General features: G+C 40.2%; 152 protein-coding genes, 3 pseudogenes and 1 other annotated feature. Of the genes and pseudogenes, 66 read left to right on the top strand and 89 right to left on the bottom strand.

Going from position 1 to position 174,106, the window contains the following annotated elements; all coding sequences use genetic code 11:
* Positions 1 to 309 precede the first annotated feature (309 nt).
* The 7 genes from FTU29_RS10130 (at position 310) to FTU29_RS10100 (ending at position 5,457) form a co-directional block, all read left to right on the top strand.
* Complete coding sequence (locus FTU29_RS10130) at positions 310 to 1,266, top strand: VacJ family lipoprotein (RefSeq protein WP_180121660.1); 957 nt, start codon at positions 310 to 312, stop codon at positions 1,264 to 1,266.
* Between the two features lie 98 nt (positions 1,267 to 1,364).
* A complete protein-coding gene (gigA, locus tag FTU29_RS10125; protein ID WP_078189557.1) occupies positions 1,365 to 2,333 on the top strand; it encodes an RsbU family protein phosphatase GigA in 969 nt (322 codons plus the stop codon).
* A 112-nt stretch (positions 2,334 to 2,445) separates the two neighbouring features.
* Positions 2,446 to 2,964, top strand: a complete 519-nt coding sequence (gigB, locus tag FTU29_RS10120; protein WP_078189558.1) for an anti-anti-sigma factor GigB — start codon at positions 2,446 to 2,448, stop codon at positions 2,962 to 2,964.
* 30 nt (positions 2,965 to 2,994) lie between these two features.
* Positions 2,995 to 3,819 (top strand): carbon-nitrogen hydrolase family protein, encoded by an 825-nt coding sequence (locus tag FTU29_RS10115; protein WP_180121658.1) that lies wholly within the window; start codon positions 2,995 to 2,997, stop codon positions 3,817 to 3,819.
* 95 nt (positions 3,820 to 3,914) lie between these two features.
* Positions 3,915 to 4,340, top strand: a complete 426-nt coding sequence (locus FTU29_RS10110) for an organic hydroperoxide resistance protein (RefSeq protein ID WP_111884709.1) — start codon at positions 3,915 to 3,917, stop codon at positions 4,338 to 4,340.
* Between the two features lie 201 nt (positions 4,341 to 4,541).
* Positions 4,542 to 4,934 (top strand): DUF4951 domain-containing protein, encoded by a 393-nt coding sequence (locus tag FTU29_RS10105; RefSeq protein ID WP_180034859.1) that lies wholly within the window; start codon positions 4,542 to 4,544, stop codon positions 4,932 to 4,934.
* 172 nt (positions 4,935 to 5,106) lie between these two features.
* On the top strand, positions 5,107 to 5,457 hold the full coding sequence (locus FTU29_RS10100) for a hypothetical protein (protein WP_180121656.1): 351 nt from the start codon (positions 5,107 to 5,109) through the stop codon (positions 5,455 to 5,457).
* 56 nt (positions 5,458 to 5,513) lie between these two features.
* Here FTU29_RS10100 and gspE read toward each other — a convergent pair whose 3' ends face one another.
* On the bottom strand, positions 5,514 to 7,001 hold the full coding sequence (gene gspE, locus FTU29_RS10095; RefSeq protein ID WP_180121654.1) for a type II secretion system ATPase GspE: 1,488 nt from the start codon (positions 6,999 to 7,001) through the stop codon (positions 5,514 to 5,516).
* Positions 7,002 to 7,101: 100 nt separating this feature from the next.
* On the opposite strand from gspE, the gene FTU29_RS10090 reads away from it, so the two are divergent.
* On the top strand, positions 7,102 to 7,923 hold the full coding sequence (locus FTU29_RS10090; RefSeq protein WP_111884712.1) for a hypothetical protein: 822 nt from the start codon (positions 7,102 to 7,104) through the stop codon (positions 7,921 to 7,923).
* A gap of 9 nt (positions 7,924 to 7,932) precedes the next feature.
* The gene (locus FTU29_RS10085) at positions 7,933 to 8,856 is read left to right on the top strand and encodes a mechanosensitive ion channel family protein (RefSeq protein WP_180050202.1); all 924 of its coding nucleotides are present in this window, start codon (positions 7,933 to 7,935) and stop codon (positions 8,854 to 8,856) included.
* A gap of 121 nt (positions 8,857 to 8,977) precedes the next feature.
* Here the strand turns inward: FTU29_RS10085 and FTU29_RS10080 are convergent, their stop codons facing one another.
* On the bottom strand, positions 8,978 to 11,764 hold the full coding sequence (locus FTU29_RS10080; protein WP_180121673.1) for a DUF2339 domain-containing protein: 2,787 nt from the start codon (positions 11,762 to 11,764) through the stop codon (positions 8,978 to 8,980).
* A 163-nt stretch (positions 11,765 to 11,927) separates the two neighbouring features.
* Here FTU29_RS10080 and polA point away from each other — a divergent pair, with 163 nt between their 5' ends.
* Positions 11,928 to 14,693, top strand: a complete 2,766-nt coding sequence (gene polA / locus FTU29_RS10075; protein WP_180121652.1) for a DNA polymerase I — start codon at positions 11,928 to 11,930, stop codon at positions 14,691 to 14,693.
* 160 nt (positions 14,694 to 14,853) lie between these two features.
* Here polA and FTU29_RS10070 read toward each other — a convergent pair whose 3' ends face one another.
* Genes FTU29_RS10070 through ppx form a run of 5 tightly spaced genes read right to left on the bottom strand, consistent with a single transcriptional unit; the run spans position 14,854 to position 19,963 of the window.
* The gene (locus tag FTU29_RS10070; protein ID WP_078189567.1) at positions 14,854 to 15,417 is read right to left on the bottom strand and encodes a YggT family protein; all 564 of its coding nucleotides are present in this window, start codon (positions 15,415 to 15,417) and stop codon (positions 14,854 to 14,856) included.
* Positions 15,418 to 15,444: 27 nt separating this feature from the next.
* On the bottom strand, positions 15,445 to 16,275 hold the full coding sequence (proC, locus tag FTU29_RS10065; RefSeq protein WP_180121650.1) for a pyrroline-5-carboxylate reductase: 831 nt from the start codon (positions 16,273 to 16,275) through the stop codon (positions 15,445 to 15,447).
* Positions 16,272 to 17,648: a tRNA lysidine(34) synthetase TilS gene (gene tilS / locus FTU29_RS10060; RefSeq protein WP_180121648.1), complete on the bottom strand. Its 1,377-nt coding sequence runs from the start codon at positions 17,646 to 17,648 to the stop codon at positions 16,272 to 16,274. The genes proC and tilS overlap by 4 nt, the downstream gene beginning before the upstream one ends.
* Positions 17,585 to 18,409 (bottom strand): acetyl-CoA carboxylase carboxyltransferase subunit alpha, encoded by an 825-nt coding sequence (locus FTU29_RS10055; protein ID WP_180121642.1) that lies wholly within the window; start codon positions 18,407 to 18,409, stop codon positions 17,585 to 17,587. The genes tilS and FTU29_RS10055 overlap by 64 nt, the downstream gene beginning before the upstream one ends.
* A 33-nt stretch (positions 18,410 to 18,442) precedes the next feature.
* A complete protein-coding gene (gene ppx, locus FTU29_RS10050) occupies positions 18,443 to 19,963 on the bottom strand; it encodes an exopolyphosphatase (RefSeq protein ID WP_180121640.1) in 1,521 nt (506 codons plus the stop codon).
* 266 nt (positions 19,964 to 20,229) lie between these two features.
* On the opposite strand from ppx, the gene trxA reads away from it, so the two are divergent.
* The 3 genes from trxA (at position 20,230) to FTU29_RS10035 (ending at position 22,815) form a co-directional block, all read left to right on the top strand.
* A complete protein-coding gene (gene trxA / locus FTU29_RS10045) occupies positions 20,230 to 20,556 on the top strand; it encodes a thioredoxin (RefSeq protein WP_078192629.1) in 327 nt (108 codons plus the stop codon).
* 323 nt (positions 20,557 to 20,879) lie between these two features.
* Complete coding sequence (gene rho, locus FTU29_RS10040) at positions 20,880 to 22,148, top strand: transcription termination factor Rho (protein WP_067731074.1); 1,269 nt, start codon at positions 20,880 to 20,882, stop codon at positions 22,146 to 22,148.
* A gap of 412 nt (positions 22,149 to 22,560) precedes the next feature.
* Positions 22,561 to 22,815, top strand: coding sequence for a hypothetical protein (locus FTU29_RS10035; protein WP_180121638.1), 255 nt, complete (start codon positions 22,561 to 22,563; stop codon positions 22,813 to 22,815).
* Between the two features lie 301 nt (positions 22,816 to 23,116).
* On the opposite strand, the gene FTU29_RS10030 is transcribed toward FTU29_RS10035, so the two are convergent.
* From FTU29_RS10030 to pheS, 3 genes are all read right to left on the bottom strand, one after another.
* Positions 23,117 to 23,413: an integration host factor subunit alpha gene (locus FTU29_RS10030; RefSeq protein WP_004783565.1), complete on the bottom strand. Its 297-nt coding sequence runs from the start codon at positions 23,411 to 23,413 to the stop codon at positions 23,117 to 23,119.
* Positions 23,410 to 25,791 (bottom strand): phenylalanine--tRNA ligase subunit beta, encoded by a 2,382-nt coding sequence (gene pheT / locus FTU29_RS10025; protein ID WP_180121636.1) that lies wholly within the window; start codon positions 25,789 to 25,791, stop codon positions 23,410 to 23,412. Before pheT ends, FTU29_RS10030 begins: the two co-directional genes overlap by 4 nt.
* 130 nt (positions 25,792 to 25,921) lie before the next feature.
* Positions 25,922 to 26,902, bottom strand: coding sequence for a phenylalanine--tRNA ligase subunit alpha (pheS, locus tag FTU29_RS10020; RefSeq protein ID WP_180024390.1), 981 nt, complete (start codon positions 26,900 to 26,902; stop codon positions 25,922 to 25,924).
* Between the two features lie 159 nt (positions 26,903 to 27,061).
* On the opposite strand from pheS, the gene FTU29_RS10015 reads away from it, so the two are divergent.
* Entirely contained in the window at positions 27,062 to 28,090 is a 1,029-nt protein-coding gene (locus FTU29_RS10015) for a hypothetical protein (RefSeq protein ID WP_180121634.1), read from the top strand.
* Positions 28,091 to 28,174: 84 nt separating this feature from the next.
* On the opposite strand, the gene FTU29_RS10010 is transcribed toward FTU29_RS10015, so the two are convergent.
* Together FTU29_RS10010 and FTU29_RS10005 are read right to left on the bottom strand one after the other, a co-directional pair.
* Entirely contained in the window at positions 28,175 to 28,387 is a 213-nt protein-coding gene (locus FTU29_RS10010) for a hypothetical protein (RefSeq protein ID WP_180121632.1), read from the bottom strand.
* A gap of 110 nt (positions 28,388 to 28,497) precedes the next feature.
* Positions 28,498 to 29,049 carry an adenylate kinase gene (locus FTU29_RS10005; protein ID WP_180121671.1) on the bottom strand — a complete coding sequence of 184 codons (552 nt, stop codon included), beginning with the start codon at positions 29,047 to 29,049 and terminating at the stop codon, positions 28,498 to 28,500.
* 573 nt (positions 29,050 to 29,622) lie between these two features.
* Here FTU29_RS10005 and FTU29_RS10000 point away from each other — a divergent pair.
* Complete coding sequence (locus tag FTU29_RS10000) at positions 29,623 to 30,765, top strand: hypothetical protein (protein ID WP_180089849.1); 1,143 nt, start codon at positions 29,623 to 29,625, stop codon at positions 30,763 to 30,765.
* Positions 30,766 to 30,842: 77 nt separating this feature from the next.
* Here the strand turns inward: FTU29_RS10000 and rplT are convergent, their stop codons facing one another.
* Together rplT and rpmI are read right to left on the bottom strand one after the other, a co-directional pair.
* Complete coding sequence (gene rplT, locus FTU29_RS09995; protein ID WP_004647525.1) at positions 30,843 to 31,202, bottom strand: 50S ribosomal protein L20; 360 nt, start codon at positions 31,200 to 31,202, stop codon at positions 30,843 to 30,845.
* 11 nt (positions 31,203 to 31,213) lie between these two features.
* Positions 31,214 to 31,408: a 50S ribosomal protein L35 gene (gene rpmI / locus FTU29_RS09990; protein ID WP_065994397.1), complete on the bottom strand. Its 195-nt coding sequence runs from the start codon at positions 31,406 to 31,408 to the stop codon at positions 31,214 to 31,216.
* Positions 31,409 to 31,631: 223 nt separating this feature from the next.
* Here rpmI and FTU29_RS09985 point away from each other — a divergent pair, with 223 nt between their 5' ends.
* Positions 31,632 to 32,885, top strand: coding sequence for an MFS transporter (locus FTU29_RS09985; protein ID WP_180121670.1), 1,254 nt, complete (start codon positions 31,632 to 31,634; stop codon positions 32,883 to 32,885).
* Between the two features lie 104 nt (positions 32,886 to 32,989).
* On the top strand, positions 32,990 to 33,724 hold the full coding sequence (locus FTU29_RS09980; protein ID WP_180121630.1) for an energy transducer TonB: 735 nt from the start codon (positions 32,990 to 32,992) through the stop codon (positions 33,722 to 33,724).
* A gap of 56 nt (positions 33,725 to 33,780) precedes the next feature.
* Here FTU29_RS09980 and FTU29_RS09975 read toward each other — a convergent pair whose 3' ends face one another.
* Together FTU29_RS09975 and FTU29_RS09970 are read right to left on the bottom strand one after the other, a co-directional pair.
* Positions 33,781 to 34,209, bottom strand: coding sequence for a YqaA family protein (locus FTU29_RS09975; RefSeq protein WP_168378474.1), 429 nt, complete (start codon positions 34,207 to 34,209; stop codon positions 33,781 to 33,783).
* A 12-nt stretch (positions 34,210 to 34,221) separates the two neighbouring features.
* Positions 34,222 to 34,506 (bottom strand): hypothetical protein, encoded by a 285-nt coding sequence (locus FTU29_RS09970; RefSeq protein WP_078192639.1) that lies wholly within the window; start codon positions 34,504 to 34,506, stop codon positions 34,222 to 34,224.
* A 179-nt stretch (positions 34,507 to 34,685) separates the two neighbouring features.
* On the opposite strand from FTU29_RS09970, the gene FTU29_RS09965 reads away from it, so the two are divergent.
* Complete coding sequence (locus tag FTU29_RS09965; protein WP_180121628.1) at positions 34,686 to 35,099, top strand: energy transducer TonB; 414 nt, start codon at positions 34,686 to 34,688, stop codon at positions 35,097 to 35,099.
* A gap of 28 nt (positions 35,100 to 35,127) precedes the next feature.
* Here the strand turns inward: FTU29_RS09965 and FTU29_RS09960 are convergent, their stop codons facing one another.
* Positions 35,128 to 35,745: a glutathione S-transferase N-terminal domain-containing protein gene (locus FTU29_RS09960; protein WP_168378472.1), complete on the bottom strand. Its 618-nt coding sequence runs from the start codon at positions 35,743 to 35,745 to the stop codon at positions 35,128 to 35,130.
* A 315-nt stretch (positions 35,746 to 36,060) separates the two neighbouring features.
* On the opposite strand from FTU29_RS09960, the gene FTU29_RS09955 reads away from it, so the two are divergent.
* Complete coding sequence (locus tag FTU29_RS09955; protein WP_180121626.1) at positions 36,061 to 36,522, top strand: Hsp20 family protein; 462 nt, start codon at positions 36,061 to 36,063, stop codon at positions 36,520 to 36,522.
* Between the two features lie 700 nt (positions 36,523 to 37,222).
* Here FTU29_RS09955 and infC read toward each other — a convergent pair.
* Both infC and thrS read right to left on the bottom strand, forming a co-directional pair.
* Complete coding sequence (infC, locus tag FTU29_RS09950) at positions 37,223 to 37,771, bottom strand: translation initiation factor IF-3 (protein ID WP_078192643.1); 549 nt, start codon at positions 37,769 to 37,771, stop codon at positions 37,223 to 37,225.
* A gap of 5 nt (positions 37,772 to 37,776) precedes the next feature.
* Positions 37,777 to 39,699: a threonine--tRNA ligase gene (gene thrS, locus FTU29_RS09945; RefSeq protein WP_078189589.1), complete on the bottom strand. Its 1,923-nt coding sequence runs from the start codon at positions 39,697 to 39,699 to the stop codon at positions 37,777 to 37,779.
* A gap of 319 nt (positions 39,700 to 40,018) precedes the next feature.
* On the opposite strand from thrS, the gene FTU29_RS09940 reads away from it, so the two are divergent.
* On the top strand, positions 40,019 to 41,638 hold the full coding sequence (locus FTU29_RS09940; protein ID WP_180121624.1) for a glutamate synthase-related protein: 1,620 nt from the start codon (positions 40,019 to 40,021) through the stop codon (positions 41,636 to 41,638).
* Positions 41,639 to 41,701: 63 nt separating this feature from the next.
* Here the strand turns inward: FTU29_RS09940 and FTU29_RS09935 are convergent, their stop codons facing one another.
* The gene (locus FTU29_RS09935) at positions 41,702 to 42,853 is read right to left on the bottom strand and encodes an alanine racemase (protein WP_180121622.1); all 1,152 of its coding nucleotides are present in this window, start codon (positions 42,851 to 42,853) and stop codon (positions 41,702 to 41,704) included.
* Positions 42,854 to 42,910: 57 nt separating this feature from the next.
* A complete protein-coding gene (locus FTU29_RS09930) occupies positions 42,911 to 44,191 on the bottom strand; it encodes a D-arabinono-1,4-lactone oxidase (protein ID WP_180121668.1) in 1,281 nt (426 codons plus the stop codon).
* 535 nt (positions 44,192 to 44,726) lie between these two features.
* Here FTU29_RS09930 and FTU29_RS09925 point away from each other — a divergent pair.
* Positions 44,727 to 46,367, top strand: a complete 1,641-nt coding sequence (locus FTU29_RS09925; protein WP_111884733.1) for an acyl-CoA synthetase — start codon at positions 44,727 to 44,729, stop codon at positions 46,365 to 46,367.
* A 175-nt stretch (positions 46,368 to 46,542) separates the two neighbouring features.
* On the opposite strand, the gene yjgA is transcribed toward FTU29_RS09925, so the two are convergent.
* The 9 genes from yjgA to mazG all read right to left on the bottom strand — a co-directional run bounded on the left by yjgA (position 46,543) and on the right by mazG (position 53,216).
* Positions 46,543 to 47,076, bottom strand: a complete 534-nt coding sequence (gene yjgA / locus FTU29_RS09920; protein WP_078189593.1) for a ribosome biogenesis factor YjgA — start codon at positions 47,074 to 47,076, stop codon at positions 46,543 to 46,545.
* A gap of 2 nt (positions 47,077 to 47,078) precedes the next feature.
* On the bottom strand, positions 47,079 to 47,348 hold the full coding sequence (locus tag FTU29_RS09915; RefSeq protein ID WP_067763492.1) for an HPr family phosphocarrier protein: 270 nt from the start codon (positions 47,346 to 47,348) through the stop codon (positions 47,079 to 47,081).
* Positions 47,345 to 48,196, bottom strand: coding sequence for an RNase adapter RapZ (gene rapZ / locus FTU29_RS09910; protein ID WP_180121619.1), 852 nt, complete (start codon positions 48,194 to 48,196; stop codon positions 47,345 to 47,347). Before rapZ ends, FTU29_RS09915 begins: the two co-directional genes overlap by 4 nt.
* Before the next feature lie 22 nt (positions 48,197 to 48,218).
* Positions 48,219 to 49,067, bottom strand: a complete 849-nt coding sequence (panC, locus tag FTU29_RS09905; protein WP_180121618.1) for a pantoate--beta-alanine ligase — start codon at positions 49,065 to 49,067, stop codon at positions 48,219 to 48,221.
* Between the two features lie 3 nt (positions 49,068 to 49,070).
* Entirely contained in the window at positions 49,071 to 49,880 is an 810-nt protein-coding gene (gene panB, locus FTU29_RS09900) for a 3-methyl-2-oxobutanoate hydroxymethyltransferase (protein WP_111884734.1), read from the bottom strand.
* A 46-nt stretch (positions 49,881 to 49,926) separates the two neighbouring features.
* The gene (folK, locus tag FTU29_RS09895; protein WP_180050157.1) at positions 49,927 to 50,412 is read right to left on the bottom strand and encodes a 2-amino-4-hydroxy-6-hydroxymethyldihydropteridine diphosphokinase; all 486 of its coding nucleotides are present in this window, start codon (positions 50,410 to 50,412) and stop codon (positions 49,927 to 49,929) included.
* Positions 50,409 to 51,878, bottom strand: coding sequence for a polynucleotide adenylyltransferase PcnB (gene pcnB / locus FTU29_RS09890; protein WP_180121616.1), 1,470 nt, complete (start codon positions 51,876 to 51,878; stop codon positions 50,409 to 50,411). The genes folK and pcnB overlap by 4 nt, the downstream gene beginning before the upstream one ends.
* 134 nt (positions 51,879 to 52,012) lie before the next feature.
* On the bottom strand, positions 52,013 to 52,384 hold the full coding sequence (locus FTU29_RS09885) for a ComEA family DNA-binding protein (protein ID WP_257226917.1): 372 nt from the start codon (positions 52,382 to 52,384) through the stop codon (positions 52,013 to 52,015).
* A gap of 37 nt (positions 52,385 to 52,421) precedes the next feature.
* A complete protein-coding gene (gene mazG / locus FTU29_RS09880) occupies positions 52,422 to 53,216 on the bottom strand; it encodes a nucleoside triphosphate pyrophosphohydrolase (protein WP_180121612.1) in 795 nt (264 codons plus the stop codon).
* 104 nt (positions 53,217 to 53,320) lie between these two features.
* Here mazG and FTU29_RS09875 point away from each other — a divergent pair, with 104 nt between their 5' ends.
* Positions 53,321 to 54,097 (top strand): SDR family oxidoreductase, encoded by a 777-nt coding sequence (locus FTU29_RS09875; protein ID WP_180121610.1) that lies wholly within the window; start codon positions 53,321 to 53,323, stop codon positions 54,095 to 54,097.
* Between the two features lie 164 nt (positions 54,098 to 54,261).
* Positions 54,262 to 54,681 (top strand): hypothetical protein, encoded by a 420-nt coding sequence (locus FTU29_RS09870; protein ID WP_078192655.1) that lies wholly within the window; start codon positions 54,262 to 54,264, stop codon positions 54,679 to 54,681.
* 86 nt (positions 54,682 to 54,767) lie between these two features.
* Here FTU29_RS09870 and FTU29_RS09865 read toward each other — a convergent pair whose 3' ends face one another.
* Positions 54,768 to 55,409, bottom strand: coding sequence for a 4'-phosphopantetheinyl transferase superfamily protein (locus FTU29_RS09865; RefSeq protein WP_180121608.1), 642 nt, complete (start codon positions 55,407 to 55,409; stop codon positions 54,768 to 54,770).
* A 277-nt stretch (positions 55,410 to 55,686) separates the two neighbouring features.
* Between FTU29_RS09865 and FTU29_RS09860 the strand changes: the two genes are divergently transcribed.
* Positions 55,687 to 56,256, top strand: a complete 570-nt coding sequence (locus FTU29_RS09860) for a hypothetical protein (protein ID WP_111884741.1) — start codon at positions 55,687 to 55,689, stop codon at positions 56,254 to 56,256.
* A 76-nt stretch (positions 56,257 to 56,332) separates the two neighbouring features.
* On the opposite strand, the gene der is transcribed toward FTU29_RS09860, so the two are convergent.
* The 23 genes from der to FTU29_RS09745 form a co-directional block, all read right to left on the bottom strand.
* Positions 56,333 to 57,742 (bottom strand): ribosome biogenesis GTPase Der, encoded by a 1,410-nt coding sequence (der, locus tag FTU29_RS09855; protein WP_078189606.1) that lies wholly within the window; start codon positions 57,740 to 57,742, stop codon positions 56,333 to 56,335.
* 173 nt (positions 57,743 to 57,915) lie between these two features.
* Entirely contained in the window at positions 57,916 to 59,061 is a 1,146-nt protein-coding gene (bamB, locus tag FTU29_RS09850; protein ID WP_180121606.1) for an outer membrane protein assembly factor BamB, read from the bottom strand.
* Entirely contained in the window at positions 59,058 to 59,756 is a 699-nt protein-coding gene (locus tag FTU29_RS09845) for a tetratricopeptide repeat protein (protein WP_180121604.1), read from the bottom strand. Before FTU29_RS09845 ends, bamB begins: the two co-directional genes overlap by 4 nt.
* A gap of 30 nt (positions 59,757 to 59,786) precedes the next feature.
* Positions 59,787 to 61,082: a histidine--tRNA ligase gene (gene hisS, locus FTU29_RS09840; RefSeq protein ID WP_078189609.1), complete on the bottom strand. Its 1,296-nt coding sequence runs from the start codon at positions 61,080 to 61,082 to the stop codon at positions 59,787 to 59,789.
* Positions 61,083 to 61,085: 3 nt separating this feature from the next.
* Positions 61,086 to 62,207 (bottom strand): flavodoxin-dependent (E)-4-hydroxy-3-methylbut-2-enyl-diphosphate synthase, encoded by a 1,122-nt coding sequence (gene ispG, locus FTU29_RS09835; RefSeq protein ID WP_180007218.1) that lies wholly within the window; start codon positions 62,205 to 62,207, stop codon positions 61,086 to 61,088.
* Between the two features lie 23 nt (positions 62,208 to 62,230).
* Positions 62,231 to 63,025: a RodZ domain-containing protein gene (locus FTU29_RS09830; protein WP_078192662.1), complete on the bottom strand. Its 795-nt coding sequence runs from the start codon at positions 63,023 to 63,025 to the stop codon at positions 62,231 to 62,233.
* Positions 63,016 to 63,819 carry a type IV pilus biogenesis/stability protein PilW gene (pilW, locus tag FTU29_RS09825; protein ID WP_078189612.1) on the bottom strand — a complete coding sequence of 268 codons (804 nt, stop codon included), beginning with the start codon at positions 63,817 to 63,819 and terminating at the stop codon, positions 63,016 to 63,018. The genes FTU29_RS09830 and pilW overlap by 10 nt, the downstream gene beginning before the upstream one ends.
* 15 nt (positions 63,820 to 63,834) lie before the next feature.
* Positions 63,835 to 65,070, bottom strand: a complete 1,236-nt coding sequence (gene rlmN, locus FTU29_RS09820; protein WP_180121602.1) for a 23S rRNA (adenine(2503)-C(2))-methyltransferase RlmN — start codon at positions 65,068 to 65,070, stop codon at positions 63,835 to 63,837.
* A gap of 123 nt (positions 65,071 to 65,193) precedes the next feature.
* On the bottom strand, positions 65,194 to 65,625 hold the full coding sequence (gene ndk / locus FTU29_RS09815) for a nucleoside-diphosphate kinase (RefSeq protein ID WP_078189614.1): 432 nt from the start codon (positions 65,623 to 65,625) through the stop codon (positions 65,194 to 65,196).
* 109 nt (positions 65,626 to 65,734) lie between these two features.
* Complete coding sequence (gene iscX / locus FTU29_RS09810; RefSeq protein ID WP_078189615.1) at positions 65,735 to 65,935, bottom strand: Fe-S cluster assembly protein IscX; 201 nt, start codon at positions 65,933 to 65,935, stop codon at positions 65,735 to 65,737.
* Between the two features lie 121 nt (positions 65,936 to 66,056).
* Positions 66,057 to 66,608, bottom strand: coding sequence for a phosphatase PAP2 family protein (locus FTU29_RS09805; RefSeq protein ID WP_180121600.1), 552 nt, complete (start codon positions 66,606 to 66,608; stop codon positions 66,057 to 66,059).
* Between the two features lie 192 nt (positions 66,609 to 66,800).
* Positions 66,801 to 68,078, bottom strand: a complete 1,278-nt coding sequence (locus FTU29_RS09800; protein WP_373423607.1) for a glycosyltransferase family 4 protein — start codon at positions 68,076 to 68,078, stop codon at positions 66,801 to 66,803.
* Between the two features lie 119 nt (positions 68,079 to 68,197).
* A complete protein-coding gene (locus FTU29_RS09795; RefSeq protein ID WP_180121592.1) occupies positions 68,198 to 68,671 on the bottom strand; it encodes a sensor histidine kinase in 474 nt (157 codons plus the stop codon).
* A gap of 474 nt (positions 68,672 to 69,145) precedes the next feature.
* On the bottom strand, positions 69,146 to 69,556 hold the full coding sequence (locus tag FTU29_RS09790) for a hypothetical protein (RefSeq protein WP_180121590.1): 411 nt from the start codon (positions 69,554 to 69,556) through the stop codon (positions 69,146 to 69,148).
* Between the two features lie 13 nt (positions 69,557 to 69,569).
* Positions 69,570 to 71,879, bottom strand: coding sequence for a fimbria/pilus outer membrane usher protein (locus tag FTU29_RS09785; protein WP_180121588.1), 2,310 nt, complete (start codon positions 71,877 to 71,879; stop codon positions 69,570 to 69,572).
* A gap of 5 nt (positions 71,880 to 71,884) precedes the next feature.
* Entirely contained in the window at positions 71,885 to 72,613 is a 729-nt protein-coding gene (locus FTU29_RS09780; protein WP_180121586.1) for a molecular chaperone, read from the bottom strand.
* Positions 72,614 to 72,704: 91 nt separating this feature from the next.
* Entirely contained in the window at positions 72,705 to 73,205 is a 501-nt protein-coding gene (locus FTU29_RS09775) for a hypothetical protein (protein WP_180121584.1), read from the bottom strand.
* Between the two features lie 835 nt (positions 73,206 to 74,040).
* Positions 74,041 to 74,865: a hypothetical protein gene (locus tag FTU29_RS09770; RefSeq protein ID WP_257226916.1), complete on the bottom strand. Its 825-nt coding sequence runs from the start codon at positions 74,863 to 74,865 to the stop codon at positions 74,041 to 74,043.
* Positions 74,866 to 74,979: 114 nt separating this feature from the next.
* Complete coding sequence (locus tag FTU29_RS09765; RefSeq protein ID WP_180121580.1) at positions 74,980 to 75,573, bottom strand: hypothetical protein; 594 nt, start codon at positions 75,571 to 75,573, stop codon at positions 74,980 to 74,982.
* Positions 75,560 to 75,811, bottom strand: coding sequence for a hypothetical protein (locus FTU29_RS09760; RefSeq protein ID WP_180121578.1), 252 nt, complete (start codon positions 75,809 to 75,811; stop codon positions 75,560 to 75,562). The genes FTU29_RS09765 and FTU29_RS09760 overlap by 14 nt, the downstream gene beginning before the upstream one ends.
* A gap of 257 nt (positions 75,812 to 76,068) precedes the next feature.
* Positions 76,069 to 77,085, bottom strand: a complete 1,017-nt coding sequence (gene ilvC, locus FTU29_RS09755) for a ketol-acid reductoisomerase (RefSeq protein ID WP_078192867.1) — start codon at positions 77,083 to 77,085, stop codon at positions 76,069 to 76,071.
* 109 nt (positions 77,086 to 77,194) lie between these two features.
* Positions 77,195 to 77,686 carry an acetolactate synthase small subunit gene (gene ilvN / locus FTU29_RS09750; protein WP_078189625.1) on the bottom strand — a complete coding sequence of 164 codons (492 nt, stop codon included), beginning with the start codon at positions 77,684 to 77,686 and terminating at the stop codon, positions 77,195 to 77,197.
* Positions 77,683 to 79,410 (bottom strand): acetolactate synthase 3 large subunit, encoded by a 1,728-nt coding sequence (locus FTU29_RS09745; RefSeq protein WP_180121576.1) that lies wholly within the window; start codon positions 79,408 to 79,410, stop codon positions 77,683 to 77,685. The genes ilvN and FTU29_RS09745 overlap by 4 nt, the downstream gene beginning before the upstream one ends.
* 699 nt (positions 79,411 to 80,109) lie before the next feature.
* Here FTU29_RS09745 and FTU29_RS09740 point away from each other — a divergent pair.
* The 7 genes from FTU29_RS09740 to FTU29_RS09710 all read left to right on the top strand — a co-directional run bounded on the left by FTU29_RS09740 (position 80,110) and on the right by FTU29_RS09710 (position 89,809).
* Positions 80,110 to 80,451 (top strand): DUF4124 domain-containing protein, encoded by a 342-nt coding sequence (locus FTU29_RS09740; protein WP_249708160.1) that lies wholly within the window; start codon positions 80,110 to 80,112, stop codon positions 80,449 to 80,451.
* Between the two features lie 127 nt (positions 80,452 to 80,578).
* Complete coding sequence (gene leuS, locus FTU29_RS09735) at positions 80,579 to 83,200, top strand: leucine--tRNA ligase (RefSeq protein ID WP_180121574.1); 2,622 nt, start codon at positions 80,579 to 80,581, stop codon at positions 83,198 to 83,200.
* 197 nt (positions 83,201 to 83,397) lie between these two features.
* Entirely contained in the window at positions 83,398 to 83,931 is a 534-nt protein-coding gene (gene lptE / locus FTU29_RS09730) for an LPS assembly lipoprotein LptE (protein ID WP_078192675.1), read from the top strand.
* Positions 83,932 to 83,940: 9 nt separating this feature from the next.
* Positions 83,941 to 84,924 carry a DNA polymerase III subunit delta gene (holA, locus tag FTU29_RS09725; protein WP_180109003.1) on the top strand — a complete coding sequence of 328 codons (984 nt, stop codon included), beginning with the start codon at positions 83,941 to 83,943 and terminating at the stop codon, positions 84,922 to 84,924.
* Positions 84,925 to 85,060: 136 nt separating this feature from the next.
* Entirely contained in the window at positions 85,061 to 86,413 is a 1,353-nt protein-coding gene (locus FTU29_RS09720) for a MacA family efflux pump subunit (protein WP_180021027.1), read from the top strand.
* A 2-nt stretch (positions 86,414 to 86,415) separates the two neighbouring features.
* Complete coding sequence (locus FTU29_RS09715; protein ID WP_180121666.1) at positions 86,416 to 88,395, top strand: MacB family efflux pump subunit; 1,980 nt, start codon at positions 86,416 to 86,418, stop codon at positions 88,393 to 88,395.
* Between the two features lie 10 nt (positions 88,396 to 88,405).
* Positions 88,406 to 89,809 carry an efflux transporter outer membrane subunit gene (locus FTU29_RS09710; protein WP_180121571.1) on the top strand — a complete coding sequence of 468 codons (1,404 nt, stop codon included), beginning with the start codon at positions 88,406 to 88,408 and terminating at the stop codon, positions 89,807 to 89,809.
* Between the two features lie 29 nt (positions 89,810 to 89,838).
* Here FTU29_RS09710 and FTU29_RS09705 read toward each other — a convergent pair whose 3' ends face one another.
* The 7 genes from FTU29_RS09705 to FTU29_RS09675 all read right to left on the bottom strand — a co-directional run bounded on the left by FTU29_RS09705 (position 89,839) and on the right by FTU29_RS09675 (position 101,163).
* Positions 89,839 to 90,846, bottom strand: a complete 1,008-nt coding sequence (locus tag FTU29_RS09705; protein WP_180121664.1) for a hypothetical protein — start codon at positions 90,844 to 90,846, stop codon at positions 89,839 to 89,841.
* Positions 90,827 to 91,852, bottom strand: coding sequence for a DUF6708 domain-containing protein (locus tag FTU29_RS09700; protein WP_180121569.1), 1,026 nt, complete (start codon positions 91,850 to 91,852; stop codon positions 90,827 to 90,829). The genes FTU29_RS09705 and FTU29_RS09700 overlap by 20 nt, the downstream gene beginning before the upstream one ends.
* Before the next feature lie 13 nt (positions 91,853 to 91,865).
* Positions 91,866 to 94,754: a toxin VasX gene (locus FTU29_RS09695; protein WP_180121568.1), complete on the bottom strand. Its 2,889-nt coding sequence runs from the start codon at positions 94,752 to 94,754 to the stop codon at positions 91,866 to 91,868.
* A complete protein-coding gene (locus FTU29_RS09690; RefSeq protein WP_180121566.1) occupies positions 94,744 to 95,607 on the bottom strand; it encodes a hypothetical protein in 864 nt (287 codons plus the stop codon). Before FTU29_RS09690 ends, FTU29_RS09695 begins: the two co-directional genes overlap by 11 nt.
* Positions 95,607 to 98,225 carry a type VI secretion system Vgr family protein gene (locus tag FTU29_RS09685; protein ID WP_180121564.1) on the bottom strand — a complete coding sequence of 873 codons (2,619 nt, stop codon included), beginning with the start codon at positions 98,223 to 98,225 and terminating at the stop codon, positions 95,607 to 95,609. Before FTU29_RS09685 ends, FTU29_RS09690 begins: the two co-directional genes overlap by 1 nt.
* A 236-nt stretch (positions 98,226 to 98,461) precedes the next feature.
* Positions 98,462 to 100,276 (bottom strand): tetratricopeptide repeat protein, encoded by a 1,815-nt coding sequence (locus FTU29_RS09680; RefSeq protein ID WP_180121562.1) that lies wholly within the window; start codon positions 100,274 to 100,276, stop codon positions 98,462 to 98,464.
* A 116-nt stretch (positions 100,277 to 100,392) separates the two neighbouring features.
* Positions 100,393 to 101,163, bottom strand: coding sequence for a ThiF family adenylyltransferase (locus FTU29_RS09675; protein WP_180004537.1), 771 nt, complete (start codon positions 101,161 to 101,163; stop codon positions 100,393 to 100,395).
* Between the two features lie 198 nt (positions 101,164 to 101,361).
* Here FTU29_RS09675 and FTU29_RS09670 point away from each other — a divergent pair, with 198 nt between their 5' ends.
* Complete coding sequence (locus tag FTU29_RS09670) at positions 101,362 to 101,802, top strand: GNAT family N-acetyltransferase (protein WP_180121560.1); 441 nt, start codon at positions 101,362 to 101,364, stop codon at positions 101,800 to 101,802.
* 56 nt (positions 101,803 to 101,858) lie between these two features.
* Here the strand turns inward: FTU29_RS09670 and orn are convergent, their stop codons facing one another.
* A complete protein-coding gene (orn, locus tag FTU29_RS09665) occupies positions 101,859 to 102,416 on the bottom strand; it encodes an oligoribonuclease (RefSeq protein WP_067763591.1) in 558 nt (185 codons plus the stop codon).
* A 125-nt stretch (positions 102,417 to 102,541) separates the two neighbouring features.
* Between orn and rsgA the strand changes: the two genes are divergently transcribed.
* From rsgA to secB, 4 genes are all read left to right on the top strand, one after another.
* Entirely contained in the window at positions 102,542 to 103,600 is a 1,059-nt protein-coding gene (gene rsgA / locus FTU29_RS09660) for a ribosome small subunit-dependent GTPase A (RefSeq protein WP_078192688.1), read from the top strand.
* Positions 103,601 to 103,693: 93 nt separating this feature from the next.
* Complete coding sequence (locus FTU29_RS09655) at positions 103,694 to 104,101, top strand: rhodanese-like domain-containing protein (protein ID WP_078189639.1); 408 nt, start codon at positions 103,694 to 103,696, stop codon at positions 104,099 to 104,101.
* 20 nt (positions 104,102 to 104,121) lie between these two features.
* Positions 104,122 to 104,376 carry a glutaredoxin 3 gene (grxC, locus tag FTU29_RS09650; protein WP_078189640.1) on the top strand — a complete coding sequence of 85 codons (255 nt, stop codon included), beginning with the start codon at positions 104,122 to 104,124 and terminating at the stop codon, positions 104,374 to 104,376.
* Positions 104,377 to 104,416: 40 nt separating this feature from the next.
* A complete protein-coding gene (gene secB, locus FTU29_RS09645; RefSeq protein ID WP_078189641.1) occupies positions 104,417 to 104,872 on the top strand; it encodes a protein-export chaperone SecB in 456 nt (151 codons plus the stop codon).
* Between the two features lie 149 nt (positions 104,873 to 105,021).
* Here the strand turns inward: secB and FTU29_RS09640 are convergent, their stop codons facing one another.
* The 7 genes from FTU29_RS09640 to FTU29_RS09610 all read right to left on the bottom strand — a co-directional run bounded on the left by FTU29_RS09640 (position 105,022) and on the right by FTU29_RS09610 (position 115,322).
* Positions 105,022 to 105,828 (bottom strand): enoyl-ACP reductase, encoded by an 807-nt coding sequence (locus tag FTU29_RS09640; protein ID WP_078189642.1) that lies wholly within the window; start codon positions 105,826 to 105,828, stop codon positions 105,022 to 105,024.
* Positions 105,829 to 105,979: 151 nt separating this feature from the next.
* Positions 105,980 to 106,801 carry a TatD family hydrolase gene (locus FTU29_RS09635; RefSeq protein ID WP_180121558.1) on the bottom strand — a complete coding sequence of 274 codons (822 nt, stop codon included), beginning with the start codon at positions 106,799 to 106,801 and terminating at the stop codon, positions 105,980 to 105,982.
* Positions 106,802 to 106,809: 8 nt separating this feature from the next.
* Positions 106,810 to 107,766, bottom strand: coding sequence for an RsiV family protein (locus FTU29_RS09630; protein WP_180121556.1), 957 nt, complete (start codon positions 107,764 to 107,766; stop codon positions 106,810 to 106,812).
* Positions 107,767 to 107,840: 74 nt separating this feature from the next.
* Positions 107,841 to 108,668: a hypothetical protein gene (locus FTU29_RS09625; RefSeq protein ID WP_180121554.1), complete on the bottom strand. Its 828-nt coding sequence runs from the start codon at positions 108,666 to 108,668 to the stop codon at positions 107,841 to 107,843.
* A 106-nt stretch (positions 108,669 to 108,774) separates the two neighbouring features.
* Positions 108,775 to 110,367 (bottom strand): peptide chain release factor 3, encoded by a 1,593-nt coding sequence (locus tag FTU29_RS09620; protein ID WP_078192693.1) that lies wholly within the window; start codon positions 110,365 to 110,367, stop codon positions 108,775 to 108,777.
* A gap of 240 nt (positions 110,368 to 110,607) precedes the next feature.
* Complete coding sequence (locus tag FTU29_RS09615; protein ID WP_180121552.1) at positions 110,608 to 112,674, bottom strand: EAL domain-containing protein; 2,067 nt, start codon at positions 112,672 to 112,674, stop codon at positions 110,608 to 110,610.
* A gap of 437 nt (positions 112,675 to 113,111) precedes the next feature.
* Positions 113,112 to 115,322 (bottom strand): carboxy terminal-processing peptidase, encoded by a 2,211-nt coding sequence (locus FTU29_RS09610; protein WP_180093328.1) that lies wholly within the window; start codon positions 115,320 to 115,322, stop codon positions 113,112 to 113,114.
* A 200-nt stretch (positions 115,323 to 115,522) separates the two neighbouring features.
* Here FTU29_RS09610 and nagZ point away from each other — a divergent pair, with 200 nt between their 5' ends.
* Positions 115,523 to 116,545: a beta-N-acetylhexosaminidase gene (gene nagZ, locus FTU29_RS09605; RefSeq protein WP_180121550.1), complete on the top strand. Its 1,023-nt coding sequence runs from the start codon at positions 115,523 to 115,525 to the stop codon at positions 116,543 to 116,545.
* 130 nt (positions 116,546 to 116,675) lie between these two features.
* A complete protein-coding gene (locus FTU29_RS09600; RefSeq protein WP_180084690.1) occupies positions 116,676 to 117,545 on the top strand; it encodes a class I SAM-dependent methyltransferase in 870 nt (289 codons plus the stop codon).
* Positions 117,546 to 117,574: 29 nt separating this feature from the next.
* Here the strand turns inward: FTU29_RS09600 and FTU29_RS09595 are convergent, their stop codons facing one another.
* On the bottom strand, positions 117,575 to 118,903 hold the full coding sequence (locus FTU29_RS09595; protein ID WP_180121548.1) for an alpha/beta fold hydrolase: 1,329 nt from the start codon (positions 118,901 to 118,903) through the stop codon (positions 117,575 to 117,577).
* A gap of 303 nt (positions 118,904 to 119,206) precedes the next feature.
* On the opposite strand from FTU29_RS09595, the gene FTU29_RS09590 reads away from it, so the two are divergent.
* From FTU29_RS09590 to FTU29_RS09575, 4 genes are all read left to right on the top strand, one after another.
* A complete protein-coding gene (locus FTU29_RS09590; protein WP_111884042.1) occupies positions 119,207 to 120,472 on the top strand; it encodes a glutamate-5-semialdehyde dehydrogenase in 1,266 nt (421 codons plus the stop codon).
* 491 nt (positions 120,473 to 120,963) lie between these two features.
* Complete coding sequence (locus FTU29_RS09585) at positions 120,964 to 122,181, top strand: acetate/propionate family kinase (protein ID WP_078192700.1); 1,218 nt, start codon at positions 120,964 to 120,966, stop codon at positions 122,179 to 122,181.
* Between the two features lie 59 nt (positions 122,182 to 122,240).
* Positions 122,241 to 124,382: a phosphate acetyltransferase gene (gene pta, locus FTU29_RS09580; protein WP_180121546.1), complete on the top strand. Its 2,142-nt coding sequence runs from the start codon at positions 122,241 to 122,243 to the stop codon at positions 124,380 to 124,382.
* 260 nt (positions 124,383 to 124,642) lie between these two features.
* The gene (locus tag FTU29_RS09575) at positions 124,643 to 125,317 is read left to right on the top strand and encodes a phosphatase PAP2 family protein (RefSeq protein WP_180121544.1); all 675 of its coding nucleotides are present in this window, start codon (positions 124,643 to 124,645) and stop codon (positions 125,315 to 125,317) included.
* A gap of 151 nt (positions 125,318 to 125,468) precedes the next feature.
* Here FTU29_RS09575 and FTU29_RS09570 read toward each other — a convergent pair whose 3' ends face one another.
* The 4 genes from FTU29_RS09570 to FTU29_RS09560 form a co-directional block, all read right to left on the bottom strand.
* Positions 125,469 to 127,091: an alkaline phosphatase gene (locus tag FTU29_RS09570; RefSeq protein WP_180121542.1), complete on the bottom strand. Its 1,623-nt coding sequence runs from the start codon at positions 127,089 to 127,091 to the stop codon at positions 125,469 to 125,471.
* A gap of 49 nt (positions 127,092 to 127,140) precedes the next feature.
* On the bottom strand, positions 127,141 to 128,361 hold the full coding sequence (locus tag FTU29_RS09565) for an OprD family outer membrane porin (RefSeq protein ID WP_180106301.1): 1,221 nt from the start codon (positions 128,359 to 128,361) through the stop codon (positions 127,141 to 127,143).
* A 231-nt stretch (positions 128,362 to 128,592) separates the two neighbouring features.
* On the bottom strand, positions 128,593 to 128,727 hold the full coding sequence (locus tag FTU29_RS17665) for a hypothetical protein (RefSeq protein ID WP_373423606.1): 135 nt from the start codon (positions 128,725 to 128,727) through the stop codon (positions 128,593 to 128,595).
* Positions 128,706 to 129,077 carry a GNAT family N-acetyltransferase gene (locus FTU29_RS09560; protein WP_180121540.1) on the bottom strand — a complete coding sequence of 124 codons (372 nt, stop codon included), beginning with the start codon at positions 129,075 to 129,077 and terminating at the stop codon, positions 128,706 to 128,708. The genes FTU29_RS17665 and FTU29_RS09560 overlap by 22 nt, the downstream gene beginning before the upstream one ends.
* A 682-nt stretch (positions 129,078 to 129,759) precedes the next feature.
* On the opposite strand from FTU29_RS09560, the gene FTU29_RS09555 reads away from it, so the two are divergent.
* Positions 129,760 to 131,286, top strand: coding sequence for a fumarate hydratase (locus FTU29_RS09555; RefSeq protein WP_180121538.1), 1,527 nt, complete (start codon positions 129,760 to 129,762; stop codon positions 131,284 to 131,286).
* Between the two features lie 128 nt (positions 131,287 to 131,414).
* Here FTU29_RS09555 and FTU29_RS09550 read toward each other — a convergent pair whose 3' ends face one another.
* From FTU29_RS09550 to tig, 4 genes are all read right to left on the bottom strand, one after another.
* Positions 131,415 to 132,128, bottom strand: coding sequence for a DUF2846 domain-containing protein (locus FTU29_RS09550; RefSeq protein ID WP_180121536.1), 714 nt, complete (start codon positions 132,126 to 132,128; stop codon positions 131,415 to 131,417).
* A gap of 163 nt (positions 132,129 to 132,291) precedes the next feature.
* The gene (clpX, locus tag FTU29_RS09545; protein ID WP_078189661.1) at positions 132,292 to 133,602 is read right to left on the bottom strand and encodes an ATP-dependent protease ATP-binding subunit ClpX; all 1,311 of its coding nucleotides are present in this window, start codon (positions 133,600 to 133,602) and stop codon (positions 132,292 to 132,294) included.
* A gap of 29 nt (positions 133,603 to 133,631) precedes the next feature.
* A complete protein-coding gene (gene clpP / locus FTU29_RS09540) occupies positions 133,632 to 134,237 on the bottom strand; it encodes an ATP-dependent Clp endopeptidase proteolytic subunit ClpP (protein ID WP_078192707.1) in 606 nt (201 codons plus the stop codon).
* 194 nt (positions 134,238 to 134,431) lie between these two features.
* Entirely contained in the window at positions 134,432 to 135,763 is a 1,332-nt protein-coding gene (tig, locus tag FTU29_RS09535) for a trigger factor (protein WP_078192708.1), read from the bottom strand.
* A 272-nt stretch (positions 135,764 to 136,035) separates the two neighbouring features.
* Here tig and FTU29_RS09530 point away from each other — a divergent pair, with 272 nt between their 5' ends.
* The 9 genes from FTU29_RS09530 (at position 136,036) to rdgB (ending at position 147,940) form a co-directional block, all read left to right on the top strand.
* A complete protein-coding gene (locus FTU29_RS09530) occupies positions 136,036 to 138,246 on the top strand; it encodes a TonB-dependent receptor domain-containing protein (RefSeq protein WP_180121533.1) in 2,211 nt (736 codons plus the stop codon).
* A gap of 301 nt (positions 138,247 to 138,547) precedes the next feature.
* Positions 138,548 to 140,872 carry a TonB-dependent siderophore receptor gene (locus tag FTU29_RS09525; protein ID WP_180021073.1) on the top strand — a complete coding sequence of 775 codons (2,325 nt, stop codon included), beginning with the start codon at positions 138,548 to 138,550 and terminating at the stop codon, positions 140,870 to 140,872.
* A gap of 111 nt (positions 140,873 to 140,983) precedes the next feature.
* A complete protein-coding gene (locus FTU29_RS09520) occupies positions 140,984 to 141,667 on the top strand; it encodes a Fe2+-dependent dioxygenase (protein ID WP_078192711.1) in 684 nt (227 codons plus the stop codon).
* Positions 141,668 to 141,685: 18 nt separating this feature from the next.
* Positions 141,686 to 142,807, top strand: coding sequence for an alpha-hydroxy acid oxidase (locus FTU29_RS09515; protein ID WP_180121531.1), 1,122 nt, complete (start codon positions 141,686 to 141,688; stop codon positions 142,805 to 142,807).
* Positions 142,808 to 143,070: 263 nt separating this feature from the next.
* Entirely contained in the window at positions 143,071 to 144,768 is a 1,698-nt protein-coding gene (gene leuA / locus FTU29_RS09510) for a 2-isopropylmalate synthase (RefSeq protein WP_111884051.1), read from the top strand.
* Between the two features lie 104 nt (positions 144,769 to 144,872).
* The gene (locus FTU29_RS09505) at positions 144,873 to 146,033 is read left to right on the top strand and encodes a homoserine O-acetyltransferase (RefSeq protein ID WP_078192713.1); all 1,161 of its coding nucleotides are present in this window, start codon (positions 144,873 to 144,875) and stop codon (positions 146,031 to 146,033) included.
* Positions 146,033 to 146,626 carry a methionine biosynthesis protein MetW gene (metW, locus tag FTU29_RS09500; RefSeq protein ID WP_067763682.1) on the top strand — a complete coding sequence of 198 codons (594 nt, stop codon included), beginning with the start codon at positions 146,033 to 146,035 and terminating at the stop codon, positions 146,624 to 146,626. The genes FTU29_RS09505 and metW overlap by 1 nt, the downstream gene beginning before the upstream one ends.
* Positions 146,623 to 147,213, top strand: coding sequence for a tetratricopeptide repeat protein (locus tag FTU29_RS09495; RefSeq protein ID WP_078189669.1), 591 nt, complete (start codon positions 146,623 to 146,625; stop codon positions 147,211 to 147,213). The genes metW and FTU29_RS09495 overlap by 4 nt, the downstream gene beginning before the upstream one ends.
* Positions 147,214 to 147,316: 103 nt before the next feature.
* Positions 147,317 to 147,940, top strand: coding sequence for an RdgB/HAM1 family non-canonical purine NTP pyrophosphatase (gene rdgB / locus FTU29_RS09490; RefSeq protein ID WP_078192870.1), 624 nt, complete (start codon positions 147,317 to 147,319; stop codon positions 147,938 to 147,940).
* A gap of 395 nt (positions 147,941 to 148,335) precedes the next feature.
* Here rdgB and FTU29_RS09485 read toward each other — a convergent pair whose 3' ends face one another.
* Positions 148,336 to 149,217, bottom strand: coding sequence for a permease (locus FTU29_RS09485; RefSeq protein WP_180121662.1), 882 nt, complete (start codon positions 149,215 to 149,217; stop codon positions 148,336 to 148,338).
* A 141-nt stretch (positions 149,218 to 149,358) separates the two neighbouring features.
* Here FTU29_RS09485 and tatA point away from each other — a divergent pair, with 141 nt between their 5' ends.
* The 4 genes from tatA to FTU29_RS09465 all read left to right on the top strand — a co-directional run bounded on the left by tatA (position 149,359) and on the right by FTU29_RS09465 (position 153,274).
* The gene (tatA, locus tag FTU29_RS09480) at positions 149,359 to 149,580 is read left to right on the top strand and encodes a Sec-independent protein translocase subunit TatA (protein ID WP_180010203.1); all 222 of its coding nucleotides are present in this window, start codon (positions 149,359 to 149,361) and stop codon (positions 149,578 to 149,580) included.
* A gap of 12 nt (positions 149,581 to 149,592) precedes the next feature.
* On the top strand, positions 149,593 to 150,069 hold the full coding sequence (tatB, locus tag FTU29_RS09475; protein WP_180121530.1) for a Sec-independent protein translocase protein TatB: 477 nt from the start codon (positions 149,593 to 149,595) through the stop codon (positions 150,067 to 150,069).
* The gene (gene tatC, locus FTU29_RS09470) at positions 150,066 to 150,836 is read left to right on the top strand and encodes a twin-arginine translocase subunit TatC (protein WP_180113544.1); all 771 of its coding nucleotides are present in this window, start codon (positions 150,066 to 150,068) and stop codon (positions 150,834 to 150,836) included. The genes tatB and tatC overlap by 4 nt, the downstream gene beginning before the upstream one ends.
* A 221-nt stretch (positions 150,837 to 151,057) precedes the next feature.
* Positions 151,058 to 153,274, top strand: coding sequence for a PhoX family phosphatase (locus FTU29_RS09465; protein WP_180121528.1), 2,217 nt, complete (start codon positions 151,058 to 151,060; stop codon positions 153,272 to 153,274).
* A 41-nt stretch (positions 153,275 to 153,315) separates the two neighbouring features.
* Here the strand turns inward: FTU29_RS09465 and FTU29_RS09460 are convergent, their stop codons facing one another.
* Positions 153,316 to 154,095, bottom strand: a complete 780-nt coding sequence (locus tag FTU29_RS09460; protein WP_168377878.1) for an NRDE family protein — start codon at positions 154,093 to 154,095, stop codon at positions 153,316 to 153,318.
* A 93-nt stretch (positions 154,096 to 154,188) separates the two neighbouring features.
* On the opposite strand from FTU29_RS09460, the gene lgt reads away from it, so the two are divergent.
* From lgt to FTU29_RS09445, 3 genes are all read left to right on the top strand, one after another.
* Positions 154,189 to 155,001: a prolipoprotein diacylglyceryl transferase gene (lgt, locus tag FTU29_RS09455; protein WP_180007176.1), complete on the top strand. Its 813-nt coding sequence runs from the start codon at positions 154,189 to 154,191 to the stop codon at positions 154,999 to 155,001.
* A gap of 156 nt (positions 155,002 to 155,157) precedes the next feature.
* Complete coding sequence (locus tag FTU29_RS09450; protein WP_180121526.1) at positions 155,158 to 155,550, top strand: hypothetical protein; 393 nt, start codon at positions 155,158 to 155,160, stop codon at positions 155,548 to 155,550.
* Positions 155,551 to 155,919 carry a hypothetical protein gene (locus FTU29_RS09445; protein WP_180121524.1) on the top strand — a complete coding sequence of 123 codons (369 nt, stop codon included), beginning with the start codon at positions 155,551 to 155,553 and terminating at the stop codon, positions 155,917 to 155,919. It abuts the gene before it with no gap.
* 21 nt (positions 155,920 to 155,940) lie between these two features.
* On the opposite strand, the gene FTU29_RS09440 is transcribed toward FTU29_RS09445, so the two are convergent.
* Positions 155,941 to 156,453 (bottom strand): peptidoglycan amidohydrolase family protein, encoded by a 513-nt coding sequence (locus tag FTU29_RS09440; RefSeq protein ID WP_168377881.1) that lies wholly within the window; start codon positions 156,451 to 156,453, stop codon positions 155,941 to 155,943.
* Positions 156,454 to 157,012: 559 nt separating this feature from the next.
* On the opposite strand from FTU29_RS09440, the gene thyA reads away from it, so the two are divergent.
* The 5 genes from thyA (at position 157,013) to FTU29_RS09415 (ending at position 163,913) form a co-directional block, all read left to right on the top strand.
* Positions 157,013 to 157,624: a thymidylate synthase gene (thyA, locus tag FTU29_RS09435; RefSeq protein WP_257226914.1), complete on the top strand. Its 612-nt coding sequence runs from the start codon at positions 157,013 to 157,015 to the stop codon at positions 157,622 to 157,624.
* 88 nt (positions 157,625 to 157,712) lie between these two features.
* On the top strand, positions 157,713 to 158,948 hold the full coding sequence (locus FTU29_RS09430) for a tyrosine-type recombinase/integrase (RefSeq protein ID WP_180121522.1): 1,236 nt from the start codon (positions 157,713 to 157,715) through the stop codon (positions 158,946 to 158,948).
* A complete protein-coding gene (locus tag FTU29_RS09425) occupies positions 158,945 to 161,308 on the top strand; it encodes a tyrosine-type recombinase/integrase (protein WP_180121520.1) in 2,364 nt (787 codons plus the stop codon). Before FTU29_RS09430 ends, FTU29_RS09425 begins: the two co-directional genes overlap by 4 nt.
* Positions 161,308 to 163,419 carry a site-specific integrase gene (locus FTU29_RS09420; protein ID WP_180121518.1) on the top strand — a complete coding sequence of 704 codons (2,112 nt, stop codon included), beginning with the start codon at positions 161,308 to 161,310 and terminating at the stop codon, positions 163,417 to 163,419. Before FTU29_RS09425 ends, FTU29_RS09420 begins: the two co-directional genes overlap by 1 nt.
* Positions 163,416 to 163,913: a hypothetical protein gene (locus FTU29_RS09415; RefSeq protein ID WP_180121516.1), complete on the top strand. Its 498-nt coding sequence runs from the start codon at positions 163,416 to 163,418 to the stop codon at positions 163,911 to 163,913. The genes FTU29_RS09420 and FTU29_RS09415 overlap by 4 nt, the downstream gene beginning before the upstream one ends.
* A 124-nt stretch (positions 163,914 to 164,037) precedes the next feature.
* Here the strand turns inward: FTU29_RS09415 and FTU29_RS09410 are convergent, their stop codons facing one another.
* The 4 genes from FTU29_RS09410 to FTU29_RS09395 all read right to left on the bottom strand — a co-directional run bounded on the left by FTU29_RS09410 (position 164,038) and on the right by FTU29_RS09395 (position 170,222).
* On the bottom strand, positions 164,038 to 164,889 hold the full coding sequence (locus tag FTU29_RS09410; protein WP_180121514.1) for a thymidylate synthase: 852 nt from the start codon (positions 164,887 to 164,889) through the stop codon (positions 164,038 to 164,040).
* 275 nt (positions 164,890 to 165,164) lie between these two features.
* Entirely contained in the window at positions 165,165 to 166,361 is a 1,197-nt protein-coding gene (locus tag FTU29_RS09405) for a hypothetical protein (protein ID WP_005232277.1), read from the bottom strand.
* Positions 166,361 to 166,849, bottom strand: a complete 489-nt coding sequence (locus FTU29_RS09400) for a hypothetical protein (RefSeq protein ID WP_005232280.1) — start codon at positions 166,847 to 166,849, stop codon at positions 166,361 to 166,363. The genes FTU29_RS09405 and FTU29_RS09400 overlap by 1 nt, the downstream gene beginning before the upstream one ends.
* Complete coding sequence (locus tag FTU29_RS09395) at positions 166,842 to 170,222, bottom strand: hypothetical protein (protein ID WP_180121512.1); 3,381 nt, start codon at positions 170,220 to 170,222, stop codon at positions 166,842 to 166,844. Before FTU29_RS09395 ends, FTU29_RS09400 begins: the two co-directional genes overlap by 8 nt.
* Positions 170,223 to 170,287: 65 nt before the next feature.
* Between FTU29_RS09395 and FTU29_RS09390 the strand changes: the two are divergent.
* A pseudogene (locus tag FTU29_RS09390) lies at positions 170,288 to 170,719 on the top strand (transposase); the annotation flags it as partial.
* Positions 170,720 to 170,780: 61 nt separating this feature from the next.
* On the opposite strand, the gene FTU29_RS09385 reads toward FTU29_RS09390, so the two are convergent.
* Both FTU29_RS09385 and FTU29_RS17445 read right to left on the bottom strand, forming a co-directional pair.
* Positions 170,781 to 171,212, bottom strand: a complete 432-nt coding sequence (locus FTU29_RS09385; protein ID WP_180121510.1) for a hypothetical protein — start codon at positions 171,210 to 171,212, stop codon at positions 170,781 to 170,783.
* On the bottom strand, positions 171,209 to 171,430 hold the full coding sequence (locus FTU29_RS17445; RefSeq protein ID WP_257226913.1) for a hypothetical protein: 222 nt from the start codon (positions 171,428 to 171,430) through the stop codon (positions 171,209 to 171,211). The genes FTU29_RS09385 and FTU29_RS17445 overlap by 4 nt, the downstream gene beginning before the upstream one ends.
* Before the next feature lie 199 nt (positions 171,431 to 171,629).
* Here FTU29_RS17445 and FTU29_RS09375 point away from each other — a divergent pair.
* Positions 171,630 to 172,863 (top strand): annotated as a pseudogene (locus FTU29_RS09375) (IS3 family transposase).
* Positions 171,905 to 172,021 (top strand) — a sequence feature (AL1L pseudoknot). Its footprint overlaps the pseudogene before it by 117 nt.
* A 222-nt stretch (positions 172,864 to 173,085) precedes the next feature.
* Here the strand turns inward: FTU29_RS09375 and FTU29_RS09370 are convergent.
* Entirely contained in the window at positions 173,086 to 173,586 is a 501-nt protein-coding gene (locus tag FTU29_RS09370; protein WP_019838469.1) for a YqhA family protein, read from the bottom strand.
* Between the two features lie 306 nt (positions 173,587 to 173,892).
* A pseudogene (locus tag FTU29_RS09365) lies at positions 173,893 to 174,003 on the bottom strand (IS3 family transposase); the annotation flags it as partial.
* Between the last annotated feature and the right edge of the window lie 103 nt (positions 174,004 to 174,106).

Below are 174,106 nucleotides of genomic sequence, written 5' to 3'. Positions count from 1 at the left end.
AACCAGTAATTCAAATTATTTTTAAACTTATCAAATAAAACCCAACTCAATCAATTCAACCAAGTCATTGTTTTATCAGAAGTTTTAATCTTCATCACCGCCGATGGATGTGCATTCTACAGCATTTTAGGACCGTTGCAACACCTTTTTTTAAATAATTATTTTGAGCGCACATTTTTCGCTCAAATTACATTTTTTCATTCATATTTTGATCAAATTTGGTTTAATAGTAATAAATCAGGATTATTTGAACGTTTTTACTTATTATACGGCAAACATTTTGCCGCGCTAAAAGCGTCAGGACTATATATGCGCCAAACTTCTTTTTTATATGCAGGATTATTGTCACTTGTCGTAACAACACCTGTATTTGCAAATGACGAGTCTTCAGCACCTGTTGCTCAAGACTCTGAAGCTGCCAATAAATCAAAAACACAACAACTTGCGCATGCTGCGATGGTTAAGTCATCTGAGGTTGCAAAAAAATTATCTGTAAATGCCAATGCAGCACAATCAGAAGAAGATAAAGACCCTTTCCAACCGATCAACCGGAAAGTTTACGCATTTAATGATTATTTAGATGTCCATATTGCCCGCCCTGCTGCTGTGCAATATGTAGCAAAAACCCCTAAGGATATTCGTGAATCTTATCGTTTATTCCGTAAAAATTTGGGCGAACCTTGGAATGCATTTAACCAACTCATTCAAGGACGACCGACACGTGCCGCAAAAAGTCTGGGGCGCTTTACTGTTAATACACTGACAACTTTAGGCTTTGCTGACCCTGCAAGCCGTCTAGGTCTAGAAACAGAAGATGAAAACTTTGGCGCGACTTTAGGTTATTACGGTATTCCTTCTGGTCCTTATATTGTTTTACCAGTGCTTGGTCCAAGCACATTGCGCCAAACCGTCGGTCTAGCTGTAGATAGTCAAGGACGTCCACAGAAATATATGCTTGATGGTCATGATGTGGCGTATTGGTCTGAGCAAACTTTACGTGGAATTGATACTCGCGCTCAATTACTGGATATTGAAGGTGTATTGCAAGGCGATAAATATGCTCAAATTCGCGACATCTATTTACAACGCCTGAATTATTCAATTTCTGAGAAAAAAGGTATCGCTGAAGAAAACCTATTTATTGATGAAGAAGATGACGATATTGATGAATCTGAAGATAATTCAGTAGACGTTTCATCTGATGATTCTACCGATTTCATTGATGATAGCAGTTCAGATGATACCGACACGGTAACAACTGAATAAATAAAATTTTTCAATTGGCTGGTGTGGTTTTTCCCTCCAGCCATCATTAGCTTGCTATAGTACACTTATTGTCTATCGAAGGATTCATCTAATTCTTTATGTATTTCATTCAACCTACTCGTGATATTCCATATTTAGATCAGGTACTTGATGCGCTTCCTAGCGTACAAATGATTAACATTGAAGATCTAGACTTGTATGATCCAACGATCATTGCAATTGCTGATGTTGCCGACTTTTTAAATCACCAATGGACACTTCCTACTATTGTGCTCGCTTTTGAGCATGAAGGTGCTGCATTGGCTCAAGCGTGGCAACAAGGCGCTTTAGCAGGATGGGTTTGGGATCATATCCCAACCAACCTTCAAGTGGCACTCACTAAAATTGACGCACAATACAAACGTAATCAAGATAGTCGTGACCTGCCTTCTGCTGCAGATTTGCAAAAACGTTTACTGCCCAATCCGATTGAACTCCACAACTATAAAGTTGAAACATTCTTTCAGCCATCTGCTTATTTATCGGGTGATTGGTACGATTACTGGAAAATCAGTGATAAAGAAATCATGTTTTATCTCGCAGATGTGTCTGGTCATGGTGTGACGAGTAGTTTACTAACCTCATGGATGGCTGCTTTCCACGGTCGTTCAAAAACCCCAAGAGAGTTGATCAAAAAACTCAATGGCATGTTGGTTCAAGAAAATATTGAAAAGCACATTACCATGATTGCGGGGATACTCAATCTCGATACGCATGTCTTGAAATGGTCTAGTGCAGGCCATTATCCGCCGGCCATTTTATTTGAACCTGGTCTTCCCGCACGAATTTTAAATACCAGTAGCTTTCCACTTGGCTTAACTGAAGATTTAGAAGTTGAAGAGTTTGAATTTACCTTAAATCGTTATTCACGCTTTGTAATTTGCTCGGATGGCGCACTTGAACCTTTTGATGGTGGATTGAATGAACAGCTAGGTCAATTGGTTTATCACTTGCAAAATCAATCATTTCAAGCACCAGACCATGTTGCCGACGATATTGCCATCCTAAGTTTACGTCGAATCAATTAGTCACGAAATCAACCACTTAAACTGAATACGACTTTCTGATCATGCTCGGCTACTTGAGTAAGCTGTGCCCCTATGGGATAATTTACTATCCTTCTCTGCAAATGGCATTTATATGTCAACAGGTCATGTTGAATATGCAAGCTTGAACGGAACGCATATTTTTAAGCTTATTGGCGAAGTGCGTGCCCAATCTTGTATTAGTCTAGACAAGTTATTAAACAAAATTGAACAGCAACAAAATGTCGTCGGTGCAATCGTTGATTTAACCCAAACGACATTTATCGATAGTACTGTCCTTGGCATTTTGGCGAAACTGGGTTTGAAGCTCAAACAAGTTCACCATATTCAAGCGGTAATGTTGTCTACAAACTCTGATATCACAACGCTTGCCAATAGCATGGGTTTAGGTCAGGTGTTTGTTATTTTGAATTATTGTGGTGATCCAAGTGTATGCACTCGCGCACTTATGGAAGAACACATTACCCATAGCAATATGCTGAATACGGTTTTAGATGCACACAAAACGCTGATGAAACTAAATGATAGCAACCAAAATATGTTTGAGCCTTTGGTCAAACAACTGCAAAAAGAGCAGGACAATCTAGAGCAACCCAAGCAGCAAAATGTCTAATTTAGGTTAATCACAGCAGAGCCTCTTCGCATGACTTTACTTTCCGTTGCACAAATGAATTCTCAAAATGACATTGAAGATAACTTCAAAGTGATCGAATCATTAATGCAACAAAGTCAGGCTCAAGGTGCGAGTCTCATTGTATTTCCTGAAAATTTTGTCTGCTTTGCCGCAGGTAAACAGCGCGAAACCGCGGCGCAATTTGAAAATATTCAGCAGCGACTAGAACAACTCGCACATCGTTATCAACTTTGGATTGTTGCGGGCACACTCCCATGCCCTTATCGTCCAGATGGTTCAATCATTCAAGATGGCCGTGTCCGTACTGTCAGCCTGTGTATCAGCCCTGAACGTACCGAAGCACGTTATGACAAAATTCATTTATTTGATGTGCAAGTTGGTGACGCTGTCGGTGGCTATCAAGAATCAAAATTCTTTGAACCTGGTACTGAAACCGTAGTTGCAACAACACCTTTTGGCAATATTGGCCTGATGGTGTGCTACGACTTACGCTTTCCTGAACTGGCTTTGAAACTTCGTACCCAAGGCGCAAACATTTTAACGGCGCCTGCAGCTTTTACTTATACCACGGGTGAAATGCACTGGCAGTTGTTACTGCAAGCTCGTGCCATGGATAGCCAATGTGCTGTACTGGGTGCCGCACAACAAGGTTGGCATGGTGAAAAGCGTCAAACTTGGGGGCATGCTGGAGCAAGCAACAGCCGCGGTCAAATTTTAGCAATCACCGCAGAAGAAGGCGCTCAACTACTCACAGTTCCTTTCGACTTAGACGAGCAGCAACAGATTCGCGCATCAATGCCACTGATGCAGCACCGTGTTTTGGTTCAATATTGATTTTCACTCTGTATAAAATTACAAAAAAACTGAATATTATTTAAACAAAATCCCCCACGATATAATTTTGAACCATCATCTGAGGGATTAGAAAAATGACTTTAGAAAAAGCAGTTTATACAGCCCATGCAAAAGCCACTGGTGGTCGTGATGGTCGTGCAACGACGTCCGATGGTCATTTAGATGTTCAATTGGCTGTACCGAAAATTATGGGGGGTACAGGTAATGGTACAAATCCCGAACAACTCTTCGCCGCTGGTTATTCAGCCTGTTTTTTAGGTGCAATGAAATTTGTGTCTAACCGAGATAAAATTTCGATTACCCCTGCTGCCTATGTTGAAGGTGATGTTGGTATCGGCCCTATTCCAACAGGATTTGGTATTGAAGTGACGCTTAATATTCATCTTGAGGGTATGGATGCAAGCGAGGCACAGAAATTGGTCGATGCTGCACATATTGTGTGCCCCTATTCAAATGCGACCCGAAACAATATTAATGTTACTTTAAATGTTTTGACTTAAATCCATTTGTACCTATCTATACAAAGCACTGTTTTAATTCTTATAAAATAGTGCTTTGAGCTTTTTTACTTCTACACATCTACAGCTGAGCTCAAAATAAAATCTTATCCATTTCCAATACATTTAAATATTCATATTCAGCTGCCAAAACCTTGCTAAAAATATATAACGATTCTTATTTACATTATTTGTTGATCTATGATGCTTAAACCTCTCCTTATCAGTACATTGCTAATCAGCGCATCCACACTGAGTTTTGCCGAATTAACCCTGTCTGAAAAAGTCCGTCCTCAGATTAAATCCTTGGTCAATCCAGATATTCAACGTCTTGCGCTACCACCAACACCAAACAACATGTCTTTACCTGCCTATGGTCAAGGCATCATTGGTTGGGGTACAGGCCCAGAAGGTGCTGCAGCACGCTTAGCCAATATCAGTAAAGCCGACGTTGAAAAGCTTAAAACTCAAGATGTCACTTTAGAGATGGTTCAAACTTGGCAAAAGTTTTATGAAAATGAAACGCAGCGCAATGCAGGTAACCCAACCGCGCCCATTCGTGCTGAATTGATGAAGAAAGTTGTCAGTTTGTGGTAAGTGAAAGACCGTACAGCCCATATTTTTTGGGCTGTTTTTGTTCAAATTAAAATAAAAAATTATGAGACATTCGATAGAAAGAATAATGAATAAAATTTAAAAAATGTTTAATATTCAAACTATAATTAACTATACATCCATAAAAAATTAAAATCATTTTCAGGACTTTACAATGAAAACATACTTTTCGCTGCTTTTTCTAAGCTTGGCCTTAGCAGCATGTAGCCAAACACCTGCGCCTGATTTTTCAGGGGAATGGAAACAAACACCTGACACGGAGAGCCTACGCAAACTTTCCATTAGCAAACAAGGCGATGACTACCAAATTAAAGACGAATTTTGGCTCGATAAAAATAATACTGAGCGCACTTCTAGTGCTTCATCCGGTATGGCCGAAGTGAATAATGATGTTTTGAAATATAAAGAGAGCAATAGCATTGAAATGAAACTCAGTGATGCAACTCACCTCACTCTGACAGATAAAGCATACGATGCTGTTATTCATTTTGAAAAGATTAACTAAAGCAAAGCCCCGAGTCCTTGCACAGGCTTCGGGGCTTTTTTTATAATTCACACCGACTATTCAGCCGCTTCATTGGTTACACGTAAAACCTCTTCTATCGTGGTTTTACCTGCCAAAACTTTACGCAATCCATCATCACGAATTGAACCCGCATTTGCACGTACATGATTTTCTAACTCAAACTCAGCAGCATTACCATGGATGAGACGACGTGTTTGCTCATCAATCGGAACGATTTCATAAATTGCGGTACGCCCTGTAAATCCAGTATGCGAGCATTGTTCACAGCCTTTCGGTTGTGGCAATTTTAATTCGGTCGAGGCATCGAGATGCTTAAATAAGTCTTTTTCAAAATCATCGGCATCATGCCAAGTCGCACAGTGACGGCACAAGGTTCGAACCAAACGCTGTGCCACCACACCGATCAATGAGCTTGAAAGTAGAAAGGGTTCAATCCCCATGTCTTTAAGACGGGTCACTGCACCGATTGCTGTATTGGTATGCAGCGTTGAAAGTACTAAATGGCCTGTTAATGATGCCTGTACTGCAATTTCAGCAGTTTCTAAATCACGAATCTCACCGACCATCACCACATCTGGGTCTTGGCGAAGCATGGCTTTTAATGCACGAGCAAAGGTCATATCCACTTTGGTATTGACCTGCGTCTGCCCGATCCCTTCAAGTTGATACTCAATTGGATCTTCCGCAGTCAAAATATTTTTTGAACCATCATTTAGATCAGACAATGCCGCATATAAGGTGGTGGTTTTACCCGAACCCGTTGGTCCCGTAACCAAAATAATGCCATGCGGACGATGTACCAGTTGTTTCAATCGATCATAGTCATGCTGCATCAAGCCCAAATGGGTCATGTTTAAACGCCCAGCTTGTTTATCGAGTAAACGCATCACTACACGCTCACCATACGAAGAAGGTAAGGTTGATACACGAACATCGACTTCACGGCCCGCCAAACGCAGTGAAATACGACCATCTTGTGGAATTCGCTTTTCTGCAATATCGAGTTTGGCCATGACTTTGATCCGTGACACCAACAATGGCGCAAGTTCACGACGTGGCTGGACAATTTCACGTAACTGACCATCGACACGTAAGCGGACAGACAGCTTTTTTTCAAAAGATTCGATATGAATATCTGAAGCACCGACACGGATCGCTTCAGACAATAAGGCATTGATTAACCGTACAATCGGTGCATCGTCTTCCTGATCCATCAGATCTTCAGCTTCTGGCACAGAGTCTGCAAGGCTGAGTAAATCAGGATGATCTTCCAGACCCGCTGCAACTTGTTGAGACTCACCGGTGTCTCCGGCAAAACTTGCACTGAGTAATTGATTAAACTCTTGCTCACTACATAATTGATATTGTGCAGGATACCCTAAAAAGCGACGTGCTTCTTGTAAAGCCAACAGTGGCGTGCTGTCACGACGTACAATAAAAGCTTGATCACCCTCATATCGAAGCAATACGCCATGACGTTTGGCAAAACTATATGGTATTTGTAATTGTTTAAGTACTTGCATCACGCATTATAATGATGAAAAAAGTTGTTTTGAGTGTACTCTAAGCATCTGACAGCGTGAAGTCTGTTTTTAGGATTTATCAGGACAAGGGATATACGCATTGCCATTAGAAAATGATTTGACTGAAAAGGAATCCCCAAAACGTAAATGGTGGGGGGAATATCAATTTGAACTGAATCACCCTCGCAGTTGGCAGTTTGGGTCTTTATTGTTCCGTGTGACGCGCGGCATGCAAGAGTGGCGTATGGAATACCATCGCCCAACCTTTCAGTTTGACTATGAGCAACAATGGCATCCGATACAAGACCCTGAATTTGGTTTTCCACAGCCCATTAAAATGGAACGCTATATGTTCCGCCAAACACATGACAAAATTCAAATCATGCCACGTTTGGCAGATCGGTCTGTGGTGATTAAACCGGTCGATCCGATTTATATTCCAGCTGGACAGCGCGGAACGCTATATATCAGCACACCGCTTTGGATTGCTGGTTTTGTCGAAGGTCTTAGAGAACCTTTGTTTGATATACCTGTGATTCTACCAAAAGATACCTGGTTTGGTCCGAACCATCGAATGGGTGAAATTTGCTATGCCACAGCAGTTGATGGTCGTACAGAACTTAAACAACTCAAACCTCGTGCTTTTCGTGCTGTAACCCCTATTGAGTTTCATAACGTGAGTAATCAACAGATTCGTTTTGACCGTATGAATGTCCCTGTACCGGCTTTGCCATTATTTTATAGTGAAAGTACGGGACGTTTATGGACTTCACAAATTCGGGTCGTGCATGAAGGTCATGACAAACCGCCGCGGGTCAAAATTGAAAACCGTACACCGCCACAAGCAGGTGACGTGGTTTATCTACATCCGCCACGCGAGTCAGCCAATGTGCTGTTCAATATGTTTGATTCATTTTTCTAAGGGCGAGCCATGGCAGATTTAAATATTTCGACAGAAATCACCAGCAGCCTAAAAGGAATGGTCGCCAATCTCAATACTGATCGGCTGACAGAATTATTGGTGGCTGTTTTACTAGCAGTCATCGGCTTTCTGATTGCACGTTTTATCTCGAATACCTTTATTCGTACTGTAGGTATGCGTTTCAATGCCCATCAGCAGTTGGTTTGGCGTCGCGGGATTTTCTATTTCATCTTTTTAATCTTTGTGATGGCAAGTTTAAAAGAAGCCGGCTTTAAACTCAGCGTGTTCTTGGGTGCAGCGGGTATTTTAACGGTCGCACTGGGTTTTGCCTCGCAAACGTCCGCATCCAACCTGATCAGCGGGATGTTCTTGATCGGTGAAGGGTCTTTTGAGGTTGGTGATACCATTCAATTGACACTGATTCGCGGGCATACCATTGAAGGTGAAGTAATCTCGATTGATTTACTGTCGGTCAAATTACTCACGCAGGACAATGTCTATGTCCGTTTACCGAATGAACAACTGATTCGGGCACCTGTACATAACCTGTCTAAGTTTCCAATACGGCGAATTCCAATTACCCTTGCAATTAACTTTCATGAAGACATCATCAAAGTCCGTGAAGTTTTATTAGATGCCGTTAGTAAATATCCATTGGTCTTGGCCGATCCTAAACCTGCCGTGACCGTCACTGCCTTTCGTGAATCTTCCATTGAGCTGCTTTTTGCTATTTGGTGTCAAAGAGAGAATTTCCTGAAAGTCCGTGATGAAATGCAGGAACGGATTCGTAATGCTTTTGTCGAAAATAAAATTGAAATTCCTGTACCGAAAATGGGTTTTGTTGACCACCCGCTTTCTACGCAAGCAAGCAATGCCGACGTCGATCAATATGCCAATGCACAAGAGATCCAACGAGAACCTCAACTCAAATAATGGTCTATCGACTTGATATGAAAAGCCCTGCATATCTTCAAATGTGCAGGTTTTTTTTATCATGTACTTTTATAGCCATCGACCTGTACAGCTTAGTGATCTCGTACCTTTAAGAATTTCATCATGGTTCAACCTTGTCATTCGGCATGGGTGCAATATAGGCAATCAAAAGCATGGCAAAACCTGCCGCCATAAATGAAATCACTCGCATGAGTGTGCCGACATGAGATAAATCCAGCAAGACCAATTTCAAAGTGACCAAGACCAAAATACTGCCGCCGAGCAGCCAAACTGAACGTAATTGACGCTGAGCGGCAAAGCGCATACTCACCAAAGCCAATAACACCCACAGCACGGTAAAACTCAGCTGAATGGTCGCATCGCTCCAAATGTCTAAACTGTTATAAGGTGTATCCAGATACATATGTAAGGCACGAAGCACAACATAACTACTTAACCAAAGTAGCCCTAGAACACTCAACACGGCAGCCAAGCTACGATCTAAACCGGCTTTTAACTGTTGATTCAACATCCATAAAAAAGCCGCTAACAACAGCAAACTCACTGCATCAAAAGGATTCAGTATCGGCAAGACATATCCCACAAAGGCCTGCTGACTAAATAATTGCGAACTAATGATCCAACTCAAAGCCAAAAACAAACTGCTACGCGCTTGCCAAAACATTTTCCAGACCGGTTGCTGCGCTTGCCAATAACACCATGCACAAAATATCAGCGGCAAAATTACCACACTGATATACGGCATACTGGGTATCAGCGTCAGACTGGTCCACGCCAAGCTACTCAAAATTCCGAGACTGACCCATTCTTTTTCTTCACGCACACCGAGTAATGGTCGTAGCCAAAGCAGCGTCAAGCTCAGCCCAGCGAATGCAAAATAAATCTGCTCCATCGCTGAATGCCAAAGTAACTGACCGTTCTCACTCACTGAAATAACTTGGTACAGCCCCATCACATAAACAGGCACTAGACCCGTCCATTTAATGATGGACCAACTCCACGAAGCTTTTCGTTTTAACAAGCCTTCATTCACCAACAGATAGGCCACACTGACAATCAATAAACTCAAGGCCAATTGATGACTACTCTGCAGCCAATCTAAGAGCAACATGATGAACATAGTAGTTGCTGAGAGCATTTGCACACATTGAAAGGCAATACTCGAACTTGAAAGCTGTTTATGAAATGCAGGAACAGCGTGCGTCACGATAATGGCCGCCAAATAGCTCAAACACACGCCCCAATACATCTGTGCAGGGAAATGTGGCAGTTGAACCAAATAGTACAGACTTGAACAACCCGCCATTACCAAGAGCGCCATGCCTAAATAACGGCTGATATTGGACTGCTTGTATAGGGCATATATAAATATCAACGCACCTTCAACTGCCCAACCAACCACACTCCACTGCTCTTTCAATACTATCGGTGGAATCAATGCCAAGAATATTAAGGTCAAACTCAAATAACTTTGTGCAATCAGTGGGATCACAGCACTACGTTTACTGATGCTATACAGCGCGGCAAAAAGCGCCGCGAATAGCAAGCTATACCCCGCCTGCCATACCGTTTCCTCAAAATACATCAAATACAATGCCAGATAAGCAAGCACTGGTGCAGCAAAAATCAGTGCAATATCCAAGGCAGGTTTAAGCTGAAAATGCGCAAGATCCTGTTTCGCCAATAACTGGCTAAAACGAAAACCGAGCCAGATAAAAATCGCAGCGTGGACTAAAACCAGCACGCTCATCATCTGACGTTCGGTGGTGTATCCGTGGTAAAAAGCATATCCACCACCCATAATCACCGTCATCAAAAAAGCGATTTGATTTAGATATTTCCACGGTCTTAATGTACTCATGACCGCAACAGCAATATTAATCACAAGATAATAGGCAATAAATTCCGTTGCAGTTGCATCACGAACAGGCAAGGTAAATGGAGCAAGATAGGCGATCAGCATTGCCATGATTGCCAGTTCTACCGACTGCTGTTTCAGACTGAGCCAAATCGTCAATGCCATAAGTGCAGCATATAATAGACAAGCTATGCCAAAGCCCGGAATGACGGCATTGTAATAGGCAAAAAATAAAGTCAAAAACAGCGCTGCAAGACCTAGACCTTCTAGCGCTAAGGCAAAACTGCGGTTTTTGGTTTGCAGCCAAAAACCCAGTCCGACAACACCTGCACTGCTCAAACTCACAATTAGCAGTTTCATGGCTAAGCTCAGTTGCCAATGCTCTGTGGCAAATCTAAGTAAGAGCACCACGCCAATCACCAAGACCAACACCGCCACTTTTAACACAGGATTGCCTTGAAAAAGCCATTGCTGAATCTGACTAGATAGATTTGGCGCAGACTTGGATGGTGTATTAGAAGGCGTTGAATTGAATGTTGCCTGATGTCCAACTGTACCAATTGCCGTCTCGGGATGTACAGATGGTGTATCGTTAGAATCAAAATTTTCAGGACGGTCTATTGTCGACGCTGATATTGAAGTAGCTGCATGTATCGATTGCGACTGAAGCGCACATCCTTGCAATAGATGCAGTTGACGTTCTAATCGTTTCAGCCAACGCAGAAAAAAATAGACCCACAGGCCAATCCCGATCGCAACCAAGTATCCCAATTCTGTTAACAGTCCAACGACCGTTAATAACGATGCAATATATAACGGAACCTTTGATGTCACTTGAAATGGTTGTTTTGATGAACTCAGTGCATCAGCGCCGTGCTGTAAATCATCGACATAATTCATCACACTGAGCATAAAACCGATGCCACTGATATAACTCAGGATTCGGACATCTAAATACCATGCCCCGATCCCTACCAAGATCAGCGTCATCAACCAAATCATCTTGAGTTCATTATTCTGTTTCAGCATACCTGCTTCGTCATTTTCCTGAATGTTTTGATGATACATGAGCCTGACCGATGGATTAAAACTATTCATCAGTGATTCGGTAAGTTACATATACAATCTAGACTCTGCGTGCGGGCAAAAAATCACGTACAATAAAACCGTTTTTAGGATTAGGAAATTATCAATGCCACCATTTGTCTTGGTCGATGGCTCATACTTTTTATTTCGTGCCTACCATGCACTGCCACCATTAACCACTTCAACCGGTTTGCATACCAATGCAATCCGAGGTGCCATTTCTGCCATCCAAAAATTAATGCGTCGTATCCAACCGACGCATATGGCCGTTATTTTCGATACACCTGAACCAACCTTCCGTCATGAATTGTCCCCGATTTATAAAGGTGACCGTCCAAGCATGCCTGAAGAATTATCACAACAAATTCCATATCTTCATGCATTAATTCGTGCTCTAGGGATTCCGCTGCATATGTTGCCGGGTGCTGAAGCCGATGACATTATCGGAACTTTAGCCAAACGCGCTGAAGCAGCCGGTCATCAAGTTTTGATCTCCACTGGTGACAAAGACATGGCGCAGCTCGTTACTGAGCGTGTCACTTTAGAAGACAGCTTCAAAGACAAACCTATGGACGTTCAAGGCGTTTTTGAAAAATTTGGGGTGTGGCCGAATCAAATCATTGACTACCTAACATTGATGGGCGATGCCTCTGACGGCATCCGTGGTGTACCTGGTGTTGGCGCAAAAACGGCAGCGAAACTTTTAACCGAGTACGGCTCGATTGGCGGCATTTTAGAAAATGTTGACAGTATTAAAGGTAAAGTCGGTCAAAACATTAAAGACAATATCGAAGGGATTGCTCTTGACCACCAACTGGCGAGTATTGTTTGTGACCTCGACATGGGCCTTAAATACGAAGATCTGAAACTTGCCGATCCAAATATTCCAGCACTGCGTGATTTATATACTGAACTAGAATTCCGCAACCAACTGCAGTCATTAGATCATCCGAACAACCCCAATGGCGCAACCTACAAACAAGCAGCCAAAGCCATTAACACCACGGCGACTGTAGCCAATGCACCTGAAGTGGAAGATCAAGCGGACAAAACCAGTGTTGATGACTTACTTGGTGAAGCACGTTATCACACGGTATTGACTCAAGAAGATTGGGATGTGTTATTTAAACGTCTAAGCACTGAAAAGCGTTTTGCCTTTGATACCGAAACCACTAGCCTCGACTACCGCGTGGCACAGATTGTGGGTTTCTCGGTGGCTTTAGATGCACATGATGCCTATTACGTGCCGCTTGCGCATGATTATGAAGGTGCGCCGCAACAACTTGATCGCGATACAATTCTGAATCAACTCAAACCTTTACTTGAAAATAATGACGTACAAAAAATTGGTCATCATCTCAAGTATGATGCACATGTCTTAGAAAATCATGGCATTCATTTGGCAGGTTGGTATTTCGATACCATGTTGGCCTCTTATGTCCTCAACTCTGTGGCAACTCGTCATGGAATGGATGACGTCGCACGTTTGTATTTAAGTCATCTCACAACGACGTTCGAACAAGTGGCGGGCAAAGGTGCAAAACAAAAAACCTTTAACCAAATTGAGCTTGAAACGGCAGCCCATTATGCCGCAGAAGATGCCCATGTGACCTATCGTCTATATGAAGTACTCGATAAGAAGTTACAAGCTCACCCGGAGCTGATCAATATTTTGCACAATATTGAAATGCCTGTTGCCCGTGTTCTAACCTCTATGGAAGAAAACGGCATTGAGCTAGATATGAACTTCCTCGACCAACTTGGTGTTGAATTTGCCAATACCATTCAAAATTTAGAAACCGAAATTACCGATCTTGCGGGTCAAAGCTTCAATGTCAGCTCGCCAAAACAAGTGGGTGAAATTCTGTTTGATAAATTAGGTTTAAAAGGTGGCAAAAAGACCTCTACTGGTCAGTACAGCACCAGTGAAAGTGTGTTAGAAAAAATCGATCATCCGATTACTGATTTAATTTTGGAATATCGTGGTCTCTCTAAACTGAAAAGCACCTATACCGACGGTCTATTAAAGCAAGTGAATGATGACACACATCGTGTGCATACCAGTTACCACCAAGCGTTAACGGCTACAGGTCGTTTGTCATCTACCGATCCAAACTTGCAAAACATTCCTGTCCGTGAAGATATTGGACGTCAAATCCGTAAAGCCTTTATTGCACCTGAAGGTCGCATTTTATTGGCAGCCGATTATTCGCAAATAGAATTACGTTTAATGGCGCATTTCTCGCAAGATCATGCCTTGGTCGATGCCTTCAATCATGGGCAAGATGTACATAAACGTACTGCGGCAGAAGTTTTGGGCATTCCACTCGACGAAGTGACTAGCAACCAACGTCGTCAAGCCAAAGCGGTGAACTTCGGTCTGCTCTATGGTATGTCTGAATTTGGTTTGACTCGTCAGCTAGGTTTCACTCGTGAAGAGTCACGTAACTATATTGGTAAATACTTCCAACGCTACCCTGGTGTTTTGGAATATATGGAACGTACTCGCCAAGTCGCACGTGAACAAGGTTTTGTGGAAACTATTTTAGGTCGTCGTCTGTATACACCAGACATTATGGCGAGCAACAAAATGGTGAAACAAGGCGCTGAACGTGCAGCGATCAATGCACCACTACAAGGTTCTGCGGCAGATATTATTAAATTGGCTATGATTGCAGTCGATAAAATCTTACCAAAAGATCAAGCCAAAATGTTACTGCAAGTACACGATGAATTGGTATTTGAAGTTGATGCTGCAATTGCCGATGAACTCTCTGCCCAACTGGCTGAAGTCATGCAGTCTGTGTTGAAAATTTCCGTTCCACTGATTGTGGAAGTCGGTCAAGGTAATAACTGGGATGAAGCACACTAATTCATTCACGTTCATTCACGCCTTTCTCCCTCTAGGAGGAAGGTTGGATGGAGGTGAGATATTGCTACTAAATAAGAAATTTCTTGTTTTAGACCTCAATTTAAATCCACAAAAAAGGACGCCTCGGCGTCCTTTTTTATTCAACTCGTCTTAGCTCAGATTAAAGACCAGTCAATAATGCAATTGCGACTTGCTTCATAATGGTTTCCGCAACCAACAATGCCAAAATCGCAAAAATTGGCGACAAGTCAATCATCCCCATATTTGGAAGAATACGACGGAATGGTGCAAGTAGCGGTTCTGCCAATTCTTGAACCACTTCAATATAAGGCGAACGTGACTGACTAAACATCACGACCCAACTCAAAATAATCGATGCAAAAATTAAGTAACGACAGAAACGGATTAAATCCTGAATCATGGTCACAAAGGTCATAATGATCAGATGGAATGGACTATTCACTGCCACGCCAGACAAATACATCAAACCAAACATTTTTAACAAATACAGAATCACCACCAACACCAATGCTGCGGTATTCACTCGACCTTTGGCCAAAGTTGGGAAAATTCGGCTAAAGATATCGACAATTTTTGTTGCTTTTGCTGTTGCCAAAACCACAGGGTTATATGGACTCACGGCAGCAAGCTGCATTAAAAAACGGAAAAATACGAGCAAAATTGCAACGTTAATAATGATTCCAAAAATTTGAGCAGAGCCCATACTTGAACTTTCCTAAATCAAATCGAATTATTTGGTGCTTTCGCTTAACTCTTGTGCCAACTCGTGGCTACGCTTTTGCGCTGCGGCTAAAGCGGCCTGAATATTTTGTGAAATTTGAGCATGATCAAATACTTCAATCGCAGCTTGTGTTGTACCGTTTGGAGAGGTTACATTTTTACGCAACTCCGCAGGACTGTTGGCACTGGTAATCGCCATTTGTGCAGCGCCCAATGCAGTTTGCAAGGTTAGCGCTGTAGCTACTTTTTCATCCAAGCCCATGTTTTTACCTGCACGGATCATACTTTCCATCATATAGAAAAAGTATGCAGGACCTGAACCAGAAACTGCTGTTACCGCATCAATTTGCGCTTCTGAGTTTACCCAAAGTGTTAAACCCGTTGAAGCCAAAACTTGACTTGCAAGATCACGATCTTCAGCTGAAACCGCTTCACCTGCATATAAGCCATGCGCACCGGTTTGAACTAAAGCCGGTGTATTTGGCATGACACGAACAATACGTTCTGTGCCTAATAATTTTGAAATCGTTGCAATTTCTGCACCTGCAACAATTGAAATCACCAACTTCCCTTCTAGCAACCCTTGTAATGGTGCCAAAACTTTTGCCAACACCTGAGGTTTAACGGCAAAAAGAACAATGTCAGCTTCTCGAATTGCTGCAACATTATCATCGGTCACATGCAAATCTTTTTCAGCCAAAAGCTCACGTACTTTTTCTACGGGATCTGAAACTGTAATACGTGTAGTCGGGACACCACGTGCAATCAGGCCACCAATTAAAGCTTGTGCCATGTTGCCGCCACCAATGAAACTGATATTACAATTTAGAATTGCGCTCATGATTGAAGATCCGATATTGCAGATTTAGCGTTAAGAGATAATGTTGGTTGCCAGCCAGCTTGAGTACAAAATTCAGACTGCGCCAACCAAAAGCCCTGAGGCGTAAAGACGCCTAGCATAACATTATCTCGGCTTAATATTTGAATAGTATGACGCTGCCACGGAAAAATTTGCGCCTGTTGAATGGCTTTTTTCAACGGCCAACTTCCGACACGACCATATAAATGAATTTTTTCGCCGCCAAGGCGTGGGCGTATCTGCAGTTGCTGCCCCAATAATTCAGGTGATAAACCAACCTTTGAGGGTTGAATCACAAAATGGCCGGCAGGCAACTTGAGGCACTGACCTGCAACACAAGTTACAACCTCAACCTCTTGAATGGGTTCAGTTTGAAGATAATCCGCTTTGGCAATCCGATGAAGTTGCTGTTGAAACCGCAGATAATAAAATCCATTCCAGTGCAATGCCGCTTGCGAGTCTTCGCGTGAGCCAATCACTTCTGAAAATAATCGCTGTACCATTTCAAAACTAGGACGATATTGCCCCTCACCTTTCATCCAGTGCGATAACAACTGACGCTGACGTGCCAGACTGAGCTGTTGTAGAGCCACCAAAGATAACGCTTGCGATGAGCCGCAGACTGCTAAATCTTGTTGTAATACCTCGTTTAAAATTTCATCGGCATCTTGCATCAAGTAACTGGTTCGACTCAGAGCTTGCTGCATTTTAGGAAATCGCTCACTGAGTAGCGGCCACAAAATTTCACGACTCCACGCACGGTCATAGTCGGTATCAAAATTGGTGAGGTCTTGAATATTTTGCACATGCAGCTGTGCTGCCCATTGGCAAATTTGCTCACGTGAAAGATCTAATAGCGGACGCCATAATGTAAAATCTTCACGTACATCGAATTTTTTCATCGCAGCAAGGCCATGGACACCAGCACCTGAAAGTAGCCGCAACATCAATGTCTCGGCTTGATCTTGCTGATGATGCGCAAGTAGCAATATTTCATCTGCTTGTAAATGTTGGGCAAAGGCTTGATAGCGGGCTGAGCGGGCTTGGTTTTCAAGGTTACCTTGCGCAACCTGAACTTTTTGTATGATGAATGGCAAATTCAGCGCTTTACATTGAGCACGTACAAATTCGCCCCAAGCGTGACTACACGCTTGTAGTTGGTGATCAATATAAATCACCCGTATTTTTTCAGGGCACAAAAACGACATAAGATGCAGCAGCAACATGGAATCCATGCCACCACTACATCCTATTAAAAATCGGCTTTGTTCAGGCAGCGCCTGAATTTGACTTAAGCAGTCAGCCCTAAATTGTCGCTGCCAAACTTCATTAAACGCTGGTAACGCGCTTCGCATCGTTCGTTTGCATCCATTGGTTGCAGTTCTTCTAGAGCTTGCTTCAAGACCACTTTCAAATCCTGCATGACTTTTTCAGGGTTTAAATGTGCACCTTCCGCTTCGTCCACCACGTATTCTACAATGCCCATCTTCTGCAATTTATCTGCCGTCAATGCCAATGCTTCACTTGCTTGTTCTGCTTTTTCTGCAGTTTTCCACAAAATAGATGCACAGCCTTCAGGTGAAATTACTGAATAAATACTGTGAGATAGCATAATCACACTGTCAGCTACGCCGATACCGAGCGCACCACCCGAACCACCTTCACCCAATACCGTTGCCACTACAGGCACTTTAAGTGAAGAAAGCTGAGCCAAACTAGTTGCAATTGCTTCGGCCTGACCACGCTCTTCTGCACCCACACCTGGGTACGCACCCATGGTATCAATAAAGGTAAAGACTGGCAGATTAAAACGCTCGGCCATATCCAATAAACGCTGTGCTTTACGGTAACCTTCGGGGTTACTCATACCAAAATTATGTTGTAATTTTTCACGTGTACTACGACCACGGTGCTGACCTACAATCATCACAGGCTGACCATCTAAACGAGCCAAACCACCAATCATCGCGCCGTCATCACCAAATAGGCGGTCACCATGCAAAGCATCGAACTCTGTAAAAATTTCGCCAACATAATCCAAAAACTGCGGACGTTCAGGATGACGTGCGATCTGAACCGTAGTCCAGGCTTTAGATTGAGCTGCTTTATTTTTCATAGGTCGATCATTATCCCTAACTTAACTGGTCTGTTAATTGATAAATTGTTCCGACTGGATATTCAGTTCAATATCCCAATGCTTAAATTGCACTTGCTCATCATGCAAGTCTGCAACCAACAAAGGCCACTGTTTGGCATCACCAGAAACATTAAGTTGCCATTGTTGCGCATTGTCCACGCTTAATTCAATGGCAGGAAGCATCTCATCGCTGCGACTATGATTTAATAAAACTGCTAAACGAAGCAATAGACATAAGTAAACAAGTTTGTTACCACCGACTTTCATCACATCAATGCGCGCGTCACTACGTAACTTACGACGATGATGCGCCACTAAATGCGACAAATGATTTTGATCAATTTGTGAGAAACCCGGAATATCCGAATGTTGCAGTAAATAAGCACCATGACGATGGTATCCACTATGACTGATCGCTAAGCCAATTTCATGCAAATACGCTGCACGACGCAGTAAATCACTGTCATCACTGGTCAAATTCAGTGCGGTCGCCACACCATTAAACAGTTGTTGAGCGGTATTTACCACACGTTCAGCTTGTTTCATATCTGCGTTGTAGCGACCCATCAACGCATGTACAGAACGGTCACGAACATCTTCATGTTGGAAACGTCCCAATAGGTCGTACATCACGCCTTCACGTAACGCGCCATCAGAATAAACCAATTTATCGATATTCAGCACATCAAAGACGGCATATAAAATGGCAATGCCTGCTGGCAAAACTGCTCGACGGTCTTCTTTTAGACCATCAAATTCCATTTCATTGACATGCTTATATTTAAGCAATTTATCTTTGAGTTTAAATAAACCGTCACGTGTCAGTTCTTCCTGATCGTTGCTCCAGCCCATATTGACACAAATCTGACGACATGCTTTGATCGTGCCACTTGAACCGACAACAGTATCCCAGCCCGCAGCTTTATAAGTGTTGGCAATGCCTGCGATTTCCTTGCGAGCAGCATTTACCGCTTTATCAAAACTTTTCAGGTTAATTTCACCATCAGCAAAAAACGCTTTGGTAAAAGCGACACAGCCCATTTGCACAGATTCTGTATGAATCGGTTCAAACTCTTCACCAATAATCAACTCTGTTGACCCCCCACCGATATCAATCACAAGGCGGCGACCACTATTTGCCATAGTATGTGAAACCCCTAAATAAATGAGACGGGCTTCTTCACGACCAGCAATGATTTCAATTGGTTTTGGTAAAATTTCAGCGGCTTTTTGAATAAATTCATGACCATTTTTTGCTTGACGCAAGGCATTAGTCGCCACAATACGTAAACGGTTAGCTTGTACAGGGTTTAAACGCCCCACAAAACGTGCTAGGCAGGCTAATCCTCGTTGCTGTGCGGCTTCAGTCAAATTTTTATTTTCGTCTAGACCTGCGGCAAGCTGTACTTTTTCTGACATTGATGCAACTTTTTTCACTTCACCATGGTCTACGCGTGCGATAGCCAAGTGGAAGCTGTTCGATCCCATATCGATAGCAGCAAGTAATTCTTCATCAATCAAAAAATCAGACATTATTCAAAAAAACCTGTTCAGAATTGTGCTTAGATTAATTCACATACATGTAATTTAAAAGCCATTTATGAGTAGTTCGGGCGGAACTTATCGATTTTTTATCTGAAGCAATGATAGTCATACACGATCATCGGCATCGTGATCATCCATTAGACAAACTCGCCATTCAGGTCGAAAATTTACATAACCCCCTACATTGTTATAGTTGGCTATGTAATACTTATAAACATAGAGTCAACTTAAAAATTAATTCCGGAGCAAAATCCATGTCTGGCAATATCGTAAATACAACTGATGAAAACTTCCAAGCCGATGTACTAGAGTCTGATACTCCTGTACTTGTAGATTTTTGGGCAGGTTGGTGTGCTCCTTGTAAAGCCATTGCACCTGTACTTGAAGTACTTTCAACTGAGTTTGAAGGCAAAGTTAAAATCGTTAAAGTAGACGTAACTTCTTGCGAACAAACAGCTGTAAACTACAACATCCGTAACATTCCTGCATTATTAATGTTTAAAAACGGCGAAGTTGTAGCAACCCAAGTCGGTGCCGCACCAAAATCTAAATTGACAGCTTTCATCGAAGAAAACATCTAATATTTTTTCGATAAAAACACTCGAAAATACGCTGTTTTACACAGCGTATTTTTTTGGTTGATAAATTGACAAATGCTGTGTTCTCTCTTATATTGTTTACTCAAGAAATTAAGGATCTCAAATCCTGTCATTTTCTTACAACACAACACATAAAATGCCGCTCGGCAACAGAATTGTTTTTCACATCTCTCTTCATATAACGAATCAGATCTCTGAATTGTTTTGTGCAAACCAATTGCTATCGTTTCTTGCATGATCGCGGCACATTTGTTGCTCCCTTTTCCAACCTGTACCTCAGAATTTTAGATTCTATCTGACCACCTATGAACTTAACCGAACTCAAGAAAAAACCGATTGGCGAACTCATCAAGATTGCCGAGTTTATGGGCCTCGAAGGAATGGCTCGTAACCGTAAGCAAGATATTATTTTTGCCATCTTAAAGCGCCACGCAATGAACGGCGAAGAGATTTTTGGTGATGGCGTTCTAGAAATTCTGTCGGACGGCTTTGGTTTCTTACGCTCTGCAGCGGGTTCTTACCTAGCCGGCCCTGACGATATCTATGTGAGCCCATCACAAATCCGTCGCTTCAACCTTCGTACTGGTGACACTATTACAGGTACGATTCGTCCACCTAAAGAAGGCGAACGTTACTTTGCATTATTAAAAGTTAATCAAATTAACTACGACACACCAGAAAACTCACGTAATAAGATTCTTTTCGAAAACTTAACACCTTTATTTCCAACCGAACAATTGGTAATGGAATTAGGTAATGGTACAACAGAAGACTTAACTGCGCGTGTGGTTGACTTGGTTGCTCCGATTGGTAAAGGTCAACGTTCAATTATCGTTGCACCACCAAAAGCGGGTAAAACCATGTTGTTACAAAACATCGCACAGTCGATTGTTCGTAACAATCCTGAATGTTTCTTGATTGTCCTTCTGATTGACGAACGTCCTGAAGAAGTAACAGAAATGGAACGTACTGTTCGTGGTGAAGTAGTTGCTTCAACATTCGATGAATCACCAGCTCGTCACGTACAAGTTGCAGAGATGGTGATCGAAAAAGCGAAACGTCTTGTAGAACACAAAAAAGACGTGGTGATTTTGCTAGACTCAATTACTCGTTTAGCACGTGCTTACAACACCGTAATCCCTTCATCTGGTAAAGTTCTTACTGGTGGTGTGGATGCCCATGCTTTAGAACGTCCAAAACGTTTCTTCGGTGCAGCACGTAATATCGAAGAAGGTGGTTCACTGACAATTATCTCAACTGCGTTGATTGAAACTGGCAGTAAGATGGATGAAGTGATCTACGAAGAATTCAAAGGTACAGGTAACCAAGAAATTACCCTAGACCGTCGTATTGCTGAAAAACGCGTGTTCCCTGCGATGAACATCAAAAAATCAGGTACACGTCGTGAAGAGCGTTTGATGTCTGAAGATAACCTACGTAAAGTTTGGATTTTACGTAAATTGCTTCATACACAAGACGAACTTGCAGCGATGGAATTCTTGCTTGATCGTATGAAAGAAACCAAAACCAATGATGATTTCTTTGATCAAATGAAACGTAAAGCATCCAACTAAGTTGAATGTTTGACTGAAAAGGCCATCTATAACGATGGCCTTTTTATTTGGTTGACTTTGGTTACACAAAGAAACATTTGATGGATTTCCATGTAAACTTATTTTCAAGCTTCTGATTATAAAAAATATATTTTAAAAAACCCTATTCTTTTTAGTAGTTTATTTGCTATTTCGCCAATATAAAACTTTCTCTTAATTGTTATTTTCTGTTAAAAAATGGCCGTTTTTCACCTATTTTTAACGGTTTTTTCAAAGTCACTAGTAGCATTTCAAAATACTCAGTGATAGCATACACGCAGACCAGTTAGACTGCTCTATGCATTTTTAATACCTATTCAAATTAGGCATAATAAAAGCACACAACAGACTAACGCAGGTTATTTTTTAATCTCATATTTTAGAGAGTGATGCCATGTTATTCAAAAAAATCGCTATTGCTGCTGCAGTTGCTACTACTTTAGCTTTCGTTGGTTGTGCTAAAAAAACTGAAGAAGCTGCTCCTGCTGCTGCATCTGAAGCTGCTGCTTCTGAAGTAGTTGCTGCGTCTGACGCTGCTGCTGTTGAAGCTTCTGCTGCAACTGTTGCTGCTTCTGAAGCTACTGCTGCTGCTTCTGAAGCTACTGCTGCTGCTTCTGAAGCTACTGCTGCTGCTTCTGAAGCTCAATAATCTAACCGATTATTCAGCAAAAAAAGAGAGCCCTTTGGCTCTCTTTTTTATTGCCTCAAACTTTAAACCCTAGTTCATAAAAAGAGCTAAAATTCAAAATACTAAGCCCATGCTTATTGAAAAATAAAAACTAACAATTTAGCTAAAGGAAAGCCACAATCAACCTCTACGACAACTCAACTCAACTCAACTCAACTCAACTCAAGTATATCGTCTCACTTTAAAACAAATATTCTTCAACATGAATTGTGCGATAGATGATGAGCACTGCGCCTCCTAAATCAAAGGAAAAAAAAGCAGATCAATTGATCTGCTCATTTCCAACACGTTGACGGAATTTTTGTCCCGCACGGAAGGTCACTACACGACGGGCAGAAATCGGAATTTCTTCACCCGTTTTCGGGTTACGGCCTGGGCGTTGACGTTTATCACGCAACTCGAAGTTACCGAAACCTGAGAGTTTAACTTGTTCCCCAGAGATTAGCGCTTGGCTAATCTCATCGAAGAATAACTCGACCATTTGTTTTGCTTCACGACGGTTTAAACTCGTGAGCTCACTTAAATGATCAGCCATTTCTGCTTTTGTTAATGCTGTCATGAAGCCCTCAATGTCGCCTGGTAAGTGTTTTCCAACACCTGAAGTATGTTATCCATACCGGTTTTGATTTCAGCATCTTCTAATGTACGTGTTGGATGTTGCCATTGAATTGCAAATGCCAATGAGCGCTTGCCTTCTTCGACACCTTGACCAGTGTACACATCGAATAACCAAACTGCGTCTAAAAGCTCACCGCCGGTTTTTTCGATAAGTTGCTGAATTTCACTAACATTAATCTTATCACTAATTAAAAGCGCAATATCACGTCGAACCGACGGAAAACGTGATAATTCTGTAAAATTAGATACATAAGTTTGCAAAACAGCCGATTGATCTAATTCAGCGACCCAAGTAGTCGCCAAATCCAACTCATCTTCTAAAGAAGGGTGTAAACGACCAAAGTAACCAATTGATTGACCATTGACTAAGATTTCAGCAGATTGACCTGGATGTAACCACGTACGCTCTGAACGTACATATTCAACATTTAAACGTGCAGAATTTAAAATCTCCTCTACATCGCCTTTAAAGTCAAAGAAATCCATAGGCTGTGCTTTACCATGCCAAGATTCAGTCGTACGTGAACCTGTTGCAACCAGTGCTAATGTTGGGATCTGTTTGAGATCATGAATGCTGTTCGCACCTTGATAATCAAAACGTAGACCAAGCTCATAGAAACGAACACGATTTTGCTGACGGTTCACGTTGTATTGCACACATGGGATCAAACTTGATAATAAGGTTGAACGCATCACTGCAAGGTCGCTAGAAATCGGGTTTGCAAGCGCTAGTGGTTGAACCTGTGGATTTAATTGTTTCTCTAGTTTCGCATCTGCAAAGCTAAAGCTAATCGCTTCTTGATAACCCAAAGTAACTGCAGTTTGGCGTAACTGAACCAATTCAAATTGGTCTTGGTATTTCGCTAGTTTGACATCAATCACTGGCAAGCTGATTTGAATATTGTCGTAACCGTGAATACGTGCCACTTCTTCGATGAGGTCTTGATAAATCGCCATATCAAAGCGGTGCGATGGCGGTACAACTGTCCACTCACCTTCTGCTTTCACAGTGACATTGCAACCCAAACGCGTTAAAGCATCGGTAATAAATGCAGATTCAACTTTATAACCAAGCAGTTGATCGACTTGCGCTTGGTTCAGTTCAATGGCTTCACGTTTTGGTAATAGCTCTACTTTTTCAGCAACAGTAATTGGACCAAACTCACCACCAGCTAAATCAGCGATAAGCTGAGAAGCACGGTGCATTGCCATCATCGGCAATTCAAAGTCTACACCGCGTTCATAACGCTGAGATGCATCAGTATGCAAACCAAAACTACGTGCACGACCTGCGATATAGAGTTGATCAAAGAACGCCGACTCAAGGAAAATTTCAGTGGTATCATCAGAAACCGCTGAACTTAGGCCACCCATGATTCCTGCAATCGCCAAAGCTTTTTGATCATCCGCAATCACCATCACGTTTTCAGATAATTCAACTTCTTGTTCATTCAACAACGTTAATTTTTCTGCTGCTGTTGCTTGGCGTACACGAACAGAACCTTCAACTTTACCGCCATCGAATGCATGTAAAGGTTGACCCAATTCCATTAAAACGTAGTTGGTAATATCGACCAAAATACTGTGCTGACGAATGCCTGCACGAGCTAATGCACGCTCCATCCACTCAGGAGTTGGTGCTTTGGTATTCACGTTTTTGATCACTCGACCTAAATAGCGTGGGCAACCATCAGTTTCAACAACAACTTTCTTCTCATCAGTAATTGTTGCAGCAACTTCTGTAATCAATGGTGCAGTCACAGGGAGTTGGTTAATCACACCAATTTCACGTGCAATACCACGAATACTGAAGCAGTCACCACGGTTTGGCGTGATGCTGATATCAATCACATTGTCATCAAGATCTAAATATTCACGCACATTTACACCAACAGGTGCATCGGCAGGAAGCTCTAATAGACCGTCGATTTTATCTTCAAGATCAATTTCAGACGCACCGCACAGCATGCCTTGTGATTCAACACCACGAAGCTTGCCTTTTTTAATTTTGAAATCGCCCGGAAGTACTGCACCAATGGTTGCTACAGGAGCTTTCATGCCTACACGTACGTTTGGAGCACCACAAACGATTTGTAACGGCTCGCCTGAACCGATGTTTACAGTAGTGACACGTAAACGGTCAGCATCGGGATGTTGAACCACTGTTAAAACTTCACCGACTACTACACCAGTAAATGGTTTTGCAGCAGGAGATAAATCATCAACTTCTAAACCTAACATGGTCAGTTGGTCAGAAAGTGTATCGCTATCAATGGCTGGGTTAACCCATGTACGCAACCAATTTTCGCTAATTTTCATTGTATAAAAACCTATTAATTCTAAATTTCTAATCCCCTCTAGCGCCCCTTTAAAGAAAGAGGACGAACCCTAAGTCATGATGGACACCCCCTCTCCTTTTAGGAGAGGTTAGGGAGAGGTATAAAACTGTTTAAGCAAATTGGCGTAAGAAACGCACATCATTTTGGTAGAACATACGCAGGTCATTAATGCCGTAACGCAACATGGCAAAACGCTCTACACCTAAACCGAAGGCAAAGCCTTTGTATTTTTCTGGGTCGATGCCAGCGGCTTGTAAAACGTTTGGATGCACCATACCGCAGCCCAAAACTTCCAACCATTTACCACGTTCATCCATGATATCCACTTCTGCACTTGGCTCTGTGAATGGGAAATAAGATGGACGGAAACGTACTTTCAAATCTTTTTCAAAGAACTCATTTAACAAGTTCACCAACAAACCTTTAAGTTCTGCAAAGCTGGTGTTTTCAGCCACATACAAACCTTCGATTTGATGGAACATTGGCGAATGCGTTTGATCTGAGTCACAGCGATAAACACGACCAGGACACACAATACGGATTGGAGGCTGCTGAGTTTCCATCGTACGAATTTGCACGCCTGAGGTATGCGTACGAAGTAAATGATTCGCATCAAAATAGAAAGTGTCGTGCATCGCACGTGCAGGGTGATGACCCGGAATGTTCAATGCTTCAAAGTTGTGATAATCATCTTCAACTTCTGGACCGGTCGCAACAGTAAAGCCAGCTTTGGTAAAGAATTGGCAAATACGTTCTTGAACTTGAGTCACAGGGTGAATACTACCCACCGTTTGACCACGGCCGGGTAAAGTAATATCAATCGTTTCGCTAGCAAGCTTTTGTTCTAATGCAGCTTTTTGTAATTCAGCTTGACGAGCAGTCAGTGCGCCAGTAATCGATTCACGAACGGCATGAATTTGAGCACCAAAAACTTTACGTTCTTCTGGGTCCATTTTACCGAGCGACTTCGATTGTTCCGCGAGCTGGCTTTTCTTCCCTGTAAATTGCACTCGCACTTGGTCGAGTGTAGCAAGGTCCTCTGCTGCTGCAATCGCAGCGAGCGCTTCAGTGGTCAGGGCTTCCAGTGACATAGTAACTCTCAAAGCAACAATTTAAAAAAATAATATAAACCCCTTATTCTAACAGTTTTTAGCCGTTATGATGAAGCGCATTCACAAGTTAAAATTGCATTAGCATCAAGTTTTAAAAAAAGTATAAGATAAACACAATATCAATGGGATCCAATCTTTATGGCACTCGATCCAATCTGGAAACAACAGCTCACACTCGTCACTTATGGCAATGAATTTCTCAACCAAGGTTTGAGTTTTCAACGTTGGTTGAATCACCACATTTTTGATCAGCACAGTTTCCATTTTCGTGATTTGCTTTCACAGCATTTATTGGCTCAACATTTCCAAATTTGGCTAGAGGGCTTAAAAAAACAAGGGGTACAACGCTTAAGTTTACATAGCTCTAGCTTGCTGAATGATGAACAAAATCCGAATGCTAACGTTGAACTTCTTCCCTTTGCCCATTTTATTGTAAGCCACGAAAAAAATAAAAAGCAGGCATGGATTTTTGGTAAAGAACTTGCCGAGTGGTATAACGCAGAAAATGACTATGAAGCACCGGCATCCCAACAACTGCAAATTCGTCGAGAAACCTTTTGGCGCTATGAGCTGAACCATAAACTCATTAAACGCATCGCAGCGGATATGCAGTTACCAAAATGGGATGATATTCATAACTTCACTGAAGCAGAATTATTTTTACAAAAACCTGCGGAAGGTTTTATTGAGCCGGAGGTGTTAGGCACACCTTATTATGGTACTCAGCCCGATCTAAGCAGCGAATCAAATGAATCCGCAAAACTCGCACTCTTGCCAACGGATGCACAAGCGGATTTTGCACATGACAGCTTACATCGCTTAGATGCATTAAACCGCCATATACAGTCTAAAATTCAGCATCCCTATCATGCAGATGGCAGCATCTGTACACCTGAAGAACAGTTAAATTTACGCCATTTTGCTCAAAAAACTGAAGATTTAACGGCTAAATTTATTGTAAAAGTCGCCAATCACTATAAAACTGCACGTTTAACTCCTGTGGTCGAAAGCTCTCCTCTGGATGGATTTAAAACTGAGCAAAGAAAATCAAATCCTCAGCATGCACACACGCCAAATCCAACCCATAAACCCGGTGCAGGTGGAGTGATTACCTTAATTATTATTACGGTAGTGATTTGCTTATTGGCTTATTACTTCGGACTTTAACTGTATAAATGTGATCAACACTAAAAAGCCCTTCTCATGGAAGGGCTTTTTTATGAACATGCTTATGTATGAAAGACCTCAAAATTATGAGGTAATTAAATAATTAAACGGACGAATTTCTAATCGAACGCGATGCTGATCGGCATGTTGATTAATATAATGACTGACCGAGACTACTTCACCCTCAAGCTCTGCGTCTGCACCATACATGATTTTGACCGCCTCACCTTTGCGGGGAATCATTTCGAGCTCTACAGTGATGCTACCTTGACCCATACCAACTATTTCAGCCAACATTTTATTTTCCTTTTGTTCTTTTCTATCCATACATTAGGCATGGCGCAAAGCGCGGTATAAAGATTATTTCTGTAACTTAACTGCACTTTTTATTGATAAAACATCAAAACTTAAACATCAAAAACATAAGAGTCCAATTGTTCTAAAAATGCATCAACTGCATTTGCAGACTTTAAATGAATCCATTGAATATGTTGATATTCAGGTGCATTCATCATCTGTAGATATTTTTCACGATTCTTTTTATGGGTTTTAATCATCCACCAGACAATGGAATCTCGACCAAACATCCGCCACAAACTTTCCTGATTATTTGAATCTGGCCAAAGATCTTGTTTGGACTTAGCCCGAGAAAATGCGCGCCTTACAGAGCGGTATAAATTGACTGGAAACGGAAGGTCTAACCATATCACCGTATCTATTTCAGACCATTTAACAGGAATCGTTCGAGTATAGTTGCCATCAATAACATAACCATTTTTCGCTTTGGCAATTTCAGCTTCAATACGTGCAAAAAAGATTTCGTCAGGACACTCCTGCCAATCATCTAGCCAAAATAGATTATCCAGTTCAATATAATACAGCCCTAATTTTTCCGCCAAAGCTCTGGAAAAGGTTGATTTTCCAGTGGCCGATGTACCGACTACGTTTATTTTTTTCATTGTCATGATGATCTACTTGAGTCTGGTGAATCTACTTCAAGATAACAGCATTGGATCTGTAGGTTAACTTTTATTCTTCACGATAATCCAAAAGATCTGCATCGATATTGATAAAGTCAGGTTCAATTGCAGTATAAAAACACACTTTTCACAGACTATATTGATCCAATAATTTTTCAGTTGGTATTTATCCATTCATTTATGGCTGTCCCCCCTATCTGCACGCCTTATAAAAAAACAGATTCTAGCTGTCCCCAGATGAATGAATTAATTCTGCCCGCAATTATGATGAACATGCGCAATATAAATACCTTCCCGTTCTGAGCGAAAAGCGCCGTGTGCATGTGCGGGCCTTCAACTGAGCATTAAACAAACCGGCCAGGCAACAAGATCGAAGCTAAACATTGAAATCACGACATAATACGCACAAACCGTGGCTCGGGGCGCAGCACCTACCTAGCCTATTCATTTTTAGATATAATTTAGCGCTAAGCATCGATCAAATATTCAAAATTTAAATATAGTAACCAAACACTTAAATATAAAATTTCAACATAATTATTATGAGACTTTATGAAAACAGAATTTGACATTTATGCTAAAAAACCGCTGATTTCATGGCCAACAATTTTAATGCTTATTTTACTAGGCATTGCGATGGTCTTTATTATACCTTTTTTCAAATGGTTTAGAGATCAAGCTCAACCGCTTAACGTCAGCATAGTGATTGAATACCTGCAATTCACCCTAAAAAATTTCCCGATTTACAAGCTGCAAGCCGATCATGCCCAGCTGATCCTGCTCTACATCGTATCTATAATTGTCATTGATTACTTAAAAACGCAGATTAAACTGGTCATTACGCCTGATAAAATTTATTACCGCTTGTGGAAAATACCTCTCAGCACATTCATTCAGCGGCAGGAGGTAGAATACTGTCAATTTGCCATTCTTGGTATAAAACGCCCAAAACGGATCTCATGGCTGCAGCGTCCCATTTATCAGACTGCCAACAAAGAAAATCCACAGCTTTTATTCTTCCCCCTTAAAAATGTTCAATCTCAATTGCACCTTGCATGCTTAAGTGAACATGAAAAAGGGCAGCTGATTCAAATACTCAAACAATATTATAATTTTCAGGATGAGATTGCGGCGCTGACGCTTTCTCAAGAAGATCTGCAAAATTTAATTCTGCAAACCAAGATCAGTCCGCGGATCGCCTACATGCTTATCGGCAGCGTTCCTATTGGTATTTTGGGCTTATATTTAAACGCGCAAGCGCAGTTCTTTTACATTTCCAATTATCCGGTTTTGCTGTGTTTGGCCATTATTTTTCTGCTGATTTTCATTCCAAGCGTATTGTGGATACAAAAAGATATTCCCAAAATGGCGTTTACAGGAAGCGTGCTGTCCAGTACATTTTTAACGCTGAGCCTGAGCTTTTTTCTAATGCCGGTATTGCATAGTTATTATGCTTTGCATTTTGGCACTCATAAAATGACCGATGCGCAATTACTCTCAATGGATGCAGATGGTCAGAAATGGTTGTTATTAGACAACCAGCAAACTTTTCATATTTTACCCAAAACACCTTTCTACAACACGCACTTTAAAATAAATGCAATTTATGAATTTCCCATTTATTATCACTGGCATAACTATCATTTTCAGCACCGAGACCTTGCTTATGTCCAGCTTAAAACAAAAACCGATTAATATTGGTTAAGCTTACATAAGAATTTAAAGCCCAAAAAAAGACCGCTAAAAGCGGTCTTTTTTTAAGTCATAAAGACTTATGCAGCTAATGCATCTTTAGCTTTAGAAGCTAAAGCAGCAAACGCAACTGCGTCATGCATAGCGATGTCAGCAAGTACGCGACGATCGATAATCACTTGAGCTTTTTTCAAGCCAGCGATCATACGGCTGTACGACAAACCATTTTGACGAGCACCAGCATTGATACGCGCAATCCATAGAGCACGGAATTGACGTTTCTTTTGACGACGGTCACGGTAAGCATATTGACCTGCTTTGATTACTGCTTGGAACGCTACGCGATATACGCGTGAACGAGCGCCGTAGTAACCTTTAGCACGAGCAAGAATTTTTTTATGACGGCGATGAGCCTGTACACCACGTTTAACACGAGCCATTTATAATCTCCTTAGATGTATGGGCACATACGGCGAACTGAAGCAACGTCACTTACGTGAACCATTACACAGCCGCGTAATTGACGGATACGCTTAGCAGATTTTTTGGTCAAAATGTGTCGTTTGAACGCTTGGTGACGTTTAAAACCGTTTGCAGTTGGCTTGAAGCGTTTAGCTGCACCACGGCGAGTTTTCATCTTAGGCATAAGAACCTCTTTTGAACACCTGTTCGGCACGTCTGCACCATTGCAAAGACGCCCTGCAGGTAAGGGAGCGAGTATTCTAAAGCATCTTTGCTCAAAACAAAAGCGAATCTTTCTACCGAATATCGAACTTAATTAATTTTCTGATATAGATTTTCCGATGATTTTATAAGCGATGCCCAATAAGGCTTATATAATGTCGGCACGCCAACTATTAATGTCCATTATGAAACCTGCACAGGATGCTTTTGCAGCCCTACGTTATCGGGATTTCTCGATTGTTACGCTTAATCAATTTTGTCTGACCTTAGCCATTTTGATTCAAGAAATTATTGTTGCTTACTCACTGTATCAAATCACTAAAGACCCGCTAACACTGGGCTTAATTGGTTTAGCCGAAGCAATTCCTTTTATTGCTCTCTCTTTGTGGGGAGGATACTTTGCAGATCGTTTCAATAAACAGACCATTATGAAAATTTGTCTGTTTTTTTCTGTACCTATGCCACTTATTCTTTGGGGGTTATTTCACCAATATGGTCTCGGCCAAATTGATGTCACCCAACTGTCTTGGGGGATTTATGCGGTCATTTTTGGGCTTGGAACGATCCGTGGTTTCTATAATCCCTCGGCAACGTCGCTTAAACCTTTTTTAATCCCGCGGGAGCTCTATGCCAATGGTGCAACATGGACAACGATTGGTTGGCAAAGTGGGGTGATTATTGGGCCAATGCTTGGCGGTTTTATGTTGGCATTTTTAGGCCGTGAAACCAGCTTACTCAGTGTTGCGGCGCTACTAACGGTCTGCTTCGTTCTCATTAACCTACTCAATAAACGCAGTTTTCCTAAAATTGAATCTGACAATTTAAAAGATAGTTTAAGTGAAGGTTTTCGATTTATCTGGAAAACCAAAATTGTCCTTTGGGCGATTTCACTCGATTTAGTTTCTGTGCTTTTTGGTGGCGTGATTGCCCTCTTACCGATTTTTGCCGAAGATATTTTAAAAGTGGGGCCTGAAGGTTTAGGCTACTTACGGGCAGCACCGTCTATTGGCGCCCTGATCACTATGATTGCATTGACCAAATTCCCTCCAACTCATCATGCATGGCGTAATATGTTATTGGCTGTAGCGGGTTTTGGTGTATTTACCATTTTATTCGCATTTTCAAGCCATCTTTGGTTATCACTCTTTGCACTGGCAATGACTGGGGCATGTGACAGCGTGTCTGTGGTGGTTCGTCAGACCATTTTGCAACTTTATCCACCTGAAAATATGCGGGGTCGTGTTGCTGCGGTGAATGGCATGTTTGTTTCTAGCAGTAATGAACTTGGAGCTTTTGAATCGGGACTTGCAGCAAAATACATGGGCACGATCATGGCGACAATCTTTGGTGGCTGTATGACCATGGCTGTAGTTGCAATCAGTTGGGCAAAAACCCGTGACTTGTTTGGGATCGACATTACCCATCAGTCAAAAAAATAATGGCATATTTTCCATTTAAACCTTGCCAGTATTTCCAATACAGGAAATACTGCGCAGCAATATCGACGCATTCATCACTCACTTTGTGATCTTAGAATAGACTTATGAAACAATATCTGTGCTTAACCCTTTTGGCCTGCGCTCCATTTTCTACAGCGTTTAGTGCTTCAACCAAAACCCATCAACTTCCGGCACAGAATATTGAAGTTGCTCCTGCGCATTTAACCACGCGTTTAAATTGGTCGGTTTTTCCAAAACCGGTATATGCCAATGAAGACCTCAAGCAACGTGACCGCGCGGCCATTATTCGTGTTACAGCAAATGCAAAAGGCACCATTACCGATGCAAGTGTTGAAGAAAGTACAGGGGTCGATCAACTCGACCGAATCTTAATTGCTGCTGTCAAAAAAGCTAAAGTCAAACCACATTTAGAAAATGGTGAATCCAAAGCCATTATTGGCTATCAAGCGTTTAATTTGAGAGTTAAAGGCAATACGCCTGAATGTGATTTCAACTTTGATTCAAAAGTTTGGAATGCACAGAGTGCAGATAAGAAAACGCCATTCCAATATGTATCTCAACCAAAATTAGATCTCACTAGTCATGAGTTGAAACAGCACGATCGTAAAGTCAAATTTAACTTTAAAGTGGATAAACACGGACAAGTAAAAAAGGTCAAGATCAAGCAAGGCTCTGGCATTTATGCACTCGATCAGAAAGTCGTTGAAGCACTAAGAAATAGTCAGATCTCGGTTAAACGTACTGCGAGCACCCTTTGGATCTACAAAAAGTCGAACTTTAAAGATGAAATTCAATTTAAAGTGAATGGCTGTAAATAAGTAATAGATTCAACATTTCAAACAGGGATTGAATGTTTCAATGCCCTGTTTTTATCTCAGAAGAAACCTAAAAATATAAGATAAATACAGAGATAACGCCCGGTTTTCGCTACGGTCACCATGAACACAAAGCGCCAGAAGTTTTCTTTCATTAAACCCGCAATTAAAGTAATAGGGTCTCCAATAATCGGCAGCCAACTCAGTAGCAAAGACCAATAACCATATTTGTGATAAATACCCTGTGCCTGCTGCATTTTCAGCTCTGACACGGGAAACCATGTTTTATTTTTATAATGTTCTACTTTTAAACCAAGCCACCAATTCACACAAGAACCGAGAATATTACCAATACTGGCCACCACAATCAGCAGCCATGGATTATGTTGACCATAGCTCAACAAGCCGAGCAATACGGCTTCGGACTGTAAAGGAAGTAAGGTCGCAGCCCCAAATGCCGCGAAGAATAAAACTAAAAACGACCACATCGAAACGAATGCTTAGAGACCTAATTTTTTCTTCGACTTCAAATATTCAAAATTTGACCAAAGCACTGCTGCAACAATTACAACGATTCTCGACCATTTATATTGTGAAGAAATCGGTTCAATCGCAGCCCGCATCAAGTTTTGATCTTTGGTATGTAAATCTGCAAGAATATTTTGAACATGCACAATTTCAGCGACAAATAGCACTAAGCAGCCTGCAATACCAAAAATAATACTCCAATAGATTCTTGGATTATTTTCAACAATACGGGTAAAATTTAAGAAAAAGTCTTTCATCGCAAAATCGTCCAACTAAGCCGTCAACAACGCGTTCTTTTCGGCAGCGCCGCATTCTAACACAGCGTTAGAATTTTCTTCCGTCCTATCTAAAATCTTATGGTGAGTCTTTCCACACTTTACTTTTATACATGAGACTTCTAATCTGCCACGCAAATATTGAAAAATTTAAAAAATTTATGAAAAAAATTCTTTGCTTAAGTTTTATCGTGTTATTACAAATTTTGACCGCTTTATATGCACAAAGTCCTTCTGAAGTTGCCAAACAACACGTGATTACACAAGATCAAATGATTTGGCAAAAGCGACCTTTCTTTAACTTCAACAATGACGATCTGGACAATCAAAATCGTGACCTTAGTTTTAAATTGTATGTTTTAGCCACCGGCGAAGTTCAAAAAGCTGAATTAATCAAAAGCTCTGGACTTACACACATTGATAAGCGGGTTGAGCAGTCACTTTTACGTGCCAAGTTCAAACCTTATATCGAAAATGGTGTAGCCTCCCCCTTTGTTGCCTTACAGCCCTTCTCACTCAAGCCCCTGAAAGAAAACCAAAGAACTTGGTGGAAAAAGCTTCTATTTATTTCGTAAAAAAAGAGCATGTTTCCATGCTCTTTCTTTAAACGTGTATTGCTAAGGCTTTTTGTACCGCTGGACGGGCCGTCAGTCGATCGATATAGTCTTTCACGTATGGATAATCTTCCAGCTGAATTTGCTGCCATTCATGACGCAGTGCCCAAGGCAGAATAGCCATATCTGCAATCGAATACTCTCCAGCCACAAATTTTTGACCAATCAACTGATGGTTCAAAACTTTATATAAGCGTTTAGATTCATTTACATAACGTTCAGTTGCATACGGAATACGTTCAGGTGCAAAACGACTAAAATGATGATTTTGTCCTAACATGGGCCCAAAACCACCCATTTGCCACATCAACCATTGTTCAACTTCAACGCGCTCAAACTCATCTTCTGGATAAAACAAACCTGTTTTACGTCCAAGATATTGCAGAATCGCACCAGACTCAAAAACTGAAATTGACTCTCCTCGTGGGCCATTCTGATCCACGATTGCAGGGATTTTATTGTTCGGAGAAATTCTCAAAAAGTCTGGCTGAAATTGATCATTTTCCAAGATATTAATCGGAAAAATTTGGTATTCCAAACCCATTTCTTCTAAAGCGATGGTAATTTTATGTCCATTGGGTGTACCCCAATAGTAGAGATCAATCATCTATATTCCTTTTTAATTTTCAGTAAGGCAATCTCATTTTGCTTTATGTATAACATGTTTAATCCAGTGAAAGCTTGTCAGTTTTTCTGAAAAGTAACGTTAAAATGTGAATTATCACTTTGCTTTTAAAATCACTTAAGGTACAAAAATTCAAAAAATATAATTTTTTTATAAAAATCCCTTGAAAAAAATCAGCACAGACCGATATTGATACATGTACAAGGATCAAACGATCTTGTTAGTGAACAGTGGATGCCAAGCATCACTGAACATTTCTTATTGTTACAACTTTGCTTATTAAAGAGAGTTCTAATTATGAGTAGTTTAAATCTTAACCCACTTTTCCGTCGTAGCATTGGTTTTGATCGTTTCAACGATTTATTTGATTATGCCATGCAAAGCGACACACCAAATTACCCGCCATACAATATTGAAAAAACGGCTGAAAATAGCTATCGCATTGTGGTGGCAACCGCAGGTTTTACAGAAGATGAACTTTCGCTAAACTTAGAAAATCAAGTGCTAAGCATTTCAGGTAAACCAACTGAAGCGCAAGATATAACTGTGGAATTTCTGCATAAAGGCATTGCTCGTCGTACATTTAAACTGTCTTTACGCTTAGATGAACATATAGAAGTGCAACAAGCCCTATATGAAAATGGTTTATTGACAGTGGACTTACAGCGTATTATTCCTGAAGAAAAACTACCACGCCAAATTCCAATTGGCAAAAAGGCATTGATAGAAAGTCCTGTCCAAGAAAATATCGCTGAGTAAACCCTCATAAAAAAAAGACCCTTCGGGGTCTTTTTTATATTAAGAAAATTAGTTAGATTCAAAACATGACAAACAAGAATAAAAAATCATGCCATCTCAAGAATATAGTGTCTCGATTCCAATTTATATGTTTCGTTTTTTATCTATTCTCAACTTAATCTTACCCATAGGTGTTTTTAATGAATCCTTGGTGGGTCTGGCTTACAAGCTGTTCATCTACTCTTTTTAAATTTTGGCGTATCTTGCAAAAAATAATCCTACGTTCTATTTCTATGCACTATGCTTTTTTCTCATTGCTTTTGTGACATGGAATATACGACCTAATATTACCAAGATGAAAATCTATTGGAGGGTACTGAAAACCCCTATTTCACGGCCTGTTTTATGTAAATAGATCTCACATAGTTAGCTCAATAAAAAGCTTTGCTCACTTTATACCTACATTAAAACTAAATTAAAGCATTTCAAAACGTCTGAATAGAAACAACGATTGAATATCAATTAGAATATAATCAAATTTGTCTTTCTTAAAGAAACTTACTTAATACCCTCAGACATAAGTTCGCATTCATGAATTTTGCTCTATTTTACAATCAATACGCAGCAGACATTCTTGCTGCCCTTCAGCAACATTGGGATTTAAAACCCGACATCTAGACAAAAAAAAGCACTGCAAATGCAGTGCTTTTTTAATGGATACTTACTTTTTCTTTTTAGGACCAAGCAGCATACCCATTTGACGGCCTTCCATTTTTGGTGTTTGTTCAACAACACCATAGTCAACCACGTCAGCTTCAATTTTTTGCAATTGAGCCAAACCTAACTGTTGGTGTGCCATTTCACGACCACGGAAACGAAGCGTGATTTTTACCTTATTGCCTTCTTCAAGGAACTTGATAATGGCACGTAGTTTAACGTTGTAGTCACCAACATCAGTACCAGGGCGTAGCTTGATTTCTTTCACCTGTACTTGATGTTGTTTTTTCTTCGCTTCTTTTTGCTTTTGTTTTAGATCAAACAAATGCTTGTTAAAATCCATGATTTTGCAGACTGGTGGCTCAGCATTAGCAACAATCTCAACAAGGTCAAGATCTACTGCTTCTGCAGCACGCAAAGCGTCAGCAAGAGATACAATCCCTTTTTGCTCGCCATTTTCGTCTACTAGACGGACTTCTTTTGCACGAATTTCATCATTCAAGGCAGGACGGTTTGATTTTCCGCCCTGTTGATTACGGTCAGGCTGTTTAATCGCTTTTACTCCACAATGTACCGGCCGCGTTCGGCTACGGCTGCTTTTACTAGGTCAACGAATGCATCAATTGACATAGTACCCAAATTTTTTCCAGAGCGAGTACGGACGTTTACAGTACCTTCCTCAACTTCACGGTCTCCAAGAACCAATAAGTAAGGAATACGCTCTAAAGTACGTTCACGAATCTTAAAGCCGATTTTCTCATTTCTCAAGTCTGAAATCGCGCGGATACCGCTTTCTTTAAGTTTAGCGACGACTGACTCACATGCTTCAGCTTGTGAATCGGTAATGTTCATCACACATGCTTGAATTGGAGACAACCAAGGTGGCATGAAACCAGCATAGTGTTCAATAAGTATACCAATAAAACGCTCGAAACTGCCAAGAATTGCACGGTGCAACATTACAGGCTGATCACGGTCGTTATCTTCAGTCACATAAGACGCATCTAAACGTTCTGGTAAGTTAAAGTCACATTGAATTGTACCGCACTGCCATACACGACCTAAGCAGTCTTTCAATGAGAATTCAATTTTCGGACCGTAGAACGCGCCTTCACCCGGTTGAAGTTCCCACTCTAGGCCAGCAGCATCTAAAGCATCTGCTAAAGATTTTTCTGCCATGTCCCAAAGTTTGTCATCACCCACACGTTTTTCTGGACGTGTCGACAACTTCATTTGTACTTCTTCAAAGCCGAAGTCTTTATAAACATCTAATGTCAGTTTAATAAAGTCTGCAACTTCAGTACCGATTTGTTCTTTTGTACAGAAGATATGCGCATCATCTTGTGTAAAGCCACGTACACGCATAATGCCGTGTAATGAACCCGATGGTTCGTTACGGTGACATGAACCAAACTCAGCCAAACGGATTGGCAGGTCACGGTAAGATTTTAAACCTTGGTTGAAGACTTGCACGTGACATGGGCAGTTCATTGGTTTTACTGCATAATTACGGTTCTCTGAGTGAGTCGTAAACATGTTTTCAGCATAGTTAGCTGCGTGCCCTGATTTTTCCCAAAGTGTGAAATCAACCACTTGCGGTGTACGGATTTCTTGGTAACCGTTGGCTTGTTGAACTTTACGCATGTATTGTTCAAGCACTTGGTAAATCGTCCAGCCGTTTGGATGCCAGAACACCATACCCGGCGCTTCTTCTTGCATATGGAACAAGTCTAACGCTTTACCAATTTTACGGTGATCGCGTTTTTCAGCTTCTTCAATACGTTTGATGTAGGCAGCTAGCTGCTTTTTGTCCGCCCAAGCTGTACCGTAAATACGTTGTAACTGTTCGTTTTTCGCATCACCGCGCCAGTAAGCACCAGAGATTTTAGTCAACTTGAACGATTTTAAGAATTTAGTATTTGGAACGTGCGGACCACGGCACATATCCAAGTAGTCTTGATGGTAGTACAAGCCCATTTCAGTTTCTTCAGGCATGTCTTCAATCAGACGCAGTTTGTATTCTTCGCCACGTGCAGTGAACTCTTTGATCACTTCATCACGTGGAGTCATTTTTTTGATAACATCATAGTCTTGGTCGATGAGCTTTTTCATGCGCTCTTCGATTGCTGCCATGTCATCTAAAGTAAACGGACGTGGCATCCAGATGTCATAGTAGAAACCTTCTTCAATGACAGGACCAATGACCATCTTTGCTTCTGGGAACAATTGCTTAACTGCATGACCCACCAAGTGCGCACAAGAGTGACGAATGATGTGAATACCATCTTCATCTTTAGGCGTGATAATTTGTAGGCTAGCATCTTCTGTAATTAAATCAGACGCATCAACTAAACGATCGTTTACACGACCCGCAACTGTATTTTTTGCTAGACCAGGACCGATGCTTTGAGCAACTTCCATCACAGACACGGCATGATCAAATTCTTTTTGATCGCCATTTGGCAAAGTGATAATTGGCATATAAAAATCCTTAAGGAGTGATGCCCCGTACAATGGAGCATGTCACCGCGAGATTATGATCGAGGGAGACCCTCAAAAGATAAAAACGGTGGATAAATAAAATTCGACCTAAATTTTACACGCCCTGCCAACTTTAATAAACCTCTAATCCCATGGAAGTTGATTTTTCTGCTGCCTTTTACAAGACTCCTGATAATTCAAGCAGATTTCAGCCGAAATACGCTTTATGCTGTCAACATAATAATCACGTTCTAATTCATAAAATTATTCCGAATTTCGAACACCTATACCCACTGAAATCTTTATGTAGGCAGGTATCATGCAAGCACATTCACTTATATCTTGGTCTAGTTTAAAACCGCTCCAACCCGCTTATGCCCTTGCAGCCAATGTCGATCTTGTGGTCTTACGGCTCGAAGATGATGATGTAGAAAAAGTCGTGGTCATGTATGGTCGCTGTCAGCATCGCGGCGCACTCATGGCCGATGCCCATATTCAAGGAGATAAAATCGTCTGTGGGCTGCATGGTTCTCACTATATTTATAAAACTGGCATCAATCCACGTTATCTGAATAAAAATCTGCAAAAGTTTAAAGCGTGGGTGGAAGGCGATCAGGTGTATGTCGATCTTGAAGAAATTCAAGCGTGGGAGAAAAGAAATCCTCAACAATATAAGCGTAATCAATACCAAGGCCTATATGCTGATTCCGCGCCCGCGCCAGAAGAACCACATAATAAATTGATCTTAGAACTCGCACGAAATGGCTTAAGTAAATTTGGACATCATGGTCCGACAGCGGCGATGGGCGTGCCTTTTAATCAACTCCCGAAATGGGAGGACATTCAACTGATCACCGCACAACTGTGGAAAATTCCATTATTAGATGATGCACCCGTAGCAACCGAAGTAGTGATTGGCCCAAATGCTAAAAAACCCTTAAAACTCAAAATCCCCCTGTTTGTGTCAGATATGAGTTTTGGTGCGTTATCTCAAGAAGCCAAAGTTGCCCTTGCAATAGGTGCTGAACTTGCAGGTACAGGCATTTGTTCAGGTGAAGGTGGAATGCTTGCTGAGGAACAAGCGGCCAATTCACGTTATTTTTATGAACTTGCATCGGGTCGTTTTGGCTATGACATCGAAAAAGTTAAAAAGTGTCAGGCCTTTCATTTTAAAGGCGGTCAAGCCGCAAAAACAGGTACGGGAGGACATCTGCCAGGCCATAAAGTGGTTGGAAAAATTGCAGAAGTGCGCAAATTACCAGAAGGCACCGCAGCCATTTCTCCTGCAACTTTCCCCGACTGGACTCATCTTTCACAATATCGTGAATTTGCAGAATATGTCCGAGCAGAAACCGGCGGCATCCCGATCGGCTATAAACTCTCCGCACAGCATATTGAACGTGATATTGACGCAGCACTCAGCATCGGTGTGGACTATATTATTTTAGATGGTCGTGGCGGTGGAACAGGTGCAGCCCCAACCTTATTCCGTGACAATATCTCTGTACCGACCATTCCTGCACTTGCACGAGCACGTCGTCATTTAGACCGTTTAGGACGGTCAGATATTAGTTTAGTGATCACAGGTGGACTTCGTGTACCCGCTGACTTTATTAAGGCACTAGCTTTAGGTGCAGATGCCATCGCGATTTCAAACTCTGCCATGCAAGCCATTGGCTGTTTAGCTATGCGTGCCTGTCAGACCAATGATTGTTCTGTCGGCATTGCTACACAACAAGATCATTTACGTCGTCGTTTAGAAATAGACAAATCGGCACAACAACTGGCGAATTTTCTAAATGCATCTGTTGAACTGATGCAAGTCATGGCTCGTGCCTGCGGACATCATCATCTGAATCAATTCTGCAAAGATGACCTGACCACATGGAAAAAAGAAATGTCGAACCTCACGGGTATTCACTACAGTGGATTTGAGTAAGCTTCAAATCATGCGCTTTTTTCAAAACAATTGAACCTAAAAAGAGTCCATACGGGCTCTTTTTTATTCTCTGAAGGTTTCAAAGGCCATGAATTGATCGGCTTGGTACAACCAAAGCTGTGCAAATTGAGGGATGATCATTTCACTCTGGGTAGGGAGTAAAAAAATATAATCATCTACGTCTATGCTGCTTGTCTGTGGAATTTGCACAAGCTCCTGATTACTACTGCGACCATATAACGCATGGGGCTGACTGCCTTGAGGATAAACATAGTCCCCTCGCCAATAGCCTCCATAAATAAATACAGCCTGATATTTTGCCCAACGACTGAGCCACTCTAACTGTGGTAATTCAGTCCGCGGCAACACTTTTAACACAGGCGTGACGATCCACAAGGCACTTTGGAAAGCTTGTAAATTTTTCAGTTCAAAATCTGCGGGTTTTAATAACATCGAGCCAAACGAGACTTCGTTACAGACACTCTGCTGACAATGAAAACTAAAACTAGGACTACCACCACCATTCCAACAGGTGTGTTCATCACATAAGGTTGGGTAGCGCTGTTGTACATAAGCTTTGAATTGTTGATAACTTTGCTGGGACTGTTGATAAGTCTGTTCAGGAGATTGGATCAGCCGTGGGATCTTCGCCACATGTGCGTCATAGCCCATTAATCCTGAAAATTTTAAATGTTGGGGATGTTGAACTATTAGATCCAAAACAGCCTTTAGCTCATCGATCGTTTTCAGACCTCCACGGTGTAGCCCCACATCTATTTCAATATTGATGCGTAGACACAGTTGATGCTGCTCAGCAAATTTGAGGTATTGGGCTAAACGCTGTTCACTATCAATCAGCCATTGCACTTGCGATTGCGTTGCCTGCAAAAACGCCTTGTCTGCATGGTTTAAGGCCTGAATCGGCATCGGTTTTCCAAACAACACATCGGCTTGCGGAATCGATTCGAAAAGCGTTTTTAGATGTGCAAAATGAAATAGCATGAAACGCTGTGTCTGAAGCTGTATAGCACAGTGTTGAAGCAGAGCCATGCACGCCAAGGATTTCACCACCAAGCGCGGATGCAGACGCTCTGGCATTTGCTGCTGAGTGATCACCAAGTTGTGATTTAATGCATCAACATCCACGATTAACTGGGGCATCCCCGTACCATTTTGTTTTAACAGCGAATTCAACTTTTGAAAATATGCATCCATGCCATCCCCTTGTTCATATCGTTCAATTGGTCTTCAACGTTTAACTTTCCACGATGCTTATTCAATCAGTAATTGCTGTAGCTCAGGACTGAGCCACTTTTGCTGAGGATCTAATTCTTGTCGAATCTTTAAAAAATCCTGCCACTTTGGGTACACATTTTGAAGCTGCCGCGCATTTAGGCTATGCAATTTCCCCCAATGCGGTCGCCCGCCATATTTTAAAAAAATCGGCTCCACCAACTTAAAGATGACTTGATAATCTTGCTTATAAAACTGATGCACCGAAATTGAGGCCGAATCTTGCTGATAAAACGGACTGAGCCAAATATCATCCCCACGTACAAGTCGATATTCTAGCGGAAAAAACATCGGAACCTTATGTCGTCGAAGGGTATGCAAAATTTCTTCTAAACAATTCATCCCGTGTTGCAGCGGAATCTGGTATTCCATCTCATTAAATTTGGTATTTCGAGCAGAAGGAAAAATTCGACTTGACCAGTCTACGTTCATCGAAGGTTTGACAAAAACACCTAATAATTTTTGTAGCCATGGATTCAGTGGTGGAAAGAATCGCGTCAATTCTGCACAAAATTTGAGTAATACGTCGTCATCTAAGCACTGTTCTTTCCGTGGTTGAAGGTTATCTTCCGTCTCATCTAAGGTTTTTAAAATAACCTGATCGGCATGACTAAATGCCCAGAACTCAATATGTCGATGTTCATATTGCCATTGCTGCATATTTTGCATGACGTCTTTCAGCGGACATAATCGCGTTTGTTCTTTGAGTTTATACATCGGTCGGTTTTGCAGCTGTACATGCGTCAGCACGCCTAAACTCCCGAGTGAAACACGCCCTGCTTGGAAAATTTCGCTATTCTGTTCAGCACTGCATTGTATTAATTCGCCCTGCGCGGTTAATAACTCAAAACCCGTAACCAATGCCGATAAACATGGTAATTCGAGTCCGGTACCATGTGTTCCTGTTGCGATAGCCCCAGCCAAACTTTGACGATCAATATCTCCTTGATTAATCAGTGCTTGATCAAAAGCCGCGAGCTTCTCCCCCAAATCAAATAATCGTGTACCAGCTTGGACGGTACTTTGGCAGCGTTCAGCATCGATATCTAGAATGCCTTTGAGATGATCTAAACGTACTAAGGTATCTGTAGTTTTTGCCAAAGGGCTAAATGAGTGCCCTGCACCGACCATACGAATCTTGGGATGGGATTGCACCACATCCATTAATTGCTCAAGATTTTGCGGTTGTATAAATGACTTCGGGATCGACTTCTGAGCACCTGACCAATTTTCCCATGCAATGTCGTGTTGAATTGTCATATTCATCCTTGTCGCCATACTTTTTATTGTATTTAGCCGTATTGTTTTATTTTTGATTTCCGCTTTTGCAATGTTAATGCACAAGCCATCTTGATTTTTTACTTAGATTATACGAAGTTTCGCATCTTCTCAAATTTAAGTTTATTGTTAAAAAACAGCAAATAAGCCACGATCAATTAAAGAAAATATCATTCGTTTATATCCCCACAAAGACTATTCAAGGCGCTCTACATTATTCGTTAAGCATCATTCAAACCGAATCAATAAAAAAGATCACACACGGAAATATCTGCCAAATTAGTATAAAAAACCAACAAACCCTGTATATTTTTCAACTAAATTATTTATGCTAAAAAATCAATTTTGAGAACCACAGGGTTCATTTTCGTCACTTTACAGTTTTTATTTTATTCAATTTCAATCACTTAAAAATTTAGTGTAAATACTCGACTAAAGCATAAATGCAGAGAAGCTACGGACTGAATTATTGTTAAGTCAGATTTAAAACAAATAGACATGGACTTGGAGTACCACGATGGTTAGCGCATACGATGAATTGCCACGGACCCCGGCAAATTTTGTGGCACTTTCGCCTCTACGTTATTTAGAGCGTGCAGCTTATATTTATCCTGATCAGGATGCCATTATCCATGGCAATCGTCATATTTCATGGCGCCAAACATATAACCGCTGTCGTCAATTTGCACATCAGTTGCAACAATTAGGCATTGGCAAAAACGACACCGTGTCTGTGTTATTACCGAACGTTCCGGCTATGGTTGAAGCACACTTTGCCGTACCGATGGCGGGTGCTGTACTAAATACGCTAAATACACGCCTTGATGCGAAAACCATTGCCTTCATGCTGGAACATGCAGAAACCAAAGTCCTGTTGGTTGACCCTGAATTTGCTCAAGTTGCCACCGAAGCTTTGGCTTTGATCGATCAAGACATTTATGTCATTGATGTTGCAGATGCTGAATTTGAAGGCACAGCACAACCGATTGGACAAATTGAATTTGAAGACTGGTTGGCGCAAGGCGATGCCAACTTTGAGTGGCACTTACCTCAAGATGAATGGGATGCAATTAGCTTAAGCTATACCTCGGGTACCACAGGGAATCCAAAAGGCGTGGTGTATCATCACCGCGGCGCATATATCAATGCAGCGAGTAACATCATTGCTTGCGGCATGACACCACGTGCAACGTATCTGTGGACGCTTCCTCTATTCCACTGTAATGGCTGGTGCTTTGCTTGGACAATGGCAGCCAATGGCGGAACCAATATTTGTCTACGTAAAATTGACCCTGAACTGATTTTCAAACTGATTGCAGAACACAAAGTAGATTATTTCTGCGGTGCGCCAATCGTACTTTCAATGATGATCAATACGCCTGAAGAGAAAAAAGCACAATTTGACCATCGCGTTGAAGTGATGGTTGCTGGTGCAGCGCCACCTGCAGCGATTATTGAAGGGATGCGTAATATTGGTATCAATGTCACACATGTTTACGGTTTGACTGAAACCTATGGTCCATCAGCACTTTGCGCATCGCAAGCTGGTTGGTCTGATCTTTCCATTCAAGAACAAGCACAGTTGCATTCTCGCCAAGGTGTACCATACCCGCTTCAAGACGGCATGAAAGTCATTGACCCTGAAACCATGTTACCTGTTCCGCATGATGGCCAGACTATGGGCGAAATCATGTTCCGTGGCAACATCGTAATGAAGGGTTATTTGAAAAACCCGGAAGCAACGGCTGAAGCCTTTGCCGGTGGTTGGTTCCATACCGGCGACTTAGCAGTCTGCCAACCTGACGGTTATGCCAAAATTACTGACCGCTCTAAAGATGTGATCATTTCAGGGGGTGAAAACATTTCATCGCTCGAAGTAGAAGAAATTCTATATCAACACCCTGCTGTACTGACAGCTGCAGTGGTTGCAAAACCTGACCCTCGTTGGCAAGAAGTGCCTTGTGCCTTTATTGAATTAAAAGCAGGTAAAGAAGCAACGCCTGAAGAACTGATCGAATTCTGTAAGCAGCACCTTGCACGTTTCAAAGTACCTAAAGATGTAGTGATTACCGAAATTCCAAAAACCTCGACAGGTAAACTTCAGAAGTTCGTTCTCCGTGAATGGGCTAAAGAGCGCGCTGTTGGTGAATTTGGTTAATGTTAAAACTCAAAAGCCAAGCATGATTTTTTCAATCATTTAAGCAAAAAAAGCGACCTAATCAGGTCGCTTTTTTGATGTGAAGTCTATAACTTCACGTTTTGCTTCAATGATCAGATCACGTTGAATTCTCTGATCATTGAGCTATCTAAGTACTTGGCTATCTAATCATGCATTAGTTATCAGATAATAAAGCCACTTGTTGAATGTAGTTAAACAATTTCAACTTTGACGCAGTCAGTTCTTCTTCGCTTACATTTTTTGCTATATCACGTTGAATACGCAAAATATGCTGACGAATAGGATGATGTTCAGCAGCATTATGTGCTTTCATGAACTCTTTAATGACGGGATCACCTTGGGCAATCATACGTTCAGTCCAGCGTTGAAGCTGCGCTGTTTTTTTCGCACCTTGCTGCGGGGTTAAGTAAGATAAAATCATGGTTTCATCTTCATTACGCAGTAATTTACCTACACGTTGAAACTGACGGCGTCGCGCTTCATGTGAAGTAATTGTTTGTGCATCTAGTAGTGCTTCGATCAGACGCTCTTCAACAGGAAGATTTTTAATCTGTTTAGGATTCAGTTTTGCAAGTTCCTCGCCCAAAGCAGCCATACGTTGTACAGCTTTCTTTTGCTCAGTTTTACTTGCACGTCCTTCTAAGGATTCAAAGTCTTCTTCGGTATAGCGGTTCGGTCGACGTGCCACGTTTAATCTGCCTCGTAAAATTTTGCCGCAAACAGTGCTTGAATTTCAGATAAAGCTTTTTCTTCATCTGCACCTTCAATCACTAAGCGTAAAGTTGTGCCCTTGCCTGCGCCAAGCATCAGCAAAGACATAATATTTTTGGCATCTACTAATTTTCCACCCTTACCAATTTGAATCGACGAGCGAAATTTGGTCGTGACTTCGATTAGCTTGCCAGATGCACGCGCATGTAAACCCAGTTTATTAATTACGTCAACAGTTGTGTCGATCATGACCAGTGCTTCATTTCTCTATGTAGAACCTGAATAGACCATTTTGCCTCAAGTGCTTTTTTTAGTCTATCTACGATATATACCGAACGGTGTTGCCCACCTGTACAACCGATCGACACCGTCATGTAATGACGATGCCCTTCGGCAAATGCCGGCAGCCATTTATCCAAAAAATTATAAATATCTTGGAACATTTCATTGGTTTGTTCACTTTGTTGTAAAAACTGACGAACTGGCTCATCTAATCCTGAATACTTACGCAATTCCATATCCCAGTGTGGATTGGGCAAATGACGGACGTCAAAAACATAATCTGCATCGAGTGGAATACCATGCTTATAGCCAAAAGACTGTAAGATCAAAATTAAATTATCTGCCTGTCCGAGTTTAGACAGCAAGGTATGTTTTAAATCATGTACGCTCTTGTCTGTAGTATCAATATGTACTGTCGAGCGTAATTGAATCGGCAACAGTAAAGATTTTTCTTCCTGTATGCACTCATTTAAACTTTTGAAACGACTTGCCAAGGGATGGGGACGTCGAGATGAACTGAATCGCGCAATCAATTCCTGATCACGCGTGGTCAAATAAATAATATCGACTGAGCCATGGCGTTGTAGCTGTTGAAAAACCAAATCGAACTCTTGTAAATCTGCACGTGTACTGCGGACATCCACACCCAGTGCCAATTGTTCAAGATTATTTTCTGAATCAAGTTTTTCAACAATTTCGGGGAGTAAGGCCAATGGCAAATTATCGATACAGTAATAGCCTAAATCCTCAAGTATCTGTAATGCAGATGACTTTCCAGATCCAGATTGTCCTGTAACAATTAAAATGCGGTTCATCGCTTGCTACCCCATAGCCGTTTTAAACTGTAATATATTTAACCTGCATATTATCAATAAGACGTGTTGCGCCTAATTTAGCTGCAATAAACAACACCACGTCTTGATCAAATTCTTCAATTTTCTGTAATTCAGGTGTACGTGCTTCAACATAGTCCACAACAAAACCCGCTGCTGTCAATGTTGCTTTAATATTCGCTAACACATCTGCCAGTTGAGTTCCAGCATGTAATTCTGCCTCAGCCGTTTTCAAGCTTTGGTAAATCGTTGGTGCAATCGCACGATTTTCCGCACTCAAATAACCATTGCGTGAGCTCAATGCTAAACCATCTTCGGCACGAGTAATCGGCACACCAATCACTTCTAGTGGAATATTTAAGTCACGTACAAACTGACGAATCACTGCAAGTTGCTGGTAATCTTTTTGCCCAAAGAATGCAAAATTCGGTTGAACAATATTAAAGAGTTTTGTCACAACAACAGCAACACCGTCAAAATGACCCGGACGCTGTTCGCCACACAAATCATTGGTAATGCCGCCCACGCTAATATTGGTTAAGCGCGGTTTGTTGCCATACATTTGTTCAACAGTCGGTGCAAACACGATGTCACAACCCACTTCAGCCAATAAGTGCTGATCTTGTTCCAAAGTACGTGGATAGTTGTCAAAGTCTTCATTTGGACCAAACTGAATTGGGTTAACGAAAATACTCACCACCACGACATCACACAGTTTACGTGCTTCACGAACTAAATTGAGGTGACCTTCATGCAAGTTCCCCATCGTTGGTACAAAACCAATGATTTTGCGCGCAGCACGTGCTGGATTTAGCGATGCACTTAAACCTTGAATAGTTGTTTCAGTTTTCATGTCTTACAGCTCAATTTGGAATGTATGTTCTTTGGCAGGGAAACTACCATCAAGTACGGCAGCATGATACGCCTTAAACGCATCCACAATTGCCGTTTCCCCTGCTTGCTCTTTCATAAAATTGCGAACAAATTTCGCCACGTGACTAAACGTCAGTCCCAACATATCTTGTTGAACCAAGACTTGAGCATCCGTTTCTGCACCGGCACCGATCCCAATCACAGGTGTATTTGGGAATAATTCACTAATTTCTTTACCCACTTGGGCAGGAACACATTCCAAAAGTAAAATTGCTGCACCTGCATCAACCACAGCTTTACAATCTGCAATGAGTTGATCCGCGGTTTCGCGTGTACGTGCTTGCACTTTATAACCGCCAAACACATGAACCGATTGCGGAGTTAACCCTAAATGCACACACACCGGAATACCATTACGGGTCAATACTTCAACTGTTTCTGACAACCATGCGCCACCTTCCAATTTGACCATCTGTGCGCCTGCTTGCATCACGGTCTTTGAATTCACCAAAGCGTCATTCAAAGTGGCATAGGTCATAAATGGCAAATCAGTCAAAATAAACGCATGTTTATTGCCACGACGCACTGCAGCAGTGTGATATACCATATCTTCAACAGTGACAGGCAAAGTTGAGTCATTCCCTTGAATGGTCATCCCCAATGAATCACCAATCAGAATACTATCGACTTCAGCAACTTCCATTGCTTTTGCCATGCTCGCATCATAGCAAGTCAGGCAGGAGAATTTGCGGCCTTCCGCTTTAAATTTTTTCAAGTCACTTAGACTAATCATTTCAATATTCCTCAGATGACGGCTTTCTCAAGTGGTCATACAAAAATTAAAGATGGGCCCAGTTTCCTGCATCCAATACAGTTAAATTTGGATTATTCAAAATAGGTAAATCTTTTAATGGTTGTCCTTTAATCTGTAGATTCTCATCTAAATCCAACAAAGGTTTCAACACAAAATCACGTTCTAAAACACCAACATGAGGCACCGTCAAACGTTCATTTTGAATGTGCTGTTCACCATAAATCAGTAAATCTAAATCCAGTGTACGCTCCCCCCAATGACGTAGGCGTACACGCCCCGACTCTTGTTCAAAGCGTTGCAATTCATCTAACAAAGCCAAAGGCGCTAGATCCGTTTCTAATGCAACCGCTGCATTTAAATAATTCGGCTGATCTTGTGGCCCCATTGGCGGGCTTTGATACAGTTTTGAGACTTTCACTGTACCGAGTGTTGCAAGTTTATGCACCGCTTCACTAAGGATCTGTAGAGAATCACCTAAATTACTGCCTAAACCAATATATGTCAGCGTCATTGTGTTGGCCCAAAAATAACCTGAGTCAAATCTCGTTTCACACGTTTACGTTTTAAAATCGGATGATCTGCACCAATTTCACCACTGGCTGACGCTGCCACGATTGACACTGTCGCTGGACTGTTGGCATGTGATTTAGGCTTACGTTGACGGCGACTTCTGCTTTCTGGTTCATTCACCAGCGGTTCAATTTCAACTTGCTGATGAGTAGAAGTTTTGGCTTCCACATCTTCATGCGCCGCTTTACGACGACTCTTGGCACGTTGACGATTGTATTGGCTAATTGCTCGTTCTTTTTCGTCAGTGCTCATCTGCTGATAAGCATCCCACCACTGCCCCATGCCTTGCGTGCTTGTATCGCCCGATTTTTCACGCAACAACAGAAAGTCAAAGCCTGCACGGAAACGTGCATGACCTGAAAGTGCTTCAATTTGCTGTGGTTTTGGACTTAGTAAACGGGTTTGCATTTCCCAAACTTCACGAATAAATGTTTCGGCAAAGCGTGGAATAATGGTTCGTGTAGCCTGACGTTTCAATACATCTAAGCCTGCTTGAGCACGCGCTTCAGCAGGAACAACACCTTTATTTAAATAGAACGTACAACGTTCTTGGAACGGAATCCACAATAACACGGCATAGAAAAATGCAGGGTTAATGGTTTTCCCAATCGAAATACGTTGATCGGTATTTTTTGCAGCCAACTCAATAAATGGGGTTACGACCGGTTTGATATCTGCAAATAACTGATACCAAATACCAAAATCGATCAGCATCGGTAAGACGCGATTGAGATGCCCCATGGTAAAGAGCTTTTGTGACTCATCGTATAAACGATGAGGAGACACATCACGCAGCAATTGAGTAAGTTCTGGAGTAAAGACATCCAGAATTTTTTCATCAATATTAAAGTTTAATTTGGCTGCAAAACGTAAAGTCCGAAGCATCCGCACAGGATCTTCTTCAAAACGGAGTTGTGGATCACCCAATAAACGCAACGTTTTATGTTTTATGTCATCTACTGCATGACAAAAATCTAACACTTCGCCTTTGCGTGGTTGGTAATACATCGCATTGATCGAAAAGTCACGGCGTGCAAAGTCTTGCTCAATCGTACCCCAATTATTATCACGTAAAATCATGCCCGCAGCAGAAGTCACGGCTTTTTTAGGCGGCGCACGGAAGGTCGCAACTTCGATCAGTTCACGTCCTGAGTAGACATGCGCCAGCTCAAAACGACGACCAATAATTCGGCAACGTCGCCCGAAGACTTCTTTCACCTGAGCTGGTGTCGCATTAGTTACGGCATCAAAATCTTTAGGTGCATGACCCAACATTAGGTCGCGGACACTGCCACCCACGATATAAGCTTCATAGCCTGCCTTAGTTAAGGCATCAATCACATCTAAAATGGAAGAAGGTAATTGTGTGGTTGATAAACCACATTTGGACGCGCGCAAAGTTTGCAAAAGACGCTGTCTCCTACGTCTGAACGTAAAATTCTTAAGATGTCGCTAATGATATCTCTAACACAATCAAAGGGCAATTTGATTATCTCGATGCTCAAGCTGAGCTTAACCTAATTCTTTTTTTTACACTTCACTTAAAGTGCCAATTTTGCTTTATTTTTAGCAAACAGCGCAGGACCGATTCCCTTAACCTGTTGAATATCATCAATGCTTTTAAATAAGCCATTACTTTTGCGATATTGCACAATTGCTTCTGCTTTTTTCTGACCAATTCCATGCAATGTCTGCAGTTCATCGACTGAGGCTGTATTTAAGCGCACTCGATCTGATCGGCTATTTTGTTGGGTGCTGGGTCGTGACAAATAATAGTTGGCATTGCTCGGTGCAGTTGCCACTTTGGACTTCGAGGCCTCAGATTGCTTTTTTAATTGTTGATCTTGAGCTTGCTGCATGGCTTTCCATTCCGCGTAGCCCGAAGGGCTTTGAGCATAAGTCAAATCTGCCATTAAACTCAAAATCAAGACAAGTAATTGTGTAGAGTATTTATTCTTTAGGATGTGGTACATATTCAGCCTGTTGTTTTAATTGTTGTTTTGCCTGTTCCCATAACTGATCCATTTCAGTCAGGGACAAGTCTTCTACATGTTTTTGTTGTAATGTGGCCTGTGCTTCAATATAAGCAAAACGGCTTCTAAATTTATGAATGGTACTTAAAAGTGCCATCTCACTTGAGATGCCAATCTTACGTCCAACATTCACCAGAGAAAATAAGCAATCACCAAATTCATCAAATATTTCGTCGGATTTTTTGCCTGCTAAGGCCTCTTTTAACTCCCCTAGCTCTTCCTCAAGCTTGCCATAAGCCCCTTCAATATCTGGAAAATCAAAGCCAATTTTCGCCACATTTTTTTGGATTTCATCTGCTTGGCTTAATGCAGGAGCATGTTTAACTTCATCTAATCTAGATACTGATTTCCCTGCTTTTTCTTGTTGTTTAATCTGTTTCCATAGTGTTGCCACATCATCCGCATTGAGTGCTGAGAATTGCTCTGCCTGAAACACATGGGGATGACGGCGAATTAATTTATCTGTAATGGCTTGCACCACATCTTGAAAATCAAATGCGCCTTGTTCGCTATACATCTGCGACTGAAAAACCACTTGCAGCAACAAATCCCCCAGTTCATCTCGTACATCATCACTCTGACCTGAACGAACTGCCGCTTCAACTTCATAGGCCTCTTCGATGGCATAACGAGTCAGACTTTCTGGGGTTTGCTTTTGATCCCATGGACATTTTTCACGTAATTCTTTCATCACTGCTAATAATTGTTCCATGTGAACTCCAGCTATTTACTCATCAGTACATTGTTTCGATTACAGAATTTGATATGCTCAAAATTCACTCAGGGAATGAGCAACTCAATTCAGGGAAGCATAACATGCAAAGTATTTTTATTAGCGGTGCAGGACAAGGGATTGGCGCAGCAATTGCACGACTATTCATACAACAAGGCTATAAAGTTGGGCTTTACGACATTAACCAATCTCAAGTCACCTCCTTAGCTGCTGAACTCGGTAGCCATGCCAAAGCTGGGCTTTTAGATGTGACACAATCAGAGCAATGGCAAAGCGCTTTAGCTGAATTTGTTGCTTGGGCAGGTCAGCTGAATATCTTAGTCAATAATGCCGGAATTCTGTATTCAGGCAGCTTTGAACATACGGAACTGTCTGCACACCACCGAACGATTGATATCAATGTCAAAGGGGTGATAAACGGTTGCTATGCGGCATTCCCCTATTTACAACAAAGCAATTTTGCTCGTGTGATTAACCTCTCTTCGGCTTCAGCTATTTATGGACAAGCAGATTTAGCCAGTTATGCCACATCTAAATTTGCTGTACGTGGGCTCACTGAAAGCTTAGATATTGAATGGCAAAAATACAATATTCGCGTTTTAGATGTAATGCCTTTATTTGTTCAAACCGCGATGGTGCAAGACATGGATGCACAAAGTATTAAGAAAATGGGCATCAATCTTCAACCGAGCGATGTTGCTCAGCAAATTTATGCCTTGGTACAAAAAAAGGATACGGTCTTAATGGCCACACATACACCTGTGGGGATGAAAGCTAAATTTTTATTTAATTTATCGAAGTTTAGCCCGCAATTTGTCAACCGCTTAAGTAATATTTGGATTGCACAAAAACCCAAATAGCAACGTGTTACTAATCATTTAATTTTGCAATCATATTTGTACACAAATTACACAAAGTTACATAATTGTCACATTTTAACAGGACAAAATTCCTTTTTTTGAATAATATTCACCCGCCCATTACTTTCGGGCGTTTATTTTCTAACAATAAAAGTGAATATTTCATGAAAAAATTACTTGTTCTTGCAACTGTTACTTCTATTTCAATTTCTGCTTTTGCTACAACTCAATTCGCATCTTCAGAATTAAAAGCGATGGATTGTGCAACTCTTGCTGTTGAAAAAGCGAATGCTAAGCGCTCTTTAGAAGCTGCTGACAAAAACATTGCAAACATCCAAGCATCTGCTCAAGCACCAGGCAAATCATTGAGCAAATTTGCTGGTTTAGCGGGTGGCGCTCTTGCTGCTTTCGGTGGTAACTCTGAAAAAGCTGCTCGTGCAGGCAACATTGCAAACAGCTTGGCTGGTGAGCAAGATACTTCTGATGCAGGCAACCTTGAACTTCAACAAGCGAACAAATCAGCTGCTCAAGCAAACATCGACAACATTGGTATCTATCAAGGTTCTAAAAAATGCAAAATCTAATCTAAAGCCAGTTTAGATTGATTTAAAAAAAGCCCTGTTCAGCCAGAACAGGGCTTTTTTCATGGTGATTTCTATTTCATACCGATTTATAAGACATTCAACTCAATTTTCGGCAAATGAAAGCCTCGGCAAGATTGTTCACTTTGCCATGCTACCGTCAACATCACATGCGGTAGTTGAATATTCTGATAAGCAAAAGTGCCAATTGCGGGATGACTACACATCCCACCATTCTGCTCAGGATGACACTGGGTATTCAGTTCATTCAGGTTCACTCGAATCCCTAAACCTGACGCTTTAAGTACCGCCTCTTTGGTGGTCCAAACTTTAAACCAAAAATCAGGATCATGCTCACAGCTCTCCCAATGAAGCAATTCTTCGGGATGAAAACTGTGTTGAGCCATCGCATCAAAACGAACTTTTCGATTTAAATCCTCAATATCAACACCAATATTGACGATTTTTTCACTGCTGGCCAAAACATAATGCTGCTGGCTATGACTATGATTAAAATGAAAGTGGGGAAAATCAGGAAGAAAAGGCTTACCAAACGCAGACTTTGAAAAATCTGAATTTTCAACTGACCTATTTAGCCGCTGCGCAAGTAATTGATTGCGATATTGGTAAATGGCTTGTTTACGCACGGCAATTACCTCTTGACGACTCAAGCCATGCGGCTCCACAAAGAAGTCAGTAATTGCACTATATTCAAGCTGAATTTTCGCCATAAGTTATTGATCCAATATCTTTTACACTACGTCCATGACGCTATATTTTATGCGACTCTCCAACACAAAATACACCACAATACAGATGAGCGCATCGGTTCTTTGACTTATCGAGATTTTAAAACTCAGTTTAAAAATATTTCAGACCACTTAAGAAATACTTAATATTATAAATATATTCAAATACTTAAGTATAATAAATATTTCAAATACATCTTTAATTAGATAAAATACTCTAGATTCTTATAACTTTAATTTAAAACTCGGGGTAAACCAGATGCTAAGAAAAATCACCTTAATCAGTTCACTTTGCGTCCTACCATGTTTCGCTCAAGCAGGATTATTGGATGCAGCCGTTGCAGTAATGGGTGCCAAAAATGGCGCGATTATGGACCAAGCTGAAGCGCGTATGAATCAAAGCCGTCAAGAAGCTGCCAATGCTGTAGCTCAAGCAGACCGTGGCTATGCCTCAAATTTCAATCAAGCTAACCAAACCAACAATAGTGTTTATAGCACCAGTTATTTAAAAACCTTAGATTGCACTGATCTGAGCGTTGAACGTAAAACTTTCGAACGTACATTGGAAGCATCGCAACTGGCATTAAGCCAAGCGTCTGCACAGCAAAATAATCAAGTTTCAAAATGGGCTGGGCTTGCTGGCAACGCGCTATCCGCATTTTCAGGTCAATCTGAAACAGCCGCGCGTATGGGACAATTTGCGACAGCTTTTTCGGGCAATAAAAATACACAACAGGATAGCAGCAGCGCACAGCAAGCCATGGAAATTGCTCAAGCTAACCTGGATAATATTGATATTTACCGCCAAGCTAAAAAGTGTAAAAACTAATTTTCACATCTTTTTAGATAAATAAAGTGAAATAAAAAAGCCTGCATATCTGCAGGCTTTTTTTGTTCATCTAAACTTAGCGTTTGAATTTCTTTTCCGCTTTTTTGAACTTCTGAACATAACGACGTTTACGTGCCGCCGTACGCTCATCGATTTGCGACTTACGACCTTCAAATGGGTTATCAGAGGTTTTAAATTCAATTTTGACTGGCGTACCTTCAAGTTTATAAACTTTACGGAACACGTTTTCTAGGTAACGACGATAGTCATTTGGCGTTTTATCGACCTTGTTACCATGAATCACAATCGTCGGTGGATTTTGTCCGCCCATATGCGCATAACGCATTTTGATACGACGACCTTGAACCATTGGTGGTTGGTGCGCATCAGTTGCATCATTCAAGATCTGAGTGATTTTCGCAGGTGATACTTTCAAATGCGAAGAATCATAAGCACGGTGGATCGATGGATAAAGATCACCAACACCTGTACCGTGAAGTGCAGAAATTAAGTGAATTTTTGCCCATGGAATAAAGTCAAAACGACGTTCAACATCTAATTTACATTGTTTACGGTCGTAGTCAGACATGTTGTCCCATTTGTTGATGGCAATCACCATCGCACGGCCTGCTTCAAGCGCATAACCAATCAAATGCAAGTCTTGCTCAACGATCCCTTCACGTGCATCGACAACAATAACCACAACATGCGCATCTTTCATCGCTTGTAAAGTTTTCACAATCGAGAATTTCTCGATCATTTCGTCCACTTTACCTTTACGACGTACACCCGCAGTATCGATTAACGTATATTTACGGCCATCACGTTCAAATGGAATATAAATCGAGTCACGTGTTGTACCCGGTTGGTCAAATGCAACCACACGGTCTTCACCCAACAAACGATTCACTAAAGTCGATTTACCCACGTTTGGACGACCAATAATCGCTAAACGTAAGCCTGTGTCTTTATCGTGTTGTTCTTCACTTTCATCTTCAGGCACTTCAGCTAACACTTCTTCAAGCATTTGCTGAACACCACGACCATGGCTGGCAGCCACTTGAAGTGGTTCACCCATACCCAATTTAAAGAATTCAACTAAAGCTGCTTCGGCATGTACACCATCAACTTTGTTGGCAACAAGATAAACTTTTTTACCCAGCGTACGTAAGTCACGTGCAATTTGCTCATCAGATGCCAATAAGCCTGCGCGAGCATCAACAACGAAGACAATAATATCTGCTTCATTGATGGCAGTTTTTGACTGTTCTGCCATGTACGAGTCGATACCGCCTTCAGTTTCGCCAATACCCCCAGTATCAACGACGATGAAGGATTTATTTTGATAAGTCGCGTCACCATACTTACGGTCACGAGTCAGACCGGCAAAGTCAGCAACGAGAGCATCACGGCTCTTGGTTATCTGGTTAAACAACGTTGATTTTCCGACGTTCGGACGACCAATGAGCGCAATTACGGGTTTCATAGATTAACCTTTATTCCAGATCAGCCAGTTTGGTCTGGTCTGAACATCAGAAAGCTTAGGAAGAATGGAAATAGGATAAATGCCTAAAATAAATAAAAACACGGGGCATTGATGATTCAATCCCCCGCGTTAAAAATACGGTTTGGCTTATTTTAACATAAGCCGCAGAAAAATTAACGGTTCTGCCAAATGCTTAATGCACCCTTACGTGTCGACACATATAATTGGTTGTCAATTACACGTAGTGAACGTACTTCACCACTGGTTTTAGAACGACCAACCAACTCGCCTGTCGCTGGGTTGATTAAGTGAAGTACACCATCCAGATCACCAACCACAAGGTCTTGACCTAACATCACTGGGTTACTCAAATTACGATTAAGCAATTGGTCATTTTCCCACAATGTTTGACCAGTGGTAATTTCATAAGCCACCATTTTACCATCAGTTTGTGTCACAAAGACACCATTGCCCGCAACTTCAGGACGCTGAATGCTGCTCGCATCATTGCTCCAGATCACTTGTTGTGAGGCAAGATCAAGCGCTGTCACTTGGCCTTGGTAACTGGTGGTAATTAAAAATTGACCTGCTACAGTCGGTTCACCGTCAATATCAATGAGACGTTGTACATCTGAACGACCGTCTGACACTGCAACACGACGCTGCATTTTCGGAATACCGCTCAATGCATCAATCACATAGATATAGGCATTTGAAGAAGCGATGAGAACATGACGCGCATCGAGTGATACCGGTGCTGCCATACCACGTAAACTAAACTGCACATTTGGCAAGTTATAGGTCCAAGTTTGTTGGCCCGTTGCCACATCGTTTGCGTATACCGTACCATCATTGGTAACTGAAATAACGCGACCTGCTTGAATCAACGACGGTGAAAGTAACGCGCCGGTTAATTGCGCAGTCCACTTTTGTTCACCTGTTGCCTGATCTAATGCAAATAATTGACCTTTTGCATTACCCACAACCACAATACCGTCAGCTGCTTCTACACCTGCAGTCAAACCTTGTTTAGAGATTTTCTTCTGCCATAAACGCTCTTTGCCTTTGTAGGCTTGAACTTCACCATTAGGATTTACGCTAAAAACAACGCCATTATCTGCATCCATACGTAAACGTAGTGGATCTGCTTCTTCAGTTGAAGCCACACTGTTTGAAAATACAGGTGCTAAAGTTTTTGCCTGTTCCAATTTTGGTAAAGGATTTGGTTTTACTTTTTCTACTTTTCCTTTATTTGCACAACCAGCCAAAGCAAGTGTTAAAACTGTCAGCGCACAGGTAATTTTGTATTTTCTATTCATTCAGTTGCTTCCACTTGTGTATCTATAATTGGACGTTCAATTTCAGGATCATCAACTAAAACGCCTACACTTTCGAGTTTAATTTGTAAAATTTGACGTTCTTCTTGTCGTTCAACCAAAGCATCCCATGCACTTTGATAGACTTTCTTTGCATTTTCGATATCATTTTTTGCAACATAGACATCGCCACGGACTTCATCTGCAGTCGCTTGGAAAGCAGGTTCTTTAACGGCTTCTAAGGTTTTTAATGCTTCATCAAATTTCTTTTGCGCCAATTGTGCATACGCCAAACGTAATTTCACCAATTGAATTAAGCCTGCATCATCAACTTTTGAATTTTCAACTTTTTTCAAAGCTTTTTCAGCGTTGGCATAATCCGCTTTATCATACGCCAATTTTGCCATAAGCAACTGAGTTTGGATGGCTTGTGGCGAATCTGGCGCTTCTTTTACAATTTTATCTGCAGTCGCAGAAAGTTGTGTAAAAGCATCGCCAGTCGCCGACTGAGCATCATCCATTAACTGCTGTACTTTGGCTGTTTGCATTTGCGATTCAGCCAAAGTTTTCTTCTGCCAGTATTCCCATCCGAAAAAGGCAATCAACGCAATTAAAATGCCGCTAACAATGGCAGAGCCATATTTTTTAGCAAACGATTTTAAGTTATCAAGTTGTTCTTCTTCACTCAATGCGCTCATGAAATTACCTTTTTCCTTATGTTATAGGGATTATTTTGAAGAAATTTTTTCGATAATGAAGGCAACAAAGTCTGCCACATTCACTTCGTGTTGTTCTGCAATAGCTAGCTCTTTTACCAGCACTTGCCCTGCTGCTTGCTCACGTTCACCGTAAATCACAGCAAATAAAGCACCCGATTGGTCTGCTTTTTTCATTTGCGATTTCATTGAACCTTGTGAACCAACTTTTAAGCGAATGTTGCTACCCGCTGCTTCAAGTTGATCACGAATTTGTTCAGCAAGTACCAATGCTTTACCTTGAGTTGCAGGATCTGAAACCAAGAATAGCTCACAGTCACGCACTGGGGTATTGTCTTCCACTTGTTCAAGTAGAAGAAGCAAACGCTCCATACCCATTGCAAAACCAACAGCAGGTACCGACTGGTCTGCTTTACCTTTAAGCTGACCGACTAAACCGTCATAACGACCACCAGCACATACCGTTCCTTGAGAACCTAAGTGTGTAGTTGTCCATTCAAAGACCGTTTTATTGTAGTAGTCGAGACCACGAACCAATTTTTGATTGATCACAAAGCCAATACCTGCGTCAGTCAAATACTGCTGCAATTGGGCAAAGTGAGCCAACGTTTCTTCACCCATAAAGTCGTGAAGTTTTGGCGCATTTTCCAAAATGCTTTGTGTTTTTGCATCTTTAGAATCCAAAATACGCAGTGGATTCGTAGTTAGACGACGCTGTGAATCTTCATCTAAGTCATTTTTATGTGACTCTAGGAATTCAACCAATGCTGCACGATAAGCTGCACGTTCATCAGACTCACCTAAAGTATTGAGTTCTAATTGAACTTTATCTGCAACGCCCATGCGTTTCCACAAACGTGCAGTCATTAAAATCAATTCTGCATCTTGATCTGGTGTTGCAACACCAAAAGTTTCTACGCCAAATTGATGGAACTGACGGTAGCGACCTTTTTGTGGTTTTTCATAGCGGAACATTGGGCCAACATACCATACACGCGGTGTAGCACCACGAAGTAAGTTATGTTCAAGCATTGCACGCACACACCCTGCTGTTCCTTCTGGACGCAAAGTCAAAGACTCAGGCGGATTACCTTTGTCTAAGAATGTGTACATTTCCTTTTCAACGATATCCGTTGCATCACCAATAGAACGTTTGAACAGATGAGTCTGCTCCACAATCGGCAAGCGAATTTGCTGATAACCATAAGCATCCATCAGGCTAGATAGATGCTGTTCTAGACGTCTCCATGCAGGGCTTTGCGTAGGGAGAATGTCATTAAAACCTTTGATTGCGACGATTGAACTCATGATCTACTCAGAAAAACTTGTGCGAATAATCTCTTTAGCTTTAGCGTCTTCAAGATCGCTAACACGTTGACGAACCATCGCTTCGATTTCGTCAACCAACTGATTTGTGTCAATTAAATGGCTCTTTTCGCCATTACGATACACCAGTGAACGCGGACTTGCACCTACTACACCAATATCGGCTTCTTTGGCTTCGCCCGGACCATTTACTTTACAACCAATCACCGATACATCCATTGGGGTACGAATATCTTCTAAACGCTCTTCCAATGTTTGCATGACTTTGATGACATTGAACTCTTGGCGTGAACAACTTGGGCATGCAATAAAGTTAATGCCGTTCGAACGTAAGCCCAATGATTTTAAAATATCAAAGCCAATTTTGATTTCTTCTTCAGGCTCTGCTGCCAATGAAATACGCATGGTGTCACCAATACCTTCCATCAACAAACCGCCTAAAGCGATAGCAGATTTGACTGAACCCGTGCGGTAGACACCTGCTTCAGTCACACCCAAGTGTAATGGGTTATCAATTTGTGCAGAAAGTAATCGGTAAGCATCCATCGTCAGAAAGACATTCGATGCTTTAACTGACACTTTAAATTCATGGAAATTTAAACGGTCTAAAATATCAATATGGCGCATTGCAGATTCAAGCAAGGCCTGACCTGTAGGCTCACCATATTTCTTTTGAATATCTTTTTCCAGTGAGCCTGCATTGACACCAATACGCATTGAAATGTCATTGTGCTTCGCTGCCGCAACCACTTCACGAATTTTGGCTTCAGAACCAATATTACCCGGGTTAATACGCAAACAATCTGCACCAAGGTCTGCAACACGTAAAGCAATTTTATAATCAAAGTGAATATCAGCAACCAATGGCACTTGCACACGTTTACGAATTTCACCAAAAGCTTCTGCAGCTTCCATACTCGGTACAGACACACGCATGATGTCTGCGCCTACATCAACACAGCGCTGAATCTGTGCCACGGTCGCTTCGACATCACAGGTTTCAGTATTGGTCATACTTTGGATGCTGATCGGCGCATCACCACCGACATACACCGAACCTACTTTAATTTTACGCGTTGGACGACGCTTAATTGGATTTTCAATCATTGTTCAGTCTGCTCTGTTGTCCCTTAACGTGATAAACGGAAATCTGCTTTGCCGTTTACGGTATATGGTGACAATGAAATATTTTCATTATTTAAGCTTAATGACACTGCTGTTGCATCATCCAAACGAATTTGGAATGGTGTTTCACCGTTTAAGTTGAGCGTCGATGCTTGACGACCTGTCGCCAACACCTTACCCGTCGAATCAACAATATGTACTGAAGTTGGGCTACTGAAGGTCAATGTCAATTGATCGCCACTAACCGCTGCATTTCCGCCATTCATGTCGAGGACTTGAACTTCTGAAGCGACATCATTGGTCACAGCGTCTTCATTATCGCTGCCCGAGGTCATGCCCTGAATCGCTGCCACGATCGCACCAATGACCAACAACACCGCCAATGCAATCAGACCACGTTTAATCCATTTACGATTACGGTCACGGTTAGAACCGGGTAATTTACCCATAATTTTAATCGGTGAATTGTTTAACGCGTGATTTGGCAACAATCCCGTATCGTTGGCATAAATATCATCAAAACGTTGAATGATATTGGTTGCATCAACTTTTAAATATTTGGCATAAGTGCGGTAGTAACCTTTAATAAAGGTCGCTTCAGGCAATGACTTATAATCATCTTGCTCAAGTGCAGTCAGTGTTTTTAATGGAATATTGAGTTCTGATGCGACAGCTTCAAGTTCCAGTTTTTGCGTAATACGTACTTGACGTAAATACTCACCTGGGCGTTGTACATTTCCTAATGCATTTGGAGCTACGCTCGAACCATTCGATTGCGGTGAATTAGGATTTACTTCCATACGGCCTCAGTACTGTACTGTAATTGCAAATAGCGTTGGTATTCAGGACTTTCTGGGAACAAAGCACGTAACTGATTGACCAGTACTTGCATACCCAAATTGTCGCCATTGGCACGCGCTGTTCGAATGCCAATCCAGAGTGCACGCGCACCCTGATTTTTTTGTCCTACTGCACGTACAAATTGTTCATACATTTGTGTGGCAGCAGGGAACTGCTGATTCAAATAAAAGATTTCAGACAACTCTAACATTGAAACATAGGAATCACGATTAGCCTGCAAAGCTTGTTTGAATGATTTTTCAGCATTCGCCACATCACCCACTTTCAGGTAAATTCGACCTAAATTTTCCAATGCTTTGAAACGTTGATCATAACCTAAAGTTGAACCTGCGATGCTGAACTGTTCAATCGCATCATTATAGCGCTCAACTTGGTATAAATACGTACCGTAGTTGTTACGTGCTTGAGAATTTTTTGAGTCTGCTGAAATTGCACGCTTAAAATAACTATCTGCTTTTTCTAAGTTGGCTGGACTGCCTTCTCGTTGCAGTAAGACACCCATCATCATATTGGCCTGAGAATCGCGAGAATCCACCTCTAAAGCCTGATCTAATGCGCGTTTAGCAGAGTCCAAATCCCCTGCTTTCAGGTGTTCAACAGCCAATTGCGTTCTGATTTTTACGGCTTTCTCTGGGTCTTTTTTCCCAATCTCAGGCGTTTGACATGCTGTTAATGCCAAAACCGATGCACATAAAGCTGAAACGAAAGTGAACTTATACGTTAACTTTTTCAATTGGCTGCCTCTTTATTATCCTTGTGAGCGCAGTATCTCATTTTGCTGCGCAACTTTCTTTTTCCATTGCTCCGCACGACGAGTACGGTCAGCAACTTGCCCCACGAGTTGTCCACACGCAGCATCGATATCATCACCACGTGTCTGACGAATCGTACACACAAAACCGGCATCAGACAAAGTTTTTTGGAAAGAAATAATACGGTTACGGCTTGAACGACCGTATGGCGCATGCGGGAACGGGTTAAACGGAATTAAATTAATTTTGCTTGGTAGGTTTTTCAACAGCTTTAACATTTGCTGTGCATGTTCAGGATGGTCATTTACACCATCTAACATCACGTATTCGATGGTCACGTGTTTACGTGAACTTTCATTACCATCTTTGGCGATATAACGCTGACACGCTGCAATCAACTGTTCCAACGGATATTTTTTATTGATCGGAACAAGTTCGTTACGTAGTTCATCATTTGGCGCATGGAGTGAAATTGCCAAGGCTACATCAATGTCTTGTGCCAATTGGTCAATTTTAGGTACCACACCGGAGGTTGATAAAGTCACACGACGCTTGGACATACCATACGCAAAGTCATCCAGCATGATACGCATTGAATTCAATACGGCATCATAGTTCAACAGTGGCTCCCCCATACCCATCATCACCACGTTGGTCACTGAACGCTCACGATCAGCAACTGGCACATCTTCCATATAAGAGAAGTTTGCCATCCAAAGCTGTCCAATAATTTCAGCTTGACTCAAGTCACGCTGGAAGCCTTGTTTACCAGTTGAACAGAATGAACAGTCCAGAGCACAGCCCACTTGTGATGAAATACACAAGGTCTTACGTGCGCCGGTTTTATCTTCCGCAGGAATCAGCACAGTTTCAACCAATGAACCTGCACCTTCACCTACACGGAACACCCATTTACGAGTACCGTCTTTTGAGTAATTTTTATGCACTACTTCAGGCGCTTTAATTTCACAAATCTTTTCTAGTTTTTCACGCAATTTGCCAGAAATATTGGTCATTTCAGCAAAATCAGTCACGAAGAACTGATGAATCCATTTCATCACCTGCCCAGCACGGAACTTTTTCTCCCCCATATCTTCGAAGAATTTTTCCATTTGCGGACGTGACATGCCCAGTAAATTCACTTTCTCTACAGTATTTTGCTGCGTCGGAGCGGATGGAGATTGTTGCTGTGCATCAGAAACAACTGATGTAGCGACTACTTCAGTACTCATGTGTATTTACCTAAACCATGTCTAAAGATCAAAGGAGAAGCTCAGTTATTGAGCAAAGAATTATTCAGAGAATAAAAAAACCAGACAAGCAGTATACCACTTATCTGGTTTGAATACTTCGAATTAACGAGTACGTGGAGCGATCTCAGTTTGAGCGAAGAAGTAGTTAACTTCACGATCAGCAGATGCTACAGAGTCAGAACCGTGAGCAGCGTTTTCGTCGATGCTTACAGCGAAGTCTGCACGGATAGTACCAGGAGCAGCTTCTTTAGGGTTAGTTGCGCCAAGGATTTCACGGTGAGCAAGAACTGCATTTTCGCCTTCAAGAACTGAAACTACAACTGGACCAGAAGTCATGAATGCAACTAGGTCACCAAAGAAACCACGTTCTTTGTGCTCAGCGTAGAAGCCTTCAGCTTCAGCTTGAGTCAAGTGTTTCATTTTAGTTGCAACGATTTGAAGACCAGCTTTTTCGAAACGAGCAAAGATGTCGCCGATGTGGTTTTTAGCAACTGCGTCTGGTTTAACGATAGATAAAGTACGTTCAATAGCCATGAGAGGCTCCTTAAGTCAATTTGACGTGAAAAATTTGCCGCATTATACCGAATAATGCGCTATTTTCTGCTTTTGCTATACAAAAAAATTGCTTTTTTCGATGTAGGGATTAACTTGCCTCATCAATCCAGGCCATCTGAATTCCCTCAAGCAGACCTTCAGTCGACTTTTCAGGGTCATCAGTGAAATTTGGCAATGCACATACCCATGCATGTAGGTCAGTAAAGCGAATCCATTGCGGATCAACATCAGGGTGAGCTTCATACAGCTCAATTGCGATATCAATGGTATCTGTCCAGCGTAAACCCATGGGTCTTCCTAACATCGTCTATAGAATGATGGCTTACTTTAACAAATTTCAGCAATTGGACGTGATAAACCCTTTTAATTTTTTTATTACCAGATTTTGCAATTAAGATCTCCACATCAAACTATAAAACCAAACCGAAAAGAGGTGCACAGAGAATCATTGCGGCACCCACTGCAGCGCCTATTGCAGCACCGACTGCGACATCACTCGGGTAATGCAAACCTAAGATCATGCGGGATAATGCCACCAATAACGTAAAGGGCAACATTAAGACCAACAGCATGGGTTGAATATAGCCCAATACTGTTGTCGCCATGACTGCATGTAGAGTATGCCCCGATGGAAAACTAAAATGATCTAGAGGGCGTTCACCTAAGCGAATCACTTGATGCACTTGGTACGGTCTTGGGCGCACAGTTTTCTTTTTGAGGAGTTTGTAGACCGAGGTGCCGACGAAACCACCCAGTAATATATAGACGATTTGTACACTGTAAGACATGCCCTGCAAGATCCAGACCGTCGCCAACATAACATACCAAAACACACCATCACCAAGTCGACTCACCATTTTAAATATGTCAGCAACAACTTGTTGATGCGAAAAATGATTGAGATAAATACAGCCTTTTAAATCGAGATGCAGCATTCTTGTTTTTGCATTTTTAAAATTCATCGCTAATCTCCTATCTACAGTCAAAGCCTGACTGTGTTGGGGTTGAGCTAGATTTGTGTTGTTATTTTTACAAGTTGAGATCTGTGTTTAACTCAGCTTAAGTTATATTTTTGACAGTGCAATGATGCTTTGATGACAGTTCAATGAATATTGATTATGAGGATGCTCAACTTCTCTATACAACCAATAGCGCTAGCTCCATTGGCTCATCATGGCTTGGTCCACCACGCGATATAGCGCTTGCTCAAATTGCTGTACGGGATATTGCCATCCGATTTTAGCAGCGTCTTTTGCCGCCTCGATGCCCATGGTTTTTAATTTAGCGCGTTGCGGCAATTGCTGCATGAGACGTATAAATTCATCGGTTCGAGATAAGTGACATAACCATCCCGTTTGCTGATTTCTCACGTGCAGTTGGGCACATGCGGCATTATATGCAATCACAGGCAATCCGCTGGCCATTGCCTCCAAAACCACATTACCAAAGGTCTCAACCTGACTTGCGAAAACAAAAACATCCGCACTGGCATAGGCTTCCGATAAAGTCTGACCACTTAAACTTCCCATAAAAATAACATCTAGGGATTTTGCCAGTTGCATTAATCGCTCACGATCTGGCCCATCCCCCACAATGACCAATTTCGTTCGTGCATCCATGGTCAACATCGAACGATAGGCTGAAATTAAAACATCCACCTCTTTTTCAGGAGATAGCCGACCGACATACAGCATCACGCGGGTATGTTCATCTGCTTGCCACTGTTGTCTCAGTTCTGCTCGATAATGTGAGGGAGAAAATCGACTATGGTCCACACCTCGCCCCACCACCACCAATGGACAACTAAAACCTAATCGATGCAAGGCATCCGCAGTATCTTGGCTCGGGACACAGGTGAGTTGAGTATTGTTATGAAACCATCGTAAATAATGTTGTACAGGCTTCATTAAAAACGCTAAGTCAAAGAAGCGACTAAAATCATGAAAGGCCGAGTGAAAACCACTGGACACAGGGATGTGTAAAGAACGCGCCAATTGAAGCATGGCAAAACCCAAAGGCCCTTCAGTGACTATATGGACAATGTCGACTTGGGCTTTTTTTAAAGCTTTACTCAGTTTAATTAGTTGCGGCCAGCCAAATTGTAAACCTGAATATTTAGGAATCGACTGCGCTCGAACCAAACACTCTTGATCAGGTCTGAAATCATGACAACTTTCGGACTGTTCAGGACGTATTAAAAAAATTGAGTTGCCTTGTTGCTGCAAACCTTTACACAACTGCAATAAAGAATATGCAACACCATTAATTTCTGGCGCCCACGTATCTGTAACAATGGCGATTTTTAGACCTGGGCGGATTAAAGTTGAGACCGTTTGCACATCCATTCGTGATTGCATATGCTTAAATTGGAATTGAAAGCGTGCAGGTTCATCCTGCATACACCCCAAATCGTTAGCCGATTCTGTCATGATCTTACATGCTTCTTATAAATGTATAGTCACAGTTTAAGCAGCAGTTTTTTGCATTTTGATGATTATTTGATGACAGTTTATTGAAAGAAATTGTCTTATTTCTTCTACAAAATCATGATTTATCCGTAATTTTTAATCACTTTTAAAATCGTCTGACCCGCACGAGAAGCTATTTGCATATCTGCGTTCATCCGTTCTAAACACCCACTCATACTACGAAGCCCCACACTCAAACCAGCTTGATTAACCAGATCCACATCAACCCCCACGCCATTGTCTTCAACTTCCATTATCAAAGCCGAGTTTTCGTAGTAAATTCGGATCTGCACCACGGTCGCATGACTATGCTTCACAATATTGGTTAATGCTTCTTCAGCTACACGCTGTAAGCTTAGACATTCCAATGGAGTAACATCCACTTCCCATTTCGCAGGAACTGACCATTTAGCGTGTATAACGAGCTCATCAAATAACTGATTAAAACGGTGTCTAAAGGGTGCCATCCATAACAAAGGGGTTTCAGGTAGTTTAGTGCCTAAACTACAACCGCTATCTATGATATGTCGTAAATCATCTCTTAAAATTTTCAACATCGATAAAAATTGTGGATTGGTCAGATCTTTGGCGCTCTGCTCAGCTTATGCCATTAATCGCAATGATCTAGCTGAGCCATCATGTAGGTCATGTGCTGTTTGAATACGCTCTTGCAAGCGAGTATTTTCCATTTCCAACTGATAATGATTGTGTAAAATGTGTATTTACTCTCATTTGCTTGCGTGACCAGTGTGGCCAAAGTGCCATTAAATTTTTCAATTCGTCTTACACTTTTAGTCAAGCGTAGTGCAAAAATAATCGCCACACCCAAAGTTGTTATCGGGGAAGCATATGCTGAAATCAAATTTCCTTCATTTCTGACTTTATACGCATAGCAGAAAATTAAGCTACTTAGATTAAAGCCCAAGATTCACCTAAATATCTATCATCAAGCTTCAATCTAGCGGTATGAACGAAATCAGCACTCTGCATATATTCACCTTAGCCATGAAGAAAATCGGTCGCAAAGCAACTCAAAACACCATATTTACAAAGACTGTATCGCGGTAGATTCCTGCAGGTGTCGTTGCATTCACTCGTTCTACCAAACGCACAGCAATCACATAGTTATTTTTGCCAGCGCCTTGCTCGGTAGAAACATTCCACAGATTTTCCATCGCACCTGAAACAGTCATCCGTGTTTTGAGCTTAATCAGGCCATTCGTCACAAAACTACTGCCCGAAGTATCCTGCAAATTACGACTATTAAAGCGTATGCGGTATTTACCTGAACAATCGACACTAAATGAACTCGCCGCTTGACTATTATAGTAATTCGCCAAGCGCATATTGGTTTCACTGATTCGTCCCATTTCACAGCGACTCGGTGCTGCAAATGTTATTGAACTAAATAACGCTGCTGAGATGAGTAAAATACTTTTCATTGGAAATACTCCTTTATTTACACTGCAATGTAATTAATTCAGGAGTTTGGTTTTCTACCTTTTTCGGCACTGTTAACGCTGTTTGGCAAGATCGACCACCACTGGTCCTCACCGTCAACTTGTAGTAGCCTTCAACCAAACCATATAACATTACCGTGCCATCTGAACCCACTGGATAAACATCCGCTTCTGGGGTATCAATTGCAACTTCACTTCCTGCCACAAATTGATGACCTTGTTCATCCAATATTTTGACCAATATTTGTTGTGTATCAAATACTGAAAAATTAATGTTATAACCACGCTGTCTTAACGCAACTAAACGATGTGCAGCATTCGGAACTTTGCTTTCGATCGGCAATTGGTTTTCATCGAATGAAATATCGTAATTAATATAAGGAACGATATCGTGTACAAAGGCATAGCCTTTTTTATTGGTTTTCGCGACTGGAGACATTGATCGCATGACATCAATATCTTCACGACCACCAACATTCACTAAAGCAAAGGCATTATCTACAAAACTGGTCAATGCGTATTGACCGCCCAACCACACCATAGCACCACGGTAGCCAACCTGGGTTGTTGAATCATTTTCACTATAGAGATGACTTAGGGTTAAATCACCAACATTAGTGGACAAACCACCATAGGCATTTAATACCGTTTCATCATTACGATAATCCACACCGAGCGCATAATTTGCACCATATTCACCAAATGCATTTTGGATGAAACGTACACCGCCGGATTTATTGGTACCTGCATCAGCCTGAATACGTTTACCACCACCAAAATTATAAGAAAATGTAATAAAGGCACCTGAGTCATCGCTATCACCAAATTCTTTAAAATAATTGGCGGTATACATTAAATTCTGTGTAATTTCGCGGCTCACACCTACAGTGAGCATTTTGCGATCCTCTAATTCAAATAAAGGATCATTAGATTCATACTGAGTTTGTTCGATATAGTTCAGGTTTAAATTTTGAAAGAATGGAAAATTAGCAAAACTTAAATACGCCATATTTTCAAATTTTGGGAAAATATGATTATCTTCATAACCCAATGCCCGATAATCATTTGTAGCATAGCGTGAACTCACACCAAAATTGAGTTTCCCGAAATTACGACTGATAGCCAAACCTGCAGAATAGCCATCGTCGTCATCGGTTTTACTGCCTAAAAAAATACTGTCTAAAACAAACCATCGATTGACCGCTTGCGTCCATAGCAGTCCTGCATTTTTTACTTTGTCACTATAGGTAGCACTTGCACCCAACGTGGTACGACTGGTGACACCTCTACGCCAATAGGCTGAACTAAAAAAATCGCGATAATCACTATTTTCTTCGTCATAACTGAAGCGTAGTTTCCCTAATGATATGTTGTAATCATTTAAATCTTCTTTAAGCAATTTACTACTAATTAATACCGGGAAGCTTCGAACAGTGGTATTCCCCAATACATCTTGTACAACCATTTGCGCTGTACCCGCACTTTCAATATTGGCACCTGTTTGTAAGTTATAATCTCCAGGTGAAATCTTTTTCTGATAAATATTTACGCCATCAATATATAAATCAACAGTCGAAGGTAAAACCGCACTACCTTTTAGACTTGGAATATTCCAATACACGAAATCTGGGCGTGACGTATAGTCTGTACCAAAACTCAAACCACCAAATCGCACACCATGAATTAATGCACTATATGCAGAGGTCGTATCACCAATAATCAGTTTGGTCGCACTTTTAGAAAAATCAAACTCAAGACTACTATTTAACCTGACGAATTTTTCTTCACGATAATCATCCCCTTTATTATTTCGATAAAAGGCATTATTTCTTAAAATCCAATTGTCTTTAAACACGCCCAGTTCAGGTAGCACACCAAAATTATTATGTTGAGTATTATTTTCAAAATGCATTTCATAATTAAGAAATGCACCAAAATTTGCAGGCATCGGCTGGCTGATTAAGGTATCAGTTTCTAGCCCAAAGAAATATTTTGATGGAAGATTAATTTTGACGGCTTGCAATTGAGGATCAAATCCAGACTGAATATCTTGATCCGTTACCAAACAAAATGAATTTTTAGTTGCATGTCGTTTCAGAATTTCTACTTTAATTTGCAGCTTATCAAGATCTGCGCACTCTATATAAAACTTGTTATTTTCAGTCAGTAATAATACTTCGCTCTTGCGGTCTACTTCGTTTACCCAAATACTGGTTGGAAATAAATCATCAGGCATATCAACGGCTTCTGCATGAGCAGAATTAGCACATAAAATACAATATAGAAGCAATGTAATTCTGTTCATAGCCACTACTCAACTAAATTAAACTCCAAAGGAGTGTCACCTTTATCTGTTTCCACAACGACTTTATAATTACTAGCGCCTTGTAAAGAAACATTCCCGATGTCGTATTGGTTTTTACCTAATGCCAATAAATATTTCATATCGGAAGATTCAGCGACTGTTTTCTTGCTTTTATCGATGACATAAAGTTTTTGGATTTGAATGTGTGATTTTGCTAAATTTTCAACCTGAATAATGGTGCGACCATTCATTTTTTTGGCAATAAATTTTAAATAAGCGGGTTCTTGTTTGCCGACAAAAAATGGCACATTAATACTTAATAACAGTGCAATTTTCGATTCAGAGTTCGTCACTTGAGGTAGCTCAGTATAAATAATACGCCATGCTTCTTCTTGTTGTAGATTCATACTCTCTACAGATTGAGTAAAACCCACACGAACCATTTGTTTTGAGTTTGGTTTTAGAATGAAATTTTTCGGATTGATAATAATATTGGATTCAGGTGAAAGAATATCTTCACCTGCAGCATTTTGAGTCCATTTAAATGCTTGAGCTTCAAAAATACGTGGTGTCTCATCATCCCCTTTCGATTCCAAAGTAAATGTCGCACTGCGTTGTTTAGATTTATCGGTTAAATATAATTGCACAGGGCTAATTGAAATACCTGCAAATATTTGAGCACTCAATAAGCAAGTCATTAAACTTAATGAAACGACTTTGAATAAACTTTTCATATACTCACCCCAGTACATTTAAATATTATTATCAATTCAAAATAAAAAGAAGTTGACCCTAACTGTGTAGAATCAACTCCCTAAATTTGGATTAGTAAGCTACTTTGATATATAAAGTATCTTTGTATGTACCAGCACGTTGAGTCGCTGAAATTGCAGTTTTTGGAGCAACAGATACTGTGAAGTTATCAACACTCATACCAGCTACAGGTGTAGAGCCGATTGGATAATTCACACCACCTTTTGTAGTCGTGATTTTTGTAGCTACTTTATCAGTAGTCGTTTCATGTTTTACAAAAGTATCTGCACTTGTACCTGCATTCAGTGTAGATAAATTCAGTGTATATGGGGTGTTTGTTGTAACTTGAAAGCTACTAGCACCTGTATAACTGTCTTCAACGAGTTTGATGTCTTTACCTACCAAAAGCTCACATGCTTTCAGAATCTGTAACTCGATGTCGATTTCGCCTTCACACGGCGCACCGCCACATTGTTTAGATTCTTTTTTACCACCAGCGATTGCAGATGTTGCTGGAAGTGCTACGAACAATGTTGCAGATAGTACTGCGGTTAAAATTTTAGATGTAGACATTTCACTTCTCCATTCTCATATGAGATTTATTAGTATGTGCATCAAAGGATATTTATTAAGAAAAACTAATTAATCTTACTTTCCCTAGGTGCTGATTCATTCTTAATCATGTTGAGAAAAAAAGAACCTAATATAGAAATTTCACACGAATATTCATGTAATATTATTTTTTACAAATATTTAAATTATGTGTTTGTAATATATTAAATATTTTTAATTTTTATGTTTTTATTTAATTTTCCTCTTTATCCCAAATTTTGGGGATTTTTTTCATATCCCTATTTTTTGGTATATTATATCTTATTGTTTTTATTAAATTTAGTAACATTAAAAATAATATAGGCTGTTACATATTTCACCAAATATTTGTGAAATAGTTCAAAATAATTTTCAAACAAAACAATATTACGTGAATATTCAACTATATTAATAGTAAAGACCGATTAAATTTAAATTTTAAATAGAATCTTAAATATATAATCACTACTTTCAGGTATGTCTTTTGAAACGCAATACAAGAATTACGTCACCAAATACTGAGCCTTTGTATTAAATTACAGGTTTTGAAACACGTCTTAGTTTCCAATGTTAAGCTTTTGTAAATCATATTTTCTTTCTTGAAATTTCATTTTTTGTTTTTCATAATTTTTAGAATCTCATTTATTACGTGAATTATCACATATATAGAAATTCACCCCCTCTCTTTCAACACTCATTTTACTTTGCTTTTTATTCAAAATACGGACTACCTCTTTTAAAACTGCCTGAATTCTTCTTTAGAAAATTCTATAAATAAAAAAAGCCCCAAGTTATGGGGCTTTTTAAAAAATTTAACTTACTCACTGACTGGATAAAGCAATCCTTGATCGACTCGAAAGATTTGACCTAATCCAAAGTCGATCTGCTGCAGCTCTCCTTTTAATTTTGGGAAGCCAGCAATTTTCTCCAATTGCGGTGAGCGTTGAAAATTCTTCGTTTTAGGATTGTACATCCAATAAATAAATCGCTTATCTTCTATTTTTCGACCATCAGAGGTATCCGAAAGTACAACATCATAGTATCCATCAAAGTTTACATCTAAGAATCCGATACTATTCCCAAAAGCATTAAAGCCTTGTAATGACTGTAGTACTTTGCCATTTGATTTATTAATCACATCTACGCGTTTTAGTGACTTCCCATAAGGTTGGTCTGCAGATTGCACCCCATAAAACTTAAACAGCAGGATAGGTTTATCTGCAGCTTTAAACGCAGGTTCAAACTGTAGATAACTTGTAGATGGTGGTGCCGTTTGTTCCGTCAGTTCAGCTTTAAACGAGCCTGTATTTGCATTCAAGGTTCCTGCCAATCGATAAGCAGTTGCCGCACTTTGTTCAGTCCCAACATTGACTGAATTCAGATCTATAAAATCAGCTTTTTGAGTCCCTTTAAAGTTAATTTGTTTGGGCTCTTGCAGATCAGTCAAAGTCCCGTGCGGATTCCATATACCAGCATACAAATCTAAGAAATAGCGTCCTTCAGTCGAGCGAAGCATCCGCTGCATGGATATCCGAACATCAGGTAAAGGCTTTAACTCAGGCAGTGTTATATCTGCCTCTTGTGCAAAACTCACCACTGGTAGACAAAGAGCGAGTAAAAGAGAGATTTTTGATATTTTCATTGCAATTACACACTCCATACAGCATGAATAATGCCTACTCTATCACAACCTAAATTCAACACAGATGACACAAATATAGGAGTTTTGAAACCACCTACAACTCAAATCATCAGATTAAATTGGAGTCGCTTTTAAAGCCCAAGTTTCCAAATCTAATGAAATACATTTCAAACCAATATTAAATTGAATACATAGATCTTTCAGCAATTCAAACTGATCTACCTTATGATCAATTACTGGCTTCACAAGCTCTTGCTTTCTTCTAAGATCAATATATGCATTTTTCCCAACATATACTTCAACAAAGGCTTCTTCAGGCAATTTTAACGTATAAATTGGACGCGTTTGCAATTGGACTCTTTGCCAAAGTTGGTCATTGATATATGCATGTATTTTTGTAGAAAAGTGATACCCGAATTGAGCATCGCTAATATTTTTTACAATACGTACTTCCTCTTTGTATGCCCATTCCTGCATTTTATAAAGCAAACCATGCTTTATTAAAACTTCTTCATTATCCCAATTTAAAATATTTGAATTTCCTACCGACATTAATTTTTCAACACTTGCCACATTGGCCTGCTTCGGCGCTGTTTTTAAATATCTCAACTCCCCTTTTGTTGAAGGAATAATAAATTGATCACCATCTTCAAGGCCTGCTTTGCATGTGTCTATTCCGATCACGACACCTTTTTTAACTATCCCCATAATGTGGCCAGATGAGTGGATTTAAAGCGGTTCTAGTCAAACTTAAAATCACATACTTTCTAGAAAACTGATTACGGAATGCCCCTATTGCTACGGATGTCGGTACATCCAAATCATAAAAACCAAAACCAGTGCATTCAAATGGGTCGTTAAAATCTTCTAAATGTGAAAAACCTAGAGATTTTGTTTTCAAAATCGCTAAAGCAGCTTCAAAACTCACATATTTATATAAAATCATTATTCTAACCCACGCTAATATTGGGTTCCTTGTATCATAAAACTCAAAAGATAATTAAATAAATTCTTTTCTTTGCTTACGATTTTGTTCGCTTGGATCCAAAGTATGAACGAGTACAACGAGGCAGCACACTGTTTTGAGTGACGCGTAAGGAATGAGAGCACTACTTTTCTATTTTTAAGGCAAGTAACTTTAAATATTAAAAAACCCACTCAAAATGAGTGGGTCTTCGTATTCAAATCAATTGATTCAAGAAATTAGTTTTTCTCTTTATCAACGATTTTGTTTGCTTGGATCCAAGGCATCATCGCACGTAACTTGTTACCAGTTACTTCGATACCATGCGCCGCGTTTTGACGACGACGAGCAGTCATAGAAGGATAGTTCAACGCACCTTCTTGGATGAACATCTTCGCGTATTCACCAGATTGAATACGTTTAAGCGCATTACGCATCGCTTCACGAGACTGTTCGTTGATTACTTCAACACCAGTTACGTATTCGCCATATTCAGCATTGTTTGATACTGAGTAGTTCATGTCCGCGATACCGCCTTCGAACATTAAGTCAACGATCAATTTAAGTTCGTGTAGACATTCGAAGTAAGCCATTTCTGGTGCATAACCAGCTTCAACAAGAGTTTCGAAGCCCATTTTAACCAATTCAACAGCACCACCACAAAGAACTGCTTGCTCACCGAAAAGGTCAGTTTCAGTTTCTTCACGGAATGAAGTTTCGATAATACCAGTACGGCCACCACCAACACCTGAAGCGTAAGAAAGCGCAACGTTACGTGCATTACCAGAAGCATCTTGGTGAACAGCGATAAGATCAGGTACACCTGAACCACGTTGGAATTCTGAACGTACAGTATGACCAGGCGCTTTTGGAGCAACCATGATTACGTCAAGGTCAGCACGTGGAACAACTTGGTTATAAAGAACAGAGAAACCATGAGCAAATGCTAGCGTTGCACCTTGCTTGATGTTTGGCTCAATTACGTCACGGTATAGTTGTGATTGGAACTCATCTGGAGTCAAAATCATAACTAAGTCAGCTTGAGCTACAGCAGCAGGAACTTCTGAAACTTTAAGACCAGCATTTTCAGCTTTTTTCCAAGAAGTAGAACCAGCACGTAGACCTACAGTTACATCAACGCCTGAATCCTTAAGGTTAAGCGCATGAGCATGGCCTTGTGAACCATAACCAATGATTGCTACTTTTTTGCCTTGGATGATAGATAAGTCTGTGTCTTTATCGTAAAAAATTTGCATTGCTGTCTCCGCTAAAATGCTTTTGTTTCCTTTAACTTGATAACGTGATTCTGTTTGATTATTCACGTTTCAAGTACCTCACCCATAGGAGTGAGGTGAAAATATAAAATTAGATAGTTAAAACTTTTTCGCCACGTGCGATACCTGAAACACCTGAACGTACAACTTCTAGAATTGTATTTTCAGCTAAGGCATCAATAAAACCATCTATCTTTTCAGTTGTACCTGCGATTTGAATAGTATATGTCGTTGGTGTTACGTCTACGATTTGTCCACGGAAAATATCCGCAGTACGTTTAATTTCTGCGCGCGCTGAACCAAGTGCTTTGACTTTAATTAACATCAATTCACGTTCAATATGAGCACCTTCAGACAAATCAACAACTTTAACAACTTCGACAAGCTTGTTGAGTTGTTTGGTGATTTGTTCAATTTTATGCTCATCGCCATACGTGGTTAAAGTCAAACGCGAAAGCGTCGGATCTTCTGTTGGCGCTACGTTTAATGTCTCAATGTTATAACCACGCTGAGAGAATAAACCTACCAAACGTGAAAGCGCACCTGCTTCGTTTTCTACAAGTACAGAGATAATATGTCTCATTGTGTGCGCTCTCCTTTGCCTAACCACATATCTTTCATTGACTGGCCAGCAACCAACATTGGATATACATGCTCTGAACGGTCAACCATTACGTTAATAAACACGCACTTGTCATTGATCTCCATCGCTTCAGCAAGCTTCGACTCGAGTTCATCTGCATGGTCAATTTGAATACCTACATGACCATACGCCTCCATTAATTTAGGGAAGTCTGGAAGTGACTCAACATACGAGCTTGAGTGACGACCTTCGTAGTTCATGTCTTGCCATTGCTTAACCATACCTAATGCACGGTTATTCAAGCATAGAATTTTTACATTCAAGCCATATTGCTTACATGTAGATAGTTCTTGGATACACATCTGAATCGATGCTTCGCCAGTAATACACACTACTTGTTGATCTGGGAAGGCAAGTTTAGCTGCCATAGCATATGGCAAACCTACACCCATGGTTCCTAGACCACCTGAGTTGATCCATTGACGTGGACGTGTGTATTTGTAGTAAAGCGCACCAAACATTTGGTGTTGACCAACGTCTGAAGTAATGATAGCTTGACTATTGGTAATTTTATCCAACGCTTCAACAACTTGCTGTGGCTTCATCGAACCATCAGTTGGTTTGTCATAGTTCAAACCATGAACTTGACGCCATTCATTGATTTGTTTCCACCAAGCCCCGATATCTTCAGGATTTGGTTTAGACACATTCAATTGTTTTAATTGCGCCAACATTTCAGTCAATACAGGCTCTACTGCACCCACAATTGGGATGTGCGCCATAATTGTTTTTGAAATCGTTGCTGGGTCAATATCAATATGAATGACTTTCGCATTTGGACAGAATTTCGCTGGGTTATTGGTTACACGGTCATCGAAGCGCGCACCTACACACAAAATCACATCTGCATTGTGCATCGTCATATTGGCTTCATAAGTACCATGCATACCCAACATACCAATGAATTGTTCATCATTGCCCGGATACGCACCAAGACCCATTAAAGTACTGGTTACTGGATAACCCAATAAATGTGCAAGTTCTGTCAACTGTGCAGAAGCGTTGCCTTGAACCACACCACCGCCTGAATAAATAATTGGGCGTTTAGCATGAATCAATTCATCAATTGCTTTACGAATTTGACCAGAGTGACCACGATGCGGCGGTTGATACGAACGCATTTTCACTTTTTCAGGATATTCGTAAGCAAATTTCTCTGCAGGATTCGTTGCATCCTTTGGAATATCAACAACAACAGGACCCGGACGGCCACTTGAAGCGATATAAAATGCCTTCTTAATAATCGAAGGGATTTCGCTTGCATGACGTACTTGGAAGCTGTGTTTTACGATTGGGCGCGAAATACCGACCATATCCGTTTCTTGGAACGCATCCTCACCGATCAGATGGCTTGCAACCTGACCTGACAAAATCACCATTGGGATTGAGTCCATATAGGCAGTTGCAATTGGAGTTACGGTATTTGTTGCACCCGGACCAGATGTCACCAGTACGACACCTGTTTTACCTGTGACACGTGAGTAAGCATCAGCCATATGACCAGCAGCTTGCTCGTGGCGCACTAGGTAATGATTGATTTTTTCTTGTTGAAATAGCGCATCATAAATATGCAGTACTGCGCCGCCTGGGTATCCAAAAATATGTTCAACGCCTTCGTCCGCTAAAGCGCGAACAAGCATTTCACCACCAGATAAAAGTTCCAACGTGATTCACCCTAATCTTTTTTCACGCACAAATGGAGGGCATTTGTCGTGGTTAATTCATTAACTGTGTGCTCTGTTATAGCACACAAATTTCATAGTTTTCATAGCAATAAGAAAAAAATCTGACCTGCTTGCTGTTTGAGCAATATGGGGTCTAAAACATGTTGGGATAAACATATTTTGTTGGCTTTGTTCAACCTCTCGGCTAGAGAAGAAGTCCATTGCTAAAATGCACTCATTCGAAGGGTGATCGATCTAAGGCATATAAAACTAAAGACAGCATTTTTGTAGTTTCAACCATTAAAGTCAAGTTTAAAAATCGGCTTTTTTCTGATTACTTACAGACCGTTTGTTTTTTAAGCACACTCCCGTTCTTTGCATTCTTTGTAGTTTGTTTATTTATAACCAGTTAGCATGTAATTAATAAAATACTTTTATAAATCTAATAAATAAATTAAATGAATTGCTGTGGGTTTTTAATTCAATTGCCTCACTTTCAACTTAAGGCATGGATTAAATGATAAAAACACAATATTTTTATTGCTTATAAATCCCCCAATTCATCATTCACAAAGTTATTCATCCCACACGATGCCCCTTTTATCCTTTGTGCTAAAAAATGCATAGATTCTACTGTCAAAAAAGCGCAAAATTTTCAGCATAATTTTGCATGATCACTCTAACTTTGGGACTGAATTTATGATGAAGACGACGATTGCTCGCACTGCCTGTATTTTATCTAGCATGGCATTTTGCCTGACCAGTTTGGACCTTTCAGCGAAAGAATATTACAAATGGGTAGATGCAAAAGGTTCAACGCATTACACCACCACGCCACCGCCAAAAAATGCGCAGCGTAAAGGTAAAGTAAATACCTATGGTGCAACAACGACTACGCAATCAACTCCAGCAAAAAACCAAGAAGAGGTTTCACGTGAAGCCGAACAGTCGAATGAACAAAATGAGCAACTAGCGGAACAACAACGCGAAGCCAATGCAGCGCTCCGCCAAGGTCAAGCCGTAGCCTCCGCACCACAATAATTTACGCCAAAGCCTTCAATTTTGACTTAAATTATTTACATCTACACAGCATCGCAAAATTCACTCTAGGCGTATTTTGCGCTATGCTGTAGCACAAACTTTTTAACCGTTATTTCTATTTACGTTTATGACTACTCACATTGACCCTGAATATCAAGCCAGTGCGATTGAACCTACAGTCCAACAAGACTGGGAAAATCGCAAAGCCTTTAAAGTTGCCGACCAAGTAGAAGGACCACGTCGTTATATCCTCTCTATGTTCCCTTATCCAAGTGGCAAACTGCATATGGGTCATGTGCGTAACTACACCATTGGTGATGTGATCAGCCGTTTCCACCGTTTACAAGGTGAAACTGTGCTACAACCCATGGGTTGGGATGCTTTCGGTTTGCCTGCTGAAAACGCGGCAATTGCACATCAAGTCGCTCCTGCAAAATGGACTTTTGAAAACATTGATTACATGCGTAATCAGCTTAAAAAGTTAGGTCTTTCTGTAGATTGGGATCGTGAATTTGCAACTTGCACACCTGAATACTATCGCTGGGAACAATGGTTATTCGTACAGCTTTATAAAAAAGGTTTAATTTACCGTAAGCTTTCAACAGTGAACTGGGACCCAGTAGACCAAACTGTTTTAGCAAACGAACAAGTTGAAAATGGTCGTGGCTGGCGTTCTGGTGCATTGGTCGAAAAACGTGATATTCCAATGTACTACTTCCGCATCACTGACTATGCGCAAGAATTACTTGACGATTTAGAAACATTAAAAGACGGCTGGCCACAGCAAGTTCTTACCATGCAACGCAACTGGATTGGTCGCTCACAAGGTATGGAAATCACCTTCCCTTCAGCGAATCCAGACGTTTATGCAGATGGTTTAACTGTATTTACCACTCGTGCTGACACACTCATGGGTGTGACTTATGTTGCGGTTGCAGCAGAACATCCGATGGCACTTAAAGCTGCGGAAAGCAATCCTGAGCTTGCTGCATTTATCGAAGAGTGCCGTATGGGTTCTGTTGCAGAAGCTGATCTTGCGACTGCTGAAAAGAAAGGTATGGCAACAGGTTTATTTGTTAAACACCCTGTTACTGGCGAACAAATTCCTGTTTGGATCGCAAACTACGTCTTGATGTCTTACGGCTCAGGTGCGGTGATGGCAGTGCCTTCACACGATGAACGTGACTTCGAATTTGCCAACAAATATGGCTTAACCATTAAGCAAGTGATTGATGCCAAAGGTGCAGACGATGCAGACTTTGACGCAACAATTTGGCAAGAATGGTATGGCTCTAAAGACGGTAAACTGGTGAATTCAGGCGAATTTGACGGCTTAGACTTACAAGGGGCGTACGATGCATTCCTTGCAAAATTAGAACCGACTGGACTTGCCAACTCGAAAGTTCAATTCCGTTTACGTGACTGGGGTGTTTCTCGTCAGCGTTATTGGGGTTGTCCAATTCCTATGATCAACTGTGAAAAATGTGGTCAGGTTCCAGTACCTGAAGAACAACTTCCAGTTGTATTGCCAACGGACGTGGTTCCAGACGGTTCAGGTAACCCACTGAACAAAATGCCTGAGTTCTATGAAACCACTTGCCCATGCTGTGGTGGCGATGCTCGTCGTGAAACAGATACTTTGGATACCTTTGTAGAATCATCTTGGTACTATGCACGCTATGCATCTCCAGATTTCACTGACGGTATGGTGAAACCTGAAGCGGGTCAAACTTGGCTTCCTGTAAACCAATATATTGGTGGTGTTGAACATGCGATTCTACATTTACTTTATGCACGCTTCTTCCATAAATTGATGCGTGATGAAGGTGTGGTACAAGGTAACGAGCCATTCACCAACTTGCTTACTCAAGGTATGGTGTTGGCTGATACGTACTACCGTGAATCTGAGTCAGGTAAGAAAACATGGTTTAACCCTGCCGACATCGACTTAGAACGTGATGAAAAAGGCCGTATCATTTCTGCGAAATATCAAGGTGATGGTCAAGACGTCGTGGTTGGCGGTCAAGAAAAAATGTCGAAATCGAAAAACAACGGTATCGACCCGCAAGCGATTATTGACCAATACGGTGCAGATACTGCACGTGTATTCATGATGTTCGCAGCTCCACCAGATCAATCACTTGAATGGTCTGACGCAGGTGTTGAAGGTGCAAACCGTTTCTTAAAACGTGTATGGCGCCTAGCATCTGGTTTCCTTGAACAAGGTAACTCTGCTGCAAATATCGACAAAGCGACACTATCTACCGCTGCACAAGACTTGCGTCGTAAAACACACGAAACCATTCAAAAAGTGGGTGATGACATTGCACGTCGTCACGCCTTCAACACCGCGATTGCTGCGATGATGGAACTTTTGAATGCAAACAATAAGTTTGAAGCCAAAGATGACAATGACGTTGCCGTTGCACGTGAATCAATCATTACCCTTCTAACTTTACTTGCTCCGTTTGCACCACATTTAAGCCAAACCTTATTGGCTGAGTTTGGTATCGAATTAACATCAGCACGCTTCCCTGCGGTAGATGAATCTGCGCTGACTCGCAATACACAAACGATTGTAGTGCAAGTGAACGGTAAACTTCGTGGCAAATTAGAAGTGTCTGTCGATGCCTCTAAAGATGACATTTTGGCACAAGCAAAAGCATTACCTGAAGTTCAACAATTCTTGACTGGTCCAACCAAGAAAGAAATTGTGGTGCCGAATAAATTAGTGAATTTGGTGGTTTAAATTCCTTATATTTCCTTCTCCCTTTGGGAGAAGGTTGGGATGAGGGTAATTAACCTCTCCCTAACCCTCTCCTATAAGGAGAGGGAACAAAAGGATTTCACAATTCCCAAACAAAGCCCGTTGCGAGTCAACGGGCTTTGACTTTACAATCCACACAGGATTTCAACATTATCCCTTCGGGAAACAGAGGACACTTTATGCACTTGGTTCAACGTGTTGCTGCAATTGTATTAACTATGGGCCTGAGCGCAGGCATGGTCGGTTGTGGTTTTCATTTAAAAGGCACCAACCCTGCTGCTGTACCTGTAGCCTATTCCAATATGCGATTGGCACTTCCTGAAGATACAGATGACTTACATGAAAAGTTAGCGATTTATTTAGGTTCTGCAGGCGTGCAATTGAGTAATAATCAAAATGCATATGTCTTACATGTGTTGGATTACACTCCGCGACGTTTAGAACTCAATGGTAAATTGGTTGAAACTTTACTGCGTTTGAATGTGACGTTCCAAATTGAAGATGCCCAAGGCAACCCTGTGACTGAACCCCGCACATTGATGGCAACACGTAGCTACCAATACGACGTAGCAACCGTGAACACCGATGACCAAGAAGAAAAATATTTAAAACAAGTGATTATTGATGACATTGCACAACAGATCGTGCGCCAAATTTCATCAAACCGTTTACCAAAAGCGAACCCACTAACTGCACCAACCAAAGCTGAGTAATTTTGATTTATGAAACTTGACTATCTTCAGGCATTAAAACGTGTAGATGAAGCGCAAGGTGCCTGGGTGCTACATGGTCAAGAGCCATTACTTGAACAAAATCTCCTCGATGCATTTCGTAAGAGTTGGAACGCTAGAGAAATCGAGCGTCAACGGTATGACATTAGCTCTGCTGCTGATTGGAAAAATGTCTTTAATGCTTTAAATAGCTTGTCATTATTTTCCAGTCAACTGGCAATTGAGGCACATGGCAGCATTAAACCCGATGCCAATGGACTAAAACTGTTAAAAAGCTATTTGCAGCAAAATGAAAGTAACTTGCTGCTCGTGGTCATGCCGAAGCAAGACAGTGCGAGTTTAAAGACCAGTTTTTTCCAAACCATTGATGCCAATGGAGTCAATGTTGCACTGACTGCAAACTACCCTAAAGATCGTCAGCAAATTTTGGCCGTTGAAGCGCAAAAGCTTGGCATTCAACTCGCCAATGATGCTTGGCAATGGCTAGAACAGCATCATGAGCACAATTTACTGGCGGCAAAAAATAGTTTAATGCGTGTCGCAGATACTTTTCCTGAAGCTGAAATGATTCAGATTGATCATCTGTACTCTTGCTTACAAGATCAGTCACGCTACACCACCTATGATTTAAATGATGCCATGCTGCAAGGCAATTTGGCACAGTCGATAAAAATCTTTCAATACTTAATCGCTTCAGGCGAGCCGATGTCGCTGATTTTATGGAGTATCAGTAAGGAAATGCGTTTGCTGATGCAACTGTTTGAGCAGCCACAAAATGCCTTGCAAATCGGTATTTGGAAAACCAAAGTCGGGCTGTATCAACAAGCGTTACGCCGTTTAAATGCCAACGATTTTTTGACTTGGCCTGCCCTATTACTTCGTTTAGACGCGTCAATAAAAGGTTTAGGTCATGAAAATCCTGAGCACTTGGTACAACAAGCTATTGCCAGCTTGTGTGGGCGCAGACTCTTCTAGTCTAATAAAAGGCTGTAATAACTTGCATTCCAGTATAAAAGAATAATTATCATTACTGTTTGTTCAAAAAGTTCACAATTTATCCGTATTTAAATCTTATAATTCAATCATCTTTATAAACTTTTAACTGCCAATCATGCCAAAAATAAAACCAGCAAAATTGATCGTAGCCATCATCGTTGCTTTGGCAATCGCTGTCACTGCATGGCATTTCCTAAAACCTAAAGAAACTCAGCCGCAATATATTACTGCTGAAGTGAGTCGTGGTGACATTGAAAACTCTGTACTTGCAACAGGTGTACTTGAAGCAACCAAAATGGTGAGTGTTGGTGCACAGGTTTCTGGTCAGGTGAAAAAGATGTATGTGCAGCTCGGCGATGAAGTTAAACAAGGTCAGCTGATTGCCCGTATTGACTCGGTACGTCAGGAAAATGATTTAAAAACTGCAGAAGCCAGCATCAAAAACCAACAAGCGCAATTGGCAGTTAAACAAGCAAATCTTGCAAAAGTCCAAGCTGAATATAATCGTCAACAAGCAATGTACGCTCAAGACGCGACTAGTCGTGCAGAACTTGAATCTGCGCTAGCAAGTTATAAAACTGCGCAAGCTGATATTGCAGCCATTAATGCACAAATCGAACAATCACGTTTAACTTTAGCGACTGCAAAAGAAGACTTAGGCTATACACAAATTGTTGCACCTATGGATGGAACCATCGTGGCGATTGTGACTGAAGAAGGTCAAACCGTAAACGCCAACCAAAGTGCGCCAACCATTGTGAAATTGGCAAAACTCGACACCATGACCATTAAAGCTGAAATTTCTGAAGCCGATGTGATGAAAGTCCAAGAAGGTCAAAACGTCTATTTTACAACCTTGGGCGACAGTGAAACAAAACACTATGCTACCCTGCGCCAAGTTGAACCTGCGCCAAACTCAATTAACACCGAAAGTAACAACAACACCTCTTCGTCTTCAAGTACTGCGGTTTACTACAATGCGTTATTTGATGTCCCAAATGAAGACGGTAAATTGCGTATTGATATGACTGCTCAGGTGTATATCATTTTAGATGAAGCCAAGAATGTCTTGACTGTACCTGCCGCAGCCGTTCAAACCTCGAACCGTCCACAACGTAGCCGTAATAATGCATCTGCAAATGGTGAATCTACTGATAAAAAAGCCATCGCAGAAGCTAAATCGAATAAAGATAATCCAAACCGTCCTAAACGTTTAGAACTGACTGAAGCTGAAAAAACATTGGTCAAACAAGGTAAAGCCAGCGTTGCGATGGTTCGTGTACTACAAGCCGATGGTTCAGCTCAACCACAACAGGTATTACTCGGTTTAAATAACCGTGTGACCGCACAAGTGATCCGTGGCTTAAAACAGGGTGACAAAGTCGTGATTGCCGACGGTTCAGATACTTCAAATGATTCAGCGAAACGCAGCAACCGTGGTGGTGCTGGCGGCCCAATGAGAATGTAATGATGAGTCAAAATCAGACGCCTCTACTCGAGGTCAAGAATCTGACTCGTGAATTCCCTGCCGGTGAAAGCACAGTCCAGATTCTAAAAGGGGTCAATCTTGAGATTTACCCAGGTGAACTGGTGGCGATTGTAGGTCAGTCCGGTTCTGGTAAATCCACCCTCATGAACATTTTGGGGTGCCTTGATAAGCCAACCAATGGCAGTTACAAGGTCAAGGGGCGTGAAACCCGTGAACTTGAACCAGATGAACTGGCACAGTTACGCCGTGAATATTTTGGCTTTATTTTCCAGCGCTATCACTTACTCGGTGATTTGAATGCTGCTGGTAACGTCGAAGTTCCTGCAATCTATGCCGGTGCAGATGCAACCGAACGCAATGCACGTGCCAAGCAACTACTAACCGATCTTGGACTGGGTGAAAAAACCCAAAACCGTCCGAGCCAACTCTCGGGTGGTCAGCAACAACGTGTGTCGATTGCGCGTGCCCTCATGAATGGTGGCGATGTTATTCTTGCCGATGAACCGACCGGTGCACTAGATAAGAATAGTGGTATTGAAGTGATGCGGATTTTGCGCGAACTCAATGCCAAAGGTCATACCATTATTTTGGTCACGCACGACCATAATGTTGCAAAAAATGCGACTCGAATTATTGAAATCTCTGACGGTAATATCATTTCAGATCAGCCCAATGTGCCTGAAACAAATGATGAACCTTTAGAAAAGCAACAACTCGTTCCAAACACACAGAAAAAAACCTCAAGCTGGCGCTCTGCCGTTGACCGTTTAGGTGAAGCCTTCCGTATGGCGATCCTTGCCATGAATGCTCACCGTATGCGTACATTTTTAACCATGCTCGGGATCATTATTGGTATCGCTTCTGTGGTTTCTGTTGTGGCTCTTGGGAATGGTTCACAAAAGCAAATTTTAGAAAATATCAGCAGTTTAGGTACCAATACCATCACGGTGTATCAAGGTCGAGGCTTTGGTGACAATTCCAGATCCTCCCAAGTAAAAACATTGGTTCCAGCCGATGCGACGGCCCTTGCGGAACAACCTTATGTCGATGGCGTTAGTCCTTCAGTCAATTCATCTGTTACAGCACGTTTTAAAGACACAGAAGCGTCGACCACAGTGAATGGCGTGAGTGAAGATTTCTTCTATGTCAAAGGAATGAACTTCGCTTCGGGTCAGCCTTTTGATAAAGAAAGCGTGACTGAGCAAGCGCAAGATGTGGTGATTGATAGTAATACTAAAAATACCTTCTTTGCAGATGGCACCAACCCTGTGGGTCAAGTCATTTTATTAGGCAGTGTGCCGAGCCGTATCATTGGCGTGATCGAAGAACAAAAAAGCATGATGGGTAACTCAGATAGCCTGAATGTGTATTTGCCCTATTCAACGGTCATGAGTCGTATGCTGGGGCAGTCGAATGTGCGCAGCATTATTGTTCGAGTGAAAGATGAATACCCAAGTGCTGCTGCTGAAAACGCCATATTAAACTTGTTAGTGCAACGTCATGGCGCGCAAGATGTCTTTACACAAAACTCCGATAGTATCCGTGAAACCATTCAACAAACCACTGCAACAATGACCTTATTGGTGTCTGCGATTGCGGTGATTTCATTGATCGTCGGTGGTATTGGGGTCATGAACATTATGTTGGTTTCTGTGACTGAGCGTACTCAAGAAATTGGTGTACGTATGGCCGTGGGTGCCCGTCAAAGTGACATTCTGCAACAGTTCCTGATTGAGGCGGTGTTGGTGTGTATCTTAGGCGGTGTGCTTGGGGTTTTATTATCTTTAGGTATTGGACAATTGATTAGTCATTTTGCCGGTGGAACATTCCAAATGGCCTATTCAACAACGTCTATCGTTGCTGCATTTGTCTGCTCAAGTATGATTGGTATTGTGTTTGGCTTTATTCCTGCACGTAATGCCGCACAGCTGAACCCTGTCGATGCGCTTTCTCGCGAATAAGGAAATAATGATGCAAATGACCTTAACTAAACTTGCAAGTGCCTTCATTCTCGGAAGTAGCTTAGTCGGCTGTGCCGCTGTGGTTAAGACGCCGTATGCAGCCCCTGCAACACAACTCCCGACGCAATTTCAAAATGCGAAAGCCATGAGTCAGCAAGTTCATGCAGATACGTATGCTGACCAATGGTGGACATTGTTTAATGATGTTCAATTGAACCAATTGGTGAATCAAGTTTTAGCTGCCAATACAGACCTTGCTGTTGCAGGTATTAATTTACAGCAAGCTCGACTAAAAGCTGGTTTGGCTGAGAATCAGCAAGGGCCACGCGTTAGTTCAAGTGTTTCAACTGGACATAACTTTGACCTTAACTCAGGTGATGATTCCTCAAAAGGTGTATCACTCAGTGGTGGCGTCAGTTACGAAGTAGATTTATTTGGTCGTTTGGCTAGCCAGACTGAGGCCGCAAAATGGGAAGCTTTAGCAACTGAACAAGACCTGCAAGCCACTGCCCAAAGCTTGATTGCAACAACAGCAAACCTATATTGGCAACTTGGCTATTTAAATGAGCGCTACAGTATTGCGCAGCAAAATTTGGCCAGTACGCAAAAAACCTACGACTTGGTCAAGGTGCAATATAAAGCTGGAGCCGTATCAGGTTTAGATCTAACGCAAGCGGAACAATCTGTACAAAGTCAAAAAGCAACCTTAAGCCAAATTGCCCAACAAAAAGTGGAAACACGTACTGCATTGGCTGTGTTATTACATCAACCTGTGCAACAACTGAATATTTCAGAGCCGCAGCGTTTACCTCGAATTGCATTACCGACGATTGCAGCGGGTTTACCAGCCGAGTTGTTGTCTCGCCGTCCAGATTTACAAGCAAGCGAGTTAAGATTACGTAAAGCTTTGGCAAATAAAGATGCAACGAAAGCGAGTTACTACCCTTCAATTAGTTTGACTGGCAGTTTAGGCTCGAGTAGTACCTCTTTGAGTAATTTATTACAAAACCCTGCTTTGGCTTTGGGTGCAAGTTTAAATTTACCTTTCTTGCAATATAACGATATGAAGAAAGACCTTGCGATTAGTGATTTAGATTATGAAAAATCTATTATTCAATATCGTCAGACCTTGTATGAGGCTTTTGCCGATGTGGAAAATGCGCTATCCAACCGCACTGAGTTAAGTCAACAAGTTGCTTTGCAAGAGCGTAATGTACAGCTTGCAGAAAAGACTGAGCGTTTGACTGAAGTTCGTTATCGTAATGGTGCAATTGCGTTGAAAAACTTGTTAGATGCACAGGAAACTACACGTAATGCGCGACTGTCTTTGGTTCAGACGAAGCAAAGTCAATACAATGCTTATGTGACTTTGATGCAGGCGTTGGGTGGCAGTCCGATTAAGCAGTTGCCTTGATTAATATAAAAAAAGCCCGAAAGGGCTTTTTATTTATCCATCATTTTAAACATCGTAAATTCAAAATTATCTTTTGCGCTGACTTCCTCTGGGCGCTCTAAATCCATTTTGTTTTTTCGTACTACATCTTCATGCCAAACGGGCAATGGTTTGATATGCAGTAAAATTCTTCGTGCAACAAAGTTACACACATCAAATGGATAAGCAAATAAAGCTGGAACCCAATTATAATGATAAATGATTCGAAATGATTTCCATGTATCTCTCCAACTTTCTTTTGCACCCACGACCTTTTGACAATAAGTTAGTTGGGTAAACGGATCGATGGTACCGTACATAGGATGCGGTTTGGGATATAGCTCCTCTGGCCCTTTCATCATAAAGTGACAGATAAAGGTCCATAAACCTTGGGTGCGGAATATTCCAATCATTGGAAAGCCAATCACAAAGGTATGTTTCAATATGCCGTCTTCAACGATATGTGCCCGAAGTTCTCGTAGAGGAATACCAGAAAGCCCAAAACTACTACCCATGATATAGACCACATCCGTCCATTTTTTTTCTATATATTCTTGATCATTAATATAGAAAAAAACCTTGCCTGTTTTTCGGTTAAAAAGAATAGGCTTACAAATAGATTGTTTATGGTCGTATTTAAAATATGGGCTAAGAAAAGCATAGAGACATATAAAAACTAGTGAAACTCCACATGTGACAATAAATATTGAAAAAGATAAAGACAAATCATTACTATCATCAATAGTGAAATATAAATATAAAATATAAAATATAAAAAAAAGTATTGGAGACATCAAAACTAAAGGACTAATCCCTTTGCCTAACCTTGCATAGGATTGATCAATCAATTCAATATAGTCATCATTCATTCTGATAAATGACCAATTATGATTACGTTTATATTTGGTCGTATCGTCAGGTTTGAGTAAAACATCACCTTCTTCCAACTTGGAAAAAGGAATGTTGTGTTCAAAAATATCATAACCAAAGATATGTTTTTTAATTTTCAATATCTGTATCTTTTATATACACTTTTCTTGACTTCGCATCGTAATGAAAATACTTATTGATGTCAGCATTAACGATATAAGGATCATCCTTATCAATCGTACAATCTTTTAAAATTGATTCTGGCCACATTGGCACTTTGCAATTCCACATAGCATACACTCTTCCCCACTTCCAAAATACAGACTCTAAGATAAGTAAACGTAAATAGTAAAAGAACTTCGAACCAAAACTATTAATATCCACACGGTAATAACTAAATTCACGAGATTCTTTTTTTCCGACAATGTCATTACAAAATGTGACTTTAGAAAAAATCTTATATTCATCATTTTCTAGTGATTTTATATCTTTGGGATAAAGCTTTTCTGGCCCCTCTGCCATATATATACAAATCATCCCCCAGAAAGACTCTAACAATTCTATTGAAGGTACAGGTGGACCAATCGCTACAGTATGTTCAATAAGTTGAGATTCTTTATTTAATATAAAACCCCAAATTTCATAATCACCTTGGAATGAATTTGGTTGAACAATACAAAATTTCATATCTTGCCAATTTCCAGATTGAAATTTTCCCTGCATATCTAAAAAATAAACACGTTGATTTTTACGATTAAAGCGAATAGGAAAATGTGTAAAGTTATTATTATCAGGTTTGTAATTAAAAAATAAAGGGTAAGCTATAAAAAATGGGAAAACAAACATAAAGCCGATAACATAAGAAAATAAATCAAACTCATACCCTCTAAAAACAAAATAATAAATAGGCATAAGAACTAATGCAGCAAATGCGAATGAAAAAAAATAAAGATTTTGGGCATTAAAATGCCCTTTGTGTGTATAAAATTTATTTTCAGTATCTAAAAAAGTACTGTTCATTTGAGTAATTGCAAACAAATGATTACAGTTTTCAGCATTAATCATAGGTTTGGCCAATAGTTTTTTATTGGGTTTTAATTTTTCGATAGCTATATTTTTACGATATTTAGGCCATTGACCTACTGAAGTTGGCATAACTCATCAATCCTTATGAAAATACTTTAGAGAAATCTTTCTGTTGCTGTGCATAAGATGTATAAGGAACGCCTTTTAACCCTTCTTTATTACCAACGAAAGATAATCGAAGCCACTGCTGGAGGCTACTTTCTTTGATTTTAGCATTCCAATATAAAACACCGAGACCAATAGAAAACATTACAATTGCCAAAGCTTTCATCTGATTGGTACCCCTGAACATGATATGAGTCGCAACTAGCATCAGCGCATTTCCACCAGTACTTGTAAAAGTATCTAAATTTCGCTCTCTATCAACTATAATGCTTTTTATCCCCTTAAAAGCATCAACTCCTGTAGTCATATATGTGGTTATTAAAACTGCATATTTATTTCCTTTTGCGCTAAAAAGCCTTTTCATCACTTCGTTTTGCGTATAAGCGCTTCCTGTACGTAATGCATTAGCCGACGCAAGTGTACTTGAAATTTTATAAACACCATCAGTTACTGCATAACCAATTGATGCGACTCCACCAAAGAATTTCGATATATATTCTGCACTTTTTGGATCTTTTATAAACCCTTCATAACTAGATTTAATAAATAATGTTTGAAATATACCACTTGTAATCCCTAAAAAAGCTTGAAAATGATTTTGTGAAAAATTGAGTGCATCATTATTCAAAGCTACTTCGAATTGTTCTACCAATGCACGACTTAAGTCTTTATTTGTGGTGATATTAAAAGGAATATTTGAGTTAGAGTTCAGTACAAAATCAACTGAAATAGTCCCTTTTAAATCAGAAAATTCCGATATTTTTTTAGAAATTCCTGAAGTATTATTATTAAGTGCTTGCTCGATATTCTCTATAGCACGCTTATTGCCACTTTGTAATGCCATCTCATGCACCAAATGTGCAATTCCTCTTTGTAGATTTTCAGCTGAACCTCTATAGGTATATATCTTTTTTCCCCCATCCCCTAATTTAGCTCCCCAACTGTTTAATAAAATAATTTCTCTTCTATATTTATCTACTGCAATCGAATTCCCCGGTTTAATTTTTGTAATGGCAGCTTGTAGTGAAACAAAAGATTGTCCCAATGAATCATATAAAATATTCAGTTTTGGAGTATTGAGTTCACCAATAAATTTATTAATTGAGTCTGTTAAGGCTGGTAAATAAAGTGTAGTAAACCCTACAGGATTAGATATTATTTTCTTGATTTCATTATTGTTTGCTACCAAACCATTTAAAATAAAATTTTCATCAGAAATTTCTTTATTTAAATAATTTTCCTCCACAAAATTCACAAGATTTGAACTTACAGAAATTCCATTCACAACTAACGAAACGATATTGACATAATCAATATTACTTTCTAAATCACTTTCATCAAAAAAAAATTTAAAAACTTTTTTAAATATATCTGAAGTTAAAATATTGATATAAGTTTGTTCAAATTCTTTTACTGATGTATAAATCAATATATCTTTTGTCTGAGCAGAAAGTAGAGCACTATCTAATAAGTAATGATCAATACAATCGTCAAATTTTTTGAAAGCTTTCTTATTTAGTTCTTTTAGCTTTTCCGGACTAATATTCTCCATCTCATTATCATAATATTCTAAAGCTTGCGGATTCGTAGCACCAATTACCCCCCTTCCAAATATTCCCCAAGCTTTTGAGTTATCTAAATCTGCTTGCCTTTTATACTGCTCTTCAATTAAGTTAATATGCTGAATCTGTTTTCTTAAATTATTAACTTGTATAGCTGTTCTTTCTATATCAGAAAAAAATTCTGAGCTTTCAACTGCTTCAGCATAAAAGTCTGTAACATATTTACCGGCATCCATTGCATTACCAATAGGGTCATCTAAGCAAAATATTAAACCATTATAAGCTCTTAAATCAGAAGGGTTCTCAAGTAAAAAATTTCGCTCATCTTCATTTAATTTATCAAAAACTCGAGGATCTTCTAACTTTACATAACTATCATTAGAAGTTGTTAATGTAAATGTACCTAATCGATCTAATGCTTGAATAAAACCATTATTTACTGAGTTCAAATTATCTTTAAAAGTTAAAGAATCTGCTAAATATTTCGGTATTAAATTTTTAGGCTTATTTGAAGGTATTTTTGCAGTTCCTAATATCGAAGGCCTAATACTAAAACTTTTTTTGTCCTCTCTACTTATATTCTCTAGTCGTGCATCTTCTATCACATTAATAGTATCTACTGATATTGGTAATAATTTTTGCATATCTTCTCCTGTTACCCATTTCTGAGGAGAAAAACTTTGCAATTTTTCATAAAAATTAGAATTATGAACTTTACGTTCTTTTATATCATTAGACCATCTTACATCTGAAAAAGTTAAATAAACGATTGGATGATCTTGTGGTTTAAGTATCGTAATTGTTAAAGCATTTAATCTGTGATGCCATTGAGTGCAAGGCTCTTCTGTAGCAGACAGACTTTCATTTTTATTAATTTTTTTAATAAAACCATTTTTAGAAATATAATACTCTTCTAACATCTTGTTTTTAGGATAATACACATAAATAAAACCCGTTCGCAACAAAGTTTGTGTAAAACAAAAATTTTCAGAAATTGAATATTTGTCGTACTCAAAATTTCTAAAATTATTATAATCTCTTTCTGTTTCCTCTAAACCTTCTAAACTACTAGTCTCAGTATCTCTTTGAACATCATTTTTTAGATTTTCTAATACACTTCCTCCTGAATAGCGTTCAACTATATTATGATAATCTTTTTCAATTTTGATATAAGCTGGATCATCTTCGTTACTTCCAAATGAAGATATATCTGATTTACCTTTAATTAAAAGAGGTCTCGTTAGAAATACTCTTAAACCTTCATCTCTCTTGCAAAAGTTACAATTTAGATCATTAATAGCCATACATCACCTTATTTTTCAACTCTTCATCGAAAATATTATTTTTTATAAAAAAATCTTGCCACATTAAATTTTCAATTAATTTACTTGCTTGTTCATAGCCTTTTTTACTAATTAGCAATTTTTCAAAAAAATCAGAATATATATAGTTTTTTCCAAGAAGTTCCATATGATACAAAATAGCTACTTTATCATTTGTTTTTTCAATTTCCATATGCTCTATTAAATTAATAGAGTTATAAACCTCTACAATTTTTTTATAATAATCAGAAATACTATAAGATTTAAACTGAATCAAACTCAAGAAATTATTACAAATATTTATTTTAATCAAAAGTTCATAATCAATTGAACAATCATACTCATCCTTTTCACCTAAATACTCATTAAAAAAACAATATGAATCATAAATATTCAATCTAATATTTTTAAAATATTTATTTAGCTCAATAAAGCCTGACGATTTAAAATAATTTAATTGAATCCAAATTTTCGGATCAAAAAAACGATATAAAAAAAATCGGCCATTCAACTCATATACTATTTTTTTTTTAAGATGCTCGACTATATCTGGTTCCCTCGTTGGCATACTTTTAAATATAAAAGGTAAAAATGTATTCTTTCCTTGTCGTAAGTTTTTTTTATCTTGTTTAAATATCTCTGATATTAAAGATTGATCTACACGATTTAATCTCAACAAGTAAGGAAAAACTTTCATATTCTTATTTGCATAATTTGGGGCTAAAGAAATAAGCTTATCTTCTATTTCATAGAAATAATCTGCATTTAAATTAGGATCTACGATCGCATAATCATATTCTATAGTTTCATGAACTTTATTATGATAAAAATACATTATGCTAACTCCACCAAAGCATCTCCTTTCGCAGCAGCACTAGCAATACGCATCTCGCATATCGGAAGTTGCGGTACTTCATTATTCACCTTTTTTCCAGGAATAAATTTATGCTGTCCTGCCTTACTTTCAAACTTCGCACCTGTGGTTGGAAATATGCCTGAACCATTAATTTTCACTTGTGAACCACCCGCAGTTAAATTAATCTCTTTCGGACTGGTAATATAAACAGTATCTTCTGTTGAAATAATCTGAATGCCTTTCCGAGCAATCAGATCAATTCCATCAATTTGTGCTTGAATTTCTATTTTACCCTTACCTGCATACATCCGTGCGCCTTCCTGCGCTGCAAATAGACTGATCTTAGAGCTTGCATGCCCAATTAAAGACTTTTGTGTGGAGATGTTAATGCTATCGCTTGCTGTATGACTAATCTGACCATCTGCTGACACATGGATGTCTTCATTACTGCTTAAAGCAATTGAATTGGGGGAAGCCAACACCATGATCGCAGACTTAAATTCTGCTGCTTTTTTCTCATCTTTTTGACTTAAAACTTCGATAAACGCTTGAAGCCCTTCCAAAACTTCCAGTGGGTCTGTCTGCTGATTCTTGGCAACCTCACTTAATGCCTTAGAGCTCTTTAAGGAACTTTCAATTTGGCTTTTGGCTTCATTTGCATTTAAGTGCTCACCTTTCGCCTCATCTTGTTTATAAGTCGACACCAATAAACCTTGTCCAGCTCGTAGCGCCCCCCATTGATCGGTCCGCAGCTCAAAACCATCACCCCGATCTTCACTTTCTGCTTTATCTTTTGGATGACTGAGCTTACCGAGGTTCAGTTGGCTCGCACCATGACTACTTTGCAGCTGGGTACTAATTTGCCCCGTGGTGTCATCAAAGCGTAATTGACCAAAACCCTCTCCCGCCACTTCTTTGGAACGAATTCCCGCAAGTTTTTTGGTATCTGGTAATTGTCCTTTATTGTCAAATTTAGTGGGACTACGCTGCGCTTCATGAATACGACCCACGACAAAAGGTCGGTCAATGTTGCCATCAAAGAAATCAACGACAACTATTTCACCAACTCGAGGTAAGAAGCGCGCTCCATAGCCTTCGCCGGCCCAAGGGGTCAGTACATCGACCCAAGCCGAGTCTGTGTCATTATTGTTCGCACCTGCACCGCCATCATGACCATGATCATCTGAACGGGTAAACAGAAAACGGACTTTTATCCGCCCCCATTCATCAACATGGATTTCTTCACCGGCAGGACCCACAACTTTAGCACGCTGCGGATGTGTTACTGGTCGATGTGTAAGCGGATTAAATTCAGGGACGGTCGTAATATTTCGACGTTGCAAAGCCAAGGTATTGGCTTGGCGTTCATCAGCATCGCTTTGTTTGACTTGCCACTGACTTTGATGGATCAGTTGTGTAACTTGATCGGTTAAGTCTTTGGGTAAATTATTTTGGTTATAAAAAGACTTGGATAAAATCAAAAACTCTTGATCGGCACCTCGATGCTGGTCAATCTCTGGATGCTCATCCAATTTGAACCAATAACCAACTTGTGTATCACGCACGGTACTTTTAGCAATAAATTGTTTGGCTTGAGCTGCATAATAATCACTAAAATTTTGATTGAGACGTTCAACTTGAGCACTATTAGAAGCTGTTGCAGCATCTTCACCATTCAGATCTTGCATCCATGCAGGGCTCACATGCCATGCTTGCTCTAAGCTTAAGCTCGCATTATCTTGATTTTGACTATGTAGGTGCTTGCTTTGTACTGCACCACCACCCTCGTCCTGTTCAAGCACATCCGCCTGCCACCGCTGCACATGCACCGACGTCGGTTGCAGACTGCGCTGACCGATAAAACTGGTCATACTGTCATTTTTTTCAGTCGCACTACTACGATGAAAACGGATATTACGTCGCTCCAAAGCTTGATATTGGCTATTTTCATCAATCAAACGTAGCTTTTGAGCTGCTATGGGTGTCACAGACGATGTTACAAAAGATTGAGCTTCATCAACCAACCAATGAATGCCTTCACTGCGTAGTAAGCGAGTAATAAAATCATAGTCGGTTTCATTACTTTGCATCATGAATGGTCGAACGTCATACTCTTTTTTTAAGCCACTTAAGTCCAAACTTAAGCTCGCTGCAAAAAGTGGGCTCTTTTTTTGCCATTCCTTAAAAATAATCTCGACCACATCTTTGACCGATTTATTCATAAACACGCGGCTATTACGACGCTTATGCCACAATGCCGTTGCATCTTCTAAGGTCAACTTATATAGCGTTAATGCACCATCACTTTGGCCTTGAAATGCTTCTGTAATGATCCCGGTAATACGAAAAAGTTGACCCGCATCGGTTACCTGATCGATTGCGACTTGCGTACCAATAAATTGTTTCAGTTCGAGCGTGGCAGAAGTTGAGAGACAGATGAGCTGAACATTCAAACCTTCACTTAAGGCATGTTCCCCATCAATACGTTGCAAGAATACTTGTTCATTCAGCGTGGTATTGGAAAATTGAATATGCAAGGCACGTTTTTGTGGACTAATGCCCAATTTCTCAAGTGCAGAATATATATTGTTCAGCATCGTTATTATCTAAAATCAGATTTTTATAAAATATGCGGGGTATTTAATCAAAAAAACTCATATTTTTCTAGGCATAATCTGCCTGCTTTTTTGGGTTTTATGTAAGTAAAAATTCAAATTTCTACATCAATTCTTTATGTTATTTTTACTCTATTTATTTCTGCATTAAAAAAATGTAGAGACCATCAAACTAAACTTCAGGTCTCTTCATACCACCTTACTACCTTGCATCACGATTAATTAGTATTTAAAAATGCGTGAATATTCTCCAATTGTTCTTGTGCTTCGACATAGCCTTGCAAGGCCGCTTTTTCCAAATATTGCTGTGCAATTTTAAGATCACGCTCTACGCCCATGCCATGAATATATAAATAGCCCAATCGCGTTAACGCCGCAGCACTCATCCCCTGAGCCGCTTGTGCATAATAGCTATGCGCTAGGGTTAAATCTTGCTGTACACCTAAACCATGTTCTGACATTTCACCAAGCTGGTACAAGGCAGTCACATTTCCCAATGCTGCCGCTTGCGAGAAATACTGCAATGCTTGTTGGAAATCTTGTGTTCCCCATTGTCCTTTTAAATTAACTAGACCTAGTTGCGTGAGTGCATCAGGATGACCTAATTTTGCCGCTTTCAACAATGCCCGCTGGCTTTGAGCTTCATCAAACTGTAGATCAGGCAAGATATTGTCCACGGCTAAACGGTAGAGATACCAAGCAGCATCCTGCGAACCTTGTTCTGCGGCTTTTTCCAGATAACTCAGACACTGATCACGATGTGGTAAAGGATATTCTGGCAATGCATAAAAACGTCCAATCACATAATTCTGATCGGCGACACAAGTAATGGACATATCATTTAAGTGTCTTGCCGCTTCAACTAAAAGTTGCTGCGCTTGCTTGATATTTCGCTCAACACCGACGCCGTGTAGATAGCATAGTGCTAAACCGACTTGGTTAATGAATAAGGGTTTGAATTGATACGCTGTTTGATATAACTCAAATGCTTTTTGCGGATCATCACGAACCAAATACTTTTCAAAATACAGTGCGGCAATAAGACTAATCGCTTCAGCATCTTTAAGTTGAGCAGCTTCGGTCAGAAAGCGAAAACCTAAAGTTTCCTGCTTCTCCAAGTACCAACCATGAAAATGTGCAATACCTAATAATCGGCTGGCTGCAGCAACTTTGTGCTCTTTGGCCTGCTGCAAAAGATCATGATAAACCCGCTGACGCTGATCGACGTCGATTTTACCCATCAATACTGCTTGATAATATTCATACAACTGCTTCTGGTGCCCGAGTAGCAATCCTCGCTTTAAATATTGCAATGACTTTTCATCATTTTGCGCAAGATACTTTCCTTGTGCATAGAATTGCTGCAATTGCTGAATAGCCGCCATATGGTCTTGTTGGGCAGCTTTCAGTAAATATTCCAATCCTAGAGCAATATTTGGCGTGGCTTGGTTTAAATAGAACTGTGCCAATTGATACTGTGAATTGGCATGTCCATTGCCCGCATTTTTTTGCAACAAATCTAAATGTTGCTGCTCGGCATGTGTTTGATCTTCTGGGTTTAGTTCGGCGAGTCGATATTGTGCATCCAAATGACCGCGTGAAATCGCATGTCGATACCAATACTGCGCTTTTTCAAGATTGGGTACACCGCCATAGATACCTTCTTCAACTTGTCCCAACACATATGCAGCATCATCGCTGCCTAAACTATTGGCTTTTTCCAATAGAGCCAGCGCATTTTCCACACTGACTTCTCTGCCTAAGCCTTGTAAATGCATCTGTCCCATAGCGACATAGGCCTGTGGAATTTCATGCTGTTTGGCCAAATTTTGATACAACTCATAGGCACGCGCATAGTCGGTTGGTGCATCAAGCATTAAACGTTCTGCAAATTTCAGCTGTGCATCTAATTGGTCTATCCACAAGTCATGCCCAACCGCTTTAGCCTGATCGCGTTTCACTGGATCGGGTCTTTTCCACATCCAAAACGCAAGTGCTCCCATCCCCAAAATTAGTATCAGTAAAAACCACATACTCGCCCCAAAAAAATCAATATTTTAATTATTCCAACATTGTGTCTGATTTTAATTCTATATACAAAAAAAGCACCGAATTTGGTGCTTTATTTTTTTTCAAAATGAGATAGCTGTCATGCTTTTGCTCGTTTTGCATCAAGTTTTTTGAGCACCTCTGACACAGCCACCATCGCAAAGCTGGACGTCACCACTACTGCTGAACCATATCCACCACAACGTAAGCCCGCACTTGGACAAACATCAGCACTGGAAAATGGATTATCAATCGAATAAACACAGGTAATCCCAAACTTTTCTTTCGGCTTTTTACAAATGCCTTTGCCGCGTAATTGTGTGCGCAATTTGGCTAACATCGGGTCTTGCTCTGTTCTTGATAAATCTGCGACTCGGATTTTCAGCGGATCAAGTTTACCCCCTGCTCCACCGGAAACGATCAACGGAATTTTATTAAAACGGCAATGTAGCATTAAGGCAAATTTGGCCTTCACATCATCAATACAATCTAAAATTAGGTCAGGAGCACCTGCCAAAATTTCTTTGACATTTTCGGGTGTGAGATAATCATCAATCAAATTTATTTTGATTCGGGGATTGATCGCACGGCATCGCTCTGCCATCACTTCAATTTTTTCATGTCCCAATGTCGTGCTCATGGCAGGCAATTGTCGATTAATATTCGATGCAGCAACCACATCCATATCGACCAAGGTCAGCTCACCAATACCAGTACGCGCTAAAGCTTCGACCGCCCATGAGCCTACACCACCAATCCCTATCACCATGACATGACTTTTTTCATAATGATGAAAACTTTCATCACTATATATTTTGGCTACGCCAGCAAAACGGCGGTCATATTCATCATCTTGGAGCAGTTCAGTCATAGGTTTGGAGGCAGTGTTAAATCAGCCGCCATTTTAGCAAATTCACTGCTTTTTTTCTTTGATAAAACGCAATTCAGCAGTCAGCGCAACAGAGCGGCATTCGCATCAGGTCTAAATCCATCAAAATAAACATTTACAGCGAATGGAGATCTGCTTTAAAAATATAACTATAGATCAAAAGCTCAAGTGTGTATTGCTATGGACATCCATCCTCTGCCAAATAATTTAAAAATTACTGATGACAAAAATGAAATAGTTTTAGACACCGTGCATCGCTTTTTAAGCCATACCTATTGGTCAAAAGATATTCCAAAACATGTGGTGAAAAAAGCGATTGAAAACTCTTTGGCCGTGGCCTTACTTATCGATGATGAACTCATCGGTTTTGGTCGTGCCATTACGGATTATGCAACTTTTGCTTATTTAGCCGATATTTATGTCGCCGATGAGCATCGAGGCAAAGGCTATTCAAAATTAATTGTGAGTACTTTATTTGAAAAATGTGGCTCCTCAGATCTAAGACGCATGTTACTTGCAACGGCGGATGCACATGGTTTATATCGTCAATTTGGCTTTACCGATTTAGCTCAACCTGCAAGTTTTCTCGAGATTCATCAAGCCAACATCTATCAACGATAGAGAAAATATCTCGGATAAAAAAAAGAGGCTTTCGCCTCTTTTTCGATCTTACAACCTTAGTCTTTATTCATAATAAAGAAATATTCACGGTAGTATTTGAGCTCTGCAATCGAGTCACGGATATCATCCATCGCTAAATGTGAGGCATTTTTCTTCAAGCCCCCCATGATCTCTGGGCGCCAGCGCTTCGCCAATTCTTTCACTGATGATACATCGAGATTACGGTAGTGGAAGTATTGTTCCATTTCAGGCATTAAACGATGCAAGAAACGACGATCTTGGCAAATTGAGTTACCGCACATCGGTGATGATTTTGGATTCACCCATTTTTTCAAAAATTCTAAAGTTTGCTGTTCAGCATCTTGTGCTGTCAATTTACTACGACGTACACGTTCGATTAGGCCTGATTGACCATGTTGGCGAGTATTCCATTCATCCATTGCATTGAGCACACGGTCAGACTGATGTACCGCAAGCACAGGCCCTTCCGCCAGAATATTTAAATTATCATCCGTCACAATTGTTGCAACTTCAATAATCTGGTCGTTATCTGTATCTAGACCTGTCATTTCAAGGTCAATCCAAATCAGGCGTGTATCAGGTGTGCTGCTCATAAATGTGCAATCTTATTAGGCTGTAAAAATGAACATAGTAGCAAATTTATTGGGCTTGCGCTGTAAATAGACCCTGCTTTCATGCTATTTTTGCCATCTAGTTTTCACGGTTTTTTAGGATATGAATGGCTTTAATTCGTAAGCGCCGACTGACTGAACAGCAGCAACGTCGCATTCAGAAGCAACATAAATCTCGTCAGGAAGAAATCGATACTTCTGCAGATTTGGAAGGCTTGGTCGTCCAACATTATGGTCGTCAACTTGAAGTTCAAGCGCTGTCTACACCCGACCAACATCCTGAAAAACCTATTGTGCAAGCTGGTGAACCTGAACCACATTGGAAACCCATCGAATTAGGCAGTGTTTGGCGCTGCCATACCCGTACCAATCTCGAATTATTGGTGACGGGTGACCGTGTCAAATGGCAAGCTGACCCGATCACAGGTTTAGGGATTATTACCGCGATTCATCCACGCCAATCTTTACTGACACGCCCTGACCGTTATCACAAAGTGAAACCTGTCGCAGCCAATGTCAGCCTGATTGTGATTGTATTTGCACCACTTCCTGAGCCAGCGCCAGGCCTGATTGACCGCTATTTAGTGGCCTGTGCAGATGCCGATATTCCAGCATTATTGGTCTTAAATAAATCAGACTTACTTAAAGACAACGATCCGATCTTAACGCTATTACAAGAATATCGTGACTTGGGCTATGAGGTCATGCAAACTCAATCTGATGGTGACTTAAGCACACTTTCTGCTCGACTTTCTGGTGAAACTGTCGCATTTGTAGGTCAGTCTGGGGTTGGTAAGAGCACTTTAATTAATGCCATTGTTCCGGATGCTGCGCAAAAAACCAATATTATTTCGGAAAACTCCGCGCTCGGTCAGCACACCACCACCTCTACGCGCTTAATTGCGTTTGGTGAAGGTTCTGCATTGATTGATTCACCAGGAATCCGTGAATTTGGTTTATGGCACCTAGAATTGGAAAAAGTTCAGCAAGGTTTCCCTGAGATCGAGTCACATTTGGGCTATTGCCAGTTCCGTAACTGTACGCATAAACATGAAAAGCAATGTGCGCTTAGAATGGCGGCTCAAAATGGCGAAATTTTACCGCGCCGATTAGACAGTTATTTACGTCTGATCGACGAAATCACGGAAGCGCAGCAAAAAAATTAATTTTTATTCTGTTCATGCCCTTGAAGGGGTGATTTTGATCACCATATTTATGGGCTATACTCTTGGCAATTTAAAATTGTAGTTAGGTGAATTGTGGAACGTTGGTTCGAATTTATGGGGAATCACCCCTTCTTATTTGGAACGCTGGCTGTATTGGTCGTGCTGTTCTTTATTCTTGAAGGCCAGCGTAATGGTCGCAAAATTTCACCTCAATCTTTAGGGATTTTAGTTAAAGCTAAAAATGCTCAATTGATTGACTTACGTGATGCGAAAGACTTCCGCGAAGGTCATATTAGCGGTAGCCGTAATATTCCATATAGCCAAATTACAAAACACATTGAAGAGTTAAAAACTTCTGATCGCCCGTTGGTTTTTGTATGTAACCTTGGTCAAGTGGCAGGTTCTGCATTGCAACAAGTCGGTCATGCAGATGCATACCGTTTAGACGGCGGCATTAGCAACTGGAAAGCTCAAGGCTTACCTCTAGTTAAAAGCAAATAAGCGCTTCTTAGGAGATTAACATGGCTGAAGTTACGATTTATTCAACAACTGTATGTCCTTACTGCATTCGTGCAAAACAGCTCCTAGAGCGTAAAGGCGTGGCTTATAAAGAAATTAATTTATCAAATGAAGCGCCTGAAGTACGTGTTGAATTGATGCAACGCACCAACCACCGTACCGTTCCTCAAATTTTTATTAATGATCAGTTTATTGGCGGTTTTGACCAACTTTATGCTTTAGAGCGTGAAGGCAAACTCGACGGCATGCTATCTTAATTTTAAACATAAATCGTCACCTCATATTAAGGAATAAACAATGAGTGAAGAACAACAAGCTCAACCACAATTGGCATTAGAGCGTATTTATACTAAAGATATTTCTTTCGAAGTACCTGGGGCTCAAGTATTTACTAAAGAATGGCAGCCTGAACTAAATATCAACCTTTCTTCTTCTGCAGAAAAAGTTGATCCAACACACTTCGAAGTTTCACTGAAAGTTGTCGTTCAAGCGAACAATGCGGGTGACACTGCATTTATCGTTGACGTTACTCAAGCAGGTATCTTCCTGATCGATAGCGTTGAAGAAGAACGTCTTCCTTACATTCTTGGTGCTTACTGCCCAAATATCTTGTTCCCATTCCTACGTGAAGCTGTGAACGATATGGTTACTAAAGGCAGCTTCCCACAATTATTGCTTACACCAATTAACTTCGATGCTGAATTCGAAGCGAATTTGCAACGTGCGCAAACTGCTGCTGAAGGCCAAGCTTAATCGCTTATCTTCAAATCTAAAAAAGACCGCTTTTGCGGTCTTTTTTATTGCCTTTTAGCTTCCCCCTTTACTAAAAGGGGGAATGAGGGGGATTTACTTCTACTTAACAAAATCCCTCCCACCCTCCCTTTTAAAAAGGGAGGAGCAAATTACTCAGCATCTGCCATTAGATCAGCGCTCATACCTACAGTATTAAAGCCTGCATCAACATACAGAATTTCACCTGTAATACCATTTGCCCAAGGCGAGCAAAGGAACAATGCTGCATTACCGACATCTTCAATAGTTACATTGCGTTTAAGCGGTGCAACTTTTTCATTTAGATCTAACATTTTACGGAAAGATTTAATCCCTGAAGCCGCTAAGGTACGAATCGGACCTGCTGAAATCGCATTTACACGAATACCTTCAGCACCAAGACTTGTTGCCAAATAACGTACGCCTGCTTCTAGTGACGCTTTTGCCATACCCATAACGTTATAGTTTGGCATTACACGTTCAGAACCTTGGTAAGTCAGTGTCAATAAACAACCTTGACGCGCAGCCAATAAAGGTTTTGCTGCACGAGCCATCGCAATAAAACTATATGCGCTGATGTCGTGAGCAATTTTAAAACCTTCACGGTCGGTAATATCAGTGAAATCGCCATCTAAAGTATGTGCCGGTGCAAAACCAATTGAATGCACAACACCATCTAGACCATCCCAATGTTTAGCAAGTTCAGCAAAAGCGGTATCAATTTCAGCGTCCACTGCTACATCACATGGGAAAACTAAAGTTGAACCAAATTGTTCAGCAAAATCATCTACACGTTTTTTTAATTTTTCGTTTGGATAAGTAAAAGCCAGTTCTGCACCTTCGCGATGTAAAGCTTGCGCAATACCAAATGCGATTGATAACTTACTTGCAATACCCGCGATTAAAAAGCGTTTGCCAGCCAATAGTCCTTGTGCCATGTGAAACTCACTCAAAATAATTTAACAGCATAATGCCAAGTCTAAAGCATTTTAGAAATTGCATAATGCACCTTTTTTTAGAAAACCATCATTGCATGCACGATGCGAATAAAAGCCAGATTCAATCAAGCGGCGTCATATTTGTTGCCGCTTAAGCGTCCAGATGCAATGCTTGTAATGAATTAGTCCATAATATATCTGCAATCTCAGATTCGGTACGATTTAAACTCTGAGCTAACCCCTGCAAGACATAGGGCAAATTGACCGGCGTATTACGGGTACGCCCTTCCGTCGAATGCTGACAACATAAGGGTGTCATATCGGGACAGTCGGTTTCTAAGACCAAATGTGCCGCCCCTAAAGTCTGAACCACTTGATGTAATTTTTTTGCATTGGGATTGGTGATTTGCCCCGTTACACCAATTTTAAAACCTAGCTTGGTAAATGCCTTCGCTTCTTCAACACCACCACTAAATGCATGTGCAATACCACCGAGCTTAAATTGATGCTTTTTCAACATCGAAAGCACCTCCGCATGGGATTTACGAATATGCAGCAATATTGGTTTATCAAACTGCTGTGCTAATTCAAGTTGTGCGGAAAAATACTGCTGCTGCTTTTGAAAAAGTTCAGGCTGTTTATGCTGTTTCAAAAAAGTATCTAAACCTATCTCACCGACAGCAACACAATCATGCTGCTTTAGCATCTGCTCCACATCCAACAAATGTTCTGTACGATGTTGCTCAATATAAAACGGATGTAAGCCGGGAGCTAAATAGCTTTTGGGAGCATTGGATAAACGATCTAAAAACTCTTGGGTTTGCAGCAAATCGTGAAAACGTGACTGTACAAAACCAATCAATACTAACGCATCGACACCCGCCTGTTTGGCAGCATACGCCAACTGTTCCCGATCAGCGTCAAAATCGGGAACATCAAAATGCGTATGCGTATCAAACAGTGAGTAAGTCATTGAACTAATTAATTTGCTTTTGCGGCTGAGGCTTCAACAGCTTCAACTGGAGGTAGATATTGCTTTTTCAATACACTTTGCAATTGATCATACGGAATGGTCAAACGTGGTAAACCCACCACATACGGCCCAATTTCATATTCGGCATATTGCAAAATTAAACCTTGCTGACTCAGATAAAAATTATCAGACAGTTTAAATTTCCAAATCTGTTCGTATTCTTGAATATTGTCTGCCAACTTGGCATCTTTCACCCAAGTTTTAAATACTTCATAGCCCCGCTTTTCAAGCTCAGCACGTTGATTTGGCAATAATATGTCGTTGAGCTGCACCAATTTTTGAGTGCTTAAATCGAAGTTATAATATTGCTGTGCAGAAGAACCATGCGCCCCACCTAAATATGAGCTGGTATTTAAAACCACTGTTGCCAAGGGTTTTTCAGCATTTAATATTTTAGGTTTAATCATCAAACTGATTTGCTGATTGGCACTTAAAGATTTCAATTCTTTATCTAACTTTAAGAACGCTTGCATATAAGGCTGCGTGGCTTTTTCCAATTTTAATTTGGGCGTTTCAACATTTGCCAAAGCAGATTTTGCTTCAGACGCTGCAGGAACTCCACTTGCAGCGGGAGCATCAGTGCTCAGCGTCTTATCTTCTAAAGGCGAAACAGATAAAATTTCGCCTAACTGTTTTAGAATTTCCGCATCAATAAATTCATCAATAAAGGCTTGATTACTGTTTAAGCGTTCAACTGAAATTTCAGGACAGACCCCGCCATCACATTCAGGTAAATTCAGTTGTAATTTTTCCGCATCACCAATCAGTTTTGCACTCAAATCTGGCTGTTCAGTTTTGGCTTGATCCGGCTTTTTTTCAGGTTCAGCTTGTTGTGGCTGACACGCCGTGAATGCAACAGAAACTGCCAATATTGAGCTTGCCCAAATTTTATTTTTTTGCACCATTGCTTCAACCTTTCATTTCGAATAATTGATATTTATTTTGGTAAATATCTTATCAAATTAAATACTTTCGTTGATTAGAACATATGCTGATAAACGTCAGCTTTCAATACTTGTTGTGTTTGTGCTTTGCTGAGATAAATATCCAGTTGTTTACCATCTTTGACAATTTCATCTGTACGGTAATGCAAACCGACACCTTCTTGATCAAAGAACCAATTTGCTTGGCCCCAATAGAGTTTTTTCGGTGCCGATTTTTTGACATCTACCTCTTGTTCATCTAACCATTTGCTATAGGCTTGCTGCACAATAGCATCCATATTTTGCTGTTGCTTTGCATCAATAATATCTAAAGGTTTAAGATTCTTTTTCGCACGGCGGTCTGCCACAAAAAAATAATACCGCTCTTTGACCGTGATATTTTCCTGTTTGGTATCAACACCGATTTGCAGCAACACATATTGATTCCGTTGATATGGAACTCGTGTGTACATGGCCAATTCATAGGCTTTATTGGTTTTAAACTCTGCCTGCCAAGCATCTGATTTTTTCACATACGCATCGACGGCTTGTTGGAGATTCATATTTTGCTTTAATGCAATCTGATCTTGTACGACGCTGGCCTGATTCTTTTCAATCCAGCCATTCAACCATGTATCTACGGTCTGAATGGTTTGTATCTCTAAATCAATACAACTTTTATTTTCACAAAACGGTTTGGCAATTTTTGCGGCTTGCTCTTGGATATTTAAATAAGGCAAAACATCTGGATTAATCACAGCCGCTTCAGAAGCACCACCGTCGGCCGGCTTTGTCGCTTTGTTTTCTTTTCCTGAATCACATGCACTGAGCAGCAAAACACTCCCCAAAAGTGCAAAAACTGTAGCATCCTTGAATTTTTTCATGATGTCCTAAACGACCAAATGATTGCGTAACGTATGGATTTAAAAACTCTACCACAAAATAAAACAGCTTCACGAAGAAGCTGTTTTATTTCTGTAAAAGAACAACTTAGTGTTCACGTGTATTGCTGAACACGATATCCGGATAACGTTCTTGCATTAACTGTAAATTCACACGACTTGGTGCAAGATAAGTTAAATGACCACCGCCATCGACAGACAATTGGTCGTGTGCTTTTTTCTTAAATTCGTTGAATTTTTTCTCGTCATCACACGATACCCAACGTACGGTATTGATACTTACAGGCTCATAAATACAATCAACTTTGTATTCTTCTTTCAGACGATAAGCCACAACTTCAAACTGAAGTACACCCACAGCACCCACGATTAAATCGTTACTGTTTTGCGGCATAAAGACCTGAGTCGCACCCTCTTCTGAAAGTTCTTTTAAGCCTTTTTGTAGCTGTTTTGACTTCAAAGGATCTTTTAAACGCACGCGACGGAACATTTCAGGGGCGAAGTGAGGAATACCGGTAAAGTGTAAATCTTCACCCGAAGTGAAGGTATCGCCGATCTGAATCGTACCATGGTTATGCAAACCGATAATGTCGCCCGGCCATGCTTCTTCAAGGTGCTGACGGTCACCAGCAAGGAACGTTAAAGCATCACTAATACGCACATCTTTACCTAGACGCACATGTTTCATTTTTAAGCCTTTTTCATACTTACCTGAACAGATACGCATGAATGCAATACGGTCACGGTGTTTTGGATCCATATTGGCTTGAATTTTAAAGACGAAACCAGTGAAGCCTTCTTCAGTCGCTTCAACTTTACGGTCTTGAGTTGGATGTGCTTTAGGTTCAGGCGCATATTGACTAAATGCATCCAAAACATGGTCTACACCAAAGTTACCGAGTGCCGTACCAAACAACACTGGCGTTTGACGACCTGCCAAAAATTCATCACGGTCTAAAGGTTCATTGGCCATTTGAACCAATTCCAATGATTCTTCAAATGCAGCCCAAGCGAGATCACCGACTTTTTCACGCAAATCTGCATAGTCATAGCCATCACGGACTTCAATATCCGTAATTGTTGAACCGAAACCTGCCTTATAAACGTAGAATTTTTCTTCGAGTAGGTTAAATACACCGGCAAAGTCACGACCTGTGCCCAGTGGCCAAGTAATCGGAACACATTTAATTTTTAAAACGTTTTCGATTTCATCAAGAAGTTCTAATGGCTCACGAATTTCACGGTCCATTTTGTTGACGAATGAAATAATCGGCGTGTCGCGCATACGACACACTTCCATCAATTTGATCGTACGGTCTTCGACACCTTTTGCACCATCAATCACCATAAGCGCAGAGTCAACAGCGGTTAATGTACGGTAGGTATCTTCAGAAAAGTCTTCATGCCCTGGGGTGTCGAGCAAGTTAATCATCTTGTCTTTAAACGGGAACTGCATAACAGAAGTGGTGATCGAAATACCACGTTCTTTTTCCATTTCCATCCAGTCAGACGTTGCCGCACGATCAGATTTACGGCTTTTTACCATACCTGCAACCTGAATCGCCTGTCCCCATAACAACAGTTTTTCTGTCATTGTGGTTTTACCGGCATCGGGGTGGGAAATAATAGCGAAAGTACGTCGCTGAGCGACCTGTGTCGCTAATTCTTCTTTAAAACTCATGAAAGACACCTACTGCAAAACTCGCAGTGCAAAAGATCAGATCTGATCAATATGGAAAATTGGCGATATTGTATCAGATTGACCATTAAAAATAATCAACCACATCGGGTTGAGTCAAAATCTTAGCGTGGTGTGTCTTGATGTTTTACATTGGATGACGACCTGTTTTTATCGACGATATAAAGCATTTCTCTGTCTTTTTTTCTCACTCATTGGCAATGCGATCAGACTACGAGGACTTTATTCAACTTTCATTTTCATGCGTTCTTCAAGCTGTGCCACTGGCATCGGCATTCCTAACAAATATCCCTGCAACTGCTGGCAACCTAAACGTTTTAAAATTTCTGCTTGTTGTTCTGTCTCTACACCTTCTGCAGTGACCGTTAAACCCAGTCGAATTGCCAAGTGAATAATACTTTCTAAAATAATTTCTTCTTTAGAACCGACGCTCAAATTGCGGATAAACTCACGGTCAATTTTCAGCTCATCTACAGGCAGTTCTTTTAAATACAAGAAACTTGAATGTCCCGTACCAAAGTCATCAATCGCAACTTTAATTCCCATCTTTCTCAAATGTTCAAAAGTCACGATACTGGCATCGATATGATGCATCGCTGTTGACTCGGTAATTTCAATAATTAAATTTGACGGGTTAATTTCATACCGTGCAAAAAGCGACTCTAAAGTACTAAATAAGTGTTTATGCTCAAATTGAATCGCTGATAAATTGACCGCAATCGGATACAACGGCAAATTCAGCTTTTCCCAGTGCTGAATTTGCTTACAGGCTTCTTCAAGCGCCCAATAGCCCATGGCAATAATCAGTCCAGTTTTTTCTGCACCATTGATAAACTTATTTGGCGTCAGCATACCTAGAGTTGGATGATTCCAACGAATTAAGGCCTCAACCCCACAAATTTCACGATCAACGGCATTAAATTTTGGCTGATAAAATAAGATAAACTGTTGTTCCTCTACCGCTTTATATAAATCATTGATCAGTTTCGTCTGACTTTTTTCTTCAAATTGGTCGGCAGTATAATTAAAAAATGAATAGGTATTACGCCCCTGATACTTCGAACTCAGCATTGCGGTGTCTGCATTGATCAGTAGGTCTTGTAAGTTCGCACCATGTTCAGGGTACATCGCAATACCAATACTGCCTGAAATGTTAATTTCTTTACCTGCAATCAAAAAGCTTTCTTGCATCAATTCCAATATTTTTTCAGACATTGCTGTGGCAGAGTCATTGCTTGCCGACTCAAGCACAATCAGAAACTCGTCCCCACCGATTCGTAGCAATTTAACTTGATCATTAATTAAGCGGTGAATGCGTGTGGCAATTTGAATTAGTAGTTGATCACCGACATGGTGTCCAAACACATCATTGACCGCTTTAAAACGGTCGATATCAATATAAATAAAAGCAATTTTATCTTGTCTTAGGCGATGCTCTGTAAAGAGAAAATGTGCGTATTCGACCAAAAATAGTCTATTCGGCAAACGCGTTAAATTGTCCTGTACAGCTTGATTGGCTAGCTCTCTATTTGCGCGCATCAACTGTAAACTACGATGTTCTAAACGTTGTTCTAATACCGCTACACTAAAAGCAGCCATCAATAGTAAACTGGTGACAAATAAGACAATAAATAGCAATAAATTATGGTTAATTTGAGCCGCAACCAATACATCCATCGAGTTTAGCGGTACAAAATCAACAGCCGCCATACCAATATAATGCATAGCAACAATGCTAAAAGTCAGCATGACCGCAACAAAGGCATTCATGATGTTACGTTTTGGCGAGTATTTATTTTTAAACGTTAGCCAAAATGCCAAACACGAGCCACAGATCGCAACTAAAATTGAACAGATAACAATTAAAGGTTCGTATCGTTGCTCATAACCCTGAACGTCTAAACTCAGCATCCCCGTGTAATGCATTCCGGAAATGCCTAGCCCCATTAAAACTGAGCCTAAAATTAAACGAGGAAATGGTAGCGTCAGTCGTGTGGTTAACCACACGGCAAAAGTGGACGCGACAAAGGCAATAAAATAGGATGTCAGAGTAAGACTGGTATCAAAACTATGATTTGAAGGTAAATGGCTGGCCATCATGCCTACAAAATGCATGCACCAAATCGCAGCACCTAAAATTGCACCGCTGAATAATAAAATGACATTTTCATATCTTGGTCGCGTTCCACGGAACAACATTTGTTCGAGTGAAACAGCTAAGTAACAACTTAATAATGCAACTACGATTGAACCAACGACCAGATTGTAATCATAATGAATATGGGTCATATCAAGCGTTCCGCTTAGGTTATCGTGGCACTTTCTTTAACCGAATTACCCAATCTATCTCTTCCCTTTAACTTGTTACATTTTCAATTACTTACTTATTTCCTCTTAGAATCTATTAGTCTACGATAATGGTCAAGTCTTTCTTTCAAGATTTTAAGCAACTGATTAATTTAAAAAAAATAAAGCTTGATGAAGTTCACTAAAACTTAAACTTTTGATAAAAATTGCATCAGGTGTTTATTATTTTAGAACAGTTTCTAATCATAATAAAATGAATAAGTTAGAATCATTTATAGATTGCTTTCTAGATTCAAATCGAACACCGCCCTACTCACAAAAAAATAGCGAGCCGTAGCTCGCTATTTCTCAATGGATAAATTCATCTTTTCTGTCAAAAACTCAAGCAATCATCTCAATGTTATTTATGGATGAATTACTTACTTTTTGGCTGTTGTTGTATGCGTTTTGCCTTGTAATTTGGCATAGTCCATTAGCACGTTTGCTGCTTCCGTCACAAAGACTTCTTCTTCAGGCAGTGCTGGACGTTGGTTTGCCTTCATTTTTGCACGTGCCTCCACCAATGCATCCATAGACGCTTGGTAGCTTTCCCAGTTGGCATAAGGTTTTTGACCCACCACTTTACGACGCTGATTTTCAGCATCCAAAGACTTTTGCTCTAGTGCCAACAGCTCGGCTTTACGCTTCGCTAAGTCAAGCACCACACGCTTTTGCTCTTCTGTCTTTTTCGCAATCGCAGTACGTTGCTCTAAATATTTAAATTGCGGATCAATGCTGACACGTTGCTGAGATGACTTAATCAAATCGGGAACATAGGCTTGGATCGAGCCTTCACGTTTAAACGGTGCTGTAGGAATGGTATCCCACTGTAAAGCATTTTTCGCTTTACGTTCACCAAACTCTTCATTGTAAATATCAACCAACTTAATATCAGGCACGACCCCTTTATTTTGGGTACTGCCGCCAGTCACGCGGTAAAATTTACGTTGCGTTAAGGTTGCTTGACCATAGGCTAAAGAGTCAAGTTGTACCTGCGCTGTTCCTTTACCCGTTGTGGTGCTACCAATCACCACACCACGTTCATAGTCTTGAATCGCAGCAGAATAAATTTCACTCGCAGACGCCGAAGCCAAGTTAATCAATACTGCCAATGGACCTGCATAAGTTTGCGCGCCCCCATCATCATCTTCAAACACGCTGACATTGCCATTGCCATCACGGATTTGCACCACTGGACCTGATTTAATCACTTGACCAAGCATACGTGCCACTTCTTCAAGTGAGCCACCAGGGTTGTTACGCAAGTCAATGATGATACCTTCAACATTTTGAGCATCTAAAGTTTTTAAGGCTTTATTGGTATCTTCTGACACAGAACGGTAGTCTGTACCTGCACGACGTGCACGATAGTTCAAGTAAAACGATGGAATTTCAATTACACCGAACTTATGCTTTTTGCCATCACGCTCAATTTCAACGGTACGTGAACGCACGCCTGCATCTTCTTCTTGAATCACATCACGTACAATTGTGACATTTCGCGCTTGATTCATGGACGCACCAGCACCCAATAAACGTAGAGTCACTTTGGTGCCACGTTTACCACGAATCAGCCCAACAATTTCATTACTCGGCCAACCGATCACATCCACCATTTTGTCGCCATCTTGGGCAACACCAACAATGCGATCACCTGACTTGACTTGTCCTGATTTGCTAGCAGGACCACCTTCCACAATCGTCTCGATTTTGGTGTAGTCTTCATTACCACGTTCAGGACGGATCGATACCCCAATCCCTTCCAATTGCAGCGTGGTTTGACGGTTCAATTCCATCGCATCTACAGGTGGAAAGTAATTACTGTGCGGATCATACGTCAGCATCATGGCATTCAGAGTTTTGTCGAGCACATCATCGCTTTTTAAACGACTAATCCGCTCTAACTGACGCGTATAACGCTTGGTTAAAGTCTGTACAGGTGTTAAGTCTTCAGGACCTGTTAAGTCTTGACCATTTGCCAGTGTTGGGTCATCTTTCAACGCTTTCTGTTTGGCTTTCTCTTCTTCTTTGCTGATGGTTAAATTGATCAGCTGAGAGACCAACATTTTATTCCAATGCGCACGCTGTTCTTCTGTCGATTTAAAGAATGGCGCTTTTTCACGATCGGTTTCGATGTAGTTATTCGGTTGATTTAAATTCTGTGGCTTTTTCAGCTCTTCCAACATATAGGTGTAGAACTGTTTTAGGCGCTCACGATATTGCGCATGAATGGCATACGGCCCTGTTAAATTGCCCGCTTTGAGATTTGCACCAAAAGTTGAGCCATAACGTTTTTTATAATTTTCAATATCTGATGCCAAGAACAACGTATGTTCAGCATCTAAACTATCAATATAAAAATCTAAAATACGGTTAGATGTATTGGCATCTAAACGCTGATTTAAATAGTGTTGACGGTCTACCAATGTTGCAAGCTGACGTGAGACCAAGGCTTGCTCTTGTGTGGGCTGAATGGTACCCGCGCTCACTGCTTCTGTATTATTGGCAGCAATTGCGTCATTCACCACATGAGTGAAAAAGAATCCACCTGTCGCAATCGCAACGGCACAAGCTAATGTTTGAAGTTTCATAAATAATTTGTACTTCCTTGGTATTAAGACCAATATTACCGTGTTGGTTTTCGACCTGAATTGAATAGATTCAAAATCTTAAACAACTTAATATGTTTATGTCGTGTAGTTTTATCATATTCTCTGCTGACAAAGTGTAGCAAATCATTGCAGAATTCAGGTATTGTTTTTCCTTAAAAATTCCAACACGGACACCGAATATGATTGGCGCATTAATGCTCGACATTGCTGGCACAGAACTTACCCAAGAAGATATTGAACTATTACAGACACCACAAGTTGGCGGCATGATTTTATTTGGTCGCAACATTGAATCTCCTGAACAAGTTCGTGCCCTGACCGACCATATGCGTCAAATCCGTCCTGATATTTTAATTGCGGTCGATCAGGAAGGTGGTCGTGTACAACGCTTAAAGCAAGGCTTCACACTCCTACCAGCTATGGGTAAGTTTGGAGAACTTTACTTAACTGAACCTGAAAAAGCTGTTGAACTGGCTGAACAATGTGGCTGGTTGATGGCAGCTGAAGTCCTTGCGGTCGGCATCGATTTTAGTTTTGCACCAGTGCTGGATTTAAATGATGTTAGTGATGTGATTGGTGACCGTGGTTTTGCCAAAAATATGCAAGACATCATTCCACTGGCAAGTGCTTTCTTAAAAGGTATGAAACGTGCGGGGATGGCATCTACAGGTAAGCATTTCCCAGGCCATGGCTCGGTGAAAGCAGACTCACATGTTGCTGCTGCCGTTGATCATCGTAGTTATGAAGAAATCTATCAAAAAGACATGCAAAGCTTTATTCAACTGCAACCACAGCTTGATGCCTTAATGCCTGCGCATGTGATTTATGAAAATATTGATCCTAATCCTGCTGGATTTTCACCGTATTGGATTCAGAAAGTCTTACGTCAAGAGCTCCAATTTGATGGCGTTTTATTCTCCGATGATTTAAGCATGCAAGCCGCTTGTGTCGCTGGCGGCGCAGATGCTCGTATCCAAGCAGCATTAAATGCAGGTTGTGATATGGGCCTTGTATGTAATAACCGTGAATCTGCATGCATTGCGCTGGATGGCATTCAAAACTTGGCTCTCCCAAATCAAGAACGCCTAGAACGTATGCGCGGTAAAATCCCACAAATTGAGATTGGACAAAGCATTGAACTCGGGGCGGACTGGCAAAACGTGCGTAACCGTATTGTGGATTTTAAAAATCAATATTGCTAATCCAAGACTTTCAAAATTCTAGAAAATGGAGCACGACAAGGTGCTCCTTTTTGATTTATGATGAAGACAAAATAAGTGCTTCGGCGCTATACAAAAATTGCCAATAAAAACAACATTAGGTCAGGACGACATGACACAAAGTTTATCGGAACATCGACACATTTCCTTTACTGCACATTACACCGGCTATATTTGGTACAGCATGGGGATTTCGCATCCCGTTTTTGCCACACGTAAAGGTAAATTTTTAGCACGTTTAGTCCATCCTTTAGAAAGCTGGGCAGAAAAGAATGTGGGCGGTAGCATGCGTTCGACGCTTAAACAGCGCCATGCCATGATCGATCAACATTTAGATCAACTCATTGCCCAACACCCTCAGCTACAAGTCCTTGAAATTGCTTGTGGCCTCTCCCCGCGCGGTTGGAATTTTCGCACCAAACATCCTGAAATTGACTATCGTGAACTCGACTTGCCAGATATGGCAAAAATCAAAACACAGGCACTCAAACAGATTGACCCGCATGCCCCTGAGGTCTTAACTGGTGACATTTTCACTCAAGATTTTGAACGTATTTTTCAAAGTTTTGACCCTGAACGTCCTTTGGTGGTGATTAGCGAAGGTCTGATTAATTATTTTGATCAAACGCTACTGAATAAGTTATTGCAAGGGATCACCGAATATGGCGCTTCATTTCAGGAATTACATTATCTGACCGACATCTATCCTGAACCCGTCAAGAACCGTTTAGCACGTTTTATTTGGGCCAGTAGTAAATTACTCAAAGTCATGTCTCGCAGCGCTTTTACTTTTCATTTTCAATCCCCTGCTGAATTACAGCAGTTTTTCAGTCATACAGGATTTGAAGAAGTAGACGTCGTTCAGCCGGCCTTATACTTTCCACAACAGCAACAAGATCAAGTGATTCCATTTCACGATGCAGAGCAGCACAGTGGAGATTTGGTTTGGATGGTCCATGCCAAAACAAAAAAACAGCGCTAACGCGCTGTTTTTTTTTACTTGTTCATGTTTTAACTTACGGCTTCTAATAACAACACATCTTCTTTTTGGCGTTGTACAAAGCGCAATAGACGCTCTGCCAACTCAAAACTACCATGCTTAAACAAAGCTCGAACCTGCGTATCCACAACGTCAAAGATGAGACATTCAATTTTAAACTCACCTTCTTCATCTTCTAGATGTAATGCCAAATCCCGTGGATATGCGTGCATGCAGTCCAACATTTCAGCCTGTACATTCAGCAACACGCCGAAATAATTTAAATCCGTAATTTGAGTTTCAACCACGAGGTCTGAATGGCGATGAGATAAATGCGTGAATGGCTGTTGTACACTTACACGCGCTTCGCCACGGCGTTCAATATTTTGCATTTGCTCTCGGCTCATTGGAATGATTCCTTCCAACTGCTGAATAGACTCACCGCGTAGATAAGTTGCAAACAAATTCATGGTTTCCTTACGGCGTTGCAACTGCGGTAAATGATCCGCATTGGCAATCATGGCAAATTGCATATTCGGACATTGCAAGGCAAAGCCCGCATTTTCATGTGGCAAAGTAAAACTGTCGTACTGCCCGCAAGACACCAATACATCACACTGTGGAATCGGCACGTCTTGCAAACGCAGCAAACGGTTACAGTTAATGTCATAACGCTCTTGTTCGGTATTGGTGAATTCAGCCATTTGTCTAAAGAACAAACGCTTTGCTGTCGGTGACATCCGCGTCACATCCAGTTTGGCATGATTGACCAAATACAAAATCACCGCTTGACCAAATTCATCCATGCGTTGTTCTTTCATCAAATGCAAGGATTCTTCAAGCAACATGCGCCAGCTCTTGCGCGTTTTTTGCATTACGCCCATCAATATCATGCGGTCAATCAATTCAGGACGTTGATCCGCCAGTCCTGCAGCCACCACTGAACCTAGTGACATCCCCATCACGGATACTTTTTCTAGCCCGACGATATCCAACCAAACGCCTAACATCTGTGCCAGATCACTCAACTCTAAAGTCCCTGCCGACACCGAAGTATCGACATTGGTAATTTGCTGATTTGAGCCCATAGAGGGTAAATCAATTAAAATAATAGGTCCTGCCGCAAATAGTTGTTCGACACAATATTTGTAGGAATTAAAGTTTTGAAATGCACCACCAATAATAACAATCGGGGTGCGATGAATGGTTTCAGGTTGTGCAATGGCCATATATTCGACCTTCCAGCCATCAATCCATGTCGTTCTGGCAGGCTGTTTAAAGCTTTGCTTGTCATACAGATCGAAAAAACTGTAATGCGTACTTTCCTGTACGGTGGGATCCATTTGGATAATGGAATTCATATTCCTTTCCTCCATTCCTGCCTTATTTTTATTGTCAGGAATTCATTTAGAGACTCTGCTCGACTTAGCGTCCTGCTCTTTAATCGTTATTTGTACGACTTCAATGTCGCTATTGTTTCATTCTATACAGAGGTTCATTTTACAAGCAACTGATATCCCCGCCGCTTATCTACTTTTGCTCTAAAAACAATTTCAAAATGTTAATTCTGGTCAGCAAGTACAGTCGAATATGCACTTAAGTGCTTCATTGTTCAGTCACAGGCTGTTAATATCGAGTTGAAATTTCTAAGTGATCAAACCGCTATGCAAGAGTCTATTGAACAATACATGCAAACGGTAGGACAGCAAGCACGCACAGCATCACGTGTGCTCGCAGGGGCTTCTACCCAGACTAAAAATAATGCCTTATCAGCAATTTATACTGCTTTACAAAACAGTGAAACTGCAATTTTGGCAGCTAACCAAGTGGATATGACCAAAGCGCATAACAATAACTTGGATAGTGCTCTACTTGATCGCTTAGAACTTACCCCCACACGCTTTAAAGGCATGCTCCAAGGTCTAAAAGATGTAATCGCACTCACTGACCCGATTGGCGAAATCACCGATATGGCCTTTCGTCCGACAGGTATTCAGCTGGGCAAAATGCGCGTACCGCTAGGTGTTGTCGGCATGATTTACGAATCTCGCCCGAATGTAACGCTTGAAGCCGCATCTTTAGCGCTTAAATCAGGTAACGCGATTATTTTACGTGGTGGTTCTGAAGCTTTGGAATCTAACCAAGCAATTGCGGCAGCGATTCAACATGGCTTAACTGCCGCAGGTGTACCTGAGCATGCCGTTCAAGTGATAAATACCCCAGACCGTGCTGCGGTTGGCCAATTAATTACTATGCCTGAATATGTCGATGTGATCGTACCTCGTGGTGGCAAAAGCTTAATTGAACGTATTACCAATGAAGCACGTGTGCCTGTTATCAAACATCTTGATGGTAACTGCCATGTTTTTGTGGAAGCTCAGGCTGATTTGCAAAAAGCATTACCTATTGCGCTTAATGCCAAAACACACCGTTATGGCGTATGTAATGCCATGGAAACCTTACTTGTCGATGAAAATGTCGCTGAAGAGTTTTTACCACGCATTGCTGAACTTTATGCTGAGAAAAAAGTTGAACTGCGTGGCTGTGCTGAAACGCAGCGCATTTTGGGTGAGTCGATTGTTCCTGCAACTGAGGAAGATTGGTACACCGAATACTTAGGCCCAATTTTGGCAGTGAAAGTCGTTACAGGCTTAGATGAAGCAATTGAGCACATCAACAAATATGGCTCACACCATACCGACTCAATCATTACCGAAAACTTCAGTTTGGCGCGTCAGTTCTTGGCGCGTGTAGATTCAAGTTCAGTGATGATTAATGCCTCAACGCGCTTTGCAGATGGGTTTGAATATGGTCTTGGTGCTGAGATCGGTATTTCAACCGATAAAATCCATGCACGTGGTCCAGTCGGTCTTGAAGGTCTGACTTCTCAAAAATGGATTGTATTTGGTGATGGTCAAATTCGCCAATAACACCCAATAAGACAATGAAAGCTGTGCTTTTCTGATTAAAGGCACAGCTTTTTTTATGGCAATTTTAAAAACTAGACCCAAGGTTCACATATTGAAATATAAGCCTGCAAACACAGGATATAGAATCGAAAATAGATTTTTTGACAATTAAATGCTTAAGAAGAATGAGAAAAGTTAAATTTACCAGTTTTTTTGCAACAATTTGAGGATTACAGCGCAGCAATCGCATGTTATGTTCTATGTATATCCCTTAAATCGTATAAATTTTGAGGACTATTTTATTAATAAATGAAAACTATGAACTGATAAATTTTAATTATTATTGTGCTCAGGGTCGATAGTGCTTAAGTCTAATCTCCTAAAGTCTATCTAGGACGATAAAAAAACCCATGATAAAACATCATCACAGATCTAAATTGCATCAATCAATACAACTGCAATCAGATCAATATTATGGATAAGTATTTCAATTAGAATTCGGGTATTTAAACGTGTCTACATCAGTATTAGTAATTAACTGCGGATCTTCTTCTATCAAATATGCGTTAGTTTCTGAGCGCCGTGAAGATCGTATTTTTGGTCTAGCCGAGAACCTAGGTTCTGCTGATGCACGTATTAAAGGGGTCACTACAGGTGGTGATGCGCTTGAGCTGTCTATTCCACATGCTGACCATGAAAAAGCCCTCGAAACTATTTTAGAGCGTTTGGCTCACCATAATCCTCAAGCGATTGGTCACCGTGTTGTTCACGGCGGTACATTAACCAAAGCTGAGCTATTAACACCAGAAATTATTGAACGTATTCGTGAAGCAACACCGCTTGCTCCATTGCATAACCCTGCTCACTTGGTGGGTATCGAAGCAACCATGCGTTTGTTCCCTGAACTTCCGCAAGTAGCCGTATTTGATACAGCATTCCACCAAACCATGCCGTCTCATGCATACCGCTATGCTTTACCAAAATTCTTGTACACACAGCATAACGTGCGTCGTTATGGCTTCCACGGTACTAGCCATGCCTACGTATCTGAGCGTGGCTCAATGTTGGCAGGCAGCTTTAAACAAGGTGGTTGGTTAACTGCTCACTTAGGCAATGGTAGCTCGACTTGTGCGATTTGGAATGGTCAATCTGTAGATACGTCAATGGGTCTAACACCTCTTGAAGGTGTGGTGATGGGCACACGTAGTGGTGATGTCGACCCAAGTATTCACAGCTTCCTTGCAAGCAACTTAGGTTGGGATATCTACAAAATCGATAAGATGCTGAACAGCCAATCAGGCCTACTCGGTTTGTCTGATCTTTCAAATGACATGCGTACGTTGATCGAAGCATCGGAACAAGGCAACGAAGATGCCGCACTTGCCATTGAAGTATTCTGCTACCGTTTAGCAAAATCTTTGGCAGGTCTCAGCTGTGGTCTACCACGTATTGACGGTTTATTCTTTACCGGTGGTATTGGTGAAAATTCTGCCTACATTCGTGAAAAAACGGTTTCATACTTACCGCACTTTGGTTTCAACCTGAGTAAAGAATTAAATGACAACCTAAAACGCGGTACTGAGGGTCGTATTGACCACGGTACTGGCCCACAAATTTGGGTTGTTCCTACCGATGAAGAAGGCCGTATTGCCAAAGAAACTGAGCATGTTGTAGACGAGGTGACAGCGTCTGTTACAAAAAAGTCTGATGCTGAAGCTGCGATTGCATAAGCAATCGCATCAGCCCCTTCGCCTTCAATATTAATTTTTAGCTTTAATTTAGACACCGTATGAAAACAATTTTACTCGTGCCAACTGGGGAAGGTGTAGGTTTAACATCTGCATGCTTAGGTTTAATTTATGCTTTGGAATGCCAAGGGGTCAAAGCAGGTTTTCTGAAACCATTTTCACAGGAAAATGTCGCAGATACTGTAGACCGTACAACGGCTCTTTATCGTCATTTATTTAATAATGAAACGGTAGAACCCATTCATCATGCCACCATCGTGAAACAACTGAGTCATGATGAAAGTGATGAATTGCTCGAAGAAGCAGTTCGTTTGCACCGTGAAATTGCAAAAAAGCATGATCTGATTATTGTTGAAGGCTTGGTTCCAAACAGCCGAGATAACTTTGCCTCAGAACTGAACGCGACATTAGCAAAAGCACTCGATGCTAAAGTGATTATTGTCAGCACAGCAGATATTCAAAATGCCACGAAAACGGCTGAGAAAATTGACAGTTCTCTACGCCAATTCGGTGGTGCAGCATCTGAACGCACTGCGGGCGTTTTGTTTATGCGCACACGTGGTTTGCCAGAAGAATCTGCGCAAATTCCTGTCACGCTTGATCCAAATCTGCGTTTAATCAGTGATACCAATAAATTTGTACTCGAATTACAACAAAGTAATCCGCAAATTGGTTCTACACAGCTACCTGTTATTGGTCTCGTTCCATTTAGCAATACGCTCAGCGTACCGCGCATGTCCGACTTGGCGAAACATATTCAAGCGGAATGGATCAACCAAGGCGATGCTGCTCATCGCCGTGTACTACATAGCAGCTTAGTTGCATCTAATATTGAACATGAACTTCACAAATTTGTGGCAGGCGAACTGATTATCAGCGCCTCTGACCGTATTGATGTGTTGTTGGCTTCTAGCCTTGCAAGTAGTAATGGTATTCCACTTGCCGGTTTGGTTTTGACTGAACATCATCAACCGAACCCACAAGTTTTGGATTTCTGCCAAACCGCGATTAAGCAAGGCTTACCGATTTTACATACGCCTTTAAGCACTTTTGAAACGGCACAACAACTTTCAAATTTAGGCAATGAAATTCCTGTCGATGACGTCGAACGTGCAGAGCAAGTGACTCGCTTTGTTTCAAGCCACATCAATGCTGAGTGGATTACTGAAGTATTAAATGGTTCATATCAACCACGCTTGTCCCCTTCTGCATTCCGTCATGAATTGGTACAAAAATCTATTGCTGCGAAAAAACGAATTGTTCTACCTGAAGGTGATGAACCACGCACCATTCAGGCGGCTGCCATTTGTCAATCACGTGGCATTGCACACTGTATTTTATTGGCAAAACCTGAAGCCGTGATTGAAGTTGCAAAAGCACGTAATATCGAACTTCCACATGATTTAGAAATTATTGATCCAGATCTGATTCGTGAAAACTATGTGCCTAAAATGGTTGAGCTGCGTAAAGGTAAACTCAATGATCTACAAGCACGTGAACAGCTACAAGATACTGTGGTTTTAGGCACCATGATGCTTGCACTCGATCAGGTGGATGGCTTAGTCTCAGGCGCAGTACATACTACAGCGAATACCGTACGTCCTGCATTCCAATTGATTAAGACCGCACCTGAATATTCATTGGTTTCATCTGTGTTCTTTATGCTGTTACCAGATGAAGTTTATGTATATGGTGACTGTGCAATTAATCCAGATCCAAATGCAGAACAGCTTGCAGAGATTGCGATTCAATCTGCTGATTCAGCGAAAGCTTTTGGTATTGACCCACGTATTGCGATGATTTCATATTCAACAGGTACTTCTGGTGCAGGCGCAGATGTCGAGAAAGTGGCTGAAGCAACACGTATTGCCAAAGAACGCCGTCCAGATTTACTCATTGATGGCCCGCTTCAATACGATGCTGCATCGGTGGAAAGTGTGGGACGCTCTAAAGCACCTGACTCTAAAGTGGCTGGTCGTGCCAATGTGTTTATTTTCCCGGACTTAAATACAGGTAATACAACCTATAAAGCAGTTCAACGTTCTGCAAATGTTGTCAGTGTTGGCCCAATGCTTCAAGGTTTAAACAAGCCTGTAAATGACTTGTCTCGTGGCGCTTTGGTCGATGACATCGTGTTTACCATTGCATTAACGGCAATTCAATCTGAACAGCAAGAAGCTTAATTTTAGTTTTGAGTTCTTAACCACCCTTTCGAAAGACTGGGTGGTTTTTTTATTCATTCCGATTTTCCCGCATTTCAATCTTATTTATATTGCGATAATTTTCATCTTATTAATTCTTGTCATCTTAGAGTCAATATTATTGCTTATGGTATGAGCGCTTTTTTAATTATTCAAAATTTAGCTATATCATGACAAACTTAAAATTTTATACTCCATGCGCCATCTCTACATTAATATGGGTTTGCTTAAGCGCACACTCCATGGCCGCAGATTCATATCTAACACCTGACTCAGCTCCAAATAGTCTTGAAATATTATCTACTCCTCCACAAGCCTATAGTGGAGATTTTATTCGTGATCAAAGTATTTTTAAACAATCTCAATATTTGAAAAATACGGCTCGCTGGCAGCAAGCACAAATTGATGCTGATGTTTCAAATGCACACTTAGGGCGACCTTTTTCATCTGCATTTGGCGTAGAAATTAATGAGAAAAATACACCTATTTTATTTGAAATTTTAAGAAAGATTAAACTTGATAGTAGATACTCTACTCAAACTGCAAAAAAGAAATATAGCCGTGAACGTCCATATAGCTATTTTAATGTCAGCACTTGTACCCCTGAAGAAGAAAATGAAAAAAATCAATATGTTTCCTATCCTTCTGGACATACAACTATCGGTTGGACATATGCATTAGTCTTAGCAGAGTTACGTCCTGAGCGTCAAAGTCAAATTCTTAAACGTGGTATTGAATTTGGTCAAAGCCGAGTCGTGTGCAATATGCATTGGCAAAGTGATGTCGATGCTGGCCGTATTATGGGAGCAGCGCAATTTTCACGCCTACAGGCAGATCCACAATTTAAAGCCGATATGATCAAAGCCAAAACTGAAATTAACCATCTCATTTCTGCCTCACACAAAAAATCTGATTAAAAAGTCAGCATCTTGTCCCATTGCATGGATAGTAGATCACATGCATGGGCAGTGGTTTTTAATAGATGTGCATGTACAATATAAAAATAAAGCGCTTAGAACCATCTAAGCGCTTTATTTAATTTAGCAGAAGTATTTTGATACCGTTTTATTAAGATTCAATCTGCTTCAGTTCTGGCTTGCCGTAAGCCACTTCAAAACTTGCTACGGTCGTCATTTTTCCACCTGGTTTTTCAACAAAGTCTAGAACCTTTAAGTCTGTACGCATATAGTCTTTAAAAAAGTCTAAAGTCTGATAACCGCGTTGATCATTGATAAATTTGATGTGTGGATTTAACTTCAGCACATCTTCCTGCCCTGGACGAATTGGTTGACCATTGCCGGTAGAGGTTATTGATGTAGTTAAAAATTCAGTTGCAATCGATGGGCTCTTAAAATCATTCAAATCACTTGGAATATTCGCTGCAAAATATTGATGCAAATCTCCTGATAAAATTACCGTATTACCATGAGGTGCATTTTTTTTGATAGATTCAATCAAGCGCTCGCGTGCGTATGGATAGCCATTCCACGTATCTTTCCCAAAATAAGCTTTGCCTGATTTGTTATAACGTACCCAAGGCATAACCTGAATTTGCTGTGCCAAGACATTCCAACGCTTATCATGGCGCATTTGCTTCGCCAACCATTGCTCTTGTGCTTTACCAAGAACCTGCTCATTTCGGCTATTCTCAGTACGGCAGTAATCTACTTTATCAAACCCATCTTCTAACTGAGCTTTGGTGCATAAAATTGGAGAACGGTACTGGCGTGTATCTAAAATATTCATCCGTAGCATTTTGCCATAATCTAAAGTACGGTAAGCAAGGATATCTGGACCGTTCGGCTTCTGTTTTAAGCGTACAGGCATATATTCGTACCACGCTTGAAACGCTGCTGCGCGGCGCAGTAAAAATATGTCTTTCTTCTCGCCTTTTTCTTCAATATCTGCAGCCCAGTTGTTATCTACTTCATGATCATCAAACGTCATCGCAAAAGGTGCAGATGCATGTGCAGCTTGTAAATCGGGATCCGCACGGTACTGTGCATAACGAATACGATATTGCAGTAAAGTTTGAATTTCCGGACCAATATGTTGACGTGCAGGAATTGAAATTCTTAAATCTCCAATTGCACGCCCCCCACCTTTACCCTCTGGTCCTTCATAAATATAGTCACCATAGTGGAAAACTAAATCTACCTCTTTTTCTTTGCTCAAGTAGTCATAGGCCGTGTAATAACCCGTTTCATAATGCTGACAGCCCACTACAGCGACTCGAACTCGTTCTGGCATTTGGTGCGCGGCAGGTGCTGATTTTGCTGTACCTACAGAACTTTCATAACCGGCCAATCTAAATCGATAATAATAGCGTGTCATCGGTGCTAAACCACTTATCTCTACATGTACTGTGTGATGTAAGTCAGGATGTGCCTGCGCCTTCCCAGTTTGCACAATTTTCTTAAATTCAATATCTGTAGCAATATCCCAATCTACTTCAACTGCTTCTTTCGGCATCCCACCATCCACTGAAAGTGGATATGGTGCAACTCGGGTCCAAATCACAAAACCATCTGGCCAAGGTTCACCTGAGGCAACACCTAATTGAAATGGGCTAATCGGAAATTTGGCATTTGCCCACGTGCTTACTGGACTCAGTCCAGAAAATAACGCTAAAGACCCGACTCCCATCAAACCCTTTAAGAATTGACGACGATTCGAATTAATATGATTCATTTTTATTTCTCTATAAACTTATTAATAAATTAATCTGATCAGTTTTGGATTAGAAAATTGGCATGGTATAGGTCAAGTAGATACGGCTTTGTTCCTGCTTTGTTCCTGTACTTTTTTTGAATTTTCCGTATTGAGCGGTAAAACCTAAATTTTTGAATTTGCCTTCCGGCACTTTATAACGCAAGGTATAGTCAATTTCAGACTCAGTTGCACAACCACATTTACCAAAGTCACGTCCTTGTACTTTCAGGAACGATACATTTAAGCCTTTTAAGTATTGATTATTGAAGTCATATCGATAGCCATACCATGTGGACTTTTCGCCTGCATTAGTAAAGTTCTGCAACAAACGATTTGTTGGCAAATAAATGAACGTACCATCCGCACCATTATCTAAACTGCCCTGATTCATATGCAGAAAATCGCCATCATCACCAATTTTTTGCGCGCCAAATTGCAGCTGATGATTTTTAAATTTGTATTTGAAGTCTACACTGGCTGTCTGATTATCTACTTTGGCACCATAGCCTTTTTCACCACGCTCATTAGCTCCAGTCGCTTGAGTATCAAATAAACGTAAGTCCGTATTAAAACTCTGGTTTTCACTGAATGGAAATTTGTGTTTCACGCCGATAAATTGCTGTACATAAAAATCATCTAGCTCACCTGCATAGTACTGTAGCGTTAAATTTTTATTGGGCTTCCAGTCCGCACCGCCAAACATAAACCCATCACTGGTTTCAGTCGCGCCTTTAATAGAAAGCTTTGACGCATCTCGTGATGCACGTGGAATTGCTTTAGTGACGTAACCACCCGTTAAAGTCAATCCCTTTACATCTTTAGAAGTGACTTGACCACCTAAATAGGCAGATTCGAGCAAGCGAGCAAAGCTTCGACTTAAAATGGGCAAATTAGGGCGTAACTCTCCGACTTTTACATCAGTTTTCTGATAGCGCGCTTTTAAAGTGGGATATGCACGTGTCCAATAATTTGTTGGACTACCATCACCCTCTAAAGGAAACATCAACGAATTTTTGGCTTTATCTTTACTGCCGTCTAAACGTATACCTGCTGCCGCAGTAGCATCTAAACCAAAACCGACTTGACCTTCGGTAAAGCCAGATTGATAACTCAATTCAATACCTTGTCCCCAAACTGTCGAATCTTTATCGTTAGGCTCTTGATCTTGATCAAAATAATAATTTTTAAAATCTATTTCTGCTTTACTATCTTCAATAAATTCTGCTTGTGCTGCCTGCATTGTCAGCATGGGGGTGAAAACCATACAGCAGATGAGTGCTTTGTAATTCAACGTCTAACCTCTTTGGTCCTTGAGAAATACTGCAATAACCTAAAGACTCTGTATGACAATACACTTGCAATCCCATGACAATTACATGAAAAATAAAACAAAAGTTAAATATAAATATTTGATAATATAAAAATTAGAGTTATTTTTTTTAAGCACTTATATACGAAAAAAAGTTGACCATAAAAAGGACTACAAGCACTCCATTTTTTGACTGCTTAGCTCTAAGCCTGATTTTAAAGAAGATTGCTCAAGAACTTTTATAAAACCTTGTTTAGAATAAAATTGAGTAGCTCGTAAATTAGTTAATTCAACACGAAGTACAATTTTTGTATAACCTTGGTTTGCTGCATATTTTGTAGACTATATATTAAAAGATCAGCAACACTGTTTCCCCGATAATTCTCATACAACCACATTGCAACTACAGTAAATTCATGCTGTTTATCAATAGTACCTCCAACCATGCCGACTGCTCTCATTCCGTCAAATGCCAATAGAAACTGGCATGGTCTTTTTTGCGCAACTCTATCACGCCATTCAGAATCACTATGAGTTTTAGTTTTTTCAAAAGTTGCTGTAAATGCATCGGAACTGTCTTGTAATGCTTCTAGCCGTAAATTTTTCAGTATCTCCCAATCTGATTCAACAGTTGAAGGTACAGTAATAGAGCTCATTTTTATTTTATCTCTCAAGTAATTACTTCAAAATTTAGCGTTTATAATTAAAGTTTAGTAAAAAATTGAAAGCTCTAGCGATCAACCATGATTATCACTCTGAGGCAAACTAATGCCAAGACTAAAAATTAGCTATTACTCATGATTAGATTTGAAGATTTGAAGATTTGAAGATTTGAAGATTTGAAGATTTGAAGATTTGAAGATTTGAAGATTTGAAGAAGAATATTATTTTTATCAAATTTAAAGCAAAAAAAAGAAGATAAAGCTTTAGGCTTGATCTTCTTGTTGACCGTAGAACCAAGTTGCTGCGATAAACAGAGAAAAACCAATAACTGACAACACTGGAGTAACCATATAATTCACACTCTAACTTTAATGACGTCATTATGTAAAAGTTTTATGACAGTTATATGACAAATATGAAATATTTAAAATAATAAATATCTTTTATTTTCAACAACTTAAAAATAAAAACATATCTCCCTCTCTAGTTTTGTGACAAATATTTCATGAAATATGACAGTGAAAACGTCATTTTCAGGCCATTTATGACAGCGAGACATGGCACTGTTAAACCCTATTAAACTTTCGGCCAAAGATTAAGCGAAATACCCACACAACTGTGTTTTTGTCTTATAATTTAGCCCGCTAGCTATCAGCCCGCTCAAGAGATATTTGTATGACAACTATTATCAAGCAAGATGACTTGATCACATCGGTAAAAGATGCGCTTCAGTTCATTTCTTACTATCACCCACAGGACTTCATCCAAGCGATGAGCCGTGCGTATGACCGTGAAGAAAACAAAGCCGCAAAAGACGCGATTGCACAAATTTTAATTAACTCTCGTATGTGTGCAGAAGGCCATCGTCCTATCTGTCAAGATACGGGTATTGTGAACGTATTTCTTGAAGTGGGCTTAGACGTTAAATTTGATTTAACCATGAGCCTAGACGATGCAATCAACGAAGGTGTACGTCAAGGTTATCTTGAAAACTCAAACATTCTTCGTGCATCAGTATTAGCTGATCCTGCTTTTGGTCGTAAAAATACCAGAGACAACACCCCTGCTGTAATTCATTACAAACTCGTTCCGGGTAATAAAGTTGATATTACTGTTGCTGCTAAAGGTGGCGGTTCAGAAAATAAATCTAAGCTTGCAATGCTTAATCCTTCTGACTCTATCGTAGATTGGGTACTTAAAACTGTTCCAACAATGGGTGCAGGTTGGTGTCCTCCTGGTATGCTCGGTATCGGTATTGGTGGTACTGCTGAAAAAGCCATGATGCTTGCAAAAGAAGCATTGATGGAAGAAATCAACATGGACGAACTCCTTCGTCGTGGCCCACAAAACCAAATCGAAGAACTTCGTATCGAAATCTTCGAAAAAGTAAATGCTTTAGGTATTGGTGCTCAAGGTCTTGGCGGTTTAACGACTGTTCTTGATATCAAAATCAAAGACTACCCATGTCACGCTGCAGGTAAACCAGTGGGTATGATTCCTAACTGCGCTGCAACTCGTCATGCGCATTTCCAATTAGACGGTTCAGGTGTAGCGCATATTCAAGCGCCTAGCCTTGAAGACTACCCTGCAGTGACTTGGGATTCATCAACGTCTAAACGTGTTGACTTAGATAACATCACTCAAGAAGAAATGAACTCTTGGCAACCAGGTGACACACTACTTCTTAACGGTACAATCTATACAGGTCGTGACGCTGCGCACAAACGTATGGTTGACATGTTAAACAAAGGTGAAGAACTTCCAGTTGACCTTAAAGGTAAATTTATTTACTACGTTGGCCCTGTTGATCCAGTCGGTGACGAAGTCGTTGGTCCTGCTGGCCCAACAACTGCAACACGTATGGATAAGTTCACACGTCAAGTGCTTGAAGCAACTGGCATGTTCGGTATGATTGGTAAAGCTGATCGTGGTCCTGCTGCTGTTGAAGCAATCAAAGACAACAAAGCAACTTACCTCATGGCTGTCGGTGGTGCTGCGTACTTAGTATCGAAAGCGATTCGTGAAGCTGAAGTGGTTGCTTTCGCTGACTTAGGTATGGAAGCGATCTACAAATTTGTTGTAAAAGACATGCCTGTATCTGTAGCTGTTGACGTAAATGGTACTTCTGTTCACGCAACTGCACCAAAAATCTGGCAAGCAAAAATTGGTAAAATCCCAGTAGTTGATGCTGCTGCGAACTAATTTCGCCACGTTCAAGATCAAAAAAAGCACCCCATCGGGTGCTTTTTTATTGTCAATATTTAGACTGTCTGTCGAATGACATTCGCTATTTAATGCTTTCACACACTCAAAAACATGAGCTAATTACATTACCAAGTTAATGGATTCCACAGTTTAAAAGGCTTGGTCAACTGCACATCTTCCGCAGGATCATAATGAGGTGCCTTCAACTTCTGAGCACTTTTCCGTACTTTTCCAGAGTTTTGATCTTCTGCCACAAAGCTAAAACTGTTGGATTTCAACTCTGTAAATGCGATTTCATTTCGACCAATTTTTTCAGGCATGAGCAGCAATGGCCCTGAAACCGTTCTTTTACTGGATAAATTCTCTTCATCATATTTAATGAAGTAAGTTTGACCTGCTTCAACATCAAAGTCTAAATATTTAGGTTTTTGAAAATGATTCACCCCCAAAGGGCGACTCGATGATAAGCGGTAATTCCCCGCCGGTAACTCCACCCAGTAATAATGATTATTCAATAAACTTGGAATACGCTCACTGTTCAGAAATAAGCTGCTGGCCACAATTTCTTGACGATTCCATTTACTGTCTGGACGATATAAATACACAATCGCTGCTTGATCATGCTGAGCTTTCACTTCTTGAAAATGTCGGCCTTGTTTCTGATTGACCCAACCACCAATGGTAAACATACCCAATCGATATTGCTCAATATGACCCGGTGTACTTTCAGGATCCACAGGCTTTAATGTCGAAGCCAATGACGTTTGCTCAATGGCTGATTTTCCATGACAACCCAGCAGCGCTACACTGCTTAAAAGTAGAATTGCAACTCCACGCATGATTATCCCTCACTGCGTCTTTTTTTATTTTTACACTTTTGTTTTCAGTTTTTTACATTCAGGCATCCACGCCATCCTGCTGAGATTAACATTCTGCTTTTATTTTTGGAAATAAAAAACGTGTGCAAATCTTGGATTTACACACGTTTCAGACGAATAGCGCTTAAGCAGATTTAGAGTTTACAACTTTTAAATCTGACTTCGGTGCAGCTTCTTCAGTTTTCTTTGGTTGACGTTCTGATTTAAATTCAGGTTCCGCTTCACCATTAATCACCGCTTCATTGACGACAACCGTACCCACATCTGAACGACTTGGTAGGTCATACATCGTTTCAAGCAATGAATTTTCTAAAATCGAACGTAGACCACGTGCACCCGTATTACGGTCAAGGGCTTTTTTAGCCACGGCACGCAATGCTGAGTCTTCAAATACGAGGTCAACATTTTCCATTTCAAATAAATATTGGTACTGACGTGTCAATGCATTTTTTGGTTCAGTCAGAATCTGCATCAATGCTTCTTCGTCGAGTTCTTCCAAGGTTGCAATGACTGGCAAACGACCAATAAATTCAGGAATCAGACCGAATTTAACCAAATCTGTCGCTTCAACTTGGCGGAATAAGTCAGATAATTTTTTAGTTTCATCTTTCTTACGCACTTCAGCTGTAAAGCCAATACCTCCTTTTTCCTGACGCTGCTGTACGATTTTCTCTAAACCAGAGAATGCGCCACCACAGATAAACAGGATGTTTGAAGTATCAATTTGGATAAATTCTTGCTGCGGATGCTTACGACCACCTTGAGGCGGAATCGACGCAACCGTACCTTCGATCATTTTCAATAACGCTTGCTGAACACCCTCACCCGATACATCACGAGTGATTGATGGATTTTCAGACTTACGGGTAATTTTGTCGATTTCATCGATATAGATAATGCCTTTTTGTGCTTTTTCTACATCGTAATCGGCTTTTTGAAGGAGTTTTTGAACAATGTTCTCAACGTCTTCACCCACATAACCAGCTTCAGTTAAAGTCGTTGCATCTGCCATCGCAAATGGCACATCTAAAAGACGCGCAAGTGTCTGAGCAAGCAGTGTTTTACCTGAACCTGTTGGTCCAACCAACATAATGTTACTTTTCGAAATCTCTACTCCGTCTTCTGGTTTTTTACCACTGGTGCCAACTTTTAGGCGTTTATAATGGTTGTATACCGCAACAGAGAGGGTCTTTTTCGCAACATCTTGCCCAATCACATATTGGTCAAGCGCAGCACGGATTTCATGCGGTTTTGGTAAAGGACGAGTTGCCCAGTCATTTGATTCAACTTGCTGACTGGTCTGAACTAGGTCAAGACATACGTCCACACACTCATTACAGATGTACGCGTCCTCACCTGCAATCAGTTTCCCGACTTCAGACTGCGTTTTACCGCAAAATGAACAATGCTTTTGTCCTTGAGGATGTTCGGACATATTCACTCCAATAATTAATTCTTTAAAACTTATGGGCGTTTAGATAAAACTTCGTCCACAAGACCGTATTCTTTCGCAGCTTGCGCTGTCATAAAGTTGTCACGGTCAGTATCTCGAGCAACAGTTTCGTAGTCTTGACCACTATGCTCTGCCATTAAACGATTTAAACGTTCTTTGATGAATAGAATTTCACGTGCATGAATTTCAATGTCAGATGCCTGACCACGGAAACCACCGAGTGGTTGGTGAATCATGACACGGGCATTTTCAAGACAGTAACGTTTGCCTTTAGCACCGGCGTTAAGCAGGAATGCACCCATCGATGCTGCTTGCCCCATGCAGTAAGTCACAACATCAGGTTTAATAAATTGCATGGTATCGTAAATCGCCATACCCGCAGTAACCGAACCGCCTGGTGAGTTGATATATAAATGAATATCTTTATCTGGGTTTTCTGCTTCTAAGAACAACATTTGGGCAACAATCAAATTTGCCATGTTGTCTTCAACTTCACCGGTTAAAAAAATCACACGTTCACGCAAAAGGCGTGAATAAATATCAAAAGAACGCTCGCCACGAGATGACTGTTCTACCACCATTGGCACTAGTGCGTTTTCAATTGTTGGAACATACATACGTTATTTATTCCTAAATTTTTCTGACTCAACCCATAGTTCACAATATGAGGGATATTTGTCGAAATTGCAAAAGATTCCCAATTAAATAACAGATATTTTTTTCATAAGCATTGTGAAATCAGGACAACTTATTTGGGGGCAAATTTCGATAAAAAAAGGCGCTTAATGCGCCTTTTTTTGAAAGCTAGAAATTAGCCTTGTTGACGAGCTTGTTGCTCTTTCAATAAGTCTTCATAGCTCACAGTTGTATCAGTTACTTTAGCAGAAGCTAAGATGTGATCTACAACTTGGTCTTCTAGAATAACAGCTTCGATTTGAGCACGTTGCTGTTTATCGTTGTTGAAGTATTCAATTACTTCTTTAGGATCTTCGTAAGAAGAAGCCATGTCTTCGATGTAAGCATCAACACGTGCAGCATCAACTTCAATTTTAGCATCAGCTAATACTTTGCTGACTAATACGCCAAGTTTAACTGATTTTTCAGCTTGCTCTTTGAATAGGTCATCTGGAAGCATGCTTGAATCAAACGCTTTAGCGCCTTGAGCACCAAACTGTTGAGTGAATTGTTGGATCATTTGTTGACGTTGACGGTCAATTTCTTGAGCAACCATTGCTTCTGGAAGTTCTACTTCGTTTGCAGCTACAAGCGCATCAAAAGTTGCACCTTTCACTTGGTTACGAAGACCGTTTTTCACTTCACGTTCCATGTTTTTACGCACGTCAGCTTTCAGTTTTTCAACGCCTTCTTCTTCAGTTAGACCGAAGATTTTTAAGAATTCAGCATCAACTTCTGGAAGTTTTTGTTTTTCAACAAGCTTAACAGTGATTTTGAATTGAGCAGCTTTACCAGCAAGGTTTTCAGCTTGGTAGTCTTCAGGGAAAGTTACATCGATAACTTTCTCTTCGCCTTTCTTCATACCAACGATACCGTCTTCGAAGCCAGGGATCATACGACCAGAACCAAGTACGAGTTTAAAGTCTTCAGCAGCGCCGCCTTCAAACTTCTCGCCATCAACAGTACCTTCAAAGTCGAAAGTTACTTGCATGTCTTTTTTAGCCATGCCTTTAGTTTCAACCCATGAAGCGCGTTGTTTTTGAAGATTTTCAATCATCTTCTCAACGTCTTTGTCGTCAACTGAAGTTGTTTTACGTTCAACTTCTAGACCTTCGAACTTAACTTCAACTTCTGGATAAACTTCTACAGTTGCTTCATAAACTAAAGCATCATCTTTCATTTCAGTTTTTTCAATGTTTGGCATACCAACAGCATTGATTTTTTCTTGTTGGATCGCTTCGAATACTGTGTCACGAATGATGTCGTTTACAACTTCTTGATAGATACCAGCACCGTATTCACGACGAACAACGTTTACAGGTACTTTACCTGGACGGAAGCCGTTGATCTTCACAGTTTTGGCAGTGCGTTTCAAGCGAGCTTCAAACTGCTCGTTAATACGGCTCGTCGGTACAGATACATTTAAACGACGGGCAACGCCCGAAACCGCTTCAGAAGTTACTTGCATGGCTTCCTCGATAATTTGTTAGTTAAAACAGTTTTAAAAAAAAGTGCCACATTATATGACAACAATTAAAGATATACAAAAATGGATTATAACACTATAAATTCAGGCATGGATGCCCTTCTTATTTTTAGAATTTTTCAGCTTTTTTCGAAGAAATATTGATTATTTTTTAATTCACTATTGAAAATGAGAAACTTTCTCACTATTATTCTTAATGATATTTTTTTAATTTATTTTCATATATTTATCTTGTCCATATTTGGTATTCTTTTATGAGTAAATTTAATCTCAACCCTCTTTCCGCTGCTTTATTTGGGGCAATTGTAACTACTACGAGTTTCGCACATGCTGAAACGACTGAATCTCAAGCTCAACAGATGGAAACCATTGTTGTTTCTGCAGCGGGCTTTGAACAAAAGATCAAGAATGCTCCTGCTTCAATTACCGTGATTACGGCTGAAGACTTAAAAAATAAACGAATTACATCCGTTGCAGATGCATTAAGTGATGTAGAAGGTGTCGATATTAGCCCTACAGCAGGGAAAACTGGCGGATTAAATATTCGTATTCGTGGTATGGACGCCGAATATACCTTGGTTTTAATTGATGGCCGCCGACAAAATAGTACAGGTGACATTGCCCCTAATGGATTTGGTGAGTCGAATAATAGTTTTATCCCCCCTGTTTCGGCTATCCAACGCATCGAAGTCATCCGCGGACCAGCTTCTACTTTATATGGTTCTGATGCAATTGGTGGTGTGGTCAATATCATTACCAAAAAAGTTTCACCTGAATGGACTGGTTCGGTCACGTTAGAAGGGACAGTACTGCCAAATCACTCAGACTTTGGTAACCAACGCGCTGTCGATGCATTTTTAACAGGGCCAATCATTCAAGATTTATTGGGCTTACAAATCCGTGCACGTAAAGCGGAACGTGATCAATCAGATTTAATACGTAGTGATGACGATGATACTGGTGCTGAACTTAGTGGCGGAAATAGCCCAACTAAATCAGATCTAGAAACTATCGGTGCTCGCTTAACCCTGACACCGCACAGCGACCATGATATTTCAGTTGAATATGAAAAAACTGAACAATGGTATGACAATAGCAAAGGTCAATTAGGGACGCTTGGCGCAAACGGTGGTTATGGTGATGCTCAAGAATATAATCGTGAGAAAATGATCCTCGCACATACTTGGAATAATGCTATTGGCAAACTTGAGTCAAGTATTATCAATACTCAAACAGAAACGGTTGGACGTTTAATTCCTGCACGTGCACAAGGAATGTCAACAGCCATCACTCCTCGTGTGTTAGAAAGTGAAGATACGATTTTTGATACTAAATTTACCACTCAACATTTTGAAGACCACCGTATTACTCTAGGCGGTCAATGGTGGGAAGCCAGTATCAGTGATGGTTTACGTGTAAAAAAAGAAGTTTCTTTTGAGCAATTGGGTCTATTCGCCGAAGATACTTGGTCGCTGAACGACAATCTTGCATTAACACTTGGTCTTCGTTATGACGACCACGACACGTTTGGTGACTTTTGGACACCACGTGCATATTTGGTATGGAATGCAAATGAAAACTGGACCTTCAAAGGCGGATATAGTGAAGGTTATAAAGCCCCACGTTTAGAACGTTTAACTGATGGTGTGGTCAATGTCAGTGGTCAGGGTCGTACACCAACTTTTGGCAACCCAAATCTAAAACCTGAAACCAGCAAGAACTTTGAGTTTGGTACATACTTTTCTACCAATAATAATTTTGACTTCAACGTAACAGCTTTCTTTAGCCAAATTGAAGATAAAATTATGACGGGCAATAAAGAAATTAGCTGTAATACTGATAACACAACAACTTCGGGTATTAATTGGTCTAAAGCGGACTGTGAAGCATTCATGGCATCGGTGGGAACGCCGTGGGTGATGGATTATAACCGTGGCAAACCAGATTCATGGAATGTGACTCGTCCTGTGAATGCCGAAGAAGCTGAAGTTTATGGTATTGAAGCCGGTTTAAACTGGGCATTTGCCGACAATTGGAAATTTGGTCTGAACTACACTTGGACTGAAACTGAAATTAAAGATAGTAGTTTAGGTAATCCTGTACTTAATGACACACCAGAACATATGGTCAATGCTTCACTTAAATGGCAAGCTGCTGACTTTGTGAATTTATGGGCGCGTGGTGAGTATCGAAGTGAACGTGCACGCTTCACATCAACTTATGACAATCTCACAACAGCTAATCAACAAGTGTATGACGCTTTAGGCGACTACAAAGAATATGCGCTATTACATGTGGGTTCAAACTTTAATGTCACCCCAAATTGGGATATTGGGGTTGCTCTGTACAATGTCTTTGATAAAGACTTTAACGATTATGAGAAAGTAGCCAATAGCTACTACAACCGTTATAGCAATACTCAGGAAGGCCGCCGTGTACAATTAAGTACAACCTTTAAATTCTAAATAACCACATAATAAAAAACCTGTTTCGGCAGGTTTTTTTTGCATAAATAATTTACGATTACTTCTTATTTAATTCACAATCATGTCTATATTTATAATCTCAATTAAACATAAAAAAACAATACATTTTATCAATATTTAAATAAAACATAGTCTTAATTAATACTTGTTATATCATTACATTAAATACTACTATCACAATATGATTATTTATCGTGATTTACAATTACATAAAGATGTAAGAAAAAATAAGAATCATTATTATTCGCATACAAATTCACTATTCCAAATCGGGTTCGAAATGGCCTTCATTAAAACACGTAAGAAAATTGTTTCTTCAGCAATTGCTTCTTCTCTTTCTGTTATTGCCGTTAATGCAATCGCACAAGAGCAAGTTACTCAACTTCCAACGATTAACCAAGAAGTTGCTGCTGAAAAAGCACCAAGCTTAAAAGTTGATAAATCTGCGAATGCTAAATTTGTTGCTCCACTTCTTGATACACCAAAATCAGTATCAGTGATTTCTAAACAACTGATTGAAGACACGCAAGTCACAACTTTAAGTGATGCTTTACGTACAGTACCTGGTATTACCCTCGGTGCTGGTGAAGGTGGTAACCCAAATGGTGACCGTCCATTTATTCGTGGTTATAACTCTGAAAGCTCAATGTATGTTGACGGTGTACGTAACTCAACTTCTCAAAACCGTGAGATGTTTGCTGTAGAGCAAGTAGAAGTTACCAAAGGTTCAGCTTCTGCTATGGGTGGTGCAGGTACTTCTGGCGGCAGTATCAACATGATTTCGAAAGTTGCGAAAAAAGGTGACTTTTTAGAAGGTTCAGTTGCTGGTGGAACAGATGCTTATGCACGTGTGACGCTTGATGGCAACAAAGATTTTGGCAATGGGATTGCTGCACGTGTTGCCGTTATGGGCCACATGAATGAGAAAGCTGGTCAAGCTGATGGTGCTGAATACAAACGTGCTGGTATTGCCCCTAGTATTACTTTCGGCTTAGACACACCTACTCGTGCAACTGTTGGCTATTACTATCTAAAATCGGATGATACACCTGATTCTGGTGTGCCATATAACAATCCATTTGGCGCACCTAAAACTGGTGAAATGGACTACCGCCCATTAAACGGTAACGGTAAACCGATTGATGTCAAACAAGGCATTTACTACGGTTGGAAAGATCGTGATTTCCAAAAACAAGAAAATCATATTGGTACAATTAAGTTAGAACATGACTTAACTGACAACTTGACATTGACTAATACTGCTGTTTATAGCAAATCAAAAAATGACTATCTATGGACAAACCCAGACGACTCAAAAGGTAACTTTTTTGATAAAGCAACAGGCCAAGTAACAGGCAATGTATGGGCACGTGCAAACTCACGAGTTGCGGATACAGATGGCTTTACTGATCAACTGGCTTTAACTGGTAAATTTGACACAGGCTTTTTAAAACATCGTTTTAATTTGGGTGCAGAATATTCAGATCAAGAAACAGATCGTACCCAGTATATTATTGACGGCAAAAACTCGACAGGCTCTGCACATCAATCTTGTCCGGCAGATTCGATCGCAAATGGTTGGTGTACATCAGTGCAAAACCCTGACCGTGGTAATTGGACAGGCTCTTTAAGTACTGCTGGCGCAGATCTTTATAATATCGAAACTAAAAATACTTCAGTATATTTCCTTGATAGCATTGAATTACACCCACAATGGATCTTAGATTTGGGTGTACGTTGGGATGATTACTCAACAGAGCAAACGATGACTTATGGTGCGCTCAACAGCAATGTGACCTCAAATCCTGCTAAAGCTCAAGCTGGCGATAAAGTATCAATCAAAAATGAAAAAGACTTTATTAACTGGCAAGCAGGTTTAACATTTAAACCAACTGAAAATAGCAGTATCTATGCAAGCTATGCGACATCCTCAAATCCAGTCGGTGTTGATGGTGGTGATGGCTCAGAAGGTATTACTGCAGCAATCGAAAATCTTAAACCCGAAGAGGTTAAAACTTACGAGTTAGGAACGAAATGGGATGTATTAAACGACCGTTTAAACTTAACTGCTGCAATTTTCCGTACAGAAAAAACCAATACACGTGCAACAACAACAGAGGGTACTACAAGCAACATTGGTGAAACACGTGTTGATGGTATCGAACTTGGTGTTACTGGTAATGTAACTGATAAGTGGGCTGTAATGGCAGGTTATACCTACTTAGACAGCGAATTAGTTGACGGTGGTTTCACGAAAGTCGGTGACGACTATGTTGTAAATCCAAGCAATGGTAACCAAGTTCAAAACGTTGCGAAAAACTCAGCAACACTTTGGACAACTTACCAAGTCCTTCCACAGTTCACAATTGGTGGTGGCGCTACCTACATGGATAAAGTATTTGGTAATGCTACCAATACAAAATGGGTTCCAAGCTACGTACGCTACGATGCTATGGCGCGTTATACCGTTAACAAAAATGTGGATTTACAGTTGAATGTAAACAACCTTTCTGACAAACGCTACTTCACTAAAGCGTATGCCTCACACTATGCAACTGAAGCAGAAGGCCGCAGTGCAGTTCTATCTGTTAACTTTAAATACTAAGAAGAAATAAATACCATAAATAATTTATGGTATTGACTCAAATAGCCTCGCTTCGAGGCTATTTTTGTATATGATCAAAACATTAATATTACAGTTCCAAAGGGTTAGGCCGTGATTCACCATATCCCAAATGTATTGAGTAAAGAACAGGTCAACTACTTCCGCACAGAAATGCAAAAAGTAGAATGGATTAATGGTCAAAAAACTACGGGCTCACTGTCTAAAAATGTAAAAAACAACCAACAGCTAGATATAGACCATCCATTAACACAGCATTTAGGTGACATTATTCTGCATGAATTGTCACAACACGCGCTTTTTACATCAGCGGCTCTCCCCCTCAATATTTTGCCGCCCTATTTTAACCGCTATGAAAATGGTGAAACGTTTGGTTTCCATGTCGACAATGCCATTCGCTGGATGCCCGACAGCAATCAAAAAATTCGTACCGATTTGTCCTGCACGATTTTTCTAAGTGAACCCGAAGAATATGAAGGCGGTGAACTTGTGGTAGAAGACACCTATGGCTACCACGAAGTGAAATTGCCTGCCGGAGATTTGATTTTGTATCCATCTACCAGTGTGCATGAAGTTACTCCTGTGACTGCAGGCTGTCGTATTGCATCATTTTTTTGGTTGCAAAGTATGATCCGTGAAGATGCTGAGCGTCACATGTTATTTAATCTCGATCAAAGCATTCAAAATTTGCGTATGCAATTGGGTGATGCACATAGTGAAGTCGTCAAATTGACCAGTCTGTATCACAACCTCATCCGCAAATGGGCCGAAATTTAAAGCTTAAGGTCAATAGACATGGACAAACTACCAATTACTGATCACAACATTTTAGCGCCACTGACACAAATACCAGCTCATTTGCAAACCATTGCAGATTATGAAGTCGAGGCTGAAAAACACCTTTCTCAAATGGTGTGGCAGTACTTGCAAGGCGGCTCGATGGATGAACACAGTGTCCGTGGCAATTTGTCTCAGTTTGAACAGATACAACTGCTACCACGTATGCTGAAAGATCTAACCCAAGGTCATACCCAAATCGAAATCTTAGGGCAACGTTTCCCACATCCTATTTTTGTAGCCCCGATAGGTCATCAACAACAATTTCATCCTGATGCTGAAGCTGCAACAGCCCTCGCTGCCGAAGTCCTTGGCAGCAATATGATCCTCAGTACGTTTACCAATACAGATATGCGTGAGTTAAAGCAGGACAATCCTTACAAATGGTTCCAATTGTATTGGCAAGGAGAACGCGAAAAGTCATTATCGCTGGTCAAGATGGCAGAAGAACATGCCTATACAGCAATTGTAGTAACCATTGATTCCCCGCATACAGGGATTCGTGACCGTGAACGTCGAGTGTTTTTCCATTTGCCTGAAGGCATGCAACATCCGCATACCCCTGCACATATCCCATTGCCTGAGCTCAATGATGGCGACCATCCCGTATTTAACGGTCTGATGAAAATCGCACCAACATGGGCGGATATCCTTTGGCTCAGTCAAAACACCTCATTACCGATTATTTTAAAAGGCATTGTCAATCCACATGATGCTGAACTTGCCCTGCAACACGGTGTGCAAGGCATTATTGTGTCGAATCATGGAGGGCGCGTACTGGATAGTTGCATTTCCCCTCTCACCGCTTTAGAACTGATTAAAAAAGTTGTGCCTACTGATTTTCCAGTTTTATATGATGGTGGTATTCGTCGAGGTTCAGATGTGTTTAAAGCGATAGCCTTGGGTGCATCTGCCGTATTAGTTGGACGTCCTTGCATTTATGGTTTAGCGACTGCGGGGGCTTTAGGCGTTGCCCATGTACTCAAAATACTGAAAGAAGAATTTGAGATTACGATGGCATTGATGGGAACAGCCACCGTCGATGAGATCAATAAAGATTATATTTTTCAAAAAAGCTAATTTTATAGAAAAATATTTTCCAGTAATGGCATCTTGACGCAAAAATAGGAAATTATTTCCGGAATATATGGACTAATATTTAGTTATACATTTACGAGCTTACGGTAAAGCTAAGTCATGTGAATCTTTACAGATTTATTTCGACTTTCGACTAAAGACTCCGATATTAAACTTGTAAATTGCTAGAATAGACACAATCTATATAAGTAGTACCTTGCCGTTTATCCACGACATTTATCCACGGTGCTATAAGGAGTTTTCACATGATGTTGGCAGATCCAAGCAAAAAATACCGTCGCATGTACCAACGTGTAGACTTACCAGACCGTCAATGGCCAAATAACGAAATCAATAAAGCGCCGATCTGGATGAGTACCGACCTTCGTGACGGTAACCAAGCGATCTTCGAGCCAATGAACATTGAACAAAAGTTTAAAATGTTCCAAATGCTTGTGAAAATTGGTTTCAAACACATTGAAATCGGCTTCCCTTCTGCATCACAAATCGACTTTGATTTCACCCGTTTGTTGATCGAAGGCGGTCATATTCCTGATGATGTGTACATCGAAGTTTTGGTTCAAGCACGTGATCATTTGATTCAACGTACATTTGAATCTTTACAAGGTGCAAAACGTGCCATCGTGCATATCTACAACTCAAACTCTCCAACCTTCCGCAATAAAGTGTTGAATGTTGATGTTGCTGGTGCAAAACAATTAGCGATTAATGCCGCAACGAAAGTCAAAGAATACGCTGCAAAACAGCCTGAAACTGAATTTGTATTCCAATACAGTCCAGAGTGTTTTACTGCAACAGAATTAGAAGTTGCTAAAGATGTCTGTGATGCGGTCACTGAAATTTGGGAAGCATCTCCAGAGAACAAAGTGATTTTAAACTTGCCTGCAACGGTTGAAGTTTCAGGTCCGAACGTCTATGCAGACCAAGTGGAATGGATGCACCGTAACATTCAACGCCGTGACGGTGTGATTATTTCTGTGCACTGTCATAACGACCGTGGCTGTGGTATTGCCGCTTCTGAGTTGGCCATTATGGCTGGTGCTGACCGCGTCGAAGGTTGTGTGTTTGGTAACGGTGAACGTACAGGTAACGTGGACGTTGCAGCGATTGCATTGAACATGTATACCCAAGGTGTTGCGCCAAACTTAGATTTCTCAAACATTAACGAAATCATTTCAATCATTGAAGAATGCACAGGCTTGCCGGTACACCCTCGTCATCCGTATGCTGGTGATTTGGTCTTCACCGCGTTCTCTGGTTCACACCAAGATGCCATTAAAAAAGGTTTCGAGTTCCAAAAGAACGAAGAAATGTGGGATATGCCTTATTTGCCAATCGACCCGAAAGACTTGGGCCGCGACTATGATGCCGTGATTCGTGTCAACTCACAGTCTGGTAAAGGCGGTATTGCGTACTTGTTAGAATCAAATTACAACGTGGTTTTGCCTCGTCGTATTCAAATTGAGTTCTCGCAAATCGTACAGCAAAAAACAGATGAAGACGGTACCGAAATTTCTGCGCAAGCGATCTGGTCATTGTTTAAAGACACTTATGTGGCTGCCAAAGATACGCATTATGCGGCGAAAAACTACCGCTTACATGATGAAAATGGCAAACAAGTCATTGAGCTTGATGTCGAAGTGAACGGTGAGATCCAGCAATTACGTGGTGAAGGCAACGGCCCAATATCTGCCATCTTAAATGCCTTGCAGTTGCCGATTGATGTCTTGAACTATGAAGAACGTAGCATCAGTTCAGGCGCACATGCTAAAGCCTTGGCTTTAATTGAGCTTCAAGTGAAAGGCACAGGTAAGTCTGCATTCGGCGCAGGTGTGCATGACAATATCGTGACCGCATCTATCGAGGCGATTATTGCCAGCACTAACCGTTTAATTGAACAAGGTGTTTTGAGTACTGAACAAGTGATTGCTGCTGCAGTCTAATTCAATGGTATAAATATCAAATAGCAATAAAATGACTTTAGAAGGATACCCTCAAGTGGTATCCTTTTATTATTCATACTAAAGATTTAAGGCGAATTATTCCTGTGTCTTTTCCAGCTGACTCAGTGGGCTTAGTTACCCCACAAAAGTTTATTTTTGAAGAGCCGTTAGAGCTCGAATGCGATCGCATACTCCCACGTTTTGAGCTCATGGTTGAAACTTATGGCGAACTGAATGCGGACAAATCCAATGCCATTTTGATTTGTCATGCTCTGTCAGGCCATCACCATGCAGCAGGTTATCATCATGAAGATGACCGTAAGCCGGGTTGGTGGGACGCATGTATTGGACCAGGCAAAGCCATTGATACGTCAAAATTCTTTGTCGTAGCACTAAATAATATTGGCGGCTGTAGCGGTTCTACTGGACCGACCTCTCCAAATCCTGAAAATGACAATCGTCCTTATGGTCCTGATTTCCCATTAGTGACTGTCCGTGACTGGGTCAAAACCCAAGCCATGTTGTCTGATCGTTTAGAAATTCAGCAGTGGTATGCGGTGATTGGCGGCTCTTTAGGGGGCATGCAAGCTCTACAATGGTCTGTGGATTATCCAGATCGTTTACAAAAGTGCGTGATTATTGCGAGTACACCAAAACTGTCTGCGCAAAACATTGCCTTTAACGAAGTGGCGCGTCAGTCGATTTTGTCTGACCCTGATTTCCATGATGGTCGCTATTTAGAAAATGATAGTTATCCTAAGCGAGGTTTGATCTTGGCCCGTATGGTCGGTCATATCACTTACCTCTCTGAAGAAGCCATGAAACAAAAATTTGGCCGTGACTTAAAGTCAGGTAAATTTATGTATGGCTTTGACGTCGAATTCCAAGTCGAAAGTTATTTGCGTTATCAAGGTGAGCAATTTAGCCGTAACTTTGATGCCAATACCTATTTGATCATGACCAAGGCTTTAGATTATTTCGATCCATCACGTGAATATGAGCAATCATTAAAAACCGCGATGTCTAAAACCAAGTGTCAATTTTTAGTTGTTTCGTTTACAACGGACTGGCGTTTTGCCCCTGCTCGTTCGCAAGAAATTGTAGATGCATTAATTAGCAATCATAAGCCTGTGAGCTATGTGGATATTGATGCTGAACAAGGCCATGACTCTTTCTTGTTCCCGATTCCGTTATATGTGAAAAGCTTACGTGCATTCCTAGGCGGTGTAAAACACCTGCAAGAAACACCGAAGGAGACCAACTAATGCGTATTGATCATCAACTGGCTGAACGTTGGATTAAACCAGATTCAAGCGTACTCGATTTAGGGTGTGGTGACGGTGAACTGCTTGCACATATGAGCAAAAAGCACAATATTCGTGCATATGGCTTAGAAATTGATCAAGAAAAGATTGCAATTGCAGTCAGTCGCGGGTTAAATATCATCCAACAGGACTTGAACTTAGGTTTAAGTCGCTTTGCCGACCAGTCTTTTGACTATGTGGTTATGGCACAAGCCTTGCAAGCTGTAGATGCACCAGACGTTCTCTTAAGAGACATGGTGCGTGTGGGGAAACAGGCTATTATTACCTTTCCAAACTTTGCACATTGGAAGACTCGTTCTTTCCTTGCATTAAAAGGAATGATGCCCGTTTCAGACGCGTTACCCTATATGTGGTATAACACGCCCAATATTCATTTATGTACTTTCCGTGATTTTGAAGCGCTGTGTGCTGAAAATAACATCCGGATTATTAACCGACTTGCCGTGAATGGGGATCAACAAGACAGTTTACTCAGTAAACGTCTTCCAAATCTATTTGGTGAAGTCGCAATTTATCGAGTGAGCGCTCTATGAAAAAATTATTATTAAGCACGACGCTACTGATTGGACTTTTTAGCATACAAGCCCATGCGGATTATGTTGCTCCATCATCTTCAGTTTCTAGCCAAGCTGCTCAATATTCAATTATGGATATTCACAGCTTAAGTAAAGCTGCTAAAGCAGGTCAGCCCGGTGCTCAGTTTTACTTAGGCACTAAATATCAACAAGGTAAAGACGTTGCCAAAGATGAACGTCAAGCTTTTGCATGGTATAAGGCTGCTGCTGATCAAGGTTTATCTGCAGCACAGCTTAATGTAGGTCGTATGCTTGCAGATGGCATTGGGACTAAAAAAGATGAAGCGCTTGCTCGTCAATATTTCGAAAAAGCAGCCAGCCGTGGTGATAACCGCGCAAGCTTTAACTTAGCCATGATGGAAGAGCAAAAGAAAAACTACATGGGTGCATACCAATGGTATGAGCTTTCTACCCGTGATGGCATGCTCGACAACAAAGTGATTAGCTTGTCTGAAGGTAAGAAAACGGCATTGGCAGCCAACTTAAGCCAAGACCAAATTCGTCAAGCACGTGACCGTGCAGACAAATGGATTCAAGCACAATAAGTTTTTGAATCTTAAAAAGCACCTTCGGGTGCTTTTTTATTGCCTGTCAACCACAGCATCTTGTTAAAATAGCCTCAAATCTTGTTTTATGGTGAATATTCACATGGCTTCAACTGATTGGTTATCTCAAGGCACTTTGGTGCTTGCAAGTAATAACAAAGGCAAAATTGCAGAATTTGAAAAAATGTTTGCGGAACTGAATTTGCCTGTTGAAGTGATTCCACAAGGTCAGTTGAACATTGAAGATGCCATCGAAGACGGTCTAAGCTTTGTTGAAAATGCCATTATCAAAGCGCGTCATGCGTCGAAAATTTCAGGCAAGCCAGCCATTGCAGATGATTCTGGCATTTGCGTACCTGTGCTTGGTGGCGCACCGGGGATTTACTCTGCGCGCTATGCAGGTGAACATGGCAATGATGCCGCTAACAATGCCAAGTTGCTTGCTGACCTCAAACCACTCCGTAAAGAGGGTGAAGCCATCGAAGGGATGTTTGTATGTGTCTTGGCTTTGGTCCAACATGCAGAAGACCCACTCCCACAAATTTTCCAAGGGATTTGGCGCGGTGAAGTGATGGAAGCAGCACGCGGTGAAAATGGCTTTGGCTATGACCCACTGTTTTGGCTGCCTGAACTAAACGTTTCTAGTGCTGAATTATCAAAAGAAGAAAAAAATAAAATCAGCCATCGTGGTCAAGCGATGAAATTATTTAAAGCAAGTTTGAAATAATTTGAATTGGAGTTAATCTTAATGCCAAAGATTAACTCCAATTCCTGAATAAAAATAGAATAATTATGGCACTTCAACCGATACAGATCATATGCAACGCTTGCCATCACACTTCAACTGAAATCCCAACACGCTCATTTCTTGGTTTTCAAAAAATAAGCTGCCCTCATTGCCATGCGCAACTGACCTACCCGCTCACCTCGGGCTTTCGTACCACTTACGCTATTTTTGCAGTGTTGATCATACTGTCGATCATGCTTAATCTGTCGCAAGGTCAGGTTGGATTTCCAGGCCTGATAGGTATCGCAATGATATACGCCCTCGTGCGTGATTGGCAGATTCGAAAACAGCTCAAGTAGTCGCCCTTTGCGGGCATCTATAATTCACTTTTCATTTTAAAGCGAAAAAAGATGCAAAATTAACCCATAAAAACTGACGACGATGCAGCTCATAATCGTGCCTGAAGCAATATAACGTGCCGAAGTGCCTGTTCCTTGATAATGCGTTTCTAAAGCCACAATATTGGCTGCAGGGGGTAAGCAGAACAGCATGAACATCACCCCAATATATTTCTCGATCTGGGGAATCGGAAGAAAGGCATAACTCAAACTACAGATCACCGCGCCAACGGTGAGTTTCATCGCATAAATACGACTACTGTTCATCAGATCACGCCACTGTACCTTAGTTTGGCGCAGCCACATGCCTAAAACGCACATCCCTGTGAAACTCATTCCAATTTTTGCAGCCTGACACAGCCAATCTAAGAGCTGATGTTCTTCTATATGCTGTAATCCAACTATTCGACAGACACCTGCAATCATCAAGGCAAATACAGGCGGTGACATCGCCACTTTTTGAATCACGCTCGACCATGGGAGTTGGGCTGAACTGACGGCTGTCACGGCCCACATATTGCCAAAGATAGAGCCACCGACATACAGAGCCACCATCGCTGCACTAATTTCAGGGCCAAACAGTGCTAATGCAAAAGGAAAACCCAGCCAAGCTAAGTTCAAATAACTGACACACAAGGCACGTAAACTATCTTTTAACAGCCAGCGAAATAAATAAAACATCAGCACGGCAACACTAAAGCTAAAAAGCATGAGTGCTAAACTTCCTGCTTGATAGAACACCATGTTATAGATGATCACGGCTGGAATAAAACAGCGTGCAAGTAAGCTAGAGAAAATCGATTTGAGCGATGCGGTTCCTGATAATGATGCCAATCCGAGGCCACTTAAAAAACCCAATATCGGAAGAAGAAACGCCACTACACCACCCTCACTGCTCAATCCATGCATAGTAACACTGAACATAAGCTTCGCGGCTGTCTTTAAACTGCAACATCTTGGTCACTTCACTGTCATCTACAACTGCTGAAATGTTGTGCAGACCAACAAGAGGATAACAAGATGGCTGGACTATCGATTTGGCATGTACTGATTTTTGCAATTGTGGTGATTTTACTCTTTGGTACATCAAAACTAAAAAACTTGGGCAAAGATGTCGGCGGCGCGGTCAAAGATTTCAAAAAATCGATGCGTGATGAAGACACAGCAAACACACAGCTTAATGAGCCTCGCACGCTAGAGCATGAAGCTCAAAATAAAACCAATTCCTCAGTTCAAAGCTAAGGAGTTGTCATAATGCTTAATATTGGTATTAGCGAATTACTGGTGTTCAGCATTATTGCGCTGATCGTACTTGGCCCAGAAAAACTGCCTGAAGGTATCCGCTTTGCAGGTAAATGGTACGGGAAAGTTAAACGACTGATCAGTAACGTACAAACAGATATTGACCGTGAACTTCGCATGTCCGAACTTCGTGAAGAAATGCAAAAAGAAATGCAACGTATTCAACAGCTCGAAGCGCGTATGCAGGCGCAGATGAATGAATTGCAACAAACGCAACACCCCATAGAACAGACTGCGCAAAAACAACAAGAAGCAGTCCTACCTGACAATAAAAATTTATCCCCACGTTATCAATACATCGAACGTGGTCAGAGCACGATCTTTGCCATGGTTACCCCCCAAATGAAAATAAAGCACGAAATTAAAACAGATCAAGCTCCTGTATTAAGTTCGACCGATGCATTAGCAGAATATCAGGTGGCCGTATGACAGATCTTTCACTGAACAATTCACAGAACACTGTGCCTGATTTGGAAGAAATGCCGATCACCAAACATTTGGTGATTTTGCGTCGGCATTTGATCAAAATTACAGGGCTCATTTTGATTCTGTTCTTTTGTTTATTACCCTTTGCCAATCAAAGCTATCAATTGATGTCAGAGCCTCTGCGTGCGCAGTTGCCGATGACCTCATCCATGATCGCAACGGATGTGACCGCCACCTTTATGGCGCCGTTTAAGCTAAATTTCTTTGTCGCGCTTATGCTCGCGATGCCTTTCGTGATTTATCAACTTTGGGCCTTCATCAAACCTGCACTGTATGAAAAAGAGCGGCATTTGGCGATGCCCTTATTATTCGGCAGTATCGTCCTCTTCTATGCCGGAATTGCATTTGCCTATTGGGTTGCCCTACCATCCATCCTGCATTTTTTTATGAGTGTTTCCCCTGAAACAGTCGCCCCAATGACGGACATCAATAGTTATTTAAGTTTCTGCTTAAAGCTTTTTTTGGTGTTTGGACTGACCTTTGAAATTCCAATCATCACGTTAATTTTGATTTTGATCGGGGTGGTATCTACTCAAACCTTGGTAGAGAAGCGTCGTTTTATTATCGTCGGCTGTTTTTTTGTCGCCATGTTTGCCACGCCACCCGATGCGCTTTCGATGATCATGTTGGCCATCCCCATGTGGATGCTGTTTGAGCTAGGTTTATTTTTTGGCAAGCTGATTGAAAAACGACGTGCATCTGCACCTTAAACAAACTTATTTTTCGACAATTTTGGTGAGTTTTACACCTAAGAGGCTGAGATAGCCTCTTTTTTTTATGCACCCATTTAATGTTTTGCAATTTTCACGCCGTGAAAGCCAAACGCCTATTTCATCAGTTTGCAACATTAGCTTCAAAGCATTGTCATATTTTATCGATAGTTTTATGTGATCAACTTTTACCCAGCACACCTTTGCCAGGATTTAAATTCATGACAAACATGCCATATAACGAAGATCAAGAACTTGATAACAACACTTCGGATAACCTTCATTTTCGTGACATTTTAGAACAACGCATCAGCCGTCGTAGCTTGATTACCAAGACTGCGAGTGGTGCAGTCGCACTTGCATTGGCATCTTCATTAACGGGGTGTAATGATGACAATGACTCAGATTCAAATAGCAATACCAAACCACCAGTTACCGATCCAAATCAAAAACCGACCAAGTTCAATTTCACACCGGTGAAAAAAAATTTAGACGATATTGTGACTGTTCCTGAAGGCTATCAAGCGCATGTGCTATATGCGATGGGTGACTCGATTAACCCTGCATACCCAGCGTGGGATGATAACAATGTTCCTTCTGGCCCGAGCTTCCAATTCCGCTCTGGTGACTGCCATGACGGTATGAGCTTCTTTGGTTTAAATATCACCTCTGGACGTTATGATGCCAAACAGTCTGACCAAGGTTTGTTGGTGATGAACCATGAATACATCAATCCAACCTTCTTACACCCACAAGGCCCAACCAAAGTAGATGGCCGTCGCCCTGAAGATGAAGTCATCCGTGAAGTCAATGCACACGGTGTTTCTGTGATTCAAATTGAAAAAGACAGCAAGACTCAAGCCGTTAAACTGGTACAAAACTCTCCATTTAACCGTCGTATCACAGCATCGACCGTAATGGACTTTAAAGGCCCAGTTGCAGGCTCAAGCTTAGTTTGCACGAAATTTTCAACCAATGGCCAGCAAACCCGTGGTACACACAACAACTGCGGTAATGGCTATACCCCTTGGGGCACTTACCTGACAACAGAAGAAAACTTCATTGGTTACTTTGCTCGTGCAAAAGACGATGATGCCAAACGTAGTCCGGCTGAAATTGTGGCACTCAACCGTTATGGCCTAAAAGCGGGTGCGAACTCGCGCTATGGTTGGGAAACAGCGATTGGAAGTAATGAGTCTCAAGATTTATATGACCGTTGGTCGGCGAATGTTACCGGTACTCAGGCAGCAGAAGATTATCGTAATGGTCCAAACACCTTTGGTTGGATTGTCGAAATCGATCCATTTGACCGTCGTGAAAACCCCGTAAAACGTACAGCACTGGGTCGCTTTGCACATGAAGACTGCCGTGCAAGTCGCTTACGTGAAGATGACAACCTTGCGTTTTACATGGGCGATGACTCGCGCGGTGAATACATCTATAAATTTGTATCAGACCAAAAATGGAATAAAAAAGATGTCAACGGTGGCTATGCCGCGGGCGACAAATACATGAACAACGGTAAGTTATACGTCGCCAAATTTAACAATGACGGCAAAGGTCAATGGATTGAATTGAGCTATAACGTCAATGGTTTAAACCAAAGCAACAGCGTTTATCCGTTTAGCTCACAAGCAGATGTTCTGACCTTCGCACGTCTTGCCGCAGATGCTGTCGGTGCTACCAAAATGGACCGTCCTGAATGGGTCGCTGTGCATCCAGACAATGGTGAAGTCTATGTGACCCTCACCAATAACTCGAACCGTGGTACGACGCATGCACTAGATGCTGCCAACCCTCGTAACTACACCGACCCTGAAGGTGGTAAAGGCAACGTCAACGGTCATATTATCCGTTTCCGTGAAGATGGGGATACAACCACAGCGCTCAGCTTTACTTGGGATATTTACCTGTTTGGTGCTGAAGCAAAAATGGCGAGCAACATTAACTTATCCGGTTTAAATGACAATAACGACTTGTCATCACCTGATGGGATGTGGTTCGACCCACGTGGTGTGTTATGGATTCAAACCGATGACGGTGCTTATACCGATACCACCAACTGTATGATGCTTGCTGCACTTCCAGGTCAAGTCGGTGATGGCACAAAAGCCACGACATCATCGGGTCAAGAAACCATTGTGGGTGCAAAACTGAATGATGAAAACTTACGTCGCTTCCTGACTGGACCTAAAGAATGTGAAATCACAGGTGTGACGATGACACCTGACTACAAAGCGATTTTTATCAATGTGCAACATCCCGGTGAAGATTCAGCATCCTATTCTGAACCGACCAGCCACTGGCCTGCATCACAAACCAATGCAGCAGCGACTTCACGTCCTCGCTCAGCGACCGTAGTCATCACCCGTAAAGATGGTGGGGTGATTGCTGGCGAAGCGGTAGAACAAGCTCAGCCAACGCAAAAAACCGCATAAGACACCTCTAAAAAATAAGCCGACGAATCGTCGGCTTTTTTTTATGGCTTTAAATGCACTTCTATCTGGGTGATCTGTCCTTGTTGCTCACCCTGCTGCTGTTTTTCCTGCCAATGCCACTGTGAATCCCGCATACACAATAAATTTGAACAGCGGGTGCCATACACCGGACTTTGAATAAAGGTTGAAGACAGCAAATGTTCCATTTCCGCCTGAATCCCAGTATTGGGTAACAATGATGGAATGATTTTACGTTCATCTTCCAAAATATCCCACGCAGCAGCGTCTATATCCGCCTGTGGTTGCTGGCTTTGTAGCATCGGCAAAAATTCTTGCGTGAAACGTTTACGTAAATGTCGGGTCTTTTCCCAATGTTCAGTCATTAAACCATTAGATGTGACATACACCCCTTTGGCTAAGACTTGTGGCGCTTCACCGCGATTACTCATATAAACGGCTTGAGTGGCATCGCCAACGAATAAATTAAAGCCAGCATAATTACATTGGATTTGTTCCAGTGCTTGCGCAAACCGAATGGGCGTTTGCTCAGATTCTAAAAATTGCTGAATCAAAGCGCCACGTGAAGTGGGATATGTGGTCTGATCACGACCATCACGAAAATTGGTCACAATCGCCCAACGCCCTTGAGCGGTTATCCCCATCCATGTTCCACCAGACTGTAAGTCCTGCCCTGCAATAATCGGACTATCTACCCATTGCTTTAGGCCTGCCGTCGGTCGATGATAAAACTCATCACGATTCGAAATCAGGCAGAGTGGCATGTCATCCAAGACCTGCCAAGCAAAAGCCACAATGCACATATTCAACTCTCAATATCTTTACACATTGAATGTACAACATTTTTCAGCACATTAAGCTAAAATCTGTGCAAAACATAATGACAAGGAACAGCAATGCTGACATATCCAAATATCGACCCTGTGGCGATATCACTGGGGCCACTACAAGTTCACTGGTATGGTCTGATGTATTTATTGGCCTTTTTATTTGCATGGGGCTTGGCAAGCTACCGTGCAAAACAACGTGACGGCTGGAACGCAGAAATGGTCTCTGACCTGATTTTCTACGGTGCATTGGGTGTCGTGATTGGTGGACGCTTTGGCTATGTCTTCTTTTATGGTTTCGATCAATTCCTTGCCAACCCACTGTGGCTGTTCCAAGTTTGGACAGGCGGCATGAGCTTCCATGGCGGTTTCCTTGGTGTCATGATTGCCATGTTACTGTGGTGCAAAAAATATAAAATGACCTGGTTTCAAACCCTCGACTTTATTGCACCCTGCGTTCCGACAGGCTTAATGTTTGGTCGTATTGGGAACTTTATTGGTGGCGAACTGTATGGTCGTGCAGTGACTGACCCAAATTTTGCTTTCGGCATGATCTTCCCGACCGATCCACTTCAGTTGGTGCGCCATCCGTCGCAGCTTTATCAAGCCCTCTGTGAAGGTTTAATTCTGTTTATCGTGCTGTGGTGGTTTAGTTCAAAACCTCGTCCACGTTATGCCGTTTCAGCTTTGTTCCTCATCGGATATGGTATCGCACGCTTCACCGTTGAATTCTTCCGTGAGCCGGACAATGGTCAACTGTTCATTGGATGGATGAGTAAAGGTCAGTTCCTGACGGTTCCGATGATTCTGATTGGCCTATGGATGATGTGGTATGCCTACCAGAAAAAAATCTATGACTGGGGTCCACAAAAGAATCACTAATATTTTCTAAATGTCTTTAAGCAAGCGAGGTTTAAGCCTCGCTTTTTTATGCGCTGAAATTTACTCCTTCATACGCATTTACTGGACATGAAGTGACTGAATTAGACAACTGATCTGTGCTAAAGTTTATTCAGCTTATTTTTAAACTATCGATCCATGCTTGAATTTTGGTTTAACCCCAGCGTTTCTGTACTTAAAAAAATCCTGTTTTTTATTGCGATGGTCGTACTGACCGGTGTTCTGTATTGGATGGCCCCCCTAACACTTCAAGCCATTCTCATGTTCATGGGTACAGGCGTGATTTTCCTGATTTGTCGTTATTGCAAGATTTATTTTGCAGCAAAAAACCCAACAGGTTTGCTCTATCGTTTATTGACCTGGATACCGATTGCACTGCTGTTAGCATTGGTTTTTATCAACATGAATAAGGGTGAAATTTTGATTCCGGGTGCTCAAGGCATTGGCTTTATGGCTTTGGCGATCTGCCTGCTCTCCCCGATTTCACTGCTGAATAAAAACGAGAACACTTCGCCCGAAGGTAAAGTTTAAATGCTGACGTTTTGGTACTCTGAGCGCTGTAACCGACAAATCAAGCTCTTCATTTGTATCAGTACCTGTGTGCTTATTTTTCTATGCGCTGAACAAAAACAACTAGATCCCCGCTTTGCGGGCTTCAGTTTAGGGATTGGTTTGATGATTGATCTGCTTTATAAGCTCAGACAAGACAAACTAAAAACACTGTCTCCGTCATTAAAATGCGGTTTGGCTAGTTTGCCAATTTTATGTTTAGTGTGCTTAATTTATTTTCTACTCAATGAGCAACGCTGGATTTTAGCGCTGCAATGTGTGGGCTTTGCTGCAATTGGATTATTTATCGTCTCGATCTACAGTCAGCGTGCAAAAAGGTTTGAAGACTAACCTTTTTTGCAGCCATGGGCTTTAATCTGCTAAGCGGTAATAGCTGTATTTCACATTTGGAGTTCGATAGACCGCATAGCCCGCTTGACGATAATCAGACACCCAGTCCTTACCTGAATATGCTGCGATATGACCATAACGACTACTTTGATTGCGGTCGATAATATAAATATCGCCTTTCTTTGGTCGATCAAACGCTAAATTAATTTTTTGATAACCAATTTTTTGTAATGTGCTGCCCCAGTCTGCTGCAGCAACGGGGTGACCGTTAAAACGTGCCCCAGCGGACTCAAGTGCTAGACGAACACTGCGGGCACATTTCTGAGTACTTCTTTGGCGGGTAATGCCTTGTAAAAATCCAGTCAAACGATCGATATCGATACGCTGACCATTTCGGGATACCACATTTTTAGTCGCTGCTTTTTGAGTGGTATTGGACTTGCCCGTATTTTTACTCGCCTGAGAACGAATTATGATATTTGCCTGAACTGGAGCATGCACTTCACTCAAGTTTACATTGTGATCATAAGCCATTCTTTAACCCACACTCCCGCCTACATTTAGACATTCAAAATTTTAACGAGGGTGATAGTACCGCGTAAATCATGTTTTTTCATGTAAAAAATGTAAGATTTCTTAAACAAATCTTCACATTTAAATACGACCGTCTATTTTTAATTCAAATAGATTTATTTTTGATATCAAACTCTTATTCAGAAATAATAACCCAAAATCATCTCTTCACAATGAGAAAAATCACGTGTATTTTTTAATCAAACTTATCTGTATTTTTTTCAACGCTGCGAATGTAAAATCGCTTAATATGTAAACAATAGAGCTTAAGTTTTCTAAGCTCATGCTTGATTTAACAGACATATTGTCTCGTTAACGCTTGATGTAATTGTTATTAATAGACCTCTTCAACTCAGAAAATCCAGCGCTTGTTGCCTGCAAAATTTTCTCATCACCCAATAAACACCGTATGCTTTTGATTTTTTAAACCCGACCATATTCAAGTGCCCATCGCAGTTCCTTCCTCACGCAAAACAAGCTAATATGTGCCACAAGAAATTTAGCAAATTATGAGAGAGACATGCGCCAGTATTTAGACCTTTTACAACACATTCTCGACAACGGCGGCGACAAGGGCGACCGTACGGGTACGGGAACACGTTCTGTATTTGGTCATCAAATGCGCTTCGATCTTTCTCAAGGTTTCCCTTTACTCACCACCAAGAAAGTTCATTTCCGCTCTATCGTGATTGAACTGTTGTGGTTCCTTAAAGGCGATACCAATGTTCAATATTTGCAAGACAATAAAGTCTCGATTTGGGATGAATGGTCTACAGCAGAACAAACTGCACGCTTCGGTCGTCCTGCCGGAGAATTAGGTCCTGTTTACGGTCATCAATGGCGTAATTTCGGTGCAACCAAAAAAGCCGATGGCCTATATGAACAAGATGGTTTTGACCAAATTAAATGGTTGGTCAATGAAATCAAAACCAATCCTAACTCACGTCGTCTAATCGTGTCTGGTTGGAACCCAAATGAGGCAGGTAATGTTGCATTGCCACCATGCCATACCTTGTTTCAATTTTTTGTTCAAAACGGAAAATTATCTTGCCAATTATATCAACGTAGTGCTGACGTTTTCCTTTTATTCCCCCATATTAAAAATGCACAGTACGGAACTTTAGCAGCATAAGAACTCTTACATATCTTTGTTTATAGTGACGTTGAATTTTGCACAATATGTTGTATAACTTAATCAGTGTATTAATTTGGCGTAAATTATGGATGTCAAAATTTGTTCTAATACAAGTTTAGACTTATCAAATTCTTTCTTGCATAGTCAAATCTCAAACTTACCACTAAAACAATCAGTGAAAGTAAACGGTGTTGGGGTATTTGACGATAACGGTAAGATCCTGCCTCTTATTTCCGAATATTTATCATATCAACACAAACATAAAAAAATTGCTTATAAGTCAGTAGATACCTACGGTAAAAATTTAACTTACTTTTTGAAGTATATTCGTAATCGTCCTGATTATGACGATGATGAATCCGATGAGGTATTTACTACAGTTCCTAGATATGTAATTCAAGAATATCTAACGTTCTTAATTCGAGATGGAGAAAAGAGCTCATCTACGATTAGAAATCGTGATGCCACTATTCGTGCTTTCATGGAGTTTCTCTGTGACTCTATAGAAGGTCGCGAACAGCTCAGAAAAGACAATCCATATAGCAATGGATACCTTTCAAATCCACCCAAACGAATCCCCATTAACTCTTGTACTCTAGATGATCTCGCCACATTAATAGAATGTACTTCCTTTGAAAGAGAAAGGGTGTTACTACAATTTCTATATGATTCTGGCTTACGTCGTTCAGAATTACCTAGAGTTACTCTTGAAGATTTCTGGAACGCTGCTAACTTTAATTCTGAAAAGTTTATTGCTAACGATTCCGACCAACCTATTCAGGCCAATTATATCCCTTTAGAAGTTAAAGGTAGCAAAGGTCGAGCAAATCAAATCAAACCTCGTTGGACCTTAATTAGTTCAGCTACCATTAAACGTATACAAAAGTATCACGCATCACTTTTATATAAGAAGTATGCGCGCAAATACACCACTCCAGCAGAAACCCCAGCATTCTTTAATGCTAACGGCACGCCCTTTACTCCAAGTTCAATCACCAAATTACTTGAACGCGTAAGTAAACGTGCAATTAAACAAGGTAGACTTCAAAGGATAATTTCTCCACACAAGCTACGACATGGCAATGCTTATGCAATATTACAATCCAATGATTTAGGAACTGACTATCTTGATAGGCTCGTTATTGTTCAAAAAAGCTTTGGACATAATCATCTTAGTACTACACAGATGTATACGAGTATTCCTCAGGATATTTATAACAGTATGTGTGATGAGAATGGAGAACTATTAACTAGAGCCGAAAAAATGGAGCGCTTAAGTAAAGCCACACAATTAAAATTTGGGATCAGAGACATCAAATGAATAAAGTTAAAGATGTTAAATCTGTGGTTATAAAATGGGTTTCGACAGTATCTGAAGATGTAGATGCATTGTGGGAAATACCAATTAGCAAGGCTAATATACCTATAGGTTTTAATGTAGATGTCAATTATATCCAACGTACTCTTAATATTTCACGATCTGCAGCACATCAATATCGAGAGTATGCCTACCCATTGATTGAAAAAATGATTCAAGAAGGAATTTTAGTAATTCCAGAGGGGACTTACGAAATTGCAGCTATTGAAAATCGAAGAAAGTTAATTAATTGGTATCGGCAGTTATCCTTAGAAGAGAAAAAATTATTACCTATTTTTGGTAATAAAATTGCGCTCGGTCAAATGTTTTTAAATCAGTGCCCAATAACTAAAGGATGCTTAAGATTCAGTCTAGTTAAAGAAGCATGGAACTTTATCCATCAAGATCTTGAAAAAATTGGACTAATCAGTGCGAATTATAAAAGTGTTGCCCAAAGATCAGCTCAAAAAAAACTTTCTCAAGAAAACAACTCTGAAAATCAGAAAGAGCATTTTAAAAGGTTAGCCGCGACAAAGTTAAATATTTCTACTGACTTCTTTGAACCTTCAAAACTGGAACCATTTATCCAAGTTGAACAACTTTTTGCCTCGCAAAGTAATACCGTAGCATCGGAATCTGGTAAAAGTAACTTTCAAATTGCATATGTTCAATTTATTGAATTCTTATCTGAATTTTATGGACATAAGCCTTTAAAAATTAAGGAGGTTTTTAACGAACATTTACTATCAAGATATCGAAAGTATTTAGAACAGAAAATAATTAATAAAAAAATATCAAGTTCTCACGCCAATACAATTTTAAGTTCAGTACGTATCTCATTGAATAGATTAGTTCAAATACAAGATATTGGTTACAGTTTTTATGATGTAAATGGGTTTCATACTAGTAGAGAAACCGATTTAAAAAAGCCATTCTCGAAGAATGAACGACTCCAAATACTTGATGCCATTGAAAAGGGTTTACAGGAATCTAGAGCAAATCTATCACCTTATAAAAAGGTTGGTGTTGGTAAAAACCCTCTTGATAGTAACGGAGCTAGGATACGAGGGCTATCAACACTAGATAATGCACGATGGCTCTTTGAAAATCCGTTAGATTGCAAGCCTGTTCATCATAGTACAGCTCAATCACCTATTGAAAAGGCTTTTCTACAAATCATAAGCAATTCAGATAAAGGCTTAATAGAGGTATATAACGAATGGGGAGTCACCCCAATGATCGGAGCCGATTTATTATTACCTTATCTTTTAAAGCTGGCCCAAGTTACAGGTTTAAATACAGACTCTTTACTCTCTCTCACTCTAGATGATTATGAGCCTTGCCACCCAGCTACGTCACGACCTTGTCTCCGATATTGGAAAGAGAGGTCTGATGGATTTAAGGAATATCACCTTGATCTTTTCAAAGCTGAACTGACTTGGCTTACATCAACACAAGCCAACGTTGTAAAAGAAATTTTTCAAGAAGTAATTCAATTGACGAATAGTATGAGACAAGAAATTGAAGATGAAACTATCAGAAAGAGGTTGTTTATTTATCAATCAAACAGTACAAAAAAGCATGGGAGAATTTCTCCTCTGTTAGGAATGGAAGATAAAAATGCAAAGAAACTGGGAGACCATCTTTCTAGGTTTGTTGACAAATACAATTTAAAGAATGACCAAGGAGAGCCCTTAACATTGACCTTAAGTCGGTTTAGACCGACTTTTGTAAGTGAAATGCTTGATAATGGTGTATCTCTACGCGAAATCCAACTTATGTTAGGACACTCATCGATCCAAACAACTATTGGTTATTTAGACTCTTTAGACTTTAATTCAATAAGTAGAAAGAAAATTAATGATAAGTTGAGTGAAATACATCTATCTACTTTAGAACAGAAAACTAAAAAATTACCAGAAAAGATAGAGCTAAAAGATAAAAAAGAATCGGTGATAACTTTTCATACTCCTTTAGCTGAATGCAAAAATATTTTCGACCCTCCCGACTTTGTAAAAAAATTATCCTCGTATGTACCGGGTACCCCATGTTCTCAATACAACAAATGTCTAGGTTGTGACAATGTCATCATCACTGCTAAAAATCTTCCTGAAATTTTTGCAATGAAACGTGATTACACCCTGCTAACCCAACATACCCGTGTTATGGACACACCTTACGGGCATGTCATTAAAGAAAATCTAAAACTTATAGAAAGTATTCTAGATCCAGAATTATCTAGTTTTTCGATACAAGAATTAGAACAGGGACAAAGATTATCTGAATATATAGAAACGACAATATTGGTTGATGGAGCACTTTAATGGATAGTGAAGAAATATTAAATGTTCTCACAAGTTTTTCAAAATATCGTACCAATATTTTGAAGAGGCTGGATCCTATTAAAGATCCAATCTCTGAATATTCTCAGCAAGAAGATACTGATTCTACTTCAGCATATATGAATCTTCTTATGGAAAAACCTATATCCCAAAAATCAAGATTCTCAGATAATGTTTGGGATTTTAATAATGAATATCCTAATGCTGCACGAAATGTCCAAGGTGCAAAACTGCGAATTAATTTTGCTAAGTTCCCAGATATTCCAGTATTTATTTTAATCGAATTGAAAATTATTTTTGAGCTTGCCTTACTCAACAATCTAATTTTTAAGCCTCAAAATACAGGTAAAAAAAGCCGCATAAAAGAAATTATAAAAGCCAACTCATTGATACCAATTTTTGAAAGTGGCCTAGAGTTCGTTAATGAAATATTCAAACAAGCATCTTATGAATTTGGCAATGAGTTTGTTCACTCACAGATCAAAACATTATCAGATATAACACCAGAGCTATATTACAAAGCTGCTCAAAATTATAAACGTGTGAAAGGCAAAGAATTAGATATATTCTTTAAATATCTACGTCATCCAGCTTCTCGTCAGTATGTATTTAAAGAACCTCTTACTTATGTAGAATTAAATAGCTTGGAATGGAATAAAGTAACCTTAGCTGCAAAAACGAAGAAGCAGCAAGTACTGCCTGATTTAGTATTTGAATCTCTATCAAGAATTGCTTCTTTTATTGTAGTTGACTTTTTAAATGCTATAGGGGATCGAGAGAAAATATCGGATACTAATTCTTTAGAAAGGTTCAATACAAGTAATCACTCTTCATGGGCAAGTCAACAGAGGGTTACTCATGAGATTCTCCAAGCTTACACTGCACTCAGATTGAGAGACAAAGGATACTCCTCAAAATTTGTCACAAGTCTAATCAAACCTTATGATTGGATGAAAAACAATAAGTCCGATGTATTTGGAGGACTGACTTTACGTAAAGAATTGAGAAAATGGGGTTATGAATTAGATAGTCTTCGAAGGTATTTCAACCTCGTATCTTATTCATGCCTTTACTTAGTTGGTCAATATACTGGAATGAGGCCTTCCGAACTATCAGAGGTAAAAGTAGAAAATTGCTCATGCTTAGTTCAAGGAGATGGGGTCTGGCTCATTGAAAGTATTGTCAAAAAGCATAGAGAAGAAATTACTACAGGATTGTTTGACGATAGATGGGTTGCGATACCAATTGTTAGAGACGCAATATTAGCAGCTTCTTATATTGCTAAAATTAAGGCTTCACCTTATTTAGTTTCGAGTGTAGATACTGTTAGCCCTGGCGATCTACCTAAATCAATGCAAAGTCAGGGTATTAAACACCAGATGGATATTTTTCTTAATCTTTTATTAGATAAAAACACAGCCCATCAAATCAATTTTAACGCTTATATGTTAAGACACACATTAACATATCAGTTATTTAGAGCTGAAGTAGGTCTACCTTTAATATCTTTCCAACTAAAGCATTTCGTGGATAGTATCTCTAAATATACATTTGCTGGAGCCACTTCTTCGGCAACTCTTGGCTATGGTGAAATTGGAGAAATGTTAACAAAAAATGGGCATCGACAAGGAGATAATAGATCTTTACGTCGAGCAGCAGAATTAGAGGCAATTAAAGCTGCTCATAATCCGAATGGAATATATTATGGGGGTAAAGCGAAAGAGCATAAAGAAAATTTAATTAAAACATTTCAAGGATATATGGCTTCAGGCTATAGTGAAGAAGAAGTGTATGAGGCTATGGCTGACCAAGGTGTAGCTGTTGTATATATGGGACAGGGCCTTTGCTATGGTGGTAAACAGGAGGAATATGATCCAACTTTACCATGTCTTGGTTCAATGCGCTGTAACCCCGTTAGATGCAAACAAGCGATAATTACCAGCAAGTATGCTCCTAAATGGCGTGAAATTTATAGCTTGAATAAAGCAAATCTCAATAAACCAGAATATGCTCATAGTTCTGAACAAATACTAGCAGTAATTAATGAAGCCGCCATGGTTTTAAAAATGCTGGGTGAGGAGGTTGAGATATGAATCATCAAGCTTATGACCAAAAGAATAAAGCAGACTTTAATGACTACACGTCTACTCTCGAAAAGGCTTTAAAAGAAATTGAAAACAATAAGAATCTAAAGGCATCTGTAGCTCAACTTGAAAGAATGACAGGAATTCATCGAAATACCATCTCAAACCGAGAATGGCCTGTCAAAAAACTTAAGGAAATCAAAAAAGAAAGAGAAAAAGAGAAATTACGTGAAGAACAATCATGTTTGCAGACTGAACCATTGGACAAGAAATTAACTCAAGTACAAAACGAAGTTATCTACTGGTTTAGTATGTACCAAGAGATGAAAGTTTTTTTTGAGAATACTAAGCAACAGCTAAAAAAAGCAAAAGAATCTCGGGATTATTATGAGAAGTTATATAAATCAGGTCAAAAATCATTTATAACCGCTGAGCAAGAGATTGAAAGATTAAAAGATTTACTAGAACAAAATGGAATTAGTCCTGATCAGTTCAAAAATTAATTATAAGAATATCAATTTACCCATTTTGATTAATTAAATATTAATCAAAATGGGTAATCTTAGAAGATTATAGTCTGATGGCCAAATTTGCATTATCAATGCACATTAGCTTTCCATCTATTACTTATACAGAAAATGGATAGGCGATAGGCTCATGATATCGATAGCCTTCAACCTCAAAGTCATCCAATGTTACCCATGTTTCAATATCCTCTAAGCTTTTGATATCCGGATTAATATGAAGCTTTGGAGATGGATAAGGTTCACGTTTTAATTGCACATCACGCATGAGTTCTAATTGATCCTCATAAATATGTGCATTCACAATTTTATGATAAGCCTTTCCTGCTTTATGCCCCGTGATTTGAGCCATCAGAGCAAGTAAAGTGAAAACTTGAATCTGATTAAAGTTTTGACCTAACGGTACATCACATGAACGTTGAGATGAAGTTAAATAAAGAGTATCTCCTACCAAAGAAAAGGTATGAGTATGCATACATGGGCGTAAGCACCCCATATCAAACTCACCTGGGTTATAAAAAGTTAGAATTTCACCACGATCATCAATGCCATTGCGTAAGTCATCGTAGATTTTACGAAGTTGGTCAAACTCTTTGCCTTCGGAGTTACGCCAATGACGTCCTTGAACTCCATAAACGCGCCCCATATCATCTTGACCTTTACGATGGGGGTTAGCTAGCCAAGCTCCATTTTCGTTAGCATTCGCATTCCAAGTATTGCAGCCAATAGCTCGGAATTGAGCAGCATTGTCATATCCTCGTAGGTAGCCTAATAGCTCTGCAATAGCTGCTTTCCAATAACTTTTTCGAGTCGTCACTAAAGGAAATTCATTTGCCCCTACGTTGTACTCTAAATCAGCATTAATAACGGTTAAACAACGCTTTCCAGTTCGTTCATTTTCAACCCATATGCCTTCATCAACTATGCGTTGACACAAATCTAGATACTGCTTCATTCAACCACCTTAATTTCACTTCCCTCTTAATAGGTCATCTATACCCATGAAGTTATTAGATTAAGCTAGATTAATTCACTTTCGCTTCAAATCTTAAAAATTCAGGACTACAAATTATTCTATTACGAGGCTCTTTCTATTATAGAGTTTCTTCATCTAGTTCTACAAACTTGTTTCAATAGGGGTAAAATTCAATGCATGTAATTTTGGGTAACTCCAAATCAAGATATATTACTAACAATTAGTTTGGCTTTAAAAAGCTCATAAATGAGCTTTTATTTATTAAAAAACTTTTCTATAAGCCTCAGAGCGACACTAGCACTCATAAAGCTACAATAGTTGTGAAAATCATCATCTTTTGCTCTATCGGCTAAATCAGAAACAGATTTAATGCAAATAGCTTTCGTCGTTTGTCCATAGTGATTAGCGCAACTGTAATAAAGACCATAACATTCCATGTCTATAGCAGCCATTTTTCTGTGCTGACCTCTGAATACTTTTTGTATATCAGCAGAAGCAACAACTGAACTCCCAGAAACCATAGGCGCAGATACTAATTTAGGGTGATTCTGAGGTCTAAATTCCTTGTAATTTTCGTAGAAGGAACGCATTTCGCTATCAATTGTCTTAGCTATAGCAACTAATTCATAATCTGCCTCTTTGGCATCAGATGCAGATTGTAATGCCCCATCTTCTGTCCATTTTCCTGCTTGCCAATCCCAACTCTTATCAGCTACAACAACATCACCTACTGAAACTGCATCTGCAAACCCACCACATATACCAGTCATGATTAACACTCTCGGTTTGAAGCTTTTTAACACAACTTCCGTTGAATGTGTCGCTGCAATTGGTCCCATTTGATTGAGATGGGCACATGCAATTTTTAATGTTTTACCACTAACTAAATTCAATTGCCCTGTTTTATAGTTGATGTTTGATCCGAGTAGCTTTTCCTCTGAGAGACTAAGTGGCCAATTTTTATAAACAGCCTCTAATTCAGGTTTTCTTAGAGCATTTAAAATCACTACATCATAATTAAATGATGTATTCTCACTCTCCGTTCTTAATACTCGTTGCACAAACTGTTGAAGAGCATTTTTCCACTGCTCCTGATCTGGTGAGACGTGCAACACACTTGTAACTAACTCTCTAAACTGATCATCAACAGCATTAAGTGTTTCTTGACATGCTGTAACACCTAGAATATGTGTAGGAGTTGGAAAAACTCGATCTTCAACTATTTGTCTAAGCAGGTTAATGCTGCTATCAGCAGATGGTTTTGCCCCCCCTCGCGCTGGCAATAATACATCTATGAGCATTAAATCAAATTTATATTGATTTAATTTTCTACTTGCATCTGCAGCGTCTTTAGCAATCAATAAATCATTTTCATCTATTCCTTGCCCAATCAAAAATCGTCTAAGTTGATTAATTTTTAAGTCACAATCATCTATAAGTAGTACATGCATTATTTTTTAGCTACCAAATTAATTTTTTCTAAAACTTCAACCAAAGCAGTTTGCCATGGTCCATATTGTCCAGTGTAATGAATAACCCCTAAAAATCGTTGATCTAGCTCCTGTTCCAATATTTCTTGCAATCCTCTAGGATCACGTTTTTCTTTGATTTGAGGTAACGTGAATTCTTCATATTGAGTAAGAACAACACTATATGTATCTTCAGTTTCACTATCAATAAATCTCAAAACGTCTGCTCCACCAAAACCTAGTGGCCGACCTCCGCCCAATCGGTCTTTAGCGATATCAAATGTCGGAATTGACATATCTACTACAGCGAGCACAATTTCCCTATTCGATATTTCAGTAATTGCACTCGATAAAGATTCAACCGTTATTATCTGGACATCTGGACTTAATATCGATCTAAGAAATGATAGAATCGAGTTTAATTTTGGCTTATCGTCTTCAATAACTAGTACGTTTTTTTCATTATACATGAGCTTCGAAACGTCCTTCACGTTCAAAAAGTTGAATTGTTATCTGCACAAACCATCGCGAATTTTTTAAGCCAAAATCAAAAGGATTTGGACACTGTGTTTTTTTCACAGATCTGACAATTCTACGAAGTTTAGGAAAACCAGAACCTCCCTCCTTACTGACTAAGTGAATAGGCAAGGTATTAGCAATGTATTTCTCTTTTAAACGATCAATTTCACTCTGTGTTAATTCACGTAATTTATCCTCCGATAAATCACTATAGACTATTAAAGTTAACAGCTTATTTGAATCATTAAATTCAGTTTCAATGTCGATATTTTTCAAATCTGATCCGAGACCTGAATGCTTCCAAGCATTTTCAAAGATCACAAATAGACAATCTGTTATAACGGCTAGAGCTGTAGTTGTCAGAGAAATTTTAATAGTATCTTGATGGTGGAAATTTGCATCCAACGCTCTGTAAACATTTTGTGTTGCTGCTTGTGCAATATTAATAGCATCAGGTAACTGAAAATCTTCATCATTAGCATGATTCGGTAATCGGAACCAATCTGAAACAACATCGCATTGCGTCTGAGTATCAGTTGAAATCCGCTGAAGCATCGTTATCAGTGGCAATAAATCAGATCCAATATTCAAACTTCTAAATTTAGAAATCAATCCATCAAATTCATTTTTAATTTTCTCTTTAAAATCATTGGTAATATACAAATTAATATCTTTTAGCCCTAAATCAACTAAAGATTTCCAAAACAAAAAGTAACAACTAGCAAGGAAGGCTGAGAATGATAAATTTGTTTCATCAAAATCATCCAACATACCCGTAATCACTTTCAAAAATTCCTTGTTAAACCAATATTTAAATGCTCCACGGGGTTTTTCTTTAGAATTAATTTGAACAAAATCATTTACTAACTCATCTACTAAAAATTTCACTTTTTTAGAGAAATCCTCAAGAATAGCTAAAATTTCCTCTAGAGTTAGATGATTAAATTCTAAACTGTCAGACCATTCATTAACGAACTCACGCTTAGATATATCACCTGAAAAATATAGCAGTCTTTTTTCTTCCAAAGGTCCAAGAATAGTACCCCTTAAACTACCATGTCTAATTCTTAAGCTTAGATAACAATCTAATCCATCTGTAGGATCAGTTAAAAAACGTTTATATAATCGATCAATAATATCTATTAACATTGCAGATGAAATACTTGGCTGACCATCCGATACATCTTGAAGTAATTGAAGATGCTTAGCATCCACTGAGAATTGACTGACAATATCATCTATAAAACGTGTACCAGAAGACGAGCTTTTCGTAGCAATCCAACGATTAAAATCAGTTAAAATTTCTGATTCTGCCCATCTATTGATTGCTGATTCATTAACAAAAACCCTTGTTTGATTAATTGTTTTTAAACCTTTTTGCAACGTCTGATCAAAGGTCAAATCTTTAATTTCATCAGTATATTTTGTAGCATTCTTTTTATCATTATCCCACTGTAGTAATAGTTGCAGAACCTCAATACGTTCTTGTCTAATTTTTTCTGTCGTATCTAAATCATCACAGAGTGAAAGATTTTCATCTACCCATACATTAAGAAAAAAGTGGATAATTATTTTCTTAAGATCTTCATTATTATAAAATAATTCATTAATATTCTCTCTAATACCATTAACAATTATAGAGCGACAAGCCATTTTACATATATATGCGATACCTTCATTATCCGTAAGCTGATATGTATAATGTGCAATTAGACCAACTTTCAAAAAATCTAAATTTTTAAAAAATTTCCATTTTCTATTATCAAATATATCAGAAACCTTAAATTCATTTATGATACGAGGTGAATCAATCACCCATTCATTAATTAAATCAATTGCTTCAATTACTTGATTTTTTTCATTAAATATTGCCAACCTAAACTTAGCAACCTCTCTTGACCAAAAGCCACCAAAACTATCCAACTCATTTAATAAAATGTCCAATAATTCATATTGTGCCTTCGAAAATAAATAATCTGCTAACCATAGAAAAATGACATTTCTACTAACTTTATTATCTAGTTTACCTTCTACAAACCCAAGCACACTCTCGACTATTTCATTGTTTTCTTTAGAAAAATATTCTTTCAAAAGTTTTATACCAACATCAAAAGAGAATGTTGTTATATCTTCCAAAGTGAAATTACTACTGAATATGAAATGGTTAGGGCTTTGATTATACCCAATGTCATTAGACACAAAATGTACAGTTGAATTAAGTACAACTTGGCCTATATCTAAGTTTTTATAATTAACTGCAATCTTAAATAAATTATCAATCTCATCTTGAGCACCATTACCTTGATGCTCACATTTTTTTATTAAACTTTTAATATTACCTATTAAAGAATTATCTTCTTCTAATTCTTCTACTGAACTGAAATTTAATGCTTTTAAAAAATCATTTTCTTTAATTTCAGTAAAAAAATTCACATCATCACTAATAATTAATTTCAAATATTTATTAAGTCTAGGATCATTAACTCCAGCTTCAATTAATTTTATTATAATTTTCCCAACATTAGGTTTTAAATGTTCTAAATCTTTACTAATTTGAACATAAAGAATAGCCTCAATAAAAATCTCATAATAATCAACTAATGATGATGTAATTTCTTTAGACAGCAATAATGGAAGATTTTCTTCTATGTTATTAATGGTGTTAAAAGCCCGATATTCTAAATATGGAATTACCCATGAATCCATACCTTTTAGCCGAGGAAATGAGTTTTGACACTTCCCATAGAATGCATAAAATGAAAAGGTTTCATCACAACGATCACTTAGAATTTCGTATATCAGACCGTTTATCTTTCTACCTGACGCACTAATTAACGGGCTTAACCATTGACTAAGGCTTTCCATTCCATGAAGACGATGGTCGATAATACATCTAAGTTCAATAGCCCAAAAAGTCCAGCCATGTTGATCAATAAATGAATCTATTAATTGTCTGGCTTCACAGAATTTATCTTCTAGAATTAAATTTTGTGTAGCATTCCTAATTTCTAAATATTGATTGAGACTATTTGCTTGTGATTCTAACCAATAAGCAGCCCAATACAGCTCGTTTTTTAATGATAAGGGTTCTAATCCAATAAAGTGCCCTACTAATTTTTCTGATTTATCTTTACCTAAACTCAGAAATACATTCGCATCATCATACCCAAAGATACAAAATTGCTTTATACACTCCTTATATTCAGCTATCGAAGCACTCTTTCTTAAATTGCTCAACGTTTCTAAAGGGGTTTTTCTAAGCGCTTGCCCCTTTCTAAAGGCAAGTTTAGCTTGAGATATCTTTATAGGTTTTTTTTTAGCCATATTGATTTATTAATTAAAAGTTTCACTAAATTTTATCATTTTTTTCATAAACTTAATATTCATATAACAGCTTGAAATACGTATCATGGAAAGATTACAAGGCGGTCACTCAGGATTTAAAAGCCGTTTATCAGTCACCTACTGAAGAGGCAGCCTTGATGGCCTTGGATCAATTCGCCCAAACATGGGATGACAAGTACCCACAGATCAGCAAAAGCTGGCGTACACACTGGGAGAATCTAAATACCTTCTTTGCTTATCCAGCCGAGATACGCAAAGCCATCTATACCACCAATGCGATCGAATCATTAAACAGCGTAATACGTCAGGCGATCAAAAAGCGTAAAGTCTTTCCAACGGATGATTCTGTACGTAAAGTGATTTACCTGGCAATTGATGCAGCGTCTAAAAAGTGGAATATGCCTATTCGCGACTGGCGTTTAGCCATGAGCCGCTTTATTATTGAATTCGGTGACCGCTTAAGCAATCGCCTTTAAATTTATGAAAAGCAATTACACAAAATTATTTACAGGCTCAGTAGGGTAGTCTTAATTTGCATTATTTAATCCCTAGTAATTTTTTATATCTTGCATTGTCTTCTTTCAAAACATCCCTACAGTCTCTACCTACTTCTCTATTATTCTTCTCAATTTCTTTTTCCGCAGATTTTATATATGTTCTATAAGCGTAGTCGTCACTTATTCCTGCATTAATTACTTTTAAATTTCTTTGTATTTGGGCTATAAAATTATAATGAACGAAATTTGACCTGCACAGATTAGCTTTTCTATCTAATTCATCTCTAGATCTTACATAGATTTGCCTATCCCGCATCTGAAGTTGTTCATACAAAGCAAACTCACGTACAACTTGTTCACGACTAGTTAATTCTATTGTGGGATATTCATAAACATAATCTGGAGTTGCATGTGTCAATATTGGTAAACCAAACACCATAATTGAACTTAGAATTATTTTTAAAATGGTCATTTTATAAGCTGTTGTAAAGCTTCAGATAGTTCAGTATAGCATTCTGTACCTGATCCGTTGAATGAAATTTTAGGCTTATAGTGGTAGTCGTTCATTTCTGTTTTGAACGCTACTTCTATGTCATAGACTGCTTCTGCTGTATCGGGTAGTTCTAGTAGGATCTCCCATTCGTATGGCATAGAGCGAACTGTACCGTATCTGGTGAGTATGTTGTTCATTGTTATGCCGAGTTTGTAAAATGACTCTTCCTTATTCCGACATTTGATTAGGTAGAAGATTGGTAGACCGCCATTCAGTACAGCTTGATCTAGGAAGGCTTGACGCTTACAGCCCTTGATCTTCATTTGTTGTCTTCTTAGTACGTGGCTGAACCGTACCGGGTTTGTCGGAGACCAAGCTTTCTGAGAGAATGTCCCGATGAAAAAAGTAAAATATACCCCTGAAATCAGAGAAAGAGCGGTTCAATTATTGATTGAATCCGAGAAAGATTATCCATCGAATTGGGCTGCGATCACCGCTATTGCTCCCAAGATAGGTTGTACTCCTGAAACTCTACGTGTTTGGTATCAAAAATATTTAGATAAACAAAACCCAATTAAAGTACAGCAACTTTCAGATCAAGAACGTATTAAACAACTCGAACGTGAAAATAAAGAACTGCAACGTGCTAACGAAATTCTACGTAAAGCAGCCGCTTTTTTCGCCCAGGCGGAGCTCGACCGCCCACACAAATAATGGTAGATTTCATCCATAACAATAAGGCGTTATATGGTGTTGAGGCGATTTGCAGGATTTTACCGATCGCGGCTTCTACCTATTATCGAACACTAGATTTCGTTGAAAACCCAGAACATCGAGCAAAGCGAGATCTACATGACTTGCATCATGCTGAACAAATTAAACGAATTTGGAAGGAAAGTTCAGGTCGATATGGTGTGCGTAAAGTTTGGCAAAAATTGAAACGTGAAGGCTATGTTATTGCTCGCTGTACAGTTGCTCGATTGATGCAAAAACTAGGTATACAAGGTGTTTGGCGTGGTAAGAATAAACAAACTACCCGTAGCCGAGAGGATCAAAAACGAGCAGATGACTTGGTGAAACGCAATTTTAGTGCTGATCATCCTGACCCTTGCGAAGCAATACTTCTCAGGTCGCTGACTTCACGTATATTCAAACAAATTCAGGCTGGGTTTATACTGCATTTATTATTGATGTCTTCTCACGAGCAATTGTTGGATGGAAAGTATCGACACGGATGAATACAGATATGGTGCTCGATGCACTTGAGCAAGCGTTACATGCTCGAGACATGCCAAAGAATGTGATTCACCATAGTGACAGAGGGGTTCAATATCTTTCCATTCGCTATACCAATCGTTTAGAAGCAGCAAATTTACGAGCATCAGTCGGTACGACCGGTGATTCATACGATAATGCTTTGGCTGAAACAGTGAATGGCTTATACAAAACAGAGGTGATTGAATATTTAAAAGCAGATTGGCAAGGTTTAGCGGATGTACAACTTGCGACATTAAATTGGGTAGATTGGTTCAATAAAGAGCGTGTACATAGTGCACTAGGTTATGTGCCACCTTTTGATTTTGAAGCAATGTACTATGATAAAATTAATCCGTTAGGTCTGGTGGCCTAACTTAAATAAAAAGTCTCCGACAAACCCGGTACGGTTCACGGAGATTTTTTGATTAAAGAAAGAGTACAGTATTTCTATTTGAAGCTGCAATCTTTGACGCAATTTTGAGTTTAGTGAAGTTTGAATCAGACATTTTTTCTCAATACATGACGATCTCTAATCTTAACTTCAATTAAATGCTCAAATAAAAGAGTAATTATAAATGAGTCCTTGCGATTTAAGTTATTCATCGTCTTTGTGATGATCATTATCGAATAGCTTACAAGTAAAAATTATTGCTAATATGACTAGGCTAGAAGAAATACCAGCATATAAGTTGGCTAAAGTTCCACCAAAAGCAACAAGATCTTCTAAAAACAAGATGACTATAACTATAATAGATACATGTAATATAATAAGTTTTAGATCATGAAACTTATTAATTGATAGTGTCTTAAGAAAAGAACTATTGTCAAAAATAGCTTGTCGAATAAATAATTTATAAAAACCTGCTGAAATTAAATGAAATGTAATAGCAATTAACGAGACATCGAGGATTTTTAAAAATTTAACAACAACTATTTTTACTTCAAAATTAGTTGCATATATATTTTTTATAATAAAAGTTATTGCATCAATTAGAAGATATATAGTTGATAAATATAAAAAAATAGAAGATAGTATGCAATTTATAATAACTATAATAACTAAAAATCTACTCTTTTCAAAAAAATTTTGTAGCACTTGATAACATCCCTTAAAATGAGGCTTTGTTGCATAAATATGTAAGCATCTGATTTAAATAAATTTAATTTTGGATCAAAAAATAATCAAAACTTTTAAAATCATATAGTTATGATATCTTTGTGCAACAAAGCCGTCCAGTACTGGAAACTACATCATAACCTCTCTGATTAACTGAATCAGCTAATTGTCCTAAGGTCATCATAGCTACATAAAGTTCCCCAATTCTTCCTGTTAAATGCCTTAATTCTGCAATAGGCATTCCCCGGTAATCCTCCCATAAATAACCGAAGTTAAAAGTAGAGGTTAAGCAGCCATTAGAGGTGGCCTTCCTTTGTTTGCTTGGTGTGGTCTTTCATGGTTGTAATGCCACAACCAGTTTGTTGCATAATCTGGCACTGTTGCAAATAGAGATTTGAGTCGATGATGTTCCCTTTAAAAAGTACTTAGAGACCGAAAACCCTGTTGATTAGACACACTTCACCCTGAGGCTGACCATAATAAAATGACGATGCTTGTC

This window comes from Acinetobacter sp. YH12086, assembly GCF_013419345.1.
GTDB lineage: Bacteria > Pseudomonadota > Gammaproteobacteria > Pseudomonadales > Moraxellaceae > Acinetobacter > Acinetobacter amyesii.
Note: the sequence above shows the minus strand (reverse complement) of the source record. Positions and strands in the feature narration are given on the sequence as shown.

Excerpts from the sequence above, each read along its gene's own strand:
- gspE (WP_180121654.1), bottom strand. The coding sequence starts at position 7,001 with ATGCAAGTACTTAAACAATTACAAATACCATATAGTTTTGCCAAACGT.
- FTU29_RS10070 (WP_078189567.1), bottom strand. The coding sequence starts at position 15,417 with ATGGGCTCTGCTCAAATTTTTGGAATCATTATTAACGTTGCAATTTTG.
- FTU29_RS09385 (WP_180121510.1), bottom strand. The coding sequence starts at position 171,212 with ATGACCATTTTAAAAATAATTCTAAGTTCAATTATGGTGTTTGGTTTA.
- FTU29_RS09595 (WP_180121548.1), bottom strand. The coding sequence starts at position 118,903 with ATGAATTCCATTATCCAAATGGATCCCACCGTACAGGAAAGTACGCAT.
- ilvN (WP_078189625.1), bottom strand. The coding sequence starts at position 77,686 with ATGAGACATATTATCTCTGTACTTGTAGAAAACGAAGCAGGTGCGCTT.
- FTU29_RS09690 (WP_180121566.1), bottom strand. The coding sequence starts at position 95,607 with ATGTATTTTTATCATAATAAAGTTCATGAAACTATAGAATATGATTAT.
- hisS (WP_078189609.1), bottom strand. The coding sequence starts at position 61,082 with ATGAGTTCAATCGTCGCAATCAAAGGTTTTAATGACATTCTCCCTACG.
- FTU29_RS09765 (WP_180121580.1), bottom strand. The coding sequence starts at position 75,573 with ATGGGGATAGTTAAAAAAGGTGTCGTGATCGGAATAGACACATGCAAA.
- FTU29_RS09860 (WP_111884741.1), top strand. The coding sequence starts at position 55,687 with ATGCTAAGAAAAATCACCTTAATCAGTTCACTTTGCGTCCTACCATGT.
- secB (WP_078189641.1), top strand. The coding sequence starts at position 104,417 with ATGAGTGAAGAACAACAAGCTCAACCACAATTGGCATTAGAGCGTATT.
- FTU29_RS09770 (WP_257226916.1), bottom strand. The coding sequence starts at position 74,865 with ATGAAAATATCAAAAATCTCTCTTTTACTCGCTCTTTGTCTACCAGTG.
- clpX (WP_078189661.1), bottom strand. The coding sequence starts at position 133,602 with ATGTCCGAACATCCTCAAGGACAAAAGCATTGTTCATTTTGCGGTAAA.
- FTU29_RS09760 (WP_180121578.1), bottom strand. The coding sequence starts at position 75,811 with ATGATTTTATATAAATATGTGAGTTTTGAAGCTGCTTTAGCGATTTTG.
- FTU29_RS09405 (WP_005232277.1), bottom strand. The coding sequence starts at position 166,361 with ATGCATGTACTACTTATAGATGATTGTGACTTAAAAATTAATCAACTT.
- FTU29_RS09630 (WP_180121556.1), bottom strand. The coding sequence starts at position 107,766 with ATGGTGCAAAAAAATAAAATTTGGGCAAGCTCAATATTGGCAGTTTCT.
- lgt (WP_180007176.1), top strand. The coding sequence starts at position 154,189 with ATGCTGACATATCCAAATATCGACCCTGTGGCGATATCACTGGGGCCA.
- FTU29_RS09425 (WP_180121520.1), top strand. The coding sequence starts at position 158,945 with ATGAATAAAGTTAAAGATGTTAAATCTGTGGTTATAAAATGGGTTTCG.
- FTU29_RS09790 (WP_180121590.1), bottom strand. The coding sequence starts at position 69,556 with ATGAAAAGTATTTTACTCATCTCAGCAGCGTTATTTAGTTCAATAACA.
- FTU29_RS09965 (WP_180121628.1), top strand. The coding sequence starts at position 34,686 with ATGAAAAAAATTCTTTGCTTAAGTTTTATCGTGTTATTACAAATTTTG.
- tilS (WP_180121648.1), bottom strand. The coding sequence starts at position 17,648 with ATGCGAAGCGCGTTACCAGCGTTTAATGAAGTTTGGCAGCGACAATTT.
- rsgA (WP_078192688.1), top strand. The coding sequence starts at position 102,542 with ATGGCTTTAATTCGTAAGCGCCGACTGACTGAACAGCAGCAACGTCGC.
- FTU29_RS09575 (WP_180121544.1), top strand. The coding sequence starts at position 124,643 with ATGGCCGCAGATTCATATCTAACACCTGACTCAGCTCCAAATAGTCTT.
- FTU29_RS09445 (WP_180121524.1), top strand. The coding sequence starts at position 155,551 with ATGCTGACGTTTTGGTACTCTGAGCGCTGTAACCGACAAATCAAGCTC.
- gigA (WP_078189557.1), top strand. The coding sequence starts at position 1,365 with ATGTATTTCATTCAACCTACTCGTGATATTCCATATTTAGATCAGGTA.
- FTU29_RS09415 (WP_180121516.1), top strand. The coding sequence starts at position 163,416 with ATGAATCATCAAGCTTATGACCAAAAGAATAAAGCAGACTTTAATGAC.
- FTU29_RS09935 (WP_180121622.1), bottom strand. The coding sequence starts at position 42,853 with ATGGATGCATATTTTCAAAAGTTGAATTCGCTGTTAAAACAAAATGGT.
- FTU29_RS10085 (WP_180050202.1), top strand. The coding sequence starts at position 7,933 with ATGGCAGATTTAAATATTTCGACAGAAATCACCAGCAGCCTAAAAGGA.
- thyA (WP_257226914.1), top strand. The coding sequence starts at position 157,013 with ATGCGCCAGTATTTAGACCTTTTACAACACATTCTCGACAACGGCGGC.
- FTU29_RS09430 (WP_180121522.1), top strand. The coding sequence starts at position 157,713 with ATGGATGTCAAAATTTGTTCTAATACAAGTTTAGACTTATCAAATTCT.
- FTU29_RS09715 (WP_180121666.1), top strand. The coding sequence starts at position 86,416 with ATGAGTCAAAATCAGACGCCTCTACTCGAGGTCAAGAATCTGACTCGT.
- ispG (WP_180007218.1), bottom strand. The coding sequence starts at position 62,207 with ATGATTGAAAATCCAATTAAGCGTCGTCCAACGCGTAAAATTAAAGTA.
- FTU29_RS10115 (WP_180121658.1), top strand. The coding sequence starts at position 2,995 with ATGACTTTACTTTCCGTTGCACAAATGAATTCTCAAAATGACATTGAA.
- FTU29_RS09795 (WP_180121592.1), bottom strand. The coding sequence starts at position 68,671 with ATGTTGAAAATTTTAAGAGATGATTTACGACATATCATAGATAGCGGT.
- rpmI (WP_065994397.1), bottom strand. The coding sequence starts at position 31,408 with ATGCCTAAGATGAAAACTCGCCGTGGTGCAGCTAAACGCTTCAAGCCA.
- FTU29_RS09450 (WP_180121526.1), top strand. The coding sequence starts at position 155,158 with ATGCTTGAATTTTGGTTTAACCCCAGCGTTTCTGTACTTAAAAAAATC.
- rapZ (WP_180121619.1), bottom strand. The coding sequence starts at position 48,196 with ATGAACCGCATTTTAATTGTTACAGGACAATCTGGATCTGGAAAGTCA.
- FTU29_RS09680 (WP_180121562.1), bottom strand. The coding sequence starts at position 100,276 with ATGTGGTTTTTACTGATACTAATTTTGGGGATGGGAGCACTTGCGTTT.
- bamB (WP_180121606.1), bottom strand. The coding sequence starts at position 59,061 with ATGAATAGAAAATACAAAATTACCTGTGCGCTGACAGTTTTAACACTT.
- FTU29_RS10015 (WP_180121634.1), top strand. The coding sequence starts at position 27,062 with ATGGCACTCGATCCAATCTGGAAACAACAGCTCACACTCGTCACTTAT.
- FTU29_RS09530 (WP_180121533.1), top strand. The coding sequence starts at position 136,036 with ATGAGTAAATTTAATCTCAACCCTCTTTCCGCTGCTTTATTTGGGGCA.
- pheS (WP_180024390.1), bottom strand. The coding sequence starts at position 26,902 with ATGTCACTGGAAGCCCTGACCACTGAAGCGCTCGCTGCGATTGCAGCA.
- tatA (WP_180010203.1), top strand. The coding sequence starts at position 149,359 with ATGGCTGGACTATCGATTTGGCATGTACTGATTTTTGCAATTGTGGTG.
- FTU29_RS09845 (WP_180121604.1), bottom strand. The coding sequence starts at position 59,756 with ATGAGCGCATTGAGTGAAGAAGAACAACTTGATAACTTAAAATCGTTT.
- FTU29_RS09685 (WP_180121564.1), bottom strand. The coding sequence starts at position 98,225 with ATGCTGAACAATATATATTCTGCACTTGAGAAATTGGGCATTAGTCCA.
- mazG (WP_180121612.1), bottom strand. The coding sequence starts at position 53,216 with ATGGAACAATTATTAGCAGTGATGAAAGAATTACGTGAAAAATGTCCA.
- FTU29_RS10000 (WP_180089849.1), top strand. The coding sequence starts at position 29,623 with ATGAAAACAGAATTTGACATTTATGCTAAAAAACCGCTGATTTCATGG.
- ppx (WP_180121640.1), bottom strand. The coding sequence starts at position 19,963 with ATGTCTGATTTTTTGATTGATGAAGAATTACTTGCTGCTATCGATATG.
- holA (WP_180109003.1), top strand. The coding sequence starts at position 83,941 with ATGAAACTTGACTATCTTCAGGCATTAAAACGTGTAGATGAAGCGCAA.
- FTU29_RS09830 (WP_078192662.1), bottom strand. The coding sequence starts at position 63,025 with ATGGAAGTAAATCCTAATTCACCGCAATCGAATGGTTCGAGCGTAGCT.
- proC (WP_180121650.1), bottom strand. The coding sequence starts at position 16,275 with ATGAGCGCAATTCTAAATTGTAATATCAGTTTCATTGGTGGCGGCAAC.
- FTU29_RS10035 (WP_180121638.1), top strand. The coding sequence starts at position 22,561 with ATGTTATTCAAAAAAATCGCTATTGCTGCTGCAGTTGCTACTACTTTA.
- FTU29_RS09870 (WP_078192655.1), top strand. The coding sequence starts at position 54,262 with ATGAAAAAATTACTTGTTCTTGCAACTGTTACTTCTATTTCAATTTCT.
- FTU29_RS09525 (WP_180021073.1), top strand. The coding sequence starts at position 138,548 with ATGGCCTTCATTAAAACACGTAAGAAAATTGTTTCTTCAGCAATTGCT.
- FTU29_RS10105 (WP_180034859.1), top strand. The coding sequence starts at position 4,542 with ATGCTTAAACCTCTCCTTATCAGTACATTGCTAATCAGCGCATCCACA.
- panB (WP_111884734.1), bottom strand. The coding sequence starts at position 49,880 with ATGATTAGTCTAAGTGACTTGAAAAAATTTAAAGCGGAAGGCCGCAAA.
- FTU29_RS09865 (WP_180121608.1), bottom strand. The coding sequence starts at position 55,409 with ATGGCGAAAATTCAGCTTGAATATAGTGCAATTACTGACTTCTTTGTG.
- FTU29_RS10010 (WP_180121632.1), bottom strand. The coding sequence starts at position 28,387 with ATGTTGGCTGAAATAGTTGGTATGGGTCAAGGTAGCATCACTGTAGAG.
- tig (WP_078192708.1), bottom strand. The coding sequence starts at position 135,763 with ATGCAAGTAACTTCTGAAGCGGTTTCGGGCGTTGCCCGTCGTTTAAAT.
- rdgB (WP_078192870.1), top strand. The coding sequence starts at position 147,317 with ATGGCTTCAACTGATTGGTTATCTCAAGGCACTTTGGTGCTTGCAAGT.
- FTU29_RS09710 (WP_180121571.1), top strand. The coding sequence starts at position 88,406 with ATGCAAATGACCTTAACTAAACTTGCAAGTGCCTTCATTCTCGGAAGT.
- iscX (WP_078189615.1), bottom strand. The coding sequence starts at position 65,935 with ATGGGTTTACGCTGGACAGATACCATTGATATCGCAATTGAGCTGTAT.
- FTU29_RS10100 (WP_180121656.1), top strand. The coding sequence starts at position 5,107 with ATGAAAACATACTTTTCGCTGCTTTTTCTAAGCTTGGCCTTAGCAGCA.
- FTU29_RS09780 (WP_180121586.1), bottom strand. The coding sequence starts at position 72,613 with ATGAAAAGTTTATTCAAAGTCGTTTCATTAAGTTTAATGACTTGCTTA.
- FTU29_RS09400 (WP_005232280.1), bottom strand. The coding sequence starts at position 166,849 with ATGTATAATGAAAAAAACGTACTAGTTATTGAAGACGATAAGCCAAAA.
- tatB (WP_180121530.1), top strand. The coding sequence starts at position 149,593 with ATGCTTAATATTGGTATTAGCGAATTACTGGTGTTCAGCATTATTGCG.
- FTU29_RS09985 (WP_180121670.1), top strand. The coding sequence starts at position 31,632 with ATGAAACCTGCACAGGATGCTTTTGCAGCCCTACGTTATCGGGATTTC.
- FTU29_RS09915 (WP_067763492.1), bottom strand. The coding sequence starts at position 47,348 with ATGATCGACACAACTGTTGACGTAATTAATAAACTGGGTTTACATGCG.
- lptE (WP_078192675.1), top strand. The coding sequence starts at position 83,398 with ATGCACTTGGTTCAACGTGTTGCTGCAATTGTATTAACTATGGGCCTG.
- gigB (WP_078189558.1), top strand. The coding sequence starts at position 2,446 with ATGTCAACAGGTCATGTTGAATATGCAAGCTTGAACGGAACGCATATT.
- FTU29_RS09675 (WP_180004537.1), bottom strand. The coding sequence starts at position 101,163 with ATGACTGAACTGCTCCAAGATGATGAATATGACCGCCGTTTTGCTGGC.
- rho (WP_067731074.1), top strand. The coding sequence starts at position 20,880 with ATGAACTTAACCGAACTCAAGAAAAAACCGATTGGCGAACTCATCAAG.
- FTU29_RS09695 (WP_180121568.1), bottom strand. The coding sequence starts at position 94,754 with ATGGCTATTAATGATCTAAATTGTAACTTTTGCAAGAGAGATGAAGGT.
- folK (WP_180050157.1), bottom strand. The coding sequence starts at position 50,412 with ATGACGCTGACATATATTGGTTTAGGCAGTAATTTAGGTGATTCTCTA.
- rplT (WP_004647525.1), bottom strand. The coding sequence starts at position 31,202 with ATGGCTCGTGTTAAACGTGGTGTACAGGCTCATCGCCGTCATAAAAAA.
- panC (WP_180121618.1), bottom strand. The coding sequence starts at position 49,067 with ATGAAAACTGAAACAACTATTCAAGGTTTAAGTGCATCGCTAAATCCA.
- FTU29_RS09700 (WP_180121569.1), bottom strand. The coding sequence starts at position 91,852 with ATGCCAACTTCAGTAGGTCAATGGCCTAAATATCGTAAAAATATAGCT.
- FTU29_RS09495 (WP_078189669.1), top strand. The coding sequence starts at position 146,623 with ATGAAAAAATTATTATTAAGCACGACGCTACTGATTGGACTTTTTAGC.
- FTU29_RS10005 (WP_180121671.1), bottom strand. The coding sequence starts at position 29,049 with ATGAAAAAAATAAACGTAGTCGGTACATCGGCCACTGGAAAATCAACC.
- FTU29_RS09570 (WP_180121542.1), bottom strand. The coding sequence starts at position 127,091 with ATGAATCATATTAATTCGAATCGTCGTCAATTCTTAAAGGGTTTGATG.
- FTU29_RS09885 (WP_257226917.1), bottom strand. The coding sequence starts at position 52,384 with ATGGCAGATTTGACTTATGCTCAAAGCCCTTCGGGCTACGCGGAATGG.
- FTU29_RS10130 (WP_180121660.1), top strand. The coding sequence starts at position 310 with ATGCGCCAAACTTCTTTTTTATATGCAGGATTATTGTCACTTGTCGTA.
- pheT (WP_180121636.1), bottom strand. The coding sequence starts at position 25,791 with ATGAAAATTAGCGAAAATTGGTTGCGTACATGGGTTAACCCAGCCATT.
- leuS (WP_180121574.1), top strand. The coding sequence starts at position 80,579 with ATGACTACTCACATTGACCCTGAATATCAAGCCAGTGCGATTGAACCT.
- FTU29_RS09960 (WP_168378472.1), bottom strand. The coding sequence starts at position 35,745 with ATGATTGATCTCTACTATTGGGGTACACCCAATGGACATAAAATTACC.
- polA (WP_180121652.1), top strand. The coding sequence starts at position 11,928 with ATGCCACCATTTGTCTTGGTCGATGGCTCATACTTTTTATTTCGTGCC.
- FTU29_RS09460 (WP_168377878.1), bottom strand. The coding sequence starts at position 154,095 with ATGTGCATTGTGGCTTTTGCTTGGCAGGTCTTGGATGACATGCCACTC.
- FTU29_RS10055 (WP_180121642.1), bottom strand. The coding sequence starts at position 18,409 with ATGAAAAATAAAGCAGCTCAATCTAAAGCCTGGACTACGGTTCAGATC.
- clpP (WP_078192707.1), bottom strand. The coding sequence starts at position 134,237 with ATGTATGTTCCAACAATTGAAAACGCACTAGTGCCAATGGTGGTAGAA.
- pta (WP_180121546.1), top strand. The coding sequence starts at position 122,241 with ATGAAAACAATTTTACTCGTGCCAACTGGGGAAGGTGTAGGTTTAACA.
- FTU29_RS09440 (WP_168377881.1), bottom strand. The coding sequence starts at position 156,453 with ATGGCTTATGATCACAATGTAAACTTGAGTGAAGTGCATGCTCCAGTT.
- FTU29_RS09610 (WP_180093328.1), bottom strand. The coding sequence starts at position 115,322 with ATGAAACTTCAAACATTAGCTTGTGCCGTTGCGATTGCGACAGGTGGA.
- FTU29_RS10080 (WP_180121673.1), bottom strand. The coding sequence starts at position 11,764 with ATGCTGAAACAGAATAATGAACTCAAGATGATTTGGTTGATGACGCTG.
- trxA (WP_078192629.1), top strand. The coding sequence starts at position 20,230 with ATGTCTGGCAATATCGTAAATACAACTGATGAAAACTTCCAAGCCGAT.
- der (WP_078189606.1), bottom strand. The coding sequence starts at position 57,742 with ATGAAACCCGTAATTGCGCTCATTGGTCGTCCGAACGTCGGAAAATCA.
- FTU29_RS10030 (WP_004783565.1), bottom strand. The coding sequence starts at position 23,413 with ATGACAGCATTAACAAAAGCAGAAATGGCTGATCATTTAAGTGAGCTC.
- FTU29_RS09940 (WP_180121624.1), top strand. The coding sequence starts at position 40,019 with ATGCAAGCACATTCACTTATATCTTGGTCTAGTTTAAAACCGCTCCAA.
- FTU29_RS09975 (WP_168378474.1), bottom strand. The coding sequence starts at position 34,209 with ATGTGGTCGTTTTTAGTTTTATTCTTCGCGGCATTTGGGGCTGCGACC.
- FTU29_RS09555 (WP_180121538.1), top strand. The coding sequence starts at position 129,760 with ATGACAACTATTATCAAGCAAGATGACTTGATCACATCGGTAAAAGAT.
- FTU29_RS09970 (WP_078192639.1), bottom strand. The coding sequence starts at position 34,506 with ATGAAAGACTTTTTCTTAAATTTTACCCGTATTGTTGAAAATAATCCA.
- leuA (WP_111884051.1), top strand. The coding sequence starts at position 143,071 with ATGATGTTGGCAGATCCAAGCAAAAAATACCGTCGCATGTACCAACGT.
- metW (WP_067763682.1), top strand. The coding sequence starts at position 146,033 with ATGCGTATTGATCATCAACTGGCTGAACGTTGGATTAAACCAGATTCA.
- FTU29_RS09515 (WP_180121531.1), top strand. The coding sequence starts at position 141,686 with ATGGACAAACTACCAATTACTGATCACAACATTTTAGCGCCACTGACA.
- FTU29_RS09925 (WP_111884733.1), top strand. The coding sequence starts at position 44,727 with ATGGTTAGCGCATACGATGAATTGCCACGGACCCCGGCAAATTTTGTG.
- grxC (WP_078189640.1), top strand. The coding sequence starts at position 104,122 with ATGGCTGAAGTTACGATTTATTCAACAACTGTATGTCCTTACTGCATT.
- FTU29_RS17445 (WP_257226913.1), bottom strand. The coding sequence starts at position 171,430 with ATGAACAACATACTCACCAGATACGGTACAGTTCGCTCTATGCCATAC.
- FTU29_RS09775 (WP_180121584.1), bottom strand. The coding sequence starts at position 73,205 with ATGTCTACATCTAAAATTTTAACCGCAGTACTATCTGCAACATTGTTC.
- FTU29_RS09395 (WP_180121512.1), bottom strand. The coding sequence starts at position 170,222 with ATGGCTAAAAAAAAACCTATAAAGATATCTCAAGCTAAACTTGCCTTT.
- rlmN (WP_180121602.1), bottom strand. The coding sequence starts at position 65,070 with ATGAGTACTGAAGTAGTCGCTACATCAGTTGTTTCTGATGCACAGCAA.
- FTU29_RS09980 (WP_180121630.1), top strand. The coding sequence starts at position 32,990 with ATGAAACAATATCTGTGCTTAACCCTTTTGGCCTGCGCTCCATTTTCT.
- FTU29_RS09625 (WP_180121554.1), bottom strand. The coding sequence starts at position 108,668 with ATGAAAAAATTCAAGGATGCTACAGTTTTTGCACTTTTGGGGAGTGTT.
- tatC (WP_180113544.1), top strand. The coding sequence starts at position 150,066 with ATGACAGATCTTTCACTGAACAATTCACAGAACACTGTGCCTGATTTG.
- FTU29_RS09640 (WP_078189642.1), bottom strand. The coding sequence starts at position 105,828 with ATGGCACAAGGACTATTGGCTGGCAAACGCTTTTTAATCGCGGGTATT.
- FTU29_RS09615 (WP_180121552.1), bottom strand. The coding sequence starts at position 112,674 with ATGACCCATATTCATTATGATTACAATCTGGTCGTTGGTTCAATCGTA.
- thrS (WP_078189589.1), bottom strand. The coding sequence starts at position 39,699 with ATGCCAATTATCACTTTGCCAAATGGCGATCAAAAAGAATTTGATCAT.
- FTU29_RS09620 (WP_078192693.1), bottom strand. The coding sequence starts at position 110,367 with ATGAGTTTTAAAGAAGAATTAGCGACACAGGTCGCTCAGCGACGTACT.
- ndk (WP_078189614.1), bottom strand. The coding sequence starts at position 65,625 with ATGGCTATTGAACGTACTTTATCTATCGTTAAACCAGACGCAGTTGCT.
- FTU29_RS09785 (WP_180121588.1), bottom strand. The coding sequence starts at position 71,879 with ATGAACAGAATTACATTGCTTCTATATTGTATTTTATGTGCTAATTCT.
- ilvC (WP_078192867.1), bottom strand. The coding sequence starts at position 77,085 with ATGCAAATTTTTTACGATAAAGACACAGACTTATCTATCATCCAAGGC.
- FTU29_RS09465 (WP_180121528.1), top strand. The coding sequence starts at position 151,058 with ATGACAAACATGCCATATAACGAAGATCAAGAACTTGATAACAACACT.
- FTU29_RS09670 (WP_180121560.1), top strand. The coding sequence starts at position 101,362 with ATGGACATCCATCCTCTGCCAAATAATTTAAAAATTACTGATGACAAA.
- FTU29_RS09590 (WP_111884042.1), top strand. The coding sequence starts at position 119,207 with ATGCAAGAGTCTATTGAACAATACATGCAAACGGTAGGACAGCAAGCA.
- FTU29_RS09875 (WP_180121610.1), top strand. The coding sequence starts at position 53,321 with ATGCAAAGTATTTTTATTAGCGGTGCAGGACAAGGGATTGGCGCAGCA.
- orn (WP_067763591.1), bottom strand. The coding sequence starts at position 102,416 with ATGAGCAGCACACCTGATACACGCCTGATTTGGATTGACCTTGAAATG.
- FTU29_RS09410 (WP_180121514.1), bottom strand. The coding sequence starts at position 164,889 with ATGAAGCAGTATCTAGATTTGTGTCAACGCATAGTTGATGAAGGCATA.
- FTU29_RS09560 (WP_180121540.1), bottom strand. The coding sequence starts at position 129,077 with ATGAGCTCTATTACTGTACCTTCAACTGTTGAATCAGATTGGGAGATA.
- FTU29_RS09720 (WP_180021027.1), top strand. The coding sequence starts at position 85,061 with ATGCCAAAAATAAAACCAGCAAAATTGATCGTAGCCATCATCGTTGCT.
- FTU29_RS09420 (WP_180121518.1), top strand. The coding sequence starts at position 161,308 with ATGGATAGTGAAGAAATATTAAATGTTCTCACAAGTTTTTCAAAATAT.
- FTU29_RS09740 (WP_249708160.1), top strand. The coding sequence starts at position 80,110 with ATGATGAAGACGACGATTGCTCGCACTGCCTGTATTTTATCTAGCATG.
- FTU29_RS09600 (WP_180084690.1), top strand. The coding sequence starts at position 116,676 with ATGACACAAAGTTTATCGGAACATCGACACATTTCCTTTACTGCACAT.
- FTU29_RS10110 (WP_111884709.1), top strand. The coding sequence starts at position 3,915 with ATGACTTTAGAAAAAGCAGTTTATACAGCCCATGCAAAAGCCACTGGT.
- FTU29_RS09550 (WP_180121536.1), bottom strand. The coding sequence starts at position 132,128 with ATGCGTGGAGTTGCAATTCTACTTTTAAGCAGTGTAGCGCTGCTGGGT.
- FTU29_RS09805 (WP_180121600.1), bottom strand. The coding sequence starts at position 66,608 with ATGAATTTTAAAAATGCAAAAACAAGAATGCTGCATCTCGATTTAAAA.
- nagZ (WP_180121550.1), top strand. The coding sequence starts at position 115,523 with ATGATTGGCGCATTAATGCTCGACATTGCTGGCACAGAACTTACCCAA.
- FTU29_RS09955 (WP_180121626.1), top strand. The coding sequence starts at position 36,061 with ATGAGTAGTTTAAATCTTAACCCACTTTTCCGTCGTAGCATTGGTTTT.
- FTU29_RS09930 (WP_180121668.1), bottom strand. The coding sequence starts at position 44,191 with ATGACAATTCAACACGACATTGCATGGGAAAATTGGTCAGGTGCTCAG.
- FTU29_RS09565 (WP_180106301.1), bottom strand. The coding sequence starts at position 128,361 with ATGCTGACAATGCAGGCAGCACAAGCAGAATTTATTGAAGATAGTAAA.
- FTU29_RS09635 (WP_180121558.1), bottom strand. The coding sequence starts at position 106,801 with ATGACTTACTCACTGTTTGATACGCATACGCATTTTGATGTTCCCGAT.